This window comes from Mesorhizobium sp. B283B1A (genome assembly GCF_020165735.1).
In the GTDB taxonomy this organism is placed as follows: Bacteria; Pseudomonadota; Alphaproteobacteria; order Rhizobiales; family Rhizobiaceae; genus Mesorhizobium; species Mesorhizobium opportunistum.
The window spans coordinates 55,740-243,692 of sequence record NZ_JAIUIQ010000006.1; the positions used below are offsets into that span (position 1 = coordinate 55,740).

Annotated in this window: 168 protein-coding genes, 2 other RNA genes and 4 pseudogenes (1 of these 174 cut by a window edge); 59 read left to right on the plus strand and 115 right to left on the minus strand. The window is 63.7% G+C overall.

Annotation, left to right across the window (positions count from 1 at the left end; translation table 11 throughout):
* A protein-coding gene (locus tag LB577_RS06575) for an ATP-binding protein (RefSeq protein ID WP_224686065.1) crosses the window boundary here: on the plus strand, positions 1-222 show its end. Its footprint begins 1,614 nt before the window's first position; 222 of the gene's 1,836 nt are visible here — the last part of the coding sequence; the start codon falls outside the window, past its left edge; its stop codon occupies positions 220-222.
* 222 nt (positions 223-444) lie between these two features.
* Here LB577_RS06575 and LB577_RS06580 read toward each other — a convergent pair whose 3' ends face one another.
* Complete coding sequence (locus LB577_RS06580) at positions 445-1,236, minus strand: GGDEF domain-containing protein (RefSeq protein WP_224686066.1); 792 nt, start codon at positions 1,234-1,236, stop codon at positions 445-447.
* Positions 1,237-1,341: 105 nt separating this feature from the next.
* Positions 1,342-2,307: a tRNA (adenosine(37)-N6)-dimethylallyltransferase MiaA gene (gene miaA, locus LB577_RS06585; RefSeq protein WP_224686067.1), complete on the minus strand. Its 966-nt coding sequence runs from the start codon at positions 2,305-2,307 to the stop codon at positions 1,342-1,344.
* Here miaA and serB point away from each other — a divergent pair.
* Positions 2,297-3,184, plus strand: a complete 888-nt coding sequence (gene serB, locus LB577_RS06590) for a phosphoserine phosphatase SerB (protein WP_224686068.1) — start codon at positions 2,297-2,299, stop codon at positions 3,182-3,184. The genes miaA and serB overlap by 11 nt on opposite strands.
* Entirely contained in the window at positions 3,181-3,753 is a 573-nt protein-coding gene (locus LB577_RS06595) for a GNAT family N-acetyltransferase (protein WP_224686069.1), read from the plus strand. The genes serB and LB577_RS06595 overlap by 4 nt, the downstream gene beginning before the upstream one ends.
* A gap of 29 nt (positions 3,754-3,782) precedes the next feature.
* Here the strand turns inward: LB577_RS06595 and LB577_RS06600 are convergent, their stop codons facing one another.
* From LB577_RS06600 to LB577_RS06625, 6 genes are all read right to left on the minus strand, one after another.
* On the minus strand, positions 3,783-5,300 hold the full coding sequence (locus tag LB577_RS06600) for a DegQ family serine endoprotease (RefSeq protein ID WP_013894747.1): 1,518 nt from the start codon (positions 5,298-5,300) through the stop codon (positions 3,783-3,785).
* Positions 5,301-5,450: 150 nt separating this feature from the next.
* Positions 5,451-5,639, minus strand: a complete 189-nt coding sequence (locus LB577_RS06605) for a DUF2065 domain-containing protein (protein WP_224686070.1) — start codon at positions 5,637-5,639, stop codon at positions 5,451-5,453.
* A gap of 7 nt (positions 5,640-5,646) precedes the next feature.
* Complete coding sequence (hflC, locus tag LB577_RS06610) at positions 5,647-6,591, minus strand: protease modulator HflC (RefSeq protein ID WP_224686071.1); 945 nt, start codon at positions 6,589-6,591, stop codon at positions 5,647-5,649.
* A complete protein-coding gene (gene hflK / locus LB577_RS06615; RefSeq protein WP_023765058.1) occupies positions 6,591-7,706 on the minus strand; it encodes an FtsH protease activity modulator HflK in 1,116 nt (371 codons plus the stop codon). Before hflK ends, hflC begins: the two co-directional genes overlap by 1 nt.
* Before the next feature lie 168 nt (positions 7,707-7,874).
* A complete protein-coding gene (locus LB577_RS06620) occupies positions 7,875-8,393 on the minus strand; it encodes a dihydrofolate reductase (protein WP_224686072.1) in 519 nt (172 codons plus the stop codon).
* Entirely contained in the window at positions 8,393-9,409 is a 1,017-nt protein-coding gene (locus LB577_RS06625; protein ID WP_224686073.1) for a DUF4424 domain-containing protein, read from the minus strand. The genes LB577_RS06620 and LB577_RS06625 overlap by 1 nt, the downstream gene beginning before the upstream one ends.
* A 131-nt stretch (positions 9,410-9,540) precedes the next feature.
* Here LB577_RS06625 and cobF point away from each other — a divergent pair, with 131 nt between their 5' ends.
* Positions 9,541-10,305 carry a precorrin-6A synthase (deacetylating) gene (gene cobF / locus LB577_RS06630; protein ID WP_224686074.1) on the plus strand — a complete coding sequence of 255 codons (765 nt, stop codon included), beginning with the start codon at positions 9,541-9,543 and terminating at the stop codon, positions 10,303-10,305.
* Between the two features lie 149 nt (positions 10,306-10,454).
* Here the strand turns inward: cobF and LB577_RS06635 are convergent, their stop codons facing one another.
* From LB577_RS06635 to modA, 4 genes are all read right to left on the minus strand, one after another.
* The gene (locus LB577_RS06635) at positions 10,455-10,796 is read right to left on the minus strand and encodes a winged helix-turn-helix domain-containing protein (protein ID WP_023765062.1); all 342 of its coding nucleotides are present in this window, start codon (positions 10,794-10,796) and stop codon (positions 10,455-10,457) included.
* Between the two features lie 111 nt (positions 10,797-10,907).
* Positions 10,908-12,020 (minus strand): molybdenum ABC transporter ATP-binding protein, encoded by a 1,113-nt coding sequence (gene modC / locus LB577_RS06640; RefSeq protein WP_224686075.1) that lies wholly within the window; start codon positions 12,018-12,020, stop codon positions 10,908-10,910.
* Positions 12,017-12,721, minus strand: coding sequence for a molybdate ABC transporter permease subunit (gene modB / locus LB577_RS06645; RefSeq protein ID WP_224686076.1), 705 nt, complete (start codon positions 12,719-12,721; stop codon positions 12,017-12,019). The genes modC and modB overlap by 4 nt, the downstream gene beginning before the upstream one ends.
* 26 nt (positions 12,722-12,747) lie before the next feature.
* Positions 12,748-13,542, minus strand: a complete 795-nt coding sequence (gene modA / locus LB577_RS06650; RefSeq protein ID WP_224686077.1) for a molybdate ABC transporter substrate-binding protein — start codon at positions 13,540-13,542, stop codon at positions 12,748-12,750.
* A gap of 148 nt (positions 13,543-13,690) precedes the next feature.
* On the opposite strand from modA, the gene LB577_RS06655 reads away from it, so the two are divergent.
* The gene (locus LB577_RS06655; RefSeq protein WP_224686078.1) at positions 13,691-13,900 is read left to right on the plus strand and encodes a molybdopterin-binding protein; all 210 of its coding nucleotides are present in this window, start codon (positions 13,691-13,693) and stop codon (positions 13,898-13,900) included.
* Positions 13,901-13,917: 17 nt separating this feature from the next.
* On the opposite strand, the gene LB577_RS06660 is transcribed toward LB577_RS06655, so the two are convergent.
* The 4 genes from LB577_RS06660 to LB577_RS06675 all read right to left on the minus strand — a co-directional run bounded on the left by LB577_RS06660 (position 13,918) and on the right by LB577_RS06675 (position 16,149).
* Positions 13,918-14,313 carry a hypothetical protein gene (locus LB577_RS06660; protein ID WP_224686079.1) on the minus strand — a complete coding sequence of 132 codons (396 nt, stop codon included), beginning with the start codon at positions 14,311-14,313 and terminating at the stop codon, positions 13,918-13,920.
* Positions 14,292-14,711 (minus strand): hypothetical protein, encoded by a 420-nt coding sequence (locus LB577_RS06665; RefSeq protein ID WP_023765068.1) that lies wholly within the window; start codon positions 14,709-14,711, stop codon positions 14,292-14,294. The genes LB577_RS06660 and LB577_RS06665 overlap by 22 nt, the downstream gene beginning before the upstream one ends.
* Positions 14,708-15,502 (minus strand): thymidylate synthase, encoded by a 795-nt coding sequence (locus LB577_RS06670; protein WP_224686080.1) that lies wholly within the window; start codon positions 15,500-15,502, stop codon positions 14,708-14,710. The genes LB577_RS06665 and LB577_RS06670 overlap by 4 nt, the downstream gene beginning before the upstream one ends.
* Before the next feature lie 335 nt (positions 15,503-15,837).
* Positions 15,838-16,149 (minus strand): DUF2853 family protein, encoded by a 312-nt coding sequence (locus LB577_RS06675; protein WP_023778092.1) that lies wholly within the window; start codon positions 16,147-16,149, stop codon positions 15,838-15,840.
* A 169-nt stretch (positions 16,150-16,318) separates the two neighbouring features.
* Between LB577_RS06675 and ssrA the strand changes: the two genes are divergently transcribed.
* Positions 16,319-16,679: a transfer-messenger RNA gene (gene ssrA, locus LB577_RS06680) on the plus strand.
* Positions 16,680-16,792: 113 nt separating this feature from the next.
* Positions 16,793-17,344, plus strand: a complete 552-nt coding sequence (locus LB577_RS06685) for an AAA family ATPase (RefSeq protein WP_224686081.1) — start codon at positions 16,793-16,795, stop codon at positions 17,342-17,344.
* 44 nt (positions 17,345-17,388) lie between these two features.
* Here the strand turns inward: LB577_RS06685 and LB577_RS06690 are convergent, their stop codons facing one another.
* A complete protein-coding gene (locus LB577_RS06690; RefSeq protein WP_023778090.1) occupies positions 17,389-18,594 on the minus strand; it encodes a multidrug effflux MFS transporter in 1,206 nt (401 codons plus the stop codon).
* Positions 18,595-18,783: 189 nt separating this feature from the next.
* Here LB577_RS06690 and LB577_RS06695 point away from each other — a divergent pair, with 189 nt between their 5' ends.
* The 4 genes from LB577_RS06695 to LB577_RS06710 all read left to right on the plus strand — a co-directional run bounded on the left by LB577_RS06695 (position 18,784) and on the right by LB577_RS06710 (position 20,619).
* Positions 18,784-19,473, plus strand: coding sequence for a TetR/AcrR family transcriptional regulator (locus tag LB577_RS06695; RefSeq protein ID WP_013894731.1), 690 nt, complete (start codon positions 18,784-18,786; stop codon positions 19,471-19,473).
* Positions 19,474-19,619: 146 nt separating this feature from the next.
* The gene (locus LB577_RS06700) at positions 19,620-20,159 is read left to right on the plus strand and encodes an SspB family protein (protein WP_023765073.1); all 540 of its coding nucleotides are present in this window, start codon (positions 19,620-19,622) and stop codon (positions 20,157-20,159) included.
* A 16-nt stretch (positions 20,160-20,175) separates the two neighbouring features.
* Positions 20,176-20,370 (plus strand): DUF4169 family protein, encoded by a 195-nt coding sequence (locus tag LB577_RS06705; protein WP_224686082.1) that lies wholly within the window; start codon positions 20,176-20,178, stop codon positions 20,368-20,370.
* A gap of 24 nt (positions 20,371-20,394) precedes the next feature.
* Positions 20,395-20,619 (plus strand): ribbon-helix-helix domain-containing protein, encoded by a 225-nt coding sequence (locus LB577_RS06710; RefSeq protein ID WP_224686083.1) that lies wholly within the window; start codon positions 20,395-20,397, stop codon positions 20,617-20,619.
* Here the strand turns inward: LB577_RS06710 and LB577_RS06715 are convergent.
* The gene (locus LB577_RS06715; RefSeq protein WP_224686084.1) at positions 20,616-22,418 is read right to left on the minus strand and encodes a chloride channel protein; all 1,803 of its coding nucleotides are present in this window, start codon (positions 22,416-22,418) and stop codon (positions 20,616-20,618) included. The genes LB577_RS06710 and LB577_RS06715 overlap by 4 nt on opposite strands.
* A 156-nt stretch (positions 22,419-22,574) precedes the next feature.
* Here LB577_RS06715 and LB577_RS06720 point away from each other — a divergent pair, with 156 nt between their 5' ends.
* The 3 genes from LB577_RS06720 to LB577_RS06730 all read left to right on the plus strand — a co-directional run bounded on the left by LB577_RS06720 (position 22,575) and on the right by LB577_RS06730 (position 24,358).
* Positions 22,575-23,012, plus strand: coding sequence for a MarR family winged helix-turn-helix transcriptional regulator (locus tag LB577_RS06720; protein WP_224686085.1), 438 nt, complete (start codon positions 22,575-22,577; stop codon positions 23,010-23,012).
* 125 nt (positions 23,013-23,137) lie between these two features.
* The gene (locus LB577_RS06725; RefSeq protein ID WP_023778084.1) at positions 23,138-23,443 is read left to right on the plus strand and encodes a hypothetical protein; all 306 of its coding nucleotides are present in this window, start codon (positions 23,138-23,140) and stop codon (positions 23,441-23,443) included.
* 27 nt (positions 23,444-23,470) lie between these two features.
* On the plus strand, positions 23,471-24,358 hold the full coding sequence (locus tag LB577_RS06730; protein WP_224686086.1) for a sigma-70 family RNA polymerase sigma factor: 888 nt from the start codon (positions 23,471-23,473) through the stop codon (positions 24,356-24,358).
* Positions 24,359-24,404: 46 nt separating this feature from the next.
* Here LB577_RS06730 and LB577_RS06735 read toward each other — a convergent pair whose 3' ends face one another.
* Positions 24,405-28,412 (minus strand): AsmA family protein, encoded by a 4,008-nt coding sequence (locus tag LB577_RS06735; protein ID WP_224686087.1) that lies wholly within the window; start codon positions 28,410-28,412, stop codon positions 24,405-24,407.
* A 133-nt stretch (positions 28,413-28,545) separates the two neighbouring features.
* Here LB577_RS06735 and LB577_RS06740 point away from each other — a divergent pair, with 133 nt between their 5' ends.
* The gene (locus LB577_RS06740) at positions 28,546-29,532 is read left to right on the plus strand and encodes a Dyp-type peroxidase (protein WP_224686088.1); all 987 of its coding nucleotides are present in this window, start codon (positions 28,546-28,548) and stop codon (positions 29,530-29,532) included.
* 198 nt (positions 29,533-29,730) lie between these two features.
* Here LB577_RS06740 and LB577_RS06745 read toward each other — a convergent pair whose 3' ends face one another.
* Positions 29,731-30,360: a TetR/AcrR family transcriptional regulator gene (locus tag LB577_RS06745; protein ID WP_224686089.1), complete on the minus strand. Its 630-nt coding sequence runs from the start codon at positions 30,358-30,360 to the stop codon at positions 29,731-29,733.
* 99 nt (positions 30,361-30,459) lie between these two features.
* Between LB577_RS06745 and LB577_RS06750 the strand changes: the two genes are divergently transcribed.
* Positions 30,460-30,963, plus strand: coding sequence for a DinB family protein (locus LB577_RS06750; protein WP_224686090.1), 504 nt, complete (start codon positions 30,460-30,462; stop codon positions 30,961-30,963).
* A gap of 13 nt (positions 30,964-30,976) precedes the next feature.
* Here LB577_RS06750 and LB577_RS06755 read toward each other — a convergent pair whose 3' ends face one another.
* The 3 genes from LB577_RS06755 to LB577_RS06765 all read right to left on the minus strand — a co-directional run bounded on the left by LB577_RS06755 (position 30,977) and on the right by LB577_RS06765 (position 33,480).
* Entirely contained in the window at positions 30,977-31,345 is a 369-nt protein-coding gene (locus LB577_RS06755; protein ID WP_224686091.1) for an avidin/streptavidin family protein, read from the minus strand.
* A gap of 212 nt (positions 31,346-31,557) precedes the next feature.
* The gene (locus LB577_RS06760; RefSeq protein ID WP_224686092.1) at positions 31,558-32,061 is read right to left on the minus strand and encodes a hypothetical protein; all 504 of its coding nucleotides are present in this window, start codon (positions 32,059-32,061) and stop codon (positions 31,558-31,560) included.
* On the minus strand, positions 32,062-33,480 hold the full coding sequence (locus tag LB577_RS06765) for an FAD-binding oxidoreductase (protein WP_224686093.1): 1,419 nt from the start codon (positions 33,478-33,480) through the stop codon (positions 32,062-32,064).
* 102 nt (positions 33,481-33,582) lie between these two features.
* Here LB577_RS06765 and LB577_RS06770 point away from each other — a divergent pair, with 102 nt between their 5' ends.
* Positions 33,583-34,062, plus strand: coding sequence for a thioesterase family protein (locus LB577_RS06770; RefSeq protein ID WP_023778077.1), 480 nt, complete (start codon positions 33,583-33,585; stop codon positions 34,060-34,062).
* A 243-nt stretch (positions 34,063-34,305) separates the two neighbouring features.
* Positions 34,306-34,503 carry a hypothetical protein gene (locus LB577_RS06775; protein ID WP_013894716.1) on the plus strand — a complete coding sequence of 66 codons (198 nt, stop codon included), beginning with the start codon at positions 34,306-34,308 and terminating at the stop codon, positions 34,501-34,503.
* A 43-nt stretch (positions 34,504-34,546) separates the two neighbouring features.
* On the opposite strand, the gene LB577_RS06780 is transcribed toward LB577_RS06775, so the two are convergent.
* Entirely contained in the window at positions 34,547-35,026 is a 480-nt protein-coding gene (locus LB577_RS06780; RefSeq protein WP_224686094.1) for an Lrp/AsnC family transcriptional regulator, read from the minus strand.
* A gap of 89 nt (positions 35,027-35,115) precedes the next feature.
* On the opposite strand from LB577_RS06780, the gene LB577_RS06785 reads away from it, so the two are divergent.
* Positions 35,116-36,018: an EamA family transporter gene (locus tag LB577_RS06785; protein WP_224686095.1), complete on the plus strand. Its 903-nt coding sequence runs from the start codon at positions 35,116-35,118 to the stop codon at positions 36,016-36,018.
* A gap of 39 nt (positions 36,019-36,057) precedes the next feature.
* Here LB577_RS06785 and LB577_RS06790 read toward each other — a convergent pair whose 3' ends face one another.
* Positions 36,058-36,939 carry a dienelactone hydrolase family protein gene (locus LB577_RS06790; protein WP_224686096.1) on the minus strand — a complete coding sequence of 294 codons (882 nt, stop codon included), beginning with the start codon at positions 36,937-36,939 and terminating at the stop codon, positions 36,058-36,060.
* A 233-nt stretch (positions 36,940-37,172) separates the two neighbouring features.
* Here LB577_RS06790 and LB577_RS06795 point away from each other — a divergent pair, with 233 nt between their 5' ends.
* Together LB577_RS06795 and LB577_RS06800 are read left to right on the plus strand one after the other, a co-directional pair.
* Positions 37,173-37,319, plus strand: a complete 147-nt coding sequence (locus LB577_RS06795) for a hypothetical protein (protein ID WP_224686097.1) — start codon at positions 37,173-37,175, stop codon at positions 37,317-37,319.
* A gap of 9 nt (positions 37,320-37,328) precedes the next feature.
* Positions 37,329-37,760 carry a hypothetical protein gene (locus LB577_RS06800; RefSeq protein ID WP_023765091.1) on the plus strand — a complete coding sequence of 144 codons (432 nt, stop codon included), beginning with the start codon at positions 37,329-37,331 and terminating at the stop codon, positions 37,758-37,760.
* 24 nt (positions 37,761-37,784) lie between these two features.
* Here LB577_RS06800 and LB577_RS06805 read toward each other — a convergent pair whose 3' ends face one another.
* Positions 37,785-40,103 (minus strand): glucose/quinate/shikimate family membrane-bound PQQ-dependent dehydrogenase, encoded by a 2,319-nt coding sequence (locus tag LB577_RS06805; protein ID WP_224686098.1) that lies wholly within the window; start codon positions 40,101-40,103, stop codon positions 37,785-37,787.
* Between the two features lie 263 nt (positions 40,104-40,366).
* On the opposite strand from LB577_RS06805, the gene LB577_RS06810 reads away from it, so the two are divergent.
* A complete protein-coding gene (locus LB577_RS06810; protein WP_224686099.1) occupies positions 40,367-43,063 on the plus strand; it encodes an ATP-dependent helicase in 2,697 nt (898 codons plus the stop codon).
* A 271-nt stretch (positions 43,064-43,334) separates the two neighbouring features.
* Here LB577_RS06810 and LB577_RS06815 read toward each other — a convergent pair whose 3' ends face one another.
* The 7 genes from LB577_RS06815 to LB577_RS06845 all read right to left on the minus strand — a co-directional run bounded on the left by LB577_RS06815 (position 43,335) and on the right by LB577_RS06845 (position 49,555).
* Entirely contained in the window at positions 43,335-43,742 is a 408-nt protein-coding gene (locus LB577_RS06815) for a hypothetical protein (protein WP_224686100.1), read from the minus strand.
* Positions 43,735-44,406, minus strand: a complete 672-nt coding sequence (locus LB577_RS06820) for an HNH endonuclease signature motif containing protein (protein ID WP_224686101.1) — start codon at positions 44,404-44,406, stop codon at positions 43,735-43,737. Before LB577_RS06820 ends, LB577_RS06815 begins: the two co-directional genes overlap by 8 nt.
* Before the next feature lie 170 nt (positions 44,407-44,576).
* Complete coding sequence (locus LB577_RS06825; RefSeq protein ID WP_224686102.1) at positions 44,577-45,626, minus strand: ABC transporter permease; 1,050 nt, start codon at positions 45,624-45,626, stop codon at positions 44,577-44,579.
* Positions 45,623-46,420, minus strand: a complete 798-nt coding sequence (locus LB577_RS06830; RefSeq protein ID WP_224686103.1) for an ATP-binding cassette domain-containing protein — start codon at positions 46,418-46,420, stop codon at positions 45,623-45,625. Before LB577_RS06830 ends, LB577_RS06825 begins: the two co-directional genes overlap by 4 nt.
* Before the next feature lie 87 nt (positions 46,421-46,507).
* Positions 46,508-47,518, minus strand: coding sequence for a substrate-binding domain-containing protein (locus tag LB577_RS06835; protein ID WP_023778067.1), 1,011 nt, complete (start codon positions 47,516-47,518; stop codon positions 46,508-46,510).
* Positions 47,519-47,618: 100 nt separating this feature from the next.
* The gene (locus LB577_RS06840; RefSeq protein ID WP_224686104.1) at positions 47,619-48,524 is read right to left on the minus strand and encodes a sugar phosphate isomerase/epimerase family protein; all 906 of its coding nucleotides are present in this window, start codon (positions 48,522-48,524) and stop codon (positions 47,619-47,621) included.
* 2 nt (positions 48,525-48,526) lie between these two features.
* A complete protein-coding gene (locus tag LB577_RS06845; RefSeq protein ID WP_224686105.1) occupies positions 48,527-49,555 on the minus strand; it encodes a Gfo/Idh/MocA family protein in 1,029 nt (342 codons plus the stop codon).
* A gap of 294 nt (positions 49,556-49,849) precedes the next feature.
* Here LB577_RS06845 and LB577_RS06850 point away from each other — a divergent pair, with 294 nt between their 5' ends.
* Entirely contained in the window at positions 49,850-50,875 is a 1,026-nt protein-coding gene (locus LB577_RS06850) for a LacI family DNA-binding transcriptional regulator (protein WP_023765099.1), read from the plus strand.
* Positions 50,876-50,893: 18 nt separating this feature from the next.
* Here LB577_RS06850 and LB577_RS06855 read toward each other — a convergent pair whose 3' ends face one another.
* From LB577_RS06855 to LB577_RS06865, 3 genes are all read right to left on the minus strand, one after another.
* Complete coding sequence (locus LB577_RS06855; protein ID WP_013894701.1) at positions 50,894-51,208, minus strand: hypothetical protein; 315 nt, start codon at positions 51,206-51,208, stop codon at positions 50,894-50,896.
* A 127-nt stretch (positions 51,209-51,335) separates the two neighbouring features.
* The gene (locus tag LB577_RS06860; RefSeq protein ID WP_224686106.1) at positions 51,336-52,889 is read right to left on the minus strand and encodes a trimethylamine methyltransferase family protein; all 1,554 of its coding nucleotides are present in this window, start codon (positions 52,887-52,889) and stop codon (positions 51,336-51,338) included.
* A 12-nt stretch (positions 52,890-52,901) separates the two neighbouring features.
* Entirely contained in the window at positions 52,902-55,313 is a 2,412-nt protein-coding gene (locus LB577_RS06865; RefSeq protein ID WP_224686107.1) for an FAD-dependent oxidoreductase, read from the minus strand.
* A gap of 298 nt (positions 55,314-55,611) precedes the next feature.
* Here LB577_RS06865 and LB577_RS06870 point away from each other — a divergent pair, with 298 nt between their 5' ends.
* Positions 55,612-57,102: an esterase-like activity of phytase family protein gene (locus LB577_RS06870; RefSeq protein ID WP_224686108.1), complete on the plus strand. Its 1,491-nt coding sequence runs from the start codon at positions 55,612-55,614 to the stop codon at positions 57,100-57,102.
* A gap of 86 nt (positions 57,103-57,188) precedes the next feature.
* Here the strand turns inward: LB577_RS06870 and LB577_RS06875 are convergent, their stop codons facing one another.
* Positions 57,189-57,980, minus strand: coding sequence for a L,D-transpeptidase (locus tag LB577_RS06875; RefSeq protein ID WP_224686109.1), 792 nt, complete (start codon positions 57,978-57,980; stop codon positions 57,189-57,191).
* A gap of 209 nt (positions 57,981-58,189) precedes the next feature.
* Here LB577_RS06875 and LB577_RS06880 point away from each other — a divergent pair, with 209 nt between their 5' ends.
* Positions 58,190-59,662, plus strand: coding sequence for an MATE family efflux transporter (locus LB577_RS06880; RefSeq protein ID WP_411969214.1), 1,473 nt, complete (start codon positions 58,190-58,192; stop codon positions 59,660-59,662).
* A 23-nt stretch (positions 59,663-59,685) separates the two neighbouring features.
* Here the strand turns inward: LB577_RS06880 and LB577_RS06885 are convergent, their stop codons facing one another.
* Positions 59,686-60,894, minus strand: a complete 1,209-nt coding sequence (locus tag LB577_RS06885) for an MFS transporter (RefSeq protein ID WP_224686111.1) — start codon at positions 60,892-60,894, stop codon at positions 59,686-59,688.
* A gap of 487 nt (positions 60,895-61,381) precedes the next feature.
* On the opposite strand from LB577_RS06885, the gene LB577_RS06890 reads away from it, so the two are divergent.
* Entirely contained in the window at positions 61,382-61,957 is a 576-nt protein-coding gene (locus tag LB577_RS06890; RefSeq protein WP_224686112.1) for a TMEM175 family protein, read from the plus strand.
* A 73-nt stretch (positions 61,958-62,030) separates the two neighbouring features.
* On the opposite strand, the gene LB577_RS06895 is transcribed toward LB577_RS06890, so the two are convergent.
* A complete protein-coding gene (locus tag LB577_RS06895; RefSeq protein ID WP_023778057.1) occupies positions 62,031-62,312 on the minus strand; it encodes a hypothetical protein in 282 nt (93 codons plus the stop codon).
* Between the two features lie 203 nt (positions 62,313-62,515).
* Between LB577_RS06895 and LB577_RS06900 the strand changes: the two genes are divergently transcribed.
* Positions 62,516-63,382, plus strand: coding sequence for an SDR family NAD(P)-dependent oxidoreductase (locus LB577_RS06900; protein ID WP_224686113.1), 867 nt, complete (start codon positions 62,516-62,518; stop codon positions 63,380-63,382).
* A gap of 3 nt (positions 63,383-63,385) precedes the next feature.
* Here the strand turns inward: LB577_RS06900 and LB577_RS06905 are convergent, their stop codons facing one another.
* From LB577_RS06905 to LB577_RS06915, 3 genes are all read right to left on the minus strand, one after another.
* The gene (locus LB577_RS06905; RefSeq protein WP_224686114.1) at positions 63,386-63,811 is read right to left on the minus strand and encodes a low affinity iron permease family protein; all 426 of its coding nucleotides are present in this window, start codon (positions 63,809-63,811) and stop codon (positions 63,386-63,388) included.
* A 352-nt stretch (positions 63,812-64,163) separates the two neighbouring features.
* Positions 64,164-64,805 (minus strand): DapH/DapD/GlmU-related protein, encoded by a 642-nt coding sequence (locus tag LB577_RS06910; RefSeq protein WP_224686115.1) that lies wholly within the window; start codon positions 64,803-64,805, stop codon positions 64,164-64,166.
* Between the two features lie 73 nt (positions 64,806-64,878).
* A complete protein-coding gene (locus tag LB577_RS06915; RefSeq protein WP_224686116.1) occupies positions 64,879-65,394 on the minus strand; it encodes a CreA family protein in 516 nt (171 codons plus the stop codon).
* A gap of 209 nt (positions 65,395-65,603) precedes the next feature.
* Between LB577_RS06915 and LB577_RS06920 the strand changes: the two genes are divergently transcribed.
* The 3 genes from LB577_RS06920 (at position 65,604) to LB577_RS06930 (ending at position 69,115) form a co-directional block, all read left to right on the plus strand.
* Complete coding sequence (locus tag LB577_RS06920; RefSeq protein ID WP_013894687.1) at positions 65,604-66,182, plus strand: SCO family protein; 579 nt, start codon at positions 65,604-65,606, stop codon at positions 66,180-66,182.
* 67 nt (positions 66,183-66,249) lie between these two features.
* Complete coding sequence (locus LB577_RS06925) at positions 66,250-67,122, plus strand: 50S ribosomal protein L11 methyltransferase (protein WP_224686117.1); 873 nt, start codon at positions 66,250-66,252, stop codon at positions 67,120-67,122.
* 148 nt (positions 67,123-67,270) lie between these two features.
* The gene (locus LB577_RS06930) at positions 67,271-69,115 is read left to right on the plus strand and encodes an aminopeptidase P family protein (protein WP_224686118.1); all 1,845 of its coding nucleotides are present in this window, start codon (positions 67,271-67,273) and stop codon (positions 69,113-69,115) included.
* Here the strand turns inward: LB577_RS06930 and LB577_RS06935 are convergent.
* On the minus strand, positions 69,105-70,001 hold the full coding sequence (locus tag LB577_RS06935; RefSeq protein WP_224686119.1) for a LysR family transcriptional regulator: 897 nt from the start codon (positions 69,999-70,001) through the stop codon (positions 69,105-69,107). The genes LB577_RS06930 and LB577_RS06935 overlap by 11 nt on opposite strands.
* A gap of 115 nt (positions 70,002-70,116) precedes the next feature.
* Between LB577_RS06935 and LB577_RS06940 the strand changes: the two genes are divergently transcribed.
* Complete coding sequence (locus LB577_RS06940) at positions 70,117-70,350, plus strand: hypothetical protein (RefSeq protein ID WP_224686120.1); 234 nt, start codon at positions 70,117-70,119, stop codon at positions 70,348-70,350.
* Between the two features lie 9 nt (positions 70,351-70,359).
* Here LB577_RS06940 and LB577_RS06945 read toward each other — a convergent pair whose 3' ends face one another.
* The 23 genes and pseudogenes from LB577_RS06945 to mraZ all read right to left on the minus strand — a co-directional run bounded on the left by LB577_RS06945 (position 70,360) and on the right by mraZ (position 97,869).
* Positions 70,360-70,656, minus strand: a complete 297-nt coding sequence (locus tag LB577_RS06945) for an AzlD family protein (RefSeq protein WP_224686121.1) — start codon at positions 70,654-70,656, stop codon at positions 70,360-70,362.
* Entirely contained in the window at positions 70,653-71,381 is a 729-nt protein-coding gene (locus LB577_RS06950) for an AzlC family ABC transporter permease (protein WP_224686122.1), read from the minus strand. The genes LB577_RS06945 and LB577_RS06950 overlap by 4 nt, the downstream gene beginning before the upstream one ends.
* Before the next feature lie 269 nt (positions 71,382-71,650).
* Positions 71,651-72,343, minus strand: coding sequence for a DUF2461 domain-containing protein (locus tag LB577_RS06955; protein WP_224686123.1), 693 nt, complete (start codon positions 72,341-72,343; stop codon positions 71,651-71,653).
* The gene (ligA, locus tag LB577_RS06960; protein WP_224686124.1) at positions 72,343-74,547 is read right to left on the minus strand and encodes an NAD-dependent DNA ligase LigA; all 2,205 of its coding nucleotides are present in this window, start codon (positions 74,545-74,547) and stop codon (positions 72,343-72,345) included. Before ligA ends, LB577_RS06955 begins: the two co-directional genes overlap by 1 nt.
* Before the next feature lie 134 nt (positions 74,548-74,681).
* A complete protein-coding gene (recN, locus tag LB577_RS06965) occupies positions 74,682-76,355 on the minus strand; it encodes a DNA repair protein RecN (RefSeq protein ID WP_224686125.1) in 1,674 nt (557 codons plus the stop codon).
* A gap of 218 nt (positions 76,356-76,573) precedes the next feature.
* Entirely contained in the window at positions 76,574-77,443 is an 870-nt protein-coding gene (locus tag LB577_RS06970) for an outer membrane protein assembly factor BamD (protein WP_224686126.1), read from the minus strand.
* A 252-nt stretch (positions 77,444-77,695) separates the two neighbouring features.
* Positions 77,696-78,646, minus strand: coding sequence for a UDP-3-O-acyl-N-acetylglucosamine deacetylase (gene lpxC, locus LB577_RS06975; RefSeq protein WP_224686127.1), 951 nt, complete (start codon positions 78,644-78,646; stop codon positions 77,696-77,698).
* Positions 78,647-78,926: 280 nt separating this feature from the next.
* Positions 78,927-80,615: a cell division protein FtsZ gene (gene ftsZ / locus LB577_RS06980; RefSeq protein ID WP_224686128.1), complete on the minus strand. Its 1,689-nt coding sequence runs from the start codon at positions 80,613-80,615 to the stop codon at positions 78,927-78,929.
* Positions 80,616-80,681: 66 nt separating this feature from the next.
* Positions 80,682-82,041: pseudogene (gene ftsA, locus LB577_RS06985) on the minus strand (cell division protein FtsA).
* Positions 82,038-82,979 carry a cell division protein FtsQ/DivIB gene (locus LB577_RS06990; protein ID WP_224686129.1) on the minus strand — a complete coding sequence of 314 codons (942 nt, stop codon included), beginning with the start codon at positions 82,977-82,979 and terminating at the stop codon, positions 82,038-82,040. The pseudogene ftsA and the gene LB577_RS06990 overlap by 4 nt, the downstream one beginning before the upstream one ends.
* Positions 82,967-83,893: a D-alanine--D-alanine ligase gene (locus tag LB577_RS06995; RefSeq protein ID WP_023765124.1), complete on the minus strand. Its 927-nt coding sequence runs from the start codon at positions 83,891-83,893 to the stop codon at positions 82,967-82,969. Before LB577_RS06995 ends, LB577_RS06990 begins: the two co-directional genes overlap by 13 nt.
* Positions 83,894-84,194: 301 nt before the next feature.
* Positions 84,195-85,160 (minus strand): UDP-N-acetylmuramate dehydrogenase, encoded by a 966-nt coding sequence (murB, locus tag LB577_RS07000; protein WP_224686130.1) that lies wholly within the window; start codon positions 85,158-85,160, stop codon positions 84,195-84,197.
* Positions 85,157-86,563 carry a UDP-N-acetylmuramate--L-alanine ligase gene (murC, locus tag LB577_RS07005; protein ID WP_224686131.1) on the minus strand — a complete coding sequence of 469 codons (1,407 nt, stop codon included), beginning with the start codon at positions 86,561-86,563 and terminating at the stop codon, positions 85,157-85,159. The genes murB and murC overlap by 4 nt, the downstream gene beginning before the upstream one ends.
* A complete protein-coding gene (gene murG / locus LB577_RS07010; RefSeq protein ID WP_224686132.1) occupies positions 86,560-87,687 on the minus strand; it encodes an undecaprenyldiphospho-muramoylpentapeptide beta-N-acetylglucosaminyltransferase in 1,128 nt (375 codons plus the stop codon). Before murG ends, murC begins: the two co-directional genes overlap by 4 nt.
* Position 87,688: 1 nt before the next feature.
* Positions 87,689-88,840: a putative lipid II flippase FtsW gene (ftsW, locus tag LB577_RS07015; RefSeq protein ID WP_013894669.1), complete on the minus strand. Its 1,152-nt coding sequence runs from the start codon at positions 88,838-88,840 to the stop codon at positions 87,689-87,691.
* Positions 88,840-90,240 carry a UDP-N-acetylmuramoyl-L-alanine--D-glutamate ligase gene (murD, locus tag LB577_RS07020; protein WP_224686133.1) on the minus strand — a complete coding sequence of 467 codons (1,401 nt, stop codon included), beginning with the start codon at positions 90,238-90,240 and terminating at the stop codon, positions 88,840-88,842. Before murD ends, ftsW begins: the two co-directional genes overlap by 1 nt.
* 6 nt (positions 90,241-90,246) lie before the next feature.
* Positions 90,247-91,329 carry a phospho-N-acetylmuramoyl-pentapeptide-transferase gene (mraY, locus tag LB577_RS07025; protein ID WP_013894667.1) on the minus strand — a complete coding sequence of 361 codons (1,083 nt, stop codon included), beginning with the start codon at positions 91,327-91,329 and terminating at the stop codon, positions 90,247-90,249.
* Positions 91,330-91,352: 23 nt separating this feature from the next.
* Positions 91,353-92,786 (minus strand): UDP-N-acetylmuramoylalanyl-D-glutamyl-2,6-diaminopimelate--D-alanyl-D-alanine ligase, encoded by a 1,434-nt coding sequence (locus tag LB577_RS07030; protein WP_224686134.1) that lies wholly within the window; start codon positions 92,784-92,786, stop codon positions 91,353-91,355.
* On the minus strand, positions 92,783-94,237 hold the full coding sequence (locus LB577_RS07035) for a UDP-N-acetylmuramoyl-L-alanyl-D-glutamate--2,6-diaminopimelate ligase (protein WP_224686135.1): 1,455 nt from the start codon (positions 94,235-94,237) through the stop codon (positions 92,783-92,785). Before LB577_RS07035 ends, LB577_RS07030 begins: the two co-directional genes overlap by 4 nt.
* Before the next feature lie 54 nt (positions 94,238-94,291).
* Entirely contained in the window at positions 94,292-96,001 is a 1,710-nt protein-coding gene (locus tag LB577_RS07040) for a peptidoglycan D,D-transpeptidase FtsI family protein (RefSeq protein ID WP_224686136.1), read from the minus strand.
* A complete protein-coding gene (locus LB577_RS07045) occupies positions 95,998-96,393 on the minus strand; it encodes a hypothetical protein (RefSeq protein WP_013894663.1) in 396 nt (131 codons plus the stop codon). Before LB577_RS07045 ends, LB577_RS07040 begins: the two co-directional genes overlap by 4 nt.
* Before the next feature lie 4 nt (positions 96,394-96,397).
* The gene (gene rsmH / locus LB577_RS07050) at positions 96,398-97,414 is read right to left on the minus strand and encodes a 16S rRNA (cytosine(1402)-N(4))-methyltransferase RsmH (RefSeq protein ID WP_224686137.1); all 1,017 of its coding nucleotides are present in this window, start codon (positions 97,412-97,414) and stop codon (positions 96,398-96,400) included.
* Positions 97,411-97,869 (minus strand): division/cell wall cluster transcriptional repressor MraZ, encoded by a 459-nt coding sequence (gene mraZ, locus LB577_RS07055; protein ID WP_023765136.1) that lies wholly within the window; start codon positions 97,867-97,869, stop codon positions 97,411-97,413. The genes rsmH and mraZ overlap by 4 nt, the downstream gene beginning before the upstream one ends.
* A 409-nt stretch (positions 97,870-98,278) precedes the next feature.
* On the opposite strand from mraZ, the gene LB577_RS07060 reads away from it, so the two are divergent.
* Positions 98,279-99,394 (plus strand): cystathionine gamma-lyase, encoded by a 1,116-nt coding sequence (locus LB577_RS07060; protein ID WP_140780592.1) that lies wholly within the window; start codon positions 98,279-98,281, stop codon positions 99,392-99,394.
* Positions 99,395-99,620: 226 nt separating this feature from the next.
* Here LB577_RS07060 and LB577_RS07065 read toward each other — a convergent pair whose 3' ends face one another.
* The 6 genes and pseudogenes from LB577_RS07065 to LB577_RS07090 all read right to left on the minus strand — a co-directional run bounded on the left by LB577_RS07065 (position 99,621) and on the right by LB577_RS07090 (position 103,389).
* Positions 99,621-99,983, minus strand: a complete 363-nt coding sequence (locus LB577_RS07065; RefSeq protein ID WP_224686138.1) for a type II toxin-antitoxin system ParD family antitoxin — start codon at positions 99,981-99,983, stop codon at positions 99,621-99,623.
* Positions 99,984-100,150: 167 nt separating this feature from the next.
* Positions 100,151-100,550: RNase P RNA component class A (gene rnpB / locus LB577_RS07070), an RNA gene on the minus strand.
* 80 nt (positions 100,551-100,630) lie between these two features.
* The gene (locus tag LB577_RS07075) at positions 100,631-101,350 is read right to left on the minus strand and encodes a lytic transglycosylase domain-containing protein (RefSeq protein ID WP_023765139.1); all 720 of its coding nucleotides are present in this window, start codon (positions 101,348-101,350) and stop codon (positions 100,631-100,633) included.
* Positions 101,351-101,561: 211 nt separating this feature from the next.
* The gene (locus tag LB577_RS07080; RefSeq protein WP_224686139.1) at positions 101,562-102,317 is read right to left on the minus strand and encodes an N-acetylmuramoyl-L-alanine amidase; all 756 of its coding nucleotides are present in this window, start codon (positions 102,315-102,317) and stop codon (positions 101,562-101,564) included.
* A pseudogene (locus LB577_RS07085) lies at positions 102,314-103,019 on the minus strand (TerB family tellurite resistance protein). Before LB577_RS07085 ends, LB577_RS07080 begins: the two are co-directional and overlap by 4 nt.
* 160 nt (positions 103,020-103,179) lie before the next feature.
* The gene (locus LB577_RS07090; RefSeq protein WP_023765142.1) at positions 103,180-103,389 is read right to left on the minus strand and encodes a hypothetical protein; all 210 of its coding nucleotides are present in this window, start codon (positions 103,387-103,389) and stop codon (positions 103,180-103,182) included.
* 181 nt (positions 103,390-103,570) lie between these two features.
* Here LB577_RS07090 and LB577_RS07095 point away from each other — a divergent pair, with 181 nt between their 5' ends.
* The 3 genes and pseudogenes from LB577_RS07095 to LB577_RS07105 form a co-directional block, all read left to right on the plus strand.
* The gene (locus LB577_RS07095) at positions 103,571-107,335 is read left to right on the plus strand and encodes a hydantoinase B/oxoprolinase family protein (protein WP_224686196.1); all 3,765 of its coding nucleotides are present in this window, start codon (positions 103,571-103,573) and stop codon (positions 107,333-107,335) included.
* Positions 107,336-107,493: 158 nt separating this feature from the next.
* On the plus strand, positions 107,494-108,792 hold the full coding sequence (locus LB577_RS07100; RefSeq protein WP_224686140.1) for a DUF3419 family protein: 1,299 nt from the start codon (positions 107,494-107,496) through the stop codon (positions 108,790-108,792).
* Positions 108,789-109,457, plus strand: a pseudogene (locus LB577_RS07105) (class I SAM-dependent methyltransferase); the annotation flags it as partial. The gene LB577_RS07100 and the pseudogene LB577_RS07105, both read left to right, overlap by 4 nt.
* A 40-nt stretch (positions 109,458-109,497) precedes the next feature.
* Here LB577_RS07105 and LB577_RS07110 read toward each other — a convergent pair.
* The gene (locus LB577_RS07110; protein ID WP_224686141.1) at positions 109,498-110,877 is read right to left on the minus strand and encodes a serine hydrolase domain-containing protein; all 1,380 of its coding nucleotides are present in this window, start codon (positions 110,875-110,877) and stop codon (positions 109,498-109,500) included.
* Positions 110,878-111,135: 258 nt separating this feature from the next.
* Between LB577_RS07110 and LB577_RS07115 the strand changes: the two genes are divergently transcribed.
* A complete protein-coding gene (locus tag LB577_RS07115; RefSeq protein WP_023778025.1) occupies positions 111,136-111,936 on the plus strand; it encodes a GH25 family lysozyme in 801 nt (266 codons plus the stop codon).
* A 411-nt stretch (positions 111,937-112,347) separates the two neighbouring features.
* Positions 112,348-113,526, plus strand: a complete 1,179-nt coding sequence (locus LB577_RS07120; RefSeq protein ID WP_224686142.1) for a lytic murein transglycosylase — start codon at positions 112,348-112,350, stop codon at positions 113,524-113,526.
* 32 nt (positions 113,527-113,558) lie between these two features.
* Here the strand turns inward: LB577_RS07120 and LB577_RS07125 are convergent, their stop codons facing one another.
* Positions 113,559-114,500, minus strand: a complete 942-nt coding sequence (locus LB577_RS07125; protein ID WP_318013436.1) for a LysR family transcriptional regulator — start codon at positions 114,498-114,500, stop codon at positions 113,559-113,561.
* 86 nt (positions 114,501-114,586) lie between these two features.
* Between LB577_RS07125 and LB577_RS07130 the strand changes: the two genes are divergently transcribed.
* The gene (locus LB577_RS07130; protein ID WP_224686143.1) at positions 114,587-115,312 is read left to right on the plus strand and encodes an SDR family oxidoreductase; all 726 of its coding nucleotides are present in this window, start codon (positions 114,587-114,589) and stop codon (positions 115,310-115,312) included.
* Here the strand turns inward: LB577_RS07130 and LB577_RS07135 are convergent.
* The gene (locus tag LB577_RS07135) at positions 115,309-116,529 is read right to left on the minus strand and encodes an alanine racemase (protein ID WP_224686144.1); all 1,221 of its coding nucleotides are present in this window, start codon (positions 116,527-116,529) and stop codon (positions 115,309-115,311) included. The genes LB577_RS07130 and LB577_RS07135 overlap by 4 nt on opposite strands.
* 211 nt (positions 116,530-116,740) lie before the next feature.
* Between LB577_RS07135 and LB577_RS07140 the strand changes: the two genes are divergently transcribed.
* Entirely contained in the window at positions 116,741-117,658 is a 918-nt protein-coding gene (locus tag LB577_RS07140; protein WP_224686145.1) for a DMT family transporter, read from the plus strand.
* Between the two features lie 380 nt (positions 117,659-118,038).
* Here the strand turns inward: LB577_RS07140 and metF are convergent, their stop codons facing one another.
* Positions 118,039-118,956 carry a methylenetetrahydrofolate reductase [NAD(P)H] gene (metF, locus tag LB577_RS07145; RefSeq protein ID WP_224686146.1) on the minus strand — a complete coding sequence of 306 codons (918 nt, stop codon included), beginning with the start codon at positions 118,954-118,956 and terminating at the stop codon, positions 118,039-118,041.
* A complete protein-coding gene (locus LB577_RS07150) occupies positions 118,956-119,978 on the minus strand; it encodes an ArsR/SmtB family transcription factor (protein WP_224686147.1) in 1,023 nt (340 codons plus the stop codon). The genes metF and LB577_RS07150 overlap by 1 nt, the downstream gene beginning before the upstream one ends.
* A 191-nt stretch (positions 119,979-120,169) precedes the next feature.
* Here LB577_RS07150 and tsaA point away from each other — a divergent pair, with 191 nt between their 5' ends.
* Positions 120,170-120,709: a tRNA (N6-threonylcarbamoyladenosine(37)-N6)-methyltransferase TrmO gene (gene tsaA / locus LB577_RS07155; RefSeq protein ID WP_224686148.1), complete on the plus strand. Its 540-nt coding sequence runs from the start codon at positions 120,170-120,172 to the stop codon at positions 120,707-120,709.
* Positions 120,706-121,020, plus strand: coding sequence for a DUF2293 domain-containing protein (locus LB577_RS07160; RefSeq protein WP_013894640.1), 315 nt, complete (start codon positions 120,706-120,708; stop codon positions 121,018-121,020). The genes tsaA and LB577_RS07160 overlap by 4 nt, the downstream gene beginning before the upstream one ends.
* A gap of 6 nt (positions 121,021-121,026) precedes the next feature.
* On the opposite strand, the gene LB577_RS07165 is transcribed toward LB577_RS07160, so the two are convergent.
* On the minus strand, positions 121,027-121,536 hold the full coding sequence (locus tag LB577_RS07165; RefSeq protein ID WP_224686149.1) for a hypothetical protein: 510 nt from the start codon (positions 121,534-121,536) through the stop codon (positions 121,027-121,029).
* Between the two features lie 157 nt (positions 121,537-121,693).
* Here LB577_RS07165 and LB577_RS07170 point away from each other — a divergent pair, with 157 nt between their 5' ends.
* The gene (locus LB577_RS07170; protein ID WP_224686150.1) at positions 121,694-122,656 is read left to right on the plus strand and encodes a D-amino acid aminotransferase; all 963 of its coding nucleotides are present in this window, start codon (positions 121,694-121,696) and stop codon (positions 122,654-122,656) included.
* A gap of 132 nt (positions 122,657-122,788) precedes the next feature.
* On the plus strand, positions 122,789-123,631 hold the full coding sequence (locus LB577_RS07175) for an SDR family oxidoreductase (protein ID WP_224686151.1): 843 nt from the start codon (positions 122,789-122,791) through the stop codon (positions 123,629-123,631).
* 55 nt (positions 123,632-123,686) lie between these two features.
* Here the strand turns inward: LB577_RS07175 and LB577_RS07180 are convergent, their stop codons facing one another.
* Positions 123,687-124,304: an MOSC domain-containing protein gene (locus tag LB577_RS07180; RefSeq protein WP_224686152.1), complete on the minus strand. Its 618-nt coding sequence runs from the start codon at positions 124,302-124,304 to the stop codon at positions 123,687-123,689.
* A gap of 4 nt (positions 124,305-124,308) precedes the next feature.
* Positions 124,309-124,878 (minus strand): TetR/AcrR family transcriptional regulator, encoded by a 570-nt coding sequence (locus LB577_RS07185; protein WP_249490893.1) that lies wholly within the window; start codon positions 124,876-124,878, stop codon positions 124,309-124,311.
* 199 nt (positions 124,879-125,077) lie between these two features.
* Between LB577_RS07185 and LB577_RS07190 the strand changes: the two genes are divergently transcribed.
* The 3 genes from LB577_RS07190 to LB577_RS07200 all read left to right on the plus strand — a co-directional run bounded on the left by LB577_RS07190 (position 125,078) and on the right by LB577_RS07200 (position 126,590).
* Entirely contained in the window at positions 125,078-125,500 is a 423-nt protein-coding gene (locus LB577_RS07190; protein ID WP_224686154.1) for a hypothetical protein, read from the plus strand.
* Positions 125,501-125,519: 19 nt separating this feature from the next.
* Positions 125,520-125,918 (plus strand): VOC family protein, encoded by a 399-nt coding sequence (locus LB577_RS07195; RefSeq protein ID WP_224686155.1) that lies wholly within the window; start codon positions 125,520-125,522, stop codon positions 125,916-125,918.
* Between the two features lie 105 nt (positions 125,919-126,023).
* Positions 126,024-126,590, plus strand: a complete 567-nt coding sequence (locus tag LB577_RS07200; protein WP_224686156.1) for a methyltransferase family protein — start codon at positions 126,024-126,026, stop codon at positions 126,588-126,590.
* Positions 126,591-126,611: 21 nt separating this feature from the next.
* Here LB577_RS07200 and LB577_RS07205 read toward each other — a convergent pair whose 3' ends face one another.
* The 5 genes from LB577_RS07205 to ettA form a co-directional block, all read right to left on the minus strand.
* Entirely contained in the window at positions 126,612-127,733 is a 1,122-nt protein-coding gene (locus LB577_RS07205) for a beta-ketoacyl-ACP synthase III (protein ID WP_224686157.1), read from the minus strand.
* A gap of 156 nt (positions 127,734-127,889) precedes the next feature.
* Positions 127,890-128,684 (minus strand): trans-aconitate 2-methyltransferase, encoded by a 795-nt coding sequence (tam, locus tag LB577_RS07210; protein ID WP_224686158.1) that lies wholly within the window; start codon positions 128,682-128,684, stop codon positions 127,890-127,892.
* On the minus strand, positions 128,681-128,947 hold the full coding sequence (locus LB577_RS07215) for a type II toxin-antitoxin system RelE family toxin (RefSeq protein WP_023765164.1): 267 nt from the start codon (positions 128,945-128,947) through the stop codon (positions 128,681-128,683). Before LB577_RS07215 ends, tam begins: the two co-directional genes overlap by 4 nt.
* On the minus strand, positions 128,944-129,192 hold the full coding sequence (locus LB577_RS07220) for a DUF6290 family protein (protein WP_023765165.1): 249 nt from the start codon (positions 129,190-129,192) through the stop codon (positions 128,944-128,946). Before LB577_RS07220 ends, LB577_RS07215 begins: the two co-directional genes overlap by 4 nt.
* 62 nt (positions 129,193-129,254) lie before the next feature.
* Complete coding sequence (gene ettA / locus LB577_RS07225) at positions 129,255-130,904, minus strand: energy-dependent translational throttle protein EttA (RefSeq protein ID WP_224686159.1); 1,650 nt, start codon at positions 130,902-130,904, stop codon at positions 129,255-129,257.
* Positions 130,905-131,147: 243 nt separating this feature from the next.
* Here ettA and LB577_RS07230 point away from each other — a divergent pair, with 243 nt between their 5' ends.
* Positions 131,148-132,434, plus strand: coding sequence for a sensor domain-containing diguanylate cyclase (locus LB577_RS07230; protein ID WP_224686160.1), 1,287 nt, complete (start codon positions 131,148-131,150; stop codon positions 132,432-132,434).
* A gap of 46 nt (positions 132,435-132,480) precedes the next feature.
* Here the strand turns inward: LB577_RS07230 and LB577_RS07235 are convergent, their stop codons facing one another.
* Complete coding sequence (locus LB577_RS07235) at positions 132,481-133,482, minus strand: ribonuclease T2 (RefSeq protein WP_224686161.1); 1,002 nt, start codon at positions 133,480-133,482, stop codon at positions 132,481-132,483.
* A gap of 188 nt (positions 133,483-133,670) precedes the next feature.
* Between LB577_RS07235 and LB577_RS07240 the strand changes: the two genes are divergently transcribed.
* The 3 genes from LB577_RS07240 to LB577_RS07250 all read left to right on the plus strand — a co-directional run bounded on the left by LB577_RS07240 (position 133,671) and on the right by LB577_RS07250 (position 137,507).
* On the plus strand, positions 133,671-134,603 hold the full coding sequence (locus LB577_RS07240) for an alpha/beta fold hydrolase (RefSeq protein ID WP_224686162.1): 933 nt from the start codon (positions 133,671-133,673) through the stop codon (positions 134,601-134,603).
* Positions 134,604-134,685: 82 nt separating this feature from the next.
* The gene (locus tag LB577_RS07245; RefSeq protein WP_224686163.1) at positions 134,686-135,861 is read left to right on the plus strand and encodes a CaiB/BaiF CoA transferase family protein; all 1,176 of its coding nucleotides are present in this window, start codon (positions 134,686-134,688) and stop codon (positions 135,859-135,861) included.
* The gene (locus tag LB577_RS07250) at positions 135,858-137,507 is read left to right on the plus strand and encodes a thiamine pyrophosphate-binding protein (RefSeq protein WP_224686164.1); all 1,650 of its coding nucleotides are present in this window, start codon (positions 135,858-135,860) and stop codon (positions 137,505-137,507) included. Before LB577_RS07245 ends, LB577_RS07250 begins: the two co-directional genes overlap by 4 nt.
* A gap of 35 nt (positions 137,508-137,542) precedes the next feature.
* Here the strand turns inward: LB577_RS07250 and LB577_RS07255 are convergent, their stop codons facing one another.
* The 5 genes from LB577_RS07255 to LB577_RS07275 form a co-directional block, all read right to left on the minus strand.
* The gene (locus tag LB577_RS07255; protein ID WP_224686165.1) at positions 137,543-137,983 is read right to left on the minus strand and encodes a CHRD domain-containing protein; all 441 of its coding nucleotides are present in this window, start codon (positions 137,981-137,983) and stop codon (positions 137,543-137,545) included.
* A gap of 171 nt (positions 137,984-138,154) precedes the next feature.
* A complete protein-coding gene (locus tag LB577_RS07260) occupies positions 138,155-139,126 on the minus strand; it encodes an ABC transporter substrate-binding protein (protein ID WP_224686166.1) in 972 nt (323 codons plus the stop codon).
* A 40-nt stretch (positions 139,127-139,166) separates the two neighbouring features.
* Positions 139,167-140,321: an ABC transporter permease gene (locus tag LB577_RS07265; protein WP_224686167.1), complete on the minus strand. Its 1,155-nt coding sequence runs from the start codon at positions 140,319-140,321 to the stop codon at positions 139,167-139,169.
* Positions 140,318-141,196 (minus strand): ABC transporter permease, encoded by an 879-nt coding sequence (locus LB577_RS07270; protein WP_224686198.1) that lies wholly within the window; start codon positions 141,194-141,196, stop codon positions 140,318-140,320. The genes LB577_RS07265 and LB577_RS07270 overlap by 4 nt, the downstream gene beginning before the upstream one ends.
* A gap of 357 nt (positions 141,197-141,553) precedes the next feature.
* Positions 141,554-142,345 carry an ABC transporter ATP-binding protein gene (locus LB577_RS07275; RefSeq protein ID WP_224686168.1) on the minus strand — a complete coding sequence of 264 codons (792 nt, stop codon included), beginning with the start codon at positions 142,343-142,345 and terminating at the stop codon, positions 141,554-141,556.
* A 130-nt stretch (positions 142,346-142,475) separates the two neighbouring features.
* Here LB577_RS07275 and LB577_RS07280 point away from each other — a divergent pair, with 130 nt between their 5' ends.
* Positions 142,476-142,880: a cupin domain-containing protein gene (locus LB577_RS07280; RefSeq protein ID WP_224686169.1), complete on the plus strand. Its 405-nt coding sequence runs from the start codon at positions 142,476-142,478 to the stop codon at positions 142,878-142,880.
* Positions 142,881-142,897: 17 nt separating this feature from the next.
* On the opposite strand, the gene LB577_RS07285 is transcribed toward LB577_RS07280, so the two are convergent.
* From LB577_RS07285 to LB577_RS07305, 5 genes and pseudogenes are all read right to left on the minus strand, one after another.
* Positions 142,898-143,275 carry a hypothetical protein gene (locus LB577_RS07285; protein ID WP_224686170.1) on the minus strand — a complete coding sequence of 126 codons (378 nt, stop codon included), beginning with the start codon at positions 143,273-143,275 and terminating at the stop codon, positions 142,898-142,900.
* 23 nt (positions 143,276-143,298) lie between these two features.
* Positions 143,299-143,670, minus strand: a complete 372-nt coding sequence (locus tag LB577_RS07290; RefSeq protein WP_224686171.1) for a hypothetical protein — start codon at positions 143,668-143,670, stop codon at positions 143,299-143,301.
* Positions 143,671-143,672: 2 nt separating this feature from the next.
* Positions 143,673-145,124, minus strand: coding sequence for a dihydropyrimidinase (hydA, locus tag LB577_RS07295; RefSeq protein WP_224686172.1), 1,452 nt, complete (start codon positions 145,122-145,124; stop codon positions 143,673-143,675).
* Positions 145,125-145,189: 65 nt separating this feature from the next.
* Positions 145,190-146,278 (minus strand): annotated as a pseudogene (locus LB577_RS07300) (Zn-dependent hydrolase); the annotation flags it as partial.
* Between the two features lie 9 nt (positions 146,279-146,287).
* Positions 146,288-147,616, minus strand: a complete 1,329-nt coding sequence (locus tag LB577_RS07305) for an aspartate aminotransferase family protein (RefSeq protein WP_013894612.1) — start codon at positions 147,614-147,616, stop codon at positions 146,288-146,290.
* Between the two features lie 227 nt (positions 147,617-147,843).
* Here LB577_RS07305 and LB577_RS07310 point away from each other — a divergent pair, with 227 nt between their 5' ends.
* A complete protein-coding gene (locus tag LB577_RS07310; RefSeq protein ID WP_023765181.1) occupies positions 147,844-148,479 on the plus strand; it encodes a TetR family transcriptional regulator C-terminal domain-containing protein in 636 nt (211 codons plus the stop codon).
* Between the two features lie 20 nt (positions 148,480-148,499).
* Here the strand turns inward: LB577_RS07310 and LB577_RS07315 are convergent, their stop codons facing one another.
* Positions 148,500-149,372: a helix-turn-helix transcriptional regulator gene (locus tag LB577_RS07315; RefSeq protein WP_224686173.1), complete on the minus strand. Its 873-nt coding sequence runs from the start codon at positions 149,370-149,372 to the stop codon at positions 148,500-148,502.
* Between the two features lie 118 nt (positions 149,373-149,490).
* Between LB577_RS07315 and LB577_RS07320 the strand changes: the two genes are divergently transcribed.
* Positions 149,491-150,330 (plus strand): SDR family oxidoreductase, encoded by an 840-nt coding sequence (locus tag LB577_RS07320; protein ID WP_224686199.1) that lies wholly within the window; start codon positions 149,491-149,493, stop codon positions 150,328-150,330.
* Positions 150,327-151,049, plus strand: coding sequence for an SDR family oxidoreductase (locus LB577_RS07325; RefSeq protein ID WP_224686174.1), 723 nt, complete (start codon positions 150,327-150,329; stop codon positions 151,047-151,049). Before LB577_RS07320 ends, LB577_RS07325 begins: the two co-directional genes overlap by 4 nt.
* A 9-nt stretch (positions 151,050-151,058) precedes the next feature.
* Here LB577_RS07325 and LB577_RS07330 read toward each other — a convergent pair whose 3' ends face one another.
* The 7 genes from LB577_RS07330 to LB577_RS07360 all read right to left on the minus strand — a co-directional run bounded on the left by LB577_RS07330 (position 151,059) and on the right by LB577_RS07360 (position 157,347).
* A complete protein-coding gene (locus LB577_RS07330; RefSeq protein WP_224686175.1) occupies positions 151,059-151,436 on the minus strand; it encodes a DoxX family protein in 378 nt (125 codons plus the stop codon).
* Positions 151,437-151,506: 70 nt separating this feature from the next.
* A complete protein-coding gene (locus LB577_RS07335) occupies positions 151,507-151,965 on the minus strand; it encodes a carboxymuconolactone decarboxylase family protein (protein ID WP_224686176.1) in 459 nt (152 codons plus the stop codon).
* Positions 151,962-152,498, minus strand: coding sequence for an RrF2 family transcriptional regulator (locus LB577_RS07340; protein WP_224686177.1), 537 nt, complete (start codon positions 152,496-152,498; stop codon positions 151,962-151,964). The genes LB577_RS07335 and LB577_RS07340 overlap by 4 nt, the downstream gene beginning before the upstream one ends.
* A 458-nt stretch (positions 152,499-152,956) precedes the next feature.
* The gene (preA, locus tag LB577_RS07345) at positions 152,957-154,270 is read right to left on the minus strand and encodes an NAD-dependent dihydropyrimidine dehydrogenase subunit PreA (protein ID WP_224686178.1); all 1,314 of its coding nucleotides are present in this window, start codon (positions 154,268-154,270) and stop codon (positions 152,957-152,959) included.
* A 13-nt stretch (positions 154,271-154,283) separates the two neighbouring features.
* Positions 154,284-155,126 (minus strand): class I SAM-dependent methyltransferase, encoded by an 843-nt coding sequence (locus tag LB577_RS07350; RefSeq protein ID WP_224686179.1) that lies wholly within the window; start codon positions 155,124-155,126, stop codon positions 154,284-154,286.
* Between the two features lie 5 nt (positions 155,127-155,131).
* Entirely contained in the window at positions 155,132-156,487 is a 1,356-nt protein-coding gene (locus LB577_RS07355; protein WP_224686180.1) for an NAD(P)-dependent oxidoreductase, read from the minus strand.
* A gap of 116 nt (positions 156,488-156,603) precedes the next feature.
* Entirely contained in the window at positions 156,604-157,347 is a 744-nt protein-coding gene (locus tag LB577_RS07360; RefSeq protein ID WP_224686181.1) for a gamma-glutamylcyclotransferase, read from the minus strand.
* Positions 157,348-157,516: 169 nt separating this feature from the next.
* On the opposite strand from LB577_RS07360, the gene LB577_RS07365 reads away from it, so the two are divergent.
* Complete coding sequence (locus LB577_RS07365) at positions 157,517-158,293, plus strand: VOC family protein (RefSeq protein ID WP_023765193.1); 777 nt, start codon at positions 157,517-157,519, stop codon at positions 158,291-158,293.
* 125 nt (positions 158,294-158,418) lie between these two features.
* Here LB577_RS07365 and LB577_RS07370 read toward each other — a convergent pair whose 3' ends face one another.
* Entirely contained in the window at positions 158,419-158,907 is a 489-nt protein-coding gene (locus LB577_RS07370) for a hypothetical protein (protein ID WP_224686182.1), read from the minus strand.
* A 199-nt stretch (positions 158,908-159,106) separates the two neighbouring features.
* Here LB577_RS07370 and LB577_RS07375 point away from each other — a divergent pair, with 199 nt between their 5' ends.
* A complete protein-coding gene (locus LB577_RS07375; RefSeq protein WP_023777983.1) occupies positions 159,107-159,499 on the plus strand; it encodes a DoxX family protein in 393 nt (130 codons plus the stop codon).
* 21 nt (positions 159,500-159,520) lie between these two features.
* On the opposite strand, the gene LB577_RS07380 is transcribed toward LB577_RS07375, so the two are convergent.
* Both LB577_RS07380 and LB577_RS07385 read right to left on the minus strand, forming a co-directional pair.
* Positions 159,521-161,947 (minus strand): FAD-dependent oxidoreductase, encoded by a 2,427-nt coding sequence (locus tag LB577_RS07380; protein ID WP_224686183.1) that lies wholly within the window; start codon positions 161,945-161,947, stop codon positions 159,521-159,523.
* A gap of 78 nt (positions 161,948-162,025) precedes the next feature.
* Positions 162,026-163,564, minus strand: a complete 1,539-nt coding sequence (locus LB577_RS07385; protein ID WP_224686184.1) for a trimethylamine methyltransferase family protein — start codon at positions 163,562-163,564, stop codon at positions 162,026-162,028.
* A 216-nt stretch (positions 163,565-163,780) separates the two neighbouring features.
* On the opposite strand from LB577_RS07385, the gene LB577_RS07390 reads away from it, so the two are divergent.
* A complete protein-coding gene (locus LB577_RS07390) occupies positions 163,781-164,371 on the plus strand; it encodes a transglycosylase SLT domain-containing protein (RefSeq protein WP_224686185.1) in 591 nt (196 codons plus the stop codon).
* Positions 164,372-164,459: 88 nt separating this feature from the next.
* Here LB577_RS07390 and LB577_RS07395 read toward each other — a convergent pair whose 3' ends face one another.
* The 8 genes from LB577_RS07395 to LB577_RS07430 form a co-directional block, all read right to left on the minus strand.
* The gene (locus LB577_RS07395) at positions 164,460-164,897 is read right to left on the minus strand and encodes a TA system VapC family ribonuclease toxin (protein ID WP_023777979.1); all 438 of its coding nucleotides are present in this window, start codon (positions 164,895-164,897) and stop codon (positions 164,460-164,462) included.
* The gene (locus LB577_RS07400) at positions 164,894-165,121 is read right to left on the minus strand and encodes a CopG family transcriptional regulator (RefSeq protein ID WP_224686186.1); all 228 of its coding nucleotides are present in this window, start codon (positions 165,119-165,121) and stop codon (positions 164,894-164,896) included. Before LB577_RS07400 ends, LB577_RS07395 begins: the two co-directional genes overlap by 4 nt.
* 154 nt (positions 165,122-165,275) lie before the next feature.
* Positions 165,276-167,480 carry an ABC transporter ATP-binding protein gene (locus LB577_RS07405; RefSeq protein WP_224686187.1) on the minus strand — a complete coding sequence of 735 codons (2,205 nt, stop codon included), beginning with the start codon at positions 167,478-167,480 and terminating at the stop codon, positions 165,276-165,278.
* 50 nt (positions 167,481-167,530) lie between these two features.
* Positions 167,531-168,688, minus strand: coding sequence for an ABC transporter permease (locus LB577_RS07410; protein WP_023765202.1), 1,158 nt, complete (start codon positions 168,686-168,688; stop codon positions 167,531-167,533).
* Between the two features lie 11 nt (positions 168,689-168,699).
* Positions 168,700-169,734 (minus strand): ABC transporter permease, encoded by a 1,035-nt coding sequence (locus LB577_RS07415; RefSeq protein WP_013894591.1) that lies wholly within the window; start codon positions 169,732-169,734, stop codon positions 168,700-168,702.
* A 149-nt stretch (positions 169,735-169,883) separates the two neighbouring features.
* Positions 169,884-171,542, minus strand: a complete 1,659-nt coding sequence (locus LB577_RS07420; protein WP_023765203.1) for an ABC transporter substrate-binding protein — start codon at positions 171,540-171,542, stop codon at positions 169,884-169,886.
* Positions 171,543-171,795: 253 nt separating this feature from the next.
* Positions 171,796-177,852, minus strand: coding sequence for a translocation/assembly module TamB domain-containing protein (locus tag LB577_RS07425; RefSeq protein WP_224686188.1), 6,057 nt, complete (start codon positions 177,850-177,852; stop codon positions 171,796-171,798).
* A 2-nt stretch (positions 177,853-177,854) separates the two neighbouring features.
* Positions 177,855-179,783: an autotransporter assembly complex protein TamA gene (locus LB577_RS07430; protein ID WP_224686189.1), complete on the minus strand. Its 1,929-nt coding sequence runs from the start codon at positions 179,781-179,783 to the stop codon at positions 177,855-177,857.
* A 282-nt stretch (positions 179,784-180,065) separates the two neighbouring features.
* On the opposite strand from LB577_RS07430, the gene LB577_RS07435 reads away from it, so the two are divergent.
* On the plus strand, positions 180,066-185,564 hold the full coding sequence (locus tag LB577_RS07435) for an alpha-2-macroglobulin family protein (protein WP_224686190.1): 5,499 nt from the start codon (positions 180,066-180,068) through the stop codon (positions 185,562-185,564).
* A gap of 180 nt (positions 185,565-185,744) precedes the next feature.
* Positions 185,745-187,835 (plus strand): penicillin-binding protein 1C, encoded by a 2,091-nt coding sequence (gene pbpC, locus LB577_RS07440; protein WP_224686191.1) that lies wholly within the window; start codon positions 185,745-185,747, stop codon positions 187,833-187,835.
* Positions 187,836-187,953 lie beyond the last annotated feature (118 nt).

Genomic DNA, 187,953 nt, shown 5'->3' on the forward strand with positions numbered 1-187,953 from the left:
GACGACGTCGATCTGGTGGCGATCGTCGAGCGGCTGCGCAACGTGCCGAAAGCGCAGCCGCAGGGCATGCCGTTCGCCGAAGTGGTCGATTCCGGCAGGCAGGCAGGCGATCCCGACTACCGCAAGCCGCCGGCCACCACCCGCGTCCAATCGGACGACGATTTCGACATGCGCTACGGCCTCAAGCCCGCCACCTTCGGCCTGCGCCCTCAGAACGATTGAGCCTGGCGTCAAGTCATCCGTCGATAGCTCCGCCCCCTGCATCACACGCCCGAGGCCAAGCCTCGTTGGCCAACTTGGGTAAATCCCGTCAGGGAATTCGTCAGGCTGAGTCGATTGGTGTCGAATTCGAGAACCGGAGCGGAGCGGACATTCAGTCCGTGAGCACCGGTAGCGCAGAAAACAGCGGCAAACGGCCAGCCTCACGAATTCAATGATGGGATTTTAGGCGCAGACGCGGTTGCGACCTTGCCTCTTTGCCTCATAGAGCTGGCGGTCGGCGCGGCGATAGAAACCTTCCGCCGTTTCCTGCCTGTCCCAGACGGCAAGGCCGACACTGGTCGTGATCTTGAGCCGGACATTGCCTGTCGGCACCGACATGTTGGCGATCGCCTTGCGAATGCGCTCGGCAAACTTGCCCAGAAGCTCCGCGTCCATGTTGGGCGTAACCACGGCAAACTCCTCGCCGCCCAGTCGCGCCACCACGTCGTGGTAGCGCGTCATGTCCTTCAGGCAACTGGCCACCGCCCTCAGCACCTCGTCGCCGACGTCGTGGCCGTGTGTGTCGTTGACCTGCTTGAAATGATCGAGGTCGAGGATCATCAGCCCGACCGGCTTTTCGATGCGCCTGAACTCTTCGAGATATTCCTTCAGCGCGTCATCGAAATAACGCCGGTTCTGCATCCCGGTCAGGCTGTCGGTCAGGGCCGCGTGCTCGAGCGTTTCGGAGCGCGCGCTGAGCGAAACCGTCATGGCGCGCAGCTTGCCCTCCTCCGTCGCCTGTTTGCGGATCAGCGGGTAGATGAAGAAGATGCCGAAAAACAGTGCGGTCGCAAGCAGCACGCCGGTCGCGAACAAGAGCTTGTTGAGGTAGATGACCTTGTCCAGGCCCGAAGCCGTATGGAGTTCCGTGGCGAAGGATTGCAGTTGTCCATATGCATGCAGCGTCACCAGGCCCGCGGCCAGGATCACGAAGATAAAGACGAAAAATGCTGATTCCGCCTTATGGAAACGCATCTGCTCCCCGATGGAAAAGTGCCCATCGACTTTATGGCACGGACCGACTTACGGAGCGTTAACTTGGACAACCTCGGCGGGAACTCTTTCCTTGGGGTCAACTTTTCAGGTTGTATTAGCAACAAGTGCTTGGATCGTGGTTTCGAGATCGTCACCAGGGCGCAACCTTTGCCATTCCGGCCCCAGTTGATGCCGGAACCAGGTCGCCTGCCGCTTGGCATATTGCCGCGTCGCGATCTTGGCGCGTTCGATCGCCTCGGGAAAACTGGATTGCCCGGCCATCGCGCCCTGCAGCTCACGAACGCCGATCGCCTTCATCGTCGGCAGGTCCGGATCGAGACGAAGGGCCGCAAGTTGCCTGACTTCCTCCAGCGCACCTTTGTCCAGCATCTGGTCGAAACGCCTTTCGATGCGATCGACCAGCATGGCCCGGTCCGGCTCGATGACCAGGAAATGCGCCGTCTGCCTGTCGATGAGCGACCGGCCGCGCTCGGCTTGCCATTCCAGGATCGATCGGCCGGATGCGTCGAGCACCTCGAGCGCGCGCACGATGCGCTGGCTGTCGGTGGGCTTCAATTGCATGGCGGTTCTCGAATCCTCGCGCAGCAGGATGCCATGCAGCTTGACCGATCCCCGTTCCTTCAGCTCGTAGCGCCAACGGTCGCGCACCTGCTGGGGAATATCAGGCATGTCCGAAATGCCCTCTGCCAGCGCGCGGAAGTAAAGCCCTGTGCCGCCGACGAAGATCGGCCGCCGCGAGAGCGCGCCGTCATCGATCAGCTTCGTCACGTCGCGCAGCCATGCTCCCGTCGAGTAGGCGGTGCCGGGATGGACATGCCCATAGAGAAAATGCGGCGCCCGTGCGAGGTCGGCTGCCTCCGGCCTGGCGGTCAGCACGTCGAGAACCGAATAGCCTTGCATGGAATCGGTGTTGACGATGACGCCGCCCGTGCGTTCGGCCAGGTCGAGCGCCAGTGCCGACTTGCCGCTGGCGGTCGGCCCGGCTATCAGGATCGCGTTCTTCACGCGGCCTTGGCCCGCACCCGCGCCGGAATTCTCGATGCCGCTCATTGCCACGCTTGTTTCCCGTCCCGCAGACCGCGCTCTGTCGCCGTCGCTTGCGAATATGGCCTCGCGGTCTGTGGGCGCAAGCGCCGTCGTCTGGCTGGCCGAAAGGATTGCCTGCGATCTTGCCCTGCCGCAAGAAGCCGACGCCGCCGAAACGACCGCCGTCCTGCGCGCCGCGCTGGCCGCGGAGCCGGTCGACGTGATCGTCCAGCAGGCTGACGCAAGGCGAAAGAAGATCCTCATCGCCGACATGGATTCGACCATGATCGACCAGGAATGCATCGACGAACTGGCCGACGAGATCGGCGTCAAGGATCGTGTTGCCGTCATCACGGCGCGGTCGATGAATGGCGAGATCGCTTTCGAGCCGGCGCTGCGCGAACGCGTGGCGCTGTTGAAGGGCCTCGAAGCCGCCGTGGTCGACCGCATCGTCACCAACCGGCTGACATTGGCCTCGGGCGGCCGCGCCCTGGTCCAGACCATGCGCGCCAACGGCGCCTGGACGGCGCTCGTGTCTGGCGGCTTCGAAGTCTTCACCACGCGTATCGCGGCCATGCTTGGGTTCCAGGAGCACCGCGCCAACCGCTTGCTTGAACAGGACGGATGCTTCACCGGGCTGGTCGGCGAGCCGATCCTTGGCCGCGCCGCCAAGGCCGATGCGCTGCTCGAAATCACCGCCCGCCTCGGCCTGACGCCGGCCGATGCGATCGCTGTCGGCGATGGCGCCAACGATCTCGACATGATCCGCCTGGCCGGCACCGGTGTCGCGCTCCATGCCAAGCCGACCGTGGCGGCCCAGGCCAAGGTTCGCATCGACCATGGCGACCTGACCGCATTGCTCTATCTGCAGGGCTATCGCCAGGAAGAATTCGTGCAATGAAACCAATGCGAACCGAGCGCCTGATCCTGCGCAACTGGGAAGATCGCGACCGCGACCTGTTCCATCGCATCAACTCCGACGAACGGGTCATGGAGTTCTTCCCGTTCCGCCGCGACCGCGCCCAGGCGGACGCCAAGATGGATGAGTTCCGCGCCTGGATCGCTGAGGATGGTTACGGTTTCGCGGCAGCCGAAATTGTCGCCACGGGCGAGTGCATCGGCTTTGTCGGCCTCCTCGACACCGATCATGTGCCGTCCCTGCCGGCCGGCACGATCGAGATCGGCTGGCGGCTGGCGCCTGACTTCTGGGGCAAGGGCTACGTCACCGAGGCAGCCGAGGCGTGGCTGGCCTACGGCTTCGAGACGCTTGGCCTCGATGAAATCGTGTCATTCGCCGTCGCGGCCAACCGCCGCTCCACGGCCGTCATGGAACGTCTCGGCATGACAGCCGATCCATCAGCCGACTTCGATCATCCCAACATTCCCGACAGCCACCCCGCACTCAAGCGGCATGTGCTCTACCGGCTTTCGCGCAAGGACTGGCAAGCAAGAAAAAAGGCGGCCGGTTAGCCGCCTTTTTGAATCGCCGGATTGAAATCTCAATCCATCCGGATCGTCACGAAGCGCAACTCGCCGGTCTTCGACGCCAGCATCAGCAGCGCGTTCTTGCGCCCCTGTTCCTTAAGGGCACCAATCCGGTCCATGACGTCCTTGGGCGTGGCAACCGATTCCTGGGCGATCTCGGTGATCACCTCGCCGGGCTGGATGCCGCGCTCCGAAGCGGCCGAATCCTTGGCGACATCGGTGATGACGACGCCCGACACATCGGCCGCGATGCTGAACTTCTTGCGCGTCTCGTCATTGAGTTCGCCGACGGTCATGCCGAGCACGGAGGCCGTCGAGACGGCCGGAGCCTTGTCGCCCTTGTCCTGATCGGTATTGCCGCCTTCTTCGGCGTTGGCGGCCTTCTCGCCATCCTCGAGCCGGCCGAGCGTCACCTTCACGGTCTGCTCGACGCCCTTGCGCACGATCAGCACGTCGACCGCCTTGCCGACCGGGCTTTCGGCGACCACGCGCGGCAGGTCGCGCATTTCATGGATATCCTTGCCGTCGAACTTGAGGATGACATCGCCGGCCTGGATGGTGCCGTTGTCGACAGGACCGCCCTTGATGACGCCGGCGACCAGCGCACCCTTGGCGGTCGCCATGCCGAGGCTCTCGGCGATATCGTCCGTCACCGGCTGGATGCGCACGCCGAGCCAGCCGCGCCGTGTCTCGCCATACTGGCGCAGCTGTTCGACAACGCCCGAGGCGAGCTGCGAGGGGATTGAGAAGCCGATGCCGATCGAGCCGCCGGATGGCGAAATGATCGCCGTGTTGATGCCGATGACCTCGCCGGCGCTGTTGAACAGCGGGCCGCCGGAATTGCCGCGGTTGATCGCGGCGTCGGTCTGGATGAAATCGTCATAGGGTCCGGAATTGATGTCGCGGTTGCGGGCCGAGACGATGCCGACGGTGACGGTGCCGCCGAGGCCGAACGGATTGCCGATCGCCATCACCCAGTCGCCGACGCGCATCTTGGTGGAATCGCCGAACTTCACCGCCGTCAGCTTGTGGCCTTTCGGATCGACCTTCAGCACCGCGACATCCGTCTTGGTGTCGGTGCCGACCAGCGTCGCCTTCAAGGTGATGCCGTCGGAGAAATTGACCTCGATGTCGTCGGCGTCGGCGATCACATGGTTGTTGGTGACGACGATGCCCTGTTCGGCGTCGATGACGAAACCGGACCCCAGCGACTGCACTTTCTGCGCGCCATTGTCCTTGTCGCCGCCGCGGTTCTTGAAGAAATCGTCGAAGAAGTCCTGGAAGGGCGAGCCCTCGGGCAGCTGCGGCATCGGCACCGCGCCCGGACCTTCCGTGCCCTTCACCGTCTGCGAGGTCGAGATGTTGACCACCGCGCCGAGCAGTCCTTGCGCAAGGTCCGCCACCGAGGCCGGTCCGTCGGCGGCCAATGTCGGGGTCACGAAGGACGGGACAGCAACGGCGCCGACGAGAAGCGCCGCCGCGCCAGCGATGAACGTCCGCCGTGCCGCGCGCAAGAGGAGTGTGGATGTCATCGAGAAGCCTCCCGGTATGTCTGAAAAAGAAAGCGCAATGGCGAAGATACCGCGTTGCGCCATGTTGGCAAAAAATACGGCACGTTTGCGGCTATGACTATCGGCAGAGGATAAATCCTCCATTATTCCGGAGACGAAAGCCGGCCGCTCTCATCCGCCGCGCACCAGCCAGACGATGCCGACACCGATGGCGATCGCCACCAGGCCGCCGATCCGCAACGCATTTTCCGGCATGGACAGCACCTCGCCCGCGAGCTTCCTCGCAAAGCCGGGGAAACCGCCATAGACCAGGCCCTCCATGACAAGGACCAGGCCTATCGCCGCGAAGAAATCCTGCACCGGCCCGTTACTGGCCGGTGCTGGGTTGTGTCGCCGGTGCGGCGGGCGCCGGTGCCGGGTTTGCCGGCCCTTCCTTGCCGTCGGGATTGCGGAAGAAGCGGAAGAACTCGGAACTCGGCGACAGCACCATCGTCGTCCCGGTGTTGTCCAGCGCGGTGCCATAGGCATTCATCGACCGGTAGAAATCGAAGAAGGCCGGGTCGCGCTGGTAGGCTCCCGCGAAGGTGGCGCTGCGCTGGGCTTCGCCCTCGCCGCGCAGGATCTCGGACTCCTTCTGCGCTTCGGCAACAATCTCGACGACTTCACGATCGGCGCGTGCCGTGATGCGCTGTGCCGCTTCGTTGCCGCGTGCCCGCAGCCTGGCGGCCTCGGCCAGGCGTTCCGCCTTCATGCGATCGTAGGTCTGCTGCGAAACCTCGGCCGTCAGGTCGGTACGGCGGATGCGGACATCCTCGATCTGCAGGCCAAGCGACGTGGCGTCGGGCCGCAGCTGATCGCGCACTTCGCGCATCATCACCGCACGCTGTTCCGAAAGCGCGGCCTCGAAGTCGCGCAGACCGTAGACGCGGCGCAAGGCAGCGTCGAGACGCGTCCTGAGCCGCGCTTCCGCCAGTTCGATCTGGCCGGACACGGCGGCACGGAAGACGCGCGGATCCGAGATGCGATAGGCGATGAAGGCATCGACTTCATAGAATTTGCCGCCCGACACCTGGACGCGGATGTTGTCCAGGTCGAAGCGCAGCACCCTGTTCTCGATCAGCTGCACCGTGTCGGCGTCGAAGAACGAGAACGGCGCCTTGAAATAGATGCCGGGTTCGGTCTTGACGTCGACGATCTCGCCGAACCTCAACACCAGCGCCTGCTGGCGGGCGTTGACCACGAAGACAGAGGAATAGATCAGGAACAGGATAACCGCCGCAACGACTGCGACGATGGGAAGACGGTTGGCCATCACTGGTTCCCTCCCGTGTTCGCGGCAGGCGCGGCCGGTGCCGGCGGCTTAGGCTGCAGTGCGGGCAGCGGCAGATAGGGCACGACACCTTGTCCGTTGCCCTGCTCGACGATGACCTTGCTCGAGTCCTTCAGAACCCTCTCCATGGTTTCAAGATAAAGCCGTTTGCGCGTGACATCGGGCGCTTTGACATATTCGTCATAGACCGAGATGAAGCGCTGGGCCTCACCTTCGGCTTCCTGCACGACCCTGTTCTTGTAGGCGGCCGCGTCTTCGCGAACCTGTGCCGCCTCGCCTCGCGCCTGGCCAAGCTTCTGGTTGGAATACTGATTGGCCTGCTCTACGAACTTGTCCTCGTCCTGCTCGGCACGCTGCACCTCGTCGAAGGCGTCGGCCACCTCGCGTGGCGGTGCCGCGTCCTCTATCGAGACGGCGTTGACGTTGAGACCGGCCTTGTAGCCGTCCAGCGTCGTCTGGATGATTTCGCGCACCGACGCCGCTATGCCCTGGCGGTCATCGCGGAAGATGTCCTGTGCCGGCCTGCGGCCGACGGCTTCGCGCATGGCGCTTTCGGCGACCTGCCGCAGCATGCCGTCCGGGTCGGAGACGTCGAACAGATAGGCCCGGGGATCGGACACCTGGTAGGCCACCGAAAACTGCACGTTGACGATGTTCTGGTCGCCCGAAAGCATCAGGCCGTTGCCGCTGGTGTTGCCGCCGCCAATGTCGACGAGCTGCTCGGAAATCTTTGCCGTCTCGACGGTTTCAAGCGGCCACCAGTGGAAATGCAGGCCGGGCTGGGAGAGTTCAGGCTTCGGCTTGCCGAAGCGCAGTTCGACCGCGACCTCGTCCGGCTGCACGGTATAGACCGCCTGGAACGCCCACAGCACGACCAGCACCGCGGCGATCAGCCCGAACACGGCCGGGCTGGCGCCGCCGCCGCCGGGCAGCGCGCGCCGCAGCCTGTCCTGGCCGCGGCGAATGATGTCTTCGAGGTCGGGAGGCGAGCCCTGCGGGCCGCTCGGTCCCTTTGGCCCCTGCCCCCAGGGTCCCTGATTGTTGCCGCCGCCGCCCCACGGGCCGCCGCCTCCGCCACTCTTGTCGTTCCAGGGCATGAATGTCCTTTCGCTTGGAATTCCCTCAAGCGCCGGAGTTACGGCGCAAATCCAGTGTTGTTCTTCTATAGGGACGCCACGGCACGCTTTCAACGCGATGCGCCGCCGACTTCGTCCGATTTGGACCGCTCGCGACCCTTTGTCGTCTTTCAATGCCCTTTTTGTCTATCAATGTATCTCGCGGCGGCGCTCGTAAACCGAATAGCGCGTCGCGTGGCTGTCCTTTTCCCCGGCGGGAACCTCCTGCGCACTCACCATACGCCAGGATTTCGGGTCGATCGGCGGAAAATGCGCGTCGCCATCGACCGTGGCCAGAACATGGGTGACGTGCAGCCGGTCGGCCAGTGGCAGTGCCTGGGCATAGATCTCGCCGCCGCCGATGACGCAGACCTCGTCCACGCCGGTCATGCAGCGTCCGCGCACATTCGCCAGCTGGATCGCGGCTTCCAGTGTATGCGCCACCTCGACGCCCTCGGCGTGCCAGGCCTTGTCGCGCGTAACGACGATGTTCAGCCTGCCCGGCAGCGGACGGCCGATGCCTTCATAGGTCTTGCGGCCCATGATGATGGGCTTGCCCATCGTGTCGGCCTTGAAGCGCTTGAGATCCGTGGAAAGCCGCCAGGGCAGCCCGCCATCCCGACCAATCACGCCATTCTCGGCGATGGCAACGTAGATCGCGACATGCATCAGTTCGCGTCCCCGCCGCTGCTGTCCGACGGTTCGAGCAAGAGGATGTCGATGTCGCGCTCGGGATAGAAATCGTCAGCGGTCATCTCGAAGCTCGTCGGCCCGACCTTTTTGACATTGTCGCCGCAGAACGAGACCAGCGCCTTCGGGTTGCCTTTGTCGATGGTCAGCTTGAACTTGCCGATGGTGCCCGCCGCCCAATTGCCGCCCGTGGTCAGGATATAGGCGATGCGGCTTTCATAATATTTCGGGTAGCCGTCGGGACTGTCCTTCGCAGCCTTCCGCACCGCTTTTTCGAACGTGTCGTCCATGCAGTAGCGGGTCTTGTAGGCCGCATATGCGCCCTGGAACTGGCCCTCGTTGAAAAAACTGACCGAGGAGGTGCCGCCGACGCTCGGCTTGTAGCGGTGCGAGACATGAACGTCCTTGTTGGCCGGAAACGTCGAGCGCCACCAATAGGTCGAGCGGAGCTGCCAGAACGGCGCATAGCTGGACTTCATACCGCTCCCGTCATCGGCGGTATCCTCGATGATGATGCCGCGATTGACCCAATCGTCGGCCACCGCTTGCGGCAGCTTCGCCAGGGCAGCCTTGGCCGCGTCGCCGAACGGATTGAACGGCACATTCTGCGCCTTCAAATCGGCGCTGATATCGATGCCGAGCGCGAACACCTTCTGCTCGAGCTGCGGCTTTGCCGCGACACCGTCGATCGTCACCTCGAAGCCGAGGAAGTTGTCGCTCTGGTTCTCGGGAATGGCCGGCATCTCTTCGGGATTGCCGGAAATGTCGGGCATCGGGAAGGCGACGATCGCATCGACATCCTTGTCGGTGTTGTTGTGGAAGACGTAGTCGACCGTCACCTTTTCGGGCGAGATGAAGAGATCCTCGCTTTGCATCGCCACGGCGTCGCTGCGCGACAGGATCAGGCCGCCGGTGCCGAGTTCGGCGACGGAATCATTGGCGAATGCGGGCACGGTCGAGAAGGCCAGCACCGCGCTCAGCATATATCGCAACATGAAAGCTCCCTCGGCGAGAATGTCGCGATGACCCTAGCCGTTTCAACGTGGCGTTTCAAAGCCCTTCCATATCCCATGACCGCGCCACGGTGTCTGGACTAACAGGCTCCGATCGGGCAGGAGTTCGCTCCATGCGCACGCTTCTCGTCATCGGCATCGGCGCCGGCAATCCCGACCACATGACCGTGCAGGCCATAACCGGCCTGAACAGGGCGGACGTCCTGTTTATTCCCGACAAGGGCGCGAAGAAAAACGAACTCGCCGACCTGCGGCGCGGGATCTGCGACCGCTTCGTCACCAATCCGAAATCGCGCCGCGTCGAGTTCGACGTGCCGGTGCGCGCCGAGCCTGCGCCCTCCTACCGCTCGACCGTCGACGACTGGCACGAAGCTATCGCCGCCATCTACGAAGCCCTGATCCGTGACGAGATCGCCGAAGGCGGCTGCGGCGCCTTCCTGATCTGGGGCGATCCGTCGCTCTACGACAGCGCCTTGCGCATCCTCGAGCGCGTGCGCCTCAGGGGCAATGTCGCCTTCGAACTGGAGGTCATCCCCGGCATCACCGCCATCCAGGCGCTGGCGGCCAGCCACAAAATGGCGCTGAACCGCATTGGCGATTCCATCCTGGTCACCACCGGCCGCAGGCTTACCGAAGAAGGCCTGGCCGGCAATGCCGGCAGCACCGTCGTCATGCTGGACGGCAAATGCGCCTTCAACACGCTGACCGAGCAGGATGTCACCATCCATTGGGGCGCCTATCTTGGTACACCAGACGAGATCCTCATTTCAGGCCGCCTCGGCGATGTCGGCGCCAGGATCGAACAGACCCGCGAAGAAGCCCGCCGGAAAAAGGGCTGGATCATGGATACGTATCTGCTGCGCAAGCCGGGCGAATAGGAAGGCAATAAGGCAGTAGGGCAGTAGGGCAGTAGGTGAAGGATATTTTGTGCTGGAAAACAGCTACGAATTACCTCCCTACTGCCCTACTGCCCTACTGCCCTACTGCCCTACTGCCCTACTGCCCTACTGCCCTACTGCCCTACTGCCTACCCCGCATCGATCTCCGCCTGCAATGCCTCCATATGCGTCGCTGCCGCCGCGGCCGCCGCGCGCTCGATGGCTCGGAAGCGGCTGACCACCGCCAGGCCGACCGCCGTCAGTTGCGCGCCGCCGCCCTTGCGGCCGCCGGTCTGCGCCGAAACCAGCGGCTTGCCGAACACGCGGTTCATATCCTCGACCAGGTCCCAGGCATGCTTGTAGGACATCTCCATGCCGCGCGCGGCGGCCGAAATCGAGCCGAAGGAGGCGATCTGCTCCAGCAGCTCGATCTTGCCCGGCCCAATTCGCCCGTCCGGATCGAGATTTATCCGCAAGCTCAACGACGGCATCTTTGCTCCTCCGCAATCACCCCAAGCCTTGCTATCAAAGTTGCCTCGATGTCGAAGCTGCCTTGGCGATACCGTTATTCCAAATCAACATAGCGCCGATCGCCGCGCCTGTCAGCCATCGACCTCGAACGGCAAACCGGCGCTGGTGTTGGCCCGATCGAAGCTCACGGTCTTGACCACCGCGAAAACCTTGCCGCCCAGCCGCAGCTTCAGCGCCTGCCGCGACTGCTCGGTGATGCGGGCAAGCACCGTTGCGCCATTGCAGTCGATGCCGACCTCGACCGCGGGGCCCTCGCCCGGGCTGATCGCCACGATCGTGCCGGGCAGGATGTTGAGCGCGCTGAGGCCCTTGGGTTGTTCGGTGGCGATCATGACGTCGCGGGCGCGGATGCGGATGCGCACCGGCGCTCCCGCCGTCACGGCCAATCGCGGCACGCGGATCTCGCCGGCGGCCGAGCCGAGCACCGTCATGCCGAAAGGCTCGTCATGGCGCAGCACCTTCGTGTCGAGCACGGCGCCGCCTTCGCGGCGCTCTTCCGCCGGCAGCAGGTCGAGCCTTTGCATGACGGCCTCGGTCGGGCCGCTGGCAACGACCTTGCCTTGCGCCATCGTCACCACATCGCTGGCCAGCCGCGCCACTTCGGCGATCGAATGGCTGACATAGACGATCGGGATCTTCGTCTCGTCGCGCAGCCGCTCGATATAGGGCAGTATCTCGGCCTTGCGCGCCTCATCCAGCGAGGCCAGCGGCTCGTCCATGAGCAGCAGCCTGGGGCTGGCCAGCAGCGCCCGGCCGATCGCCACGCGCTGTCTCTCGCCGCCCGACAGCTTTGCCGGCCGCCTGTCCAGAAGCGGAGCGATGCCGAGCAGGTCGACAACCGCGTCCATGTCGGCATAGCGCTCCCTGGCCGGCGTGAACCAGCGGCCGTAGCGCAGATTGCCGGCCACGCTCATATGCGGAAACAGCCGCGCATCCTGGAACACCATGCCGATGCGGCGCCTGTGCCTCGGCACGAAAATGCCGGCATCCGTGTCGACCAGCACGCGGCCGTCGACCTCGATGCGCCCCTTGCCGGGCCGGATCAGCCCGGCGATCATGTTGATCAGCGTCGTCTTGCCAGAACCGGACGGGCCGAACAGCGCCGTCAGCCGACCGGCGCTCTCGAAGCGGGCGTCGATGGCGAAATCGCCGAGCCGGTGGCCGATGTCGACGAGGACGCTCATTCGATATCCATCCGCCGGCCGACGCGCCGCGCCAGCACTTCCGAGGCGACGAGCGCCGCCATCGAGATGACGATCGAGATCAGCGTCAGCCGCAGTGCTCCCTCATCGCCGCCGGGCACCTGCGTGAAGGTGTAGATCGCTGAAGGCAGCGTCTGTGTCTCGTTGGGGATGTTGGAGACGAAGGTGATCGTCGCGCCGAACTCGCCCATCGCCTTGGCGAAGGAGAGGATCGCGCCGGCGATCAGCCCGGGCAGGATCAGCGGCAGCGTGATGGTGGCGAACACCCACAACGGATTGGCGCCGAGCGTTCCCGCCGCCGCCTCGATCCTGCGGTCCACCGCCTCGATCGACAGCCGGATCGCCCGCACCATCAGGGGAAAGCCCATGACGCCGCAGGCAAGAGCCGCACCCGTCCAGCGGAAGGAGAAAACAATGCCGAAATGCTCGGCCAGGAAGGCGCCGGCCGGCCCGCGTTTGCCGAAAGTCAGCAGCAGGAGATAGCCGGTCACCACTGGCGGCAGGATCAGCGGCAGGTGCACCAGCCCGTTGAGCAGCGTCTTGCCCCAGAATTTTCCCCGCGCAAGCACAAGCGCGATCAATATGCCGGGCGGGAGGCTGGCGAGCATCGCCACCGTCGCAACCTTGATCGACAGCCGGACCGCATTCCATTCGTCGGGAGTGAGGTCCAGCAGCCAGTTCATATTGCGATATCAGGGCCTTTTCAGAGTCAGTTGCTCGGCGTGAGCACGGTAAAGCCCTGCTCCTTGAAGAGCGCGCCGGCCTTGGCGGATTGCAGGCACTTCAGGAAGGCCGGCGTATCCTTGTCCTTCGAATCGGCGGTCTGGGCAACCGGATAGATGATCGGCGGATGCGAATCCTCCGGGAAGGTGCCGACCACCTTGACGCCCTTTTCGGCATGCGCGTCGGTGGCATAGACGATGCCGAAAGCCGCTTCGCCGGTCGAAACCAGCTTCAGCGCCGCACGCACATTCTCGGCCTGCGCCACCTTGCCTTCGACCGAAGACCAGACGCCGAGCGATTCCAGCGCCGCCTTGCCGTATTTGCCGGCCGGCACCGCCTTGACGTCACCCATGGCGAGCTTGCCGTCGCCCACCAGCCTGGCGAGGTCAAACCCCTTCTCGATCTTTGCTTTAGCAGTCGAATCTTTCGGCGCCACCAGCACGATCTCGTTGCCGAGCAGCTTCACTTCGGTGTCGGGCTTGATCAGCTTCTTGTCGGAGAGATATTTCATCCAATCGAGGTCGGCCGAGATGAAGACATCGGCCGGCGCCCCGCCCTCGATCTGCTTGGCCAGCGCCGAGCTTGCGGCATAAGAGCCGGTCGCGGCCTCGCCGACATCGGCCTCGCAGGCCTTGTTCACCGCGTCGAGCGCGTCCTTGAGGCTGGCGGCCGCAAACACCACGACCTTGTCTTCCGCGTGCGCCACCGGCACCACGGCCATCAACGCCGCCGCAAAACCGCCAATGGCGATCGCCCTCAACCCGAGACCTTTGCGCGTCATCGAAACTCTCCCTGGTTTGAAATCCGTGCGGCTCGATGCCTGCCAACCGATATATCCGCATGAATATAACAAGGGAAGGCCCGACACCCTTCTCGACATCGATTGTTCTAGTAAACGGGCAAAGAAAAGACTTGGAAAGGACCCTTCGATGAAGATCAGCGCTCGCAATATCCTAAAGGGAACCATCACCGAGATCGTCAAAGGCGCCACCACCTCGCATGTCCGGATCGACAGCGGCGGCGGCGTCATCGTTACCGCCTCGATCACCAACGAGGCCGTTGCCGACCTCAAGCTCGAAAAAGGCAAGCAGGCCTACGCCGTGGTCAAGGCCTCGGACGTGATGGTCGGGATCGACTGAGGTGCCTCAATGACAGATTAAGCGGCAAGCCTATGGATCAAGGCATCTTCGACATAAATGCCATTGATGGTGTTGTGAGAAAATCGCACCTCACCGAGGCCGTCAACCCGCATGGCGATACCCAAGCCGGCGATCAGCCGATCGTCCGCTGATGTGATCTTCACCTTGCTAAGGTCCAAAATAGGTTCTTGCGGGCGTGCCTTACGCCAGTCAGCGGCAATCGTTGCCGCATCGAAATATTTCTTCTCAAGATCCTTTCGCGGACCACGATAGGCGATGATCATACGCCAATTATCGACATCGCTGTTGTACAGCCATAGCGCGGCCGCGACTCCAAATCCGTTTTCATCAAGAGCACGAATTAAGTTGATACCGGCATCGATGTCAGCCCTCACCAACGCTCCTGAAGCCATCTGAATATTCCTTGCTCTTCGTCAACCATGGCGTTTCGCATGGCCGTCGCTTCAAACACGTCTATCATATCGTAACGCGAAGCCTCATTCCAATCTGAAACCGCTGACCAGTGACCATCGAATATAGGCGACGCCGTCCGGCTTTGGGTCAGGTCGGAAAACAGGCCAGCTAAGGCTATAAGCCTGTTGAGATCGTGGCTGTAAACGTCTTGCACAAATTTCTTGTCGGGAATGGTATCCGGCTGGAAAAGCCTCGAAATTCGCGACTTGATCGCTATTTCTGCGGCGTAGCCAAAGAGATAGTAAGCATTCGAGTAGCGTTGATTTTGAAACAAGAGTTCTGCGTCACGTAGCTTAGCACCGGCTATGGCCTGGAGGGTGTTCCTCTCTAGCGTCATACGGCGATCGGCGCCTTGATCGATGCATCGGCGACGTAGTTTTCCAGTCGGAAATCCTCGAAGCGGAAGGCGAACAGGTCCTTCACCACCGGGTTGATCCACATTGTCGGCAGCGCCCTCGGCGTGCGCCGCAACTGCTCGCGCGCCTGCTCGAAATGGTTGGAGTAGAGATGCGCGTCACCCAGCGTGTGGACGAAATCGCCCGGCTTCAGCCCGGTCACCTGCGCCACCATCAGCGTCAGCAAGGCGTAGGACGCGATGTTGAAGGGAACACCGAGGAAGATATCGGCGGAGCGCTGATAGAGTTGGCAGGAAAGCCGTCCCTCCGACACGTAGAACTGGAACAGGCAGTGGCACGGCGGCAGCGCCATAGCTTCCACTTCGGCCGGATTCCAGGCTGAGACGATCAGCCGCCGCGACTGAGGATTGCGGCGTATCTCCTTCAAAAGATTCGCGATCTGGTCGATCGAGCCGCCATGGCCGTCCGGCCAGGAGCGCCACTGCTTGCCATAGACCGGGCCGAGATCGCCATTCTCGTCGGCCCATTCGTCCCAGATGGAAATGCCGTTGTCAGTCAGGTATTTGATATTGGTGTCGCCGGCCAGGAACCACAGCAGTTCATGGATGATCGACTTGAGGTGCAGCTTCTTGGTGGTGGTGACCGGAAAGCCGCGCGCCAGATCGAAACGCATCTGGTAGCCGAAGACGGAACGCGTGCCGGTGCCCGTGCGGTCGCTGCGATCGGCGCCGTTTTCCAGCACATGCTGCAAGAGGTCGAGATACTGGCGCATCGGTTCCGGCTCGATTCGAGAGTGCAGCCATTATAGCTGCCGGGCAGGCGGTCGAACATAACAAAATGGACCAGAACGCGGCCTACCATCACTCTTTCAAGGGGTAGCGCTGCCCTCACCTGCCTGCCGGCATTCTCTCCAGTATAGTGACGGGGAGAGGGGTGCTTTCATCGCCGGTTTTCGCCAATCACCAGTGCTGCATGATAAGGCGCCGTGGTGCGGGCAGCCATTTCTCCCCGTCACTATACGGGGAGAAATGCCCGGCAGGGCAATGAGGGGCGGCGCAGACGCCAGCAGTCAGCCTGAAGCGAGCCTACAAAGCCCGCTGGCGATCGTCAGAGCGAGCCGAGCTTGCCCAGATCCTTGGCCACCAGATAGTAGAAGGTCACGCGGCTCTTGGTGTTGTCCGCGTGCATTGCCGTGCAGGTCTTCTGGATCGCGGCGTCGGCTTTGGCGGCATCGCTGACGCCGAGTTTCTTGGCCGCCCAGCTCTCCCGGACGCGTTCGAGTTCCTTCGGGTCCGTACAGGACACCAGCGAGGAATCGCGGTTTCTCAGCGCGATGCCGAGGTGCTTGACGATCTTTTCGACCGCTTCGGCACTGGCACCGGCGTCATACTTCTTCACATCCGCAAGATAGTCGGCCATCAAAATTCCCCTCGTCGGCGCCACCGATCCGATCGATGAGGGCTGTGGCGCGCTTCGCAACTGGTGCGCTCGGTCGATAACTCCTCACCGCGGCAAAGCTTCGGTTGAGACCGTGTCCAAGTCAACCCTCGGGCGTGGCGATTTGACATGAGCGACAAAGCACCATTGCGCCCTTTCATTTCTGACGTCAGCCCCCTATATTCGGTTTGTCGGCTTGACCGACTATGGCGATAAATGGGCGATGAAATAAGCCGTTCGGACCCGGGGGCGGTACCCGGCGCCTCCACCAAAAGCCGCTGTTCAGGACAGAGCGGTTTTTGCTGGGGGCGAAATAGGATCGACGAAGGTGTAAAGATCGTACTTTTGCCCGGCATTGTACCACCGTCATCGGGCTAAACTTATAGTTGCCAACGACAACTATGCGGAAGCACGTCTCGCTGCTTAATGCAGTGCGATAGCTTCAAATCAAGCCCTAGGGGTTCGCACTTCTAGGCGGGGTTCGGAGGTACCTGGCAACAGAAACCTCCACTTCTCCCCCTCCCGACATCCGACATGTACGACGGCAGCTTCGCTGCCCGGTCCTTCGCTCGACCTGCGGGCCGCGACGCCGCCGCTTTGCGCGTCTCCTTTCCAAGGGCAAGAAATGCGAAACGATTCCGATCGACTCTTCGTGGTGACCGGCGGTCCCGGTTCCGGCAAGACCACACTGATCGAAGCCTTGCGTCAGGCAGGCTACACGACATCCGTCGAGGCCGGGCGCGGCATCATCCGCGACCAGTCGGCCATCGGTGGATCCGCCCTGCCCTGGCACGATCGCGCCCTGTTCGCCGAACTGATGCTGTCATGGGAGATGCGCTCGTATCGGAACGCCATCGAACAGAAGGGGCCGGTCTTCTTCGATCGCGGCGTGCCCGACACGCTTGGCTATCTCCGGCTGAGCAGCTTGCCGGTGCCAGAGCACGTCAGCGCCGCCGCCAAGCACTTCCGCTACAACCCACGCGTCTTCGTCGCCCCGCCTTGGCCGGAAATCTTCGCGCAGGATGAAGAGCGCAAGCAGACGCTCGACGAGGCCGAACGCACCTATCATGCGCTGGTCGGCGTCTACGGGGAACTGGGTTATGAACTGGTTCCGCTGCCCCTGGCGCCAGTCGAGACAAGGCTGCGCTTCGTATTGACCGAGACAGGATTGGTATGAAAAAAGGCCGGGAAAACCCGGCCTTTTCAGCGGCTTGCGGCTGCCTATTCCGCCGGCGCTTCGACCGCCTCGCGCGAGCGGCCGAGCGTGACCTTGGCCAGCGTAAAGGAAATCACGGCGCACAGCGTGATACCGGCGACCATCGGCAGCGGCGTGCCGTCGAAGAACACGCCGGCGACGCCCATGGCAAGCGCACCGATGGCGAAGTGCAGCGTGCCCATCAGCGCCGACGCCGTGCCGGCGATCTCGCCATGCTCTTCCATGGCCAGCACCGACGTGGTCGGGATGACCAGGCCGAGGAAGCCGTAACCGACGAACAGCAGCGCCGCCATCACGTCGAGCCGGTCGACGCCCGTCGCCATGATCGCGAACAGCACCACCATCGTCGTCGCATAGCCGGTCACCGCGACGCGCACCACGCGCCGCAGCCCGAACCGCTCGGCCAGCAATCCCGTCAGCTGCGACATGCCGATGAAGGCCACCGCGTTGATCGAGAAGAACACGCTGTAGACCGAAGGCGACAGCCCGTAGTGGTCGATCAGGATGAAGGACGAGCTCGACAGGTAGACGAAGAAGCTCGCAATGCCGAAGCCGGCGATCGCCACCAGGCCAAGGAAGTTGCGGTCACCCATCAAGAAGCGATAGCCGGCAAGCGCGGTTCCGAAGGAGGAACCGACGCGTTCCTCCGCCGGCCTCGTCTCCTTGAGAGAGGTCGCGAGCAGGATCGTGGCAAGGAGTGCCGCGCCCGTCACCGTCCAGAACACGGCGCGCCAGCCGAAACTCTCGATGATCTGGCTGCCGGTCAGCGGCGCCAGGATCGGCGACACCGAAAACACCAGCATCAACAGCGACATCAGCTTGGCGGCCTCATTGCCGGTGTGCAGGTCGCGCACGATGGCGCGTGGCACGGCCATGCCGGCGCTGGCGCCAAGCCCCTGCAGGAAGCGGAAGGCGATCAGCCACTCGATGGTCGGCGCCATGGCCGAGCCGATACCACCGACCATGAACAGCGCAAGGCCGCCATAGAGCGGCAGCTTGCGGCCGACCATGTCGGAGATCGGCCCGACGACGATCTGGCCAAAGCCCATCGACAGGAAGAAGATCAGCAGGCTCATCTGCACGGCAGCCGTGCCGGCATGCAGATCCTCGCCGATCGACGGCAGGGCCGGAAGATACATGTCGATCGCGAATGGACCGATGGCGGACAACAGGCCGAGCACGACCGCGATGCGGAGGAATTTGGGACTCATGATATTGGCTTCTTTCGAATCTGGTTGCCGCCGCTGGGCGACGTCTAACCCGAGGACGTTCCATCCCACGAGATTCCGACTCTCCAAGAGCGAAGTCTTTTCGCCTCCCAGGAGTGAAATCCCTTTGTATCGTGTCCACAAATTTAGACACTCTTGTCTAAATCGTCAATCACCTCTATATGGATTTTCATGAGACTGGGCGTTTCTCCTGACACTTTCCCGCCACGCGGCCATGAGGCCAAGCGCATATCGATCGTCGATGCCGCCGCGGGCGTGTTTTGCCGCGAGGGTTTCGCCGGCGCCAATATCGACCTGATCTCCGCCGAGGCCGGCGTGTCGCGGCAAACCGTCTACAACCACCATGGCGACAAGGAAAAGTTGTTCATGGCGGTGGTGCGCGACCTCACCGAGCGCTGCAACGCCGGCATCTTTGCCACCATTGCCACCTTTCCCGACCAGCCCGGCGATCTCGAAGCGGACCTGATCGGCTTTGCCGTGCGCCTGAACCAGAATTGCATCTGCAACCGCGACGGAAAATTCCTGCGCAAGCTGATCCAGACCGAAGGCGAGCGCTACCCGGAACTTTTCGCCGAGTGGCGCGAACAGGGACCGGGCAGGACATGGCCGGCGATCGCCGCCCGCTTCGCCCGCCTCGCCTATGGCGGATACCTCACGATCGAGGATCCCGACGTGGCGGCGCGCCAGTTCCTTGGCCTCGTCAACGCCGAACTGCAGACGACGTTCATGCTTGGCGGCACGCCGGGCGAAGACGAGGTCGTGCAATCGGCGACGAACGGCGTGCGCACCTTCCTGCGCGCATTCGGCAAGCGCCCTTCCCCGACCGGCGTCAAGAAGCACGCCGCGCTGGCCAACGCCTGACATTTGCGATTGCCGCGAAGCCGGCTTGCCGATCAAATCGTTCGCAATAATTCTGGCTTCGGCGCGGCGGCGATCTATATGCGGTTTACGCCGCGCTCAAGCTTGATTACAGCTATGCGGACGATTCAACGGAACCCGACCACCACATGGCCGACGACCATATCCGCTACGACATTCTGGCCCAGGAGGCGTTGCGCGGCGTCATGCGCAAGGTCCTGGCCGAGGTCGCGCGCACCGGCCTCCCCGGCAACCATCATTTCTTCATCACCTTCCTGACCGGCGCGCCCGGCGTGCGCGTATCGTCGCGCCTGCGCGAGCGCTATCCCGAGCAGATGACCATCGTCATCCAGTTCCAGTATTGGGACCTGAAGGTGACCGACACCGGTTTCGAGGTCGGCCTGTCCTTCTCCGATGTGCCGGAGAAACTCGAAATCCCGTTCTCAGCAGTGCGCGGCTTCTACGATCCATCGGTCAATTTCGAGCTCGAATTCGACGTCAAGACCGAAGGTGCGGCGACCGAGGAACCGGAAGACCAGGCCACGCCCGAACCGCTGACCATAGTCTCCGAGAAAAAGACCAAGGCCGAGAAGAAGGCTGCCGCCGAGCCGGAGAAGAAGCCGGCCGCGGGCGACGCCGCCGCCAAGGGCGCCGAAGTGGTTTCGCTCGACGCTTTCCGCAAGAAATAAGCCCACGGTTCGCGCCATGGCCGACATCGTCAACCTACGCCAGGCTCGCAAGCAGAGGGCGCGGGACGAGAAGCTGCGCATCGCCGAACAGAACCGGGCGCTGCACGGCCGTTCCAAGGCGGACAAGCAGCGCGACCGGCTGATCGCCGACAAGGCCGACAAATTCGTCGCCGGCCATCGCCTCGAGCCGTCCGACAGGGACGACCAATGAGCGTCCGGCCATGAGCGTCCGGCCGTGAGCGTCGTCGAAAAGCGCTCCGTGACCATTCGCGGCCATCGCACCAGCTATTCCCTCGAAAAGCCCTTCTACGACGATCTCGTCGCCATCGCGGCGGCTAGGAGGCTGACGCTCGCCGCTCTCGTCGCCGAAGTCGACGAGACGCGACCGCGCGACACCAACCTGTCCTCGGCGCTGAGGCTGCATGTCCTGGAATGGGCGAAGCGCGGGACGAGCGGCTAAAGGCTCTCCACAGCGTCCGCCTTTTGCCTGCGCCTGCCGCCGAAGCCAAGCAAGGTCGAACGCTCACGCTCTTCCGCCTGCTTGCGCAACCGCACGCGCATCAGATCCTTCCAGCCGACATAGCCCACCAGTTGCAGGCCTTCGCGGGTGACAACCGGCAGATGCGACACGTTGGCGGTCAGCAGCTTGTCGGAGAGGCCTTCCAGATACTCGTCCGGATAGGCCAGCGTCACCTTGCTCCCGGCCAGCAACGCGCCGAGCGTCGTGGTGCGGTGGGTTCCGGCCCGCCGCCAGCGCAGGATTGCCGGCGGATCGATGAGGCCGAGCACATGCCCGTTCTCGTCGATCACCGGAAAGCTCGGGTGCCGCGTTTCCGGTGCGGTCAGGAAGGCCGCAGCGCCATGCAGCGTCATCGTCGCCGGCACGCTCTCGACCTGCGTGGTCATCACCTCGCGCACCCTGGTCAGCGCAAAGGGATCGACGCGATATTCGCGCACCAGATGGTGCCCTCGCCTGGCGATCTTCTCGGTCAGGATCGAACGCTTCATCAGGAGCACGGTGACGGCGTGCGCCGCCGCACAAGCCGCGATCAGCGGCACCAGCACATACGTGTTGCCGGTCAACTCGACGGCGAAGAAAGTGGCCGTCAGCGGCGCCCGCATCGTGCCGCCCATGGTGGCGGCCATCGCCAGCAGTGCCCAGAAGCCCGGATCCGCCGCCGGCAGGAAACCGGCGAGCACCGCCCCCATCGCCCCGCCCATGATCAACAGCGGCGCCAGCACGCCCCCAGACGTTCCCGAACCGAGCGCCACCGACCAGATGATGGCCTTGACCACCAGCAGGATGAGTGCTGCGGTGGCAAGCGTGTGGCCGTCCAGCATGTCCGAAATGTTGTCATAGCCGACGCCAAGTGCCCGCGGTTCGATCAACCCGCCGATGCCGACCACCAGGCCGCCGATCATCGGCCACCACATCCAGTGGATGGGCAATTTCTGGAAGGCGTCCTCGCAGGCATAGACCATCTGCGTCAAAAGCCCCGACAACAGGCCGGCGCAGATGCCGACCAGAACCCAGCCGCCAAGCCCGGTGAACGAGACCGCCATGCCGCCCTCGAACGGGAAGATCGGCCCGGGCAGATGCAGCAGGGTGCGCTCGACCTCGGCGATGATTGCCGCGACGGCGACGGGAATGAAGCTGCGCGGCGTCCATTCGAAAAGCAGCAGTTCGACCGCCAGCATGATGGCGGCGATCGGCGTGCCGAACACGGTCGTCATGCCGGCGGCGGCGCCCGCCACCAGCAGCGTCTTTCGTTCATTGTCGCTGACCGGCAGCATCTGTGCGATCAGCGAGCCGATCGCGCCGCCCGTCATGATGATCGGGCCTTCAGCGCCGAAAGGACCGCCGGAACCGATCGAGATCGCCGACGACACCGGCTTCAGGATCGCAACCTTGGCGTCGAGTTTCGAGCGCCCGAGCAGGATCGCCTCGATCGCTTCGGGAATGCCGTGGCCGCGGATCTTCTCGCTGCCGTAGCGCGCCATCAGGCCGATGATCAGCGCGCCGACGACCGGAACGATGACGGCCGCATAACCGAGCGGCGTATCCTGCAGCTTCAGGTCGGCAAGCGAGAACTGGCCGAAATAGGCAATGTTGGTGGCAAGCCTGATCAGCTTCAACAGCACTATGCCGGCAAACAGCCCCGCTGTCGCCACCAAGACGGCGATGGCGGCAACCAGCAGCACTCTGGCATCGGTGGTAAAATCCCTGAGATGGTCGGGATTGGGTTGATGGGTCTTCATGATGGTTTTGCTTCCTGGCACCGGCCGTATCTCGCACGCACGGCCCGGTCGAAGCGGCCAGCCGGCTTGTCGGCTGGCTATGTATCGTAACACGATATAAATATTCAAGCGGGTTCTGCTCGAAATCCGTTTGAGCTTTCACCGGAAACCGAACAAATGTCCGATATGACGCAGCCCAGGAAATCCCGCCCCGCCATCAAGCAGTCCGATTACCAGCGGCTGTCGGAGTTTCGCTACCTGATCCGCCGCTTCCTCGAATTCAGTCAGATCCAGGCGGAAGACGCCGGCCTGTCGCCGCGCCAGCACCAGGCACTGCTGGCGATCAAGGGTTTTCCGGGCGGTGGACCCGTAACGGTCGGCGACCTGGCGGAGCGCCTGCGCATCCGCCACCACAGCGCCGTCGAACTGGTCAACCGCCTTGGCGAGGCGGGGCTGGTCGTAAGGGATCAGGACAAGGACGACCATCGCCGCGTGCTGCTGCGGCTGACCGAACGCGCCGACGATCGTCTGGCCGAGCTGTCGGCGGTCCATCTCGACGAACTCTCGCGCATAGAGCCCATGTTGCGGCGCCTGCTCGATCGGGACGGCGAGTGACGCTCCAGCGTCTCGCGCGGGCAGCACCTATATTTTCACGACGCCCTGCATCCTTTGGCCTCACTGCAACGTCTCGGTGGTGAGAGCCCAAAAGCGGCGCGGTACAATCCAGAGGAAGGTCAGGGATGAAACGTCATCTGATACGCTACAAGACGAAACCGGAACGGGCCGACGAGAACGAGCGATTGGTCAAGGCCGTCTTCCAGGAGTTGCACGACAAATCGCCGGACGGCGTTCGCTACATGACATTGCGATCCGGCGATGGGACATTCGTTCACCTGGTCGAGACGCAAACCGATGCCCATGCCGACCTCATCACCGGGCTGGCTGCATTCGAGGCATTTCAAAACGGCATCCGGGATCGTTGCAGCGAACGTCCGCAGCGCGAGGAGATGACCGTGGTGGGCAGTTACCGGATGCTGGATGCGTAACCGAGGACGTCGCAGGATGGGAGACGCATGACCATTCCCGTTGCTGACCGGCACAGCGCGCTTTTCGAGCGCCTGTCTGGGGAGTTGCGCCCCAAGCTGCACCGTTACTGCGCCCGCATGACGGGCTCGGTCATCGACGGCGAGGACGTGCTGCAGGAGGCGCTGGCCAAGGCATTCCAGGCCTTGGCCGATGCCGGGCCGATCGCCAACCCGGAAGGCTGGCTGTTTCGCATCGCCCACAACACGGCGCTCGACTTCCTGCGCCGCCGCGCCCGTGAAAAGGTCCATTCCGATGAGGATCCGGACATGATCGTCGACCCGGCAAACCCTACCGTCGACCGTCAGGCCGCTTCTGCCGCGCTGCACACCTTCATGCGCCTTCCCGTGGCGCAGCGAAGCAGCGTCATCATGATGGATGTTCTCGGCTATTCGCTGCAGGAGATCAGCACCACGCTCGACGCCAGCGTCCCGGCGATCAAGGCCGCGCTGCATCGCGGCCGGGGCCGGCTGCGCGAACTTGCCGATGAACAGGACGACCGCCCTGTTCCGAGATTGAGCGCGGCGGAACGTTTGCTGCTCGATGCCTACATCGATCGCTTCAACGCCCGCGATTTCGACGCGGTGCGCGACATGCTGGCCGATGAAGTCCGGTTGGAGCTGGTGGCCAAGACGCGGTTGAACGGCCGCAAGGAAGTCGGCACCTATTTCAGCAACTATTCCCGGGTGCAGGACTGGTGTTTCGTGCCGGGGTTCGTCGAAGACAGGCCGGCAATCCTCGTCCGCGACGCCAACGACCCGGGCGCGCGACCCACTTATTTCATCCTGCTGGCCTGGCAGGACGGCAAGCTTGCCGCCATCCGCGACTTCCGCCACGCACGCTATGCCGCGGACGGCGCCGAGATGTCCGTCCTTTAAAACGATTTCGGACAGCAAGGCCCTACTGCCCTACTGCCCTACTGCCCTACTGCAACGACTTCAACAAATTGTCGATTGTGAACGGATTGGTCTTTGGTTTCGCTGGCGGATTGTCGTTGGCCTGCGGCTGTGGCGCCCGCTCGACCTTCGGCGCTGGGTCGGCGGCTTTCCGTTCGGCCTCCTGCCTTGCCTTTTCCTGCGAGGCGATGCGCTTTGCCTCTTCCGCCTTCTGGCGCTCCTGTTCCGCCTGGGCCTTGGCCGCGTCATCGGCGGCCTGCTGCTCGGCCGCGGCCTTGGCGTCGGCATCCGCCTTTGCCTTGGCGTCGGCATCCGCCTTGGCTTTCGCTTCGGCGTCGGCTTTCGCCTTCGCATCCGCTTCAGCCTTGGCATCCGCTTCAGCCTGGGCCTTGGCGTCGGCCTCCGCTTTCGCCTTGGCGTCCGCCTCGGCTTTCAGCCGCGCCGCTTCCTCCTGCTGGCGAAGCTCCTCGGCGGCCTTGTCGCGCCCCTCCTGAAGTGCAGCGTAGTAGCGCACCTCGCGCCGCAAACGCTGCTTCTCCAACAGCGCCGCCTGCATCGCCTCGACGCGCTGCTGCTCCTTTTCCAGCGCTCGCTGGGTCAGGAACTGTGCAAGCGGCTCGCTGTCGAACTGCCGTTTGATGGCGCCGAGCGGGCCTTCGGCGGTGAAATTCATGACCGGCTCGGAGCCGACGAGGGCCTCGTCGCCGGGCTTGTAGGTGATCGCGCCCTTGGCCGACACCGTGTTGGCGTTGAGATCGGCCGTGATATCGGCGGACAGGGTCGCCGCCGGATTTTCAAAACTGATCGGCGGCGCCCGCAGCGTGCCGCCGGCAACCGTGAAAGCAATTTCGGCATCCCCGGCGGCAAAGCTGCCGTCGGCGGCGATGTCAGGCGCGAAGCCGGCGGTCTTGGCCGCGTCAATGTCGCGGCCGATCGCATCGGCCTTGGCAAGCAAAGCGCTGAACGCATCGGGATTGACGCCGGCGACCTGCAACCCCTTCAATGTCGCCGTGCCGGAACCCGACAAAGCGGCGACCATCGCATCGACCGACTTGCCGCTGGTCGACAGCGCCGCCGAGAAATCGCCTTTGCCGCTGATGCCGGCGTCCGGCAGCACGGTTCCCAAATCGGATCCGGCCAGTTTCATCTGGCCGCTGAAAAGCCCGGTGCCGTCATTGTTCTTCAACTCGAACAGGCCGGTCAGCGCCCCGCCGAGGAGCTTGGCCTTGAGATCGGAAACGCGGATGCCTTCCTGGTCGAGCTTGAGCGAAAAGGCGGCGTCGTAAGCGGTGGCGAACGAGCCGGCGGCGAGCGCCGCCGTCGTCAGGTCGAGGTCGGCGGTGAACGGCAGGCTGGATTTCTGGCTGAAGGGCGCATCCGGCCAGGCGCCACGCCTGTCGGCCCCGCTCTTGTCTACCCCGCTCTTGTCGGCCCCGCTCTTGTCAGCCGCACCCTTGTCAGCAAGAAAGGCGGAATCGCCGAACAGCGCCACCGCCATCGGATCGAGGTCGAGTTCGTCGAGCGCCAGCGCGCCGGCCAGATGCGGAACGCCGTCCTTGACATCGACATTGACGTCGCCGGACACCGCCGCCTCGTTGATGGCGCCGCTGAGATTGTCGAGCACCAGCAGGCCGTTGCCATAATCGCCCTGCGCCGCGAGCGATGCCGACATGCCGGCGCCCATGCCCGGCAGGCCGATGCCCGACGTCATCAGCCAGGGTTCGATGTCGGCGGCGTCGACGCTGAGCTTGCCCTTGGCGGTGGGCCCTTGCGGCGTGTCCGCCACGGTTCCCTCGAAGCCGGCCCTGAAGTCGTTGCCGGTGAGGCTGAAATTTGTCGCCAGGCCGCCGCTGAGCGTGCCTTTGGCCTGGATATCGGTGCTGGCCTCGCCCAGCATGCCGAGCGGCAGCGCCGGCAGGCCGTAAAGCGCCAGGAGAGCGGTGGCGTCGGGGTTTTTGGCGTTGAAGGTCAGCGTTACCGGCGCGTCGAGAAGATCGTCCATCGCCCCCTTCCCCGACAGCGAGGCCGAAAAAGCCGAGCCGCCGGCCTTGCCCTGCCCGCTCACCGCCAGGCCCGTCGTGCCATCGCCATTGTCGGCTGCACTGGCCACGAGGTCGACGCGGGCATCCTGGAACAGGTCGGGATAGGCGGCCGCACGGCTTGCCAGGCCCTTCAGCACGGCGCTGTCCGGATAATGCTGCGCGGCGACGTCGATCAGCGGCTTCAGGTCGACGGCGACCACGGAAGCGTCCAGCTTGCCGGTCGGGCTCGCCGGGAAATCCTTGATCCGGCCCGTGGTGCTGATCGAGGCGCCGGCCAGCCCGCCGACCGACAGCCGATCGATTTCGAGCAAGCCCTCGCGCAGCCTCAGCGCCGTGTCGACCGTGTCGGCGGTCAGCCCGCCGGCGCTGACCGGCCCAGCCTTGATCTGGAAATCGAGATCGCGGTCGGCGAAGCGGTTGGCGCCCTTGTCGCTGACGAAGATCGAGGCGAACGCCGCCAGCCCGTCGACATCGAGCTCGCCGCCCTGGAGCCGCATCAGCACCGAGGGCCTGGCGTCGTCGGGCTGGCTGGAATCGATGCGTCCGGAAAACTTCGCCTTGCCCAGGATCAGTTCGAGGTCGCTGAAGGATTGATGGTTTCCTGAGAGATCGACCTTGGCCTTGAAGCCGGCGGCAGGCAGGCGGCGGATCGCCTCGTCGACATCCTTGGACAGCCAGGCGGCAAAGCCCGAGGGCTGCGCCACCGCAAGCAGTAAGGAGCCGGTGAAGCCGAAATGGCTCTGTACGTTGAGCACCAGCATGCCATCGGCTTCCAGCGTGGTGCGGCCCGGCAGTGTCGCGGCAAGCGACTTTATCTTCCAGCCATCTTCGACCGGCTCGGCGGAAAGATGCACGTCGCGCACCGTCGTGTCCCCGGCGACCACCGCCGGCAGCTTGACCTCGACCGTGCCGGGAATGGTCGGCTTCGGCAGATCGAGCAGCGCCTGCTCCAGCCCGGCAATGCGCTGGTCGAGCGTCAGGCCGGTGCCGGCTTGAGCGCCCACGGCCTCGTCGAACTGCACCTGCGCGCCATTGGCCTCGATGGCGAAGCTCGGCTTCTGGCCGAGGTCGACCGAGGCCTTGCCGTCGGCGGTATAGGGATTGTCCAGCGGGCCCGTCTCGAAACGGAATTGGTCGACGCCGAGCTTCTGGTGGTCGAGCGAGAATTTGCCGTTCAGCCGAAAGCCCGGATCGGGCTTGCCGGTCGAGACCTTCACCGTCTCGCCATCGTTGCCGCGCAGCTCGGCGCTGTTCTTGTCGGCTCCGGAAATCTTGAACTGGCCCGAGTAGACGGCGGCGCCGTTGACGATGCCCGCATTGCCGTCTGTTTCGATCACCAGCGGATAGGCATCGGGGTCGGCCTTCAGGCGAATGCGCATCTGTCCGGATGGTTCGGCCTTGCCGGTCGACGCAGCGACCGTGGTGCGCAACCCGTCCAACCGCAACGTGCCGTCCAGGCGCCACGGACCGGCCAGCGACTTGGCCGAGATGGTCGAATTGATCTCGGAAAAGATGTGACTGCGCCCGCCGGCAGCATGGCGCAATTCGATCTGCCCTTCCGTCACCGTCAGCTTCTCGATCGATATCTGGCTGGGGTTGAAGGGAGAGGACGGGCGCATCGCCCAGTCGACCGTGCCATCCCTGGCGATGTCGATGGTCGCCTTCGGCCGCACCAGCCGCATATCGAAGATCAGCACCTCGCCGCGCAGGAAGGGCGCGAGTTCGGCATCCATCGAAAACGTCTCGACGGTCATCGCCGGCTCGCCATTGGGGCCACCGGCGACGGCGACGTTGGAGAAGGTCACCGAGGGAAACGGCAACAGCCTTGCCGTGGCGTCGCCCTGCACGGTCACCTTGCGGCCGAGGATAGCGCTCGCCTCGCGTTCGAAATCGGCGCGGTAGCCGGTCCAGTCAATAAAATAGGGCACCACCAGCGCCGAACACAGCACCAGCACGAACAGGCCACCGAAGATCACGAACAGGCGTGCGAGCATCAGCTCCGAACAGGTTGATTGAATTTCCGCCGCACTCTACCCGCATCCGCGTGTCGATAAAGAGGCAATTCTTCGAGTGTTGCGTCCTGTCGGGCGATCTGAAACAAATCCCGGAAAATACGGAGATTCTCGGATGTCGGGCAAGAACTGGGACCGCGTGCCGATCGACGCGCAGAGCGTCGATGCGCCGCTTTCGCGGTCGGCGATTTTTCTGGTGGTCACCGTCGCCGATGAACAGCCGGCTCTCGCCAGGGTTTGTTCCGCGCTCGGCGACCTTGACGACCTGGTCAAGAATGTCGGGTTCCGCGACCTTGGCGGCCGCCTGTCCTGCATCGCCGGCATTGGCCGCGCTCTCTGGGACCGCCTCAGCCCCGGCCGGCGGCCGCTGGAGTTGAAACCGTTCGCGCCGATCAAGGGAGCGGTCCATTCGGCCCCGTCGACACCGGGCGACCTCCTCTTCCACATCCGCGCCGAACGATCAGACATGTGCTTCGAGTTCGAGCGTATCCTGCTCGACAGGCTTGGCCCTGATGTGACCGTCGTCGACGAAGTCACGGGCTTTCGCTATTTCGATGCCCGTGACCTGCTCGGCTTCGTCGACGGCACGGCCAACCCGACCGGCCTCGACCTGCCCGCCTCGGCGCTGATCGGCGACGAGGATGCCGACTTTACCGGCGGCAGCTATGTCGTCGTCCAGAAATACCTGCACGATCTCCAGGCCTGGGCGCGCATTCCAACGCCCGAGCAGGAGGCGATCATCGGCCGCACCAAGATCGACAACATCGAAATCGACGATGACGACGCGCCACGCAAGTCGCACAAGTCGCTGGCCACCATCGAGGATGCCGACGGCAACGAATACGACATATTGCGCGACAACATGCCGTTCGGCAGGCCCGGGCAGAACGAGTTCGGCACCTACTTCATCGGCTATTCCCGGTATCTCTGGGTCACTGAAAAGATGCTGCAGCGCATGTATGTCGGCGACCCGCCGGGCGCCTACGACCGGCTGCTCGATGTCTCGACGCCGCACACCGGCACGACATTCTTCGCCCCGACACGACCCATGCTGCAGGCCCTTGTCCAGGACGCGCAGGAGCAGCCTGCGGCCGCACGGTAAAGGGCGACGGCTGACGGCCTATCCGCTGGGCTTCAGCGTGCGTCGCGCTTCGCCTGCGCCACCTTGGCCGCCTTGCGCTGCCGGCAGAGTTCCGCCGGCCGGACCAGGTTCGGCGCCCGCTGGTTCGTCACCGCACGCATGGCGCGGTCAAGACAAGCCTTTTGTCCAGCAGCCTTGCGACGACCGATGCCACACCGATCAGCGGGCGGATCGGCCACGCAGATATGCACAGACCAATTCGATGAGTTCGGCTCGCAATGCGGGTAGATCGAGCTCACCATGCCGCGCGGCGGCATGAACCACCCCTTCGACCGCCCCCGACAGCACACGCCCGGCAATGTCATCGCGCTCGGGGTCAGGCGTTCCAGAGGCCCACGCGATCACGGCCTGGTAGCGCCGCTGATATTCCGCTTCGAACTGATGTTGCGTCGAGCGGGCGGCAAGCGGCACTTCGTCGAGCAGGACGCGATGCAGGTCCTGGTCGACATTATGGGCGGCGACGACACCGTCGATCAGCCGCGCCGCTCGCTGCTCCAGCGTGGTTGCCACATTGCTCTCATTGGGCCCGGAAATTGCCGCCAGCACTCCGTCGAGATGGCGTTTGCGGATCTCCTCCGCCAAGGCCAGCTTGTTAGGAAAATACTGATAGATCGAACCGACGCTGACGCCACCAACGGACGCCGTTTCGTTGGTGGTGAAATCCGCCCAGCCGCGCCGCGCCAGAACGCGAGCCGCCGCCTCCACGATCGTGTCGACGGTCGCACGCGAACGCTGCTGCCGTGGCGCTTTGCGCACCTTTGCCTGCTCTGAGGGAATGCGAGTAGCCATGACTGGGCTTCTTCACCAAAATGCGACTGTCAGCTCACATTTATCGAGCGAGCCGTGACAAGCAAGTCCCGCCTGTCACCCAAACAAAGCGAGGCCACCATGAGCAGCAAGACTCTGCTTCACTCCCTGTTCCGCTACAAAGCCTGGGCTGATGATGGGCTGCTTGCCTTGCTGGCCGGGATCAAGAACGACGTATCGGAAGAGCAGTTCGGCACGATCCTCGAGACCATCAATCACGCGTATGTCGTCGACAAGATTTTTGCCTCGAACGTCCAGAAGCAGAGGCACGGTTTTCGCGATACAGGCACGAGCAGCACGCCGACATTCGCCGAGCTATCGAAGGCAATCACCGAAACCGACCAATGGTATGTGCGCTATGTCGAACAGCTGGGTCCCGAAGCTCTAGCGGAGAGGATCCCCTTCGTCTTTACCAGTGGTACCCCTGGGGAAATGTCACGCGAGGAGATGTTGGCACACGTCATTACCCATGGCGGTTATCATCGCGGCGAGGTCGGCAGGATCGTGACTCAGTTGTCGAAACCCACGTCTCCCGACACGTTCACCGGTTATCTTCACCAGGCCGAGCCTGCGAGTCGCGCGTGAAGCCCGAACGGGACTAGCTTCTTTGGAACGTGTCCGCGCTGGTCGACATCGAACGCCACCAATTCAGTTTTTCGATTTTCGCGGGTTGGCCCTCGCCGCTGGCCTTTATCGCCGCATCCGAGACGACAAACCACAACGTCTCCATTTTTCCCTCCCGAAGGAGGCCGGTGTAGGAAACGATCGCATCCCCGGCCGCCGTTTTCCCGCCGCCGGCAAAACTGATGCAGTCGCCGCGGTGGACGCCCAAAATCGGAATTTCCCGGCCATGGAAACCGCTATCCGGCAGCGCGGTTCGAAACGATCCCGATATACGGTTGTCCGCATCATCGGTGATCTCGACAATGGACCCGTATTGATTCTTCCAGACGCCTTTCCAGTCCATGGGAGGCCGCTCCGCTTTGACGATATCCCTTGGTTGCCGCAACGTGAAAGCCGGGAATCGGTTCCGAATGTGCGGGCAGTGTCAGGCCTCAACGTGCGGCCGGTGCAGGTGCCGTCCGAACCGAATGGCGGCGCGTTCGACAAGCCTTTTCGCGCCGACGCATTCACGGGTTGTCTTCACCAACGAGCCTGCGAGACTTTCGCCTATAACGTTCAGGCTCGCCGTCCGACACCCTCGATCAACACGGTCAAAACGGTTCCGTTGTGAAGACTGGTCGAGAAACTCTCCGCAATAAATTCCAGCATCGAATCATGAAACGTCAGGATGAAGTGCCGATAGTTTGAAAACAGTTCCGGCGTGTGTGACGGATGAACCCGATTTGTCTTTTCAAGGGACGCGATCCACGCTGAGTTGAGGACTTCGAATGCCTCATAGGGTCGCAAGCCCAGTGCATAGAGCCGGTGGCCGCCGATGGTTTCATCATTCGGCGGGCCGAACTGAAATGCCAGATAAGGATCTGCCGTCAGGACGACGACATGCTGGTTGACTGTTGCCGGTGAAACTGAGCGCGGATTCGTGCCATCGAAGGACGTATCCGGAGCATTGGCGATATAAGCGACGAGCAGCCTGCTTTCATCCGCAAACACATGAGGCAATGGCGCGCCGGGGGAAGACGGCGGCACCTCGATCGGCAGCAGGGTCTCGGCACCCGACATTTAATGGGCCTCGCTCGGCAATATCTTGCCCGGATTCATGATGTTTTGCGGGTCAAGCGCCTGCTTGATCGTGCGCATGATGTCGACGCCGTGGCCGAGTTCGTGGCGCAGGAAGCCGATCTTGCCCTGGCCGATGCCGTGTTCGCCGGTGCAGGTGCCATCCATGGCGATCGCCCGCATGTTGAGCCGCGCGACGAATTTTTCCGACAGCGCGATCTCCTTGGGGTCGTTCACGTCCATCAGCACCAGCACGTGGAAATTGCCGTCGCCGGCATGACCGACGATCGGCGCGATCAGCCCCATTTCGGCGATGTCGGCTTCGGTTTCGGTGACGCATTCGGCAAAGCGCGAGATCGGCACGCAGACATCGGTCGATAGGCCCTTAGCGCCCGGCCGCAATGTCAGCGACGACCAGTAGGCGTCGTGCCTCGCTTTCCACAATTTCGTCCGCTCCTCGGCGACGCTGGTCCACAGGAACGGTCCGCCGCCATTTTCCTCCGCGATCATGCCGAAGGTCTCGGCCTGCTCGGCGACACCGGCATCGCTGCCGTGGAATTCGACGAACAGACACGGGCTTTCCGGATAATCGAGCTTGGAATAAGTCTTCATCGCCCGCATCTGCAGCGCATTGACCAGTTCGATGCGCGCCACCGGAATGCCCATCTGGATGGTCGCGATGACGGCGTTGCAGGCAGACTCGACGCTCGGAAACGGACAGACGCCGCCGGAGATCGCCTGCGGAATGCCTTGCAGCCTCAAGGTCAGCGACGTGATGATGCCGAGCGTGCCTTCCGAGCCGACCAAGAGCCGCGTCAAGTCGTAACCGGCCGAACTCTTCTTCGCCCTTTTGCCGGTGATCACCGTCTCGCCGTCGGCCATGACGGCGGTCAGCGACAGCACGTTCTCGCGCATCGTGCCATAGCGCACGGCGTTGGTGCCGGACGCCCGCGTCGCGGCCATGCCACCCAGCGAGGCATTGGCGCCCGGATCGATCGGAAAGAACAGGCCGGTGTCGCGCAGATGCCGGTTGAGATCCTCTCGCGTCACCCCGGGCTCGACCGTGCAGTCGAGATCCTGCGGATTGACCGAAAGAATCCGGTTCATGCGCGACGTATCGACCGAGATACCACCGCCCGGTGCATTGGTGTGGCCCTCCAGCGACGAACCGACGCCGAAGGCGATCACCGGCACGCGATGGGCGGCGCAGGCGCGCACGATCTCCTGCACCTCGGCAGCCGTCTCCGGGAAAGCGACACCGTCCGGCGCCTGCGTCGGGATGTAAGTGGTGGTGTGCGCGTGCTGCGAGCGGATAGCCTCGCCGGTCTGGAAGCGCTCGCCGAGCCGCTGCTTGAGGATGCCGAGCACCGCCGCGATGCCTGCCTCGTTGCGTTCGACGGGATTGAGGTCGCTCAGAGCCATGAATTCCTCCGCGAATGGACCAGTGTCCACGCTTGTTATGCGATTATGGATGCGTAGTCTCCGTAGCCACGCTCTGTCCAGCGCCAGAACAAGGAAGTTTCCATGTCCATCCCCGCCCCGTTCGTCTCCAGGCCCATGGACATCGAAAAGGACTGGATCGATTACAACGGCCATCTCAACATGGCCTATTACAACGTGCTGTTCGACCGCTGCTCGGACGAGGCCTTCGAGGCGATGGGCATGGGGCTGGACTATGTGAAAGAGCGGCGGCTCACCATCTACACCGCCGAAGTCCATGTCTGCTACGTGCAGGAGCTGCATCTGGACCATAAGGTCCAGGTCTCCTTCCAGCTGATCGACCATGACGAGAAGCGGCTGAGAGCCTATCAGGAAATCCGCCATGTCGACGGCTGGCTCGCCGCCACTTCCGAGACCTTGTCGCTGCATGTCGACATGTCGGGACCGAAGGTCGCCCCCTTCCCCGCTGATGTGCTGGCCAAGGTCGAAGCCATGCTTTCAGCCCATTCGGTGCTGCCGATGCCGGAGCGTGCCGGCCGCTCGATCGGGATCAAGCGCAAATAAGGCGGGCTGTCACTGTCACCGCGTCCAGCGAAGTGGGCATCAAAGCCACACCGGCAGCTCAAAATGGAGGAACCTGCAAATCGGCTGGCGCCGGTTCTTGAAGCAGCCTCGCCCCGGCGTTAACCTTACCGAGGTTTTAACGGGAACAAGCCAATTGGGCCGTTGAACGACTCAGCGGAGCGGCAGAAAAGGTCCGCACGGGTTGTTTGCGGGCGGCGGGCGGAGCCGGTTCGAGGGACGTGCATGAAAACCGACATCAAGGTCGAGGTGGACAGGCTGGCCGCCGATCCGCGCATTACCGACTATGATTTCTGGCGTTCGCTCAAGAACGTCGACAACGAGATCTTCCATATCGCCAACAACAACGAACCGATTCCGTTCGACATGATCCGCTGGCGCAGCATTCTGAAGCGCGCCCGCCTGAAGCGCGGGCATGCCTAGCACCGGCGTATCGCCCCAGAACAAACCAGGCAAATCAATCGAATCACGCCGGTTTTTTGATCGCAGCGAGCGGCGAACGCGGCACCACCGGTGAAGACTGTATGATGGCCGTGTTGGTCATCGCATAGGGAATGATCCGGTCGATCACCCGTTCCAGTTCCGCCACCGAGCCGACATGCGCGAGCGCAATGAAACAATCCTCGCCGGTCACCCGGTCGCATTGCGCGATCTCCGGCAGCTCGCGGATGATGTCGGTCACCACGGACAATTGCCCCGGCACCGGCCGGATCCGCAGCCACGCCGACAGCTTCAGGCCAAGGGCGGCGGGATTGATCCTGACGCAATAGGCTTCGATCACGCCGTTCTCCTGCAGCCTCTTGATCCGCTCGGCGACACTCGGCGCCGACAGGCCGACCGAACGCGCCACCTCCGCCGCGCTGGCGCGCGCGTCGTTTTCCAGCAGGCGCAGGATCTTCATATCCGCGGCGTCGAGATCGATATTTTCGGTTCGAAGGCGTTTCACGGAAAAATCCTTGCTTCCGGTAAGGAACATGCCAGCCAGACTGGTCATCTTCCATATGAATAGGAAGAACTGCCTGCGATACTGATCCGATGAGCGATCGAACGCAAGCGCCTGCTGCCAGCCCTGCCCTCGGCGGCCCCATGCTCCTGGCGGCAAAACTGCCGCCGCATTTCTGGTTCGGCGTCAGTGCGGTCTTCCACTATCTCGGCCCGGCTTTCGCGGTGCTGCTTTTCCCGCATGTCGGCGTGCTCGGCATGGCGTGGCTGCGCATCGCCACCGCCGCGCTGATCTTCGCACCGCTGACGCGCCCGTGGCGGACCTTCGCCCGCGCCGATCCCTCGACGCGGCTGCTGTTGCTGGCCTTTGGCGCTTGCCTGGCGGTGATGAACTGCGCGTTCTACCTGGCGCTCGACCGGTTGCCGATCTCGCTGGTGGCGGCGATCGAATTCGTCGGCACCATCGGCGTCGCGCTGGTCGGCCTCAGGAGCGCCCGCAACCTCACCGCCCTTGCCGTTGCCGTCACCGGCACCTTGCTGCTGATCGACGTGAAATGGTCCAGCGATCCGCTCGGGCTGTTCTGGGCCTTCCTCAACGGCGCGCTCTTTGTCGGCTACATCGTGCTCGGCCACCGCGTCGCCCGCGCCGGCGCCGGTGACGGCATAGCGGGCCTGGGAGCAGCCATGACAGTCGCCTTCGTCGTCGTGCTTCCGATCGGCTTCACCGATGCGCTGCCCGCCTTCTTCTCGCCGCCACTGCTCATCGCCGCCATCGGCGTCGGCATCTGTTCCTCGGTCATTCCCTACATCTGCGATCAGCTCGCCATGTCGCGGCTGCCGCGTTCGAGCTTTGCGCTGATGCTGTCGCTGCTGCCGGTCACGGCAACCCTGATCGGCGTCATCGTGCTGCGCCAGATACCCGACCTCAGCGATTGTGTTGGCATCGCGCTGGTCGTCGCCGGCGTCGCCTTCCACAGGCCGGCGAGGACGGATTAGACACCCTATGCCAGTTTTTGCTTCAGGCCAATTTCTCCTTCAGGCCAGTTTCTCCTTCAGAAAAGCGATCGTCCGGCCCCAGGCGAGATCGGCCGCCTTCTTGTCGTAGCGCGCTGCCGAGGTGTCGTTGTTGAAGGCATGGTTGGCGCCTTCATAGACATAAACAGTGTATTCGACATGGGCGGCATCGAGTTCCTTCTTGAAGGCGTCGATGCCGGCATTGGTGCGATCGTCGAGCCCGGCATAGTGCAACAGCAATGCCGCCTTGATCTTCGACACGTCCGCGGCCTTCGGCTGCATGCCGTAATAGGCGACGCTGGCTGCTAGGTCGGGCGCATTGACGGCCAGCATGTTGGCGGTGCCGCCGCCCCAGCAGAAGCCGATGGCGCCGACCTTGCCGTTGCCGTCCTTGTCGGCCTTGAGGAAGGCGACGGTGGCAACGCCGTTGGCGGCGGTCTGTGCCGCGTCGAGCGTGGTGAACATGTCGCGCGCCTTGTCCTCGTCGGCGGGCGTGCCGCCGAGCGGCGACAGGAAATCGGGCGCAAGCGCCACGAACCCTTCGAGCGCCACGCGTCGGGCGACGTCGCGGATATGCGGGTTGAGCCCTCTGTTCTCGTGGATGACGATGACGGTGCCGAGCTTGCCGGCTGGCTTTGCCGGCTTGACCAGATAGCCCTTCATCTCGCCGCCGCTGCCTGGATAGGTGATGTCCTCGCCTTTCACGCGGGCGTCGTCTTCGGCAACGATCGCCGCCTGGGCGGAGTTCGCCGCCAAAAGCGGCGCGATCGCGGCCGCCGCCGCACCCGACCCGGCAAGCCTGCTCAGCTGTTCCATGAAGCGGCGGCGGTCGAGCGTCAGATGCGTGTATTCGTCATAGGCGTCGATCATCGCCTGGGTGATCACCGGTTTGACGTCGGTCATGGCGCACTCCTCGGGCCTGGACTGCCCCTGCCGTCCGCAAGATAGGGGCCAGCCTCTCATCGTCCAGTCACGGGACAGTGACATCGGTCCGCCCAGCGATCGGCGCCCGAGCGACGGATCTCATCTCTCATCACGTTTTTGTCATCGGCGACAATCTTGATGGCGCTGCCACAATAGTAGGGGAAACTGGCTGAGTGGCCGCCCAATGGCGCGGCCTGGAGGAAACGACGCCGATGACCATGCCGATCCTTGCAACCGCCTTCATGATTGCCGCCGCCGCCATGCTGGCGATGCGCGCGACAATTGTCGCGGCGAGCCACAAGTCCACGGTCAAGGTTCGCAGCCAGCGCTATCCGGCAAATATGAGAATCCAAGGTTGAGGTGAAGTCATGGACGTACAGGACATCGTGAACACCGTTTCGCAGAAGGCGGGTCTCGACCAGGCAACGACGGAAAAAGTCGTCGGCACCATTTTCTCGGTGCTCGAGCACGAGGCGGAAGGCACCAGCGCCTCGTCATTCTTCGCCAAGATCCCGGGCGCCGATGCGCTGGCGCAGAAATATGACGTCATGGCCGCCCCTGCCGGCGGTGGCGGCTTTCTGTCGTCGCTGCAGGGCGCGCTTGGCGGCGTCCTCGGCGAAAAGGCCGGCGCGCTGGTCAACGGCCTCGCCGCGCTCAAGGCATCCGGCCTCGACATGGCGCAAATTCAGAAGGCCGGCGAAACGCTGGTCCAGCAGGCCGAAGCCGCCGCTGGTCCCGATCTGACCAACCAGGTGCTGGGCTCGGTGCCCAGCCTGAAGGGCCATCTGGGGCTCGGCTAGAGCCGACGGTTTGGTGTCACTCCCCTACTTCGGCAGCGCGTAGGCCATCACGTAATCCCCCGGCTTGGTGCCGACCGAGCCGTGGCCGCCGGCGACGATGACCACGAACTGGCGCCCGTCCGCCACCGTATAGGTCATCGGCGTCGATTGGCCGCCCGCTGGCAGCCGCGCCTGCCAGAGCTGCTTGCCCGATGTCAAATCATAGGCGCGCAGATAATCGTCGACCGCAGCACCCAGGAAGGCGACGCCGCCGGCGGTGATCATCGGCCCGCCAATGCCAGGCACCCCGACCTTCAGCGGCAGCGGCAGTGGCGTCATGTCGTAGACGGTGCCGTTGCGGTGCTTGTAGGCGATCGCGCCGGTCCTGAGATCGACGCCGGCGACATAGCCCCAGGGCGGCGCCTGGCAGGGAATGCCGAGCGGCGACAGGAACGGTCCCATCACCACCGCATAGGGAGCGCCGTCATTGCGGTTCAGCCCCTGCTCGCTGCCCTTGGTGTCGTCGCCCGGCGCCGGCACGTCCGCGCGCGGAACAAGTCTCGACGTGAAGGCGAGATAGGTCGGCATGCCGAACATCACCTGCCGCACCGGATCGACCGCCACGCCACCCCAGTTGAAGGTGCCGAAATTGCCGGGATAGACCAGCGATCCCTGCAACGAGGGCGGCGTGTAGCGGCCTTCATAGCGCAATTTGTGGAAGGCGATGCGGCAGGCCAGCTGGTCGAACATGGTGATGCCCCACATGTCGGCATCGGTCAGCGGCTTCGGGTTGAAGGAGAGGTCCGACGCCGGCTGCGTCGGCGATGTGTGGTCGCCTTCGATGGCGCCGCCTGGCGCCGACACTTCCTTGACCGCGATCACCGGGTCGCCGCTGCGCCGGTCGAGCACATAGAGGTCGCCCTGCTTGGTCGGCCCGACCAGCGCCGGCACGATCGAGCCGTCAGCCTTGGTGATGTCGATCAGGGTCGGCTGCGCCGGCACGTCCATGTCCCACAGGTCGTGATGCACGGTCTGCCGCACCCATTTCAACTGTCCGGTGTTGAGGTCGAGCGCGGTGATCGAGGAGGAGAACTTCTCGACATTGTCGCTGCGGCCCATGCCGAGTTGGTCCGGCGTCTGGTTCCCGAGCGGCACATAGAGCAGGCCGAGCTTCTCGTCGGCGCTCGGCGTCGACCACATGTTCGGCGAGTTGGCGGTGTAGGTCTGGCCGGGCGCCAATGGCGCCGTCTGGTCCGGGTTGCCGGAATCCCAGTTCCACAGCAATTTGCCGGTGGCGGCATCATAGGCGCGGATGACGCCGGACGGCTCCTGCGTCGAATAATTGTCGTTGACCGCGCCGCCGACGATGATCTTGCCGCCCGTGATCAGCGGCGCCGAGGTCGAGTAATAATAGCCCGACTTCGGGTACGGCATCCCGGTCAGAAGGTTGAGCGTGCCGCCCTCGGCGAAGGCGGGGCAGACCTGCCCGTTGGCGGCGTCGAGCGCGATCAGCCGCGCGTCGGAGGTCGGCAGATAGACACGCGTCGCACATGGCTGGCCGGCGGCGCCGCCGGCATCGGCATAGTAGGACACGCCGCGGCAGGTCTGGTGCTGGCGATCCTTGTCGAGCTTGATCTTGGGATCGTAGCGCCACTTCTCCTTGCCGGTCGCCGCATCGACAGCAATGGCGAAATTGTGCGGCGTGCAGATGTAGAGCGTGTCGCCGACTTTCAGTGGCGTCACCTGGTAGGTGGTCTCGCCGACGTCGTCGGGCCCCTTCACGTCGCCGGTCCGGTAGGTCCAGGCCGGCTTCAGATTGGCGACATTGTCCGGCGTGATCTGGTCGAGCGGCGAATAGCGCTGGCCGAATTGCGTGCGGCCGTAATAGTGCCACTCGCCGGCTGGCACATCGCCGCCAAGATTGGCGTTGGGGGTCACCTTGTCGGTGTCGAGCGAACCGGCGATGTCCTTGGGGTCCGTGGTCATCGAATAGCCGGCCACCGCCAGCGATGCCAGCACCGCCAGGATCAGCGGCGCGCGCCCGTCGGGACCGGCAAGCCCTCGCCTCGCCCACGGCGTCAGCAGCCACAGCGCCACCAGCACGATGATGCCGCCGCGCGGGCCGAGTTTCCACCAGTCGAAGCCGGTTTCCCAGACCGCCCAGGCCAGCGTGCCGATCACGATCGCCGCATAGAGCCACAGTGCCGTGGAGCGGCGCCGGTAGAGCAGCCAGGCTGCAATCAGGAAGGCGAGACCGGCGATGATGTAATACCAACTGCCACCCAGCGAAGCCAACCAGATGCCGCCGGCGCCAAGCGCCAGGCCAAGCAGAAAAAGAACGAGGGAGGTGATGGTGACAGCCAAGATGATACTCCTTCGACTGTTGCGCGCCGCGCGCGGCCACGGGTAACCCCGCGTTGCGTCGCTGCCCGGAACACAACTTTCCCCTGACGGTCCCGCCTGTCAAGCACGCGCCATAAGCGCAGGCGGTAATGTTTGTTCCATCGCAATTGGGTGATAAGGCCGACGGTAGGGCGGGCGTGGGGCGGCCAAATCAGCCACTTTACCGGGAACAAAACGTAGACACTTCTGGTCTTTCCCTCCCGAATCACTACATTCGGGGGAAGATGTCCGGCTTTTCCGAAGACATGCCCTTTTTCGACGAACCCAATGCGCGGCCCACGGCCCCGTCGGGCATTGCCGCGCGCGCCATGGCTGCCCGCAGCGGCCACAACAACGCGCCCGACTATCTCAAGGGTTTAAATCCCGAACAGCGGCTGGCGGTGGAAACCACCGAAGGCCCGGTTCTGGTGCTGGCCGGCGCCGGCACCGGCAAGACGCGGGTGCTGACCACCCGCATCGCCCACATCCTCGCCACCGGCAAAGCCTTCCCGTCACAGATCCTAGCGGTGACCTTCACCAACAAGGCCGCGCGTGAGATGAAGCAGCGCATCGGCATCCTGATCGGTGAAGGCAATGTCGAGGGCATGCCGTGGCTCGGCACCTTCCACTCGATCGGCGTGAAGCTGCTCCGCCGCCACGCGGAACTCGCCGGCCTGAGATCCGACTTCACCATCCTCGACACCGACGACGTCGTGCGGCTGATCAAGCAGCTGATCCAGGCCGAGGGCCTGGATGACAAGCGCTGGCCGGCCAAGCAGTTCGCCCAGATGATCGACGGCTGGAAGAACAAGGGCCAAGGCCCGGCCGACATCGCCGAGGGCGACGCGCGCAGCTTCGCCAACGGCAAGGGCCGCGAGCTCTACAAGGCCTATCAGGAACGCCTGCAGACGCTGAACGCCTGCGACTTCGGCGACCTTCTGTGCCATCCGATCCGCATCTTCCGCGCCAATCCGGATGTGCTGAAGGACTACCACAGGCGCTTCAAATATATCCTCGTCGACGAATACCAGGACACCAACACCGCCCAGTACATGTGGCTGCGGCTATTGGCGCAGCGGCCCGAAGGCAAGCCGATCTCCCCCCTTGAGGGGGAGATGTCCGGCAGGACAGAGGGGGGCGCCTCGCGCCGACAGGCCGGTGGGGCACCGCCCCCCTCTGTCGGCTCCCCGGACATCTCCCCCTCAAGGGGGGAGATTGGGCGCTCTTCGGCGGAGGGCCGCGCCGCCGTCAACATCTGCTGCGTCGGCGACGACGACCAGTCGATCTACGGCTGGCGCGGCGCCGAGGTCGACAACATCCTGCGCTTCGACAAGGATTTTCCCGGCGCGACCATCATCAGGCTGGAGCGCAACTACCGTTCCACCGCGCACATCCTGGGTGCGGCCTCCCATCTCATCGCCCACAATGAGGGCCGCTTCGGCAAGACGCTGTTCACCGATCGCAACGATCCCGAGGACGGCAAGGTCAATGTCCACGCCGCCTGGGATTCCGAGGAGGAAGCCCGCGCCATCGGCGAGACCATCGAGGCCTATCAGCGTCAGAAGCACAACCTCAACGACATGGCGATCCTCGTCCGCGCCTCCTTCCAGATGCGCGCCTTCGAGGACCGCTTCATCACGCTCGGCCTCAACTACCGCGTCATCGGCGGTCCGCGTTTCTACGAGCGCATGGAAATCCGCGACGCGCTGGCCTTCTTCCGCGTCGTCGCCAATGGCGGCGACGACCTCGCCTTCGAGCGCATCGTCAACGTGCCCAAGCGCGGGCTGGGTGAAGCCACCATCCGCCAGATCCACGACACGGCGCGCGCGCTGCGCATCCCGATGCTGGAGGCTGCCGCCAACCTCGCCGAAAGCGACGAGCTGAAGCCGAAACCGCGCGCCGCGCTGCGCGAGGTCGCCGCCAATTTCGAACGCTGGCAGAAGGCGCTGGAAACCACGCCGCATACCGAACTCGCCGAGACCATTCTCGAAGAGAGCGGCTATACCGATATGTGGAAGAACGACCGCTCGGCCGAAGCCCCGGGCCGGCTGGAGAACCTCAAGGAACTGGTCCGTTCGATGGAGGAGTACGAGTCGCTGCGCTCCTTCCTCGAGCATGTCGCGCTGGTCATGGATGCCGAGCAGAATGCCGGGCTCGACGCCGTCTCGATCATGACGCTGCATTCGGCCAAGGGCCTCGAATTCGAGACCGTCTTCCTGCCCGGTTGGGAGGAAGGCCTATTCCCGCACCAGCGCGCACTCGACGAGGGCGGCCGTTCAGGGCTGGAGGAAGAGCGGCGGCTGGCCTATGTCGGGCTGACGCGGGCCAAGAAGAACCTGCATATCTGGTTCGTCTCCAACCGCCTCATCCACGGCCTCTGGCAATCGACCATCCCATCGCGCTTCCTCGAGGAGCTGCCGAACTCCCACGTCGAGGTCGCCGAAGCCGGCAATTCCTATGGCGGCTACGGCAATCCCTATGGCGGCGGCTCGTTCGCATCGGGCCGTGGCCAGGGAGCGGGAAGGCAGAACCCCTACGGCGCCTCGCGCTTCGACAATGTCGGCGCCAACACCGAAAAATCCGGTGCCTTCTCCAACACCTATTCGACGCCAGGCTGGCAGCGCGCGCAGGCCAACCGCACCGAGGCGACCGACCGCAACTGGGGCACGCGCTCGGGCCATCAGGTCGAGCGCATCGGCTATGGCGAGACCGACAGCGGCTATGGCGCCGGCCGCACCTCGGTCAAGGGCCGCACCATCGACGGCGAACTGGTCGCCAAATCCGTCTCCGACACGCCCTCCGCCTTCAGCGTCGGAGACCGCGTCTTCCACCAGAAATTCGGCAACGGCAACATTGCGGCCATCGAAGGCAACAAACTCACCATCGACTTCGACAAGGCCGGCCAGAAACGCGTTCTGGACGGGTTTGTCGCGGCTGTGTGAGCTATTCGCCTGTAACGATCCTAATCTAATTTAGATCAGCTTCACCAAATTGGCGTGATCTCTAAGTGGCTCGCCCGAGAATTCGTCGAGAGTTAAAAGCGTGAAATCAACACGACATTCGATCGAAAGAGACAATTCACTTAGACACCAACAAAGAGACCGATGCAGGTCCGGCAGCCTTTCGTCTGAAATTTCAGTAGTAAAAAGCATATCTACGTCGTGAAATAGTTCGCCGCGAAAGAACGATCCAAAGCCATAGACTGATATAATGTCAAGATTTAGTGCTATAGTATCGATTGCCGTCTTTATCTTTCTTTGCATAATCCCAATATTGGGTAGCCCAAATTCCCCCGGCCAGCTCAGTGGAATTGTAGAGCCCGATATGATTTTGCCGGCAATAATCTTTCGCTTGCGCCGAATAGCCATTCCAAGAGCCCCCTACACAAATATATTGAAGTGGCCCAAAATCTTGCAACGCACGCATGACCAACGCAAGGCTAAATGTATATTCGTCGCCGCCAAGTAGGCGTATTTGGTCTCCCTGTTGCTTTCGATCAAACAGAAAAAGGATATCCTTTTCTCTACGCAAATTCTCCACGTTATCGTGATTTAAAAGAATCTTTTGCAGAAACGACGTTCTTGAGAAGGGTATATTCCAAGGGTTGACGGAATCACTCATAGCCAAATCTTTCAGAAAAGATGCTTGGGAATTTTGGATAAAACTCCGTACGGCCAAACTGCTGCTGCTCATAGGCTAAGGCGTGCTTCTTGAAAGCGAGGAATGCGATCACATCTTCCTTAGACAGCAAAGAAATATTACCTCCAATGGAGTTCAAGATCTTTATATTATTTGGTAAAATTGTATCTAATATACGAGCAGTCCAAATTTCAACAGCATCGGAACCAGGATCCTCGTTCGCTATCGGCGAATTCGGGCCAACCTCCGAGAAAATTCCGTGATTCTCCGCCAATAGCAGACCAATATAGTTTCTTAATTCATCAAAATTTTCAAATCGAACATTGCGTCCCGCTTGCTCGACTTCTTCTTCTCGTCCATTTTTCCATCCCCGTAGCAGATCTTCCGAATATGCAGCTGGAGCCTTGTCAACGGCGGTGTGACAGTTTGGACACAGTAAAACCAGGTTTTCATACGTGTCGAGTCCGCCTTCAGCTTGGCCACGAGGACCATCGGCGCTGTGCGCAATAACGTGAGCCATTTCCCCAATATGAAAAGTTGGCACACCGTCAACTACTTTAGTCAAGTCAGCGCGGCACTTCGGATTTGAGCACTTCCCACCTGCTCGCCCCCACAGAATTTTTGTATCTGGCAATGCAATCGGCATAACTTAGAATGCCGCATACAATGACTTTCTACCACCCCGTATGATTGGCTGATGAACATCTTTTGTCACTGGAGGCGCGCTCGACGGATTGGTCATTGAGGTCCTAGCAACCGCCTGCCCGCAGCGTTCGTTTTTAAAGCGGTCGCGCCCCCGGGCAAAATCCCCGCCCCTCACCGGTACCTCGCCTGGTTCCACTTGTGCCCCAGCAGCGACAGGATGATGATCAGGCCGTTGAAGAACTGCACGTAGAAGCCGCTCAATCCCGCCGCCACGACGCCGGTCTGGATGAACGACACGGTCACCGCGCCGATGGCGCCGCCGGCCACCGTGCCGATGCCGCCCCAGGTCGGGGTGCCGCCGACGAACACCGAGGCCAGCACCGGCAGCAAGTAGCCGTCGCCGGCGGTCGGCCACCAGGTGAAGTTGATCATCACCGAAAACGTACCAGCGATCGCCGCCCCGATGCCGACGAAGACGAACACCTTCACCCGCACGCGCTTGACGTCGATGCCCATTTGTTGGGCGCTGTCGGGATTGTCGCCGACCACCTTGACCTGCGCGCCGAAGCGGTGGCGGTTGTAGAGCATCGCCGACAGCACGACGAAGGCGATGGCCCAGAAGATCTGCACCGGGATGCCATAGACCTGGCTGGAGAAGATCTTGTAGGCCGAGCTGTCGGCAAGGCCGGTCAGCGCCATCGACCTGCCCTCGTTGATGATCTGGATCAGGCCGCGCAGCAGGAAGTTCATGCCGAGCGTGGCGATCAGCGACGACAGCCCGCCATAGACCACCAGCGACCCGACGAGGAAGCCGAGCAGCACGCCGGTGACCAGTGCCGCGGCAATACCGAGGAACGGATCGTAGCCGACCTGCACCACCAGTGCGAACACCCAGGAAGCAAAGCCCATCGTCGCCGGAAACGACAGGTCGATCTCGCCGCAGGTGACGACGAAGACCAGCGGCACCACCACGAACAGCGCGACTGGAAGCGTCGTCAGCACGGAGCTGTAGAGATACCAGGTGGTGAACACGGTCGGGTTGGCGATCATGAACACCGCCATCATGACGATGAACACGGCGAGCGTGCCGAGCGAGGCGCGGTTGTCGATGACGAAGCCGCGCAGCCAGTGATCGGACGGGTGCCGCCATTCCTTGCCGGCGGTGTCGCCGCCTGGACTACTGAAAGGGCTTTGCAGATCGGGTTCCATGGCCTTGCTCATCGCGCTGTCTGCTCCGTCTCGCCGCCATCGTGCAGTCCGGGCAGCCCGCCCGGATGCGCCACGTCTTCCATGAAATTGATGAGCTCCTCGGCCGACTTGACCTGGCTGCGGTCAGTGGTCAGCGCCACCTTGCCGCGATCCAGCACCACGAAACGGTCGGCAATGTCGAAGACATGATGGATGTTGTGGCCGATGAACAGGATCGAGCGGCCGCTCGCCCGCACCTGGCGCACGAAATGGAAGACCTTGGCGGTCTCGGTCAGCGACAGCGCCGTCGTCGGCTCGTCGAGGATGATCAGCTCCGCCTGCTTGTAGATGGCGCGCGCGATCGCCACGCCCTGGCGTTCGCCGCCCGACAGCTGGCCGACGATCGAATGCGGCGTGAACACCTTCGAGGTGAAGCCGATCTCGCGCATCAGCCGGCTCGCCTCCTCGATCTCCTTGTTAACCCTGAGAAAGCCCATGAAGCCGGTGAGTTCGCGGCCCATGAAGATGTTGCGCACGATGGTCTGCTGCACCGCCAGCGCCCGATCCTGGAACACCGTCTCGATGCCGGCGTCGCGCGAGCGCGCCGCACTCCATCCGGTCACCGGCTGGCCGCGCACCAGTATGTCGCCGCTGGTCGGCCTGACGACGCCCGACAGGATCTTGATCAGCGTCGACTTGCCGGCGCCATTGTCGCCGATCAGGCCGACCACCTCGCCACGGTCGACGCTGAGATCGACCCCGCCCAGCGCATAGACCTGGCCATAGGACTTCTTGATGTCGCGCAGTTCGATGATGCGTTCGGCCATCGGATCCTCGCTTTTCATTGTCGCTTGCCGGCCTTGTCACCGGCGGTCCTGCCGGCCGGGCTAGACCCGGCCGGCAGCCTTGGGAGGTCAGCGCAACGCCTGCTTGGCGAGCTCTGAGACGATCTCGTAGTTCTGCGGCGTGACGAAGCCTGCGCCGGTGTCGACATTCATCGGCGCCAGACCCAGCACCACCTGCTGGCAAAGGCTGAGGATCGGCAGATAGCCCTGCATGAAGGGCTGCTGGTCGGCCGTCAGTTGCACCCAGCCGCCCTTGAAGGCCTCGACGATCTGCGGGCTGGTGTCGAAGCCGAAATTGAAGATGTCGCCGGGCTTCCTGCCCGCCGACTGCATATAGGTCGGCACATTGCCGAGCATCTGGCCGCCCGGATAGCCGACCGCCTTCACATCGGGATTGTTGAGCAGCGCCGCCGTGATCACCGGTATCGCCAGATTGGGGTCGGATGCCCATTCGCCGCTCGGCGGAGACGACAGCTGGATGACCTCGACGCCGGCTTCCTTGAGTGCCGCCACCGTGCCACGCTCGCGTGCGCCACGGGCTTCGTTCTCGAACGGGCCGATCATGATCGCCTTGTCGCCGGCCTTGAGCTTACCAAGCTTGAACGCCTCGGCGCCGAGCGCACGGCCCTGCTGCTCCTGCTGGGCGCCGATATAGCCGCCGCCGAACGCTTCCACCACCTTCGGCACCGGGACGTTCTGGTACATCATCTTGATGCCGTCCTTGTGCGCCTGTTCGGCCAGCGGCATGATCGCGGCGTCGCCGGGATGACCCATCATGGCGATACCGTTTGGCTTTACGGCCACGGCTTCGCGCAATTGCTGCACCATCTTCTCGACGTCCCACTGAGAGAAAATGTAGTCGACTTTCGGCCCGAGATCGGCCGCCGCCTGCTTGGCGCCATTGTAGACGATGGTACCGAAGGCGTCGCCCTCGGCGCCGCCGACGAAGAAGCGGATGTGGACGTCCTTGCACCATTGCGCGTCGAGCGCGTGGGCCGGCAGTGTCGAGATGGCGGCGGCGAGCGCCGTGGCGGCTGCCGCGACGGTCAGGCGAAATGTCGTTCTCTTGGCGATGCTCATGCACGTTCCTCCCTTTTTTGTCCTCGCAAGCGCGAGGGTTTCGACATTTGCTTCGGCAATGCGCCGCGCTTGGCTGGCCGGCTCCTCCCGCCGGCTTTCCTCACATCGGGTTCGGCAGGTAGCTCGCACCTCCCCGGCATTGCTTGAGATATTCCAGCGCTCGCACCTGCCCGGTGATCTCCAGGTCGCCGCGATAGACCGGATCGTGCCAGCCCTCGATGTCGATGGCGCCCTTGTAACCGGCAAGCCGCAATTCGCTGATCACCCGCGCCCAGTCGCTGTCGCCGAAGCCTGGCGTGCGCATCTGGACGAAGGGCAGCCGGCCGAACACGCCGTGCTCGCGGATGACATCCCAGCGCACCGTCGCGTCCTTGCCGTGGACATGGAAGATGCGCGGCGCCCACTTGCGGATCTGCGGCATCGGATCGATCAAGTAGACGAGCTGGTGGCAAGGCTCCCATTCCAGCCCGAGATTGTCGTCGGGCAATTCGTTGAACATCAGCTCCCAGGCGTCGGGATTGTGGGCGATGTTCCAGTCGCCGGCGGCCCAGTTGCCGTCCATGGCGCAATTCTCGAAGGCGATGCGCACGCCCTTGTCGGCGGCGCGTTTTGCAAGCGGCCCCCACACCTCGCGAAAGCGCGGCAGGCTGTCGGTCAGCTTCTTGCCCCGGATGCGTCCGGTGAAACCGCTGACCGTCGAAGCGCCGAACAGATGCGCGTTGTCGATCACCGTTTCCCAGGCCTCGAGCACGCCGCGATCGACCTCGCCGCTCTCCAGCGGATTGCCGAACACGCCGAGCGAGGACACGCTGACGTCGGCGTCGCCGATCGCCTCGCGGATCTGCCCGGCCAGCCGCGGCAAATCCTTGCCGCCAAGCGTCTGCCAGAAGAAGGGCTGGATGCTCTCGAAGCCGAGCGGCAGGATCTGCCTGATATAGGCAGCCGGGTCGTCGAGATTGGCCCGCACCATGGTGCCGATCCGGATGTCGAGAAGCGGGTTGGGCATCACTATGCTTCCTCTGCGATGGCGACGCGCCGTCCGGTCTCGGCGCTTTCGATGGCGCCGAAAACCATGGCCAGGCTCTTGATATTGTCGGCGCCATGCGTCTCTGGCTCGGTGCCAGTCTCGATGGCGTGCATGAAATCCCTGATGATGCCGAGATGGCCGCCGATGCGGTCTGACGCGTCGAGCGGCGGCACCTCGACCGGCTCGGTCTTGTCCAGCAGCCCGTCGCGGCCGGGCGCCACCATTTCAGCCTTCAGCACATCGTGACCATCCCAGATGAGGCTGCCGCGTTCGGCGACGATGCGCCAGCTGCCTTCCCAGCTGGTGCGGAAACCGGCGGCGCACCAGGAGCCGGCATAGGTGAAGACCTTGCCGCCGCCGAGGTCGAAGACGGCGCTGGCTGACGAGCCCTGCCGGTACCAGGAATTGGCCGGCTCCCATTCCTGGCAATGGACGCTGGCTGGCTCGCCGGCGACCATGTAGCGGGCGGCGTCGAATGTATGGATCGCCATGTCGAGCAGCAACACATGCGCCATCTCTTCGCGAAAGCCGCCGAAATGCGGCCCGATGAAGAAGTCGGCATGGATGCTGGTCGGATTGCCGATGGCGCCCGATTGGAGAAACCGCCGGATGCGCCTGACATTGGCGACGTAACGGCGGTTCTGGACGACGGCGTGCACGCGTCCTGCCTGTTTGGCTGCCTCGATGATGGCGCGGGCGTTCTGCGGACTGTCGGCCAGCGGCTTCTCGGTCAAGAGATGGCAATTATGCGCAAAGGCGGCAAAAGCGACATCGCGCCGGGCGGCGGGAACAACGACATCGAACACCGCATCAGGCTTTGTCTGCTCGAGCACCGTGTCGAAGCTGGTGCCGATGACGGCGCTGGTGAGATCGTATTCGCCCGCCCTCGCCTTCGCTCGTTCGGCGTCGAGGTCGACAAGGCCGACGATGGCAAGCCCGTCGATCTGCCTGGCGGCATCGAGCCACTGTCTGCTCATCGCACCACAGCCGACGAGGACTGCTTTCATCATCCGGCATTCCTCCCGTCCGGCCCCTCCAGGCCGAATGTCACGGCATCCACGGCATCACCGTAAACGTTTTTCCGTAAACGTTTACGAGAACACACCCGATAGCGTAGAATGTCAATCGGCTGCTTCTCGAAAATCATCCGGAAGCCTTGGCCTGAACGGCAGCCGGTGCTAGAGCAGTTCAGCCTTTCAAGAAACGGCGAACTGCTCTAACTCTTTGTTTTGACGCAATTCCGGGCGGAAAACCGCTTCGCACTTTTCCTGGAATTGCGTCGGCCAAGGCGGGGGAATTGTCCTTTGGCGTCCAGCATTCATGACCTTGCCCGTCACCTGAACATTTCGATCGGCACCGTGTCTCGGGCGCTGAACGGCCGTGCCGATGTCAATGCCGACACGCGCCAGCGCGTGCTCGAAGCCGCCAAGAAGCTTAACTATTCCCCGAACCAGTCGGGCCGGAGTCTCAGGCAAGGCGCCACCCATTCGATCGCCTTCATGCTGCAGCCGCATCCGGGCGACCAGCAATATGGCGAACCCTTCTTCATCCCGTTCCTGATTGGACTGCAGGCGAAGCTCGCCGAGCATGGCCTCGATCTGATGGTCGTCATGGGTGAGCCCGGCCAATATCAGCAGGAGCGGTTGCGCCGCGTGGTTGAGACGCGCTTGGTCGATGCGGTCGTGTTGGCCAATACACGAAGGGAAGACGATCGGATTGATTATCTCAGCAAGGCAGGCTTTCCCTTCGTCACGCTTGGCCGAAGTCAGTCCGGTGGCGACACCTATCCTTCTCTCGATATCGATTTCGAGAGGGCGGGTGATGAAGCCGTCGACCGCCTGGTGGCGCGTGGACACCGGCGCATTGCCGCCATCCGCCCTTCACTTGATCTCAACTTCGGCTACCTGTTTCTCGACGGCTACCGCAAGGCGCTGAAGCGGCACGGCATCGAGGTCGACCCCGACCTGATCGCCGACGGCTTCATCAACGAGGCCGGCGGCTACCAGGTGACGCCGCAAGTCATGCGCTCCAAGGACCCACCGACGGCCATCATCTTCAACAATGACGCGATGGCGCTTGGCGGCTGCAAGGCGCTGGCCGAGATGGGAATCAAGCCGGGCCATGACATGGCCGTGATCGTCATCGTCGACACGCCGCTCTGCCGCTACTTCTCGCCGACGCTGACCGCCTTCCGTCCGGCACTGGAGGCAATGGGCCGGCGGCTGGCGGAAATGCTGCTGGCCTCGCTCCCCGCCTTCGCCGGCCCCGAAGGGCCGCGCATCATCCGCGAGGTCTGGCCGCTGGAGCTGATCGCGCGCGACAGCGATTGATGGAGGCGAAGAAGGTGCTCAGTCCACCTTCTTCTCGCCCTTCTCGCCGGCCTCGACGATATCGCCCGTGGTGAACAGGATTTCCTTCAGTTCCGCCCGCCAATCCGTCTTCTGGCGCAGCAGGAATTCCAGGTCCATGCCGAAATGCTTGAACTCCTCGCCTTGCGCGTTCTTCATGATGGCGCGAGCCTGCGGATCTTTCTCCACCGACATGCGCTGTTCGTACCAGGAGATCGCTTCCGCCTCCTCGATCAGCGAGGTGATCATGCGCGCAAAGGTCCGCACCTTCTGCGACAGTTCCTCAGGCGGTTCGTGATACTGGTCGAAACCCATGGTGTCGGTCCTCCCCTCAAAATGGCTCGCCGGTGCCGATGGGCACCGGCTGCACACCATGAATGCGCGGAAGGCACTGCAAGTTCCGGATCGCACCACAACCAGGACGATCAGCGGGAGATCGGCTTTATGACACGGGCGGCGCCCCGCCTTCCTCGGTGCGCCGGGCGATGAACTCGTCGAGCATGCCGGCCGTGGCGGCGGCCGAAGCCGGCGGCTCGAAATCGGCAAGGATGCGCCTCCAGACGCCGGTGGCGCGCTCGCTCGCCGTCTTCGATCCGCTTTGTGTCCAGTTGCCGAAATTCGACCAGTCCGCCACCAGCGGTTCGTAGAAGGCCGTACGATAGCGCGCCATCGTGTGGCCGGCCGAGAAGAAATGGCCGCCCGGCTGCACTTCGGCGATCGCCTCGAAGCCGATGGAATCGTCGTCGCCGGGCGTCGCGGCGCAGAGTTCAGCGACCGTCTGCAACGCCTCGACATCGGTGACCAGTTTCTCCAGGGAAACGCTCAAACCGCCTTCCAGCCAGCCGGCGGCATGAATGCAGACCGTGGCGCCGGCCAGAACCGAACCCCACAATGCGAATTGCGTCTCGTGCGCGGCCTGCGCATCCGAGATGTTGGCCGCGCTGCCTCCGCCGGACCGCCACGGCAGGCCGATGAAGCGCGCCAGTTGGCCGGCGCCCAGCGTTGCCTTGACGTGTTCGGGCGTGCCGAAGGCCGGCGCTCCGGATTTCATGTCGACATTGGAGGAGAAGGAGCCATAGACGACCGGCGCGCCGGGCCGCACGATCTGCGCCAGCGTCAGCCCGGCCAGCGCTTCGGCATGCTGCAGCGTCAACGCACCGGCAACGGTGATCGGCGCCATGGCGCCCGCCAGGCAGAACGGCGTGATGATAGAGACCTGCCCCGCTTTGGCGAAATCGATGATGCCTTGCGCCATCGGTATATCGAGCTGACGCGGCGAGTTGGTGTTGATGACGGTATAGCACCAGGCGTCCGAACGGAACGCCTCCTCCGAAAGGCCGCGCGCCAGCCGCAGCATCTCGAAACCGTCCTCGACCTGCGGCGTGCCGCGCGCGAACACGAAGGGAAACTTGTCGGACAGCGTCAGCTGCGCACGATTGACGGCATAGTGGCGAAACCGGTTGTCGACATCCTGCGGCTCGACGCAGGGACCGAGCATATGCAGGACATCGAAATGCTGCACCAGCTTGATGAACTCCTCGAAGGCGGCGAGCGTGCCTGGCCGCCGGCCGCGCTCGAGATCGGTGACATTGGGCGCCCCGCTTCCGGCAAGAAACGTCATCGACCCGAGTTCGAGCGTCAGATCGCGGGAAGGATCGCCGCCACGGGCATGGATCGACCTCGGCGCCGAGGCCAGCGCCGCCGCCACCATGTCGCGGCCGATTCGCACCATGTCGGTATCCAGGTCGACCAGGGCACCGGCGCGGGCGAGAACCTCGCGTGCCTGCGGCAGCAGTACCTTGATGCCGAGCTCTTCCAGCACGCGCAGCGCCGTGTCGTGGATCGAGGCGACCTGGTCGTCCGAAAAGATCGGCTGCGGCAGGAACGGGTTCTTCAGCGAGCGATAGTTGGGCCGGCGGCTGCTTTCGCTGCCGGCTTCGCCCGTGCGTCCGCGCCGGCGCTCGCGCCTGGCCTCACGTGCCGCCTCATCGATCATCGGAAATCCTCCTCATTGCCGCATCGCCTTGCCCAACGGATCGTAGGGCGAGGCCGCGATGACCCGCGCCGGCCGCTCGACGCCGACAATGTGCACCGAAAGCGCCGTCTCCTCCTTGGCAGAATCGTCGTCCACCAACGCCAGCGCGACGCTCTTGCCGATCGTGTAGCCAAATCCGCCCGACGTGACGAAGCCGACGCGCCTTCCGTCGCGCCAGATAGGCTCGAAGCCGCTGGCGTCGGCGTCGAGCGCATCGATCTCCAGCGTCACGATCCGTTGCGAGACGCCTGCCTTGCGGTCCCTCAGCGCCGCCTCGCGGCCGATGAAATCGCCTTTGTCGAAGGCGATGAAGCGGTCGAGCCCGGACTGGCCAGGCCTGTAGCCCTGCGTGAATTCGCGCGACCAGATGCCGAAACTTTTCTCCAGCCTGAGCGCATTGAGCGCGTAATAGCCGATCTCGGCCAGGCCGAGATCTTCGCCTGCGGCAAGCAGCGTCTCGCGCAGCGTCGCATGCATGGCCACCGGGCAGCTGATTTCGAAGCCCAGTTCGCCGGCGATGGATAGCCGGGCAACCCGCGCCCGCACCATGCCGACATCGAATGCCCCGCACGCCATGAAAGGCAACGCCTTGCCGGACACGTCCTGGTGGGTGGTGCGTTCCAGGATCTTGCGCGCGTTCGGCCCGGTCAGCAGGAAGCCGCTCATCGCGTCGGAAATGTCGGTGACCGTGACGCCGTCGGCCGCGTGGCTCTCGAACCAGCGCATGTGGAATTCCCTGAGATAGTAGGAGCCCATCAGCCAATAATCGCCGCCGCCCCAGTTGATCACCGTGAGGTCGCCTTTCAGCCGCCCATCTGGCCCCAGCATCGGCGCGAGCCGCGCCTGTCCCGCTTTCGGCAGCTTGCAGGCGAGCAGCCGGTCGAGCCATGCCTGGGCGCCTGGCCCCGACACCGCGTAGCGCGAATAGGCCGAGATATCGACGAGGCCGGCGGCCCGCCGCACCTGCAATGCCTCGTCGCCGACGATGTCGAAGGCATTGGAGCGCTTGAGCGTGGTGTTCTCGCGAAAACCCATCGGCGCGAAATAGGCCGGGATTTCCAGCCCCCACGACGCTGTCCATTCGCAGCCCGCGGCACTCATGCCGTCATAGGCGCCGGGCCGTTTCAAAGGCCGGCCGGCAGGCAACCGCTCGTTCGGAAAGGTCATGACGAAACGGCGCGAATAGAACTGCCGCGTCGTCTGCCTGAGATATTCCCGGTTGGCGGCGAAGGCGCCATAGCGGGCGATGTCCATGCCGAAAATATCGGCCTGCGGCTCGCCGAAAATCATCCACTCGGCCAGCGACTTGCCGACGCCGCCGCCCTGGCTGAAGCCGGCCATGACGCCGCAGGCGACCCAATAATTCTTGAGACCGCGCACCGGCCCGACGATCGGATTGCCATCCGGCGTGAAAGTGAAGGCGCCATTGACCCATTTGCGGATGCCGGCCGTCGCCAGGCACGGAAAGCGCTCATGCGCCTTGGCGAGTTCGGGGCTGATGCGGTCGATGTCTTCCGGGATGAGCTCGATGCCGTAGTCCCATGGCGCCCCATCCATGTTCCAGTGCTTCGGGTTCTGCTCGTAGACACCGAGCAGCACGCCCTTGCGCTCCTGGCGCAGGTAGGAAAAGCCGTCGAGATCGACGGCAATGCCGATTTCCCGATCCAGTGCCGCGATCTCCGGAATGTCCTCGGTGATGAAATAGTGATGCTCCATGGGCGTCACCGGCAGGTCGACGCCGGCCATGCGGCCGAGCTGCTTTGCCCACAACCCGCCGGCGTTGACGACATGCTCGGCAACGACGGTGCCCTGCTCGGTGATGACCTCCCAGTGGCCGTCGGCGCGCGACTTTAGCTCGACGACCCGGTTGCGCAGGATGATGTCGGCGCCGCGCTTCTTCGCCGCGCCAGCATAGGCATGGGTGGTGCCGTAGGGATCGAGATGGCCCTCGTTGGAATCGTGCAGTCCGCCGAGCACGCCGGAGACATCGACGATCGGGCAGAGTTCTCTGATCTCTTGCGGGCTCACCAGCCGGGCGGTCTCGATGCCGACCGATTGGAACACCGCCCAGGCCGATTTCAGCCACTCCCAACGCTGAGGATCGCTGGCGATGTTGACGCCGCCGGTCATGTGCAGGCCGATGTCCTGGCCGGATTCGGCTTCGATCTCGCGGTAGAGGTTGATCGTGTAGTCCTGCAGCGCCGCCACATTGGGGTCGGCGTTGAGCGCATGGAAACCAGCAGCCGCATGCCAGGTCGAACCGGCGGTCAGTTCGGCGCGCTCGATCAGCGCCACATCCGACCAGCCGAACCGCGTCAGATGGTAGAGCACCGAGGCGCCGACCACGCCACCTCCGATGACGACTGCGCGGTAGTGCGACTTCAAGGCTTCCCTCCCCTGTTCGAGGGCGGCACCATAGACGCACTGGACATATGTGTCTAGTGCGGGCCGTCGACTTGCCGCACTGGGCGAAACTCCGCGTGGCAAAGCGCCATCAATTCGGTCACGCGAATGCGCTTCTTTGCTGGGGCACGAACAAGCCGGCGGACACACACCGCCTGTCACGCAAGCATCATGTTCACGCCGTAGATCGCTTTCGGGGAGGCGCGCGCGGCATCATTGAGGCGACGCCTCCTTCAGCTTTCGGCCGCTCCGGCACGCTTCGTCACAAAGAGGATTGTCCATGAAACACCTGCACCGAACCGCGTCGCTTGGCGTCGCGCTGGCCTTGTTCACCGCCTTGACGCCGGCGCTCGCCGACGGCACCGCGACCGTCGGCGGCCTCGTCAACAAGGGCCCCGTCAACAAGGGCCTCGTCGGCGTCGGCCGCATCCCGGCCGCCCAGCGCGACAAGTTCGGCGAAACCTTCGGCTCGGGCTCCGGCATGTCGATCGACACATCGGATTGGACGCATGACGCTGCCGGCTACAAGGGCTCGCTCTGGCTGCTGCCGGACCGCGGCTACAATGTCGCCGGCACCACCAACTATCGCCCGCGCCTCAACACGATCGGCATCGAGTTTAACCCCGTCGCGCCGGGCGCCGCCCCAGCTACCGGCCAGGAACAGACCGGCGTCAAGGCGACGCTCGCCGACAGCATGCTGCTCACCGACGACAAGGGCGCCGACGCCACCGGCCTCGATCCGCTGTCGGACGTGCGCGCCGCCGCCGGCGACTTGCCGATGCTGCCCGCCGCCACCAACGGCAAGCTCGCCCTCGACAACGAGGCGATCGTGCGACTGCCCGACGGCTCGATGTTCATCTCCGACGAATATGGCCCCAATATCTACCGTTTCTCCGGCGAAGGCCGCCTGATGTCGGCGACCCAGCCGCCGGCTGCCCTGGTGCCGATGCGCAAGGGGACACCGAACTTCTCCTCCGACAATCCCGGCCCCGGTGCCGCCGAGCCCGATCCCAAGGATCCGGAAACCGGCCGCCAGAAAAACCAGGGCCTCGAAGGCATGGCGATGACGCCGGACGGCAAGTTCCTGATAGCCGTGCTGCAGTCGGCGACCCGGCAGGATGGCGGCGATTCTCCTGCGACGCGGCAGAACACCAGGGCCTTGGTCTATGACGCGTCCGATCTCGCCCACCTGAAACTGGCACATGAGTATGTCGTGCCGCTGCCGGTGTTCAAGGATGCCAAGGGCAAGACCAAGGTCGCCGCGCAAAGCGAGATCGTGGCGTTGTCGGACACATCCTTCCTGATGCTGGCGCGCGACAGCGGCAACGGTCAGGGCGTGAAGGGCGACACCTCGCTCTATCGCGAAATCAGCATCGTCGACGTCTCCACGGCCACCGACATCGCCGGCACGGATTTCGACAAGGACAAGCCGGTCGCCCCCAAGGGTGTGCTCGATCCGTCGGTGACGCCGGCCAAGCTGACGCCGTTCATCGACATCAACGACAATGCCCAGCTCGGCCGCTTCGGCCTGCACAATGGCGCGCCGAACGACCACGACAACCTCTCGGAAAAATGGGAAGCGATGTCGCTGGCAAGCGTGCTCGATCCGAAACTGCCCGACGACTATTTCCTGTTCGTCGCCAACGACAACGACTTCCTGGCCCAGGACGGTTTCCAGGTCGGCGCGCCCTACAAGGCCGACGACGGCGCCAATGTCGACACCATGTTCCTGGTCTATCAAGTGACGCTGCCCGGCCTCGCCAAGAAGTAGCGATCACAGCTCAGGCGGGCGGGCCTGGCGCGCCCGCCTGAGCTGCCGCGAATAATCGAGCCTTGCTAGGAACCCCGCGAAGGCGCTTACTTCAAGAACTCCGCGTCTTTCGGCACGCCCGCATCGATCGGCTCGGCTGTCCTGCTCGACACGGCCATGATCTTGCCGGCGGCCGACAGATTGGGACGCACGAAGACCTGGGCCGGACCGTTGACGCGGCTGTAGAGGTCGATGATGTCCTGATTCATGAAGCGCACACAGCCGGACGACGCGTTCTTGCCGATGGAATCCCATTCCGGCGTGCCGTGCAGCCGGTACATCGTGTCCTTGCCGTCGCGGAACAGATAGAGCGCGCGGGCGCCGAGCGGGCTCTGCGGGCCGGGCGGCATGCCGTCCTTGTATTTCGCCAGTTCCGGCCGGCGCTGGATCATTTCCGGCGGCGGCGTCCACACCGGCCACTTCTTCCTCGCCTGGACCACGGCGCTGCCGGTCCAGCCGAAACCGGCCTTGCCGAGGCTGACGCCGTAGCGGACGGCCTTGCCGCCATCTTGCACCAGATAGAGGAAGTGCTCTGACGTATCGACGACGATCGTGCCGGGCTTTTCGCCGGTCGGGTCGGCCACGACCTGGCGCACGAACTTCGGGTCGAGCTTGGTGACCGGGATTGCCGGCAGTTGATAGCCCTCGTCGGTGCGCGCCGCGTACATGCTCGCGGCGTCACCGAAAGCCGCATCGGGCGGCGCGGCGGCCACCGGCGGCGGTGGCGCGACATCCGTCGTGGAGCACGCCGAAAGGGCCATCGCGGCCGCGCCCAAAGCGGACGCACTCAGAAAGGCACGCCGGTTCAGGCGCTCGGAAAACAGCGGAATATCGGACATGAACCCCCCAGCTCAACCGCAAGATCCAACAGGAACGCGGCCCCCATCAGGATCAATATCCCATTCCGGAAGCTTTGAGAACATGATTAGATCGAGGCGCGCCAGAAGACCCGATGCCAATCTTTTCCGGCACCGCATCGACCTGTCCCGCTGAATCGGCGATCATCGCGGATCGGTCTCAAGATCAAGCCTTCGCCGGATTGCCAGACATGGACGAAAAAATGCCCACGCGCCGGCGGACCGGCGACCTGACCAGCGGACCGATCCCACGCACGCTTTTGCTGTTCGCCCTGCCGGTGCTCGGCTCCAACGTTCTGCAGTCGCTCAACGGTTCGATCAATGCCGTCTGGGTCGGCCGCTTCCTCGGTGAATCGGCGCTGACCGCCGCCTCCAACGCCAATCTGGTGCTGTTCCTGATCCTGGGCACCGTGTTCGGCATCGGCATGGCGGCGACCATCCTGGTGGCGCAGTCGGTCGGCGCCCGCGACCTGCCCGAGGCGCGCCGCATCGTCGGCACCAGCGCCACCTTCTTTTTCCTCGTCTCGATCATCTTCGCCGTCTGCGGCTGGGTCTGGGTCGACGCCATCCTGAACACGCTCGGCACCCCGGCCGACGCCTTGCCGCTGGCGCGTTCCTACCTGCGCATCATCTTCGTCGCCGTGCCGATGATGAACCTTTTGTCCTTCGTCATGACCGTGCTGCGCGGTGCCGGTGACTCGCGCACGCCCTTCATCTTCATGGCGCTCGCGGTCGTCCTCGACATCGTCCTCAATCCGCTGCTCATCCGCGGCATCGGGCCGTTTCCCGAACTCGGCATCGCCGGATCGGCGACCTCCACACTGATTGGCCAGACGGTGAGCGTCATCGCCATCCTCGTCGTGCTCTATGTACGCAAGCACCCGTTGCGGCTGGCCGGCGCCAACCTCGCCCTGCTGCGGCCAGACGCTGCCTTGCTGCGCATCGTCGTCTTCAAGGGCGTGCCGATGGGCCTGCAAATGGTCGTCATCTCGGCGGCGGCGCTGACGGTGATGGGCATCGTCAATTCCTACGGTTCGCAGATCGCCGCCGCCTATGGCATCGCCGCGCAATTGTGGACCTATATCCAGATGCCGGCGCTCGCCATCGGTGCCGCGGTCTCCTCCATGGCGGCGCAGAATGTCGGTGCCGGCCGCTGGGACCGGATCGGCCGGGTTGCTGCCTCCGGCGTCGGCTTCAACCTCGTCCTGACTGGCGCCCTCGTCGCGCTGCTATGGCTTTTCGACCGCTCGATCCTCAGCCTGTTCCTGAGCAGCGACAGCGCTGCGATCGACATCGCCGCCCACATCAACAGTGTCGCATCCTGGTCGTTCGTCCTGTTCGGCATCACCATCGTGCTGTTCGCCACGGTCCGAGCCACGGGCGCGGTGATGCCGCCGCTGATCATCCTGGTGATCTCGGTGCTGGTCGTGCGCACCGGCTTTGCCTATTTCATGCGCAGCGTGCTCGGCGAGGAAGCGCTGTGGTGGAGCTTTCCGGCCGGCTCGATCACCTCACTCGTGCTGGCAGCGGCTTACTACCGCTTAGGCGGCTGGCGCACCTTGCACATGATCGAGAACAGGCCGGCTGCCGGCGAGCCGCCTGACACCGGACTTGGGGTGCCGCGCCAGCGCGCCAACATGGCACCTGAAATGCCAAACGGCTGAGATTCGGCCGGGCCCTGGTCATCTCAGCGCCGATGTTTCAGCCCGAAAGCCAGCGCTACCACCGCGAATACGATAATCATGGCGGCGAATGCCAGGCTTGCGGCGATCGGACTGGCATAGGTCGAGACGATCCCGATTCCGATGACCGGCAAGGCGTTGCCGACGAAGCAGCAGACGAAGAAGCTGGACACAATTTCGGCGCGACGATCATCCGGCGCGATCTCGTTCACCACCTGCAGGCCGCCGCGATAGCCAAGCGCCGCCACGACGCCGCAGCAGGCGGTAGCCGCGATCATCAGCACCATCGATGCCAGCATCTGTGCCGCCACCACCAGCAGGACGCTGGGGACCATCAGGGCAAGCGCGGCCAACATGACCTTGCTGCTCTGCACCTGCTTCAGCACCACGATGCTGACCGCGGCGACGATCGCCAGTTCGAAGAACAGCGCGCCGGCGACGGCGTGGTTGGTTTCGTGCAACTGCTGCGCCAGAATGCTGGGAGCCAGGGCGGCATAGAAACCGACCAGCGCCATCGCGCCGAAGCCGGTCACCGCCGGCGCAACGAAGCGTGCGCGTATTTCCTGCGGGACGGAAAGCTGCGGCCGCATGGAAATCTGATTGACGCCACCCGGCTTCGCGATCGTTTCAGGGGTGCGCCAGACCAGGATCGTCACCACCACGAGTGCCACCAGAAAGACGATGAAGACCAGCCGCAACGGCCAGGGCTCATATTGTGCCAGCAGTCCCGAAACGAGCGCGCCGAATCCGAGGCCGAGGAAATTGGTGCTGGTGGCAATGACGCTGGCGCGCGACTTGTCGGCATTGGGGAGAAGCTCGGCGATCCACGCGGTCCCTGTCCCTGCGCCAATGCCTATGCCAAGCCCGCTCAGGATGCGTGCTATGTCGAGCGAGAGAACATTTTCGGCGAACAGGAAGACAAGCCCGCTGACGATGGCGACGCCCATCGCCGCCAGGGCCGCTGGCCGGCGCCCCACAACGTCCGATGCGCCGCCAAACACCAGCAAGGCGGCGAGATTGCCAACGACATAGACCGCATAGATCAGCGTCAGCGTGATCTGCGAAAAACCGAATTGCTGCTTGTAGATGATATAGAGCGGTGTCAGTGCCGTGCTGCCGGCAAACAGCACGGCAATCATCGCGGCGACAGTCGGAATCGCAAGAGCGTCGCCATGAGCCGCTTCTTGCGTATGCGCTAAATCGCGAAATGTCATGGCCAACCTCCCTTCCAGCCTCGGGATCGCGATCTTAACGCGTCCTCATTCCCGACGTTCCGGCCGGCTGGCAGGCTCCTGACACCACGGTGGGCTGAGAGCAATTCCAGGAAAGTGTGAAGCGGTTTTCCGGGGAGAGCGCATTTGCGCTTTCCCTTGGGAATTGCGTCAAAACAAAAAACCAGAGCCTCAACGGGAGAGCCGCCGACTGAAGAAGGTTCGGATCGAGGCCGGCGGCCTCGTGCCGGGCGCGATCTTGCATTTGCCGGGGCGCGGCCTGTGCGGCGGCCGATGCGGCGGGCGCACGATGATGACTGGCGGACGAACGACATGGGCCCGCGAGAGATAGCCGGAACTGACCCAGCCGCCGTGCCACGGTTTCCACCGACATAGTTGAGGAATTTCCCAAGCGCCGTTTATCGGCCCGGCAACATAGGCTAACAATTTACTTTCTTTCGACAATTCGTTGCGGCCAAGGGGCGGGATCATGGGCAAAGGCAGGGTCGAGGCGTTCACCGACGGCGTGGTGGCCATCATCATCACCATCATGGTGCTGGAACTGAAAGTGCCGCATGGCGAGGATGTTTCCGCCTTGCTGCCATTGTGGCCGATCTTCTTCTGCTACGTGCTGTCGTTCATCAACGTCGGCATCTACTGGAACAATCTGCACAACATGTTCCATACCGTGCAGCGCGTCGATGGCCGCGTGCTGTGGGCCAATCTCAACCTGCTGTTCTGGCTGTCGCTGATGCCGGCAACGACCGCCTTCATGGGCGAGAACCACTTTGCGCCGGTGCCGGTCGCCGTCTATGGCGCCGATCTCGCACTCTGCGCCATTGCCTATACGATCCTGGCCGCCGCGCTGCACCGCCTGCACGGCAACGACACCGCCTTTGCCAAGGCGCTGGGCCACGATCGCAAGGGAAAGATCTCGCTCGCCGTCTATATCGCGGCCGTCGTGCTGACCTTCGTCAGTCAGTGGATCGGCGTAGCGCTCTATGTGCTGGTCGCCTTGGTCTGGCTGGTGCCGGATACGCGTTTCGCGCGGATGATCGAAAAGTAGACCTTCCTGGAATTGCTCTTTGTTTGACGCAATTCCGGACGGAAAACCGCGTCACACTTTTCCTGGAATTGCTCTATCTGCGCATCGCTTTCAGCTTTTCCGCCACCGAAGCGGCCAGGTCTGCATAGCGCTCCTCCAGCCGCTCCGCCGCCTTGATGATCGAGAAATCATGGCCGAACTTTTCCAACGCCATGCGCAGTTTCTCGACGAACTCGGCCTGTTTCTCCAGCGCGGAAAACAGCGTCTTCACCTGCGCTTCGCTGATATCGGGATTGGCCAGCATCTGCGGCACCTCGCGTCCCATCTGGTCGCCGGTGGCGGTCTGTTCCTTCAGAATTGCAATCCAATCCGTCAATCGAAAAATCTCCGTTGATCCCGGCAAAAGTCTCCTTTGCCTCGACAAAAGTCTCCTTTTGCCCTGGCAAAAGTCTCCTTTTGCCGAGGGCAGCATGCGCAGCCTCGACCGGCATGGTCAACCCGAACACACGCTGACGGAGGCTTGCGCAAGCCCGTTGCGGCGCTAAGTTCGGCGCCATCGAAAGAAGGAACCCATCACCGATGATCCCCGACGCTGAAATCCAGACCGCCCTGCCCGCGCTTGCGCCGGGCAACACCGCCGTCATCACCGGCGCCGCCAGCGGCATTGGTCTGGCAGCGGCAAAGCGGCTTGCGCTGATGGGCATGAAGATCGTGCTTGCCGACATTGGTGGCGCGCGTCTTGACGATGCCTCCCGGGCGGTCTCCGCCATTGCCGGCGACGACGCCGTGCTGGCCGTTGCCGCCGACGTCTCGAAGGCCGATGAGGTCGATCGTCTCGCCGACCGGGCATTCGGCGCCTTTGGCGATGTTTCGCTGCTGATGAACAACGCCGGCGTCGGCGACAATCCCGGCAAGCCCTGGGAGAACCGTGAGGACTGGAAGCGGCTCCTCGACATCAATTTCTGGGGCGTCGTACACGGCGTCGGGGCCTTCGCACCGCGCATGCTGGCGTCTACCAGGCCGGGGCTGATCGTCAACACCGGCTCCAAGCAAGGCATCACGACGCCGCCCGGCAACCTTGCCTACAACGTCTCCAAGGCCGGCGTGAAGACCTTCACCGAAGGCCTGGCGCACGCCTTGCGCAACGAGCCTGGCGCACGCCTGTCGGCGCATCTGCTGATCCCCGGTTTCACCTACACCGGCCTTACCGAAGGCGCGACTGAAAAGCCGGCCGGGGCCTGGACCGGCGAACAAGTCATCGATTTCATGCTGGAATCGCTGGTCAGGGGCGACTTCTACATCCTGTGCCCGGACAATGACGTGGCGCGCCCGCTGGATGAAAAGCGCATGGCCTGGGCGGTCGGCGACATCATCGAAAACCGCCCGGCCCTGTCGCGTTGGCACCCCGACCACAAGGATGCTTTCGCGGCCTTCATAAAAGGCTGACCGTCAAGCGGCCTGCTTCTTCGCCCCGCGCTTTTGCGCCGTGGCCTTCTTCGCAGCCGTGGCGGCGATCTTCTGGTCATGCCGCCGTGCCGCCCGTTCGCATTTGGAGCGAATTTCCTCGACCTCGGACTCCGTCAGATGCTCGATGCCGATGAAATGATTGTGGGCACGGCTCACCCGGATCAGTTCGTCGAGCTTGGCCTGGATTGCCGCGCCGTCACGGTTCTGGGTGTTCTGGATCAGAAACACCATCAGGAAGGTGATGATGGTCGTGCCTGTGTTGATCACCAATTGCCAGGTGTCCGAGAAACCGAAATAGGGCCCGCTTACCGCCCAGACGACGATGATCGCGCAGCAGATGGCAAATGTCGGCGGCAGGCCGGCTACATGGGCGACCCAATTGGCGATCTTGGTGAAAAGCTTTTCCATCTGTCGGGATCCCTCGATTGCTGCCGCGATGAGAAACATCCGGCGGCCGTTTCGGGTTCCCGCCGGTGACAAATACGTCAGGCACAATTGAATGCACGCAAAGCATGCATGCGATAGAAAACACACCTTATCGGATTGGATGTCACAGTAACGGTGCAGGCAAAAGTGCCTGTTCCTCCGCTTCACGGCGGTTATACCTCCAGCCCCTTCCGCCGCGCCACCCCCGCATGGCGGAAGGGGTTTCAGTCCGGAGAGCGCGGAAAATGGCAGCTTGCTTCGCAGCGCCGCCCCAGTCTGCGGATTTCCTCGCTCAACGGAGCACGAAACTTCGATACAACGGCAGGATGCCGGCCTAAAAGGCCTGGTTTTCCCAGCGATCGAGGAACGCCTCGATCGGCATCGCCTGGATATCGGGAACCGCCCGGGCGAGTTTCTCGACCGGCCAGTCCCACCAGGCAAGAGCCTCGATTCGCGCCGCGACGGCAGCGGAAAAGCGTGGCCTGAGCGGCTTCGCCGGCATGCCGGCAACGATGGTGTAGGACGGCACATCATGGGTCACCACCGCATTGGCGCCGACGACGGCGCCGTTGCCGACGGTGATGCCGGGCATGATCACCGCGCCGTGGCCGATCCATACATCATGGCCGATGGTCACCGCTTTCGACTGCCGCCGATCGCGGAAGGCGGCGTCGACGCCCAGCCAGCGGAAATACTCGTTCGGCCGATAGCTGACTTTGTGCTGGGTCAGTCGCTCGATCGGATGCTCCAGCGCGTTGATGCGGCTGTTGGCGGCGATCGAGCAGAATTTGCCGATGGTGGTGTAGATAGCCTCCGAATGGCGCTCGAAATAGGAGAAGTCGCCGACATTGACTTCCCGCAGCACCACCCGTTCGCCGATCGCGGCATAGCGGCCGAGCTTGCACGCCTTCAATTCCGCGGTCGGATGGATGCGCGGCTCGGAGTCCTTCAGCACGAGATCTTGGGAACGGTCCATGAGGGCGGCTTTACGTCAGAGCAACCACGCCCGCAAGCCGCGAACAATTGTCCGTCAGGCCAATCGCGCGAATCTATTTTGGCTTGCCTTTGCTCCACACCACGTTCTGGCCGTAGAGCGGCACTGTCGTGACCGACATCTTGGCCGAGCCATTCTGCACCTGACGCGAATGCGAGAGATAGATCAACGTATCGTTGGCCTTGTCATAGATGCGGTTCACCACCTGCTTCTTCCAGATCAGGCTGATGCCTTGCTTGAAAACCTCCTCGCCGCCCTCGCCCATGTCGATGTCGCCGATGGTGATCGGTCCGGTCTGGCGGCAGGAGATCGAGGAATCGGAGGGATCCTCGAACCAGTTGCCCTTGTGCAGGCGGTCGATGATGCTGCGGTCGAAATAGGAGACGTGGCAGGTCACGCCCTCTACTTTCGGATCCTTGATCGCCTCGACGATGATGTCGTTGCCGACCCAGTCGACACCAACCTTGCCGACTTCCTCGGCGACGGCAGCGCCAGTGCCAAGCACGACGCACGCGGCCAACGCGCCGAACAGTTTTCGCCCAATCCGTCCGCGCCCAATCAGTTCGAGCAAATGGAGCCTCCTGCGGTTCGAGTTGCCGGTCTCAGGTGGGGCGAGGGCCAATGCATTGCAAGGTGCGATCAAAACGCCGGGCGCTGCCACGGCCGGTTGCGTCAACGCGGCATCTTTGCGTGTACCCGGTCGAACCGCTAAGACTGTCGGCCGAACAAGGGAGCGTGGCTTCGGCCAGCACCCGATGAAGTTACAGACGGACTATTCTGATGATGCGTTCTATCCTGGTCGGCATTCTCGTCCTCATGGCGGCCGGCATCGGCTGGCTGACTTTCGACTGGTATCGCGGCCACTATGGCGGCGAACCCTTCGGCGCCCCCTTCACCCTGGTCGACCAGAAGGGCGCGCCGATCACCGAGGCCGCCTTCCGGGGCCAGCCCAGCGTCGTCTTCTTCGGCTTCACCCATTGTCCGGAAGTCTGCCCGACCACGCTGTTCGAACTCGCCGGCTGGCTGAAGACGCTCGGCGACGACGGCAAGAACCTGCATGCCTATTTCGTCTCCGTCGATCCCGAGCGCGACACGCCGGCGGTGATGAATGCCTATGTCAGCAATTTCTCCGACCGCATCATCGGCATCTCCGGCGATCCGGACAAGGTCCACGCCATGGCCAAGTCGTTCGGCATCTACTGGAAGAAGGTCGATACCGGCGACGGCGACTACACGATGGACCACACCGCCTCGGTACTGCTGCTCAACGGCAAGGGCGATTTCGCCGGCACGATCGCCTACGGCGAAAGTGCAAGCACCGCTGTTGAAAAACTGAAGCGCCTCGCGGCTAAGGGCTAGAGCTTGATCCCGAAAAGTGGAAGCCGGTTTTTCGGACAACATCACGCTCAAAGAGAAACTTAACCTGATGACCCAGACACGGCTCCATTTCACCACCGGCAAGGTCGAGGCCGAGCGCATTTTCGCGGCCCTTGAGATGGCCTTCGAGGATGAAGGCCTGCCGATCGCGGTGCTGAAGGTCGACGAAGACAAGGACATCCACGAAGTCTCGCTCTATGCCGACGGTGACGTCGACGCGATCGAGGCGCGGATGAAGGACATTCTCGCCGGCCTCACTCTGTCGAAGGCCGTCGAGCGCGAGGCGCTGCCCGACATCGACTGGGTGGCGCGTTCACTGGAAGGGTTGAAGCCGGTGCGCGCCGGGCGTTTCTTCGTCCATGGCGCGCATGACCGCAGGAAACGCCATAGCGGCGAACTCGCCATCGAGATCGAGGCCGGCCTCGCCTTCGGCACCGGCCACCACGGCACCACCTCGGGCTGCCTCGAAATGCTGGAATGGGTGGTGCGGCGCGAACACCCGCGCAATGCGCTCGATCTCGGCACCGGCAGCGCCGTGCTGGCGATAGCCGTCGCCAAGCTGGCGCATATCCCGGTGCTCGCCACCGACATCGATCCGGTGGCGGTGAAGGTCGCCGCCGCCAATGCGCGGCTCAACCACGTCAAGGCCCTCATCGAAACGGTGACCGCGCCGGGCTTTCACCATCCGATCTTCGGCAGGCGCGCGCCCTTCGATCTCATCATCGCCAACATATTGGCGCGGCCGCTGATGCGGCTGGCGCCGGAAATGGCCGGGCACATCGCGCTTGGCGGCTCGATCGTGCTGTCAGGCATTCTCGAGCGCCAGCGCGACGCGGTCATCTCGGCCTATGTCGGCCAGAATTTTCGCCACGTGCGCACGCTGCACCGCGAAGGCTGGGTGACCATCCACCTCAAGCACTGAGGCACGCTCTTCGCGCGGCCGCTGGACCAAGCCCACTCGGTTGTCAGCCGGTTGTCAGCCAAGCGAGGCTGTAGCAGTTTGCGCCGCGGGAAATCGATTCCGATTTCCCAAGCCATAAGCTACGCTCGCACGTGCAAGGAGGCCCATCATGTTCCAGACCTTCGATTCCGCGGGCGACCCGGCAGTCGGCAAGCCGCGCGTGGCGCTCCTGCGCCAATGGCTGAGCGGCAATGGCCTCGACGGCTTCATCGTTCCGCGCGCCGACGAGCATCAGGGCGAATATGTCGCCGATCGCTCGGCGCGGCTGAAATGGCTGACCGGCTTCAGCGGCTCGGCCGGAGTCGCCATCGTCCTGCGCGACCGCGCCTTCATCTTTGTCGACGGGCGCTACACGCTGCAGGTGCGCAGCGAGGTCGATCTCGACATCTTCTCCGTCGAAAGCCTGGTCGACAACCCGCCCCCGGTCTGGCTCAAGGACAATATCGGCAAAGGCGCGCGGCTGGGCTTCGATCCCTGGCTGCACACGGTCGGTGAGGTCAAGGCGCTGCAGGCAGCCGCCGACAAGATCGGCGCCGTGCTGGTGCCGCTGACCAAGAACCCGATCGACATCATCTGGAAGGATCAGCCAGCGGCGCCCGTGGCTCCGGTCGAGCTGCACCCGATCGGCTTTGCCGGCGAACTTGCCAAGGACAAGCTGGCGCGGCTGGCGGCGGCGATCGGCAAGGACGGCGCCACCCATGCGGTGCTGACCGACCCCTCCTCGATCGCCTGGGCCTTCAACATCCGCGGCGGTGACGTGCCGCACACGCCGCTGGCGCTTGGCTTCGCCATCCTCGGCGCCGACGGATCGCACCAGCTGTTCATGGACAAGCGCAAGTTCTCGCGCCAGGTCGCCGCATATCTGACCCAGCTCGCCGAATTGCATGAGCCCGGCGAATTCGAAGCCGCCATCGTGGCGCTTGCCAAGGGCGGCGCCAAGATCGCGCTCGATCCGGTGCTGGCGGCCGACAGGCTGCGCATGCTGGTCGAGGACAATGGCGGCACGGTGATTGCAGCGCCGGATCCGGCCCGCATCCCGCGCGCCACCAAGAACCAGGCCGAGATCAACGGTTCGCGCGCCGCGCATCGCCGTGACGGCGCGGCGGTAGCGAAACTTTTGTGCTGGCTGGAGCGCCAGAAACCCGGCTCCCTCGACGAGATCGCGGTCGTCACCCGGCTGGAGGAAACGCGCCGGCAGACCGGCGAGGAAACCCAGATGCCGCTGCGCGACGTCTCCTTCGACACCATTTCCGGCGCCGGGCCGAACGGCGCCATCATGCATTACCGCGTGTCGCGTGCCACCAACCGCAAGCTCAAGGCAGGCGAGCTGTTCCTGCTCGATTCCGGTGCGCAATATCAGGACGGCACCACCGACATCACCCGCACCGTGCCCATCGGCCAGCCGACCGAGGAAATGCGCGAACGCTTCACGCTGGTGCTGAAGGGCATGATCGGCATTTCCACGCTGCGCTTCCCCGCCGGCACGCGCGGCTCGGAGATCGACGCCGTCGCCCGTATGGCGCTGTGGAAGCACGGCTGCGACTTCGCCCACGGCACGGGACATGGCGTCGGCTCGTATCTCGCCGTACACGAAGGCCCGCAGCGCATCGCCCGCACCGGGACGGAGAAGCTGCTCGAAGGCATGATGCTGTCCAACGAACCCGGCTACTACAAGGAAGGCTCCTACGGCATCCGCATCGAGAACCTGATCCTGGTGACGCCGGCGGCAGAAATCGAGGGTGGCGACATCGCCATGCACGGCTTCGAGACGCTGACGCTCGCGCCGATCGACATCAGGCTGGTGCGATCGGATCTGCTGACACGCGACGAGTTGCACTGGCTTGACGCCTACCATGCCCGCGTGCTGGCCGAAATCGGCCCGATGCTCGATGGCGAAACGCTGGCCTGGCTGGAAAAGGCCACAGCCCCGCTGCCGCACGATTTCAAGCAGTAGCCGCGACGGCAACCGTGCTTGGCATTGGGGAGCTTTGCTCTACAAGCAGATCCCGCAGAGCCTGGATATTGGGAGAGCTGGCGCCCTTGCGCCAAAACAACACTGTCAGGGCACTGTCCTCGTCCGAACGCAGTTCATGCACGTGCAGCTTGCAACTTTCAGGGAAACCCTTGAGCACGCTTTTGGGCAACAGCGCTATGCCCATGCCGGCCGCCACGCAACCGAGCATCGCATGATATGAACCGAGCTCAATGATTTGCTCGGCCATGAACCCTCGGCGCGCATACCATTCTTCCAGCCGCTTGCGATGTGGACAGCCATGCTCGAAGGCCAGCATGGTTTTGGGCATATCGCTGCGGTCTTCAACCGAAACGCGCGATGCCGCCGAGACAATGACCAACTCCTCGCGAAATGCAGCCTGCTTCTCGATCGGAGCGGCCGCGAGCGGCTCGGCCGCGAGTGCAGCGTCGAGTTCGCCGGCGAGCATGGCGGTCGCGAGAACCTGCGGGTTGCCGGTGCGCAGTTGGATCTCTACGTTGGGATAGCGTGCGTGGTATTCGGCGAGCAGGCTGGGAAGCCGAGCTGCGGCGGTGCTTTCCATAGCGCCAAGTCGCAGCGTGCCGCGTGGGTGAGGATCGAGGACCGCCGTTCGCGCTTCCTCGGCAAGCGCCAGCAGCCGGTCCGCATAGACAACCAATCTTTGGCCGGCGGGCGACACCTGCAGCCGCTTGCCTTCGCGGATGAACAGCCGCACGCCCAAGTCCTCTTCAAGCTGCCGGATGCGTGTGGTCACGTTGGACTGCACGCGAAACAGCTTTTCCGCCGCCCTGGTGATGCCGCCCTCGCGCACAACCATGCGAAAGATGCGCAGGTCGGTCAAATCCATACATCTCTCCCAGAGAATAAAACGATCTTAATAATTCATTTTATCTGATGATAAACGGCGCGTAAATCGCCTGTTTATTGACGCCGATCCAGCGATCGACCGCGGAGATGGAAAAATGTCACCGGAACCTCTCGGCCGCCGACCGAACGATCTTGGCGCATTGACGCCCGAGCGTCGCGACATCCTTTACACCGACATCGTGCGTCGCGCCCATCAGGAGAGATCGGAGGCAATTCGGCTGAGTGCGGTGTGGATCGCTTCGATACTCAAGAGGCGCCTGACCGGAATTATTGTCTCGACCACCACGTTCGTCGGCGCTGCGGTAGCGCGTGTGCTCGGGGCCAACTAAGACAAAAAGTCAGCCGACAAACTGCCGCGCCACGATCAACGCCGCCGCGCCGGCCAGAAACATTGCCATCAGCCCGCCGCGCAGCGAAACCACCGCAGTAACGACCAATGCCGCCCATTCCGCGGGTCCGGCGTTCAACAGTTCGGGTGCTACCAGCGTCGTCAGCACCGCCGCGGGCACGGCATTGAGGCCGGCCTCGACGCGAGGATGGATGTTGTCGAAGCGGGAGATGACCAGATGCCCGCCAATGCGGGTGAGATAGGTGGCGATCGCGCCGGCGATGATGATCCAGAACGTCGTGCTCATGGCCGCTCTCCCACACCGCTATGGTGCGGCGGCAGGATGACGGCGAGCAGCACGCCGGCAATGGCGCCGATCGAGACGTGCCAAGGCGAGCCGACAGTCTTGTAGGCGATGATCGAGGCGGCGGCGCTGGCGATCACCACCGGCAGCCACAGCGGCCGCTTGCGGAAGCCCATCACCAGGCCGAGAAAATAGATCGGCAGCAGGAAATCGATGCCCAGCGCATGGGTGTCGGGGATGAGCTTGCCGAACATCGCGCCGAGCCCGCTTTCGATCACCCAAAACACGTAGACGGGCAGGCCCAGCCCCAGGTACCAGGCGAAACCGACCGTCTGTCCGGATTGCGCCCTCGCCTCGGCCACGGCGAATTGCGGGTCGGTGAGGATGAAATAGCCAAGCGCCTGTTGGACGATCGGCCAGTGCGCGATGCGCCGGCCGATGCCGGCGGAATAGAGCACGTGACGGAAATTGACGGCAAAGATCGACAGCACGATCAGCCACGGTGCGACGTGCTGGCCGAACAGCTGGATGCCGACCATTTGGCTGGCGCCGCCATAAACCAGCGCGCTCATCAGGAACGCTTCGAGGACCGAAAAGCCCTGGTCTACGGCAAGCGCCCCAAACAGCACCGCGAACGGCGCTGAAGCGACCACGACAGGGATCGAGAGCCGCACGCCCTGCCAGAAATCGCTTCGATCGCCGCCCTGCGAAATCACGTCCGTCGCCATAAACCACTCCTGATGCATGTCGCCCAAAAGTGCGTAGCGGTTTTGGGATTACGACATGCACAACAACTAATGCATGTCGCCCAAAAGTGACCCGGTTTTGGGGGAACGACATGCACAAAAACAAAGACCTAAAGCGCGTCGCATGAATCCGCTTCAGCGCGACGCGCTTTAGGAGTGGCGGTATGTAGGTGGCATGCCCAGCCTTGTCACACGAATTCGCTTGAGCCAAACGATCAGCGGAAATGATCGTGGCGGCGTTCGAGTAACGCTTAATCCCTCTCGGTTTTGCCCTCGATCGCCCTGCCCCAATCGAGCAGCGGCTTGGCGCGCAACGTGAAATCGACGAGCTCCTCGACCAGTTCCGGTCCGTGAATGCCGGCCGGATCGATCACGTGGCGAACGACGAAATGCCGGTTGCGAATGGCCGCGGCAAGGTCCTTGTCGATGACGTGTTCGAAGCCGCGCGGCGTGCGTTTCATGGCGCCTTCGGTATCGAGTTCGAGGCCATTCTTGTTCAACGCCTTCACCATGGCGCGAAACCTCTCTGGCCATGTCTCGATGGAGCGGCGTATCGCCAGCAGCAGTGCCGCCTCCGGCTGCCACCAGGCGATGCCGGCGAAGCAACCCTCCAACCCGATATGCACGTAGAACACACCTTGTTCCATCTTGGTGCCGTCCGGCGACAGGATGGCCGACAGGTGGCGGTTGTAGGGTCGCTTGTCCTTGGCGAAGCGCACGTCGCGATTGATGCGAAACAGCGACTTCTTGCGGTCGCCGCGCAAACCCAGCCCCGCCTCCGCAAAACGCGACGTCAGCGTGTCGACGAGATCGCCCAGTGGATCGCGCAATTCCGTTTCGAACAGGTCGCGGTTCTCCAAAAACCATTCCCGGCTCTGGTGGAAATCCAGCGCCTTCAGGAACGGAATAGCCTTTTGGCCGAACCCCTTGAAGGTGCTTTCCATCAGGACTTGCCGACCCGCTGCAGCCAGGTGTCCTCGTCGATGACCTCGACGCCGAGTTCGCTGGCAAGCTTGAGTTTCGAGCCCGCACCAGGCCCCGCCACCAGCAGGTCGGTCTTCGCCGAAACCGAGCCGGCGACCTTGGCGCCGAGCCGTTCGGCCATCGCCTTGGCTTCGGAGCGGGTCATCTTCTCCAGCGTGCCGGTGAACACGATCGTCTTGCCGGCGACTTCGCTGTCGGCCGAGACGGTGACGATGTACGGCTTCGGCTTGACCTGCTCGAGCAGCTTCTCGAGCACGTCATCGTTGCGCTGATTGCCGAAGAAATCGCGCAGCGCGTCGATCACCGTGTCGCCAATTCCGTTGATCGACGGGAACACGGTGTGCGGATCTTCCGCCGCGGCCGTCTCCTTGCCGACGCGGATCAGTTCCTCGATGGTCGAGAAGGTGCGGGCGAGCAAAGCGGCCGTCGTCTCGCCGATATGGCGGATGCCCAAGGCGAAGATGAAGCGGTCGAGTTCCGGTTCGCGGCGCGAATCGATAGCTGCGAAGAGCTTGTCCAGGCCTTCATAGTTGCGGTCCTCGACGCTACGCACATTCTTGCGCGTCTTGCCCGATGCCGCCTCGCGCTGCCTGGCCTGCTCCTCGCGCCGCTCGGCCAGCGCCTTGGTGACGGCGGGCCGGCGATCCCTGAGCGTGAAGATATCGGCGGCCGTCTTGATCAACCCGGCATTGAAGAAGGTATCGATGTTTTCCGCGCCAAGGCCTTCGATGTCCAAGGCGCCGCGCGAGACGAAATGGCGCAATCGTTCCACGGCTTGCGCGGCACAGATCAGTTCGCCCGTGCAGCGTCGCCGCGAATCCTCCTTGCCGGTCTTTTCGTTGATTTCGCGCGTCGCCGGCGAACCGCAAACCGGGCAGGTGTGCGGGAACTCGTAAGGGGTAGCGTCGGCCGGACGCTTGTCGATGACGACGCTGACGATCTGCGGAATGACGTCCCCTGCGCGCTGGATCACCACCGTGTCGCCGATGCGCACGTCGATGCCGTCGCGGATCGGCTGGCCGTTGCTGTCGAAACCCTTGATGTAATCCTCATTGTGCAGCGTGACGTTCTCGACCACCACGCCGCCAACCGTCACCGGTGCCAGACGCGCCACCGGCGCCAGCGTGCCGGTGCGGCCGACCTGGATGTCGATCTTCTGCACGGTCGTCATTGCCTGTTCGGCGGGGAATTTGTGCGCGATAGCCCAGCGCGGTTCGCCGGTGACGAACCCCCACCGGCGCTGCAGTTCCAACTGGTCGACCTTGTAGACGACGCCGTCTATGTCGTAGCCCAGCGAGGAGCGCTGCTCTTCGATCCGGTGATAGTGCGCTACCAGTTCCTCGACCGACTTCGCCCGCACCATCAACGGGCTGATCTTGAACCCCCAATCGGCGAACTTCTGCACGGCACCGTACTGGGTCGGCGCCGGATCTTCCGTCGTATAGCCCCAGGCATAGGCGAAGAATTTGAGGTTACGGCTGGCGGTGACGGAGGCGTCCTTCTGGCGCAGCGAGCCGGCAGCCGTGTTGCGCGGATTGACGTAGTCCTGGCCACCGGCCGCCGCCGAGCGTGCTTTCAGCGCTTCGAACTCGGCATAGGTCATGTAGACCTCGCCGCGTATCTCGATGATTTCCGGCCAGCCCGAGCCTTTCAGCTTCGCGGGAATGTCGGCGATGGTCCTCAGATTGGCGGTGATGTCCTCACCTACGGTACCGTTGCCACGCGTGGCGCCTTGCACGAATACGCCTTTCTCGTAGCGCAGCGATGCCGACAGCCCGTCGATCTTCGGTTCGGCGGTGAAGGCGATGTCGAGGTCCTTGTCGCGGTCGAAGAACCGCCGGCCGCGCTCGATGAAATCGGTGACGTCCTCGTCTGTATAGGCCTTGGCTAGGCTGAGCATCGGCACCGCGTGGCGCACCTTGGCGAAGCCTTCCGCCGGCGGTGCCCCTACCCTGAGCGACGGCGAATCCTCGCGTACAAGGCCGGGAAAGCGCTCCTCGATGGCCAAGTTGCGACGTCGCAGCGCATCATATTCGGCGTCCGTGATCGTTGGCGCATCTTCCGTGTGATAACGCCGGTCATGCTCGGCGATCACCTCGGCCAGCCGCTGGAGCTCGGCTTCGGCCTCGCTTTCGCTGAGCGAATCGACAGGTTTTTCGGCCATGTTTTTTGTCCCCGAACGATGCCGCGTCACAATAGAACATGATCCCGAAAAGTGGGAACCGGTTTTCGGAAAAGATCATTCCTGACCAGCAGGATGGAGCCATATCCTGACTCGATCCATCACGCCGGATATTCCTATGCCGCGTTTGTGTTTTCGCGCAACAACCGCTCGGCGGCGGCGCGTGCCTCATCGGTGATCGTGGCGCCGGCCAGCATGCGGGCGATCTCTTCCTGCCGCGCCGTCCTGTCCATCTCGGCAATGCCGGTCGCGACGCGATCGGTGCCTCCCGATTTGGAGATCAGGAAATGCGTCGCCGCGCGCGCCGCCACCTGCGGCGCATGGGTGACCGAGAGCACCTGCACGCGCTTCGACAGCCGCGCCAGCCTTTGGCCGATGGCGTCCGCCACGGCGCCGCCCACGCCGGTGTCGATTTCGTCGAAAACCAGCGTCGGCGCCGAGCCACGGTCAGCCAGCGCCACCTTCAGCGCCAGCAGGAAGCGCGACAGCTCGCCACCGGACGCCACCTTCATCATCGGGCCGGGCCGCGTGCCGGGGTTGGTGCGCACCCAGAACTCGATCTGGTCGACGCCCTCTTCCATGCGGGTCTCGGCCTCGCTCTTCATCTCGACAATGAAGGCGGCGCGTTCGAGCTTCAGCGCCGGCAGTTCGGCCATGACGGCCTTGGTCAGGCCGATCGCCGCCGCGTGGCGCAGCGAGGAAAGCTGTGCGGCGGCGATGTCATAGGCCTCGCATGCGGCAGCGGCCTGCTTTTCCAGCCCGTGCAGGCGTTCCTCGCCGGCATCGAGATCGGCAAGATCGGCAACCATCGTGTCGCGCAACTGCGCCAGGTCATCGACGGCGACGCTGTGCTTGCGTGACGCGGCACGCAGCGAAAACAGCCGCTCCTCCGCCTTTTCCAGCCGTTGCGGGTCATATTCGGTGGCCCGCAATGCGGCCTCGACGCCAGACTGCGCCGCATCGAGCGACAGCATCGCCTCGTCCAGCGACTTGACGACGTCCTCGAGCAGGCCGGGCGCCTCCGTCGCCTTGCGTTGCAGGCGCCTCAGCAGGCTGGCCAGTTGCGGCAAGGGCGAGGACGGGCCGGACAGTACGTCCTGCGCGTCATTAATTTCGGACGCGATCTTCTCGGCGCGCATCATGTGGGCGCGCAGTTCGGCAAGTTCCGTTTCCTCGCCGGGCTGTGGATCGAGCCTGGTCAGCTCAGTGACCGCCGCGCGCAGATAGTCGGCCTCGCGCGCCGCCGCCGCCACCTTGGCGCGGTGGCGCGTAAGTTCCTGCTCGCAAGCGCGCCAGTGCCGCCATGCCTCGCCGGTCGAACGAACGGCGCCGAGATGGCCACCGAAAGCATCGAGCACGTCGCGATGGGCACCGGGATCGACCAGGGCCCGTTCATCGTGCTGGCCGTGGATCTCGACCAGCGCGTGGCCGACATCGCGCATCAAGGTCACGCTGGATGGCTGGTCGTTGACGAACACCCGGGTGCGGCCGTCCGCCGTCTGCACGCGGCGCAGGATGATGTCCCCATCATCCTCGATGGCGTTTTCGGCAAGCAGCGCGCGCACCGGATGGTTGCGCGGCACATCGAACACGGCGATGACCTGGCCTTGCGCCGCGCCATGGCGCACCAGCGAGGCATCGCCGCGCGCGCCGAGCGCCAGCGACAAAGCATCGAGCAGGATGGATTTGCCGGCACCGGTTTCGCCGGTCAGCACGGACAGACCGGGCTGGAAGTCGATATCCAGCTTCTCGATCAGGACGATATCGCGGATCGATAGTCTGGCAAGCATCAGAACCCGGACCTCAAGCAATTCCAGGAAAAGTGCGTAGCGGTTTTCCCACGGGAATTGCGTAGAAACAAAAAGTTAGGACGGCTCAGCGCTTCAATCAAACCACCGAACCGCTGTGAAGCGGCACGCGACCCGGTTGGAGTCGCAGCGCCGCACTATCTTTTTGTTTCAGCGTCGGATCAATCCAAAAACGCGCGCTTCGGTCCGAAGCCTGGCGGTCAGGCGCCGGTGATCAGTTTTCCGGCCTTGGATATCCACGATCCGGCATTCTCGCGCGGCGCAAGCCCGTTGCTCTGCAGCAGCTTGTAGGAATCCTTGTACCACGGGCTGTCGGGATAGTTGGTGCCGAGCACCGCGGCGGCCGTCTGGGCCTCCGAGGTCAACCCCATCGCGTAATAGCTCTCGGTGAGGCGGGCGAGTGCTTCCTCGACATGGCGCGTGTTGGAATAGTTCTCCACCACGGTGCGGAAGCGTTTGACGGCGGCGATGTATTCGCGGCGCTCCAGATAATAGCGGCCGATCTGCATTTCCTTGCCGGCGAGCTGGTCGTTGGCGAAGCGGATCTTCTCCTTGGCGTCGTCGACATATTCCGAAGTCGGCCAGCGCGTGACCAGATCCTGCATCGTCTGCAAGGTCTGGCGTGCTTCCTTCTGATCCTGCGTCACGTCCTTGATCTGGCGGTAGTAGCTGAGACCAATGATGTACTGCGCATAGGGCGCGTCCTCGGTGGACGGATAAAGCGCCAGATAGCGCTTGGCCGACGAGATCGCTTCGTCGTAGCTGCCTTTGCGATAGTCGGCGAAGGCGCCCATCACCATCGATTTGCGGGCCCATTCCGAATAGGGATGCTGGCGGTCGACAGCGTCGAACTTCTTGCTCGCCTCGTCCAGGCGGCCGGCATTCAGATTGGCGAGACCCTGGTTGTAGAGAACATCGGCCGGCTCCGTCTGGTCGACATAGGTCGACAGGTCGATGTCTTTCTCGGACGACATGCAGGCCGACAGAAAGAGCGATGGAACAACCACCGAAAGCGCCAGGAAAACAGACCGCTGCGGCGCTTTCGATTGACCGACTCGCTTGAAAAACATGATTGGATTGCGCCCTTTCGGCGTTATTTTAATGCCTCTTGCATGCTGTTGTCCCAAAACTGGTCCCCACTTTTGAGCGACATGCACTAATCGACGGCAGCAGCCATAGACCATAACCGCCTTGCCCGGCAACGCTATGTCCAGCCAATCGCGCATTTTTGTGGCGGCCGGACCGAGTCGGAGTATAGCTGCGATTTCGCCGGCGGATGGTGCATTCATGCAACACTCACCGTCCCGAAAACGTCGAGGAATTCAGATCATCCAGGGTGCGTAGAGCGGCGCATTGACGGCGCTCATCTCGGCGGCGCGGCCGCGCTCGCGGCGCGTCGTCTCGACGATTTCGAAAGCCGTGCGGTCCGACAGCAGCCGCCGCAGCGCCGCGGCGTTCAACCTGTGGCCGCCGCGATAGGAGCGGAAACAGCCGATGAAACGGGCGCCGGCCAGCGCCAAGTCGCCCATGGCGTCGAGCGCCTTGTGGCGCACGAATTCGTTGGGGAAGCGCAAGCCTCCCATGTTGATGACGCGGTTGTCGTCACCGATCACCAGCGAATTCTCAAGCGAGGATCCCAGCGCATAGCCGGCGGCCCACAGCCGCTCGACATCCTTCATGAAGCCGAAGGTGCGAGCCCGCGCGATGTCGCGGCGAAAAATGTCCGCATTGATGTCGGAAGCGAAGAGTTGGCGTCCGATCGCCGGGCTTTCGAAGTCGATCTCGACCTCGAAACGGGTGCCGTCATAGGGCCTGAACTCGGCCCAGGAAGCACCGTTTTCGATGCGGACCGGCTTGACGACCCTGATGTAGCGCCGCTTGACCGGCAAGGTCTCGATGCCCGCCTGGTCGATGGCTTCCACGAAAGCCATGGCGCTGCCGTCGAGGATGGGAACCTCGTGACCGTCGATCTCGATGAGGACATTGTCGATGCCGAGACCTAACAAAGCGGCCATGATGTGCTCGACGGTGGCGATATGCTCGCCTGCCGGATCGCCAAGCATGGTGCACAGGTCGGTGGCGCCGATCTCGGAAAACAGGGCGCGGAACTCACGGCCCTGCCCCTCCTCGCTGACAAGCTGGAACACGATGCCGGTATCGGCATCCGCGGGCACGAAACTGACGGAAACTTCTTTGCCGCTGTGAACGCCGGTGCCCGTAAGCGACGCGCGCGCCTTCACTGTCGTCTGGTAGTCGTGCAAGACAATCCCCATAAGCCCGTAATGCCTAGGTCCGCTTCTCCAGCCCGAGGGCGCGGCTCTTGTTGAATCGGCTAGCAGGGCGACTTCCCCCGAAATCCCGGCAGACCGACTGTGGTAGGCAGCGAAGATAGTGTCCCGGCAGGGAGACTCCAAATCACGGTTTCTTACTCTTTGTAACCGCGAATAGGAATTCAAACGGCGCCATAAGCCGTTGTTTTTGCGGTATTTTAAACGTTAACAGGCAAGCAATTTCTTGCTTGCCTGTTAACAATTGTTACAGTCCGTCAACCGCTCAGTTGGCCTGGCGGCGCAGGAACGCCGGAATCTCCAGCTGATCGTCGTCCTGAGTCGCCCGCGTCTGCGGCGTCAAGCGGCCCTGGTCGTCCAGCTGGCCGCGGCGCGGCGCGTAGAGCTGGGCGTCCTGGCTGGCGAGACGGCGCACTTCGGGGGCGGCCTGGCGCAGCTTGGGCTCGCGCGGTTGCGCCGGCTGCAGCCGTGCGGGCTCCTCCTCGCGGCGGGTCAGGCCGTTGGTCAGGCGCTTCAACAGGCCCATCGGCCCGCTGTTGTTCTCATGGTCGGCCGGGCGGCTCTTGGCGTCCACCTCGGCCTTCACGACCGGCGGAAAGTCCTCGACGCGCGGCATGCGCTGCGGCGCCATCGCCACCGGCTGTTGCACCTCACGCAGCATTTCGCGCGGCTGCGGGGCCGGCTGCATCGTCTGCTGGACCACCGGCTGTGCCATTGGCTGCGGCTGTGCCGGCGGCGCCTGGAAGATCTTGCTCTGCGGGCGGAAATCCTCCGCATGGGCGACAGGAGCCGGACGAGCCTGCGCCATCGCCGCGGCGTTTGCCTCGGCAAGCTGGATGGCTTCGGCGACCGGATCCGCGGCGCGCGGCTCGTAGGCGGTCTGCTGGACCGGCGCCGGGCGGCTTTCCACCGCTGCCACCGCCGGACGGGCGGCCGGCTTCTGCGGCGCGGTGCGGATCGCGATCGGCGCGGCGGCGATTTCAGCCGCCGACTTGTCGATGCCGGTGGCGACCACCGAGACGCGGATGACGCCTTCGAGTTCTTCGTCGAAGGTGGCGCCCAGGATGATGTTGGCGTCCTGGTCGACTTCCTCGCGGATACGGGTCGCCGCTTCGTCGACCTCGAACAGGGTGAGATCGCGACCGCCGGTGATCGAGATCAGCAGGCCCTTGGCGCCCCTCATCGACGTCTCGTCGAGCAGCGGGTTGGCGATCGCTGCCTCGGCGGCGGCCATTGCACGGCCCTCGCCCGAAGCTTCGCCGGTGCCCATCATGGCTTTGCCCATTTCGCGCATCACCGAACGCACGTCGGCGAAGTCGAGGTTGATCAGGCCTTCCTTGACCATCAGGTCGGTGATGCAGGCAACGCCGGAATAGAGCACCTGGTCGGCCATGGCGAAGGCGTCGGCGAAGGTGGTCTTGTCATTGGCCAGCCGGAACAGGTTCTGGTTGGGGATGACGATCAGGGTGTCGACGCATTTCTGCAGCTCCTCGATGCCGAGGTCGGCCGTCTTCATGCGGCGCTGGCCTTCGAAATGGAACGGCTTGGTGACGACGCCGACGGTGAGGATGCCCCTTTCGCGGGCGGCCCGCGCCACGACCGGAGCAGCACCGGTACCCGTGCCGCCGCCCATGCCCGCGGTGACGAAGCACATATGGGTGTTGGACAGGTGATCGATGATCTCGTCGATGCACTCTTCGGCCGCCGCACGGCCGACTTCAGGCTGCGAGCCGGCGCCGAGACCCTCGGTGACATGCGCGCCAAGCTGGATCAGCCGATCGGCCTTCGACATGGTCAGCGCCTGGGCGTCGGTGTTGGCGACTACGAACTCGACACCGCGCAGACCGGCGGTGATCATGTTGTTGACGGCATTGCCGCCGCCGCCGCCGACGCCGAACACGGTGATGCGGGGCTTAAGCTCGGTGATGTCCGGCTTCTGCAGATTGATGGTCATTGTCTCCGTCCTTTGCCTTTCACGCCGCTTCGCCGCCGCGGCCGCCTATGGGGCTGTCCCCGTCAATTAGAAACTGTCTCTCAACCACTGACTCATGCGATGCAGTTTTCCGCCCGTCCCGGTCATCCTGAGACCGGAAATTCCTTTCGCCGGATGGCTCTCGAAGCTCGCCATCTGCGGATAGATCAAAAGCCCGACGGCGGCCGAAAAGGCTGGCCCCTTTGCCGCCTCGGGCAGGCCCGCCACGCCGAGCGGGCGGCCGATGCGCACATTGCGCCCCAGGATGCGGCGCGCCGCTTCCGGCAGGCCGGCAAGCTGGCTGGCACCGCCGGTCAAGACGACGCGCTTGCCCACCGCATTGCCGTAGCCGGATTTGTTCAGCCGGTCGCGCAGCAGTTCGAGCGTTTCGTCGATGCGGGCGCGCACGATGCGCGTCATCACCGAACGCGGTATCTGCAGCGGCACGTCGCCATCGTCCCCGATCGGCTGGATCGAGACCAGGTCGCGGTCGTGGGGGGGGGGGGGGGGGGGGGGGGGGGGGGGGCGAGACCAGGGCGCGGGCGGCGGCGCGGCCCGGCAGCGCCGAGCCATGCATCACCTTCAGCCGTTCGGCGGCATCGAGCGAGGTCGAGAGCCCCTTGGCCATGTCGAGCGTGACATGGTTGCCGCCGATGGCGATGGCGTCGCCATGGACGAACTTGCCTTCCGAAAACACCGAGATCGTCGTCGTGCCGCCGCCCATGTCGATGCAGGCAGCGCCAAGCTCCAGCTCGTCGTCGACAAGTGCCGCCAGCCCGCTGGCATAGGGGGTCGCCACCATGCGCTCGACCGACAAATGCGAGCGGTTGATGGAGAGTTCCAGATTGCGCATCGGGGCGGCGTCACCGGTCAGCACATGCATGTCGACGCCAAGCGCGTCGCCGATCATGCCGCGCGGGTCGCGCACGCCGCGCTCGGCGTCCAGCGAGAAGCCGACGGGCAGCGAATGGATCACCTCGCGCTCGGCCTTGAGCGCCTGTTTGGCGCCGGCGCCGAGCACGCGCTTGATGTCGGCTTCGTCGGCCTCGTGGCCGCCAAGATTGATGGTCGCGGCGAAAGCTTCGCTCTTCAGCCGGCCGGCGGTCATGTTGACGATAAGCGAATCGACCGTCAGCCCCGCCATGCGCTCGGCAGCGTCGACGGACAGCCGGATGGCATGCTCGGCCCGGTCGAGATCGACGACCACGCCAGACTTCACGCCTTGCGATTTCTGATGGCCGATACCGATCACCTGGATCCGGTGCGAGCGGCCGCGCAGCAGCTTGCCGTCATCGCACGGCTTCAGCTTCGCCACCATGCAGCAGACCTTGTTCGAGCCGACATCCAGCACCGTCAGGGTGCCGGAACGGCGCGACGAAGCATCGCCATGACCGCCAAGCCAGCTCATATCTTCGTCTCCGGCTTGCGCTTGAGGGTTTTCGGTTTCTCGCTGAGTGCGGCCTCGCGCTGCGTCACCGCCTCGGGCGTCAGCTGCACGACCAGCCGATCGGTGAGGCGCATGTCGACAGCGGCGATGTCGCGCGACAACAGCCCCTTGTCATGGTCCATCTTGACGAGCTCGGCGAGCGCCTGGTCCTCGTCATCCTCGGGCAGCTTGACGGTAATGCCGTTGTCCAGCTTCAGGTCCCAGCGCCGCTCACCGACACGGATGTAGCCTTTCACGCGGGAAGCAAGATCCGGAAACTTTTCGATCTTGGCCAGGAAGTCCGGCGCCTTGGCCGGCGCACCGGTCCCGATCAGCAACGGCAGCAGCACCTGCTTGCCGCCCGAGAACGGCGCGATGACGGCGCCATCCTTCTCGATGACCGAAAGAGCATCGCCCTGCTGCCAGAGCGCGAACGCCTCGCGCTCCCCAACGCGCACTTCCAATGTGTGGGGATAGACCTTGCGCACCGCTGCGACCTCGATCCACGGCAGGCCCGAGATGCGCTCGCGCGCGGCCTCCGCGTCGAAGCCGATCAGCGACGTCCAGCCATCCAGTTCGAGCCGGTCGAGAATATCGATCTCCGAGGTCTGTCGGTTGCCGACCACCTTGACCTGATCGACGGCAAAACCGGTACGGGCGGTGATGCTCTGGATGATGCCGTCGGCATGGCCGCCAAGATAGGCGCCATAGGCGCCGCTCGAAGCGAGCAGCACGGCGGACATCATCGCGGCTGAGAAACGCGGCGCCTGGAACTCGCCGTCACCCAGGCGCGCCAGGATGCGCACCGGGCGGCGAAGCATGCGCGGCAGGACGAAATGGTCGAACGAAAGCGACAGGCCAAGCAGCGACGGCCCAGCCGCGCCCTTCCCCTTGCTCTGTCCCCATTTCAACGCAGACACGAAGCGTCCTCCACCATCCAACTCAACAGATCGCCAAACGAGTGCCCGGCATGGGCGGCGATTTCAGGCACCAAGGACGTCGGTGTCATGCCCGGTTGGGTATTGACCTCGAGCCATACAACCTCGCCATTTTCGGAGTGACGATCGTCATAACGGAAGTCCGACCGGGAAACGCCCCGACAGCCGATCACTTGGTGAGCCTTGAGCGCCAGTGTTTGTATTTTTTGGTAAATATTCGGTGAAACTTTTGCGGGGCATTCGTGCTTTGATCCGCCAGCGACATATTTTGAATCATAGTCGTAGAAGGAATGGCCGGTCGGGATGATCTCGCAGACCCCGAGCGCGACATCGCCCATCACCGCGCAGGTCAGTTCCCGGCCGTGGATGTAGCGCTCGACCATGACCGTATCGCCATATTTCCACTCGGACGAACCGATGACCTGCGGCGGATGCGACTGGCCCTCGCTCACGATGACGACACCGAAGCTCGAGCCCTCGCTGACCGGCTTGACCACATAGGGCGGCTTCATCGGATGCTTGTCCTGGATGGCGAAGCGGCTGGTGACCTTCGATTCGGCGACAGGCATGCCGATCGATTTGGCAACCCGCTTGGCCTGCTCCTTGTTCATGGCCAACGCCGAGGCGAGCACGCCCGAATGGGTGTAGGGAATGGCGAGATATTCGAGGATGCCCTGGATGGTGCCATCCTCGCCGAACGGACCATGCAGCGCATTGAAGGCGACATCGGGCTTGAGTTCGGCGAGCACCGAGCCGACATCGCGCCCGACATCCACGCGCGTGACCTGGTAGCCTTCTTTCTCGAGTTCATCGGCGCAAGCCTTTCCCGAAGACAGGGACACGGGCCGCTCGGACGAGAAACCTCCCAGCAGTACGGCCACATGCTTGCTCTTCATTCCCCGTCATCCCCTCTCATGGCGGACCAAAACCAGGATTTCCGCAACATTGAGTCCGAGTCTCCCGGCAGGTTGCCCCCCCAGACGGAAAACGCGGGTAACGCGTCGAACGACTCAAATCAGGAAACGCTTTCGAGCAGAGAATCAGAGAGTTGATTCACTGGCAAGTGCTTATGATTCCGAGAGATTCACTTTCTGAGAAAATCGCTGCGAAAACCGCGTCGGTGAGTCCTGGGAGCAACGGTTTTGCGCGTTTGGGGAAGACGTTGAAGTTCATGCATCACATGAACTTCAACGGCGGCTACAGGAGTTGACCGAGAAACTCCTGCACGGCATGCCCGGAGCGGAAATTGCCGATGCGCTTGATCTCCCAGTGCAGGCGGATGCCCGAATGTTCGAGCACGCGGGCACGCACGGTCTCGCCGAGATATTCGAGATCGTAACCGGTCGCAGTGCCAGTGTTGATCATGAAGTTGCAGTGCATCGGCGACATCTGTGCACCGCCGATCATCAGGCCGCGGCAGCCTGCCTTGTCGATCTCCTTCCAGGCCGACGTGCCTTCCGGATTCTTGAAGGTGGAGCCGCCGGTCTTTTCGCGGATCGGCTGCACGGTCTCGCGGTGGTTCTGGACTGCATCCATCGCCGCCTTGATCACCGCCTTCTCCTCGGCAAAGCCTTCGAACACCGCCGAAGTGAAGATCAGCCCGGACGGGGCTCCGGAATGGCGATAGGCATAGCCCATCTCGGCATTGCTCAACGTCAGGAGATTGCCCTTGCGGTCGAGCCCCCGCACCTCGACGACGCGCTCGCGTGTCTCGACACCATTGGCACCGGCATTCATCCTCAGCGCCCCGCCAATGGCGCCTGGGATGCCGTGGTAGAAATGGAAGCCGCCAATGCCTGCCTCGAGCGCCGCCGCGGCTACCCGCTTGTCGGGCGTGGCCGCGCCGGCCTTGATCCTGATCGGCGAAATGACTTCGGCCTCGCCAAAGCCCTTGGCTGAAAGCCGGATGACAAAGCCGGGAATGCCGCCGTCGCGGACCAGCAGGTTCGAACCGACGCCGACGATGGTCAGCGGCACCTCTTCGGGAACCGCCTTGAGGAACGCGGCCAGGTCCTCCTCGTCGGCCGGCTGGAACAGCGCCTCGGCAAGGCCGCCGGCCCGGAACCAGGTGATCTTGTCCATCTCGGCATTCGGCGTGATGCGGCCGCGCAGGCCGGCAAGCCGGTCGCCAAGTCTGTCGATCAAGGCCTGGCCGTGCATCATGAAACAGTCCCGCCGAGCTCCTTGGGCAGCGCATAGGCCCATTGGGTAATGTTGCCGGCGCCGAGGAAGACGACGAAATCGCCAGGTTTGGCCAGATCGCGGATAACCGGCGCGATCGCCGTCGGCCCCTCTATGTAGCGGGCATCGCGATGGCCGCCGGCACGGATGCGAGACACCAGCTCGTCTGACGTGACACCGTCGATCGGCTCTTCGCCGGCAGCGTAAACCGGGGCGACCATCACCGTGTCGGCGTCGTTGAAGCAGGCGGAGAACTCGTTGAACAGATCATGCAGCCGGGTGAAGCGGTGCGGCTGGGCAATGGCGATGACGCGGCCCTTGGTGGCGCTGCGCGCCGCCTTCAGCACCGCAGCGATTTCGACGGGATGGTGGCCATAATCGTCGAACACATCGACGCCGTTCCACGAGCCGGTATGGGTGAAGCGCCGCTTGACGCCGGCGAAGGACGACAGGCCCTTCTTGATCGCCTCGGCCGACAGGCCAAGTTCGTGCGCGACCGCGATCGCGGCGGTGGCGTTGGAGACGTTGTGACGGCCGGGCATCGGCAGCCGCAGGTCCGATATCGCTGTCTGGCCGCCCGTCTTGCGGTTGCGGATCACCACGTCGAATTCCGAAATGGCGCCGGCCATGCGGTGGTTGGTGAAGCGCACGTCGGCCTGCGCGTTCTCGCCATAGGTGATGACGCGGCGGTCCTCGATCCTGCTGACCAGCGCCTGTACTTCCGGGTGGTCGGTGCACATCACGCCAAAACCGTAGAACGGCACGTTCTCGACGAACTGGCGGAACGCCTCGCGCACCTTGTCGAAGCTGCCATAGTGATCGAGATGCTCGGGATCGATGTTGGTGACCACCGCGATCTCGGCCGGCAGTTTCAGGAAGGTGCCGTCGCTCTCGTCGGCCTCGACCACCATCCACTCGCCATCGCCCATACGGGCATTGGTGCCATAGGCGTTGATGATGCCGCCATTGATGACGGTCGGGTCGAGCCCGCCGGCTTCCAGCAGCGTCGCGACCATCGAGGTCGTCGTCGTCTTGCCATGCGTGCCGCCGATCGCCACCGCCTGGCGGAAGCGCATCAGTTCGGCCAGCATCTCGGCGCGGCGCACGATGGGCAGCAGCTTTTCGCGCGCGGCCTTCAACTCCGGATTGGATTTCTTGATCGCTGTCGAAACGACCACCACCTCGGCCTCGCCGAGATTCTCGGCCTTGTGGCCGACGAAGCATTCGATGCCCTTGTCGCGCAGCCGTTGCACATTGGCGCTGTCGGCCTGGTCGGACCCTTGCACCTTGTAGCCGAGATTGTGCAGCACTTCGGCGATGCCGCTCATGCCGATGCCGCCAATACCGATGAAATGCACAAGGCCGATGGTCTGCGGCATCTTCATGCGTGCGTCCCCTTCCTGAAATCCGAGACGGTTTTTTCGGACGCAATAGCCTCTGTGAGATCGGCGAGCAACCGTGCCGCGTCCGGTTTGCCGGCCGATTTCGCGCCTGCAGCCATCGCCGCCAGCCGCTCGGGATTGTCCATCAGCCCACCAATGAGCGCCGCGATGCGCTCCGGCGACAGCGTGGATTGCGTGTGCACCTCGCCGCCTCCGGCAGCGGCAAGGGCCGCCGCATTCGCCGCCTGGTCGTGGTCGAGCGCGTAGGGATAAGGCACCAGCAGCGCCGGCCGGCCGATGACGGCGATCTCCGAAACGGTCGAGGCGCCGGAGCGCGAGATCACCAGATGCGCGGTCGCCATGCGCGCCGCCATATCGGTGAAGAAGGGTGAGACCTCGACGGCGACGCCAAGAGCGGCATAGGCGGCCTTCACTCGCGCCACATCATCCGCCCGCGCTTGCTGCGTGATCACAAGCCGTTTGCGCTGCGCATCCGAAAGCAGTGCGACGGCCCCCGGCATGGCGTCGGAAAAGAACTGCGCACCCTGGCTGCCGCCGAACACCAGGAGGCGGAACGGCTGTTCGCCGGCCGATGCCGCATAAGGCGTCCTGGCCGCTTCCAACACGGCCGGCCGGACCGGATTGCCTGTCGTCACTGTCTTGGCGCCCGCGGCACTCGTATCCTGCGGCAGGAAGCCGCCGGCGATCGCATCCACGCGGCCGGCCAGCGCCCGGTTGGCGCGCCCCATCACTGCGTTCTGTTCATGAATCAGCGTCGGCACCTTGCGCCGGGTCGCCGCATAGAGCGGCGGCAAGGTCGGATAGCCGCCGAAGCCGACGACCGCATCCGGCTTGATCCTGGCGATGACGGCAGACGCCTGGCGCACGCCGCGCCAGATTTTCCAGAAGGCGCCGAGCATGGCGATCGGGTTCTTCGAGCCCATAGTCGCCGACTGGATGGGATGGATGGCGGCGGCCGGGAAATGGCCGGCAAACCGCTCGGCGCGGTCGTCGGTCGCCAGATGCACCGACCAGCCGCGCTCGTTCAGCTCATGCGCCAGCGCCTCTGCCGGAAACAGGTGCCCGCCGGTTCCGCCCGCCGCAAGAAGGATGACGCCTCTCGCCATGTCACTCCGCCGGCATGGCGCGCTGCGGCAGCGTAAAGCCCATTTGCTTGCGCTTTTCCGGCCGCTTGCGCGTCAGCGCCAGCACCATGCCCATCGAGATGGCGATGGCGATCTGCGAGGAGCCGCCATAGGAGATGAAGGGCAATGTCATGCCCTTGGCCGGCACCAGCTGCAGGTTGACGCACATGTTGATGACCGCCTGCAGGCCGAACACGGTGACGAGACCGCCGACCGCATAGCGGGTGAAATCGTCATGTTCCTTGAGCGCCGTGTTGAGACCGCGCAGCACGATGAAGGCGAAGATCGACATGATGAAGAAGCACATGATCAGCCCGAATTCCTCGCCCGCGACCGAAAACACGAAGTCGGCATGGCTGTCCGGAATGACCCGCTTGACGGTGCCCTCGCCCGGCCCGACGCCGAACCAGCCGCCATTGATCAGGGCGTCGCGTCCCATGTCGACCTGGAACGTATCGCCTTCGCCGGTGAGGAACTTGTCGATGCGCAAGGCAACGTGCGGGAACACCGTATAGGCGGCGAAGACGCCGCCGACGCCGGCCGCGCCCAGCACGATGATCCACAGCCATGGCAACCCTGCCATGAAGAACATGATGCCCCAGGTGCCTGTCGTCAGCATGGTCTGGCCGAGATCCGGCTGCGCCACCAGCAGCGACACGACCAGCACCAGGAGCAGCATGGCGAACAGATTGCCGGGAATGTCGGGCTGACGCTTGTGTTCGGCGAACAGCCAGGCGCACATGATGACGAAGGCCGGCTTGAGGAATTCCGACGGCTGGATCGACAGGCCGGCAATCGACACCCAGCGCCGCGCGCCCTTCACCTCGATGCCGATGTAGAGCACCGCCACCATCAGCACCAGCATCAGGCATAGCATGATCAGTGCCATGCGCCGGATCTGCCGGGAATCGAGGAAGGAGACGGCCAGCATCACGCCGAGCGCCGGCACGGTGAAGATGATCTGCCTGGTGGCGAAGTGGAAGCTGTCGAGACCGATGCGTTCGGCCACCGCCGGGCTGGCGGCGAACGACAAGACGATACCGAGCCCCATCAGCGACAGGAATGCCGCCAGGAACCAGCGATCGATCGTCCACCACCAGGTTGCAACCGGGCTTTTGTCGAGACGGCTCTGCATTATCGTGCCCCTCCGATGGGTTTCACGCCCTCGATAGCATTCGCAGCTTGCCTGAAGGCTTCGCCGCGGACTTCGAAATTCTTGAACTGGTCGAAACTGGCGCAGGCCGGCGACAACAGCACCACAGCCTCGCCGCCGTCGTCCCTAGCCGCATCATGCGCGGCGTGTTCGACCGCGGCGGCCAGCGTGCCCGATATCTCGTAGGGCACCGCCTCGCCCAGCGTCGCCGAGAAGGCGGGCGCCGCCTCGCCGATCAGGTAGGCCTTGGCGATACGCGGGAAGAAGCCGCGCAGCGGCTCGATGCCGCCTTCCTTGGGCAGTCCGCCGGCGATCCAGTAGATGCGGCTGAAGCTCGACAGGGCGGGCGCCGCCGCATCGGCATTGGTCGCCTTGGAATCGTTGATGAACAGCACATGGTCCTTGCGGCCGACCTGCTCCATGCGGTGCGCGAGGCCGGGGAAGCTCTCCAGCCCCGACTGGATCTCGCCAAGCTCCAGCCCGACCCTCAGGCATGCAGCGACCGCGGCAAGCGCGTTCTGCGCATTGTGCTGGCCGCGCAGCGAACCGATGCCCTCGAGGAAGGCGACCCGGCTGTAGCGGCCGTGCACGGCTTCCATCAAATTGCTGCCGTCGGCGAAATAGCCGTCGGTCAAAGGCAGCCGCTTGGAGATGCGGATGACCTGCCGCCCTGCCCGTTCCAGCCGTTCGGCGATCTGCGCGCACCAGGAATCGTCGATGCCGATGATCGCCGTCTCGCTGCCCGCCACCAGCCGCTCCTTGATCGAGGCGTAGTGCTGCATGGTGCCGTGGCGGTCGAGGTGGTCGGGCGTCAGGTTGAGCAGGATGCCGGCCGTCGGGTTGATCGAGGGTGCAAGGTCGATCTGGTAGGACGAGCATTCCACGACATAGTGGCGATCGGGCTTCGGCGGATCGAGCGTCATCACCGCGCGGCCGATATTGCCGCCCATCTGCGTGTCGCGGCCCGCCGATTGGAGAATATGCGCCGTCAGTGCGGTCGTCGTCGACTTGCCGTTGGTGCCGGTTATCCCGATGAAGGGAGCTGCCGGCGCACTGAGCGTGCGTTCGCGGCAGAACAGTTCGATGTCGCCGATCACCTCGACACCGGCGCCGCGCGCCAGCTCCACCGTCCAATGCGGCTTGGGATGCGTCAGCGGCACGCCCGGCGACAGCACGAAGGCCGAGAATTTCGCCCAGTCGGCGCCGCGCAGATCGGCGGTTTCAATGCCGGTGGCGGCCGCCTTGGTGACACTGTCGGGATTGTCGTCCCAGGCCAGCACCTCCGCGCCACCCTCGATCAATGCCCGCGCGGTCGCGATCCCCGAGCCACCGAGCCCGAAGAGCGAAACGCGCTTGCCTGCGAAAGATGCGGCGGGGATCAAGGGTTCCTACCTGAGCTTGAGGGTGGAGAGGCCGACCAGCGCCAGGATGACGGCGATGATCCAGAAACGGATCACCACCTGGCTTTCGGTCCAGCCGAGCTTTTCGAAGTGATGGTGGATCGGCGCCATCAGGAACACCCGCTTGCCGGTCATCTTGAAGTAGCCGACCTGGATGATGACCGACAGGATTTCCACGACAAACAGCCCGCCGACGATGACCAGCACGATCTCGTGCTTGGTGGCGACCGCGACGGTGCCGATCAGGCCACCCATGGCCAGCGAGCCGGTATCGCCCATGAAGATCGCCGCCGGCGGCGCGTTGAACCAGAGGAAGCCGAGGCCGGCGCCGATGACGGCGCCAAGCACGACCGCCAGTTCGCCGGTGCCCGGCACGAAATGGATCTGCAGATATTCGGCGAACACCGCGTTGCCGGAGAGATAGGCAATGACGCCGAAGGACGCCGCCGCGATCATGATCGGCACGATCGCAAGTCCGTCGAGGCCGTCGGTCAGGTTCACCGCGTTGCCGGCGCCGACGATGACGAAGCAGGAGAACGGAATGAAGAACCAGCCGAGGTTGATGATGAATTCCTTGGCGAAGGGGAACGTCAGCGACGACGAGAACGGCGCCTGGCCGTTGTGCATGATCGCCCAGGCGGCGATGCCGGCGATGACGAATTCCAGCGCCAGCCTTGCCTTGCCGGAGAAGCCGAGATGCGACTGCTTGGTCACCTTCAGATAGTCGTCGTAGAAGCCGATCGAGCCGAAGCCGAGCGTCACCAAAAGCACCACCCAGACATAGATGCTCGAAAGGTTCGCCCACAGCAGCGACGAGCCGATGATGCCGGACAGGATCATCAGGCCGCCCATGGTCGGCGTGCCGGCCTTCTTGAAATGCGTCTGCGGCCCGTCGGCGCGGATCGGCTGGCCCTTGCCCTGGCGCAGCCTGAGCGAATTGATGATCGTCGGCCCGAAGATGAAGACGATCAGCGCCGATGTGATCAGCGCGCCGCCGGTACGGAAGGTGATGTAACGGAAGACATTGAAGACCGAGATCTTGTCCGCAAAATCGACGAGCAGTGTGAACATGCGCTTTCGTCCCCCGACTTGGTCTAGGTCTGTTTGCTGGTTGTGGATTCCGCCGGGAATTTGCCCAGCAGCGCATCGACCAGTTTTGCGAAACCGATGCCCTTCGACGATTTGATCATCACCACGTCGCCTGGCTTAAGCGCGGCAAGCAGCACCGGCTTCAGCTCCGCGGCGCCGGCGCGGTATTCCGTCTGGATCTCGGCCGGAAGCGCTTCCGCCAGCGCTTTCATTTCCGGGCCACCGAGAAAGACGGTCTGCGTGCCGGTACCGACGATGAGGTCGGCAAGTGCGGCATGCAGCTTGGCCGAATGATCACCGAGCTCCAGCATGTCGCCGAGCACGGCGATGCGACGCCCCTCGCCCGTCACCGGCGTCGTGTTGAGCAATGCCATCGCGGCGGCCATCGATGCCGGATTGGCATTGTAGCTCTCGTCGATCAGCGTGATCGGGCCACCGGGATGGCGCAGCACGTGGCGCTTGCCGCGCCCGCGCTCGGCGGAGAGATCGGCCAGCGCCAGCACCACTTTGTCGAGGTCGGCGCCGACCAGATGCGCCGCGCCCAGCACGGCCAGCACGTTCTGCACCATATGACGGCCGGGCGCGCCGATACGGGCGATCATATCATGACCGCCGATCCTGGCTGCGATGTCGGAATGGTCGGCGTGGAGTTCGCATTTGGTGAGCTTGAAGGTCGAGCGCGCATTCTCGCCGAAGCCGTAGACATGCTCGACACCGGCGGCATGCGCCATCTTGTCCAGAAGCTTGAAGCGCGCGTCGTCGCGGTTGAGGATGGCCGCGCCACCGGGTTCGATGCCCTCGAAAATCTCGGCCTTGGCCTTGGCGATCTCGTCAAGATTGCGGAAGAAGCCGAGATGCGCCGCCGCGATCATGGTGACGATGGCGACATGCGGCCGCACCATTTTGACCAGCGGCCGGATCTCGTCGGGATGGTTCATGCCGATCTCGAACACGGCGTAATCGCAATCCATGGGCATGCGCGCCAAGGTCAGCGGCACGCCCCAATGGTTGTTGAAGGACTGCGCCGAGGCATGCACCTTGCCCACCGCCGACAGCACGTGGCGCAGCGCCTCCTTGGTGGTGGTCTTGCCGGCCGAACCCGTCACCGCGATGATTTTTGCCTGCGAACGAGCTCGTGCCGCGATACCGAGTTTTTCCAATGCGACCAGCACATCCTCGACGACGACAATCGGCGCCGTCAGCCGGCCGAGCGACGGCAGCTTGCCTTCCGCCACCACCAATACGCCGGCGCCGGCCTTGATCGCAGCGGTGGCGAAGTCGTGCCCGTCCATCGCCTCGCCCTTGATGGCGAAGAAGGCATCGCCGGGCTGCAGGCTGCGGCTGTCGATCGAAATGCCCGATATGCCTTCCGGCATCGGACCGAGCGGCCGCCCGTCCATGGCGGTAACCAGCGCTTCGGAAGTCCACAAGAGGGTCATGCAGCACGCTCCCGCAGCGCGGCGCGGACTTCCTCATGATCGGAGAAATGCAGCGTCTCGGAGCCGATCGTCTGGCCCTCCTCATGACCCTTGCCGGCCACGATCAGCGTGTCGCCGGCATCAAGCATCGCGACCGCATCGTGGATCGCCTTGCGCCGGTCGCCGATCTCGATGGCTCCAGGCGCCGCAGCCATGATGGCGGCGCGGATCGTCTCGGGCACTTCCGAACGCGGATTGTCGTCGGTGACGATGACGACATCGGCGAGCCGGGTCGCGATCTCGCCCATGATCGGCCTTTTTCCCCGGTCGCGGTCGCCGCCGCAGCCGAACACGACCATGACGCGGCCCGTGGTGAACGGCCGCACCGAGGTCAGCACGTTTTCCAGCGCATCAGGCTTGTGGGCATAATCGACATAAACGGGCGCGCCATTGGCGGTGGTCCCGACGAGGTCGAGCCGGCCCGGCGCGCCCTTCAATTTCTCCAACGACATCAAAGCCTTGGCAGTGGGTATTCCCGTGGAAATGGCAAGCCCCGCGGACACAAGCGCGTTCGAAATCTGGAAATCGCCGGCCAGCGGCAGGTCGATTTCATAAAGCACACCGTTAGCCTCGACCTCGGCGCGCTGGCGATGACGCTCATGCTCGACCCGTTTCAGCCTAAGGAAATCGCCATGGCGGCCAACGGTCAGCACCTCGAGCCCGGCGGCCCGCGCGGCCTGGATTGTCGGCGCCGACCACGGATCGTCGGCAAAGATGACCGCCGGCGCGCCTTTCGGCAGCAGCGTGTCGAACAGGCGCAGTTTGGCGCGGTGATAATCCTCGACCGTCGGATGGTAATCCATGTGGTCGCGGCCAAGATTGGTGAAGCCGCCGGCGGCGAGCTTGACGCCGTCGAGGCGGCGCTGGTCGAGCCCGTGGCTGGAAGCCTCCATCGAGGCGTGGGTAACGCCGGCGTCGGCCAATTCCTTGAGCAACTGGTGCAGGGCGACCGGATCGGGCGTCGTCAGAGAACCATATTCGTTGCGGCCCGGCGCCACCACGCCGGTGGTGCCGATCGAGGCGGCGGCGTAGCCCGCCTGCTCCCAGATCTGCCTGGTGAAGGCGGCAACCGACGTCTTGCCGCTGGTGCCGGTCACGGCAACCATGGTTTGCGGCTGCTTGCCGAAAAAGCGGGCGGCACCGAGCGCCAGCGCCAGGCGCGGATCGTCCACCGCCAGCAATGGAATCGGATGCCCGCCAACGGCGGTGCCCTTGGCTGTCACGATCGCCACGGCACCGCGCTTGGCGGCATCGGCGGCATAGGCCGAGCCGTCGGCTTTGCTTCCCGCAAGCGCGAAGAAGATGACGCCGGGTTTAACCTGCCGGGAATCCGACGAGATGCCGGTAACCTCCAGATCGGCGGAAGCTGTTCCTTCGACTGGCAGGATACCGTCTAGATCTCTGAGCTTCATCGAGTTCCGTTCACCGCAACAAAATAGCGCGCAGTTACCGGCGCGCCCCAAGAATCACTGATAGGACACCAGCGTTGCACCATTTTCATGGCTGAAATCTGGCTTCACGCCAAGCATGGCCGCTGAACGCCTGATGATATTGCCGGCTATAACCCCAGCATTCGCGGCCGCGACGTCGGTCATCCCGGGCTTTTCGGGGTGCGGGGCGTCGGCGATCGTAAACACCAGGTATTGCGGATCGTCCATCGGGAAGGCGGCGACGAAGGTGTTGAAATTCAAATCCTTAGAATAGCGGCCGTTGATCACCTTCTCGGCCGTTCCGGTCTTGCCGCCAACGCGGTAGCCGGGGACCCTGGCGTTTCTGGCCGAGCCCTTCTCGGCGTTGAGCGTATAGAGATAGCGCATGCCTTCGACGGTTTTGTCGTTGACCACTTTCTTGGCCGTCGCCATCGCTTCCTGCTCGCTGCGGACCAGGAACGTCGGCTCCATCAAGTAGCCGCCATTCATTAGCGCCGCGCAGCCGACAGCCGCCTGCAGCGGCGTCGTCGACACGCCATGGCCAAAGGCGATGGTGAACGAATTGACCTGTTTCCAGACCTTCGGTTCCGTCGGGCGGGCGACTTCCGGCAGTTCGGTCTGCATCTTGTCCAGGATGCCAAGGCGATGCAGGAATTCCCGGTGCCCCGCGATGCCGACCAGCTCGGCCTCTCGGGCCGACCCGATGTTGGACGAATAGAGGAACACCTCCGGCAACGACAGCACACGGTTCTTGCCGTGGAAATCGTGGATAGCCTGATGGCCGACCCGGATGGGATGCGAAGCGTCGAAGCGGCTCGCCATCGTCGCCTTGCCGGAATCGAGCGCCATGGCCGAGGTGAAGCTCTTGAAGGTCGAGCCCATCTCATAGAGCCCCGCCGACATCCGGTTCAGCCGGTCCTTTTCCTGTGCATTGTAGGGATTGTTCGGATCGAAATCCGGCACCGAAGCCATCGCCACCACTTCGCCGGTCTTGACGTTGAGCACGACTGCGCCGGCGCCCATGGCGCGATAGCGCTCCAGGCCGGCGGCGATCTCATCGCGCACCACATGCTGGACGCGCAGATCGATCGAAAGCTTCACCGGCTTGAGATCCTTGGCCATCGCCAGGCCCGACGCCTGCAGGTCGCTCAGGCCCTGCTCGTCGATGTACTTCTCCATGCCGGAGATGCCTTGGTTGTCGATGTTGGTCAGGCCGACAATGTAGGACGAGGTCTCGCCGCTTGGATAGAAACGGCGCTTCTCGGTGCGGAAGCCGAAGCCGGGAATGCCGAGCTGCATGATGTCGGCCTGCTGCTTGGGCGTCAGCTGGCGCTGCAGCCAGACGAAGCCGGCACCGCTCTTGAGCTTATGGTAGGTCTGCTCGTAATCGATCTCGGGCAGCACGGTCGACAGCTTCTCGATCGCCTCGTCGGCATCGACGATGCGGCGCGGCTCGGCGAACAGCGACGCCGTCTTGATGTCGGTCGCCAGCACTTCGCCATTGCGGTCGACGATGTCGGGCCGCGAGGCGGTGACCCGGCTCTGCGGGCCGCCCGACAGGTCGGGTGTCTGGAAGCCGAGATAGACCAGCCGCCCGGAAATGACCGAGAAGATACCAAAGAACACGGCCATCGTCATCACGATGCGCGCCTTGCCCTTGCCGCCGGTCGCCTTGCGGGCGCCATCGACGACGATGGACCCGTCCTCGACCGTCCTGGCCCGGCGCTTCAGCAATTTGCCGATCATTGGGCGATGCCTCCGGTGACGACGGGGTCCTTGTCGCCCGGGGGCGCCTTGTCGGAATTGTCGGCCATGCCGCCTTGGCGGCCGTTCAGTATGTCCTGGATGTCCAGGGCTTTGGCCGGCAGGTCGCTCAGGCCCACGATCTGGCGCGCGCTGACCGGCTCGAGGGCGAGCTGCGCCTTGTAGAGTTCAGCAAGCTTCTGCAGCCGCGACGGCTGGGTGAGCAGGCTCCAGTCGGCTTTGAGCAGGTCGATCGTCTCCTCCTCGTAGCGTATCTGGGTATGGATCTTCTGCACCGCCGCCAGTTGGTCCTCGGCCTCGCGCTTGATCTTGTAGGTCAGGGCTGCCGCCGAAACCATGACGGCGATCAGGACAATGTCGCTGGTACGGAACACGTGCTTACCTCTCCCCCTGCCGGTCGATACCGGGAAGCTTTGGAAGGCCGAAAATCGAAAAATCGCCGGGGCGCGCCGGCGCCTCGGTGCGGATCGCGGCGCGCAGCCTCGCCGAGCGGGCGCGTGGATTGGCCGCGATCTCGGCGTCACCAGGTGTCACGCCGCCGCCTGCCTTGCGGAAGGTGGCGGTGCGCGCCTGCGCCTCGGGCATGTGGCGAGACCCCGTCACGGCATCGGCGCGGTCGGCTATGAAGCGCTTGGCGATACGGTCTTCCAGCGAATGGAACGTCACCACGACGAGGCGTCCGCCCGGCTTCAGCGCGCGTTCGGCGGCGAACAGGGCCTTGGCCAGCTCGCCAAGCTCGTCGTTGACGAAAATGCGCAGCGCCTGGAAGACGCGGGTGGCCGGATGGATCTTGTCCTTCGGCGCGCGGCCGATATGTGTCTCGATGGCGTCGGCGAGTTCCAGCGTGCGTTCGAACGGCCGCTTTTCGCGGCGCGCCTCGATCATGCGGGCGATACGCCCGGCGTGACGCTCCTCGCCGAGAAAGCCGAAGATGCGGGCAAGGTCGCCCGGCTTGAAGCTGTTGACGACATCGGCGGCACTGAGGCCCGCCTGCGCCATGCGCATGTCGAGCGGCCCGTCGGAGCGGAAGGAAAACCCGCGTTCGGCCTGGTCGAGCTGCATCGAGGACACGCCAATGTCGAGCACGACGCCATCAACGCTTTCGGCATGCTCGTCCAGCGTCGAGAACGGCGCCTGCACCAGCCTCAGCCTGCCGCCCGACTGTGCCTCGAGATCGCGTCCGGCGGCGATCGCGTCCGGGTCGCGGTCGATGGCCACCACCGAAGCCCCCGTCGCCAGGATGGCTTTGGTGTAGCCGCCGGCGCCGAACGTGCCGTCGATGATGATGTCGCCTTCCGCCGGCGCCAGTGCCTCGAGCACTTCGCCAAGGAGGACCGGAATGTGGCGGGCCGGTCCGCCAACGGCGTGGATGTCATCGCCGTGGCCCGCCGTCATTCCGGCCGCTCCCCAGGCTTCGTCCCCTGCCGAAGCTGCAAAAGCCGGGCCCGCGCCTGCGCGCCATAGGCAGCAAGCCGTCCCGGCTCCCAGATCTGAAAGAAATTGCCGCGGCCGACAAAAGTCACCTCCGCCGAGATGCCGGTGTGCTCGCGAATGAAATCGGTCATGGTGATGCGGCCATCCTGGTCGAGTTTCAGGAATGCGCCATCGCCATGGCAGAAGAAGGACATGTCGTCCGCCGTCTGCAGGAAGGGATCCTCGAGCGCGATGCGCTGCTCGTACCGATCGAGCAGGTCGAGCCCACCGACATCCATCGCCGGCAGATCCAGGCAACGCAGCGCGTAGAGTTCCGAATAGCCGCGCTTCTGCACGACGGCACGGAAATGCGCCGGAACGGACACCCGTCCCTTCGCATCGATCCTGCTCACCGTGTTCGACAGAAACCGGTCCATCACGCGTTACAGCCGCTTGCGCCGCCGCACCCCTCTTTATCGTGTCGCACGCGCCGCCGCAGCACGTTCCCTGCCTCGCACCCACCTCGTTTACGCGGGCAAAAACCGGCAAACGCGCAGCCGCCGCGGCTGCCCGATTGGCGTACGCTTTACCCTGACGCGGAACGAAGGCTTGAGTATCGAAATGGGATATCATGGGGCACTATGGGCGTCAACGGGAATAGGCTTCACAAACACGCGCATCGCGACCGATGAGGGCAGCCGTTCCGGCACGTCTCGTCTTTATGGATCATTAAGCCTAACGAAGCGTTTAGAGCGCTTGGCCCAACCGGAGGCGGCTTGCTGGGGCGCGTTGCCGGGCATAGCGTTTGCTCGCGTCCGACCGGTCACCAGGAGGGTTTGAGAATCGATGCCTGAATCAGCGAACACACGCGCTGCAGCACTTCCCCATCTGCGCAACAGCGGACTTGCCAAAGGCGACCCGATCCCGCTGCCGCTGACCATGGCCGCGATCTACCATGCGCCTGGCGATGCCACCGGCTACGATCAATATGGCCGCTTCAGCAATCCGACCTGGGACGCGGTCGAACATATGCTGGCGCATCTGGAAGACGCGCCCTGCGTGGCCTTCCCTTCCGGAATGGGCGCGATCTCGGCCGTGTTCTTCGGACTGCTCAAGACTGGCGACCGTATCCTGCTGCCGTCGGACGGCTATCACACGACAAGGGCACTGGCCGATCGTTTCCTGAAGCCTTTCGGCGTCAGCTACGATGTCCGCCCGACCTCGACATTCCTCGATGGCGGCTTCGATGGCTACCGGCTTGCTTTCGTCGAAACCCCGGCCAATCCGGGACTGGATATCTGCGACATAGCGGCCGTTGCCGCGGCGGTTCACAAAGCAGGTGCGCTGCTGGCGATCGACAACACGACGATGACGCCGTTCGGCCAGCGCCCGCTCGACCACGGCGCCGATATCGTCGTCGCCGCCGACACCAAGGCGCCGAACGGCCATTCCGACGTGCTGTTCGGCCACGTCGCCAGCCGCAACGCCGACATCATCGCCGCCGTGACCGGCTGGCGCGAAATTTCAGGCAGCATTCCCGGACCGTTCGAAGCCTGGCTGGTGCACCGTGGCCTGGAGACACTCGATGTGCGCTTCGACCGCATGTGCACCTCCGCGGAGGTGATCGCGCGGCGACTGCAGGGCCACCGGGCGATCAGCGGCCTGCGCTTTCCCGGACTGGAGAGCGATCCGTCGCATAATCTTGCCTGCGCCCAGATGGAGCGCTTCGGCTTTCTCATCTCGTTCGAGCTCGCCTCGGAACAGAGGGCCGAGGATTTCATCAACAATTGCGACCTGATGCAGGCAGCGACATCCTTCGGCGGCGTACACACCTCGGCCGAGCGGCGTTTGAAGCGAGGCGACGCGGTGCCGCCCGGCTTCGTTCGCCTCTCGGTCGGCTGTGAACCGGTGGAAGAGCTTTGGAAGGCGATCGAAACGTCGCTGGACGGGATCAGCGGCTGAAACCTGGCTGTGATATCCTCGAGATTGACCGGCATCAGCGCCGCCCCTCAATGTCCTGCCGGACATTTCTCCCCGTGGAGAACGGGGAGAAAGGCGCTGTCTTTGACGGTTTGGCCAGTTTTCCAAACTGCAGAAAAAAGCCCCCTTTTTCCCCGTCACTATACGGGGAGAAGGTCCCGGCAGGGGGATGAGGGGCAGCACCAACATCTGAAGCGACAGCTATGTCTCATTTCTGAAAGTCGCCTACATCGGACGCAGCAATATATTTGGCCCGCAAGCGCTCCATAAATAAAGGCCCGTCCACTATCCTCCCGCTCTCAGGGCCATCGGACAGCCTGTACTTGCGCGCCTCGGCTTTGATTTCGTCCATCGATGCGAATCGACCAGGCCCGCTGTCGATCCCTTCCTGCACCAGCTTGCGCAGTTCCTCGACCGTATAGCCGAGCAGATCGCGGCGGTCCTTCCATTGCCGCAGCGCATCGCGGATCACTTCGCTCGCCGAAGCATATTCGCCGGCGGCAACCACATCGTCCACCGCTTGCGCCAGTTCCGGCGACAGCGTGATGCTGCGTTTATCGACATGTCCCATGATAGGCTCCCGATGCCTTGCGTCGATCCTATGGTACGATTTAATCGTACCAGCTTCAAGCAATGGCTTGGTGTCGATCCAGCCGGCAAAAGCCGCACCGACTTGAATCGGCAGGCGCGCTGGAGGGCGCAACCTGCTGATCTCAAGCGTTTTTCTTTCGAAGGAAAACTGCCAGCCGGCCTGTAAGCCGGGTTTTGTATGGCCCTCGCCCCTTGCGGGACGAGAACGTGGCGGCCATTCATCTTGGGCGCATGTCGCCATGCGCCTCACGCAACCTACCCGGACGGTGAGCCGGAAACAGCCCTCGAGGGTTTCCCCTCGCACCGCCCCTATTCGGTCTTGCTCCCGGTGGGGTTTGCCGTGCCGCTCCTGTTGCCAGTCGCGCGGTGGGCTCTTACCCCACCCTTTCACCCTTACCACGGTGAAACCGTGGCGGTTTGCTTTCTGTGGCACTTTCCCTGGGGTCGCCCCCGCCGGCCATTAACCGGCACCGTGTCTCCATGGAGCCCGGACTTTCCTCACCCGCGGCCTTTCGGCGTTTGCGAGTGCGGCCGCCCGGCCAGCTGGCAAGGCGTATAAAGGGGTTCAGCCCAGAAAACGCAACCGAAAAAGCCGGTTGCGGCCAGCTCTTCTTACGCCAACTCTTCTCAGGCAGGCGCACCAACGGCGGCCAACTGCACCTTGACCTTGCTGCAATAGGCGGCCGAGACAGGGTTCATCCGTGTCGCGCCGTGCCCGGCATTGTATTTCAGGATCGTGCCGCAGGTCGTGCCGCCGCCGAGATCCCGCGCCATGGCGAGATACTTCATGCCGTATTTGATGTTGGTGTCGGGATCGAAGAGGCCCTTGGCCGAACCGTTGTAGCCCATCATCCGCGCCGTTGCCGGCTTGATCTGCATCAGGCCGATCTCCCCGGCGCCGCCGACCATGTTCGGCCGGTAATTGCTCTCGATCTTGATGACGGCATTAGCCAGTGACACCGGGATGCCGTAGCTCGCCGCATAGCGGGCGACGATCGCGGAATACTGGCCGCTGCTGGCCACCGCTGCCGTCGACGCGGCTGCATTCCCGAGGCCGATCGATGCCGTCGTCATCATGTCGACGGTCTTGCGTCCGCGCTTGGTCTGCTTTTTGGCGGTGGATTTCTTCGCCTTGGTCCAGCTTGCCTTTTCCACTTTCGCGGAAGCCTGCTTCTTCGCCGTCTTCACACTCCTGCTGCTTTTGGCCGAAATGGCCTTGCCTTTGGCGGTTGCCACTACGAGCCCTTGATCGGCCCGTGGGCTTAACGGCGCAGCATTGGCCGCACCAAAGGCAAAAGTCATTACGCCGGCAGCAAGAGCTGCCGTTACAACGGTCAATTTCTGCATGTGATCCTGTTCTGTTTGGACCACGCGAAGATCATCGCGTGGCACGCCTTGATTAATATCGGAACATCCGGGGGGATAGACGTCCGACAAACTGTACGAATTGCCCTTTGAAGTCCGAATTGGCGCCAATGAAGGCGGGGCAAGTCACTTTAAGTGACAGTTTGTAACCTGAAAGGCGGAAAGGATTACTTGGGCAGGGCCTTGACCTGGGTCAGCGGCTCATGGAGGCAAGCAGTTTTTGCAGCGTACGCATCGTCGAGCCGTCGGCCAGCCCGTCAACCAGGCGGGGACGGAAATGCCGTTGGAAAGCCTCGACGACAATCCGTGTCTGATGATCGAAAACGCCCGATATCTCGACACCATAGCCATAGAGCGCGAGCATCGACTGCAGTGCCTCGACATCGGCGCCGCTGTCGCCGGGGTTCAGCGCGGCTCCACGCCTCACGGGAGCGGCCGGCACGAGATGGCCGACGCCGGCGTCGAACAGCGCGCGCCACGGAAACTTCTCGCCTGGATCGACTTTGCGCCCAGGCGCCACGTCCGAATGCGCCAGCACCCGCGTGGCGGGGATCGCATGCCGCGCGGCAATGCCTTTGCACAGGCCGATCACCGCGTCGATCTGGCGCTGGGGAAATCCGCGATAGCCCAGCGAATGTCCTGGATTGACGATCTCGATGCCGATCGAACAGGAGTTGATGTCGCTGCGTCCGAACCAGGAACTCTTGCCGGCGTGCCAGGCGCGGTCGCTTTCCCTGACCATCTGCACGATGTGGCCATTCTCATGCACGAGATAATGCGACGAGACTTCGCTGGCCGGGTCGCACAGCCACGCCTCGGCCCCGGCACCCGTCGCCATGCCGGTATAGTGCAACACGATCATATCGGGTTTCAGCGTGTCGCGCCTTGGCCCGAAATTCGGCGACACCCTGACCTCGGCGCGCGGCTCGTCGGGCAGGAAGCCGCTCATACGTGCCGCAGGCCTCGCTCGATCATCTCATAGGCGGCGTTGATCGCCGCGACCCTGGTCGTCGCGATCTTGATGAATTCCTGCGGCAGGCCGCGCGCGATCAGCCGGTCGGGATGATTGTCGGAAACCAGCTTGCGGTACCGCTTCCTGACCTCCTCGAAGGGCTTGCCGCGCTCGATGCCGAGCACGACATAGGGGTCGCCAGCGCCAAGATTGACGTGCCGCGCCAGAATGGCCTCATAATGTGCCTCGTCGATGCGGAAAATCTCCGCGATCCGATGCAAGAAGGTGCCTTCATGCTCATGCACCAAGCCGTCGGCCTTTGCGATGTGGAACAAGCCGTCGAGTATGTCTTCCAGCATCACGCAGTTGGAATGCCCAGAGCCGCACATCTGCGCCATCCGTTCGGCATAGGTCTCGAAACCGGCCACGTCGCGCTGCGCCAGATCGAACAGCCGCGCCACATTGCGCGTCTCCTTCGGGGGCACTTCGAAGATTTCCTGGAAAGCGCGCACCTCGTCCTGGGTGACGATGCCGTCGGCCTTGGCCATCTTGGCCGAAAGCGCGATCATGGCCACCGAGAAGGCGACGCGGCGGCGCAGGTCCGCGTCGCCGGAGAACACCGTGCGCACGGCTTCGGCCCGCCGTCGTCGAAGACGAAACCCGTGTTATGAATTCGCCAAGGCGGTCCCAAATCGACATGGCCAGCTTCATAGAGCCAACCGGACCCCGCTATCAAGCCAATAACGGCCACTGTCCGGGGTCGGTGAGGAGAGCGCCTCTTCGGTTCCGATGGCCGCCTCCACAAGAAAAGGCCGGCATGACGCCGGCCTTTTCTCCCAAGACACTTACTGCTTACAAGCTACTGCGCGGGCGCAGGAGCAGGCGTTGCCGGAGCCGGCTCGGCAGGCTTGGTCGAATTATCAGCCGGGGCCGCGGGTTTCATCGGCTCGGAGGCCGGCGGATTGGTGCTCTGCGTGGTGGTGTTGTCAGTGCCTGTGCCGCTGTCGCTGCAGGCGGCGAGGCCCAGCAGGGCAAGCGCGGACACGGACGCAAGAATGAGCTTTTTCATGACATCTCTCCTTCAACACACGTTCACGTTGCAGTGAACGGTCGAAGGGGAAATGCATCACATCGCCATGAGTTTCGTAACGTTGCGTTTCCGCGTGTAACATCAACGGGATGCGTTGCCGCTGATGCCTTGGCGCATTAACAACGAAAGCTGGAAACGAAAAATGCCGGAGACAGCCGCCATGGCCGCGAAATGGGACTTCTGGATCGACCGCGGCGGCACCTTCACCGATGTCGTCGGCCGAGACCCGCAAGGGGGGCTGCATCCGCGCAAGCTCCTTTCGGAGAACCCGGAAGCCTATGGCGATGCCGCCATCCAGGGCATCCGTGACCTGCTCGGGCTTGAACCTGGGGTCGCGCTTCCGCCCGGCCGGCTCGGCGACATCAAGATGGGCACCACGGTGGCTACCAATGCGCTTCTGGAGCGCAAGGGCGACCGCGTGCTCCTGCTCATCACCAAGGGGTTTCGCGATGCGCTCAGGATCGCCTATCAGGCGCGCCCGGACATCTTCGCCAAGGAGATCATCCTTCCCGAACAGCTTTATGAGCGCGTCATCGAGGTCAACGAGCGTGTGCTGGCCGATGGCTCCGTCGAACGGCTGCTCGACATCGCCGCTTGCCGGCCGGCAATCGAACAGGCCAAGGCCGACGGCATCGATGCCGTAGCCATCGTCTTCATGCATGCCTGGAAATATCCCGATCACGAGAAGGCGGTGGCAAAAGTCTGCCGCAAGCTTGGGTTCGGCCAAGTCTCGGTCAGCCACGAGGTTTCGCCGCTGATCAAGCTGGTGGGCCGCGGCGACACAACCGTGGTCGACGCCTATCTGTCGCCCATCCTGTCGAGGTATGTGCAGCAGGTGGCAAGAGAACTGGGTGCGGCGGGAGAGACTGACCAATCCCCCCGCCTGATGTTCATGATGTCCTCTGGCGGTCTCACCGCCGCCAATATGTTCCAAGGCAAGGACGCGCTGCTGTCGGGTCCGGCCGGCGGCGTCGTCGGCATGGTCGAGACAGCGAAATCCGCCGGTTTCGACAAGGTCATCGGCTTCGACATGGGCGGCACATCAACCGATGTCGCCCACTATGACGGCGAGTATGAGCGCGCCTTCGACACCGAAGTCGCCGGCGTGCGGGTCCGCGCCCCGATGATGCGCATCCACACCGTCGCCGCCGGCGGCGGTTCGATCCTGCATTACGAGGCTGGCCGCTTTCGTTCCGGCCCGGACTCCGCCGGCGCCAATCCCGGCCCCGCCGCCTACCGGCGTGGCGGACCGCTCGCAGTCACCGACGCCAACGTCATGCTGGGCAAGCTGCAGCCCGATTTCTTCCCGGCGATATTCGGCCCCGACCAGGATCAGCCGCTCGACGTCGAGGCCGTGCGCGCGAAATTCAGCGCACTTGCCGCCGAGATCGGTGACGGCCGCTCGCCCGAGGCGGTCGCGGAAGGCTTCATCACCATCGCCGTCGAGAACATGGCCAACGCCATCAAGAAGATTTCCGTGCAGCGCGGCTACGACGTCACCGAATACCTGCTGAACTGCTTTGGCGGCGCCGGCGGCCAGCACGCATGCCTGGTTGCCGACGCGCTCGGCATGGAGGCGGTGCTGATCCACCCCTTCTCCGGCCTGCTTTCGGCCTATGGCATCGGCCTAGCCTCCGTCTTTGCCTCGCGCCAGCAGGCGCTGCTCAAGCCGCTTGTGGAGGAGTCCCGAACCGAGATCGGTAGCCTCATTGCCAATTTGAGAAACACCGTCATCGCCGAACTCGCTGCGCAAGGCATCGCCGAGGACGCGGTTGCCGCAAGGCCGGTGCTGCACATTCGCTACGACGGCACCGACGCGACACTGCCGGTGAATTTCGAAAGTGACTCGATTTTCCGGGCGAAGCGCGATTTCGAGATCGCCCACAAGGCGCAATTCGGTTTCGTCTATGACGACAAGCCGATGATCGTCGAGACGGTCGGCGTCGAGGGCACCGACACCGGCGGCGGCGGCCGCGACGAAAGTGATTCAGAAACCGAGGATCTCGCCTTAAGCCCTTCGCAGAGCCGCGAAATCTTTACCGAGGGAGAATGGCGTGCATCCGGCATTTTCCGCCGGGAGGCGCTGAAGCCGGGCAACAGGATTGCCGGTCCCGCCCTGATCATCGAGCCGAACCAGACCATCGTCGTCGAGCCGGGCTGGCAGGCCGAGATCACCGCTAGGAACCATGTGCTGCTGCGCCGCATCGCAAGAAAGCGGCGGCAGGCAGCGCTCGGCACCGAAGCCGACCCGGTGATGCTGGAGGTCTTCAACAACCTCTTCATGTCGATCGCCGAGCAGATGGGGGTCACGCTGCAGAACACCGCCTACTCCGTCAACATCAAGGAAAGGCTGGATTTTTCCTGCGCTGTCTTCGATCACACCGGTGCGCTGGTCGCCAACGCGCCGCACATGCCGGTCCACCTCGGCTCGATGGACCGTTCGGTCGAGACCATCATCCGGCTGAACTCCGGCGACATCCACCCCGGCGACGTCTTTGCCCTCAACGCGCCCTATAATGGCGGCACGCATCTGCCCGACATCACCGTTGTGACGCCGGTGTTCGAGGAAGCGCGCCCGATCTCCCCCCTTGTGGGGGAGATGTCGGCGAAGCCGACAGAGGGGGGCGCTGTCCCGCCAACGTCTCGTTCTGTCACGCCCCCCTCTGCCCTGCCGGGCATCTCCCCCACAAGGGGGGAGATTGGCCAATCGCCCAGGATCCTCTTCTACGTTGCGTCGCGCGGCCACCACGCCGATATCGGCGGCACCGCGCCTGGATCGATGACTCCGCTCGCCACCACGGTCGACGAGGAAGGCGTCTTGTTCGACAATTTCCGCATCGTCGACCGCGGGAAATTCCGCGAGACGGAATTGCAGACGCTGCTCACCGACCACCGCTATCCGGCCCGCAACCCACACCAGAACATAGCCGACCTCAAGGCGCAGATCGCCGCCAACGAGAAAGGCGTCGCCGAACTGCGCAAGATGGTCGCGCATTTTGGCCTCGATGTCGTCGAGGCCTATATGGGTCACGTCCAGGACAACGCCGCCGAAAGCGTGCGCCGCGTGCTGGAACGGTTGCCCGACACGTCGCGATACGAATACCCGACCGACACCGGCCAGATCATCAAGGTGAAGATATCGGTCGACCGGCAAAAACGCGAGGCGACCGTCGACTTCACCGGCACGTCACCGGTCATGAAGAACAACTTCAACGCACCCGAGCCTGTCGCCCGTGCGGCGGTGCTTTATGCCTTCCGTGTCATGGTCGAGGACATGATCCCGATGAATGCCGGGTGCCTCAGGCCCATCAACATCATCATTCCCGATGGCTGCATGCTGAAGCCCGCCTACCCCGCCGCCGTCGTCGCCGGCAATGTCGAGACCTCGCAGCATGTCACCAACGCGCTGTTCGGCGCCATGGGCGCGATGGCCAATGCGCAGGGCACGATGAACAATTTGACCTTCGGCAACAAGCAATACCAGTATTACGAGACGATCTGCTCCGGCTCGCCGGCAGGCCGTATGAACTCCGGCCGCGGCTTTGCCGGCACGTCCGGCGTCCACACCCACATGACCAATTCCCGCCTCACCGACCCGGAAGTGCTGGAACTCCGTTTTCCCGTGGTGCTGGAGGATTTCCACATCCGCGAAGGCTCCGGCGGCACGGGCAAATGGAATGCCGGCGACGGCACCAAACGCACCATCCGCTTCCTCGAAAAGATGGAATGCGCAATCCTGTCCTCGCACCGCAACCGCCCGCCGCAGGGGCTGGACGGTGGTGGTGATGGTGAGGTCGGCTCGACCCAGGTTCGCCGCAAGGACGGTCACGTCGACACGTTGAAGGCCTGTGATCAGACGGTGCTGGATGCCGGTGAAGCTGTTATCCTGACGACACCGACGCCGGGTGGATTTGGCCGCGCCTGAGGAAGCTTCGAGAATTCGCTGCGGCGAGTCAGGTGACGTGACTTTCGAGAACCGGAGCGGAGCGGACATTAAGTCCGTGAGCACCGGAAGCGCAGAAAGCCGCGTTAGATGACCGCCGCAGTAGAATTATCGATGCTTCCGACTGTCACCGGCCTGTCATGACCCTGCGCTACCCGCTTGCGGCAAAGCAAATGGGGAATCACTTTGCCATGACGGACGTCTCCTCGGATCTGGTTTTTCGCCGCGGCAAGGAAGTTGGAAGGGCCGTCTACCAGAACCGTGCGCTTTCGAAAGCCGGCATTTCCGAGCGGCTGTTCGCCTTCCTGTTTTCCGGCCTCGTCTATCCGCAGATCTGGGAAGACCCCGATGTCGACATGGAGGCCATGCAGCTTGGCAAGGGCCACCGCGTCGTCACCATCGCCTCGGGCGGCTGCAACATCCTGGCCTACCTCACCCGCTCGCCGGCAAGGATCGACGCCGTCGACCTCAACGCCGCGCACATCGCGCTGAACCGCATGAAGCTGGAGGCGGTGCGCCGTCTGCCCTCGCAGGGCGATCTGTTTCGTTTCTTCGGTGCTGCCGACACCAGCCACAATTCGCAAGCCTACGACCGCTTCATCGCGCCGCATCTCGATCCGGTCAGCCGTCACTATTGGGAGCGCCGCAACTGGCGCGGCATCAGGCGCATCGGCGTTTTCGACCGCAACTTCTACCAGACCGGCCTGCTCGGCCTGTTCATCGCCATGGGCCATCGCACGGCGAAATTCTTCGGCGTCGACCCAGCGGGCATCATGCAGGCCCGCAACATCGGCGAACAGCGCCGGTTCTTCAACGAGGAACTGGCGCCGGTCTTCGACAGGAAGCTTCTGAAATGGGCGACCTCGCGCAAGGCCTCGCTGTTCGGCCTCGGCATTCCGCCGGCGCAGTACGATTCCCTGATCACCTCCGGCGACGGCACAATGGCCAGCGTGCTGAAGGCCCGGCTGGAAAAACTCGCCTGCGATTTTCCCTTGGAAAACAATTATTTCGCCTGGCAGGCTTTCGCCCGCCGCTATCCCGAGCCCGGCGAAGCCGCCCTGCCCGCCTATCTGGAAAAGCATAACTACGACACCATCCGCGGCAACATCGATCGCGTCGCCATCCACCATGCCAATCTGATCGAGTTCCTGGCCGGCAAGGATGCCGGCACCGTCGACCGCTTCATCCTGCTCGACGCCCAGGACTGGATGACCGACGACCAGCTCAATGCACTGTGGTCGGAAATCACCCGCACGGCCTCCACCGGCGCCCGCGTCATCTTCCGCACCGCCGCCGAGCCCAGCCTGTTGCCGGGCCGCGTCTCCACTTCGTTGCTCGACCAATGGGACTACCAGAACGAGGCATCGCGCGACTTCTCGGCCCGCGACCGCTCGGCCATCTATGGCGGCTTCCACCTCTATGTGAAGCGTCCGGCATGAGCACGACGGAACTGCCGGCCAGCCCCGAATTCAAGGCCAACCATGCCGAACTGATGGACGGCGTCTACCGCTGGCAGCGCCACATCTACGACCTGACCCGCAAATATTATCTTCTCGGCCGCGACCGGCTGATTTCAGGGCTGGATGTTCCAGCAGGCGGCAGCGTGCTGGAACTCGGCTGCGGCACCGGGCGCAACATCATCCTGGCCGCCCGTCGCTATCCCGATGCCCGCTTCTTCGGCCTCGACATTTCGGCCGAGATGCTGGAGACGGCCGGCAAGGCGATCGACCGCAAAGGCCTGTCCAGCCGCGTCACGCTGGCAAGAGGCGACGCGACCGATTTCGATGCCGGCGCGCTCTTCGGCACCGAACGCTTCGACCGCGTCTTCGTGTCCTATTCGCTGTCGATGATCCCCGGCTGGGAGAAGACAGTGTCGGCGGCACTGGCAGCACTTGCCCCCAACGGTTCGCTGCATATCGTCGACTTCGGCCAGCAGGAGGGGCTGCCCGGCTGGTTCCGGACGTTGCTGCGCGGCTGGCTCAGAAAATTCCACGTCTCGCCGCGTGAGTCTCTGCGCGAAGTTCTGGAATCGGAATCCCGGCGAACAGGCGCAACCTTCCGTTTCCGCACGCTTTATCGCGGCTATGCCTGGCTTGGCGTGGTCGGGCCGCGCAATCCCACCTCCCCCATCGAGGGGGTAGGAGCTAATGCAATGCCTTCACCAGCGCTCCCACCATCGTCCGCGGGCGGTAGCCGAGCTTGGCCGGCGTCAGGCCGAGCCGGACCACCACCAACTGCTCGGACGGGATGATGGTGACAGTCTGCCCGTCATGACCTTGCATCCAGTAAGTGTCCTTGGGCAGGCCCGCTGCGACACCAGCGCCAGGCTTCTCCTCGTCGCCGGGTGCTTCGATCCACAACTGGCCCTTGCCGTAGACATTGGACGCCGGTGCTGGTTCGCGCATCCAGTCGACGAAGCCGGCCGGCAGGACCTGGTTGCCGTTCCAGACACCGCCCTGCAGCAGGAACTGGCCGAAGCGCGCCCAGTCATGCGCGGTGGCGTAGAGATAGGACGAGCCGACGAATGTGCCCTGCTCATCGGTTTCGAGCACCGCACTGTGCATGCCGAGCGGCTCGAACAGCGCGCTGCGCGGCAATGTCAGCGCCTTGGCCTTGTCGCCGATCGCATCCTGCCAGAGCCGCGACAGCATCACCGCCGTGCCGCTCGAATAGGAAAACACCTTGCCGACTTCGCCAGTCAGCGGCTTGGATTCGGCAAAGCTTGCCATGTCGGGTTCGAGATAGAGCATGCGCGTGACATCGGCGACGTCGCCGTAATCCTCGTTGAATTCCAGCCCGCTCGACATCGCCATCATGTCGGCAAGGCTGATCGCGGCGCGGCCATCTGTCTTCCACGGCGCGAACAGGCCCTTGTTGTCGATGGTCATCTTGCCGTCCTTGACCAGCGTGCCGATGATGGCGGCATTCACCGTCTTGGTCATCGACCAGCCGAGCAGCGGCGTCTTGGCGGAAAACCCCTCGCCATAGCGTTCGGCGACGACGCGACCGTTCTTGACCACCACGATCGCCCGCATGCCGGCGCCGGTCAGCGCCGCATCGTCGAGCAGCTTTGCAATCACCGGATCCTGTGAAGCGTCGACCCGCTCGCCCTCCGGCCACAGCGTATCCCGGCTGGTCGCGACAGGCTCGACATGGACTGCCGTGCGCCGCGCCTTGCCGACGTCGCCGTCGGGGACCGAGGCGCAGCCCAGCCCGTCACGGGCGACGGCGACGCTCTTGCCGAGGAAGCCGAGCAAACCAGCGGAAACGGTACCGCGGTTCTTGTCGACCGAAACCCGCATCAGCCGCAGCAGTGGGTGGCCGGGAGCCTGTACGTCGACGGCAAGCACCTCGTTGGGGTCGCGCCCGGCTATGAAGACATTGGAGCAGACGATCTTGGCCGAATAGCCCGAGCCGACGCGGATCAATTCCGGCGGCGCGATATAAAGCCAAGCAAACAAAGCGGCGACCGCCAGCACGATCAGGCCAAGCAGCCATTTGACGATCTTGACGACGATCCGCATCTTTTCGGTCCCTGCTCTTCAGCTGCCCGGTCACTTCCGGCTCGATCTATGTCATCGATTTGCCGCCATTGCTTCGGCAAAATCGAGGTTCTTGTCGAGCGCCATCAACCTGTTATCAACCATGATCGGCGATCACTGGAGAATCAGGAGATGCTGTGGGGCGATCTCCTGAGGGCTGACACGTGCCGACCAAGGCACTGAGGTCACCCCGCAACAACAACCCATCAGCGACCGGCTGAATCCGGCTTGGAAATTGTGATGCGCCGTCTTGCGGCTCTTTTCATGCTGACGCTGCTTGGCGCCTGCTCGACCGTGGACGATCTCTCGCCGCTGTCGCCATCTTCGTCCAGCAGTGGGACGGTTGCCGTGCGCGCGCCGCGCTTCGGCGATTCCAAGCCGCATGAATGGGACAGCGGGGCGCCATGGAACTATGCCGTCCATGGCACCGACGTCTCCAAGTACCAGACCTCGGTCGATTGGCCGGCGGCCAGGGCGAGCGGCATTTCCTTCGCCTTCATCAAGGCGACCGAGGGCGGCGACCGCTTCGACGAATACTTCAACGAGCATTGGGCACGCACCAAAGCCGCGGGCGTTCCGCGCGCGGCCTATCACTTCTTCTATTTCTGCACGCCGGCGGCCGTCCAGGCGCGCTGGTTCATCCAGAATGTCCCCGTCGACCGCTCCTCGATGCCGCCGGTCCTCGACATGGAATGGAACCCGAAATCGCCGACCTGCAGGCTGCGCCCCGACGCGGCCACGGTGCGCGCGGAGATGGCCACCTTCCTCGAAATCATCGAGCGGCACTACGGCAAGAAGCCGATCATCTACACCTCGGTCGATTTCTTCGACGACAACGAACTGTCGACCTTCCGCGGTTATCCCTACTGGCTGCGCTCCGTCGCCGGCCATCCGCGCGAGAAGTACGGCAGCCATCCCTTCACCTTCTGGCAGTACACCGGCACGGGCATCGTTCCCGGCATGACCGGCAAGTCCGATATCAACGTGTTCAACGGCAGCGAGGCCGCCTGGAACAAGTGGCTGCGGCAGAACACCCGTTGATATCGGGTTCAACGGCAGCACCGCCTTAGATCAAATCACTCCAGCAGAGTTTCCGTTGAACCGGTTCAACGGCAGCACCACTTGGATTGATCACTCCTGCAGAGTTTCCGTTGAACCGGGTTCAACGGCAGCACCGCCTTAGATCAAATCACTCCAGCAGAGTTTCCGTTGAACCGAGTTCAACGGCAGCACCGCTTGGATCAAATCACTCCAGCAGAGCTCCCGTTGAACCGGTTTCAACGGCAGCGAATCCGCCCGGATATGTGGCTACGGCAGAAGAACCGTTGACACCGGGCCTGCCGCCTGCTTTTCGACACAGCCAGCGGTAATGAGTGCAACCGCCGGTAATTCAGGGCGTTGGGCTTACCGGCAAGCCACCACATTGCCCTTCTTCGTTTCGAAAGGAAGCCGATGCGACTGCGTTCTCAAGCCCTCGCGGCGCTGCTCCTGTGCGCCACGGCCTTGCCGGCGGTGGCGCAGGAATGCGGCGGCGACTTCGAAACCTGGAAACAGGGCGTCGCGGCCGAGGCCAAGGCGGCAGGCGTCGGTCCTGTCGGCCTCGATGCGCTTGAAGATGCCAACTTCGACGAGAGGGCGCTGGCGCGCGACCGCGCCCAGGGCGTCTTCACCCAGACCTTCGTCCAATTCTCCAACCGCATGATCTCGGCCTACCGGCTGAAGCAAGGTGCGGCGAACATGAAGAAATACGCCGATATCTTCGCCCGCGCCGACCAGCAGTTCGGTGTCCAGGCGCCGGTCATCACCGCCTTCTGGGCACTGGAGACGGACTTCGGCGCCGTGCAGGGCGATTTCCACACGCTGAGCGCGCTGGTCACACTGTCGCATGATTGCCGCCGCCCGCAACTGTTCCGGCAGCAACTCGTACCACTGCTGGAACTGATTGATCGCGGCGTATTGCCGGCCGATGTCACCGGCGCCTGGGCCGGCGAGATCGGCCAGACCCAAATCCTGCCTTCGGACTATCTGGCGCGCGGCGTCGACGGCGATGGCGACGGCAAGATCGACCTGCGCGGCAGCGTGCCCGACGTGATCATGACCACGGCCAACAAGGTGCTGTCGCGCGGCTGGAAGCGTGACGAACCCTGGATCCAGGAAGTGCGCGTGCCCGACGAGATGCCGTGGGACCAGACCGGGCGCACCAACAAACTGCCGCTGACACAGTGGGCGCAGTGGGGCATCACCAATCCCGACGGCTCGCCGCTTATCGACAAGGGCCTGAAGGCTGGCCTCGCCTTGCCCATGGGCCGCAAGGGCCCGGCCTTCCTCGCCTATGACAATTTCGACGTCTATCTCGAATGGAACCAATCCTTCACCTATGCGCTGACCGCGGCCAACCTCGCCGCCCGTCTCGCCGGCGCGCCGCCGCTTGACCCACGCAACCCCGAACCGGGCCTCGACAACGACCAGATGAAGGCACTGCAAACCAAGCTCGAAGCTAGGGGCTACGATGTCGGCACGGTCGACGGCATCCTTGGCACCAACACCCGCGAAGCCGTCCGCAAGGAGCAGATGCGGCTGGGGTTACCCGTGGACGGTTGGCCGACACCGGAGCTTTTGGCGAAACTGTGAAGGGAGCGAGTACTGAGTGAACTACTCACTACTCACTCATTCCTCCTCGCCCGCAGGAAATCGATGAACACCCTCAAGGCTGGCGGCACGTGCCGCGTGCTTGGGTGATACAAATAGAAACCGGGAAAGCTGGGCGACCAGCCTTCCAGGAACCGAATCAGCTTGCCATTTTCCAGCCAGGGCCGGACCTGGTAGTCGATCATGTAAGCGATGCCGGCTCCATCCAGCGCGGCGTTGAGCATCAATTCGGTGTCGTTGACGGTCAAGATCCCCTCGACCGCGATTTCCAAGGCCCGTTTGCCGCGCGCAAATTCCCATCGATAGAGGTTGCCGCCGCCGGGCCACTGGAATTTGATGCATTGATGCCGGTGCAGCTCCTGCGGATGACGAGGTATGGGCCGGTTCTCGAGATAGGCAGGAGCGGCCACAGCGGCCATTTGCAGATCCCCGCTCAGCTTCACCGCCACCATGTCTTTCTCCAGCCGCTCGCCAAGCCGTATACCGGCATCGAACCGTCCTCCGACAATGTCGGTCAGCGTGTCGTCGACGATGACGGTCAGCGCGATATCGGAATAGGTGCGCTGGAAGTCGCCGAGGATCGGCGCGATGAACCGCATCGCGGCGACACGCGGCACATTTATGCGCAGCGAACCCGCGGGCCGGTCACGTGTGGCATGAACGTCCGCGACGGCGCCCTCCAGCTCTTCAAACGCAACGGCAAGTCGCGCAAACAGCGTATCGCCGGCAGCAGTGGGTGAAACGCTGCGCGTCGTGCGGTTCAGCAGGCGGACGCCGATGCGAGCCTCCAATTGCCGGATCGACTGACTTAGCGCCGGCGGAGACACGCGCAGCCGGGCGGCGGCGCGAACGAAACTGCGCTCTTCCACGATTGCCGCGAATGCCTTGAGTTCGGCGAATTCGGACCCACGCATTGTGTATCCCTGGATTAACAAGCCACTCAGATAATAGGCCATTATCTGATCAGTTGCATGTCGCTATCTCTTCGCCATCAGCCCGTCACGAATATCGACGCGGGATAAACGGTTGAAGGAAATTGATCATGTCCCTGCAAGGCAAAACCGCACTCGTCACCGGCAGTTCGCGCGGCATCGGCCGGGCCATCGCCGAAGGGCTCGCGGCCAAGGGCGCCGCCGTCGCCGTCAACTATGTCGGCAACCAGAAAGCCGCCGATGAGGTCGTGGCCGCCATCGCCGGCAACGGGGGAAAAGCCGTCGCCATCCAGGCCGATATGTCCAGCGTTTCGGATATCAGCCGCCTGTTTGACGAGGCCGAGCGTGAGCTGGGCACGATCGACATCGTCGTCGCCAATGTCGGCGTCGCCGTCATCAAACCGCTGACCGAGGCAACCGAGGCCGATTTCGACCATGTCTTCGGCACCAACGCCAAGGGCACCTTCTTCACGCTTCAGGAAGCAGCGCGCCGCGTGCGCGACGGCGGCCGCATCATCGCTGTCTCAACCGGCGGCACGAAGATGTTCTTCACGCAGACAGCGCTCTATCTCGGCAGCAAGGGTGCTGTCGAACAATTCGTCCGTGTGCTCTCGCGTGAACTCGGACCGCGTGGCATCACCGTGAATGCGCTGTCGCCGGGCTTCACCGACACGGACCTGCTTCCCGAGCGCGATCGCGCCGTTGCGGCCGGCATGTCTCCATTCGGCAGGATCGGTGCGCCGCGCGACGTTGCCGATATCGCGGTTTTCCTGGCCAGCGACGAGGCTCGCTGGCTGACCGGCGAGAACATCCAGGCCGGTGGCGGCGTGGCCTAATCCGCCATCGTCTCCAAACTGGCGAAGCCCTGCGGCGCGTCGCCCTCGTCGAACGGCGTCGCCACCTCGACGAAGGTGTCGGGATAGAACCCGTTGAAGCGGGTCCTTAGCGACAGCGAATAGGCGCCGATATGGCCGATCTCGATCCAGTCGCCGGTGTCGACGGTTTCCGGCAGCCAGAACGGCCGGGACAGGATGTCGACGGAATCGCAGGTCGCGCCGCAGACCTTGAACGGCACGATGTTCTTTTCCTCGCCATTGCGCGAACGGATCGCCGGATCGGGGATGAAGCGGGCCGGCAGCGTGATCTTGCCGGTCCATGAATCAGACAGCGAAGCCCAGATGCCGTCATTGATGTAGAGCCGCTTGCCCTTGCGCAACAGCACCCGCACGATCAGCGACAGGCAGCGCGCCACGATCACCCTGCCCGGCTCAGCCACCAATGGAATCTGGTCGAACTGGTACTCCTTCAGGTCGCCGGAAAGCCGCGACATGATCTGGCCGAGCGACGGCATCTCGATCTGCTTGCGGTTGGGATCGTGCCCGTATTCAGCGGGAAAGCCGCCGCCGACATCCAACCCGGCAATATCGAAGGTCAGGCGGTTGCGCACCCAGTCGGCCGAGGCAAGCGCTCGCTCATAGGTGTCGGGGTCCTCGATCTGGCTGCCGACGTGGAAGCAAAGCCCAACCTTGTAGCCGGTGCGGTTCAGCCGCTCTGCGAGTTCAACGGCATAAGCCGGTCCGGCGCCGAACTTCTTCGACAGCTCGTAGGCGGCCGATCCTTTCGTCTGGATGCGCACGAACACGCTGATTGCACCCGGATCGATATCGAGCGCCCGCACCACGCGCGTCAGCTTGGTGATTTCGTCCTCATGGTCGAGCGAGATGACGCGGATGGCGTATTTCTCAAGCGCCAGCTTGATGTCCGACTGAGCCTTGACCGGGTGCATGTAGAGCATCTCGGCATCGGGCGAGACCGCGCGCACGGCGGAAAACTCGCCCGGCGATGCAACGTCGAAAGCAGTGACACCGGCCTCGACCAGCGCCTTCAGCACGATCTGCTCGCCATTGGTCTTGACCGCATAGGCGGTCTTGCCGGGAAACATGCCCATGAACTGTCTGGCGTCAGCCTTGAGCACCTGCGGGCGGAAGCAATAGACCGGATCGTCCGGGCGAAGCGCCAGGGCTGCCTCGCGGGCATTCTCGAATCGCTGCATTGACGAATCCTCGACTTCAGCCTGCGCACAATTAATCCAAGCTAGCGGCCAATGAAAACAATTCTGTGTCTCGTGCGCCCGGCGCAGCCACTCTAGTTTTGGGGCAGCGTTTGCCATCGATCAGGTTTCGGGTGGCCCTTGCCGCCGAACCCGATATGCCATCTGCCTGACCGGTCGGCATTTCAGCCCGTCTTGGAGGAGGATGATTCACATGGCAATGGCCGCGACAGCACCACCACGCGGACCGATGACGCTCACCGACTGGGGGCAATTGCTGCTGCTCGGTGCGATCTGGGGCGGCTCGTTCTTCTTCGCCCGCATAGCGGTGGCGGAACTTCACCCGCTGGTGCTGGTGCTGTTTCGCGTCGCCATCGCCGCGATCGCGCTGCAGCTTTATCTCGGCCTGCGCGGCCCCTCCTTCCGCCTCGCCCTGCCCCACGCCGGCCTGTTCTTCCTGCTGGCCTTCACCAACAACGTCATCCCCTTCTCGCTAATCTTTGCCGGCCAGACGAAGCTTGGCGCCGGTGTCGCCTCGGTGCTCAATGCCACCACGCCGTTCTGGACGCTGATCCTCGCCAATGCGCTGACATCGGACGAGAAGCTCTCCTGGAACAAGCTTGCCGGCATTGCGCTAGGCGTTGCCGGCACCGCGGTGATGATCGGACCGGGCCTGCTCGCCGGGCTCGGCGGCCCGGTCTGGGCCAAATTCGCGCTGATCGGCGCTTCGCTGTCCTATGGCGTCGCCCTGATGGTCGCACGCCGCTTCAAGGGCGTGCCCTCGCCGGTCATCGCCACCGGACAGATGACCGCCTCGACCATTATCATGATCCCGATCGTGCTCTTCGCCCATGGCCCGGCCGGCCTGTTCTCGGCCTCGCCGCCGGTATGGACGGCCGTCTTTGCGCTGGCGCTGCTGTCCACCGCCTTCGCCTACATCCTCTATTTCAATCTCGTCGCCTCGGCCGGGGCGACCAACGCCTCGCTGGTCACGCTCATCGTGCCAGCCAGCGCCATGCTGCTCGGTTTCATGTTCCTCGGCGAACGGCTGGAACTGTTCGAGATCGGCGGCGTGGTGCTGATCGCGCTTGGCCTTGTCACCATCGATGGGCGGCTATTTGTCAAAAGGTAGCGCTGCCATGACACAGCAACGACACGCCGTCGCCACAATTTATTCACAGGCCTGAAGCGGGTTTTTGCGCAGGAGTTTCAAAGCCTAACGGCAAAACCGGGGTCGCAAATTCCACAATCACGTCGCAATGCAGCACATTTTCCGCTTGCCTGTGGCACAAATGAACCTAGACTCCCACTCATAGCTCTTTAAGAGGAGGCTATGTCATGGGACTTACGAGGCCAATCAACGCATTGATGATCTGTGCTGCGTTTGCTTTCATCGGCGCCCTCATTATGGGCGTCCTTCCCTGAACCCGCCAAACCGGGGAAGACCAGCACCAAATAGTCCAGACAGTTCGAAAGGCCGGGTTTTACCCGGCCTTTTGCTATCCAGCTTGCCTATGCCGCGGCCGACCCGGCCACCTCAGCCTCGTGCGAACGGATGCCGATCATGTGGCAGATCGCGAACACCAGGTCGGCCCGATTCATGGTGTAGAAGTGGAAGTCGCCCACCCCGCGCTCGACCAGGTCCAGCACCTGTTCGGCGGCCACGGCTGACGCCACCAGCGCATGCGTCTGCGGGTCGTTCTGCAAGCCGTCGAAGCGCTCGGCCAGCCATGCCGGCACCAGCGCACCGCAGCGCGCCGAGAAATTGGCGACCTGGGTGAAATTGTGCACTGGCAAGATCCCGGGAACGATCGGGATGTAGATGCCGGCGCGGCGCGCACGCTCGACATAGCGCTCGTAGAGATCGTTGTCGAAGAAGAACTGGGTGATCGCCCGCGTTGCGCCATTGTCGACCTTGCGCTTCAGCATGTCGATGTCGGTGGCAAAGTCAGGGCTTTCCGGATGCTTTTCCGGATAGGCCGAGACCGAGATGTCGAAGTCCCCGGCGCTCTTCAGCGCCCCGACCAGCTCAGCCCCGTTGGCATAGCCGTCCGCATGTGGACGGTAGGCGGTGCCGACGCCCGCGGCCGGATCGCCGCGCAAGGCGACGAAGCGCTTCACGCCTATATCGGCAAATTCCTGGATGACTGCATCGACCTCATGGCGGGCGGCATCCACGCAGGTCATGTGCGCGGCCGGCGTCAGGCTGGTTTCCTGCAGGATGCGGCTGATGGTGCGCGCGGTCCGCTCGCGCGTCGAACCGCCTGCGCCGTAGGTCACCGATACGAATTTCGGCTTCAGCGGCTCCAGCCGCGTGACCGTGTCCCACAGCCTTGCCTCCATCTCGTCGGACTTCGGCGGGAAGAATTCGAACGAAACCCGGACCTTGTCGCCAATGTCGGGGCGGCGGGAAAAACGGAACTGGTTCATCAGGCGATTTCCCCTATCGAGGTCATTTTGGTCTGCTGGCTGTCATTGGCGGGATCGGCAATCAGCAGGCGACGGTCGCGGCCAAGCCAGAGTTTTACCGTGAGCCTGGCCTCGTTGCCGCCGCGCGGCTCGAACTCCTGGGCGTCCTCGAGGTCGAGGCCGGCCTCGGCAAACCACTCGCCGATCTGCCGGTCGGAGAAGCCGAGCCGCATGTGGGCATGCTCTTCGCGCAGGAACTCCAGCGTGTGCGGTGCAAAGTCGACGATGACCAGCCTGCCCGCCGGCCGCAACAGCCGCGCCGCCTCATAGATGGCGCGGGCCGGATCGTCGAGGTAATGCAGCACCTGATGGATGGTGACGAGATCGAAGGCGTCGCGCTCGACCGGCGGCGAAAAGATGTCGCCCTGCCGCACCTGCGCATTCGAAACGCCGGCCTTGTCGAGGTTGGCGCGCGCCACGGTCAGCATCTCACGCGACATGTCGATGCCGATGCCGCGCCGGTAGAGCGGCGAGAAGATCTCGAGCAGCCGCCCGGTGCCGGTGCCGAGATCGAGCATCGACTGGAACGGCCGCTTGCCGACCAGCTTCAGCATGGCGGCCTCGACGGCACGGTCCGGCACGTGCAGCGAACGGATATGGTCCCAGCTCGCCGCGTTCACCGAAAAATACTCGGTGGCGCGATCCTGCCGCTTGCGCTTGACCGAGGCCAGCCGCTCCAGATCACGCTCGACCTGCGGATCGGCGCCGCGAATGCCGGAAACCAGCCCCATGACGAAGTCACGCGCGGAATCGGCATCCGAGAGCCGGAAGAAGGCCCACGAGCCTTCCTGGTAGCGGCCGATCAGCCCTGCCTCCAGCAACAGCTTCAGGTGCCGGGAGACACGCGGCTGCGACTGGCCGAGAATTTCGGTAAGATCGGAAACCGTGAGGTCGCCGCGCGACAACAATGCCAGTATGCGCAGGCGGCTGGATTCGGCCGCCGCCTTCAATGTGTCCACCATGGTGTCGAGCGAGACGTGCATCAGCGTATTCTTTTCAGCCTATTCACTTTGAAAAAGATATAAACATATGTTTATGTCGATTTTCAAAACCTTGCAAGCGCTATGTCGCTTCCGGACAAGAAAATGCCGCATGCGTGATTTTCCGGTGCATATCGCCCAAAAGTGCGCAACGGTTTTGGGGCGATGACATGCACCAGCAAGAGATGGGCAGAATGACCGGACCGCGTGAGATGTTCGAGGCACGCGAAGGCGAGCGGAGGCTGGACCATGATCCGGCAACAATGCCGCCCGATGCCGGCGTCGTCTTCATCGGCCGCATCGCCTCGCCGTGGACGACGCGGGAAAGCTGCCCGAAGAACATGCGCGCTGCGCGCGAGGCAGGACAGCCCGCCATGCTCACCATCGATACGCCTTATCGCGAAGGCCTGCGCGGCCTGGAGCGGGCCAGCCACGTCGTCATCCTGTCCTGGCTGCATCACGCGCCGCGGAATCTGATTGTGCAGAAACCGCGCCATGCGGCTGAAGCCAAAGGCGTATTCGGCCTGCGCTCCCCTGCCCGCCCGAATCCGGTCGGCCTGCATGTGGCGCGGCTCGTGGGACTCGACATCACCACCGGGCGCGTCGATCTCGACGCCATCGACGTGCTCGACGGCACGCCGGTTCTCGACATCAAGCCTTACTTCGCCTCGACCGATGCCATTGCCGAGGCGACCATTGAGGGACGAGAGGAATCCGATCGGAGTCAGCGATGACCGCGCCGACAGGCCGCCGCCGCGCCATCGCCAAGGCGCTGACAGCGCTTCTGCCGCTGGCGCCCTACGCCGACATGGAGAAGATCCGCACGGATGCCGGCTCGGTGCATATGAAAACCTTGCCGCCGTCGATCGCGGTGTGGCTGGCCGCGATTGCCCATATCCGCCATATGCACACCGATTACGAAAAACTGCTGACCGACGGCTATGACCGCGACTCGGCGCGTTTTTTCGTCATCGAGCAGACCAACGTGGTGCTGACCCGCTGGCGCGCCACCCGCCTGCTCGACGCCGACGACGAGGACGAATGAGACCGGCTATTGGCGCGTCAGCACGGCGACGGCATTGTATGGTCGGCCATCGGCGTGGCCGACCCATGTCCAGGACAGTTTTGCCTTGAAGAACCGGACGGTAATGTCGCCGCCGTCGATGCACTTGTCCTGACCATAGGTGATGCTCTCATGGAACTCCGCTGAGCTGTCGTCCCTGGAAGTCTGAGATAGTGATCCGCCGCAGCCGAGCGACGGATAGTCGATCGACCCGCTGCCATCGCCGATCGTCATGGCGATCGACCAGTCGGCGCCGGCGTCACCCGCCGGAGTCTGGTGGCCGCTGCCGGCCCAGGTGCCGGTCAGCGTCGGCGCCGGCATGTTCACCGCGCAAGGCAGGTTCTGGAAGATCGGCGTCAGTTCGCTGCCCGTCTTCTCACAGCGATAGGTCTGGCCACTTTGGCAGAGCTCGTCGCCCTCTTTCACGCACTGCGCGCTGGCTTCGCCGGCTGCGGCGAAAATCGACAAAGCCGCAACAACGATCTCAAGCCTGCTCATCTCCCCCTCCATCTCAGCAACGCGACCATAAGGCAATTCCAGCCTGATGTATCGGCCACGTCCCCCTTGAGGACGAACAGCGCCGGGCGCCTGGCTCTATGCCTTCTGACCGAGGCCGATAGCCTGCGGACCCCGCCTTGCGCGACAGGAGACCCCGATGCGACAGACGACGGCAATAGAGAATTCAAAGCCGCTGCCTGCGGTCAGCGAGCATCACGTTGACCCGCATTCCTATCCCGACGGCATCGCCTTCCTCGACGGCCAGTATCTGCCGATGTCGCAAGCCAAGGTATCGGTGCTGGACTGGGGGTTCCTGCATTCCGACGCCACCTACGACACGGTGCATGTCTGGGACGGCCGCTTCTTCCGCCTTGATCTGCATCTCGATCGTTTCTTCGGCGGGCTGGAAAAACTGCGCATGACGATACCCTTCGACCGCGATGGCGTGGCCAAAATCCTGCACGATTGCGTGGCCTTGTCGGGCCATCGCGCCGCCTATGTCGAAATCCTGTGCACGCGCGGCGCCTCGCCGACCTTCAGCCGCGACCCGCGCCAGGCGATCAATCGCTTCATGGCGTTCGCCGTGCCGTTCGGCTCCGTCGCCAATGCCGAGCAGTTGCGGCGCGGCCTGCGCGTCGCCATCAGCGACAAGGTGCGCATTCCGCCGGCCTCGATCGACCCGGCAATCAAGAATTACCACTGGCTCGACCTGGTTCAGGGGCTTTATGATGCCTACGACCGGGGCGCCGAGACTGCATTGGTTCTCGACTTCAACGGCAACGTCGCCGAGGGTCCCGGCTTCAACGTCTTCTGCGTCAAGGACGGCAAATTGTCGACGCCGGCCATCGGCGTGCTGCCCGGCATAACAAGGCGCACCGTCTTCGATCTCTGTGCCGAGGCAGGTCTCGCCGCGACGGCCACCGATGTCAGCGTCGCCGCGCTGCGCGAAGCCGACGAGGTCTTCATCACCTCGACCGCCGGGGGCATCATGCCGGTGACGGAGATCGACGGCGCGGCGATCGCCGGCGGCAAGGTCGGGCCAGTCACTAGCCGGCTGATGGCGCTCTATTGGCAAAAGCACGACGATCCGGCGTGGTCGAGTGCGGTGAATTATCGCTGACGCCAGACATCTCATTCAAAAAGTTTTCCCCCCGCCTCTGGAAAATCGCGGGATAGGCCGTATATGCCCGAAAGCGGAGAAGCCTCCGCTTTCACCTGAAAATTGCGCCCGCAGGGGCAAGGATTCCACATCATGACAAACAAGGTTTGGTTCATCACCGGATCGTCGAAGGGCTTTGGCCGCGTCTGGGCCGAGGCCGCGTTGGCACGTGGCGACCGCGTTGCCGCAACGGCCCGCGATGCCGGCACGCTCGCCGATCTCGTCGAGAAATATGGCGACAACGTCGCCGCGATAAAGCTCGATGTCACCGACAAGAAAGCCGTCGATGCCGCGATTGCCGAAGCGCACAAGCGCTTTGGCCGGCTTGACGTCGTCATCAACAACGCAGGCTACGGCCATTTCGGCGCCATCGAGGAAGTCAGCGAGCAGGAAGCCCGCGACCAGATCGAAACCAACGTGTTCGGCGCGCTCTGGGTCACGCAGGCCGCACTGCCGATCATGCGGGCGCAGCGGTCGGGCCACATCATCCAGATCTCGTCGATCGGCGGCGTCAACGCCTTTGCCTCGCTCGGCCTTTACCACGCCTCGAAATGGGCACTGGAAGCCTTCAGCCAGTCGCTGAGCATCGAGGTCGCGGAATTCGGCATCCATGTCACGCTGGTCGAGCCGGGTGGTTTTTCCACCGACTGGGCCGGCCCGTCGGCCAGGGTCTCCCAGGCGATCGAAGCCTATGCGCCCGCTCGCGCCAGGATGGCCGAGCGCCGCGCCAACTCGGTTGCCGGCGATCCCGAGGCGACCGGCCCGGCGATGCTGGCCATCGTCGACGCCGCCGAGCCGCCGCTCAGGGTATTCTTCGGCGACGGCGGCCTGCCGATGATCCGCCAGGAATACGCCAACCGCCTCGCCACTTGGGAAAAGTGGGATGAGGTTTCCATCATGGCGCAAGGCGCCAAGAAGAACCGCAAGGCTGCCTAGACAGGTCTTCGGCTGCGCGGCCTTGGCTGCGCAGCCGCACCGTTCCCGATCTGATTTAGGTGGGATAGATCCATTGCTCCGGCACCCGCGCCGAAATCTCCTCGCCGGCCTTGATCGTTCCGGGCTTTTCCACCCAGGCGACCACGCCGCGCAGGCGCTTGGCAACCTTCGGGAACAGCAGCGCACCGGCTTCGATGTCGGCCATCCCGGCATGTTCGGCGATCGACCTGCCGGCGATGCGGCACGGTCCGTTCTGTGCGTCGACCTTGAGGGTCACGCCGCCCTTGAAGAACAGCAGCGTGCCGGCCGGCAGCATCGACAGATGCGGTACGCCTTCGATCACCAGATTGGCGCCGATCCATTCCGGCTTGATCTGGGCCAAGCCCATCCGTTCGGCGACGATGGCGAGTTCGTCCACGGCCACGATCGACAGCTGCCGTTCGTTGCGCATTTCGGTGCCGCGTGGATACCAAGGCTCGCGGCCGCCCGAGCGTCGCGTCGCGCCTGCGTGGAAATCACCCGATATGCCGTCGAAGCCCAGCCGCAACTCCTCCACCGCACGCGTCTCGAAATGATCTGACGGCGCTACATAGAGAGCGGCCGCGTGTGCGGAAAGCTTCTTTGCCGGGATGATTTCGACCGGCTTTTCGGCCTCGGGGAAGAGATCCAGCATGGCTTCAGTCCTTGGATGACACGCCCTGGTTTTGCCCTTCGGCCGGCAGAGCCGCAAGAGCGGTTTGGGCCAAAATACGCAACTCTTCGACCGATGCGCCATCCCGCGCCTGGATCGACATGCCGTTCATGACACCGGCGAGGTATTTGGCAAAGCCCTCGACCGAGAGAGCTTCCGCGAAGTCACCCATCGCCCTGCCCTTGGCCAATCGCTCCGCGATCGCCGCTTCGCTCGCCTTACGATAGGCCCTGAGTTCATCCGCAATGGCTTGCGCTTGCGGCGAGGCCGCCAGCGCACCGCTGACAAACAGGCATCCGCCGGGTTTGCCGGGCCTGGAATAGGCCTCCGCCGCGCCGAGCAGCAACCGCCTGATCGCCTCCCGCGTCGGCACCGGCGCGCTCAGCGCATCCAGCGCAAAGCCGATCTCGGTCTGGTGGTAGCGCGTCAGCGCCCTGCGGAACAAGGTCTCTTTGTCGGTGAAGGCGTTGTAGATCTGCGGCGGCGTCAGCCCCATAGCCTCGCGCAGCATGGCCAGCGACGTCGCCTCGTAGCCATGCTCCCAGAACAGGTGCATCGCCGCATCCAGTGCCTGATCGGGATTGAACGCACGCGGCCTGCCCCCGCGCGGCTTTTCCAAATTATCCATAGTGATCGATACGAAACCTATTGACTCATCTCCGACGCATAACGTACCAATCGATACGAAACATGGCAAGCCGTGAAGACAACCCGACCGGCAAGGCCCTGCAACCCGAGGATAAAGGAGAGCCCAAATGCCAATCACCGTGACCTCCCCCGAAGGCGTACTGACCCCGGCCGGAGAGCGCCAAATCCTGCCGCGCCTCAGCGCCGCCCTCATCGAAGCCTCCGGTGCCACCGGCAATTCCTTCTTCACTGCGATCGTCGGCGGCACGGTCCACATCCTGCCGCCTCACCACATCTATGCCGGTGGCGCCAATCGGCCGGTCGTCATGGTCGAACTGAAATTGCCGAACATCGGCCTGGCCTCGGTCGAAGCCCGCAAGGACTTCATCTCCGCTGCCGCCGCGATTGTCGCCGAGTTCTGCGTGCCGGACCACAGGCCTGAAAACACCTGGATCAACATCGTCAACGCGCCCGACGGCGGCTGGGGCATTGGTGACAGGCAATATTCAGGCGACGCGCTCATTGCAGCCGCCACCGCCGCCGCGCACTGATCTGGCAAGGAGCGGTAGGATGCGGCTCTCCCCTTCGCTGTTCTTCACCACCGGCTGCGAACCGGCATTGGCCTTCTACGAACAGTGCGGTCTTGGCCGGGGGACGATCTTGCTGCGCTGGGGCGACAACGACATGCCGGTGCGGACCGAGGCGATGCGCGGAAAAATCCTGCATGCGCGGTTCGAAGGCCCGGGCGTGCTGTTCCATGCCTCCGACAATGACGATGCGGAGCCGATGAAAGGCTCCGCCATGATGCTGGAGTTCGATGACCTGGCGGCCATGCGGGAGCTGTTCGCCCGCATGGCCGTAGGCGGACGGATCACCGTGCCCCTGGCAAGGCAATATTGGGGAACCTTTTTCGGCATGCTGGTCGATGCCTTCGGCGTGCAGTGGATGTTCAGTTGTTCGGGTGAATGAGGACGAGGATCACGATCTTCTTACTGAAAATGGAACCAGCGCTGCATTGCTGCCGCGCCGAGCCGCCTTCATGGTAACGTCCAGACAAATTGACGGAGGTTCGTGATGCGCCCCGGCACGGCAATCGCGCTGCTTTGGCTGATCTGGGCGGTATCGTGGGCCGGCGCGGCGTTCTGGGCCGCCCCGGCAATGAAGCGCGCCGGCTTTCAGGCGGAGGCGCCGTACCGCGCGGTGCTGATACTCGGCACAATTCTGCTGTTCATTCCGGCGCATAACTATGTCGGCCGTTTTCGCCTGTGGTTCCCCAACCTTGCCGTGGCCTGGACCTGCGTCGCGCTGATCGCCATCGGCCTCGCCTTCTCATGGTGGGCGCGGCTGCATCTTGGCCGGCTGTGGTCGGGAACGGTCACCGCCAAGGCCGAGCACCGCGTCATCGACACCGGGCCTTACGGCTTCGTTCGCCACCCGATCTACACCGGACTGCTCCTGGGAATCCTGGCCACCATGGCGACGAAAGGCACCGTCTGGGGCGTCGTCGGCGCCATCCTTTTGACCCTCGGCATCGTCATGAAGGCCAAGCTCGAGGAGCGTTTCCTGCGCACAGAACTCGGAACCGCCTATGACGATTACGCCGGGCGAGTGCCGATGCTGGTGCCATTCGCACCAGCCTGACGCGGCGGAGCGCCCCAGACGTCAGAGCATCCTGATCAGCGCGCCGCCTATCGAATAGCCCGCGCCAAACGCGCAGATCAGGCCGAAATCGCCGGGCTTCATGTCGGCATGGTTCTCCGACAACGCCACGATGGCGCCGGCGCCCGCCGTATTGCCCAGCCGCCCCAGCACCATCGGCGCACGATCGTGATCGACATCGTGGCCGAAGGACAGCTTCAAAATCATCGCGTTCATGCGCGCATTGGCCTGGTGCAGCCAGAAGCGCCTGATCGCCTGCGGCGTCAGCCCGTGCTCGGCCAGGAATTCGACGATGAACTTTTGCCCGGCGACGGTGACTTCCTTGAACACCTTGTTGCCGACCTGCTTGATCAAATTGCCTTCCAGGTTGATCATGTAGGGATCGTCCTGGGCGGTGCGGGTGTGATAGCCGAGATTGGTGCGGATGTTGTTCGACATCTGCGTCCAGATGCGGGTGTCGAGCACCTCGAAGCGTCCCGGCCGCTTCTCGCCCTGGGCAAGCCCCTCCACCACCATCGACACCGAGGCGTCACCGAAGATGAAGTGCGTCTGCCGGTCGCGGAAATTGAGATGGCCGGTGATGATTTCCGGCGTGGTCACCAGAATGCGCTTGTGCGCGCCCGAGCGCACCAGATTGACCGCCATGTGAAGCGCCGCCGCGGCGGACGAACAGCCAAGCCCCATGTCGAAGCCGGCGCCCTTCGTACCCAGGGCCTCCTGCATTTCGATGGCGATCGCCGGATAAGGCCGCTGGTGATGCGAGGCCGAACAGATGATCAGGTCGATGTCGGATGGCTGCAGCCCGGCATGGTCGAGTGCCTTCCTGGCCGAGGCGATGCCGAACTCGGCCTCCAACGACAGCGCATCGTCCGGACGTGCCGGAATGCGCGGCGTCATGCGGGTCGGATCTAGGATGCCTTCGCGCTCGATCACATGACGGGAGCGCACGCCGGAGGCATGGACGATGAAATCGCTGTCGGATTTCTGCAGCAAGGTCTCGCCGGTGCTCTCGCGCCGCGCGTTCTCCGTATCGACCCAGCTGTTGAAGCTCTCGACCAGCTCTTCATTCGTGATGACAGCTTCAGGGATTTCAGCGCCGATGCCGCTGATGATGACGCGATGCATATTTCAGTCCGTCCCATCCGCAGGCGTTGCGGCTTCATGTGGGCGCCGAAGCGCCTCGGCGCCCCCCCGCAACCCTTTTCTCATCGGCGGGTTTACGCCGGCTTAAACCGGCTCGATTTCACAGGCCCACAATTTGGTGTTGGTCTACGGATAGCCCTAGCCGGCCCGCTTGGCGACGATGAAGATGCGCGGGAAGCGCAGCAGCACCTTGCCATTCGCGGTCTTCGGATAGGCCTTGGCGATCTTGGCCGTGTAACTGTCGAGGAACATCTTGCGCTCGTCCGCCTCAAGTGGATCGAGGAACGGCTTCAGCCCGGTCGACTTCACCCATTCGACGATCGCCTCGGCATCGGCCAGCGGATGGTTGTAGACGGTGTGCCAGATATCGAGCCGATTGGAGTGCGGCGATAAAAGGTCGTAATAGAACGACACCGGCGGCAGCGGCGCACGCGCCGCGTTTCCTATCTTTGCCGCAAACGGCACTTCAGCGGCGGTTTCCCGCATCAGACGATGCGAATCCTCGCCCATATTGTCGGGCATCTGCACAGCCAGCGCGCCGCCGGGCGCCAGAAAACCCATCAGTCCTTGGAACACCGCCGGATGCGTCGGCAACCACTGGAACACCGCATTGGCGAAGATGACGTTGACCGGCTCGGCCGGCTGCCATGTCGCGGCATCGGCCAGATCGAAGGTCACGTTGGGCAGGCGCGCCCTCGCCTTTTCGATCATGTCGGGAGAGGTGTCGACGCCGCGCACCTCGGCGTCCGGCCAGCGCTCGACAAGCAATGCGGTCGAGTTGCCCGGCCCGCAGCCGATATCGATGACCCGGCGCGGGAAGTCGACCGGCACTTGCGCAACCAGATCCCGCGCTGGCCGCGTGCGCTCATCCTCGAATTTCAGATATTGGGCGGCGGACCAGTCGGGCTTTTGTGAAGCGGCGGTATGGTTCATCGATAGACCTCGCGACGGTTACCTACTTCCACCACCAGGACGACAAGTCTGCTGTCATGGAACTGAGCAATGATCCTGTAGTCACCGACGCGAAAGCGCCAAGCCTCTTCCTTGGTCGCTGTCAGGCGCTTGGCAAGCGCCCTCGGATTGGGATGCGCTGAAACTCTCTGATTCAAGAACTCCAGGATGCGCCGTTGATCTTTCGTCGAAAGCTGCTCGATGTCTTTCTCGGCGCGCCGGGTGAACTCGACGCGCCAAGTCATTCAGCGGCAGGCTTCTTCCTGCGCTCCTCGACTTCACGACGTTCAAGCTTGCTGATCATCTCCTTCAGCGGAATGCGAACACCGTCATCATCTTTCAGGCGTTCGTTCGCGATCTTGGCGTCCTGCCAATCCTCAATAGCCTCAAGGATCGCATCGACTGCGACCTGATCGGCTGTTCGACCGCTGGCCTTGGCCATGTCGGCCAGAAGCTTCTCGGTCTTTGGCGGCAGTTTGACTGTGATCATGGAAAGCTCCGTCAGCCCAATTTAGGTCAAACGACGATCCCCCGCAACGATCTCCAGCCCCCTTACCGCGTCAGCCTCTTATACGTCATGCGGTGCGGGTTGACGGCTTCGGGGCCGAGCCGGCGGATCTTGTCCTGCTCGTAATCCTCGAAATTGCCTTCGAACCATTCGACATGGCTGTCGCCCTCGAAGGCGAGGATGTGCGTCGCCAGACGGTCGAGGAACATGCGATCGTGCGAGATGATGACCGCGCAGCCGCCGAAATTTTCCAGCGCGTCTTCGAGCGCCGCCAGCGTTTCCGTATCGAGATCGTTGGTCGGTTCGTCGAGCAGCAGAACATTGCCGCCTGTTTTCAGCATCTTGGCCAAATGCACCCGGTTGCGCTGGCCGCCGGAGAGGTTGCCGACCTTCTGCTGCTGGTCGCCGCCACGGAAGTTGAACGACGCGCAATAGGCACGGGTATTGGCCTCGAACTTGCCGAGCTTGACCACTTCGGCGCCACCCGAAATTTCTTCCCAGACGGTCTTCGACGGATCGAGAGCGTCGCGGCTCTGGTCGACATAGCCGAGCTTGACCGTCTCGCCGACGCGGATCGTGCCGGCATCGGGCTGTTCCTGGCCGGTGATCATGCGGAACAGCGTCGTCTTGCCGGCGCCGTTCGGGCCGATGACACCGACGATGCCGCCTGGCGGCAGCTTGAATTCCAGTCCGTCGATCAGCAGCGTGTCGCCAAAACCCTTGGACAGGCCGTCGACCTCGATCACCACATTGCCGAGCCGCTCACCGTGCGGAATGACGATCTGGGTATCGCTCGGCCGCCGCTTGTCGGCTGCATCCAACAGGTCCTGGAAGGCCTGGATACGCGCCTTGGACTTGGTCTGGCGAGCCTTCGGGCTCGACTGGATCCACTCGCGCTCGCGACCGATGGCGCGCTGGCGGGCATCGTCCTCGCGGCCTTCCTGCTTGAGGCGCTTGGCCTTGGCTTCGAGATATTTGGTGTAGTTGCCCTCATAGGGAATGCCGCGGCCGCGATCGAGTTCGAGGATCCAGCCGGTGACATTGTCGAGGAAATAGCGATCGTGGGTGATGATCATCACGGCGCCCGGATAGGCGCGCAGATGCTTTTCCAGCCACGCCGTGGTTTCGGCGTCGAGATGGTTGGTCGGTTCGTCGAGCAGCAGAAGGTCGGGCTGGCGCAGCAGCAACTGGCAGAGCGCGACGCGGCGGCGCTCGCCGCCCGAAAGCTTGGTGACTTCCGAATCCTTGGGCGGGCAGCCCAGCGCTTCCATGGCCATCTCGACCTGCTGTTCGAGATCCCACAGGTTCAGCCGGTCCATCTCGTCCTGGAGCTTGGCCGACTCGTCGGCCGTCTCGTCGGAATAGTTCATCATCAATTCGTTGTAGCGCTCGATGATGGCGGTCTTGGCGGCGACGCCTTCCATGATGTTCTCGAACACCGTCTTCTTCGGGTCGAGCGCCGGCTCCTGGGCCAGGTAACCGACGGTGGCGCCTTCGGCAAGCCACGCCTCGCCGCTCCACTCCTTGTCGATGCCGGCCATGATCTTGAGGATCGTTGACTTGCCGGCGCCGTTGGGACCCAGAATGCCGATCTTGGCATCTGGATAGAAGGACAGATGAACATTCTCGAGCACCTTCTTGGTGCCGTAGGCCTTGTTGAGGCCGGCCATGTGATAGATGAACTGGCGTGCCACGCGCGCTTTCCCTGAAAAACTGAATGGATTTGTCGAATTGAATGGAGGTTGGCCGCTATGTAGGCGATGCCGGGCCGAACGGCAATCCTTTTGCCACATCAGGCAAGCCACACGCGGAAAGGGAGAAGTTTTGCACCGCCACCGGTCGCGCTGAAATCTCCGGTTAACCGTTCGGCGTCAAAACAGGATCGGTGGGAATCGCCGGCTTGCCGCGATTTCGGAAAATAGATCGGATCGACGGCAGTGCTGAACAGTTTCCTGCTCCTTGCCGAGGCGGTCCTCTACTTCAGCGTCATGGTGACGCTTTTCCGGTTTCGCAAGCGCATTGGCCTTGGCGTCTTCGTCTGCGCGCTCGGCGTCATGCATTTCCTCGAGACTTACCTCGCCAGCGTCTTTTACGTCGCCTTGCCGTTCGGCATGGTCTCGCCGGGCTCGGCTGTGCTGTTTTCGGGCAAGCTGGTGATGCTGCTCCTGCTCTATATGAAGGAGGACGCCGCCACCGTGCGCCAGCCGATCTACGGCCTTTTGCTCGGCAATGGGCTGATGATCGGGCTGGTGCTGCTTTTGCGCCTGCACGCCATCGCACCGCTCCCCGACGGCAGGCTGCCCGATATCGGCTTCATCGACGAGATGGGCTGGCTGATGGTGTGGGGCACGACGCTGCTGTTCATCGACGCCATCCTGATCATCCTGCTCTATGAAAAGCTTGGACGCACCCTGCGCAAGGCGCAGTTCGCGCGCATCCTGATTTGTGTCGCCTGCGTGCTGACCTTCGACCAGGCCGGCTTCTTCACCGCTTTGCATTTCGTCGCCGGCGCGCCCATCGCGGTCTTCTTCGGCGGCTGGTTCGCCAAGATGGCGGCGGCGCTGACCTTCAGCGCCATGCTCGTCGCCTACCTCAGATGGTTCGAGGCCCGGGAGATTTCGGTTCCGCGTGGATTGACCGACATTTTCGACACGCTGACCTATCGCGAACGCTATGAAGCGCTGGTCGAGCATGTCGGCCGCGACGGCCTGACCGGCCTGCTGCACCGCGGGCGCTTCGACGCCGATGGCGAGGCCGCCGTCGAGGTCAGCCTCCGCACCGCCAGGCCGCTCAGCCTGCTGATCATCGATGTCGACCATTTCAAGTCGATCAACGACCGCTTCGGCCACGCCGAGGGCGACAAGGTGCTGAAAGCGCTGGCGACCTTGCTTCGCGAGGCGGCCAGCGCCGACGACCAGGTGTTCCGGATCGGCGGCGAAGAATTCGCCATCCTGAGCTCGCGTCCGCATGCGGTCGCCAGGCTGTTTGGCGAAAGCATCCGTCATGCCGTCAAGGCATCGGCGGCCGCCAGCCGCTTCGAACTGACCGTCAGCGCCGGTGTTTCCAGCGTCGGCGAGACGACCCGCTGCCTTGCCGACCTGTTCGCGCTCGCCGACCAGCGCCTCTACAAGGCGAAGTCGACCGGGCGCGACCGTATCGTCGGCGAGCCGGGCGGCCATGAGCCCGACACCGCGGTCGCCTGGACCAGGTCCGCCCAGATCTAGCTCAGTTTGTTACGATTTTCGCTGCGGCTGGCGCGGGGACAGCCCGTCACTGGTACCCGATCGCGTCGACGGTGCCGGTCGGGCAACCGGCCTTGTTGGTCGGCACCGAAGCCAGCAGCAAATCCTTGAGCGAACTGCCAGGGCCGATCGGTCCGGCGAGGCCGAGCGTCAGTTCGCCGATCAGCCGCCTGCCGCTCGACGGATCGATGACGCAGGAGACGCGCACGCGGTCCCCCGCCCCCGCGCCGAACGCGGCGTCGAAGGCACCGCGGATCTGGTCCGCCGTCAGCTTGCCGCCGATGCTCTTGGCGAAGAGATCGCGCACTGGAGAGCTGTTGACCTCGCGCATCAGGCCGAGCGCGTCGGAAAAATACTCCTGCTGGGTCTTGCCGTAGCAGGTGCCGTGCTTGATCCATTCATGCCGCTCGAGTTGGGAAGCAGTGCCCGGCATGACCTTGTTGAGCTCCGCGCGCGTGCCCGCGTCCAGATTGACAGGCGGAAGATCCTTCCAGCGACCGGGATTGTCATTGGCCTTGTCGCTCGCCGGCACCTGGCAATAGAAATTGCCGTTGGGCTGCGGCCACAGGCCGTGCAGGGTGAAATTGGTGGCATCGAATTCGTTCGGGTTCTGCGCCTTGCATTCGGTCTTGCTCGACTTGGTCTCGCAAAAGGCCGGCTGCCAGCTCAGCGCGAAGACATATTCGGGTTTTCCCGAGGGCTTGCCTTGCCCGCCCGGTGCCGCCGGCACCGCCGCGGCACTGCTGCCCGAGAGATGACCGCAGGAAACCTTCACCCAGCGGCGCTCCGGATCGGCGCCCGGCACCTGGATCAGATAATGCGTCGGCGTATCCTTGTTGCCGGCAAGCAACTGGTAGCTCTTTCCGGCGTCGGTCGACACGTTGCCGGGGTTCTTGCCGTTCTTGATGGCCTGTGTCGCCGGACAGGAGGCATCGGCGACGAAGGTGCCGTTCATCTTGACGTCGGCACGCGCGGCACCAGTCAGTGATGCCGCCAGCAAGGCCAATCCGAAAACGACACCAATGCGCATGAGAAATCCCCGGCTGAAGAAGTGGGCGACAGACTGAAGCTGTCTCCATGTCAGAATTGCGATATTTTGCTGGCCAAACGCAAGAAACATCGTCGTGTGAAAGCAGGCAAGGCGGATTGACGCAAAACCGGCACCGGCGCAAACAAAGTCCTGTAACAGACATGACACGGGTGGGGGACCGGGCGGCCATGCCATTCAGCCAGCAGCGCTTGGTTCGTTCGCCGACCGGCGCCGACCTCAATCTTCTGGTCAGGCAGGCCGATGGCCGGCCACGTGCGGTCATCCACATCAATCACGGGCTGGCCGAGCATGCCGCGCGCTATGCCCGTTTCGCCGACTTCCTCGCCGAGCGTGGTTTCCACGCCTATGTCCACGACCATCGCGGCCATGGCGCGACCAGGGCACCCGACGCGCCGCTCGGCAGATTCGCCGACAAGGACGGACCTTCCAGGGTGATCGCCGATGTCGACGCCATCCACGATCTCATCGCCGTCGAATGCCCTAGCCTTCCGGTCTTCCTCTTCGGCCACTCGATGGGCGCGTCCGTGGCGCTGAACTACCTTTTGGCCCATTCGCCGCGCGTCCATGCAGCCGCGATCTGGAACGGCAATTTCTCGCAACGGCTGCTTGGGCAGCTGGCACTCGGCATCCTCGCCTGGGAACGGATGCGGCTGGGCTCGGATGTCCCGTCGCGCCTGCTGCCGAAACTCACCTTCCAGGCCTGGGGCAAGGCGGTGCCCAACCACCGGACGCTGTTCGACTGGCTGTCGCGCGACGAGGCCGAGGTGGCCAGATACATCGCCGACCCGCTGTGCGGCTGGGACGCCTCTGTCTCGATGTGGCGCGACGTGGTCTCGATGGCGCTGAATGGCGGCAAGGATGCCGGCTTTGCCAGTATCCGGCGCGACCTTCCCATCGCCATTGTCGGCGGCGAGAAGGACCCGGCTTCCGACTACGGCAAGGGCGTCACCCATCTCGCCAACCGCATGCGCAGGATGGGCTTTTCGAATCTCGTTACAAAGGTTTACGCCGACACGCGCCACGAAAGCCTGAACGAGGTGAACCGCGATGCCATCATGGACGATTTCGCCGCCTGGGCCGACGGCGTGCTGAAGGCTTGAAAGGGTTTGGCCCATCGCAAGGGCCGTGACAGCGGCGCAAGGTGTTGATAGAGGCTGCGGTTCCGACCAATTCTGGTGATTTATGGCCGAACCACCCCTGAAAGGCGTCCGCGTCGTCGAACTTGCCCGCATCCTTGCCGGGCCCTGGGCCGGGCAGTTGCTCGCCGATCTCGGCGCCGACGTCATCAAGGTCGAAAGCCCAGATGGCGGCGACGACACCCGCAAATGGGGACCGCCCTTCGTCATGAGCCATGACGGCGAAAACCTGTCGGCCGCCTATTACCATTCCTGCAATCGCGGCAAGCGTTCGATCGCCGTCGACTTTTCGACACCGGAAGGTGCCGAGACAGTGCGCCGGCTGGTCGCCACCTCGGACGTGCTGATCGAGAACTTCAAGCTCGGCGGGCTCCGGAAATACGGGCTCGACTATGACAGCCTGCGCAAGACAAACCCGCGCCTCGTCTATTGCTCGATCACCGGCTTTGGCCAGAATGGGCCGTATGCGCCGCGCGCCGGCTACGACTTCATCATCCAGGCCATGGCCGGCATGATGTCGATCACCGGTGAGGCCGGTCGCGAACCGCAAAAGGCCGGCGTCGCCATCTCCGACATCTTCACCGGCCTATATTCCGTCATCGCCATCCAGGCAGCCCTGCGCCACGCTGAGCAGACCGGCGAAGGCCAGCACATCGACATGGCGCTGTTCGACACCCAGATTTCGGCGCTCGGCAACCAGAACCTCAATTATCTCGTCTCCGGCAAGTCGCCGGTGCAGATGGGCAACGCGCATATGAACATCGCCCCTTACGAGGTGGTGCCGGTCCGGGACGGCCACATCATCCTGGCGGTCGGCAATGACGGCCAGTTCGCCAAATTCTGTGGGGTCGTCGGGCTGGACGAGCTGCCCGCAAATCCCGATTTCGCCACCAATCCGGCGCGGGTCGCCAACCGGGTCAAGTTGCGCGAGCACATGATCGAGGCGCTGAAAAGCTGGGATCGAGACCCGCTGCTGGCCAAGCTGGAAGCGGCGAGCGTGCCGGCGAGCCCGATCAACACGATCGGCCAGATGTTCGCCGACCCGCAGACCATCGCGCGCGGCATGCGGCTCGACCTCGACGACGGTCACGGCAACCGCCTGCCTTCGGTGCGCGCGCCGATGGTGATGTCCGGCACACCGCTCGTCTATGAGCGCCCCTCGCCGCGCCTCGGCGAGCACACGCAAGAAATCCTTGCCGAACTGGAGAGGTCTGGAAAATGAAGACCGGCGGACAACTCATCGTCGACGCGCTCGAAGCCAACGGCACCGACCGCATCTATTGCGTGCCGGGCGAATCCTATCTCGCGGTGCTCGACGCGCTGCATGATTCCAAGATCCGCACCATCGTTTGCCGCCAGGAAGGCGGCGCGGCGATGATGGCCGACTGCCATGGCCGGCTGACCGGCAAGCCAGGCATCTGCTTCGTCACCCGCGGTCCGGGCGCCACCAACGCGTCGGCCGGCATCCACATCGCCATGCAGGATTCGGTGCCACTCATCCTGTTCATCGGCCAGGTCGCCAGCCACGCCAAGGAGCGCGAGGCTTTCCAGGAGGTGGATTACAAGAGGTTCTTCGGTGACATCGCCAAATGGGTGGTCGAGATCGACGATGCCGCGCGCATCCCCGAATTCGTCACCCGCGCCTTCGCGGTGGCGACATCGGGCCGTCCGGGCCCGGTGGTCATCTCGCTGCCCGAGGACATGCTGACCAGCGTCGTCGAAGCGCCCATCGCCTTGCCGCACACGCCCGTTGAAACCCGGCCGGGGGAAGCCGAACTCGGTGCGCTGGAAACACTGCTGGGCAAAGCCAAGCGCCCCTTCGTCATTCTCGGCGGAACGCGCTGGGACGCGGAGGCCGTGGCACGGATACGCGCGATCGCCGAAGCGTGGTCGCTGCCGGTTGGCTGCTCCTTCCGCCGCCAGATGCTGTTCGATCACCTGCATCCGAACTATGCAGGCGATGTCGGCATCGGCATCAACCCGAAACTGGCCACCGCCATCAAGCAGGCCGACCTCGTGCTGCTGATCGGCGGTCGCATGGGCGAGATGCCATCCTCCGACTACACGCTGCTGAAAAGCCCCTACCCCGACCAGACACTGGTGCATGTCCATGCCGATGCCGGCGAGCTCGGCCGCGTCTACCGGCCGACACTGGCAATCAACGCCTCGCCTTCCGCCTTCGTCGAAGCCTTCGCCGGGCGCAAGCCGGCTGCGGCGCCGACCTGGGCCGATGAAACCGCCAAACTGCACGCCGCGTATCTCGACTGGTCGACACCGCCGGAAAGCGGCCCCGGCCCGGTCCAGATGGGGCCGATCATGAATTGTCTGGAGAAGATGCTGCCCGACGACGCCATCCTCACCAATGGCGCCGGCAATTACGCCACCTGGGTGCATCGCTTCCACCGCTTCCGCCGCTTCGCCACTCAGGGTGCGCCGACATCGGGCTCGATGGGCTATGGCACGCCGGCCGCCGTCGCCGCCAAGGATCTGTTCCCGGACCGCACCGTCGTCGCCTTCGCCGGTGACGGCTGCTTCCTGATGAACGGGCAGGAATTCGCCACCGCGGTCCAGTACGACCTGCCGATCGTTGTCGTCGTCGTCAACAACGGCATTTACGGCACCATCCGCATGCACCAGGAGCGCGAATATCCCGGCCGGGTGGTCGCCACCGATCTCAAGAACCCCGACTTCGCCGCCTTGGCTCGCGCCTATGGCGGCCATGGCGAGACGGTGGAGAGGACGGCGGATTTCCCAGCCGCCTTCGAGCGTGCCCGCGCCAGCGGCAAGCCGGCGATCGTCGAAATCCGGCTCGATCCGGAGGCGATCACGCCGACCCGGACAATGACGCAGATCCGCGACAAGAGCTAAGGCGAAAGGCAGCCTGCTGCCTCTCGCCGACTACGCTACATCGCCTTTTCGATCTGCCCGCGGATCTCGCCGTCCGGGTTAGCCTTGGTATGGACATTGACGTAATATTTGCCGGCCTCCAGGTCGGCTGCCTGCGCATCGGTGAGCGTCGCCGACCCCTTGATCGGGCTCTTCAGCTTTTTGAACGGGATGACGGGGTCCGCATTCGCACCCATCGCGGCCGGGCCATGAATGTGCGCGGCCGAAGCCGGTCCGCTGAGGCCGGAATATTTGACGTTCCAGCTAAGCTTTTTCTTGGTGGTGTCGAAGGTGAGGGTGGCGGTGCCTTTGCCCTTGGTGGTGACGGGCGGGCTCTGCTGGCTGCCGTCGAGCGTCGCCTTGTATTTCACCGTTTCGGCCATGGCCGGTGATGAGATCAGGAATGCGGTCGAAATGGCCAGCGCCGAAAGCACTGGCAGAAAAGATTGTGTGCGCATGAAGAACCTCCGATTGGCTTTGGCATGCCTCGCACCGACCTAGGCGCACGCATGCTCAACCTAACGGCCAGGCGCCGCAATGTTTCCCAGCACACGCATTTGTGACTGGCCGCGCAAAAAAAGGGCGGTCGCCCGCCCCTTTTCGCATTCGCATGAAGCGGATCGTGCCGCTTACTTGACCGCCTTGTCGGTGATCGCGGTCGTGTAGGCGCCTTTCGGCTCCTTGGTGATGATCTTCTGATCGAGCAGCGCCTTGGCGGTGCGCTCGTAGGTCGCCGGATCGAGCTTGCCATCGGCATTATCGATCAGCTTGGCGACTTCGCTCATCATGCGCTTCTGGTGGTTCTCGTCCTGGCCGCCGCCGTCCATGACGATGCCTGCGGCTTCGTCATTGTTGTCGATGGCGTATTTCCAGCCCTTCATCGAGGCGCGCACGAAACGCACCATCTTGTCCTCGAAGGCAGGATCCTTGAGCTTGTCTTCCGAGGCATAGAGCCCGTCCTCGAGCAGGTCGTTGCCCATCGCCGAGTAATTGAAGACGGTCAGCTGTTCCGGCTTGTAGCCGGCATCGATCAGCTGCCAGTACTCGTTGTAGGTCATGACCGAGATGCAGTCCGCCTGCTTCTGGATCAGCGGCTGGACGTCGAAACTCTGCTTGAGAACGGTGACGCCGTCGGGGCCGCCATCGGTCTTGAGGCCGAGCTTGTTCATCCAGGCGTAGAACGGGTATTCGTTGCCGAAGAACCAGACGCCGAGCGTGTGGCCCTTGAAGTCGGCTTCGGTCTTGATCGGACCGTCCTTCGGGCAGACCAGCTCCATGCCGGCCTTCTTGAACGGCTGGGCGATGTTGACCAGCGGCACGCCCTTTTCGCGGGCGGCCAACGCGCCGCCCATCCAGTCGACGATGACGTCGGCGCCGCCGCCGGCGATCACCTGCTCGGGAGCGATGTCGGGACCGCCGGGCTTGATGTCGACGTCGAGACCCTCGGCCTCATAGAAACCCTTGGCCTTGGCGACATAGTAGCCGGCAAACTGGGCCTGCGTGACCCATTTCAGCTGCAACGTCACCTTGTCGGCGGCCATTGCCTGGAACGCGGCGAGCGACATCGCGCCGGCCAGAACAGGAATAATCAGTCTTTTCATTTTTTTACCCTCTGAAGTTAGTGCCCTAAACCCACCGCCCCTATCCACCACGGACAGAGGGATGCCAAAACGTGACGGCTCTTTCGACAAGAGCGACCACGCCATAAAAGACCGAACCCGCAAGTGCTGCAACTGCGATTTCGGCCCAGACCATGTCGATGTTCATCCGCCCGACCTCGGTCGAGATGCGGAAGCCCATGCCGACGACAGGCGTGCCGAAGAACTCGGCGACGATGGCGCCGATCAGCGCCAGCGTCGAGTTGATCTTCAGCGCGTTGAAGATGAAAGGTGCTGCGGCCGGCAGTCTTAACTTGATGAGCGTCGGCCAATAGCCCGATGCATAGGTGCGCATCAGGTCGCGCTCCATATGGCCGGAAGCGGCGAGGCCGGCTACCGTGTTCACCAGCATCGGGAAGAAGGTCATGATGATGACGACAGCCGCCTTGGACTGCCAGTCGAAGCCGAACCACATCACCATGATGGGCGCGACGCCGATAATCGGCAGTGCCGACACCATGTTGCCGATCGGCAGCAGCCCGCGCCGCAGGAACGGCACCCGGTCGGCCAGAATCGCGGTGATGAAGCCGGCGCCGCTGCCCACGACGTAGCCGAAGATTACCGCCTTGAAGATGGTCTGCCGGACGTCGGCGCCGAGTATCGGCAGCGAACCGGCGATGCGCGCGCCGATGGCGCTCGGCGGCGGCAGCAGGATGAAGGGAATGCCGGCGCCACGCGTCACCGCTTCCCAGATAATCAGGATCCAGGCCCCGAAGATGGCCGGAATGATCAGGCGGAGCGCGGTACGGGCCCAATTTGCCATCGGGCGAAGCCCCGACAACACCGCCACGCAACGCCAGCCAAGCAACCAGGCCGCCGTGAGCAGCAGAAAGTACGGTGCCAGTGCCGAGCCTTCAAAACCTGCAATGCCTGAGATCAGCAACCAGGCGACGAGATGGGCACCGGCAAATAGGACGACGGCTTCCGCAAGCGAAGGAATCCTGATCATCGAGATCAGCGCCGCCACTATGGCCAAGGCGAGCATCAAGCTCTTCGTTCCGAGGTAGGGATAGTTGACGCTTGCGGTCGGGTCCGCAAGCGCTGCCGCTTCCGGCTTCGACATCGCGCCGAGCGCCACTGCGATTACGCACAGCACGATCGCCAGCACCGCTTGCCAGGATGGCTTCAGCCAGTTCATGCCGACCTCCCGCCCATGGCGCGGTCGACGAGGCGCCCGGCAATGCCGACTACCATGACCAGAAGTGCCGCCACGATCGAACCGGCAACCAGCGCCGACCAGATGTCGATCGACTGGCTGTAATAGGCGCCGGCGAGCAGCTTGGCGCCGATGCCCGCGACCGCACCGGTCGGCAGTTCGCCGACGATGGCGCCGACCAGACTTGCCGCCACCGCCACCTTCATCGAGGTGAACAGGAACGGCACCGAGGCCGGCACGCGCAGTTTCCAGAAGGTCTGCGAGGCACTGGCATTGTAGGTGTGCATCAGGTCGAGATGCATGATCTCGGGCGAGCGCAGTCCCTTCACCATGCCCACCGTCACCGGAAAGAAGGACAGATAGGTCGAGATCATCGCCTTCGGGATCAGCCCGGTGATGCCGACCGCCGCCAAAACGACGATGATCATCGGCGCCACCGCCAGGATCGGAATCGTTTGCGAGGCGATGATCCACGGCATCAGGCTGCGGTCGAGCGTCGCCACATGCACGATGCCGACGGCGATGATGATGCCGAGCGCGGTGCCGAAGGTGAAGCCGAGCAGCGTTGAGGAGAGCGTCACCCAGGCATTATAGACGAGGCTGCGGTTCGAATTGATGGGCCGCAGGAAGGTGTTTTCGAAGAAATTCACCGCCACCTGATGCGGCGCCGGCAGCGTCGGCTTCGGCTGCGCCAGCGTCTTACCGATGAATTCTACGGTGCCGGGGGTTTCGTTGGCACGGCTATCGAGATCGCGCTGGAACGGCGCGTTGAGGATAACGGCGAAGACGTACCAGAGCACGACCACGCCCAAGAGGATGGAGGTGACCGGGATGAGCTTGTCGCGGAAGGTGTCCATCAGGGACATTCCCTTCTTCTCGCCAACGGGAGAGAGCGATGCCACCCATTCTTCGTCATCCTAGGGCGAAGCAAGGAGCGAAGCGACGCGGCGCAGACCCTAGGATCCATGCCGTTACCTGTCCGACCCGCAGCGGCGCGGAATATGGCTCCCTGCGCCTCGCTCTGCGAGGCGGGTATTCTCAGCCGCTTGCACCCTTCGGCCGGCGTCACGGCATGGATCCTAGGGTCTGCGCACGCCGCTTCGCGTCGGCTCCGCCCTAGGATGACGAAGGCGTGGTTGGCCTCACCCGACCTCCGCTTCGCTCCGGCCACCCTCTCCCCATGGGGGAGAGGAGGGAACTCATCTCCCGCCCGCTCAATCATCATAGCTGTGCCCTGCCCTCAAGCCATCGCGGACGCGCGCGGCAATTGCCAGGAATTCCGGCGTCTCGCGGATGTCGAGCGGCCGCTCCTTCGGCAGTGTCGATTCGATGATGTCGCTGACACGGCCCGGGCGCGGCGACATGACGACGATCCGTGTCGACAGGTAGACGGCTTCGGGAATGGAGTGGGTAACGAAGCAGATGGTCTTGTTGGTGCGCCCCCACAGCTCCAGCAATTGCTCGTTGAGGTGGTCGCGCACGATCTCGTCCAGCGCGCCGAACGGCTCGTCCATCAAAAGCAGGTCGGCGTCGAAGGCCAACGCGCGAGCGATCGAGGCGCGCTGCTGCATGCCGCCGGACAGCTGCCAGGGATATTTCTTCTCGAAACCCGCGAGGTTGACGAGGTCGAGCGTCCGCTTGATCCGTTCGCCCTGCTCGGCCTTGGACAGACCCATGATCTCGAGCGGCAGCGCGACGTTGCGCTCGATGGTGCGCCAGGGAAACAGGGCGGCGGCTTGAAAGACATAGCCATAGGCGCGTTTCTCGCGCGCCTGTTCTGCTGTCATGCCGTTGACCGAGATCGTTCCCGAGGTCGGCTTCTCCAGGTCCGCGATGACGCGCAGCAAGGTGGTCTTGCCGCAGCCCGACGGCCCGATGAAGGAGACGAACTCGCCCTTGCCGATGGTCAGGTCGACGTTGGACAGCGCCTGGACCGGTCCGTCATTGGTCTGGAAAGTGAGGCCAAGTTTGCTTGCCGCGACGACGGCTGGCGAAATCCCTGTCATCGGCCGCGGCCTGCCTGTTCCCGCCACAGGGGCGCCGGCCGGATTCCGATTGCTTTTATCGCGATGTTGTTTTCCACTCGCCCTGTCCCATTGGCCCTGTTTCGCTCAATCGACGCCCGGAGTTTCCCCGATGTCGCCCAAACCCACTTGTCATCTTATCCGCCCTGAAAGCACTTATGAAGGCAAGCAGGGTTTGACCTATTTCGCCGGTATTGCAACGGAGTCGGTAGGCTCCTCCGGCATCTGCATGCATGTGCTCACCATGCCGCCCGGCGCTCGCGCCAAGGCGCATCTGCACGAGAACCATGAAACGGCGATCTACGTGCTCTCCGGCGAGGTCCATACCTGGTACGGCGACAGGCTCGAACATCACATCGTCGTCAAGGCCGGCGATCTCTTCTACATTCCGGCCGGCGTGCCGCATCTTCCGGCCAATCTGAGCAACGCCCCGTCTTCGGCCGTCATCGCCCACACCGATCCCAATGAACAGGAAAGCGTCGTCCTGCTGCCGGAACTGGATGCGCTGGTCGCCTGACGCCGACGGGAGCGCGGTCATTTGCACCGCGCGACTTCCCCCATCACATTGCCGTCCTCATCGGCGACCGTCAGCTTCTTGGCGTTCTTGGCGCTGCGCTTGATGGTGAATTTGGTCGGCTCCTGTCCCTCTTCACCTTCCGCCTCACATGTCGCCGTCGCTACGAGCGATCCGTCAGCCAGCGTTTGCGTCTTCGTGAACGTGCAGGCGCTGGCGGCGGTGATCAATTCCTTGGCGGTCAAAAGCAGCATCTGATCGGCGGCGACTTCCTGGCCGTTGCGGTTGATGCAGCCATATTTGTCGCCATAGGGTTTCGACAGGTCGATGCCTGCCGCGAAAGCCTGGCCAGCAGCCAGAACGGCAATCATCGCAACAGACAGACCATAACCACGCATGCTCATTCCCCCATTGCCCAACGTCAAGAACATGATTGCAGCGGCCCCAGTTCTTCCAGGCCGGGAATGGTGACGAAGAAACCAGCCTCTCCCTTGTTGGTGACCAGGATGGTTTCGACCGTCGTTCCCGCCTCGCCCTCGGCGGAACAGGTCGAACGCAGCGATTGCGTACCCAGCGCCGACGTCAATTGCTGGTCGAACCGGCAACCACTGCCATAGGTCTCGATGCCTTCCGCGGTCAGCAGGATATAGGCATCACTGTCCTGGTAGCCGGCCCTCACGCCGGCGCAGCCGACATCGTTGCCCCAGGAACCGGGCAGCACGCCGGCCGCATTTGCCGGACCACCGGCAACAGCCGCCAAGACCACCGAGAGCAGCGCGGCCGAACGCGCCAAGCTCAGACCCCCGTCGCCGGGATGCCTGACCGTTCCACTTTACGCGGCGCGGTGATGTCCTTCCACGTCGACAGCGCCCGGTTCACCGCCGCGTTGGGCTCTCGTCCGACGAATTGGCCGTGGCCGGGCTTGGCCTTGACCTCGGCTTCCTCGATCGACAGTTCGCCGCGCGAGAACACGAAGCGCGGCAGGCCGGTCACCTCGACGCCTTCGAACACGTTATAGTCGATGACGGACTGCTGCTTCTTCGACGAAATCGTCTTTTTGCGTTTCGGATCCCAGACGATGATGTCGGCATCCGCGCCTTCGACGATGGCGCCCTTCTTCGGGTACATGTTGAGTATCTTGGCGATGTTGGTCGAGGTCACCGCGACGAACTCGTTCATTGTCAGCCGCCCGGTGTTGACGCCCTTGGTCCACAGCACAGGCATGCGATCCTCGAGGCCGCCGGTGCCGTTGGGAATCTTGGTGAAATCGCCGACGCCGTTGCGTTTCTGCTTGGTGGTGAAAGCGCAATGGTCGGTCGCCACCACTTGCAGTGAGCCTGCCTGCAGACCGGCCCACAGCGAATCCTGGTGCAGTTTGTTACGGAAGGGCGGGCTCATCACGCGGCGCGCCGCATGGTCCCAGTCCTTGTTGAAATACTCGCTCTCGTCCAGCGTCAAATGCTGGATCAGCGGCTCACCGAACACCCGCATGCCCTTCTGGCGCGCCCGGCGGATCGCCTCATGGCTCTGCTCGCAGGAGACATGCACGACGTAGAGCGGCACGCCCGCCATGTCCGCGATCATGATGGCACGGTTGGTCGCCTCGCCTTCCACTTCCGGTGGACGCGAATAGGCGTGGCCCTCGGGACCGTTATTGCCGGCTGCCAGCAGCTTCTGCGAAAGGGCCGCGACCACGTCGCCATTCTCGGCGTGCACCAGCGGCAGCGCGCCAAGGTCGGCGCAGCGCTGGAACGACGCATACATCTCGTCGTCATCCACCATCAGCGCGCCCTTGTAGGCCATGAAGTGCTTGAACGAGGTGATGCCCTTGTCGACGACGGTTGCCATCTCGTCGAACACCTGTTTGCCCCACCAGGTGATGGCCATGTGGAAGGAGTAGTCGCAGGCAGCCTTGGAGGTCTTGTTGTCCCACATCTGCAGGGCTTCGAGCAGCGATTGCTGCGGCGCCGGCAGGCAGAAATCGACCACCATCGTCGTCCCGCCGGCAAGGGCGGCCCGCGTGCCGGATTCGAAATCGTCGGCCGAATAGGTGCCCATGAACGGCATTTCGAGATGGGTGTGCGGATCGATGCCGCCCGGCATGATGTAACAGCCGGTGGCGTCATACTCGTGGTCGCCATGCAGATCCGAGCCGATGGCGACGATCTTGCCGTGGCTGAACAGCACGTCGGCCTTCCATGTGCGGTCGGCGGTGACGACGGTGCCGTTCTTGATGACTTTGGTCATTTTCTTGTTCCCTTGTTCTCTTCGCGCTTCTTTGCGAGCGGCGTTTGGAAGGTAAATCTTTGAATTCACTCCACGATGACAGCCGTCTCCACCACCGCATGGAACAGCACGTCGGCGCCAGCGCTCGCCCATTCCTTGGTGATCTCCTCGGCCTCGTTGTGGCTCAACCCATCAACGCAGGGGCACATCACCATGGCGGTCGGAGCGACGCGGTTGATCCAGCAGGCGTCGTGGCCAGCGCCGGAAACGATGTTGCGGTGCGTGTAGCCAAGCCGTTCGGCGGCATCGCGGATCGCCTTGACGCAGCCGGCATCGAAGGTCACCGGATCGAAATGGCCGACCTGTTCGATCTTGTACTGGATGTCGAGTGCATCGCAGATCGTCTCGATGCCTTCGCGGATACGGCCATCCATGGCGTCGAGCACTTCCTTCTCCGGCGAGCGGATATCGATGGTGAAGACGGTGCGTCCGGCGATGATGTTGCGCGAGTTGGGATAGACTTCCATATGGCCGACCGCGCCGACGGCGTCGGGCTGGTAGTCCATGGCGATCTCGTGCACCAGTTCGATCACCCGGGCCATGCCGAGCCCGGCATTGCGGCGCTTGGGCATCGGCGTCGAGCCGGTATGGGCTTCCTTGCCGGTGAGCGTCACCTGCAGCCATTTCAGCCCCTGGCCGTGGGTGACGACGCCGATGTCGATATCTTCGTCCTCGAGGATCGGGCCTTGCTCGATATGCAATTCGAAAAAGGCGTGAATCTTGCGGTCGCCGACCTTCTCCGAACCCTTCCAGCCGATGCGCTCCAGCTCCTCGCCGAATTTCTTGCCGTTCTTGTCGGTATGCTCGTAGACGTCGGCCTGGTCGAGCACGCCGGCGAACACGCCGGATGCCATCATCGCCGGGGCAAAGCGCGCGCCTTCCTCGTTGGTCCAGTTGGTGACGACGATCGGATGTTTGGTCTTGATGCCGAGATCGTTGAGCGAACGCACGATCTCCAGGCCGCCGAGGACGCCGAGCACGCCATCATACTTGCCACCGGTCGGCTGCGTGTCGAGATGGCTGCCGACATAGACCGGCGGCAGGCTGGGGTCCGTGCCTTCGCGGCGGGCAAACATCGTGCCCATCTCGTCGACGCCCATGTCGAGCCCGGCCGATGGAAACAGTTAATCTATCGACCTCAGCACTTCGCGCACATGGTCGATCAGTTCGTTGATCTGGCCCTTGGTGATGATCAGCGGCGGCGACAGTGCGATGATATCGCCGGTGGTGCGGATCAGCGCGCCGCGCTCGAACGCCTTGACGAAGGCCGAGAAGGCCCGCTTGGTCGGGCTGCCGGCGATCGGCGCCAGTTCGATCGCGCCGATCAGGCCGATATTCCTGATGTCGATGACATGCGGCTCGCCCTTCAGCGAATGCAGCGCGTCTTCCCAATAGGGCGCCAGTTCCTCGCCGCGGGTCAGCAGCCCCTCTTCCTTGTAGGTGTCGAGCGTGCCGAGTGCGGCGGCGCAGGCGACCGGATTGCCCGAATAGGTGTAGCCGTGGAAGAACTCGATCATGTGCTCGGGGCCGGTCATGAAGGCGTCGTGGATTTCCTTCTTCACGAACACCGCGCCCATCGGGATGACGCCGTTGGAGACACCCTTGGCGGTGGTCATGATGTCGGGTGTGACGCCGAAATAATCGGCGGCGAACGGTGCGCCGAGACGCCCGAAACCGGTGATGACCTCGTCGAAGATCAACAGGATGCCGTGCTTGGTGCAGATTTCGCGAAGCTTCTCGAGATAACCCTTGGGCGGCAGGATGACGCCGGTGGAACCGGCAACCGGCTCGACGATGACGGCGGCGATGGTCGAGGCGTCATGCAGCGTAACGATGCGCTCCAGTTCGTTGGCGAGCTCCGCGCCATATTCCGGCACACCCTTCGAGAAGGCGTTCTTCTCCGGCAGGTGGGTGTGCGGCATGTGGTCGACGCCGCCGAGCAGCGTGCCGAACATCTTGCGGTTGGTGACGATGCCGCCGACCGAGATGCCGCCGAAATTGACGCCGTGATAGCCGCGCTCGCGGCCGATCAGGCGGGTGCGCGAGCCCTCGCCCTTCACCCGGTGATAGGCGATCGCCATTTTCAGCGCGGTCTCGACCGATTCCGAACCGGAATTGGTGAAGAACACATGATCCATGCCCTTGGGCGCGATGTCGACGAGCCGGTTGGCCAGTTCGAACACGATGGGATGGCCCATCTGGAAGGCCGGCGCGTAATCGAGCTCGGCGGCCTGGTGCTGGATCGCCTCGGTGATCTTCGGCCGGCAGTGGCCGGCATTGACGCACCACAGGCCCGCGGTGCCGTCCAGCACCTTGCGGCCATCGCTGGTCGTGTAGTGCATGTCCTTGGCGGACACGAACATGCGTGGCGCCTGCTTGAACTGCCGGTTTGCCGTGAACGGCATCCAGAATGCGCTGAGATCGTTCGGCGTGACTTTCAGCCGGTTGGACATGACCAAGACTTCCCCTTGTAACCTGTTTCGGTGCGTCCAACGCTTGGTCTTTGCCGCGCTTTCGTGCTACGCAAATTTTTGACCGATTGGACAAACGTTAGCACCGCCCTGTCGGCGGTCAAGGGATTACTAGCGGAAATGCGGCTCCTGAAGTGCGTTCCACAGCCTGGGGAAAAACTGGTCCAGAGAATTGGTCCAGATGATCCTGAACACGAGGTGTTGCAACGGTGAACACCGGCACGGAAGCCCCTCGCCGCACCCGCATACAGCAGGAAAAGCGCGAACTGATCCTCGAAGCAGCCCTCGAGGTGTTCTCCACCAACGGTTTCCGTGGCTCGACCATCGACCAGATCGCCGAAGCCGCGGGCATGTCGAAGCCCAACCTGCTCTATTATTTCCGCCGCAAGGAAGACATTCACGAGACGTTGATGCAGCGCCTGCTCGACACATGGCTGGCGCCGCTCAGGGAACTCGACGACATCGGCGATCCGATGACGGAACTCAGGAGCTACATCAGGCGCAAGCTGGAAATGGCGCGCGATTTTCCGCGCGAGAGCCGGCTGTTCGCCAACGAGATCCTGCAAGGCGCGCCGCGCATCATGCCGCTGCTGGCCGGCGAGCTGAAGACGCTGGTCGACGAGAAGGCCGCCGTCATCAAGGGCTGGATGCGCGCCGGCAAGATCGCCAGGACCGATCCCTGGCACCTGATCTTCTCGATCTGGGCAACCACGCAGCATTACGCCGATTTCGACGTCCAGGTCCGCGCCGTGCTCGGCCCGAACCGTGGCGGCGACGGCCGCTTCGAGGATGCGGCGAGGTTCCTGGAGCAGTTGTTCCTCGAAGGGCTGAAGCCGAAGGCCTGACTTCGGCCTTCCGCGATCGCTTAGGCGCTGCGCCGCTTGGCCGGCAGCGCGTCCAGCAATGTTTGCAGCTTGGCGATCGAGTTCTGCTCGGCGAGCGGCGTGTAGACGACCAGCCGCATGTCGGAACCATCGTCGATCGACAGGCTCATATGCTCGAAGGCCATCGCGCCGGCCGTGGGGTGCCGGACGTGCTTCAGGCCAGCCAGCCTTCGGGCCACGTCCCGCCGGGGCCACCAGTCGCGGAACTCCGGGCTCGATCGCATCATCAGCGCGATCAGCCGGTCGAAGTCCGGGTCGCCGACATATTTGGCGCTTTCGGCGCGAAACGATGCGAGCACCACGCGGGCAAGCTCCTCCCAGTCGACCAGCAAGCGGCGGTGGTGTGGATTTGTGAAGACCATATGGACGATGTTGCGGGCATCTCCCTCAAGCAGGCCATAATCGCCGAACACCGCAACGGCCGCCGGGTTCCAGGCAAGCACGTCCCAGCGCCGGCCGACGACATAGGCGGGTTGCAGGACAAGGCTCTGCAGCATGTGCAGCAAGGCGCCATCGACCTTTTCCGGTGCGGCCACGCGGCGCTCCGGCTGTTGGCGGCCGGCAAGGATGAACAGATGGCGCTTCTCGATGGCGTCGAGGCGCAACGCCTCGCTCAGCGCGGTCAGCACCTCGACCGAGGGCCTGACGTCCCTGCCCTGTTCCAGCCAGGTGTACCAGGTCGTGCCGACGCCGGCGATCATCGCCACCTCCTCGCGACGCAGGCCCGGCGTGCGACGCCTGAGGCCCGTGGCGATGCCCGTTGCCGACGGCGTCAGCCTTTCTCGGCGCGAGCGCAGGAAGGCGCCAAGCTCGCGCCGGCGGCTGTCTTCAGCGGAATGTGAGGGAGCATCCATGCGTCTATTATAGCAGTACCGATACCAGGATAAAGTTTGAACTGTTTGAGATCGGCCCGATGTCCCATCTTGCGGCGGGAGCAGCAGACAGGAGGCTCCAAACATGGACCTGCCAAACATGGATCTGAAAGACAAGACTATCCTCATCACCGGCTCGACCGACGGCGTTGGCCGCGTCGTCGCGCAAAGGCTGGGCGGGGCCGGCGCCCGCATCCTGGTACACGGCCGCGATGCTGCGCGCGGCAAGGCAACGGTCGCCGATATCGAAGCCGCCGGCGGCAAGGCCGAGTTCTTCGCCGCCGACCTCGCCTCGCTGGCGCAGGTTCGCCACCTCGCCGAGGCCGTACGTGAAAAGACAGGCCGGCTCGACATCCTCATCAACAATGCCGGCGTTGGAACGGCCGGCGCCAAACGGCAGATCAGCGGCGACGGCCATGAACTGCGTTTCGCGGTCAATTATCTCGCCGGCTTCCTGCTGACCTCGGAGCTTCTGCCACTACTGAAGGCGAGTGCTCCAGCGCGCATCGTCAATGTCGCCTCCGCCGGCCAACAGGCGATCGACTTCGGCGATGTCATGCTGACCCATGGCTATAGCGGCGTGCGCGCCTACTGCCAGAGCAAGCTGGCGCAGATCCTGTTCACCGTCGATCTGGCCGAGCAGCTGAAAGGCACCGGGGTCACCGTCAACGCCCTGCATCCGGCGAGCTACATGAACACCACCATGGTCCGGCAGGCCGGGGTCACGCCATGGAATTCGGTCGAGACCGGTGCCGACGCCATCGTCAATCTCGCCACGTCGCCAGCACTCGAAGGCCGCAGCGGCCTCTATTTCGATGGCCTACGAGAAGCGCGCGCCGACGCCCAGGCCTACGACGCCGGAGCACGACAACAATTGCGAAGCCTCAGCCTCGACCTTGTCGGCCAGGCTTCCACAAAATCGAAGGAACAGCATTCATGACCGACGGAACTGAACACACAGTCATCATCGGCGGTTCGTCCGGCATCGGCCTGGCGACGGCGCGAAAACTGCTAGGCCCGGGCATGAAGGTGACCATCACCGGGCGCAACCAGGATAAGCTCAACGGCGCCTGGAAGAGCCTTGGCGGCGCCGCCAACAAGGCAGCATTCGATGCTTCAAAGCCGGACGAGGTCCGCCAGTTCTTCGAGCGCCTCGGCCCGTTCGACCATCTTGTTCTGGCGGCAAGCGGTGGCAAGGGCCTTGGCCCGTTCCACACCCTCGATCTCGCCGACATCGGCAGCGGCGTCGAGGAGAAGGTGCGGCCGCAACTGTCCTGCCTGCAGGCGGCATTGCCGACACTCAACAAATCCGGATCGGTGACCTTCATATCGGCGGTATCAGCCCAGACCACCATGCCCGGCGTTGCCGGCATCGGTGCCGTCAACGGCATGTTGCTGACCGTGACACCGATCCTGGCCGTCGAGCTGAAGCCGCTGCGCGTCAATGTCGTGGCGCCGGGCGTCATCGACACGCCCTGGTGGGATTTTCTGCCGGACGAGCAGCGGCAGGCGGTCTTTGCTGAATATGCCGGCAAGACGCCGGTCGGCAGGATCGGCCGCGCCGACGACGTTGCCTCGGCGATAGCCTTCCTCGTCTCCAACGGCTTCATGACCGGCCAGGTGCTGACCTGCGATGGCGGCCTGCGGTTCGCGGCCTAGCTTCGGCCTTCAGAGCGACTGCGCGATCAGCGTCAGAAAACCGCCGCCCAGCGCGACATTGCCGACGAAGCCGTTGATGCGCGCCGCGCGGTCCGGACCCTGGTGATCCCAGAAATCGTGGAACATCGGCGTGGCGGCGACCAGGAACAGCAAGAGCACCGCGCAGGCAAGCGCGGTCCACAGACCCGCCATCACCAGCGCGCCGGCGATGATCTGCAGGACGATGCCGGCCCACAGCGCCAACCGCGCCCGCGGCACACCGCGCGCGGCCATGAGCCCTGTGAGGAAGGCCGCGTTCTGGATGTTGCGCAGGCCGGCGAGGACAAAAGCGCCGCCGAGCAACAGGCGGCCGAGGAACAACAAGGTCGAAGGCAAATCGATCGGCATCAGACTCTCCCCTTTGAAAACAGTTGGAGCGCCGCCCTCTCGGACGGCGCTCCATTGCTAAACCGGACGGTCAGGCTGCTTTGGCAGCCGGCATCGGATGAATGGCATGGAACGGGATGCAAAGCCGGTTCCAGGTGTTGATCATGCCGATCGCAACCGACAGCTTGACCAGTTCCTCTTCCGAGAAATGCGCGAGCGTGCTCGCATAGAGTTCGTCCGAAACGCCATTGTTGGAGATCAGGGTCGTTGCCTCGGTCCAAGCCAAGGCGGCGCGTTCGCGCTCGGAAAACAGCGGCGATTCCTTCCAGGCCGCGACCAGATAGAGCCGCTGCTCGGTCTCGCCGTCGCGCCTCGCCTCGCGGCTGTGCATCTCGACGCAATAGGAGCAACCGTTGATCTGCGAGGCCCTGAGCTTGATCAGGTGCAGCAGGCTCACCTCGAGTCCACATTCGTCGACCGCCTTGTTGAGCGCCGACACCGCCTTCATGATCTCGGGCGCCTTGGCGAAAAATTGCAGCCTCTGTTTCATTGTCTTGTCCTTTCACGTGGTTGGGAATTGGGATCGGATTTCTGCGGCCGCTGGTGGCGCTCGACGAAGGCGCAACTCGCGGCGAGCGATCTCGGATCGCCTTCCGCCTGGTAAGTGGCCACGATGTCGGACAGCCTCGTTTCGGCGAGTGCTGCTCGATAGGCGCGCTCGGCCTTCAGCATCGCGGCGTTGATGCCGCAGGGCTTGACGTAGGCCGAGGCATCGAGCTTGACCGGGCCGTTGCGGCGGATCTCGCCACACCGAAACGCCGGCTCGCGTCCTTCGATGGCCAGCACGATGTCGAGCAGCGTGATGCGCTCGGCCAGCCGCGCCAGCCGGTAACCGCCCGCCGGGCCCGGCACCGATTCCAGGATGCGCGCCGCCGTCAACATGTTGAGATGCTTCAGGAGATAGCTCGGCGACAGCCCGAAGGACTCCGCGAGCGCTGCGCCCGGCATGGTGCTGTTGCCCTCGACGCTGGCCAGCGTGGCCGCGCAGTGGATGGCGGCTTCAACGCCCTCGCCCAGCTTCATGGTGCCGATCTCCTATTCATGGATACCTTATATCGTGGATAAAATTTATCTGCAATAGGGAAGTGCGAGTTTCATATCGTCACGAAGCTTCACAGGACTTGCGTTCCTCGCACCTTGCTTTGCACTACGGCATGCACACATTTCCGGGCAGCTGATCTTTCGCGATAGCGTGCTGAGCGGGTCGACCCCCACTCCGTCTCGGCTTCGCCGAGCCACTTCTCCCCCGATCGACGCGGTAGAGGAAAGGCGCCAGGCTTTTTGCCGTCAACGCTCGTCCGGAACCGCTCCCTTCCTTTCCCTCCGGAGGGGGGAAAGGTGGCGCTGCGAAGCAGCGACGGATTGGGGGAACCACGTGGCAACCCAAGCCTCCGGCCGATCAATCACGCCAGTCACAGAAGATGTGTGCATGACCTAGACGTCGATCGGGGCGAGAGACCCAAATTCTGCGAAGGCAGCCCCTACTCCGCCGCCACCTTGGCCATCGGATTGTTCGGGTGCGTGGTCCAGTTGGCGTAGACCGGCGACACCGGCTTGCCGGTGCGCTGGTCCAGAGCGCCGGCGGCCAACGGCTCCATGGTGATGCAACTGTCGACCGGGCAGACATTGACGCACAGATTGCAGCCGACGCACTCGGCCTCGATTACTTCAAAGTGCCTGACGCCGTCGACCATGCTGGTGATCGCCTGGTGCGAGGTGTCCTCGCAGGCGATGTGGCAGCGGCCGCATTTGATGCAGGCGTCCTGGTCGATACGCGCCTTGGCGACATAGTTGAGGTTGAGGTACTGCCAGTCGGTGACGTTGGGCGTGGCACGGCCGACGATGTCGTCGAGCGTGGCGTGGCCCTTCTCGTCCATCCAGTTTTCGAGACCGGCGATCATCTCCTGCACGATCTTGAAGCCGTAGGTCATCGCCGCCGTGCAGACCTGCACATTGCCGGCGCCGAGCGCCATGAATTCCGCCGCATCGCGCCAGGTGGTGATGCCGCCAATGCCGGAGATCGGCAGACCGCGCGTTTCGGTATCGCGCGCGATCTCGGCCACCATGTTCATGGCGATCGGCTTCACCGCCGGGCCGCAATAGCCGCCATGCGAACCCTTGCCGTCAATGGTCGGTTGCGGCGCGAAACTGTCGAGATCGACACCGGTGATCGAATTGATGGTGTTGATCAGCGACACCGCGTCGGTACCGCCGGCAAGTGCGGCCCTCGCCGGCTTGCGCACATCGGTGATGTTGGGCGTCAGCTTGGTGATGACCGGCATGCGCGTGTTCTGCTTGCACCAGCGCACAACCATTTCGATATATTCCGGCACCTGGCCGACGGCCGCGCCCATGCCGCGTTCCGACATGCCGTGCGGACAGCCGAAATTGAGCTCGATGCCGTCGGCTTCCGTCTCCTCGACCACCGGCAGGATCGCCTTCCAGCTCTCCTCGACGCAGGGCACCATCAGCGAGACGACGATGGCGCGGTCGGGCCAGTCCTTCTTGACCTGCTTGATCTCGCGCAGATTGACCTGCAGGTCGCGGTCGGTGATCAACTCGATGTTGTTGAGGCCGAGCAGGCGGCGGTCGGCACCCCAGATCGCGCCATAGCGCGGGCCGTTGACGTTGACGACAGGCGGCCCTTCCTCGCCCAGCGTCTTCCACACCACGCCGCCCCAGCCGGCCTTGAAGGCGCGGATGACATTGTAGGCCTTGTCGGTCGGCGGCGCCGAGGCCAGCCAGAACGGATTGGGCGATTTGATGCCGACGAAATTGTTGCGGATGTCAGCCATGACAAGGTCCCTTTCAACCGAGACGAAGGTGCATTTCCACGGGTGCAAGAATGCCACCTTCAAGCGCGGCGGTGATATTGGCGATCTTGGTGCGGGCATCCCCGCCCATGATCAGGCCAACACCAGGCGGCGGCTTTGTGCCGTCGGCCTGAGCGGCAGCCATCCGTGCGCGCATCGTGGCAAAGAATTCGACGGCAAAGGCGCCGCGTGGCCGTTCCGACGTCACCGAGAAGCCCGCGGTGGTGGCGGCCGATCGATAGTCGTCGGGCGTGGCGACAAAGGACATGGTTTCGTCCGATGCCCATGGCAGCGGAAACGTCAGTGCGCCGGGCTTGAGCCGCATCACATCGTAGACGGCAAAGACACCACCCGGCCGCAACACACGTGCGGCCTCGCTCATCAGCTTCGCCTTGTCGGGAAGGTTCATGCCGACATGCAGGATCATTGCCGCGTCGAAACTGGCATTGCCGAACGGCATGTCCAGTGCGCTGCCCTGGACGAAATGCGTCCTGTCCGCCATTCCCGTGCGCTTCGACAGGCCGGTCGCGACGTCGACATAGCTCTGCGTCAAGTCGATGCCGGTGACATCGGCGTCGGCACTGTTGGCGACAAAGCGGGCCGGACCGCCTATACCCGATCCGATGTCAAGAAGCCTGCCAGCCGGCTTCAAACCCATCTGATCGACGAGTTCCCTGGTGGCTGCCACGCCACCGATGTGAAATTCATCGATCGCTTCGAGATCGCTGACGCTCAGATGGGCGACGTCCACGCCCATATCGGCGAGCGCGGCAAGGATGCGCTGCTCCAGGCCAGATATCTCGTAGTGACGGGCGATGCCCGGTTCCACTGTGGCCATGACCCCTATCCCTGCGTCAGGTTCCTGTTGATGCTCTCCGCCGCATCGCGGCCTTGCGCCACGGCCGAGACGGTCAGGTCGTCGCCGCCAAAAATGCAGTCGCCGCCTGCCCAGACCTTGGCCAGCGAGGTCCGCCCTTCCGCATCGACCTTGATGCGGCCGGCTTCGAGCTCGATCGATGCGCCGCTGCCGTTGAGAGCGGTCGGGACAAAGCTCTGGCCGATCGCCTTGAATACCTGGTCGGCAACGAGCGTCAGCGTCTCGCCGGTGCCGGCAAGCTTGTCGCCGTTCATGGCGGTGTATTCGAGTTCGATGGCACTGACCTTGCCGCCATTGGCAACCACCCGCTTCGGCTGCAGCCAGTGGCGGATGGTGACGCCGTTGGCGGCGGCCAGATCCTGCTCGAACTCGGAGGCGTTCATATGCTCCTGGCCGCGCCGGTAGCAGATCGTCACCTCCTCGGCGCCGAGCAGCTTCGACTGTACGGCGGCATCGATCGCCGTCATGCCGCCGCCGATGACGACCACGCGCCGGCCGACCGGCAGGCTCGAGAGGTCGCTGGCCTGGCGCAGTTCGGAGATGAATTCCACCGCATTGGTGACGCCGTCGGCGTCCTCGCCATCGGCGCGTAGCGCATTGACGCCGCCCAACCCCATGCCGAGGAACACGGCGTCGTAGTTGCGGATCAGGTCGGAGAGCTGATAGTCGCGGCCGAGCGCCTTGCCGTTCTGGATGTCGATGCCGCCGATCGAAGTGACATAGTCGACTTCGGCCTGGGCGAAATTGTCGACACTCTTGTAGGCGGCGATGCCGTATTCGTTGAGGCCGCCGGCCTTCGGTCGTGCCTCCAGGATGGTCACGTCATGGCCGTGACGGGCGAGCCGGTGCGCGGCGGCGAGGCCGGCAGGCCCGGCGCCGACCACGGCAATCGTCTTGCCCGTCGGCGTGGGGCGCGGATAGAACTGCTTGTTCTCGGCCATCGCGACATCGGTGGCGTAGCGCTGCAGGCGGCCGATCTGCACCGGTTTGCCCTCCGCCACCTCGCGCACGCAGACCTCTTCGCACAGCGTCTCGGTCGGGCAGACGCGGGCGCACATGCCGCCCAAAATGTTCTGGTCGAAGATGGTCTTGGCCGAGCCTATCGGATTGCCGGTCGAGATCTGGCGGATGAACAGCGGGATGTCGATCGAGGTCGGACACGCGTTCATGCACGGCGCGTCGTAGCAGAAATAGCAGCGATCGGATTCGACCAGCGCCTCGTGGTGATCGAGCGGTGGATGCAGGTCGGAAAAATTGTCCGCATACTGGTCGGCCTGAAGCCGGCCGCCGGCAATACCCTCTTTGAACTGGCCTTCTGGCATCGTCAGTTCCCCATATTTTCGTTTTGGGGAAGGCTAGCACGTTTTATTTTTTTATCAATTGGTCAATTTTCGGCGCAAGACGCTGAAAAGACTGAGTAATAATATGATTTTTTTACTCATGTTATGACTTTGAGCAATTGCTCTTGCGGGATGGCCGAGTGAACTGGATCGAGGGCCCGAGCATGGATGGTCCGGATCTCGTCAGCGACCAGTTCCTGCAATCGCCACAGATTGCGATCATGAATGCCGAACGCTTCGAGATGGCTGACGGTATTGTAGAGATATTCGGCGCCCGAGCCGATATGCCCGCAGGCCCTGGCCAGCACGCTTGCCACCCTGTCCAGCGGCTGGCTCAGCGACGTACCCCTGCCCTTCACGCCGACCCAGAAGCCGAGCGCCCGCAGCGCACCTTGCACCGTATGCACGGGCAGCCATCGGACCGTGTCGATGCTCTCGTGGTCGCTGATTTCGCGCCGCAGCAGCCTTTCGATCTGCGCTGGTTTTTCGCCCTCCGGCAGACGGTAGATCACGCCGTTGCAGCGTCCACCCCGTTCGAGCGCCATCATCAATCCCGGTTGCGCGGCGCTGCCGCGCCAACGCACCATGTCGAGACAGAACGAGCGGTGCCAGCCATAGGCCGTGGCGAGCCGTTGTTCGACGGATTCGAATTCCGGTTTCCAGATCAGCGACCCATAGGCGAACACCCACAGTGGTCCCTCGTCGGCTTCGTCGGAGAGCCGCAAGGCAAGGGTCCGGAAGTCACCGTCGTTCATCTCGGTCCAGCTCGGATCGGGGCCCGGATCGGCCTCTTCCCGATGGCACAGCGCGACAAGCTCGGGCGTAAGCGACATAAGGCGCATGGACGACACCCCCTCATCACCGCACAGAAATCGAAAACCGCCGGATGCGCAACCGGGGAACGCCTGGCATCTATAGACATTGTTGTTCGGGCGGGTGTCGGATTTCCGTCGTGAAGATCGTCCTAGGATGGATCGGACGACGATCGACCCAAAGGTGAGGAGACCCGAAATGCCCAAATCCCCGATGCCCTTCTTCTGGTACGAGTTGATGACATCAGACCTCGATGCGGCCGAGGCATTCTATACCAACGTTGTCGGCTGGACGGCGCAGCCCTTCGACGCGGCTCCCGGCATGCCGCGCTACATCGTCATGAATGTCGGTGAGCGTGGCGTCGGCGGCCTGATGACGCTGCCCGAGGATGCGGCCAAGATGGGCATGCCGCCGGCTTGGCTCGGCTATATCCATACAAAGGATGTCGACGCCTCCACGGCATCGCTGGAGAAAGCCGGCGGCTCCGTTCATCGCCAGCCCGCCGACATTCCAGGCGTCGGCCGCTTTGCCGTCGTTGCCGACCCGCAGGGCGCGACCTTCATGTTCCTGCAGCCGAACGGCCCCGACCAGCCTGTCGTGCCGGCCAGCACGCCGGGCCATATCGGCTGGCACGAGCTCTACACCAGCGACTGGAAGGCCGCGTTCGATTTCTATTCCGACCAGTTCGGCTGGGCCAATGCCGGCGACTTCGACATGGGTCCGATGGGCACCTATCAGACCTTTACGGCCGGCCCCGAATCCGGCGGCGGTATCATGAACAAGCCGCAGCAGATCCCGGTGCCGGTCTGGCAGTTCTATTTCAACGTCACCGGCATCGACGCGGCGGCCAAACGCGTCACAGATAATGGCGGCAAGATCCTGATGGGGCCGATGGAGGTCCCCGGCGGCAGCTGGATCGTGCAATGCCAGGATCCGCAAGGCGCGCATTTCGCGCTGATGGCGCCGGTGCGGTAAGCGCTGCATACGGAAACTTGCCAACTTCTGAAGGCTAGCACCCCCTTGTTACCCCCTCTGTCCTGCAGGACAGAGGGGGCACTGTCCCGCAGACTCCTGCTATTGTTGAACGACCTTTCGTAAGGTCACTCCGGCGTCAGCACTGCAACCTTCAACTCAGCCTTTTTCGCTCCGCTGAACTGCACGGTGGCCGGACCGGGCGTAAGCTTGAAGCGCACGCTCTTGCGGATGGTGGGGCAGGTTTTCACGCCACTGTAGCCAGCCGACTTGATGGCGTGGCCGTCCTGAATGACATCGACCCAGGCCTCGCCCGACAGGCTTATCTGTATGACCCCGTCCGGCGGCACCTCCACGCTGGCGACAGCGCCGAACGTGCCTTGTGCCGGGGCACGTTCGGGCGGCAGCGTAAAGCCGGCCTTCTCGACTGGCACCAGCCCCAGGTCAGCCGCGGCGCCGACTGCCAGGGCCGCCCCTGAGGGTGTCGCTGGTGGCGCGGCAAACAGTGCCTGTTCCCGCGTCACCGGCCATTTGAAGGCCTCGCAGCCGGCGTCCTCGGCCATGGCGAAGCTGGTTCCTGCAAGGAGAGCGAAGAGGCCGACGACGACTTTTTTCATGGCAAAGGGAACCCTCATTTTTAGACTGTTCACGCTAATACAACCATGGCGATAGGAATGCAACCCTTGCGGGAACAATATGAAGGATCAAACTGGGGAACATTACCAGTCACCCATTGTTGATGGCGTGCCATGGGAAGTGAATGGTTCATCGCCGGCTGATAATCTATGGCCAAGCGGACTGAAAAATGGAGTCATCATGAAGCTTTTCGAAAGCCTCTCCAGATACCAGCCGCAGGCGCTCGGCGTGTTGCGCATCATGACCGCCCTGCAGTTCATCGAGCATGGCAGCCAGAAACTGTTCAACTTCCCAGTCAGCGCCGATCCCCACGCCCTTTCCGGGCTGTCCACGACCGCCGCCATCCTCGAATTCGCCGGCGGCATCCTGCTGGCACTCGGCCTGTTCACTCGGCCCGTTGCCTTCCTCCTGGCCGGCGAGATGGCGATCGCCTATTTCATGGCGCACATGCCGCGCGATTTCTTCCCGGTCAACAACGGCGGCGATGCGGCGATCTCCTTCTGCTTCATCTTCCTTTATCTGTTCTTTGCCGGCCCCGGCGCGTTCGCGTTGGACAATCGCCGAAACGCTTGATGCGCGACAAGGGGGTGGATTTCACCCCCGCATCCGCTCGAAATTCGCATCGAACAGCGGCGTGGCCTGCATGCGCGCAGCGTGGCGCTTGCCCAACAGCTCGATCTCGAAGCCGTCACTCTCCTCGGCGATCTCCTTCGGCACATAGCCGATGGCGACCGACTTTTTCGAGTGATGCGCATAGCCGCCCGACGTCACCCAGCCGCGCACGGCACCGCCGAACCAGATCGGCTCGTCGCCGATGACGTCGGCGTCGTCGGCATCGACGACGAAGGCGCGCAGCCGCAACTTGCCGCCTTGCTTGCGCTCGGCCAGCGCCGCCGCCTTGCCGATGAAGTCCGCCTCCTTGCCGTAGGCGACGAAGCGGTCGAGCCCGGCTTCCAGCGGTCCGTAGATCGGCCGGTATTCGCGCCCCCATGAGCCGTAATTCTTCTCCAGCCGCAGGGCGTTCAGCGCCCGCGAGCCGAACAGGCCGATATCGAATTCCTCGCCGGCCGCCATCAACGCGTTGAATGCGGCACGCTGGTATTCCGGCGCCACCCAGATCTCGTAGCCGAGATCGCCGGTGTAGCTGACGCGACCGACCAGGCACGGCGCCATGCCGATATCCATTTTTGCGACGGCCATGAACGGAAACGCCGTGTTGGACACGTCGGCGCGGCTGACCTTGGCCAGCACATCCCTCGCCTTCGGCCCGGCAATCGCAAGGCCGGTGAGTTTCGCTCCCTGCGCCTCGATGCGAACCGAACCATTCCCGGGCAGATGCGCCTCGAACCATCGCATGTGATACTGCTCGGCAATGCCGGAACCGGCAAGGAACCAGCCATCGCCGCCCAGATTGGCCAGCGTGAAATCGCCGATCACCCTGCCGTCTTGCTTCAGCATCGGCGCCAGCGTCATGCGGCCGGGTTTGGGCAGTTTGCAGGCAAGCATGCGGTCGAGCCATGCGGCCGCCCCCTCGCCGGTCACCGTGTATTTGGCGAAGCTCGAAATCTCCGACAGGCCAACGCCGTCACGAACCGCAGCGACCTCGCCGGCAACATGGGTAAAATCGCTGGAACGCCGCCAGGAGAACTCGTCCTTGACGCCTTCAGGCGCATACCACAGCGGCACCTCCAGCCCGTAGGCAACGCCAAACTGCGCGCCCTTGGCCGACAGAAGGTCGTAGACCGGCGTCGTCTTCAGCGGCCGCCCGGCCGGCAGTTCCTCATTGGGGAAGCGGATCGAGAAGCGCCTGGAATAGTTTTCGCGCACCTTGGCGTTGGTGTAGGCCATCGTCGCCCAGTCGCCGTAGCGCGCGACATCCATCGCCCAGATGTCGGCGCCGGGATCGCCCTCGATCATCCAGTTCGACAGCGCCAGGCCGACACCACCGCCCTGTGAGAAGCCGGCCATGACACCGCAGGCGACCCAGAAGCCGGGCAGGCCGCGCACCGGCCCGACCAGCGGGTTGCCGTCCGGCGCGAAGGTGAAGGGGCCGTTGATGATCTGCTTGATACCGGTGTTCTGGAAGGCCGGGAAATGCCGGAAGCCGACTTCCAGCGACGGCGCGATGCGATCGATATCCGGTTCCAGCAGTTCGTGGCCGAAGTTCCACGGCGTCTGGTATTCGGACCACGGCTTGTTGGCCTTCTCGTAGGTGCCCATCAGCATGCCGCCGCGCTCCTGGCGCAGATAGAGCTCGCCGTCGAAATCCACTGCATGGATGATTTCGGTGCCGGTTTTCTGGTTCCATGCGGCGACCTCCGGCATGTCCTCGGTGATCAGGTACATGTGCTCCATGGCCAGCACCGGCAGCTCCAGCCCGACCATGCGGCCGACCTCGCGCGCCCACAGGCCACCGGCATTGACCACATGCTCGGTCACCACCTCGCCCTTGTTGGTGATGACGCGCCACATCCCGTCGGGCCGCCGCACGATGTCCTCGACTTTGGTGAAGCGCTCGACCTCGGCGCCCAGCTTGCGCGCCGCCTTGGCATAGGCGTGGGTGACGCCCGAGGGGTCGAGGTGGCCATCCTCCTTGTTGCGGACGGCGCCGACGAACTGCTTGGGGTCGAGCAGCGGCATCAGGTCGGCCGCCTCGTTCGGCGAGATTTCCTCGAGATCGATGCCGAGATAGCGGCCCTTGGCAACGACGCCGCGCAGCCAGTCGAGCCGCGCCTCGGTCGCCGCCAGAAGCACACCGCCGGTCAGGTGCACGCCGGTCGCCTGGCCGGAAAGCTCCTCGATCTCCTTGTAGAGGTTGATCGTGTATTTCTGCAGCTTGGCGACGTTGGGATCGCCATTGATGGTGTGCATGCCGCCCGCCGCATGCCAGGTCGAGCCCGAAGTCAGTTCGTCGCGCTCAAGCAGCACCACATCGGTCCAGCCGTGGCGGGCAAGATGGAACAACACCGAGCAGCCGACGACGCCACCGCCAATGACCACGACCTTTGCATGCGATTTCATGGGTTTTCTCGTAATTTCAATAGATTGAAGAGACAAAGTGAATCGAAAAGGCAGCGCCGCGCGCCGATGTTGACAAAATCACGGCTCGCCCTGCCCGATCGCTTCCTTGCGCCTGGCCACATAGGCCTCCAGCGCCTCGCGCACGGCGATATCCATCGCCGGCTCGACATAATCTTCCAGCGCCTTCTTCCACAGCCGCGTCGCACGCGCGGTGGCGTCGAGCCCGCCGGCCTCCTGCCAGGCTTCGAAATTCTGCCAGTTGGATAGCATCGGCTGGTAGAAGGCCGTCGCATAGCGCTCCAGCGTATGCGGCTCGCCGAAGAAATGGCCGCCGGTCGGCACCGCGCCCAGCGCCTCGATGGCAAGCTCGGCCTCGTCGACCACGATCGGGCGCAGGAACTCCATCATGTGCTGGATCATCTCGACGTCGATGATGAACTTTTCGAACGACGCCGTCAGCCCGCCCTCCTGCCAGCCGGCGGCGTGGTAGACGAGATTGCCGTGGCCGAGCACCGCGCCCCATAGCGCCATCAGCGTCTCGTAGGCGCCCTGCGCGTCGGCGGCGTTGGAGGCCGAGCCCGGGGTTGTGCGGTAGGGCAGCCCATAGCGCCGCGCCAACTGTCCCGAGGCGATGTTGGCCTTGGTGTTCTCCGGCGTGCCGAAGGCCGGCGCACCCGACTTCATGTCGACATTGGAGGTGAAGGCGCCATACATGACCGGTGCGCCGGGACGCACGAGCTGCGTCAGGACGACACCGAACAGCGCCTCGGCATTCTGCTGCGCCAGCGCGCCGGCCAGCGTCACCGGGCTCATCGCCCCCATCAACGTGAACGGCGTCACCGCCACCGACTGGCCGAACTCGGCCATCGTCATCAGCCCCTCGGCCATCATCTCGTCGAAGCGCCGCGGCGAATTGACCGAGATGATGGTGGCGATGCCCGGGTCGTCAGCCATCTGGTCCAGCGTCAGCCCGCGCGCGATTGCCATCATCTCGATGCCGTCCAGCGCCCTGCCCCGGCCGATCGCCGAGACATGGAAACTCTTGTCGGTCAGGGTCAGGTTTGTGAAATAAGTGTCGAGATGACGCGAATTCGCCGGCAGCTCGACCGGCGCGCAGACCTGGTTGCCGAGCATGTGGACACAGTTGAAATGCTGCGCCAGCCGTGTGAGATCCGCATAGTCGCGAAGATTGCCCGCCCGGCGGCCACGCTCCATGTCATGCACATTGGGCGGCCCCGCGACGAGTGTGAAATTGATGGTATTGCCGCCGAGATGGATGGTGTTGGCCGGGTTGCGCGGTGTCAGTTCGTAGTTGGACCGCGTCGTCTTCAGCGCTTCGTCGACCATGCCGCGATCGATGCGGACATTGGCCGAGGCGTGGTCGACCCTGGCGCCGGCTTTCTCGAAAAGCGCCAGCGCCCGCGGGCTCATCACCTCGATGCCGAAATTTTCCAGTATATGCATCGAGGCTTGGTGGATCGCCTCGATCTGGTCTGGAGACAGCAAGGCCATCGGCGGATAGGGATTGGCGACGCGCCTGAGCGGCAGCTGTGGAATGGGCGCCGGCCCCCGGTTGCTAGTGCGCTCGGCGCCGCGTTTGCGTCTTGGTTCGTTCATGCCGGCATCAAAGCCTCGGCAAACCGGCCAAGCTGTCAGAAATACGCCGTTTGCGGGCGTGATTTTAGCCAAGGCGGCATTCCTGCAATAGGGATTTAGAAAAAGCGACAGAACAAGTCGGATTTTCAATATGGCATTTTCTGAAGCGCACGCGCCGACGAGCGGTTAACACGGGCAGCAAGATTCCCTTTATGATTTCGGCTTATTGGTCTGCCGATGCGTAGGTCGAGTTTTAGTAAAATTGTAGCGATTGGCGTGCTGCTGGCGCTTTCGGCCTGCGCGACGGCGCCCAGCCGCATCAACAATGTCTGCGCCGTCTTCGACCAGAATGACGGGTGGTTCGACAATTGGCAGTCGGCGGCCGAGCGCACGCAGCAGAAATACGGCGTACCCGTGCCCGTGCTGATGGCGACGGTGCGCAAGGAATCCGGCTTCAAGAGCAACGCCCGGCCACCACGCACCAAGCTGCTCGGCTTCATCCCGTGGAAGCACGTCTCGTCCGCCACCGGCTTCTCGCAGGCGCTGGACGGCACCTGGTCGCAATATCAGAGCGAGACCGGCAACTGGGCGGCACGGCGGACGAAATTCGCCGACGCCGTCGATTTCGTCGGCTGGTACCATTCCAAGACCGCCGACACGTTCGGCGTCGCTCGCAACGACACCTACAATCTCTATCTCGCCTATTATCTCGGCTGGACGGCCTATGGCCGCGGCAACCGTGGCGATGCCGGCGTCCAGGGCTATGCCCGGGCAACCGAGAAAATGGCCCGCGATTACGCCGTTCAGTTGCAGCAATGCGGCAATTGACTTTGCCGGGGCATTTCACGGCCAAGTGAAATCAGCTGCCGCTACGGAAAAGCGAGATTGCCCTGGGGTCGCGATAGACCTCAGCGATTCATTCGCTCGGGATCAGATGGAGGATCGGCTTTCCTCCCCTTACCGCCGCCGTCGACAGCTTTCGGTCAAACGTCGCCAATTTGCCGCCGCGCGCCTTGGCGAGCCCCAGCAAATAACTATCCGTTACTTGCGCCGAGGTTAGGATCCTGGCTGCATCAATGTCGCTGGAACCGACGAGACTGATGTCATCCGACCAGAACTGGTGTCCTGAAAGGGCATGCAACTTGCCGACAATCTGCGCAACGACAGCGGGCGAACCAGGAGAATTGGGATATTTCGGGTTGCTCAAAATCCTGATGACACCATTTTCGGTAATGGGACATGTAGCCCATGACAAATGCCCTGTGGATTGGAACCACCGATGGGCATCTTCATGCGCGACATGAGCCGGATCGATCAAGGCAATCAAGACATTGACGTCGAACAGGAAGGTCACGGCAGTTCGTCGCGAAGCGCATTGACCATTTCGAGATCGACTATCGGGCCGTCGGACCGCGACGAAAGTAAGGGGATACCGTTGCGTTCGCCGCCAGCCTGCGGCCTGCGCAGCGAGTGGCGAGCCAGATCGGAAATGACCTCGCCAATGCTGCGATCCTGCTGCCGCGCTATGGCCTTGGCTGCAAGGAGGACATCGTCATCGATTGCAAGCGTCGTTCTCACAATACGTCTCCTTGCCGCGCATCAAACATCACGCATCACATAAGGCAGTGGACGGAGATATTCAAGGGAACGTCGCCTGTCGTCCCTTGACACATATGAGATATGACGAAGCTGCGGAGCAATGCACCAGCAAGCGATATTGCCCCTGTGCTGGTCAGCTCGGCTTCTTGCCGCGCGGACGCTTCGGCGGCGTGCCGGCAAATCCAGGACCCTCGCCATGCGGCGCGTCGTCCGGCACGCCTTCGTGGGCGGCATGTTCCTTGTCGAACTTGATCACCGGCTCCATCGTCGCCAGCACATCGTCGGAAAGCCAGCACAGGCTCATATGGCCGTCGCCCAAATTCTTGACCGGCGGCACCTTGGTTTCGCACAGATTGTCCGGCACCAGCTTCTTGTAGCCGCAGCGTGTCTGGAACGGGCAGCCGGATGGCGGGTTCATCGCCGACGGGATGTCGCCTTCGAGCACGATGTGCTTCTTGATCACGCTTGTGTCGGCGATCGGGATCGCCGACAGCAGCGCCTCGGTATAGGGGTGATAGGGCGGCGCGAAGATCTGGTCGGTCGTGCCTTGCTCGACGATATAGCCCAGATACATGACGACGACGCGGTCGGCGATGTAGCGCACCACGGAAAGATCGTGGCTGATGAACAGCATCGTGGTCTTGTTCTTGCGCTGGATGTCCATCAGGAGTTCGGTCACCGCCGCCTGCACCGACACGTCGAGCGCCGACACCGGCTCGTCCGCCACCACCACCTTGGCGTCGCCGGCAAAGGCACGCGCCACGCCGATGCGCTGCTTCTGGCCGCCCGAAAGCTGGCGCGGCTTGCGCGTCTCGAAGGCACGCGGCAGCTTCACCAGATCGAGCAGTTCCAGCATGCGCTTGCGCCGGTCGGCGACCGTCTTGCCGACATTGAATTTCTCGAGCGTGCGGATGATCTGCGAACCGACCGAATGGCTGGGGTTCAGTGTATCGAATGGGTTCTGGAACACCATCTGGATCGAGGACACGGTGTCGACGCTGCGGCTCTCGATGCCGGTCGACTGGATTTCCTTGTTGCCCAGCGTCACGCTGCCGGAACTCGCCGTCTCCAGCCCGAGCAGCACCTTGGCCAGCGTCGACTTTCCGCAGCCGGACTCGCCGACGATGGCGACGGTCTCGGACTCGCGCGCCATGAACGAGATCGTCTCGTTGGCCTTGACGACACGGCCCTCGCTCGAGCCGAACACCTCGCTGCCGCCGACCTTGTAGTATTTCCGGAGATCCTCGATCTTGAGCACCGGCGCGCCGGGCACGACGCGCTCGTTGACCTTCTTGGCGCCGGGCGGCAGGGCTTCCCAGTCGATCTCGTTGAAGCGCACGCAGCGCGAGAAATGGCCTTCGTGGCCCGCGACCTCGACCATCGGGATTTCGGCCGCGTTGCAGACGCCCTCGACGAAATGGTGGCAGCGCGGGCCGAAATTGCAGCCCTTCGGCCGCTCATGCGGTAGCGGCAATTGTCCCGGGATCGAGATCAGCGGCCGCGAATTCTTGTCCGCGCCCGGCAGCGGGATCGAGCGGAACAGCCCTTGCGTATAGGGATGGCGCATCCGGTCGAACACGTCCTTGATCTTGCCGGTCTCCACCGCCTCGCCCGAATACATCACCGTGATGCGGTCGCAGGTTTCAAGGATCAGGCCAAGATTGTGCGACACGAAGATCATCGAGGTGCCGAACTTCTCGCCCAGCCCCTTGACCAGATCGACGATGCCCGCTTCCACCGTCACGTCGAGCGCCGTGGTCGGCTCGTCGAGCAAAAGCAGCGCCGGCTTCGACAGCAGCGCCATGGCGATGACGATGCGCTGCTGCTGGCCGCCCGAGAGCTGGTGCGGATAGGAACGCATCATGCGCTCGGGATCGGGAAGCTTGACCGAGCGCACCATTTCCAGCGCGCGCTTATAGGCCTCTTCCTTCGACACCTTGTCGTGGATCAGCGGCACTTCCATCAGCTGCTGGCCGACCTTCATCGCCGGATTGAGGCTCGCCATCGGCTCCTGGTAGATCATGGCGATCTTGTTGCCGCGGATGGCGCGCAGCTCCTCGTCGGAGAGCTCGCCCATGTCCTTGCCCTGGAACTTGATCTTGCCGCCGACGATCTTCCCGATGTTGGAAAGGTCGCGCATGATGCCGAGCGACACGGTCGACTTGCCGCAGCCGGATTCACCGACGATGCCCATCGCCTCTCCCGGCATGACCGTGCAGGAAAAATCCATGACGGCCGGTATCTCGCCCTTGCGGGTGAAGAAGGAGATCGACAGGTTCTCGATCTCGATGATCGGCCCGTTGGTCGGATTAGCCGGATTTCGAACTGCCTCGTTCATGGGTCGCTCCAATCCTAGTTCTTAGCCAAGTGGGATCTGGGATCCCACCGTCAATCCTTCATCGATTGCTCGCGCAGGGAATCGGCGAGCAGGTTGAGCCCCAGCACGAAGCTCATCAGCGCGATCGTCGGCGGCAGCGCCGGGTGGATAAAGGAGCGCAGCAGCCGGCTGGCATCCTTGATCGCCGTGCCCCAGTCCGGGCTCTCGGGTGCAAGACCGAGGCCAAAATACCCCAGCGTGCCGAGCAGGATCGTGGTGTAGCCGATGCGCAGGCAGGCATCGACGATCAGTGGTCCGCGCGCATTGGGCAGGATTTCCCACAGCATGATGTACCAGGGCGATTCACCGCGCGTCTGCGCCGCCGCCACATAGTCGCGCGTCTTGATGTCCATCACCAGGCCGCGCACGATGCGGAACACGCCGGGACTGGAGGCGAACACCACAGCCACGAAGATGTTGAGCTGGTTGGGATCGATATGGACGATCTTCAGCGGATCCCGGTCGAAGACAAGGCCGAGATAGATCCAGCCGCCTATGATGAGCGTCAGCCCGAGCAGGATGTAGATCCGGTCCGGCCGGTTCTTGTAACGTGTCCAGAACAGCACGCTGAAGAAGATGATCGGAAACAGGAAGAAGACGCCGGCCAGCGCATAGGGGATCGGCGTGTCCATGATACCCGGCGTCACCAGCAGGTAGAACAGCAGGATCACCGGGAAAGCCAGCACGAGGTTGGCCAGGAACGACAGGATGGAATCGATCTTGCCGCCGTAATAGCCGGCCGGCAGCCCGAGCGTGATGCCGACCATCAGCGCGAACCCGGTCGCCGCGGGTGCGATGATCAGGACGATCTGGCTGCCATAGACCATGCGCGAGAACACGTCGCGCGCCAGCTTGTCGCCGCCGAACAGATAGACGAGACCTGACTGCGGTTCGATGGCGCCGGGCAAAGTGTCCTTCATGATCGGGATTTGGCCGAGCGGATCGAAAGGCGAGATGGTCGAGGCGAAGATCGCCGTGAACAGCCAGAACAAGCAGATGAAGACACCCGCGATGCCGACGCCGCTATCGAACAGCTGGCCGTAAAGGGCCAGCTTCTTCTTGTAGAGGAAGCTCGCCCCCATGACGATGACGAGCGCGACCCAGACCGGCCAGAAGCGCCAGAGCACTTCGAGGATGATGGTGGAGGCGCCGATATATTGAGCTTGCATGCGCCTTCTCCCTACTGAACCCGGATGCGCGGATTGAGGAACGCGTAGCCGACATCGGAAATGAGCTGCGTGATCAGGACGATGAACACCGAGACCAGCGAACAGCCGAGCAAAAGATCGATGTCGTTGTTGCCGGCGGCCTCGACCAGCGTGTAGCCGAAGCCCTGGTAGCGGAACATCACCTCGACGATGACGACGCCGGTGAGCAGCCAGGGAAACTGCAGCATGATGACGGTGAAGGGCGCGATCAGTGCGTTGCGCAGCGCATGCTTGACCACCACGTTGCCGAACGACAGGCCCTTGAGCCGGGCGGTGCGGATATATTGCTGCGTCATCACCTCGACCATGGAGGCGCGCGTCATGCGCGCGATGTAGCCGATGCCGTAGATCGCCAACGTGATCACCGGCAGCGTGAAATTATAGAAGGTGATGCCCTGGCTCGCCGATGCCGCCGAACCGTTCAGCCAGCCGAGCCACGAGGCGAAGATGACGGTGAAGATGACGCCCGACACATATTCAGGCGTTGCCGTCGAGGCGATCGAGGCGACCGAAAGCACCCGATCGGTGCGCGAACCCTCGCGCATGCCGGCGAGAATCCCGATCAGCAGCGAGACCGGCACCATCACGACCAGCACCCAGAACATCAGGATGCCGGTGGCCCCGAGCGCCGGAAACAGCTTGGCCGCGACCGTGGTCTTGAATTTGGTCGAACAGCCGAAATCGCCCTCGATCACGCCCGAGAATGTCGGCACGGCCGGGTCGTTGCAGAAGGAGAAACGCTGCGTCGTCTTGCCGGTCGCCGGGTCCGTGATCGGCTGCTTGGGCAGCACGCCCAGCCACTGGCCGTAGCGGACGAAGAAGTTCTGGCGATAACCGTGATTGACCAGCCAGCTTTCGAGTTGCTCGGCCGATGTGTGCATTTCGGTCTGGCTGATCGCCAGCTTCTTCAGATTGGGTTCGAGATTGACGAGGAAGAAGACGACCAGCGTCAGGCACAGCATCGTGAGCAGAATCGTACCGACGCGTCTGATTATGAATGAGAACATTGTGCCCCCCTGCCGGCCGGGTTGGGGTCAGATATGGTCAACCCTGTTTCGAAAACCTTGCAACGTCACGCCGCCGCTGCACGAATGCAACGGCGGCGATCCCGCGAATGCGAGGGGCGGTGCGCCCTTCGCATTCGTCAAGCTGTGGGTCACGCCTGATCGAGCCAGACCTTGCCGAAATCGTGCTCGTAGGTGGGGTGCATCGAGTGGTTCTTCACCTCGGGCTTGATGTTGATGTAGAGTTTGCGCCAGTAAGGCTGGATGATGATGCCGGATTCCTGCAGCATCGTCTCGATTTCCTTCATCACCACCTTGCGCTTCTCCGCATCGGCGATCCCGAGCGCCTCGTTGACCTTCTTGTCGAAGTCCGGATTGGCATAGGCCGTCTCGTTCCAGGCTTCGCCCGAGCGGTAGGCGATGGCGATGACCTGGATGCCAAGCGGACGCATGTTCCAGTTGGTTTCCGAGAACGGATACTTCGTCCAGTCGTTCCAGAAGGTCGAGCTCGGCAGCACGGTGCGCTTCACCTTGATGCCGGCCTCGCGCAGCTGGGCCGCGATCGCGTCCGTGGTGTTCTTGTGGTAGTCCTCGTCGTTGCTGATCAGCTCGTGCTCGAAATCGATCACGCCGGCTTCGGTCAGCATCTGCTTGGCCTTGGCCATGTCGCGCGGGATCTTGGGCAGCTCGACGTATTCCGGATGGATCGGTGCGACATGGTGGTTTTCCGCCGGCGTGCCGGCATTGCCGTAGCCGAGCTGGAGCACCACCGAATTGTCGACGGCCAGGCACATCGCCTGGCGCACCTTCTGGTCGCCGTACGGCTTGGCATTGACGTTGAAGCGCGAGACCACGGTCGCCGCCGTCACCACTTCCGAAGCCGGCGCGCCGACGTCCGAGATAATCTTGACGTAGTCGGCGGTCGTCTCATGGTTGGTCTGCACTTCGCCCGACTCGAACGCCGAAACCGTAGCAGCCGGATCCGTGCCATAGTCGATGAACTCGACGCCATCGAGGAAGGCCTCGCCCTGCCACCACTTGCCGGTCGTGCGGCGCTTGTAGACGACCTTCTGGCCGACATCGTAGGAAACGAGTTCGAACGGGCCGGTGCCGATCGGGCAGTTCTTGAAGTTCGCGCCCTTTTCGTCGAAGGTCTTGTGCACGATGAGGCCGGGATAATCGCACAGGTTCGGGATGATGGCGATATCGGGCTTGGTCAGCTTGAGCTTGACCGTCATGTCGTCGACCTTGACGACCGAACCTTCGCGCAGCTTCTTGGTCGTGTCGTCGACGAGACTGCCAAGGCGTCCCGGCATCGAGTTGCCTTCCGCCGACTTGTCGGCCCAGCGGGTGAAGTTGTAGATCACGTCGTCGGCGGTGAACTTGTCGCCGTTGTTCCACTCGACACCAGGCCGCACATGCAGCGTGTATTCGGTGGCGTCGTCATTGATATCCCAGCTCGCCAGCAGATATGGCGCGAAGGTGTATTCCTTCGTGTATTTCACCAGCGGCTCGAGCGCCTGGCGTTCCGCGTTGGAAATCTCAGACCAGTCGGCGGTGCGCGGATCCTTGGGATCCTTGACCGACATGGCGACTTTCAGCACGCCGCCCTTCTTGCCCTGCACGTCCTCGGCCCTTGCCGGGGTCGGAGCGGCAAGGCCGAGCAGGCCGTAAGCCATGGCCGTCGACGCGCCGAAGACGCTGGCAAGCGCCAGGAATTCGCGGCGATCCACCGTTCCTGCCTTGGCTTCTTTGGCCATGGCCAGGATGTGATCCGGAACGCTGTCGCCATTACTCTTATAGATTGTCATGACTAACTCCCATTGTTGGCTTTCCGCCGATTAACATTCCGCATCCAGGCCATGATGTCAAAGACGGCTTGGATTGGGAACATGTTAGCGAATGTGCAACTTTGAAAAGAGAGCGGTACGCGCGATAGCGACAGTCTTGACGCAAAATTGCTAGTGCGCCCAGATTCCGCCAAAATCTCTGCGGGCGATTAGACTGAGACATTTGCATCGCTTCCGACAGCGCCAGTCCTGGCCACGGTGAAGGGCCAGACCCTCAGTATTCCTTCTCGTAGAAGATGCCGCCCTTGGCTTCGCCGGCGTCCGTCGCCTCGCCGCGCAATTTGACGCCGCGCCCGACATTGAGGTCGATGGTCGCCTTGCCCGAACCCGGCTTGTCGCCCTTCTGGATCGTCACATAGGTGCGGTCGTTCAGGTACTTGCCGGCGGAGACAGCGGTACCGCCCTTGTCGTCGGTGGTGACGTCGAGATCGTCGACGCCAATGGCGCTGCGCAGGTTTTCAAGCAATGACGTCGAGCCGCCGACGCCGGCCAGTTGCCCCGCCGCTTCAGCCAGCTGCGCGATCTGCAGCGGCGACAGGTTCGACATCGAGCGACCGAAGATCAGTTGCGCCAGCACCTCGTCCTCGGGCAGCGCCGGCACCGAGGAGAAGGTGAATTTCGGATTGGTTGCCTCGCCCGACACCACGATGGTGACGGTCGCGCCGGTCGTGGTCGTTGTCGCGGTCAGGTTGAGATAGGGCACCAGCGAGCCGGAAAAGCCGACCGTGCCTTCGGTGAAGGTCAGCCGTTTGCCGAGGATCGAAAGCCGCCCGCGCTGCAGGGTGAAGGTGCCGATCGCTTGCGGCGACGAGGCCGGGCCGGTGAGCTTGAGCGAGCCGCCGAGTTCGGCATCGACGCCCCTGCCCTGGATGAAGATCTGGTTCGGCGCGTTGACGGTGACGTCCAGCGCGAGGCCGCTGCCGCCGCTCTTGCCGCTGGTCGTCGCCGGCCGCAGCGCCTTGTCCTGCGCCCGCACCGTGCCGGGCGCGTTCTTGTGCTTGACGTCGAGCGCCGAGAGTGAGCCCGGCAATTTGTCGGGAACCGTGATGACGGTCTTGGCGAGGTTGACGGTGCCGGCAATGGCCGGAGCGGAAACGAGCGGCCCCTTGATCGTCAGGTCGCCGCCCAGATTGGCGGTCACCACGCGCCCGTCCGTGTAGCGGCCGTCGGTGAGTTTGATCGACAGGTCGGCCGGGAAGCCCTGCGCCGGATTGATGCCGACCGTGCCGCTGGCCGAAAGGCTGCCACGCGTCGACAGCGATCCGGTCAGCCGGTTGATCCTGGCGACGCCGCCGCCGATCGAGACGTCGGCCGCGATATCGTTGACGGCAAGGCCCGAGCGCGCATCGACCAGCCGCGCGCCGGAGGTGCTGACGCTGCCGCCGATGACAGGCGACGTCGCCGGGCCGCGCACCTGGACTTTGACATTGGCCGTTCCGGTCAGCGACAGGCCTTGCGCTGCAAGCTTCTGGCTGAGGATGCCGAACGGCACGCTGCCATTGAAATCGAGCGCCAGCGCCGGCGTGCCCGCCGTCGTCACCGTGCCGCCACCCTTGAGGCCAAGCCCGGCGCCGTCGCTGACATTGGCATTGAAGGTCAGCTTGTTGCCGGCAAAGGTGCCGGACGAGGAAACGCTCACCGCACCAACACCCGCGCCGCGGGTCTGCGACGTCTGCACGCCGGCCGCGTCGATGTTGAAGGCGACAGCCGGGCTGGCTGGGGCACCGGTCACCTTGACCGTGCCCGAAATCGACCCGGCGGCATCGAGCCCGGGCGAGAAACTGTTGGCGAGCGACATCGGCACCCGCGCCAGCGCCGCGTTGATGTCGAGCGCCTGCCCAACCTTGCCGGTCACCGTTGCCGTGCCGCCGCCGAGGTTGAGCACCAGCCGGTCCAGCGTCGTCGTGCCATTGGCGATACTGACCGTCGAGGCCTGGGCGATGGCCGCCTTGATGCCCTGGACGGTCGCCTGGCCCGAAGCGAGTTCGATGGTCGTCGTGCCATTCGCCACTTTCACCCGGCCGGCGGCCTTGGCCGGAATGCCCTTCACCGTGGCGCCGCCGGAAAAGCCGGTCCAGTCGCCGTCGCGCTTCAAATCGACATCGATGCCGCTGATGACGGTGCCGCCCGAGGTGACGGTGTCAGCGCGAATCTTGCCCGAGATCACCGGAGCGGCGAGATAGTTGGCGATCAGCGCATCGATGGAAACGGCTTTCGCCTGGAGATCGCCGCGCGTGATCGAGGCGGTCGTCGCCTTGACGGCGACCTGGGGCGCTGCGCCGTTCTTCGAGAAGGCGATTGTGCCCCGCACATCGCCTTCCGCCTTTTCCAGCGCCAGCGCGGCGAGCGAGCCGATATCGGGCAGGTCGAGCGTGATAGTGCCTTCAGGGACGAACTTGTCGTCCAGCGCCAGGTCGCCGGAAATCTTGTTCTTGCCCAGCGACAGGAGCAGGCCGTTGATGGCGCTCTTGCCGTCCGCGGTCGCCAGCACCGCACTGCCTTGCAGGGCCTGACCCGCGACATTGCCGGTCAACTGCACGTTCGCCGCCGGATTGGCGGCATCCGCCTTGCCGGTGGCCGTGAGCCTCAGCCCGGTGATCTCGCGCGCCGCCACCGACAGCCTGTCGCTATCGACGGTCAGCGACAGGTCGGGTGCGGTGGCCGGCCCCTGGGCGCTCAGCCCGAAGGCGATGGCGCCCCTGGCATCCTTCGACAGCAGCGAGATATCGCTCAGCGCGCCCTTGATGTCGGCCGCCACCTTGTTGTCGGCAAGGCTCGCCTGCCCGCCGGCGGTGAGCGCGCCAGAGGTCAGCTTCAACGCATCGATGTTTATGCTGCCGTTGGGGTCGCGTTTCAGCGTGGCGCTGATTTGCGCACGTTCGCCAAGCATGCCGCGCGCCGCAGCGGGCAAGGCCGATGACGGGGCATCCGCATTCAGCTTGAGGTCGATGGCGCCGTCACGCAGCGATACCTGGCCGGCGACCTGGCTGTTGAGTGCATCGCTCTTGAGCGAACCGCTGTCGATGGCGACGGCATCCGATGTCAGCCGGGCACTGAGGGCGGCCGTGATCTTGCCGGCGATCAGCGGTGCGATTGTGGGATTGTCGAGCCCGACCTTGTCCACCGACACCGTGCCGGAAACCGGTCCGGCGCGGTTCTTGAGATCGAAACCGTCCGAGTGCAGCGCCAGCACAAGACTGTCCACCTTCGCCGGGCTGGTGGCGATCGAAGGGACGATCGCGGACACGTCGAGGCGGGCTTTCGTGCTTTCCCCCGCCACTTTCGCCGACAAGGACCGGACCTCGATCCTGACCGGGCTTTCGGTGCTGCCGACCGTCAGCGGCAGGCTGGGGCCGGATGAAGTGAGATCAAGCGCAAAATCGCTGGCGCCGTTCGGATTGATGGTGCCGGAGGCCGTGCCGGAAATCTTGTCGCCGGAAAGCGTGGCATGATCGAGGGCGACGCCGCCGGCCATGGTGTAGGCGCCCGCTGCATCGACAGCGAGCGGTCCGAGCCCGGCCTGGCGGGTCTGGCTGGTCTCGACGCCGGTAAGCTGCGCGTCGAAGTGGACCTCTGGAGCAGCCGGCGTTCCGGTCACCTGCGCTGTACCGCCGAGCGTACCCACGGTATCGAGCCCGGGCGCAAAATCATTGGCAAGGGCGGCCGGCAGCGCGGAGAATTGCGTTGTGAGATCGAGCGTCTGGCCGGCGCTGCCCGACAGCGTCACCGAGCCGCCACCGATATCGAGCGCCAGCCTTTCGATGCTGGCCGTGCCATTGGCGATGGTCAGCGCAGAGGCCTGGGCGATCGCCGCCTTGATGCCGCGCACCGTGGCCTCGCCCGAGGCGACCTCGACGGTCGTCGTGCCCTGGGCGATCTTGACCCGTCCTGCCGCGGTCGCCGGGATGCCCGCTATCGTCGCGCCGCCAGTGAAATTGGTCCAGTCGGCGTCGCGCTTCAGGTCGACGCCGATACCGCTGATTTCGGTGGTTCCCGAAGTCACCGCGTCGGCCTTGATCGTACCCGAGATCGCCGGCGCCTTGAGATAGTTGGCGACCAGCGCGTTGACGGTGATCGCCTTGGCCGTCACCTCGCCTCGCGCGATCGACGTGCTCTTCGCGTCGATCGCCACGGACGGCACGTCGCCCGCCTTGGCGAAGTCGATGGTGCCGTTGATGTCGCCGGTCACCGCCTGGCCGGCGAGTGCCGCCAGTTGGTCGATTGCCGGCGCGGCGAGCGTCAGTGTGCCCAAGGGCATGAACTTGTCATCGAGCGCCAGGTCGCCCGAGACCTTGTTGTCGCCCAGCGAAACCAGGAAGCCGTTGATCGAACGCTTGCCCTCGCTCGTCATCAGTGACGCCTTGACGTCGAGCGGCTGGTCGTTGACGGCACCGGTCAGCGAGATATCGGCGGAGGGGTTTGCTATGTCGGCCTTGCCGCTCGCCGTCAGCTTGATCGTCTTCACCGTGCGGCCGGAGGCGGTCAGGCTGTCGCTGTCGGCGGAGACGGTGAAATCCGGCGCTGTCAGGGCGCCACTTGCCGACAGCGCGAAACCAACGCCGCCAGCGACCGGAACGCCGACCGTCGGCGACAGCACCGAAACGTCGCCCAGTTTGCCCTTTATATCGGCCTGGATGTCGGTGCCTTGCATGCTGGCGGTACCGCTGGCGCTGAGCGAACCGGACGTGAGCGAGATCGAATTGGCGGCGAACGCCCCTTGCGGATCGCGCGTCGCGGCGGCCGAGAACTTCACGCGTCCGCCGAGCACCGAGGCGATCTGAGGCGGGAAGGCTGTCGCCACCGCATCGGCATTCATCTTGAGCTGCATCGACAGATCGGCGAGCGCCACCGTGGCCGTCAGCGACGCGTTGACCGCATCGGAGCGCAATGTGCCCTGATCGATGGCAATGGCGTCCTTGCTGACCGACCCGGCCAGGTCGACATTGACCTTCCCGGTGATCAACGGTGCCAGGGTCGCGACGTCGGTTTTCAAGCCGCCCGCCTCCAGCCTGACCGTGACCGGCCCGGCGCGGTTCTGGATGTCGAAACCGTCGGAATGTACCTGCGCCGCCAGATCGTCCAGCCGCGTGCCGCCGACGACGATCGAAACGAAGGAGGCGCCGATGTCGACGATCGGCGCCTTGCCGTCGCCAAACGCCCTGGCGGTGGCATTCTTGATCGCCAGTGTAATCGGTTGCGCCTTGCTGCCGACGCTGACCACCACGGGCGGCCCCTTGGCGGCGAGTTCGACCGCGAGATCGCTGGCCCCGGCGGGATCGACGATGCCGGTCGCGGTGCCGTGCACGGCGTCGCTCTCGATATTGGCCCGGTCGACACTGAGACCGCCGGCCGAAGTGGCGGTGCCCGCCACGTCGAAGCTGGTCTTGCCGGCAAACAGCGGCTTCAGGTTTTCCGGCAGGAAGGAAGCGAAGTCACCGTCACCCTTGGCTTCGAGGTGGTGGCCCTTGTCGGTCAGCTGATGGCGGCCGGTGAGTTGGGTGACGATCTGATGATCGACGAGGAAGGTGCCGACACCGCTCCAGTTGGCCAGCGGCCCCGTGCCCGAAACGACGATATCGACCGGCGGCGCATCCGGCAGGTTGAGCAGGTTGGCGATGATGCCGCCGGCCGGCTCCGATGCCTTGAGGTCGAGGTCGAGCTTGTTGTCGGCCGGAGCGAAATGGACTTTGGCATCGACATTGCCTTGCTTGCCGTCATGGCGGGTGACGTTGAGCACCGTGTCGACCGCCAGCGGCGCGGCATCGGCCTTGACCGACCCCTTGGCCGCAAGCTCGGCGATGCCGCTGCCGGCCAGTTGCTCGCCGAGCGCGATTTCCGGCAGGTCGATCTGCTTGATGTCGATGGACACCGGCAGCGTCGTCGTGCCGCTCGGCGCCGGCTGTTGTTGCGTGCCGGCCACCGGCAGGCGCGCCAGTTCGATGCGCTCGGCCGCGATGCGCTCGGCACTGAAGTTTTTCGACAACAGCGCCGTCGGCGACCAGTCGACGGCCACCTTGCGCGCGACCAGCCAGGCGCCATTGCGGTCTTCCAGCACGACATGGTCGACGCTGAGGTCGCCCGACCAGATGCCGTCGATGCCGCTGACGGTGACCTTGCGCTCGTCGCTCGAGGCGAGCCGCGAAATGATGCCGGCGAGATTGTCCCGGCCGCGCTCGGTCTTGGTCAGCACGACAAGCGCACCGATTGCGCCCGCAACCACGATCAGCAGCGTGTAGAGGACAATGCGAAGGATACGCCAGACCGTCTTCATGTCTAGAACGCCTGTCCGATGCCGGCATAGATGCCGAAACGCGGATCGCCGGGGTCACGGTTGAGCGGCACGGCCGCGTCGATGCGCAGCGGCCCGAACGGCGTCACATATCGCAGGCCGACGCCGGCGCCGACCTTGACGTCGGAGAAGTTGGGAATCGACTTCTCCGACACCGTGCCGGCATCGACGAACGGCACGATGCCGATCGTGTCGGTGATGGCGATGCGCATCTCCACCGAGGTTTCGAAGAAGGACAGGCCGCCGATCGGCTGGCCGGTGAAATCCTTGGGGCCGATGCCCTGATAGGCATAACCGCGCACCGAGCCGCCACCGCCGGAATAGAAGCGCCGGTCGGCCGGGACGTTCTGCAGGCTGGTGCCGACGATCGAGCCGATCGCGACGCGTTCGGCCAGAACGAATTTCGAAGCCGTATCCAGCGACTGATAGGCCGATCCCTCGCCCTTGAGCTTGAGGAAGGCGGCACCGCTCAGAATATCGTAGCTCGGCTCGGCATAGGCCAGCACCCGGAAGCCCCTGGTCGGGTTCAGCCGATTGTCCCTGTTGTCATAGACATATTGCAGCGGGATGCTGGCGATCAGGTATTTGTGCTTGCCGAAGGCATCGTGGATGCGTGAGTAGTCGAGCGCGAACTCGGCCGACACCGTCTGCTTCTTGGTCAGTTCGTAGGACAGGCCGGTGCTGCCCTTGATCGAGAAATGGTCATAGGCGTCGGGATGTTCGAGCACCGTCTTGATACCGGCGAAGAATTTCGACGCCGGGCCGATCACGCCGGGTTTCTCGAACATGATGCCGGCATTGTAGTTCAGCTCGGACAGATCGTTGCTGCCGATGCCGCTGATGGCGCCATCGATGCGCAGCTTCTCGGCGCGACCAAACAGGTTGCGATGCCCCCAATAACCTTCCAGGCCCAGCCCCTCGGTGTTGGAGAAGGTGCCGCCAAGGCCGAAATAACGCGGTTTGCGCTCGCTGACCTGGACGCCGATCGGAATGTTGCCGTCGGCGTCGAGCTTGTCGGCTTCCTTGAACGTCACGCTGTTGAAGACCTCGAGCGCCAGCAGCCTGTCGCGCGCGTCGCTGATCTCCTGCGGCGAGTACTGCTTGCCGCGCTTCAGCCCGGTCATGTATTCGGTGAAGTCGCGGTCGACCTTCTCGGTGCCTTCAACCGTGGTCGCGCCATAGCCGGCGACCGGTCCGGCGGCAACGGTCAGCGTCACGTCGAGCGTCGAGGTGGCATGGTCGGCGACGATCTGCCGGTCGGTCACCGTGGCCAGTGGCCTGCCCTGCTCCTTCAGCGTCCGCACGATCAGCGCCTCGGCCTTCAGCACCGCACCGGACCCGGCGTCGCCGCCCGCGATCAGGCCGTAGTCGGCGCTCATCAGACCCGCCGCGTCGCCTTCAAGCCTGATCGTGCCAAGGGTGAATTTGGGGCCGGCGGCGATGTTGACGACCACCGGAATGGGCTGCGGGCCCTTGAATTCGGCGTCCGGCGGCAATTCGTCGAGCGGCTTGCCGTCGATGGTGATGGTGACCACGCCTTCGTAGCGGGCATCGGCATAAAGCGCGGCGACAAGCTGTTCGCGGTCGCTGCGCGCCTTGGCCATCAGCCCAAGCGAGCCCGAGACCGGCCGATCCTCGTCGCTTTTCAGCGCCGAGGCGTTTTCGAGCTTCTTGACGAGATCCTTGTCGGCATCGGGGGCGGAGATGGTCACGGCGTAGCGCAGCGGATCGACGATATCGGCGTCCTCGTCGTTGGAGGAACCCCACAGTTTGATGCCGAAAAGCTCGAACGCAGCCGCGGATCTTGATTCGGCGACCAGCGCGGTCGAGCACATCATGGCGAAAAGCAGGGCGCGCGGAAGCACGCGCCCTGGCGCGATCCTTCCTGACATCTGCCTTTCATGCGCCGGCATTAAAACACCCTAGTTCACAAAACTAAAATTGGAATGAAGTTCTGAAGCGCTCGTAAAGGGGCCACAATCCAATTGTCTGAAATAGGACGGGCTTGGAATTCACACCTTCTGCGTTTCCGCAAGAATGCGTGATCCCCTGTCCTATGGAGATTACTGTCCCGCATACCGGTCCTTGGCCGGAAAATAAACCGTTGGCAGGCGGAACCTGCCGCGTCCGCGCGTTGACAAGCCTGGCTGAAGCTTGAACATGCCCGGACGTCTGCAATTGTCTGGAGGGGTGTTATGGCAATGCGCGCGGCTCGTGGTCTGTCGATTCTTCTGCTTCTCTTCTTTGCATGGGGCAATGCCCTCGTCTGGAACGACCCCGCGCAAGCGGCCGAAGCGCGCAGAATCGCAACGACCGACAATTCCGACTATTTCGGTTTCGACCTCAGGTCCGACCAGAATGTCACCCTCGACCAATGCAAGACGACGTGCCTTGGCGATCCGGCCTGCCGCGCCTTCACCTACAACACCAAGGCCAAATGGTGCTTTCTCAAATCCGACTACAACCAGATGAAGCCGTTCAGCGGCGCGGTCGCCGGCAAGGTCGTCAACATCGACGGCGACCCCGATATCGGCGCGCCGCCGGAACTCGCCTTCTTCCCCAACTGGATGGCCGACCAGGCCCAGCAATACCGCAACAAGCTGCTCGGCCCGGCCTATGACAAGCCGGCCGAGGGCATGGCGGCACTGACGAAGGCCGCCGAACAGGCCGTCCAGACCGGCGACCATCGCTCGGCCATGCTGAAATACGAGGCCGCCGTCTCTGTGATGCCCGACGATGGCCAACTCTGGCTCAACCTGGCGCGCGAAACCTTGGCCGTGCAGCCCACGGCCAGCACCGCGGAAGTCTCCACCTTGCCTATGAACGGCACGTCGGCTGCTTTCAACGCCTATAAGCTCTTGCGCACCACCAAGACGCGCGCCGACGTGCTGGCGCTGCTCGGCAACGGCCTCGACAAGCGCGATCTCTACCGCCCCGCCCTGCAGGCCTATGAAGCCAGTCTTGCGCTGATCGCCTCGCCGGCGGTCCAGGCGGAGTATGCCGACCTCAAGGCGCGCAAGGGTTTCCGCGTCGTCGACCACAGTGTCGATGCCGACACCAGCGCGCCGCGCATCTGCGCTCAGTTTTCCGAGGATCTGGTCAAGACCGGCGTCGACTACGCGCAGTTCGTCACCGTCGACAACGCCCCGCCAAAGGGCGTCGAGGCCAAGGACAAGCAGATCTGCGTCGAAGGCCTCGAACACGGCCAGCACTACGATGTCACCTTCCGCGCCGGCCTGCCGGCGGCGATAGGCGAAGTAACCGCCGCCCCCGTGGTGCTGTCGATCTATGTGCAGGACCGCGCTCCGTCCGCTCGCTTCACCGGCGACAGCTTCGTGCTGCCGGCCGGCGCGCGCCGCGGCATCCCGGTCGTCACCGTCAACATGAACGCCGCCGAGATGAAGCTCTATCGCGTCGGCGACCGGTCGTTGGCGCAGCTTCTGTCGGGCTACCAGTTCCTGCACCAGCTCGACGGCTACGACATCTCCAACATTTCCGAGCAGATGGGCGCGCCGGTCTGGCAGGGCCAGCTCGACATTGCCAACGACCTCAACAAGGAGGTCACCACTTCCTTCCCGGTCGATGAGGCGCTGCCACAACGCAAGCCCGGCGTCTATGTGCTGACCGCCCAGGCCGTCAACGACAAGAGCGACGACTATGGTTCGATGGCCACGCAGTGGTTCGTCGTCTCCGACATCGGCCTGTCGACCTATACCGGCCAGGACGGTCTCAATGTCTTTACCCGCTCGCTGGGCAGCGCCAAGCCGATAGCAGGCGCCGAACTGACGCTGGTTGCCCGAAACAACGAGGTTCTCGGCACCGCGACATCCGATGCCGACGGCCATGCCGTCTTCAATCCCGGCCTGACCCGCGGCGACGGCGGCATGGTGCCGGCGGTACTGATGGCCAAACAGGGCGACAATGACTTCGTCTTCCTCGACATGTCCAAGGCCGGTTTCGACCTGTCGGATCGCGGCGTCACCGGCCGCGCGGCGCCCGGTGCGCTCGACGTCTATGCCTGGACCGAACGCGGCATCTACCGCGCCGGCGAGGATGTCCATGTCGCCGCCCTTGCCCGCGACGGCGCCGCCAAGGCGGTCGAGAACCTGCCGCTGACCTTCATCTTCTCGCGCCCTGACGGCGTCGAGGACCGCCGCATCGTCAGCGACGGCGCCTCGGCCGGCGGCCATGCCGTCGACCTGCCGCTCGAACCCAACGCCATGCGCGGCACCTGGTCGGTGTCGATCTACACCGATCCCAAGCAGCCGGCGGTCGCCAGCCAGATGTTCCTGGTCGAGGATTTCGTGCCGGATCGCATCGAATTCGACATGAAGGCTGAAAAGCAGGAGATCGCGCAGGGCGAAACCGCCAACATCAACATCGACGGCCGCTTCCTCTATGGCGCGCCGGCGGCGGGGCTGGCGCTGGAAGGCGAACTGACGCTGTCGACGTCCCGCGACTGGGACCGCTTCCCCAACTTTGCCTTCGGCCTCGCCGACGAACAGTCGGCCGAACCCACCGTCACGCCGCTCACCGGTCTGCCGGTGGTTGGCGATGACGGCAAGGCGACCTTCCCGGTCTCCGTCGACCAATTGCCCTCGACCACCAAGCTGATCGACGGCAAGGTGACGGTGCGCATGCGCGAAACCGGCGGCCGTGCCATCGAGCGCTCGCTCAACATCGGCATCCGCCCGCAAGGCCATATGATCGGCATCCGGCCGGATTTCACCGATGGTGAAGTGCCTCAGGGTGGCACCGCGAAGTTCAGCCTGATCGCCATCGATCCGGACGGCAAGCGCGAGGCGCTGAAAGGCGCGCAGTGGACGCTGGTCAAGGTTGAACGCAATTACCAGTGGTACCGCTCCAACAATTCGTGGAACTACGAGCCGGTCACCTTCACCAAGTCGATCGCCAACGGCCAGGTCGACCTAGGCGCCGATGGCGACGCCACCGTCTCCGTACCGGTCGATTGGGGCCAGTACCGTCTCGAGGTCGAGACCTCGGATCCCGAGGGACCGGCGACCAGCTATGAATTCGACGCCGGCTGGTATGTCGCCTCGACCACCACCGAAACGCCCGACGGCCTGGAAATCGCACTCGACAAGGACAATTATGCCGCCGGCGAAGTGGCCAAGCTGAAAATCTCGCCGCATTTTGCCGGCGAACTCCTGATCAACATCGGTTCCGACAAGCTGTTGAAGACCATCACGGCGACCGTGCCGGCCGGCGGCAGCACCGTCGACATCCCGGTCGGTGACGACTGGGGTGCTGGCGCCTATGTCACGGCAACCCTGTTCCGGCCGGGCGATGCGCAGGAAACGCGCATGCCGGCCCGCGCCATCGGCGTGAAATGGCTGAAGGTCGATCCGGGCTCGAAGAAGCTCGCCATCACCTTGACGCCGCCGGACAAGACCATGCCGCGCCAGCAGCTGTCGATTCCGGTTTCCGTGGCCGGCGTGCAGCCAGGCAGCAATGCCTATGTCATGGTTGCCGCCGTCGATGTCGGCATCCTCAACCTGACCAACTACAAGGCGCCGGATCCGGAGAACTGGTTCTTCGGCCAGCGCATGCTGGGCATGGAAATCCGTGACATCTACGGCCGCCTGATCGACGGCTCTCTGGGCACCACCGGCAAGCTCAGGACCGGCGGTGACGGCGCCAACATGCAAGCGCAAGGCAGCCCGCCCACTGAAAAGCTGGTTGCCTTCTTCTCCGGCCCGGTCGAGCTCGACGCCGACGGCAAGGCACGGATCGACTTCGACATCCCGCAGTTCAACGGCACCGTGCGCGTCATGGCCGTCGCCTGGACCAAGGATGCGGTCGGTCATGCCCAGTCGGATGTCATCGTGCGCGATCCCATAGTCATCACCGCCGGCCTGCCGCGCTTCCTGGCGCCTGGCGACGACGCCGTCATGCGGCTCGACGTGGCCGACACCGACGGCCCGGCCGGTGACTATGCGCTGTCGATCGACACGACAGGCGACCTGTCGACCGGCGACAAGCCCCTGCCCCAGAAGCTGACGCTCGCCCAGGGCAAGCGCCAGACGCTGACCGTGCCGTTGATCGCAAAGACGGCGGGCAATGCCTCGCTCACCATCAAGCTTGCCCATGCCGATGGCACCAAGGTCGAGCAGACGCTCTATGTGCCGGTACGCCCGGCGCAATTGCCGGTCACCACGCGCCTCGTGGTCGACCTCAAGGGCAATGGCGGCGCGCTGCGCGTCGACAAGGAACTGTTGGCGGCAAGCCTGCTCGACGGCGCTTCCGTCAGCGTCGGCGTTTCTCAAGCCGCGGCCTTCGACGTGCCATCGCTGTTGATGACGCTCGACCGCTACCCCTATGGCTGCGCCGAGCAGACCACCAGCCGCGCCATGCCGCTTCTCTATGTCAATGACATGGCATCGGGCATCGGCATGCAAAATGACCCCGACCTGCATGGCCGCATCCAGGATGCCATCTACAAGGTCCTGAGCTACCAGTCCTCGAGCGGCAGCTTCGGCCTTTGGGGTCCTGGCTCCGGTGATCTGTGGCTCGACGCCTATGTCAGCGAGTTCCTGACCAGGGCGCGCGAGCAGAAATACGACGTGCCGGCGCTAGCCATGAACCAGGCGCTGAGCAATCTGCAGAACTCGCTCGGCTACGACCAGAGCGTGCAGGACCGCGGCAGCGAGATCGCCTACGCTCTCTACGTGCTGGCCCGCAACAAGAAGGCCTCGATCGGCGATCTGCGCTACTACGCGGACACCCAGCTCGAAGCCTTCTCGAGCCCGATGGCCGTTGCCCAGCTGGCGGCGAGCCTGGCGCTCTACGGCGACACCCAGCGCTCGGAAACGACGTTCAAGACTGCGCTGCAGCTCGCCAAGTCGGCGACCGAGTACGACTACTACCGCTCCGACTACGGCTCGCCATTGCGTGACGGCGCGGCGATGCTGGCGCTGGCGGCGGAATCGAAACCGGTGTCGACAATCGTGCCCGAGCTGATCAGGCTGGTGACCAGGGAACGCGCCGAAGCCCGCTGGACCAGCACCCAGGACGATTCCTGGATGCTGCTGGCGGCCCGCGCGCTGAAAGAGGGCAATGATTCGATCACGCTGACCGTCAATGGCGCGCCGCATTCGGGCGGCTACTCCAACCAGGTCAACGGCTCCGAGCTGGCCGACAGCCCGCTCGAAATCGCCAACACCGGCGCGACCCCGCTGCAGGCCGTCGTCACCACCGTGGCGTCGCCGATCGAGCCTCTGCCGGCCGGCGGCGACGGCTTCACCATCAGCCGCACCTACTACAAGCTCGATGGCACCGAAGCCAATGTCACCGAGGCCACCCAGAACGAACGTTATGTCGTCGTGCTCAAGGTCACCGAACAGAACAGCTGGCCGTCGCGCCTGCTGGTCACGGATCTTCTGCCGGCCGGCTTCGAGATCGACAATCCCGGCCTGGTCTCCAGCGCGCAATTGTCGAACTTCTCCTGGTTGGCCCAGACCGACGCCGCCCACCTCGAATTCCGCGACGACCGTTTCGTCGCGGCATTCAATCCGGCCGACGGCGACCACGACCACAATCTGACGCTCGCCTATGTCGTGCGCGCCGTGACGCCGGGCACCTACGCCCATCCGGCCGCAACGGTGGAGGACATGTACCGGCCGCAATATTCGGCCCGCACCGCCACCGGCATGATGGAGATCAAGGCGCCGTAAGGCGCCGATGGTGGCGATCATGAAAATGGCGATTGCGCTCATGACAGCGTCCTTCTCCCCGTCTCTATACGGGGAGGTGAGCCGTGGTCCGCGCAGCGGACGAAAAGCCAATTGCTTGGTTTTTCGAACGGCGAACGCCCGAAGGGCCGTCGTGCCGGCAGGCGGATGAGGGGCAGCGCCATGCTCTCAAGAAAATTCGTCCGCCGCACCGCCATCGCCGCAGCTTCCTGCGCCGGCGTCCTCGCTCTCGCCGCAGCCACCCTCTGGGAACTCGACCGCGCCTTCCCGCCCCCACTCCCGGCGGAACTCACGGTCTCCACCGAAGTCCAGGACCGCGACGGCCAGCTGTTGCGCGCCTTTGCCACGCCGGACGGCTACTGGCGGCTCGAAACCCGGCTCGACCAGGTCGACAAGCAGTTCGTCGATATGCTGGTGACCTATGAGGACAAGCATTTCTGGAACCATGAGGGCGTCGACGTGCTGGCGCTGGCGCGTGCCGCCGGCCAGTTCGCCACCAGCGGCCACATCGTCTCCGGCGGCTCGACGCTGTCGATGCAGCTTGCCCGGCTGATCGAGCCGCGCGAAAGCCGCAGCCTCGGCTCCAAGATCAAGCAGATGCTGCGCGCCATCCAGATCGAGCGGCGGCTGTCCAAGCGCGAGATCCTCGAACGCTATCTCACGCTGGCCCCCTATGGCGGTAACCTCGAAGGGGTGCGCGCCGCCGCGCTCGCCTATTTCGGCAAGGAGCCGAAGCGGCTGACCGTTTCCGAGGCCGCCCTGCTCGTCGCCCTTCCTCAATTGCCGGAAAAGCGACGGCCCGATCGCAACCTCGGGATTGCCCACGCCGCCCGCGACCGCGTGCTGACCCGCATGGTCTCGTCGGGGCTGCTCGGTGAACGCGAGGCCGCGCGCGCCGCTTTGGACGATGTGTCGGGCCTGCGCCGCACCTTGCCGGCGCTCGCCGCGCACGCCGCCTATGCACTGCTGCCCAAGGCAGTTCCCGGCCAGCCGCTGAAACTGACGATCCGCAAAAGCGTGCAGCAAGGCCTGGAACAGGTGGCCAGGGATGCCGCCACCAGGCTCGGGCCGCGTCTGTCCGTCGCCATGGTGCTTGCCGATGCCCGCACCGGCGACATTCTGGGCGAAGTCGGCTCGGCCAATTTCTTCGACGCCAGCCGCTCCGGCTGGATCGACATGACCAAGGTCGTGCGCTCACCCGGTTCGACGCTGAAGCCGTTCATCTATGGCCTTGCCTTCGAGCAAGGGCTGGTGGCGCAGGAAATGCTGATCGAGGACAGCCCGGTCGATTTCGGCGGCTACCGGCCGAAGAACTTCGACATGGGCTACCAGGGCGATGTCAGCATCCGCCAGGCGCTGCAACTGTCGCTCAACGTGCCGGCGATCCGTGTGCTCGATGCTGTCGGGCCGGCGCGGCTGACGGCGCGCTTCCGCCAGGCCGGCGTGAACCCCATCCTGCCGGTCAACCAGGCGCCGGGCCTGGCCATCGGCCTCGGCGGCGTTGGCGTCACGCTGCGCGATCTGGTCCAGCTCTATACGGGGCTCGCCAATGGCGGCAAGACGCACACATTGCGTGACGGCACCGAGCCGGCCGATGCCGAAAGCGCGACCACCACCATCCTCAACGACCAGGCGAACTGGCAGATCATCGACATATTATCCGGCGTCAAGCCGCCCGAGGGCGCCTTGCAGCGCGGCATTGCCTACAAGACCGGCACCTCCTACGGCTACCGCGACGCCTGGTCGGTGGGCTTCGACGGCCGCTATGTGCTGGGCGTCTGGGTCGGCCGGCCCGATGCCGGCGCGGTACCGGGCCTCTCCGGCTACGTCTCGGCGGCTCCCATCCTGTTCGAAGGCTTTGTCCGCTCGGGCCTTGCCACGGTGCCGTTGCCGGGCAAGCCGCCGGGCGTTTTCAGCCCCAAGCGCGAGGATCTGCCGGTGACGCTCGCCCGCTTCGGAGCCGGCGCGGACGGCCTGGTGCAGGCGGCACCGACCGAACCAGCGCCGACCATCATCTTCCCGCCGAATGGCGCGCGCGTCGATCTCGGCACCAACTCGGCCGATGCCTCGCCGCTGGTGCTGAAACTGCAGGGCGGCCGCGCGCCGTTCCGCTGGCTGGCCAACGGCAAACCGCTGGTGGGCATCGACCGCCGCCGCACCGCGACCTGGCAACCGGACGGCGCTGGTTATTCGACGCTGACCGTGATCGACGCGGCGGGGCGGGCGGCGAGTGTGAAGGTATTCGTTGAATAGACCGAGCCAAACGATTCATAGAATTGGTCTTCTGAAAACTCAGCGAATAGCGAGATATACCTTCTGATGCTAGTCGCGAGGCGCCCCCCTCTGTCCTGCCGGACATCTCCCCCTCAAG

Bases quoted from the DNA above. Each gene is read 5' to 3' on its own strand.
- LB577_RS06580 (WP_224686066.1), bottom strand. From the start codon at position 1,236: ATGCGTTTCCATAAGGCGGAATCAGCATTTTTCGTCTTTATCTTCGTG.
- serB (WP_224686068.1), top strand. From the start codon at position 2,297: ATGCCGCTCATTGCCACGCTTGTTTCCCGTCCCGCAGACCGCGCTCTG.
- miaA (WP_224686067.1), bottom strand. From the start codon at position 2,307: ATGAGCGGCATCGAGAATTCCGGCGCGGGTGCGGGCCAAGGCCGCGTG.
- LB577_RS06595 (WP_224686069.1), top strand. From the start codon at position 3,181: ATGAAACCAATGCGAACCGAGCGCCTGATCCTGCGCAACTGGGAAGAT.
- LB577_RS06600 (WP_013894747.1), bottom strand. From the start codon at position 5,300: ATGACATCCACACTCCTCTTGCGCGCGGCACGGCGGACGTTCATCGCT.
- hflC (WP_224686071.1), bottom strand. From the start codon at position 6,591: ATGGCCAACCGTCTTCCCATCGTCGCAGTCGTTGCGGCGGTTATCCTG.
- hflK (WP_023765058.1), bottom strand. From the start codon at position 7,706: ATGCCCTGGAACGACAAGAGTGGCGGAGGCGGCGGCCCGTGGGGCGGC.
- LB577_RS06620 (WP_224686072.1), bottom strand. From the start codon at position 8,393: ATGCATGTCGCGATCTACGTTGCCATCGCCGAGAATGGCGTGATTGGT.
- LB577_RS06625 (WP_224686073.1), bottom strand. From the start codon at position 9,409: ATGTTGCGATATATGCTGAGCGCGGTGCTGGCCTTCTCGACCGTGCCC.
- cobF (WP_224686074.1), top strand. From the start codon at position 9,541: ATGCGCACGCTTCTCGTCATCGGCATCGGCGCCGGCAATCCCGACCAC.
- LB577_RS06635 (WP_023765062.1), bottom strand. From the start codon at position 10,796: ATGCCGTCGTTGAGCTTGCGGATAAATCTCGATCCGGACGGGCGAATT.
- modC (WP_224686075.1), bottom strand. From the start codon at position 12,020: ATGAGCGTCCTCGTCGACATCGGCCACCGGCTCGGCGATTTCGCCATC.
- modB (WP_224686076.1), bottom strand. From the start codon at position 12,721: ATGAACTGGCTGCTGGACCTCACTCCCGACGAATGGAATGCGGTCCGG.
- modA (WP_224686077.1), bottom strand. From the start codon at position 13,542: ATGACGCGCAAAGGTCTCGGGTTGAGGGCGATCGCCATTGGCGGTTTT.
- LB577_RS06655 (WP_224686078.1), top strand. From the start codon at position 13,691: ATGAAGATCAGCGCTCGCAATATCCTAAAGGGAACCATCACCGAGATC.
- LB577_RS06660 (WP_224686079.1), bottom strand. From the start codon at position 14,313: ATGGCTTCAGGAGCGTTGGTGAGGGCTGACATCGATGCCGGTATCAAC.
- LB577_RS06665 (WP_023765068.1), bottom strand. From the start codon at position 14,711: ATGACGCTAGAGAGGAACACCCTCCAGGCCATAGCCGGTGCTAAGCTA.
- LB577_RS06670 (WP_224686080.1), bottom strand. From the start codon at position 15,502: ATGCGCCAGTATCTCGACCTCTTGCAGCATGTGCTGGAAAACGGCGCC.
- LB577_RS06675 (WP_023778092.1), bottom strand. From the start codon at position 16,149: ATGGCCGACTATCTTGCGGATGTGAAGAAGTATGACGCCGGTGCCAGT.
- LB577_RS06685 (WP_224686081.1), top strand. From the start codon at position 16,793: ATGCGAAACGATTCCGATCGACTCTTCGTGGTGACCGGCGGTCCCGGT.
- LB577_RS06690 (WP_023778090.1), bottom strand. From the start codon at position 18,594: ATGAGTCCCAAATTCCTCCGCATCGCGGTCGTGCTCGGCCTGTTGTCC.
- LB577_RS06695 (WP_013894731.1), top strand. From the start codon at position 18,784: ATGAGACTGGGCGTTTCTCCTGACACTTTCCCGCCACGCGGCCATGAG.
- LB577_RS06700 (WP_023765073.1), top strand. From the start codon at position 19,620: ATGGCCGACGACCATATCCGCTACGACATTCTGGCCCAGGAGGCGTTG.
- LB577_RS06705 (WP_224686082.1), top strand. From the start codon at position 20,176: ATGGCCGACATCGTCAACCTACGCCAGGCTCGCAAGCAGAGGGCGCGG.
- LB577_RS06715 (WP_224686084.1), bottom strand. From the start codon at position 22,418: ATGAAGACCCATCAACCCAATCCCGACCATCTCAGGGATTTTACCACC.
- LB577_RS06720 (WP_224686085.1), top strand. From the start codon at position 22,575: ATGTCCGATATGACGCAGCCCAGGAAATCCCGCCCCGCCATCAAGCAG.
- LB577_RS06725 (WP_023778084.1), top strand. From the start codon at position 23,138: ATGAAACGTCATCTGATACGCTACAAGACGAAACCGGAACGGGCCGAC.
- LB577_RS06730 (WP_224686086.1), top strand. From the start codon at position 23,471: ATGACCATTCCCGTTGCTGACCGGCACAGCGCGCTTTTCGAGCGCCTG.
- LB577_RS06735 (WP_224686087.1), bottom strand. From the start codon at position 28,412: ATGCTCGCACGCCTGTTCGTGATCTTCGGTGGCCTGTTCGTGCTGGTG.
- LB577_RS06740 (WP_224686088.1), top strand. From the start codon at position 28,546: ATGTCGGGCAAGAACTGGGACCGCGTGCCGATCGACGCGCAGAGCGTC.
- LB577_RS06745 (WP_224686089.1), bottom strand. From the start codon at position 30,360: ATGGCTACTCGCATTCCCTCAGAGCAGGCAAAGGTGCGCAAAGCGCCA.
- LB577_RS06750 (WP_224686090.1), top strand. From the start codon at position 30,460: ATGAGCAGCAAGACTCTGCTTCACTCCCTGTTCCGCTACAAAGCCTGG.
- LB577_RS06755 (WP_224686091.1), bottom strand. From the start codon at position 31,345: ATGGACTGGAAAGGCGTCTGGAAGAATCAATACGGGTCCATTGTCGAG.
- LB577_RS06760 (WP_224686092.1), bottom strand. From the start codon at position 32,061: ATGTCGGGTGCCGAGACCCTGCTGCCGATCGAGGTGCCGCCGTCTTCC.
- LB577_RS06765 (WP_224686093.1), bottom strand. From the start codon at position 33,480: ATGGCTCTGAGCGACCTCAATCCCGTCGAACGCAACGAGGCAGGCATC.
- LB577_RS06770 (WP_023778077.1), top strand. From the start codon at position 33,583: ATGTCCATCCCCGCCCCGTTCGTCTCCAGGCCCATGGACATCGAAAAG.
- LB577_RS06775 (WP_013894716.1), top strand. From the start codon at position 34,306: ATGAAAACCGACATCAAGGTCGAGGTGGACAGGCTGGCCGCCGATCCG.
- LB577_RS06785 (WP_224686095.1), top strand. From the start codon at position 35,116: ATGAGCGATCGAACGCAAGCGCCTGCTGCCAGCCCTGCCCTCGGCGGC.
- LB577_RS06790 (WP_224686096.1), bottom strand. From the start codon at position 36,939: ATGACCGACGTCAAACCGGTGATCACCCAGGCGATGATCGACGCCTAT.
- LB577_RS06795 (WP_224686097.1), top strand. From the start codon at position 37,173: ATGACCATGCCGATCCTTGCAACCGCCTTCATGATTGCCGCCGCCGCC.
- LB577_RS06800 (WP_023765091.1), top strand. From the start codon at position 37,329: ATGGACGTACAGGACATCGTGAACACCGTTTCGCAGAAGGCGGGTCTC.
- LB577_RS06810 (WP_224686099.1), top strand. From the start codon at position 40,367: ATGTCCGGCTTTTCCGAAGACATGCCCTTTTTCGACGAACCCAATGCG.
- LB577_RS06815 (WP_224686100.1), bottom strand. From the start codon at position 43,742: ATGAGTGATTCCGTCAACCCTTGGAATATACCCTTCTCAAGAACGTCG.
- LB577_RS06820 (WP_224686101.1), bottom strand. From the start codon at position 44,406: ATGCCGATTGCATTGCCAGATACAAAAATTCTGTGGGGGCGAGCAGGT.
- LB577_RS06825 (WP_224686102.1), bottom strand. From the start codon at position 45,626: ATGAGCAAGGCCATGGAACCCGATCTGCAAAGCCCTTTCAGTAGTCCA.
- LB577_RS06830 (WP_224686103.1), bottom strand. From the start codon at position 46,420: ATGGCCGAACGCATCATCGAACTGCGCGACATCAAGAAGTCCTATGGC.
- LB577_RS06835 (WP_023778067.1), bottom strand. From the start codon at position 47,518: ATGAGCATCGCCAAGAGAACGACATTTCGCCTGACCGTCGCGGCAGCC.
- LB577_RS06840 (WP_224686104.1), bottom strand. From the start codon at position 48,524: ATGCCCAACCCGCTTCTCGACATCCGGATCGGCACCATGGTGCGGGCC.
- LB577_RS06845 (WP_224686105.1), bottom strand. From the start codon at position 49,555: ATGATGAAAGCAGTCCTCGTCGGCTGTGGTGCGATGAGCAGACAGTGG.
- LB577_RS06855 (WP_013894701.1), bottom strand. From the start codon at position 51,208: ATGGGTTTCGACCAGTATCACGAACCGCCTGAGGAACTGTCGCAGAAG.
- LB577_RS06860 (WP_224686106.1), bottom strand. From the start codon at position 52,889: ATGATCGATGAGGCGGCACGTGAGGCCAGGCGCGAGCGCCGGCGCGGA.
- LB577_RS06870 (WP_224686108.1), top strand. From the start codon at position 55,612: ATGAAACACCTGCACCGAACCGCGTCGCTTGGCGTCGCGCTGGCCTTG.
- LB577_RS06875 (WP_224686109.1), bottom strand. From the start codon at position 57,980: ATGTCCGATATTCCGCTGTTTTCCGAGCGCCTGAACCGGCGTGCCTTT.
- LB577_RS06880 (WP_411969214.1), top strand. From the start codon at position 58,190: ATGGACGAAAAAATGCCCACGCGCCGGCGGACCGGCGACCTGACCAGC.
- LB577_RS06885 (WP_224686111.1), bottom strand. From the start codon at position 60,894: ATGACATTTCGCGATTTAGCGCATACGCAAGAAGCGGCTCATGGCGAC.
- LB577_RS06890 (WP_224686112.1), top strand. From the start codon at position 61,382: ATGGGCAAAGGCAGGGTCGAGGCGTTCACCGACGGCGTGGTGGCCATC.
- LB577_RS06900 (WP_224686113.1), top strand. From the start codon at position 62,516: ATGATCCCCGACGCTGAAATCCAGACCGCCCTGCCCGCGCTTGCGCCG.
- LB577_RS06905 (WP_224686114.1), bottom strand. From the start codon at position 63,811: ATGGAAAAGCTTTTCACCAAGATCGCCAATTGGGTCGCCCATGTAGCC.
- LB577_RS06910 (WP_224686115.1), bottom strand. From the start codon at position 64,805: ATGGACCGTTCCCAAGATCTCGTGCTGAAGGACTCCGAGCCGCGCATC.
- LB577_RS06920 (WP_013894687.1), top strand. From the start codon at position 65,604: ATGATGCGTTCTATCCTGGTCGGCATTCTCGTCCTCATGGCGGCCGGC.
- LB577_RS06925 (WP_224686117.1), top strand. From the start codon at position 66,250: ATGACCCAGACACGGCTCCATTTCACCACCGGCAAGGTCGAGGCCGAG.
- LB577_RS06930 (WP_224686118.1), top strand. From the start codon at position 67,271: ATGTTCCAGACCTTCGATTCCGCGGGCGACCCGGCAGTCGGCAAGCCG.
- LB577_RS06935 (WP_224686119.1), bottom strand. From the start codon at position 70,001: ATGGATTTGACCGACCTGCGCATCTTTCGCATGGTTGTGCGCGAGGGC.
- LB577_RS06940 (WP_224686120.1), top strand. From the start codon at position 70,117: ATGTCACCGGAACCTCTCGGCCGCCGACCGAACGATCTTGGCGCATTG.
- LB577_RS06945 (WP_224686121.1), bottom strand. From the start codon at position 70,656: ATGAGCACGACGTTCTGGATCATCATCGCCGGCGCGATCGCCACCTAT.
- LB577_RS06950 (WP_224686122.1), bottom strand. From the start codon at position 71,381: ATGGCGACGGACGTGATTTCGCAGGGCGGCGATCGAAGCGATTTCTGG.
- LB577_RS06955 (WP_224686123.1), bottom strand. From the start codon at position 72,343: ATGGAAAGCACCTTCAAGGGGTTCGGCCAAAAGGCTATTCCGTTCCTG.
- ligA (WP_224686124.1), bottom strand. From the start codon at position 74,547: ATGGCCGAAAAACCTGTCGATTCGCTCAGCGAAAGCGAGGCCGAAGCC.
- recN (WP_224686125.1), bottom strand. From the start codon at position 76,355: ATGCTTGCCAGACTATCGATCCGCGATATCGTCCTGATCGAGAAGCTG.
- LB577_RS06970 (WP_224686126.1), bottom strand. From the start codon at position 77,443: ATGTTTTTCAAGCGAGTCGGTCAATCGAAAGCGCCGCAGCGGTCTGTT.
- lpxC (WP_224686127.1), bottom strand. From the start codon at position 78,646: ATGGGGATTGTCTTGCACGACTACCAGACGACAGTGAAGGCGCGCGCG.
- ftsZ (WP_224686128.1), bottom strand. From the start codon at position 80,615: ATGACCATCAATCTGCAGAAGCCGGACATCACCGAGCTTAAGCCCCGC.
- LB577_RS06995 (WP_023765124.1), bottom strand. From the start codon at position 83,893: ATGAAGAGCAAGCATGTGGCCGTACTGCTGGGAGGTTTCTCGTCCGAG.
- murB (WP_224686130.1), bottom strand. From the start codon at position 85,160: ATGATGCACGGCCAGGCCTTGATCGACAGACTTGGCGACCGGCTTGCC.
- murC (WP_224686131.1), bottom strand. From the start codon at position 86,563: ATGAAGATGCCGCAGACCATCGGCCTTGTGCATTTCATCGGTATTGGC.
- murG (WP_224686132.1), bottom strand. From the start codon at position 87,687: ATGGCGAGAGGCGTCATCCTTCTTGCGGCGGGCGGAACCGGCGGGCAC.
- ftsW (WP_013894669.1), bottom strand. From the start codon at position 88,840: ATGCAGAGCCGTCTCGACAAAAGCCCGGTTGCAACCTGGTGGTGGACG.
- mraY (WP_013894667.1), bottom strand. From the start codon at position 91,329: ATGTTCACACTGCTCGTCGATTTTGCGGACAAGATCTCGGTCTTCAAT.
- LB577_RS07030 (WP_224686134.1), bottom strand. From the start codon at position 92,786: ATGACCCTCTTGTGGACTTCCGAAGCGCTGGTTACCGCCATGGACGGG.
- LB577_RS07035 (WP_224686135.1), bottom strand. From the start codon at position 94,237: ATGAAGCTCAGAGATCTAGACGGTATCCTGCCAGTCGAAGGAACAGCT.
- LB577_RS07040 (WP_224686136.1), bottom strand. From the start codon at position 96,001: ATGATCGGCAAATTGCTGAAGCGCCGGGCCAGGACGGTCGAGGACGGG.
- rsmH (WP_224686137.1), bottom strand. From the start codon at position 97,414: ATGACGGCGGGCCACGGCGATGACATCCACGCCGTTGGCGGACCGGCC.
- mraZ (WP_023765136.1), bottom strand. From the start codon at position 97,869: ATGGACCGGTTTCTGTCGAACACGGTGAGCAGGATCGATGCGAAGGGA.
- LB577_RS07060 (WP_140780592.1), top strand. From the start codon at position 98,279: ATGCCTGAATCAGCGAACACACGCGCTGCAGCACTTCCCCATCTGCGC.
- LB577_RS07065 (WP_224686138.1), bottom strand. From the start codon at position 99,983: ATGGGACATGTCGATAAACGCAGCATCACGCTGTCGCCGGAACTGGCG.
- LB577_RS07075 (WP_023765139.1), bottom strand. From the start codon at position 101,350: ATGCAGAAATTGACCGTTGTAACGGCAGCTCTTGCTGCCGGCGTAATG.
- LB577_RS07080 (WP_224686139.1), bottom strand. From the start codon at position 102,317: ATGAGCGGCTTCCTGCCCGACGAGCCGCGCGCCGAGGTCAGGGTGTCG.
- LB577_RS07090 (WP_023765142.1), bottom strand. From the start codon at position 103,389: ATGAAAAAGCTCATTCTTGCGTCCGTGTCCGCGCTTGCCCTGCTGGGC.
- LB577_RS07095 (WP_224686196.1), top strand. From the start codon at position 103,571: ATGGCCGCGAAATGGGACTTCTGGATCGACCGCGGCGGCACCTTCACC.
- LB577_RS07100 (WP_224686140.1), top strand. From the start codon at position 107,494: ATGACCCTGCGCTACCCGCTTGCGGCAAAGCAAATGGGGAATCACTTT.
- LB577_RS07110 (WP_224686141.1), bottom strand. From the start codon at position 110,877: ATGCGGATCGTCGTCAAGATCGTCAAATGGCTGCTTGGCCTGATCGTG.
- LB577_RS07115 (WP_023778025.1), top strand. From the start codon at position 111,136: ATGCGCCGTCTTGCGGCTCTTTTCATGCTGACGCTGCTTGGCGCCTGC.
- LB577_RS07120 (WP_224686142.1), top strand. From the start codon at position 112,348: ATGCGACTGCGTTCTCAAGCCCTCGCGGCGCTGCTCCTGTGCGCCACG.
- LB577_RS07125 (WP_318013436.1), bottom strand. From the start codon at position 114,500: ATGGCCTATTATCTGAGTGGCTTGTTAATCCAGGGATACACAATGCGT.
- LB577_RS07130 (WP_224686143.1), top strand. From the start codon at position 114,587: ATGTCCCTGCAAGGCAAAACCGCACTCGTCACCGGCAGTTCGCGCGGC.
- LB577_RS07135 (WP_224686144.1), bottom strand. From the start codon at position 116,529: ATGCAGCGATTCGAGAATGCCCGCGAGGCAGCCCTGGCGCTTCGCCCG.
- LB577_RS07140 (WP_224686145.1), top strand. From the start codon at position 116,741: ATGGCAATGGCCGCGACAGCACCACCACGCGGACCGATGACGCTCACC.
- metF (WP_224686146.1), bottom strand. From the start codon at position 118,956: ATGAACCAGTTCCGTTTTTCCCGCCGCCCCGACATTGGCGACAAGGTC.
- LB577_RS07150 (WP_224686147.1), bottom strand. From the start codon at position 119,978: ATGCACGTCTCGCTCGACACCATGGTGGACACATTGAAGGCGGCGGCC.
- tsaA (WP_224686148.1), top strand. From the start codon at position 120,170: ATGACCGGACCGCGTGAGATGTTCGAGGCACGCGAAGGCGAGCGGAGG.
- LB577_RS07160 (WP_013894640.1), top strand. From the start codon at position 120,706: ATGACCGCGCCGACAGGCCGCCGCCGCGCCATCGCCAAGGCGCTGACA.
- LB577_RS07165 (WP_224686149.1), bottom strand. From the start codon at position 121,536: ATGAGCAGGCTTGAGATCGTTGTTGCGGCTTTGTCGATTTTCGCCGCA.
- LB577_RS07170 (WP_224686150.1), top strand. From the start codon at position 121,694: ATGCGACAGACGACGGCAATAGAGAATTCAAAGCCGCTGCCTGCGGTC.
- LB577_RS07175 (WP_224686151.1), top strand. From the start codon at position 122,789: ATGACAAACAAGGTTTGGTTCATCACCGGATCGTCGAAGGGCTTTGGC.
- LB577_RS07180 (WP_224686152.1), bottom strand. From the start codon at position 124,304: ATGCTGGATCTCTTCCCCGAGGCCGAAAAGCCGGTCGAAATCATCCCG.
- LB577_RS07185 (WP_249490893.1), bottom strand. From the start codon at position 124,878: ATGCACCTGTTCTGGGAGCATGGCTACGAGGCGACGTCGCTGGCCATG.
- LB577_RS07190 (WP_224686154.1), top strand. From the start codon at position 125,078: ATGCCAATCACCGTGACCTCCCCCGAAGGCGTACTGACCCCGGCCGGA.
- LB577_RS07195 (WP_224686155.1), top strand. From the start codon at position 125,520: ATGCGGCTCTCCCCTTCGCTGTTCTTCACCACCGGCTGCGAACCGGCA.
- LB577_RS07200 (WP_224686156.1), top strand. From the start codon at position 126,024: ATGCGCCCCGGCACGGCAATCGCGCTGCTTTGGCTGATCTGGGCGGTA.
- LB577_RS07205 (WP_224686157.1), bottom strand. From the start codon at position 127,733: ATGCATCGCGTCATCATCAGCGGCATCGGCGCTGAAATCCCTGAAGCT.
- tam (WP_224686158.1), bottom strand. From the start codon at position 128,684: ATGAACCATACCGCCGCTTCACAAAAGCCCGACTGGTCCGCCGCCCAA.
- LB577_RS07215 (WP_023765164.1), bottom strand. From the start codon at position 128,947: ATGACTTGGCGCGTCGAGTTCACCCGGCGCGCCGAGAAAGACATCGAG.
- LB577_RS07220 (WP_023765165.1), bottom strand. From the start codon at position 129,192: ATGATCACAGTCAAACTGCCGCCAAAGACCGAGAAGCTTCTGGCCGAC.
- LB577_RS07235 (WP_224686161.1), bottom strand. From the start codon at position 133,482: ATGCGCATTGGTGTCGTTTTCGGATTGGCCTTGCTGGCGGCATCACTG.
- LB577_RS07240 (WP_224686162.1), top strand. From the start codon at position 133,671: ATGCCATTCAGCCAGCAGCGCTTGGTTCGTTCGCCGACCGGCGCCGAC.
- LB577_RS07245 (WP_224686163.1), top strand. From the start codon at position 134,686: ATGGCCGAACCACCCCTGAAAGGCGTCCGCGTCGTCGAACTTGCCCGC.
- LB577_RS07250 (WP_224686164.1), top strand. From the start codon at position 135,858: ATGAAGACCGGCGGACAACTCATCGTCGACGCGCTCGAAGCCAACGGC.
- LB577_RS07255 (WP_224686165.1), bottom strand. From the start codon at position 137,983: ATGCGCACACAATCTTTTCTGCCAGTGCTTTCGGCGCTGGCCATTTCG.
- LB577_RS07260 (WP_224686166.1), bottom strand. From the start codon at position 139,126: ATGAAAAGACTGATTATTCCTGTTCTGGCCGGCGCGATGTCGCTCGCC.
- LB577_RS07265 (WP_224686167.1), bottom strand. From the start codon at position 140,321: ATGAACTGGCTGAAGCCATCCTGGCAAGCGGTGCTGGCGATCGTGCTG.
- LB577_RS07270 (WP_224686198.1), bottom strand. From the start codon at position 141,196: ATGGACACCTTCCGCGACAAGCTCATCCCGGTCACCTCCATCCTCTTG.
- LB577_RS07275 (WP_224686168.1), bottom strand. From the start codon at position 142,345: ATGACAGGGATTTCGCCAGCCGTCGTCGCGGCAAGCAAACTTGGCCTC.
- LB577_RS07280 (WP_224686169.1), top strand. From the start codon at position 142,476: ATGTCGCCCAAACCCACTTGTCATCTTATCCGCCCTGAAAGCACTTAT.
- LB577_RS07285 (WP_224686170.1), bottom strand. From the start codon at position 143,275: ATGCGTGGTTATGGTCTGTCTGTTGCGATGATTGCCGTTCTGGCTGCT.
- hydA (WP_224686172.1), bottom strand. From the start codon at position 145,124: ATGACCAAAGTCATCAAGAACGGCACCGTCGTCACCGCCGACCGCACA.
- LB577_RS07305 (WP_013894612.1), bottom strand. From the start codon at position 147,616: ATGTCCAACCGGCTGAAAGTCACGCCGAACGATCTCAGCGCATTCTGG.
- LB577_RS07315 (WP_224686173.1), bottom strand. From the start codon at position 149,372: ATGGATGCTCCCTCACATTCCGCTGAAGACAGCCGCCGGCGCGAGCTT.
- LB577_RS07320 (WP_224686199.1), top strand. From the start codon at position 149,491: ATGGATCTGAAAGACAAGACTATCCTCATCACCGGCTCGACCGACGGC.
- LB577_RS07325 (WP_224686174.1), top strand. From the start codon at position 150,327: ATGACCGACGGAACTGAACACACAGTCATCATCGGCGGTTCGTCCGGC.
- LB577_RS07330 (WP_224686175.1), bottom strand. From the start codon at position 151,436: ATGCCGATCGATTTGCCTTCGACCTTGTTGTTCCTCGGCCGCCTGTTG.
- LB577_RS07335 (WP_224686176.1), bottom strand. From the start codon at position 151,965: ATGAAACAGAGGCTGCAATTTTTCGCCAAGGCGCCCGAGATCATGAAG.
- LB577_RS07340 (WP_224686177.1), bottom strand. From the start codon at position 152,498: ATGAAGCTGGGCGAGGGCGTTGAAGCCGCCATCCACTGCGCGGCCACG.
- preA (WP_224686178.1), bottom strand. From the start codon at position 154,270: ATGGCTGACATCCGCAACAATTTCGTCGGCATCAAATCGCCCAATCCG.
- LB577_RS07350 (WP_224686179.1), bottom strand. From the start codon at position 155,126: ATGGCCACAGTGGAACCGGGCATCGCCCGTCACTACGAGATATCTGGC.
- LB577_RS07355 (WP_224686180.1), bottom strand. From the start codon at position 156,487: ATGCCAGAAGGCCAGTTCAAAGAGGGTATTGCCGGCGGCCGGCTTCAG.
- LB577_RS07360 (WP_224686181.1), bottom strand. From the start codon at position 157,347: ATGCGCCTTATGTCGCTTACGCCCGAGCTTGTCGCGCTGTGCCATCGG.
- LB577_RS07365 (WP_023765193.1), top strand. From the start codon at position 157,517: ATGCCCAAATCCCCGATGCCCTTCTTCTGGTACGAGTTGATGACATCA.
- LB577_RS07370 (WP_224686182.1), bottom strand. From the start codon at position 158,907: ATGAAAAAAGTCGTCGTCGGCCTCTTCGCTCTCCTTGCAGGAACCAGC.
- LB577_RS07375 (WP_023777983.1), top strand. From the start codon at position 159,107: ATGAAGCTTTTCGAAAGCCTCTCCAGATACCAGCCGCAGGCGCTCGGC.
- LB577_RS07380 (WP_224686183.1), bottom strand. From the start codon at position 161,947: ATGAAATCGCATGCAAAGGTCGTGGTCATTGGCGGTGGCGTCGTCGGC.
- LB577_RS07385 (WP_224686184.1), bottom strand. From the start codon at position 163,564: ATGAACGAACCAAGACGCAAACGCGGCGCCGAGCGCACTAGCAACCGG.
- LB577_RS07390 (WP_224686185.1), top strand. From the start codon at position 163,781: ATGCGTAGGTCGAGTTTTAGTAAAATTGTAGCGATTGGCGTGCTGCTG.
- LB577_RS07405 (WP_224686187.1), bottom strand. From the start codon at position 167,480: ATGAACGAGGCAGTTCGAAATCCGGCTAATCCGACCAACGGGCCGATC.
- LB577_RS07410 (WP_023765202.1), bottom strand. From the start codon at position 168,688: ATGCAAGCTCAATATATCGGCGCCTCCACCATCATCCTCGAAGTGCTC.
- LB577_RS07415 (WP_013894591.1), bottom strand. From the start codon at position 169,734: ATGTTCTCATTCATAATCAGACGCGTCGGTACGATTCTGCTCACGATG.
- LB577_RS07420 (WP_023765203.1), bottom strand. From the start codon at position 171,542: ATGACAATCTATAAGAGTAATGGCGACAGCGTTCCGGATCACATCCTG.
- LB577_RS07425 (WP_224686188.1), bottom strand. From the start codon at position 177,852: ATGAAGACGGTCTGGCGTATCCTTCGCATTGTCCTCTACACGCTGCTG.
- LB577_RS07430 (WP_224686189.1), bottom strand. From the start codon at position 179,783: ATGCCGGCGCATGAAAGGCAGATGTCAGGAAGGATCGCGCCAGGGCGC.
- LB577_RS07435 (WP_224686190.1), top strand. From the start codon at position 180,066: ATGGCAATGCGCGCGGCTCGTGGTCTGTCGATTCTTCTGCTTCTCTTC.
- pbpC (WP_224686191.1), top strand. From the start codon at position 185,745: ATGCTCTCAAGAAAATTCGTCCGCCGCACCGCCATCGCCGCAGCTTCC.